Origin of the sequence: Bradyrhizobium sp. 956_D2_N1_4, assembly GCF_052076025.1 — a bacterium.
In the GTDB taxonomy this organism is placed as follows: Bacteria; Pseudomonadota; Alphaproteobacteria; order Rhizobiales; family Xanthobacteraceae; genus Bradyrhizobium; species Bradyrhizobium barranii.
Genome location: NZ_CP197237.1, coordinates 8103536 through 8334221, shown reverse-complemented (window position 1 = coordinate 8334221; position 230686 = coordinate 8103536). Strand labels below are relative to the sequence as shown.

The window sequence follows — 230686 nt, the reverse complement described above, 5'->3', positions numbered from 1 at the left end:
GATGAGCTGGGAATCGACGGTCGGATCGGTCAGATCGTAGGTCTGCTCCATGATCACCTGCGCGGTGCCCCCGGCATCCGCCAGCACCTTCTTGAACGGACCGAGGAAGTCACGGCCGAAATCGTCGTTCTGGTAGAGAATGCCGACCTTGGCATTCGGCTTCACGCTGAGGACGTGCCGCGCCAGGATGCGCGCCTCGGTCGGATAGAGCGGCAGGCCCGCCATCGTCCATTTGAACTCTTTCGGATTGTTCCACTTGGACGCGCCGGTGTTGAGCAGCAGTTGCGGCACGCCCTTGGAATTGAGATATTTGTGCACGGAGGTCTGCGGCGCGGTGCCGAGCGAGCCGTAGAGCGCGAGCACTTCCTCCTGCTCGACCAGACGCCGCGTCGCCTCGACACATTTCGGCGCGCTGTAGGCGTCGTCCATGGTGAGGAACTTGACCTTGCGGCCGTTGATGCCGCCCTTCTCGTTCAGCATCTGGAAATAGGCTTCGCCGATGCGGCCGAGCACGCCGTACAGCGAGCCGGGCCCGGAATGCGGCACGGTCTGGCCGATCTTGATCTCGGTGTCGCTGGCGCCCGCATCGTATTTCTTCTCCGCGGCCCAGACATACGGCGCAGGCAAGGTGGATGCAGCGATGGTGGCGAGCGCACCGGCGCTGAAATCGCGCCGCGATGGATTCTTGGTCATTTTTGTTTCTCCCTAGTGCGCGCATTGTGCTGGCAACGCAGCACGGCTCGCAAGTAGGAAGACGCCGCTTTGCGACGCAATGACGCTTAAATCGCGGGGTTTTTAGCGCCTAAACTCAAGTTTTCTCGGCGACGACGACGAGGCCGCGCACCGGCTCGTTGTTCTCGATGCGTGGCGATGCCGGCTCCAATGTCAGCAGCTTGAGCCCGGCCTTCGCCATCGCGTCACGCACATATTCCGCCGAATGGGCATAGCGCAGGCCTTCGCCGAGCACGATGCCGCTGCCGTCATGCGTCTCCAGCGTGAAAGCGAGCACGCCGCCGGATACGAGCACGCGCTGCGCTTCCGTGAGCACCGGCGCGAGATCGGAGAGATAGACGAACGCATCTGCGGCGACGACGAGGTTCGCGCTCGTATCGCCCTTGGTGCGCAGGCCTTCGATCATGTCGGCGACCTCGAGCTCGGCATAGAGCTCGGTGGCGCGCGCCTCCTTGATCATGCCGGGCGACAGATCGATGCCGATGAAATGATCGACCTGCTTTGCAAAGGCAGCCGCCGCAAGCCCGGTGCCGCAGCCGAGATCGATGGTGCGCTTGAACAAGGCCGGCTTCTTCGCGGCGACGCGCGCGGCCACCACCGCCTTGAAGATCAGCGACGGTGCGCGATAGTCGAGATCGTTGATCAGTGTGTGCTCGAAGCGCGGCGCGTACTGGTCGAACAGCGCCTGCACGTAGGCCTTGGGCATCTCCGCCATCTGCGCGTCGCCGAGCCGCATCAGATGCAGGCCGGCGCCGTGCTGGTCCTCGGGGTCGCAGTCGCATGCTTTCCGGAACGCCGCGATCGCCTTGTCGCCCTCGCCGAGCTGCTGACGGATCTCGCCGAGCGTGAACCAGGCCGAAGTGAAGTCGGGCGCGAGTTCGAGCGCCTGCTCGATGAGGTCGGCGGCGGCGGGCAGATCGCCCTTGAGCTGGAGGTCGCGCGCGAACTCGAAACGGCGGTCGGCCATGAGATCGCCGGAGGAGTGGAACAGGCGCAGGGGCATAGGAACTCGGCTCGTCATTGCCGGGCTCGAGCCGGCAATCCATCAAAAAGCGAACTGTTTAAAAGGATGGAGGCGCGGGTCCCGCCTCCGCCAATTGGCTTCGGCGGGCTTTTACACCGCCGGGCCGGCGAAGCCTAGCGGAGACGGCAAGCCCGCGAAGACGGGTTCATTTGGGGTGGCCGCTCCCTATATGACGCACATGCGTCCGCAAGACATCCTGCTGCCAACTGCTGACGGCCTGTGCTGCAAGCCCGGCACCTTCCACATCGACCCTGTCCGCCCGGTCGAGCGGGCCGTGATCACCCACGGCCATTCCGACCACGCCCGCGCCGGCCATGGCGCGGTGCTGGCAACGCAGGAAACGCTGGACATGATGCGGCTGCGCTATGGCGAGAACTTTGCCGGCTCGACGCAAGCGATCCGCTATGGCGAGGAGATCGGGCTCGGCGACGTCCGTGTGACGTTTCACCCGGCCGGTCATGTGCTGGGCTCGGCGCAGATCGCTGTGACCTGCAAGGACACCTGCATCGTCGCCTCCGGCGACTACAAGGATGCGCCCGACCCGACCTGCACGCCGTTCGAACTCGTGCCCTGCGACGTCTTCATCACTGAAGCCACCTTCGGCCTGCCGGTGTTTCGCCATGGCGACGCCGCCGACGAGGTGAGGAAGCTGCTGGCCTCCGTTGCATTGTTTCCCGAGCGCGCGCATCTGGTCGGAGCCTATTCGCTCGGCAAGGCGCAGCGCGTGATCGCGCTGTTGCGACAGGCCGGCTATGACGCACCGATCTACCTGCATGGCGCGATGGAGAAGATCACCGAGTACTATCAGAGCCGAGGGGTCAATCTCGGCGAGCTCAAGCCGGTGATGGGCGTCAAGAAGGCGGCGCTCGCCGGCACCATCACGCTGGCGCCGCCGTCGGCCACCTCGGACCTCTGGACGCGGCGCTTTCCCGACCCCGTCACCGCCTTTGCCTCGGGGTGGATGCGGGTGCGTGCCCGCGCACGGCAGCGCGGCATCGAGCTGCCGCTGGTGATCTCCGACCACGCCGATTGGGACGGCCTCACCGCGACCATCGCCGCGACCGGCGCCGGCGAGATCTGGGTGACGCACGGCCAGGAAGATGCGCTGGTGCATTGGTGCAAGTCGCAAGGTCTTCGCGCGCAGCCGCTCGATCTCGTCGGCTATGGCGAGGAGGAGGAGAGCGAGACACCGCTTCAAGATGAGGCCGAAGCATGAACCGCTTCGCCGAACTGCTGGATCGCCTCGCCTACGAGCCCGGCCGCAACAACAAGCTGCGGCTGATCACCGGCTATTTCCGCGAGGTCGGTGATCCCGACCGCGGCTACGCCCTGGCCGCGCTGACCGGCGCGCTGAGCTTCAAGCATGCCAAGCCCGCGCTGATCCGCGATTTGATCGCGGCGCGCACGGATGAGGTGCTGTTCGGGTTGTCCTACGACTACGTCGGCGATCTCTCGGAGACCGTGGCGCTGATGTGGCCGCGGCGGGTGCCCGGCAACGGAAAGTCTTTTCCGGGCCACCCCTCTCCCCCGCCCTCCCCCGCATCCGCCTTCGCTAAAGCTTCGGCGGACAAGAGGGGGGAGGGACAGAGCGCGGAGCAATCGACAAGCAAGACGCCGATAAACGCGGGCGAGTCAATTTCGCATCAGGAACATACTTCCTCCCCCCTCTTGTCCGCCGTAGCTCGAAGAGCGAAGGCGGATGCGGGGGAGGGGCAGGGAGAGGGGTACCGCGGGCGGGATGCTCATGAGTCCACACATCCAAGCAACCACAACAACCCACCGCCCCCCACCCTCACCGAAGTCGTCACCACGCTGCGCACGCTCGGCAAGACCGAGCTGCCAAAGCAGCTCGAACGCTGGCTCGACGAGCTTGACGAGACCGGCCGTTGGGCGCTGCTGAAGCTCGTCACCGGCGCGCTGCGCATCGGCATCTCCGCGCGGCTGGCGAAGACCGCGGCCGCGGCGCTCGGCGACAAGGACCCGCATGAGGTCGAGCTGATCTGGCCGGGGCTCAGCCCTCCCTATCTCGACCTGTTCGCCTGGCTGGAAGGCCGCGGCGAAAAGCCGGTCAATCGCGATCCCGCGCCGTTCCGCCCGGTGATGCTCGCGCACGCGATCGAGGACACGGATTTCGCCGCGCTCGATCCCGCCGACTACATCGCCGAATGGAAATGGGACGGCATCCGCGTGCAGGCGGTGGCGGGCCGCGATGAGCACGGGCAGATCACGGCGCGGCTCTATTCGCGCACCGGCGAGGACATCACGGGGAGCTTTCCGGACCTCGTGCCGTCGCTGCGGCTCGCAGGCGCAATCGACGGCGAGCTTCTGATTCTGCGCGAAGGCCGCGTGCAGAGTTTCAATGTTCTGCAACAGCGCCTCAACCGCAAGGTCGTTTCGCCGAAGCTGATCAAGGAGTTTCCGATCCATTTGCGCGCCTATGATCTGCTCGGCGACGACGAGAACGATCTGCGCGAGCTGCCCTTCGCGGAGCGGCGCGAACGGCTGGAGACGTTCATCGGCAAGCTCGACGATCCCCGCATCGACCTGTCGCCCACCGTGCCGTTCGCAAGCTGGCAGGCGCTGACCGCGGCGCGCGCCGATCCCGCGAGTGCCGGCGCGGGCGAAGATGCCGATGCCGTCGAAGGCGTCATGCTGAAGCGGCGCGATGCGCCTTACCTGCCGGGGCGGCCAAAAGGCCAGTGGTGGAAGTGGAAGCGCGATCCGCACATCATCGACGCCGTGCTGATGTATGCGCAGCGCGGCCACGGCAAGCGCTCGTCCTATTACTCCGATTACACCTTCGGCGTCTGGACCGAGGGCGAAGCCGGCGACGAGCTGGTGCCGGTCGGAAAAGCCTATTTCGGCTTCACCGACGAGGAGCTCTTGCAGATCGACCGTTTCGTCCGCCGCAACACCACCGAGAAATTCGGCCCCGTGCGCCACGTCGTGCACGAGCGCGACAAGGGGCTGGTGCTGGAGGTGGCGTTCGAGGGGCTGCAGCGTTCCCCGCGGCACAAATCCGGCGTCGCCATGCGCTTTCCCCGAATCAGCCGGCTGCGCTGGGACAAGCCGCCGCGCGAGGCTGACCGGCTGGAAACGCTGGAAAAGATGCTGAAGGCTGACGAATCCCTACCAACAATTAAGGTTGCGGCTTCCGCCGACAGCCATTGACGAGGGAATGCGGGTTCCCCATGTGCCCCGCCGTGACCTATAATGGGGTCGAATCCCCGCGAGGAGTTTGAGATGGTCCAAGACGTCAGAGATTTGCCGGCCGGCCGCAGCGATGGGCTGAACCGCTTTCTCGGCGGCTCGCCGCTGGCGGTCGCGTTTCGCCTGGTCCTGCTCTCGATCCTGGTCGGCGTCGTGCTCGCCGCGATCGGCTTCGATCCCTGGAATATCATCTACAGCATCCGCTTGCTGTTCCAGCGTCTGTGGGATCTCGGCTTCGACGCGGTGAACTGGCTGTGGCGCTACTTCCTGCTCGGCGCCGTCATCGTGGTTCCGATCTGGCTGCTCTCGCGCGTCTTCGGCGCGCCGCGCAACAGGTAAGGATTTGGGAGCCCGCAGCCGATGCAATTGCGCTTTGTCGGCTGCGGCGACGCCTTCGGCTCGGGCGGCAGGCTCAACACCTGCTTCCACATCTCAGGGCGCGCGGCCAACTTCCTGATCGATTGCGGCGCGTCGGCTCTGCCGTCGTTGAAGCGACTCGAGATCGACCGCAACGAGATCGACCTCATTCTCATCACGCATTTCCACGGCGACCATTTTGCCGGGCTGCCGTTTGTCCTGCTCGATGCGCAATTCTCGCGGCGGACCCGGCCGCTGACGATCGCGGGCCCGCAAGGCCTCGAGACGCGGCTCGGCCAAGTGATGGAGGCGCTGTTCGAGCACTCCTCGAAGACCAAGCAGCGCTTCGAGCTGAACCTCATCGAACTCGCGCCCGGGCGAAGCCAAACCTTTGGCGGGGTGAATGTGACGCCCTACCCGGTCGTGCACGGCGAATCCGGCGGGCCGTTCTTGGCCTACCGCGTCGAGGTTGAAGATCGCACGCTCGCCTACAGCGCCGATACCGAATGGACGGAGGCGCTCATTCCGCTGGCGCATGGCGCGGACCTTTTCATTGCGGAAGCCTATATGTACGAGAAGGTGGTCAAGAACCATCTCAGCCTGAAGACCTTGGAACAGCACCTCCCCGCCATCGGCGCCAAGCGGCTTGTCCTCACCCATATGAGCGACGACGTGCTGTCGCGCCTGGACGACGTACCGCATCTCGCCGCCGAAGACGGCATGGTGGTCGTGTTCTGACATGCACGCGCCCGTTCATCCCAGGATCGGTTCCCGCCAGGTCTTCACCATCGCCGGTCCCGCGATGGTCGCGAACCTCACCACGCCGCTGATCGGCGTAGTCTCGACCACCGCGATCGGGCGGCTCGACGATGCCGCGCTGCTTGGCGGCGTCGCGATGGCCTCCGTCATCTTCGACTGCCTGTTCTGGCTGTTCGGCTTCCTGCGCATGAGCACGCTCGCCTTCACGGCGCAGGCGCTCGGCGCGGGCGAGACACGCGAGCAGACCGTGATCCTGGTGCGCGGCTTCATTGTCGCGGGCCTGATCGGCGCCGCGCTGATCGTGCTGCAACTGCCGCTGGCCGCCGGGCTGTTCGACCTGATGGGCGGCAGCGAAGGCGTCACGCGCGCGGCAAAGACCTATTTCATGATCCGGATCTGGTCGTCGCCGTTCGCCTTCGCCAACTACGTCGTTCTCGGCTGGCTGGTGGGGCAGGCGCGCGCCAATCCGGCGCTGCTGCTGCAGGTCGTCATCAACCTCATCAACATGGCGGCGACGATCTTGCTGGTGCTGGTCTACGACACCGGCATCGCGGGCGCGGCGATCGCCGCACTGCTCTCGGAGACGATTGGCTTCGTGCTCGGCGTGATCGTCTGCCGGCGCTATGCGGATGGCGGCTTTGCGGTGCCCCTTGCCACGCTGCTCGACCGGGCAAAACTGATGCGGCTGCTGGCGGTGAACTCCGACATCATGATCCGTACCGCGGCGCTGATCGCCGTGTTCCTGTTCTTCACCGCCAAGGGCGCACGCGCCGGCGACGTCACGCTGGCGGCGAATTCCGTGCTGAACAATTTCCTGCTGGTCAGCGCCTTCTTCCTCGACGGTCTTGCGAACGCAGCCCAGCAGCTCTGCGGGCGCACGTTTGGCGCGCGTGATTCCAGGGGCTTTGCGGACTCGACCCGGCTGGTGCTGCTGTGGGGCCTCGGCTTCGCGCTGGTCGTCGCGGTGCTGTTCGCGCTGTTCGGGCCGAACCTGATCAATGTCATGACAGCGAGCGAGGACGTCCGCCGCGCCGCGCGCGAATTCCTGCCGTTCATCGTGCTCGCGCCGATCCCCGGCGTGTTCGCCTTCGGCTTCGACGGCATCTATGTCGGCGCGACCTGGGCGCGCGAGATGCGCAATCTAATGCTGTTATCGTTCACGATCTTTATCGGCGCCTGGTGGGCGCTGCAATCGTTCGGCAATGCCGGGCTGTGGAGCGCGCTGATCGCGTTCTACGTCGCGCGCGGCGGCTTGCAGGGCGCAAGGTATCCTGCGTTGTATCGGGTGACGTTTCCGAAATCGTAGATTCGTAGCCCGGATGGAGCGCAGCGAAATCCGGGGTCTTCGTGCTCGCGGAAAGATTCCCGGATTGCGCTGCGCTCCATCCGGGCTACTGGACGGTGGCTACATCCCCGGCCAGTCTTCCGCCGTGAGTGTCGCCGCGTCGGCGCCGACGATTTCGGACAGCGAATCCCGCCCTGTCCGCAGCAGCGTCGAGGTGAGATCGCGTTTGATCTCGTCGACGAGGCCGAGGCCCTTGTAGACCAGCGACGAATAGAGCTGGATCAGGCTCGCGCCGGCGCGGATCTTCGTCAGCGCGGCGCCGCCGGAATCCACGCCGCCGACGCCGATCAAGGGGAAGGCGCCCTCGACGCGCACATAGGTCTCCGCGACCATGCGCGTCGACAGGCGGAACAGCGGCCGGCCGGACAGACCACCCTGCTCCTTGGCGCGCATTTCCTCGCGCAGCGTGCTCGGCCGCGCGATCGTCGTGTTCGCCACGATCATGCCGTCGACCCGGCGCGAGCGCGCCACCTGCACGACGTCGTCGAGCTGGGCGAGGCTCAAATCAGGCGCGATCTTGAGCAGCACCGGCGTGTCGCCGGCCTTCTGGCGCACCCGCTCGCGCGCGTCGATCACCCTGGCGAGGAGATCGTCCAGCAGCGCGCCTTCCTGCAAATTGCGCAGGCCCGGCGTGTTCGGCGAGGAGACGTTGACGGTGAAATAGCTCGCGACCGGCGCAAAAGTCTCGATCAGCTTGACGTAATCGCCGACGCGATCCGGCGAATCCTTGTTGGCGCCGACATTGACCCCGACGATGCCGCCGTGCTGCGCACGCGCCGCGAGCCTACGCAGCGCGACTTCAGCGCCGTCATTGTTGAAGCCCATGCGGTTGATCACGGCCTCGTCGCGCTCCAGGCGAAACAGCCGCGGCCGCGGATTGCCGCTTTGCGGCTTCGGCGTCACCGAACCGATCTCGACGAAGCCGAAGCCGAGCCGCAGCAGCGCATCCGGCACCTCGGCGCTCTTGTCGAAGCCCGCGGCCATGCCGATCGGATTGGGGAAGTTGAGCCCGAAGGCGCGCACGGCGAGCTTGGGATCGTCAGGCCGCGGCTTGACCGGCGGCAGGAAGCGCAGGCCCTGGATCGCGAGGCGATGCGCATCCTCCGGATCGAGCCAGCGCAGCACCGGCAGCGAAAAGGCGTCGAAAGCGCGGATCACGGGATAAGCTCCGGAACGTCGTGGCCGCCATCGGAGCGCATGTTGAGGTTCATCACCGACAGCACCGCGCCGAGATCGAGCTCGCCATAGAGGTGCGGAAACAGCTCCTCATTGCGCGAGCGCTCCCAGCGCAATGCGCTGCCGAGCGCGTCGCCGTCGACCTCGACCAGGAACAGCGCGCGCTGCCCGAAATAGTGCTTGCGCAAGGTCTCGGGAACCTGGGGCGCGGTCGAAAAATGGATGAAACCGTCGCGCGAATCGTCCGCGCTGCCCCGGTAGACGCCCTGCCGTTCCGCCTCGCGCCAGGCCGAGGCCGGACAGATTTTGTAGATCTTGACCACCGCTCACGCAGCCCTGTTTGCTCTTTGAGTCTTTTGGGTTTTTTCGTCTCGTGCGGGTCCTCAAAACCCGGGCGCGACCGTAATGGCCGCCCCCTCCGAACTCAAGGCTTAGAGCCATTTCCGTTCCGATGAAATCGGAACGGGGCTTTAAATTCTTGTTTTGACGCGTTTTCTTGACGCGAACCGGTATCCGCTTCGCTTGAAAATGCTTCTCCCGCCACCCCTTGCGCGAAAAACGGAAAACCGGTTGATTTGAGGACAGTTTTCCTGAGTTGCGACGGGCTGGACCTTCCATGGTCAGACAGGCCAAAGCGCAGAGGATACTGACTCACGACCAGATCTGGGGAGCGCTGGATCGGCTGGCGGAGCGTGCCGGCCTGTCGCCGTCCGGCCTCGCCAAGCGGGCCGGGCTCGATCCCACCACCTTCAACAAGTCCAAGCGTGTCACCCCCGACGGGCGCGAGCGCTGGCCATCCACCGAATCGATCGCGAAAGCGCTGGCGGCGGCCGGCTCCTCGATGGACACCTTTGCCGGGTTGACCGGTGACGACGCCAGCGACGGCCGATCGGTGCCGCTGCTCGGCCTCGCGCTAGCCGGCGCGAGCGGAGCTTTCGACGAGTCCGGCTTTCCATCCGGCAAGGGCTGGACCGAACTTGCGCTTCCCACCGCCGAGGACAGTCGCGCCTTTGCGCTGGAGATTTCCGGCGATGCGCTTGCCCCGGCCTATCGCGACGGCGACGTCATCCTGATCTCGCCCCGCGCGCCGATCCGCAGAGGCGATCGAGTGGTGGTGAAGACCAAGGCGGGCGACGTGACGGTCGCGACGCTGAAGCGCCGCACGGCAAAGGCACTGGAATTGCAGCCGCTCGATGCATCGCAGGCCGAGCATACGATGGCGCCGAGCGACGTCGGCTGGATCGCGCGAATCGTGTGGGCGAGCCAGTGATTGCGTCGTGACCGCACCATGACGCCGGCCGCGCCGCTTCTCGCCCCGGCGACCTTGCGACTCACCATCCCTCTCGCATAGGTTGCGGCCGATTTTGCCGATCAAATTCATCGCAGGGGGATATGATGAATCGCCGTCACGCATTGAAGGCCCTGGCGGGTCTCGCACTCTGTCCGCTGTGCAAGCCGGCCTTTGCCGCCGAAGGCACGCATTGGAGCTACGAGGGCGCCGGCGGCCCGGCCAAATGGGGCGATATCGACGCGGCGAACAAGGCCTGCGCGGTCGGCTTGCAGCAATCGCCGATCGACATCGAGGGGACGATCAAGTCGCAATTGCCTGTTCTGAAGCTGAACTGGGGCAAGAGCGCCGACACCATCGTCAACAACGGGCACACGATCCAGCTCAACTTCGCCGAAGGCAGCACGCTCACGCTCGGCGATATCAAATACAAGCTGCTCCAGGTGCACTTCCACCGGCCGAGCGAGCACATGATCGGCGGCAAGAACTTTCCGATGGAAGCGCACTTCGTGCATCGCAACGATGCCGGCGGGCTCGCCGTGGTCGGCGTGCTGATGGCGGAAGGCAAGCCGAACACGGCCTTCGGCAAGATCGTCAAGACCATGCCGGCGGCGGAAGGCCCCGCGGTGAAGGCCGATGCAGCGATCGATCCCCACGCCATGCTGCCGCACAGGCTGAGCTATTTCCGCTACTCCGGCTCGCTGACGACCCCGCCCTGTTCGGAGGTCGTCGAATGGCTGCTGCTGACCGACCCGATCCAGGTGTCAGCCCCCGACGTCGCTGCGTTCGCAAAGCTCTATCCGATGAACGCGCGCCCGGTGCAGAAGGACAACCGGCGCTTCGTGCTGCGCTCGATCTGAGGCGCGCTTCAAATCTGTAGCCCGGATGAGCGTAGCGACATCCGGGCTACGGCATCTATTACGCACTTCGCGCCAGCGCGCCGTCGATCATGTTCACCGCGTTCTGCACGCCGTAGACCGCAACGAAGGAGCCGAAGCGCGGGCCCTTCTCCTGGCCGAGCAGCACCTGGTAGAGCATGTTGAACCAGTCGAGCGTCACGCCCGGACGGCCGTCCTTGCCCTTCTTGACCTGGTCGAGGAACGGCTCGCGGCGGCCGATCTCGTAGACGACGTTCTGGATGTCCTCGGCCGAGGATTCCTGCGGAAGCTGCGACAGCGCATCGCGCAGATCCTGCAACGCGGCGCGCTCAACCTCGGTCGGCTCGCGGAACTGCTTCGTCGGCGCCACGAAGTCACGATAATAGTTGATGGCATAGCCGACCATCGCATCGAGCTTCGGATGCGTTTGCGGGCTCACGCCGGGACGATAGCGACCGATGAAGCCCCACAGCGTCTCGGCATTCTCCGCATTCGACGACGACACCAGCGTCAAGAGGAGCTGGAACGTGACGGGCATGTCGCCCTTCGGCGGATGGCCGTTGTGGACGTGCCAGACCGGATTGCCGAGCTGCTGCTTGCCATCCTGCTTCGCAAAGCCGTCGATGAACTGCTGGTAGTCGTCGACGTTGCGCGGGATGACATCGAAATACAGCCGCTTGGCCGCCTTCGGCTCGCGATACATGAACAGCGACAGCGATTCCGGCGACGCATAGCGCAGCCATTCGTCGATGGTCAGGCCGTTGCCCTTCGACTTCGAGATCTTCTGGCCCTTCTCGTCGAGGAAGAGCTCGTAGTTGAAACCTTCGGGCGGCGTGGCGCCGAGCGCCTTGGCGATCGCACCGGACAACTTCACGGAGTCGATCAGGTCCTTGCCGGCCATCTCGTAGTCGACGCCGAGCGCGACCCAGCGCATCGCCCAGTCGGCCTTCCACTGGCACTTGACGTTGCCGCCCGTCACCGGCGTCTCGACTTCCTGGTTCGTGTCCGGATCGACATAGGTCACGGTACCGGCCGCGACGTCGCGCCGGATCATCGGCACCTGGAGCACGACACCGGTGGTCTTACTGATCGGCAGGAACGGCGAATAGGTGGCGCGGCGATCGGGGCCGAGCGTCGGCAGGATGATCGCCATCACCTTGTCGTAGGCAGCTAACATCTTCAGCAACGTCGCGTCGAAGCGGCCGGACGTATAATAGTCGGTCGAGCTCGCGAACTCGTAGTCGAAGCCGAAATGATCGAGGAAGGCGCGCAGGCGCGCGTTGTTGTGGTGCCCGAACGACGGGTACTCGTTGGAGAACGGATCCGGCACCCGCGTCAGCGGCTTGCCGAGATGCGCGGCCAGCATCTCCTTGTTGGGGACGTTGTCGGGCACTTTCCGAAACCCGTCCATGTCGTCGGAGAACGCCAGCAGGCGCGTCTTGATCTTGTCCTCGGTGAGCACGCGAAAGGCATGGCGCACCATCGAGGTGCGCGCGACCTCACCGAACGTGCCGATATGCGGCAGGCCGGACGGGCCGTAACCGGTCTCGAACAGCACCTCGTCCTTCGGGCTTTTCTTCAGCCGCGCGACAATGGCCTTCGCCTGCTCGAACGGCCAGGCGTTGGATTGTTCGGCGAGCGCACGCAGATCGCTCGGGTTCGCGGCAAGATCGATGACAGACATTCAGGGGCCTCCGGGCCGCGGAAAATAGCGATTTCCGGGCAGAATGCAAAAGTAGCAGCGCCTTTATCGTGGAATCGTAGGGTGGGCAAAGCGAAGCGTGCCCACCACTGCCAAAGACGGTGGGCACGGCGCTAGCGCGCCTTTGCCCACCCTACGGCACTAAAACGGGCTCACCGAAAAATACCGCAGCCACAGATCGGTGTAGCGGCCTTTCTCCCAGACGCGGAACAGGGCCCAGTTCAGGGCCTGGCGCAGCACGTCGTTGCCCTTGCGGACGGCGATGCCGATGCCCTCGCCGAAGAAACGGCTCTCGACAAAGGGGCCGCCGGAGAAGGCGCAGCAATCGCCGGAATCCGTGCCGTTGATCCAGAACGCCAGCGAGATGGCGTCGCCGAAGATGAAATCGACCTCGCCCTTGCGCAACGCCGCGCGCATCGCATCGTCGTTGGGATAGGGGTGCAGCTCGGCGTCGGTGAACATCGCCTTGAGGTACGCTTCGTGCGCGGAGCCGGCGATGACGCCGACTTTCTTGCCTTCGAGATATTCGGGCCGGATCTCCGGCATCACTGCGTCCTTGCGCGAGGCGAAGCGCGCCGGCACGCGGTAATAGGGATCGGTGAAATCAACGCGGACGCGGAGCTGCGGACTCACCGCCATCGAGGCGATGATGGCATCGCCCCGGTTGGAGGAGAGCGCGTCGACCAGGGTCTCGAAGCGGCGCATCTGCACCGTGCAGGTGACCTTGATCTCCTCGCACAGCGCGCGGGCGAGATCGACGTTGAAGCCGGCCGGATTGCCGTCGGCGCCGGTGTAGTTGAACGGCGGATAGTCGGTCTCGGTCAGGAAGCGGATCACGGTCAGGCGCGACAGGTCGGGCCGCTCCGGCCGCCGCCGCGGGTCCCAGAAGCCGGGCACAGCCTGCGGGGCCGCCTGAGGCGCGACCTGCGGCGTGGCCTGGGGCGCTGCCGGAGGCTGCTTGGCCGGGGCCGGGGCCTGCGCCTTTGCGGCGGGCAGGCCTACGAGCAGACATGCGCAGGCGACCAGCCCGGTCAGGACGCGGCGCACGGTTTTGGACGATTTTGCCTGTCGCGACGGGGCCATCGGCGGGAAATGAACGAATTTCGTTGGGATCGGAAGGCGTTATAGACCATCCCGCCGGGAACGCGAGCGCCGATTGCGGGATGGGTAAAGGTCTCTCAGCCGTCATGCCCGGGCTTGTCCCGCCTGCGGGGCCGAAGCCCATCCGGCGAGGCGAAGGCCCGGGCATCCACGAACATTAGCACCCCCCGAAGAACGTGGATGGCCGGGACAAGCCCGGCCATGACGATGTGGAGAGGACTGCGCCCGAAAGGGCCCTCAGAGATACCGCTTCAAATCGGCCGCGGCCTCTTCCGGCGTCCGCTTCATGTTGAACGGCGATACGAACCGCCCGTCGCGGTCCATCAGGTAGATCAGCGCGGTGTGGTCCATGGTGTAGTCACCGTCCTTGGTCGGGACCTTCTTGGCATAGACCCGGTAGGAGGTGATCACCTTGGCGGTCTCGGCGGGGTCGCCGCTGAGCCCTTCGAGGTGCGGGTCGAAGCTCGACAGATAGTCCTTCATCGTCGCCGGCGTATCGCGCTCGGGATCGACCGAGATGAAGACGGCATTGACCTTGTCGGCATCCTTGCCCATCGCGCGCAGCACCTCCGAGATCTCGAACAACGAGGTCGGGCAGACGTCGGGGCAATGAGTATAGCCGAAGAAGATCAGGGTCGGCTTGCCCTTCAGGTTCTTGTCGGTGACGGCCTTGCCGTGCTGGTCGGTGAGCTGGAACGGGCCGCCGATCGCGGCGGGCTGCGCCACCTTGCTGACCCCGCCCATCGCCCAGAACACGATCAGCAGTCCGACGACGAGGCTTGCAGCGAAGGCGGTCGCGATCACCAGCGGACGGACAGTGGAGCTCATGAGCGGAAAACTTCCTGTCGCAGGTCAGAAGCAGGCGGCAAAGCCGGTCCTGATCATTTCGAAGAATACCTGGCTGCCGTAGTGGAACCAGAGCGCCAGCGCGCCGAGCACGACCAGACCGCCGATCCCCGCGCCAGCCAACAGCAGCACGAACGGCAGCCGGCCGGCAGTGGGCGAATTGTCCTGTAGCGGTTGGGCCGGGTGCAGTGGTTGAGCCATGACAACGATCGGGGCGAAGGCCCCGGTTCCCTGCCATTCAAATAGGTGTTGGCCCGGGCCCGGGCAAGCGCCGCGGGTGTTCCAAGGAATACTTCCCGGAGTCAGATCGCGCCGATGACGTCAGCGAAGCAGCTGGCCCCGAGCGGACTCCAGCTCTTCCGCTTGCGGGAGAGCCCGGCGCAGGGGTCGGTTGGTCGAGGCCTGCGCGTCGAGGTAGCAGGGCTTGTACATGGCCTGGAGCTGCTTGCCCCTCAGGAAGAGCATGTGCGGGGTGAGGCCGCCGCGCTGGTTGATCCAGCGCTTCACCTGCGAGGGATACATCGCATAGAGCATCTGGGTCGCTTCGGAGTTGGTCACCGCACGGCCGTTGGCGCCAAAATCCCAGGCGGCGTGGAAGCCGAGGGTCGCGTGCGAGGTCACACAGATGCGGTCGCGCGGAATGGCGCCGAGGACGATGGTGCAGGCCGAGGCACAGAGGCCGTCGATGATGACGGTGTCGCCTGACTGGCGCAGATCCTGGTACCTGTCGACGTAGGTTCCGATCCGGCCACCGCGGTCATCCGCAATCCGAACCACTGCGTGAGAAGCCCCCATGCCCGCGATCAGGAGAACCGCCGCGAGCAACCCCGTCAGAAACTTCATTGTCCCCCGCCCCAGTCGAATTCGAATCTGCGTGTCAGGTGGTGATGCGTTGCTAGCGTCCGTCCTAACCGTGGTTTTGTCTAGGCACGCCGGCTGGCTCAAAACAAATTCAAATCCAGTGTTGCGCCCGCGCTGCAGTCGGACGGCCCTAATCCCAAAGCGGAACAAGTTAACGATGCCTTATGCGCCACACCCTTGATCTCAGCTGCAACCGCTGGCTTCAATCCCGGGTAACTACAGGGGGGAACCTATGGCTGAAGAGACAGACGTCATCGTCGTCGGTGCGGGACTATCGGGACTGGTGGCCGCAACCGAGATTGCCGACGCGGGCAAGCGCGTGATCGTGGTCGACCAGGAGGGCGAGCAGTCGATCGGCGGCCAGGCATTCTGGTCGTTCGGCGGCTTGTTCCTGGTCAATTCGCCGGAGCAGCGCCGGCTCGGCATCAAGGACTCCTTCGACCTTGCCATGCAGGACTGGATCGGCACCGCCGGCTTCGACCGCGACGAGGATTTCTGGCCGCGCCAGTGGGCCGAGGCCTATGTGGCGTTTGCGGCGGGCGAGAAACGCGATTGGCTGCGCGCGATGGGGCATCGCATCTTCCCGGTGGTCGGCTGGGCCGAGCGCGGCGGCTATGACGCGATGGGCCACGGCAATTCGGTGCCGCGCTTCCACGTCACCTGGGGAACCGGCCCCGGCATCGTCGAGCCGTTCGAGCGCCGCGCGCGCGAGGCCATGAAGAGCGGCCGGCTGACTTTCAGGTTCCGCCATCGCGTCGATGCGCTCTCCATCACCAATGGCACGGTGGACGGCATCAGCGGCGCCGTGCTCGCCCCTGACAATGTCGAGCGTGGCAGGAGCTCGTCGCGCAACGTGGTCGGCGAGTTCGCGCTGAAGGCGCAGGCCGTGATCGTGGCGTCCGGCGGCATCGGCGGCAATCATGAGCTGGTGCGGCAGAACTGGCCGAAGCGGCTTGGCGAGCCGCCGAAGTTCATGATCTCCGGCGTGCCGGAGCATGTCGACGGCCGCATGATCGGCATCACCGAGAAATCGGGCGCGCGGCTGATCAACCGCGACCGCATGTGGCATTATGTCGAAGGCATCCAGAACTGGAATCCAATCTGGCCGCGCCACGGCATCCGCATCCTGCCCGGCCCGTCCTCGATGTGGTTCGACGCAACAGGCACGCGGCTGCCGGCGCCGTTGTTTCCCGGCTCCGACACGCTCGGCCAGCTCCAGTACATCATGTCCACCGGCTATGATTATTCCTGGTTCATCCTGACCCAGAGCATCATCAAGAAGGAATTTGCGCTGTCGGGCTCAGAGCAGAATCCCGATCTGACAGCCAAGAGCTGGCGGATGACCCTGCGCCGCGCCACCAACAAGGGCGCGCCGGCGCCGGTGGAGGCATTCAAAAGCCATGGTGTCGACTTCATCGTACGCGACAAGATCGAGGATCTCGTCGCGGCCATGAACAAGCTCGCCGACAGCGACCTCCTCAAGCTCGAGCACGTCAGGATGCAAATCGAGGCGCGCGACCGCGAGATCGCCAATCCCTACGTCAAGGATGCGCAGGTGATGAACATCCACAATGCGCGGCGCTATATCGGCGACAAGCTGATCCGCACCGCCTCTCCGCACCGCATCCTCGATCCCGCGCAGGGGCCGCTGATCGCGGTCAAGCTCAACATCCTCACCCGCAAGACGTTGGGCGGTTTCGAGACCGATCTCGACTCGCGCGTGTTCGGCAGCGAGGGTAGCGTCATTCCCGGCCTCTATGCGGTCGGCGAAGCCGCAGGCTTCGGCGGCGGCGGCGTGCACGGCTATCGCTCGCTGGAAGGCACCTTCCTCGGCGGCTGCCTGTTCTCGGGCCGCAATGCCGGCCGCGCCGCGGCGAAGGCCGTGGGCTAGATCATGCGGAGGTGGATGCAGATCGGGGCGCTTCTTGCGGCATTGGCCGCAGCCTCGGCCGCATCCGCCGATACGATCGACGTCAACGGCGTGAAGCGATCCTACACCGCGCAACTGCCGGCGAAGCGGCTGGTGCCGCTCGTGGTCGTGCTGCACGGCAAGACCCAGCGCGGCGCTGACATGGTCGCGCGAACGGCGTGGCCGCAGGTCGCGAAGCGCGAGGGTTTTGCCGTGGTCTTTCCTGATGGCCTCAACCATGCCTGGGCCGATGCGCGGACGAAGGCTGGACCGGCGCTGCGTGGCCCGCCCGAGGGCACCGACGACGTCGCCTTCATCGCAAAGCTGGTCGAGACGCTGGTGACGAACGGCACGGCGGACCCGAAGCGGGTCTATGTCGCCGGCATCTCCAATGGCGGCGCCATGGCGATGACGCTGGTTTGCGCGCGCGCCGATCTGTTTGCGGCGGGCGCGAGCGTGATCATGAATCTCACGGATGAGGCCGCAGTCACCTGCCATCCATCGCGGCCGTTGCCGATGCTGCTCATCAACGGCACGGCCGACCCGCTGGTCCCCTACGAGGGAGGACGGGGATCGAGCTATTATGCCGCAGAGGGGTTCTGGTCCACCGAAGAGACGCTGGCTTTCTGGCGCAAGCTCAATGGTTGCGAGACCGACGACGCCGAGGTGACCGATTTGCCCGAGAAGGCGCCCGCGGATCAGTCTACGGTCACACGGATCTCCTCACGCTGTCCCAAAGGGCACGACGTCGTGCTCTATCGCATCAACCATGGCGGCCACCGCATGCCCGGCTTCGCTCCGGATGCCCGCTTCCCGAAGGTTGCAACCAGCCTGCTCGGGCCGCAGAACCGCGACATCGACGGCGCCGAGACGATCTGGTCGTTTTTCAGTCAGTTTCCGTGAACGACGCTTGCATCAGCGGGCAACGCATGCGTGCCCGGCAACGCATGCGTGCCTGGGGTGGCAGAGCTGGGGGCGCTGGGTTAGACAGGGCCGCCATTCCCACCAGGAGATCCCCCAATGAGCATTCAGCGTTTCGAAACCGGCCCGCGCATGAGCCAGGTCGTCGTGCACGGCAACACCGTCTATCTCGCCGGCGTCGTCGCCAACAAGGCCGCCGGTGAAAGCGTCACGAAGCAGACCCAGGACATCCTGGCGACGATCGACAGCCATCTCGCCAAGGCCGGCACCGACAAGTCGAAGCTGCTCTCGGCCACGATCTACATCACCGACATGAAGACCTTTGCCGAGATGAACGCGGTGTGGGACGCCTGGGTCTCGCCCGGCAACACCCCGGCTCGCGCCACTGTCGAAGCCAAGCTCGCGGCGGCTCAGTACACCGTCGAGATCATGGTCACCGCGGCGAAGTAAATTCGCGCTGAAATTGTTGCGAACGTCCGAAGCGCGATGAGAGCATCATCGCGCTTCTTTTCTGCGTGCGCATGACCTCCGAGGTAATCGATCTGCGCGTGCGAACCTTCGATAGTCGAGACAGCCGAACACGGCGCCATCGAAGGAGAACACCATGACCGACCCCGTCACCATCGCCCGCCGCTACATCGAGCTCTGGAACGAGCGCACCGCAGGCCGCCGTCGCGAACTGCTCAGCGAGAACTGGACGGCGGATGCGAGCTATGTCGATCCCCTGATGAAGGGCGACGGCCGGGACGGCATCGACGCGCTGATCGCGGGCGTGCAGCAGCGCTTTCCCGACTTCAAGTTCACGCTGATCGGCGAGCCCAACGGCTACGGCGAGCATGTCCGCTTTTCGTGGGGCCTTGGTCCCGACGGTGTCGACAGCCCGATCAAGGGGACGGATTTCGCCGTGCTGAAGGACGGCCGCATCAGGAGCATCACGGGATTTCTGGACCAGGTGCCCGCGGGCGCGTGACGACACTGCCCGTTGCTGTGCCCTCTCCCCTTGCGGGAGAGGGCATCTCCGCTCGTAGACGCAGGCTCACTGGGGTGAGGGGTATCTCTCCGCGCGAGAATCTTGAGAGTTGAGTTCGCGGAGGCATACCCCTCATCCGGCGCTTCGCGCCACCTTCTCCCACAAGGGGAGAAGGAAGAAAGAAGCGCGCATCGACTGCAATCAAGCCAACCGATACGCAGCCTTCGCATTCACACCAAACGCCTTCTCGCGAACCTGCGGCCCGAGCCTCGTCAAACTCGCCTCCAGCGCCCCCTTGATCTCGCCATAACTCCCGGCAAGCAGACACACCGGCCAGTCCGAGCCGAAGATCAGGCGATCCTCGCCAAAACATGTTGCGGCATGTTCGACGAACGGAAACAGCCGCTCCGCATCCCAGTCACTCCACACCGCTTCCGTCGCCAGGCCCGAAATCTTGCACCAGACATTACCGCAGGCCGCGAGAGCTTTGATGCGATCGGCCCATTCGGCGCTGCCGCCGTCGGCGATCGGCGGTTTTGCGGCGTGGTCGAGCACGAAACGCGCTTGCGGAAAGGCCTGCGCGGTTGCGATCGCGGCGGGCAGTTCGCGGGTGCGGACGAGAAAATCGTAGGCGAGATCGCGGGCGAACGTTGCGGTGAGGCCGCGTTGAACGTCCTCGCGCAACAACCAGTCCGAATCGGCCTCGTCATGCACCTGGTGACGAATGCCGACCAGCTTGTCGCCGTCGGGCGAAGCGCGCAAGCGGTCGAGCGTGTCGCCAAGCGCACCGTCCGTCAGATCAGCCCAGCCGACGACGCCAATCACCGAGGGCGTCGCATGCGCGATCCGCAAGAATTCCTCGGTCTCCTCCAGCGCGGAGCGGCACTGCACCAATATGCTCGCGTCGATGCCGTTTGCTTTCAACAGCGGCGCGAGATCGGCGGGGCCGAAGGCGCGGCGGATCGAGGCCAATTCCGGCGCGTCCATCCAGGGATAGTCGGCGCGCGTCGGATCCCAGAAATGCTGATGGCCGTCGATGATCATGCCCTCACGCTCCGCCCGGCAACGGCGCGCGTGCGTCGACGAGTTTGCGCGCACGCAGCTCCTGCCAGAAGGCTTGTGGCACCGCCTTCTCCGACATCGCGATGTTGTCGGAAACTTCCGCGGCGTTGCGCGCGCCCAGCACGGCAATTGTGACCGCCGGATGGGCCATGCAGAACTGGAGCGCGGCGGCCTTCAGCTCGGTCCCGTGCTTGCGGCAGAGCTCGTCGAGCTCGAGCGCACGCGCGATCAGCGCCGCGTCGGCGTCCTGATAGTTGAACTTCGCGCCGGGATGCGGATTGGCCAGAATGCCGCTGTTGTAGATGCCGCCGAGCAGGATGCCGATGTTCTTCTCGCGGCAGACCGGAAATAGCGCATCCAGCGCGCCCTGGTCGAGCAGCGTGTAGCGGCCGGCGAGCAGGAAGCAGTCGACCGCAACGGCCTGGGCAAAACGGACCAACATTTCCGACTGGTTCATGCCGGCACCGATCGCCTTGACCGTGCCGTCGGCGCGCAGGCGCTGGAGCGCGCGGAAGGCGCCGGCCACGGCGTCGTCATAGTGATCGTCGGGGTCATGCACGAGCAGGACATCGATGCGGTCGAGCCCAAGGCGCGTCAGGCTCTCCTCCACCGAACGCATCACGCCGTCATGGGAGAAGTCGAACACCGGCCGCTCGCGCGACGTACCCTTGTAGTGCGCGTCCTCGGCGGCCGCGCCATCAGGCGCGCGCAGCAGACGACCGACCTTGGTCGAGATGACGTAGGAGTCGCGCGGCTGCTGCCGCAGGAAAGCGCCGATCCGCCGTTCGGCGAGGCCAAAGCCGTAGAGCGGCGCGGTATCGTAGAAGCGGATGCCGGCCGACCAGGCGCGCTCGATCGTGGCGAACGCATCGGTATCGCTGACGGCGGTGAACAATCCGCCGAGCGGGGCCGAACCGAGACCGATTGAGGTGACGTCGAGGGAGCCGAGCCGCGACCGTTTCATTCCCATTGCCTTCCAAAAGTCTTCCTTCCAACCGTCCAATCATCTCTCCCGCTTGCGGAAACCGCAAGCGGGAGAGGCTCGCAGGAGCACGGGGCTGGCGACGCTCCTACTTCAACATCTGCGCAACGTTATCCTTGGTCACGAGATCGAGGCCGGTATAGACGATCTCCGGCACCTTCTCGCCCTTCTTGATGGCGAGCAGCGTATCCATCGCCTTCTCGCCCATCTCGAACGGACGCTGGCCGACCAGCGCATTGGCGTAACCGTCGCGCAGCAGTTCGAGCTGCATCTTCAGCGTATCGGCGACGACCAGCGTGAACTTGCCGGAGTCGATGTCTTTCTTGTTCCTGGAGGCGAAGGCCTTGAAGCCTTCGGGGGCGAACATCGGCCAGCCGCCGATGGGAACGATCGAGGCGAGGTCGGGCGTTGCGGTGCGCATATCCGTCATCTGCTGGACCGCCAGCGCCGGATCGTCGTTGCAGAAGGTCGGCGAGCCCGCGACCTCGGTCCATTTCGAGCCCTTCAGCGCCTCGCGGACGCCGTCGACGCGCTCGGCGAGATTCTTGGCGCCCGGACCGCCCGAGACCATCGCGTATTTGCCGCCGTCGGGCCGCAGCTTCAAGAGCTCCTTGCCGAGCGCGACGCCGAACTCCTTGTTGTTGGTGCCGATATAGGCGATCCGCTTGGAGCCAGGCGCATCGGCATCGAAGGTGATGACGGGGATGCCGGCCGCGGTCGCCGCCTCGATCGACTTGGTCATGGCCGCAACGTCGGCGACCGAGATGGCGAGGCCGTCGACCTTCTGGGTGACGAAGTCCTGGATGATCTGCGCCTGCGTCGCCGGCTCATGCTCCACCGGCCCCTTGTAGATGCACTCGATGTTGCCAAGCTCCTTGGCACGCTTCAGGCAGCCGTCGCGCGCGAAGTCGAAGAACGGATTGTTCATCGCCTTGGGCACGATCACGAAACGGTAGTTCGCGGCGAACGCCGGCGTCGCCATCATCGCGACCGCGATGCCGGCAAGAAGAAGTTTCCTCATTGTTTCCTCCACCCTTATTTGGCGCCCGTCCTCTCAAGATCGTCCGGGGAGCGGACAGGCGACATTTTCGTTGCCCTCCCGGAACGACGTCATTTCAGATCATCCGCGAGCGGATGCGGTCGACCAGCACGGCCAGGATGATGATCACGCCGACCAGCGTCTGCTGCCAGTAGGAGCTGACCTGTGCCAGCACGAGGCCGTTGCGGATCACTTCCAGCAGCACGCAGCCGACGATGGCCCCCAACGGACCGCCGATGCCGCCGGCGAGATTGGCACCGCCGATGACGGCCGCCGCGATCACGTTGAGCTCGTAGGACGTCGCCATGTTGGCGGGCGCCGATCCGAGCCAGCCGGAGATGATGATGCCTTGCAGCCCTGCGGCAAGCGCGCAGATCACATAGACCTCGATCTTCACCCGCACGACCGGTATGCCCGTGAGTTCGGCGGCCTTCTCGTTGCCCCCGAGCGCGAACACGTGGCGGCCGAACGAACTGTGGTGCAGGACCACGGCCATCGCCAGCGCGAGGACCACGAGGTAGATGAAGGGCACCGGCACGCCGAGCACATCGCCCGAGGTGAGCGCGTAGAAGTAATCAGCGTCCGGCCCGCCAGGAAAACTGCCGCGGCCGTTGGAGACGACGTAGCCGAGCCCACGCACGATCGAGAGCATGCCGAGCGTGGTGACGAAGGGCGACAGGCCGAGCACGGCGATACAGAAGCCGTTGACGAGGCCCGCGATCAGCGCGACGCCGAGCCCCGCGAGGATCGAGATCAGCAGGATCAGACCCGGCACGTTGGCCAGCACGGTCTTGCCGTCAGCGGCCATATGCACAAACAGCGAGCCCGCGGGCGAGCCGGGCGCCGACAACTCGGTCATGACCATGGAGGTGATCATGGCCGAGAAGCACATCATCGAACCGACCGACAGATCGATGCCGCCGGTGATGATCACGAAGGTGACACCGAGGGTGGCGATGGCGATGAAGGAGAAATTCTTCGCCACGTTCTGCATGTTGCCTTCGGTGAAGAAATAGGGGCTGGCGAAATGCATCACCACCAGCAGCATCGCCAGCGCGAGCAGGACATAGCCGGTCTGGGAGGCGAAGATGCCGCGCTGCCACCATCTGATCCGGCCGACATTGGTGAAGCTGATCGGAGATTCCAAGGGCATGGCCATCACGCCGCCTCCTTCGCGCCAGTGATCAGGGCGGTGACTTCCTCGGGCGACGTCTGGTGGATCGGCTTGTCGGCCCGCTTCTCGCCGCGACGCATGACGATCACGCGGTCGCACACCGCGAACACATCGGGCATACGGTGCGAGATCAGCATGACGGCGACGCCCTGCTCCTTCAGCCGGTGGATCAGGCCGAGCACCTGCTCGACCTGGCGTACCGAGATCGCGGCGGTCGGCTCGTCCATCATGACCAGCCGCGCGTTGGACAGCCGCGTCCGCGCGATCGCAACCGCCTGGCGCTGGCCGCCAGACATCTGCTTGACGAGATCGTCGGGGCGCGTCTCCGAGCGCAATTCGCCGAACAGCTCCAGCGCACGCGCCGCCATCGCCTTGTGGTCGAGCAGTGCGAGCGGGCCGAACCTGCGCTTCAGCTCGCGGCCGAGGAAGACGTTGGCAGCAGCCGTCAGATTGTCGGCGAGCGCGAGGTCCTGGTAGACGACCTCGATGCCAACGGCGCGGGCATCGATGGGCCGGTTGAAATGGACCGCGTTGCCAACAAAGCGGATCTCGCCATGGCTGGGACGGAAATTGCCGGCGATGATCTTGACCAGCGTGGACTTGCCCGCGCCGTTGTCGCCCATCAGGCCGACGACCTCGCCCGGCTGGACCTGCAGGTCGACGCCGTGCAGAGCGCGGATTGCGCCGAACTCCTTGCCGATGCCGGTCAGCTCGAGGACCGGTGTCGCTTCAGCCTTTGTCATCGACGGCGTTCCTCAGACGTAGCGGTTGACCAGGGATTCCAGATATTCCTGCCGCCCCGAGCGCGGCTGCGGATCGAAGCCGGGGCTGAGCGCACGGTCGGCAAGTTCGGCGAGCGAGCGCTGGCCGCCGAGAATGGCCCGGCCCTCGGGCCCCGCCCATCCCTCGTAGCGCTGCGCGAGCGGTGCGGTGAGGGCGCCGGCATCGAGCATGTCAGCGGCGGCGAGGAACGCGCGCGCGCAGGCATCCATCGAGCCGACATGGGCATGGATCAGATCGTCGGGGTCGATCGACTGCCGTCTGATCTTGGCGTCGAAATTGAGCCCGCCCGAGGTGAAGCCGCCGCGATTCAGGATCTCGTGGAACACCAGAGCCAGCTCCGGCACGTTCATCGCGAACTGGTCGGTGTCCCAGCCGAGCAGATCGTCGCCACGATTGACGTCGAGCGAGCCGAAGATTCCGAGCGCCTCGGCGAGCGCGACCTCGTGATGGAAGGAGTGGCCGGCAAGGATGGCGTGGTTCTGCTCGATGTTGAGCTTGACGTCGTTCAGGAGATCGTAGCGTTCCAGGAAGCCATAGCAGGTGGCGACGTCGAAATCATATTGATGCTTGGTCGGCTCCTTCGGCTTCGGCTCGATCAGGATCGGGCCCTTGAAGCCGATCTTGTGCTTGTGCTCGACGACCAGCGAGATGAAGCGGCCGAGCTGGTCGAGCTCGCGCTTGAGATCGGTGTTGAGCAGTGTCTCGTAGCCCTCGCGGCCGCCCCACAGCACGTAGTTCTGGCCGCCGAGCCGGTGCGTCACCTCCAGCGCGGCGCGGACCTGGCCGGCGGCATAGGTGAAGATTTCGGGGTCCGGATTGGTCGCGGCACCCGCCATGTAGCGGCGATGCGTGAACAAATTGGCCGTGCCCCAGAGCAAGCGGACTTTTGCGGAGGCCATCTTCGCTTCGAACAGATCGGCGACCGCGTTGAGATTGGCGACGGACTCGCTGAGCGAAGTGCCTTCCGGCGCCGCATCGACGTCGTGGAAGGTGAAGAAGGGCACGTCCAGCAGGCGGAACAGCTCGAAGGCGACATCGGCCTTGGCGCGTGCCTGCGCCATCGCATCAGCACCTTGATGCCAGGGGCGCAGAAAGGTCTCGCCGCCGAAGGGATCGCCGCCCGGCCAGCAGAACGAATGCCAGTAGCAGACCGCAAAGCGCAGATGATCCTCGAGCCTGCGGCCATGCACGAGCCGGTCCTTGTCGTACCAGCGGAAGGCGGGCGTGTTTCCCGCATCCTTGCCGCCGAAGGCGACAGGGGCGCTTGCATCGAAGAATTTTGCTGGTGCGTTCACTTAAGACTCTCCTTCAACGCAGGATAAAGTTCGCGCCATCGCCGATAGGCGTCGTCATAGGCCGCAGTGACGGATGCGCGGGGCGCAAAGCTCGCGAGCCGCCGCGGGCGCTTGCACACTTCCGCGGGATCTTCGCCGGTGGCGGCGAGCCGGCCGAGCCGTGCGGCGCCGAGCGCGGCCCCGACCTCGCCTTCCTCGACGCGGTGGACGGGAATGCCGAGCACATCGGCGCAGATTTGCGCCCACAGCGGCGAGCGCGAGCCGCCGCCGACGAGATCGACCTCCGCGATTGGCCCGCTGGCCGCGCTCAGCGCCGCGAGGTTGTCGCGCGCGGCGAAGGCGACGCCTTCCAGCACGGCCTGCACGATCTGGCTGCGCCCGCTCGCACCGCGCAGGCCGACGAAGGCGCCGCTGGCGGCGGCATCGTTGTGCGGCGTGCGCTCGCCATCGAGATAGGGCAGGAATTTTATGGAGCTCGGTCCGTCGACACGCTCGCCGAGCGGCGCCAGGAGCGCGGCGGCCGGCGTCTCCATCACGCCCGCGAGCCAGGCCAGCGAAGCCGCGGCCGACAGCATTACGCCCATCTGATGCCAGAGGCCGGGCAGCGCATGGCAGAACGCATGCACGGCCGAAGCCGGTGCCGGTGCAAACCGGTCGGTGACGCGGAACACCACGCCGGATGTGCCGAGCGACAGGAATGCATCGCCCGGCGCGATCGCGCCGAGCCCGATGGCGCTCGCGGCATTGTCGCCGGCACCGCCGGCGATCACGACATCATTCGCCGTGCCCCAGCGCCGCGCGAATTCCGGCGCGAGCACTGCACTGACCTCGCTGCCCTCGACGAGGCGGGGCATGTGGTGGAGATCGAGCCCGACGGCATGCAGCAGCAGCGCCGACCAGCGGCGCAGACCGACATCGAGCCACAGCGTGCCGGCGGCGTCGGACATGTCCTCGACCATCTCGCCGGTGAGACGATAACGCACATAGGCCTTCGGCAGCAGCACCTTTGCCACGCGCTCGAAGATCTGCGGCTCGTGCCGCGCGACCCAGAGCAGCTTTGGCGCGGTGAAGCCGGGCATCGCCAGATTGCCCGCGATCGTGTGCAGCGACGGGCAGCGCCGCCCGAGCGCGACGCATTCGGCGTGCGAGCGGCCGTCGTTCCACAGAATAGCGGGGCGCAGCGGCCGTCCATCCTCGTCCAGCAGCGTCGCACCATGCATCTGGCCGGACAGCCCGATGCCGCGCACCTGCGCGACCTCGCGCGGATGGCGGGCGGCGAGATCGTCGACGGCGCCAACCGCCGCGTCGACCCAGGCGTCGGGATCCTGCTCGGACCACAGCGGCGCGGGATGCGACAGCGCAAGCTCGCGCGCGGCCGTCGCGACAATCGCGCCGGTTTCGCTCACGAGCACCGCTTTCACACCGGATGTGCCGATGTCGATACCGAGATACACGCTATCCTCCCTTTCGCCTGTTGCGGTGCGCGATCTCAGAGTCGCCCTTTCCACAACGGACCGTTCTGAAAATCCGCCTGCCCCTAGGGCAAATTGTCCCGCATCACGATGTCGATCCTGATCTTCTCCTGTTCGCGCAAGATCGGCTCGCCGCGCGCAAGCGCGAGCAGCACGCGCACGGCGGCGCGCGCTTCATGCCCGGGGTTCTGCGAGATCGCGGCATCCATCACGCCCTGCAACAGCAGCCGGCGCGTCAGTGCGGTGACGTCGTGTCCGACGAACACCACCTGCTTGCCGCGGCCGGCATCGCTCAACGCTTTGGCGACGCCTTGCGTGCCGGCGCCGACGTTATAAAGGCCGACAATGTCAGCATGCCTGCCGAGCAGCTGCGCCAGAACCTGTTCCGAACGGCCGTCTTCGTCGCGCCCTTCCAGCACCGGCAGCACGCTGAGATCGGGGAATTCCGACGCCATCACCTGGCTGAAGCCGAAGATGCGTTCGGAATGGTCGCGCAGGCCCTGCGAGCCCGCGACGATCGCGACCTTGCCGGACCGTTGGCCAACCAGCCGACCGACCAGCGCGCCGGCGGTGCGCCCCGCCGCGATGTTGTCGATGCCGACATAATGGTGGCGACGCGAGGACGGCACGTCCGAGACCAGCGTCACGACCCTGGTCCCCGCGTCGACGAGATCGTTGATCGCGGCGCGGACCCCCGGATGGTCCAGCGCCACCACGGCGACGCCGTCGTAATCGCCGGACAGCGCCTCCAGCGAGGCCGCGAGCACGGACGGGTCGAACACATCCGTGGTGACCACCTCGACGCCGAGGCGGCGGGCTGAGAGCCAGGCCGACATCTCGCCGAGATAGGCCTCGATCTGCTGCATGAAGGGGTTCGGCCCCGCCGGCATCACGAAGGCAAAGCGGCGGGCACGGCTGCGGGCGAGCTCGGCGGCGGCGACGTGCGGCTGGAAGGCGTTGCGCTCGATCGCCGCCTTGACGCGCCGGACCGTATCGGGCCGCACGCCCGGGCGGTTGTGCAGGACGCGGTCGACCGTCGCAAGGCTGACACCCGCCTCGCGGGCGATGTCCTTCAGCGTCAGCGCGGTCGCGGTGAGAGTATCGGCCATGGCTGAAGGTTATCGAGGTGTTTTGAGGTACGCAACTCATTTTGAGGCGCAGGGCGATGTTTTCGGGCCCGGGTTACACCGCGCGGCCTCAGCCGCCGGTCAGGTCGAGCGTCAGGAACAGGCTGTTGGGATCCTCGACATAGCCCTCGAACGGGCCGCAGAGCACAAAACCGTGCGCCTGGTAGAGCGCATGCGCGGGCTTGAAATAATCCCAGGAGCCGGTCTCGAGGCTGAGCCGCTGCGAGCCACGCGCGCGGGCCTCAGCGATGATGTGGCGGAGCATCTGGCCGCCGAAGCCGCGCCTCCGCGTCGTTTGCAGCGTGTGCATCGACTTCACCTCGCCATGGTCGGCCGAGAGCATCTTCAGCACGCCGGTGGCGACCAGCGTCTCGCCGTCCCAGCCGGTCCAGAACGCGACGTCGCTCGCGCGCAGCCCAGCGAGATCGAGCGCATGGGCGCTGCCCGGCGCGGTCTGCGCCCGCGCAGCCGCGACGTGATGGTCGAGCAGCGCAATGACGCGGGGATCAAAGGTGTCGCCGGTGCGGACCTGCATCGTCACGGCCTCACCCCGCTTGAAAGCCGCTTCTGCATGAGAACCATATCGAGCCAGCGGCCAAACTTGCAGCCGACCTCTGGCATGCGGCCAACCTCGGCAAAGCCGAACGACGCGTGCAGCCCGGTCGAGGCGGAATTCGAGGCCTCGATCGCGGCGACCATCGTGTGCTTGTTGAGCGCGGTAGCGCGCTCAATCAGCGCGGCCATCAGGCTGCGGCCGACGCCGAGCCGATGATGTTGCACGCCGACATAGACCGAATTCTCCACGGTGTGGCGATAGCCGGGCCAGGGGCGGAAATCGCCGAATGACGCGAAGCCGACGACGTCCCTGCCTTTCATCGCAACCAGCACGGGATAGCCGGCCGCTTGCCGTGCGCGCATCCACTCGCGCCGCGAATCCAGATCGGCCGGTCCGTCGGTCCACACCGCCGTGGTGTTGATCGCGGCGTAATTGTAGATGGCCAAAATATCTTCGGCATCCTCCAGCGTGGCATCCCGCACGATTAGCGACATCACATTTTCCCGTACGATGTGCCGCGCCGCGTGATGATGACGTAGCGCGCATCCTGTTTGGTTTCGTTCTCGAAGGTCACCGCCCGCATCACGTCGAAATCGAGACAATCGCCGTCGCGCAGCCGCACGGTCTTGGCGTCGATATGCACGCAGACCGCACCCTCCAGCATCAGCAGCTGCTGGGTGAACGCGTTGCGGCCCCAGGGGCTGTAGGAGACGCGCGCTCCGGCCGGCAGGTCGACGACGATGATCTCGATGCCGCTCGCCGCATCCGGCGGCGAGGCATGACGCCGCCGGTAGCCGCTGTCGGGATCGCGCCAAAGCGGCTGGTCGGCAAGCCGCATCAATCGCTCCGGCGGTTTCTCGGCGAGCGCGACGACGTCACTGAGGGTGACATCGAGCGCCGCGCAGAGCTTGTTGAGCAGCGCAGCGGTGGCGCTGCTCTGCGCCCGCTCCACCCTCCCGATCATGGCCCGGCTGACACCGGAGCGCGTCGCGAGTTCGTTCAACGTCATGCCCGCCTGCGTCCTCAACGTCTTCAAGCGACGACCGATCGCACGGTCGAGTTTCTGCTGGTCCATGGCTTTCATCCGAATATTGCCCGACAGGAGGACCGCACCCATCAGGGCGGGAGAAGCTTAAGCCGGGCGGGGCGCGCATGCCGGATGCGAAGAGCTAATATATTAGAATTTTTGCGCGGCAAATTCCCTGGCGAATTGCCACAGCCCGCCTGGACATGGCGGGCTCGGCAAAGTGTCCTTGGGGAAATTCGCTAGACCAGAAAATCCGGCGCCGCGCCGTGGGCCTGCGGGATCAGGGATCCGGGCGCGAGGTGAAGCGTCATCGCATGATGATCCGCATCGGTCAGCGTCAAAATATTGGTCTGAGTGTCGAAGGCCGCGTTCACCTTGGCGTCGAAGCCATCCAGCACCAGCGTCGTGCCTGGCGTATAGTTTGAGATGACGCCGGATGTTTGTTTGGCATCGGGTCCGAAGACAAATGAGTCCGTACCCGTCAGAACGACATTGCTGCTTAGATTGCCAGTGACCACCAATGTCCCGTTGTTGACGTTGACAGCGCCAGTCCCGCTTAAATTATCGACCTTGAGCACGCCACTATCCAGGACAGTGCCGTTGTTGACGAGGTTGCCCGAAACATCCACCTCACTGCCGGTGTGCACATTGACGATACCGCCATTGGTCAATCCATTCTTGAAGTCGATCGTGCCGGCCTGATCGGCGGTGATCGTTCCAAAGGTGTTGAAAACGGCGTCGTCGAAATCGAGCGAGGCATGCACGGCTTCGATCAGGCCGCTGCTGGTGACGGAATTGCCGGTGTTGACCGCAAGCGGCTGGGACCCGTTCGCCTCGAGCGTGCCGGAGAAGCCGATATCCAAGGTGAGGCTGTGATCTCCGTTTCCGATCGTGCCGGCGCCGTCGATCGTGCCGCCGTCAAGGTCGAGCGTGTGATGCGCACCGCTGTTCAGGATCGAGGAGCCCGGATCGAGCTTGATCTCGCCATTGCCAATGATCGTGGCGTCGCCGGTCAGGATGACTTTCGCGAAATTGAAGAACTCGATCTTGCCGCCGTTGTTCAGCGTGCCGCTGACAAACAGACCGCTTGCGGCACTGACGTCAAACACGGCGCCGGCCTTGAGCGTCACATTGTTGAAACTGTTGGCGCTGCCTGCAACGGATTCGATGAGTCCGCCTGATGTCGCATCCAGCAACGTCCCGTCCAGATGCACGTTGTCGAAGGTGATGGTGCCGCCATTGGCGACGATCGCACCGAGGGAACCGCCGGCGATCGTATCGTTCACGAAGGCGAGCATCGCCTGGGTTTCGCTCAGTGAACCGAGATTGTTGATCGTGCTGTTGCTGATCACACCGGCGCGGCCGGTCTCGTGCAAATTGCCGGTCACGCTGATATTGATCGTTGCCCGATCAATCGACGTGAAGCCGGTCGAGCCGGTGACCGTCAGAACGCCACCGCCGCCGCTGGTGTCATTCACGTCAGTGACCGTGATCGCGACGTTCTTTGTCGCGATCTCTGTCCCGTCGCTGACCGCGACGGTGACGTCGTAGACGTTGTCGTGGTTCGCGTCTTTCGGCGCCTCGAAGTCGGGCGCGGACTTGAACGTCACATCGCCCGTCGCCGACACGTCGAACAGAGCCGCGTCAGTGCCGGACAGCGAATAGGTCAGCGCGGGACTGTCCACATCGGTCGCCGCGACGTGGTAGGCGACGCCAGAGCCATTCTCCGCGAAGCTTGCCGTCGTGCCCGAGCTGATCACGGGCGCATCATCGATTCCCGTCAGCGTCACGGTGATGCCCTGTGTCCCGTAGAAGCCGTCGAGGACCAAGATGAAGATGTCGGTATGGGTCTGTCCGGCCGCGAGCGGAGCGATGTTGGCATGAGAGACATCATAGCTCCACGTCACCTTGCCATCGGCAACGTCGATGGTGGCCGTGAGTGTGCCGAGATTGCCGTCTTGCGGTGCCACCGCGACCGTGTGGGCACCGGCAAAGAAACCCGCCTGCGATGTCGAAACATGGGCAGCGCCATTGTCCGTCAGCTTCGCTGCGGTGAAGGAACGCGTAGTAAGATCTCTTACAAAGATGTCGTAGGTATGGTTGGTATCGCCCGGCACCAGAATGCTGGATAAAGACTCGAATGCCACCTTGGTGCCATCAGGCGAGAACACGGGAAGCCGGCTGCCGCCCCCGAATTCCCACGGCCTGCCCCCATTGGTCGAGACGGCCGTGATGGCACCCGTGGCCAAGTCCTTCACATAGACGACCTGATCGGCATTGACACCCGGCACGAGATTGGTGGCACTGGAATAGAACGCAATCTTGGTGCCATCAGGCGAGAACACGGGTTTCTGGGCTTCGCCGTTGTTCTGCGGGACTCCGTCGGCATCGGTCGATACCAGCGTGACCGCGCCTGTGGTCAGATCCTTAATGACGATGTTGCCGATTAGGTTGTTAGAACTACCCGGCACAAGATTGTCGGCAAAGGTATAGAACGCCACCTTGGTGCCATCTGGCGAGAACACCGGGTCGAAGCTGCCGCGATCCCCACGAGCGCCGCTGGCGCTCTCCGACACCAGTGTGGTGGCCCCGGTGGAAAGGTCCTTGATGTAGATCTCGGTGGTGTCGCCGCGCACTGTGGCCGACCCGAACACGATTTTGGTGCCATCGGGTGAGAACGAGGGGGGGAAGGTAAAGCCATTCTCAAGCCCGCCGCCGCCGGGTCCTCCGTTGTATGGACTGGGCGCCACGAGCGTTATCGCGCCAGTGGTCAGGTCCTTCACGAAGATGTCGCGCACGTGGTCGGTATCATCAGGCACGAGATTGTCGGCATCGGAATAGAACGCAACCTTGGTGCCATCAGGCGAGAATATCGGGTTGGTGGTCGATAAGCCGTCCGCCTGTTCCCCACTGGCACTCGTCGATACGCGCGTGAGGGCACCGGTGGCCAGGTCCTTCACGAAGATGTCGGCGCCCGTTGCGAACGCCAACATGGTGCCATCGGGCGAAAAAATCGGCTGGTAGCCACCCAGCTGAACCCCGCTGGCATCGGTCGACACGAGCGTGATCGCCCCGGTCGAAAGGTCCTTCACGAAGACGTCGGGTGCACCGTTGGTATCGCCGGGCACCAGATTGTCGGCATAGGATGCGAACGCCACTTTCGTGCCGTCGGGCGAGAACGCTGCCTGGACACTCGCGCCATCCGCCTGCGCCCCGGTTGCGCTGGTCGACACGCGCGTGAACGCATCGTCGCTGCCACCGCCAGCGGTGAAAACAGGTGCTGAATTCGTCATCAATGCCTCCGTTTGCCCGGCAACAGGCCGGGTCCGAATGTTTTGCACGACAATCAGAAACAGAAACGCGGCACCAATGAGTCCCTGCTGTCCAAGGCAAGTTTAGTGCCCTAGATGACGAACGCTTGATGCAGCCGCGAAGGATCAGATGAAGGATCAGATTGAGCGTCGTTGGCTGCGCCGCTGCACGACAGGCAATCAAAACTGCGCCAGCAGTCTTTCACGATACGCAGCCGCGCCGAACTGCGAGAGCGCATAGCATCCCTCAGGGTGATCTCGTGTCGTCGGGATGAATAAGCCGCTCCTTCTGAAATGCAGCGCGAGCGGTGATCCGTTACATCACCAAGAATTGCCATCGCCAAAAATTGGCCACTTTAACCGACGCTGGGGAGACCGACGCCATTTGGCGGATCTTCGGCCCCTTCATGCTTCCGGATACGCCAAGATGAACGTGGCCAGGGGTCGGAGAAACATCCAACACGCCAAATCAGCGGCCATCAATTTTTGAATGGAGCGGGCGAAGGGAATCGAACCCTCGTATGCAGCTTGGGAAAACGAATCCTAAAGCTTTACGCTTCTCGTTCATGGCGCTCTAACACATTGAAATTATGATATTTTCTGCTATTCTAAGGCGTAGGTGCCCGCTGCCTTTTGGGCACCTCTCCGATGGCTGTTTTTGTACGATCGTTGTACGGGGTTCAGGTGACCGAAAAGATCCTTTATGAGCGCAAAGCCGTCCGGTTCAGAGACGCCTGGGATATTCAGCCGGCGATCACCTACAGCAACAGCGGACAGATCAAAGGCAAAATCGCAGAATGGCGCGACACGAAGACGGTCGGCCTGACGCTGCGGATCATCCCCGGAAAAGTGGTGTGGTATATCCGGCGGCGCGAGATCACGCTTCGAATTGGACTTGCCAATGAAATCGATCTGGACACTGCAAGATACGTCGCGGAGCAGGCCCATCTAGCTGCTGGGCGCAAGCGCAACCTTCGCGAATTTGTTGAGACGCTGGTACGTCTTGAGACCGATCCCGCTCGATATAGAGACCGCCAAGGTAACGCGGAGCGGGCAGATAGTTTTGCCGATGAAACATCGCTCATTGCGTATCGGAAGCGCATTGGCGACACCGGCACTACTTGGACTTGGAAGGCACTTACTCAAAAGTTCCTCGACTATCAAAAGCCCAAGCTTAAGGCGAAATATCGCGAGCAATACGAACATTATCTGAAGTTGCCGGAGTTCGCTTCGATCAACGATAAACTCGTCAGCGAGGTCCGGTTGCGCGATCTCGAGTTAGTACGCGACCGCATCAATCTCAATCATGCGCCATCGGCAGTGCATCGTGCGCTGACCCAGGCAAAGAAGATGCTGACGTGGGCCTGGAAATATCATGCCACGGCATCCGGTCTAGAGGACGTACAGGCGGAATGGTGGACCAGGTGGTCATTCGAATACAAGACACAGGAGCGTACGCACACTCCAACCATTGAGGAGATCGCGCGTATGCTGATCCTTGCAGAAGAGCATAGACACCTGGCTGATGGCGAGCATGACACTTATCCCGGGACGCTCGGGGCACTATGGGGCGTGGCGCTGACGGCGCAAAGAACGGGAGCTTTTCTTCAGTTGCGTCTCGATCGTCTTTTTGACGCTTCGAAGATCGAACGCAAACTGCGTGGATGGAAGATTGCGAATTGGACATCCGAAGAGATGAAGGGAGGCCGTGATGGCGGCCGGCCGCATTCACTTCCGATTCCTCCAGAAGCGCTGAAAGTGATGCAGGCGTTCCATAACGATGCCGGCGAGAACTCCCCATGGATGTTTCCAGGACGAGACTCGAAGAATCGCGTTACGCCGGCCGCTCTAAACCTCCTCATGTATCGGCTACAGGGACGCGTCTACGACCATACAGTTCGCCAGAAGCCAAATCGAAAGGGGAAGCCGGGACCGAAGCCTAAGCCAAAAAAGCCACGTCCCGACCTTTTCAAGGAGCATGGAATTCGCCCCTTCACGCTTCACGACATTAGAAGGGCGATGACTACCTTCCTCGATGACAACCGGTTGGGCGGGGCGGCCACGGCTATCCTAGGGCATAAGATGACGCACTCTGGCGTCAACGAACGCGAGAGGTTGGCTCCGGTTACCGAGCAGCATTACAACCGCTCCCAGAAGATCGATCTCAAAGCAGAAGGCATGGCTCTCTGGGTCAAGGCTCTGTTGACAGCCTGCGAGAAAGAGCGCCGCAAGTCTAGTCGGAGAATCGAGCCGCATCGTCGCGCCGCCTGACTCGAACGCATGAATGCCGAGTTTGCAGATTTGCAGAACTTCTGCTCGAACGTCGGCGCCTTCAGATTCGTAGTCTGATCAGGACCGTTGAATTTGCTAGGGTTTGTTACCGTAACGTGAAGCTCAAACCCTCAAGAGCGCGCAAATTCAGCCGTGTCGCATGGGCGAGGTTACCGAGAATCGATCCGCGCGGATTGTCAGGTGGCGGAGAGAGTGGGACTCCCTACCCCGATGCCGCAATTGCGCGAAAACCGCCGAAAAACAAGGATTCCTACAAAGCCGGGTCTAGTTTTGTGACCACCGGTGTGTACCACTGAGTCGGCCGCTCGGGCAGTCAATCTCGGTCGATTTCGAGGCGTCCCGCGATGCCTACCTGACCGAAGGTCAGGTTCAGCCCTACTTGTCGAGCGGCGAGCTCATTCGGGTGCTGGGTGACTGGTGCGCGCCATTCTTAGGATATCACCTATACTATCCGAGCCGTCGGCAGCCATCGCCGGCATTCACGCTGCTGGTCGACGCGCTTCGATACCGAGGCAGACCATCGCGGAGGTAAGGCTGTGGCCCAAGCTTCGTGTTGCATCCGTGTTGCATGGAGCAGACGTCGTCCCAGATAACCCCTTGTAATTCCACGTACTGCACGGAGCATACGGAATCGGCCCTGAGACGGCCAAATAGACCTCAGAACGGACCGCGTACGTCGAGGAAATGCCGATATTTATTGAGTTTCTTGCGTCGGAATGACTGGCGATCCCGGGAAGACTCGAACTTCCGACATACGGTTTAGGAAACCGTTTTTGAGACAATAATGTCAACAGGTTAGAGGTGCCGTGTTGCAGATGTGTTGCGCGCGGGGTCGCCGGCGTGGGCGCTATGCTCACTCCATGGTAATGGAGAGGTCGACAGTTCTATCCTGTCTGGCAGCACCACCCATCTCACTGGGAACATTGATTTTATTGCAATTTCGGTCCTGAGTGCCACAAAAGTGCCACACAGACCAATGGTTTCCCTGAAGTTCTCAATGTCCAAGCGTGCCGGCTCCTCCGTTCCCCAATTCCGAATTCGCGTCCGTTCCCATCTCGTCGATCGCCTCCGCGGCAAGCGCGTATTATTTAGCGTTGCCACACCGCATGACTATCCGTGCGTCAAAGTGGTGACGATCGGAAGCGAGATAGCCTTCAGCCTCGAAACGGACGATCTCACCGTCGCAGAGGCGCGCCAGGCCAACGCTTTGGATCATGTTCGCCGACTGTTTGAACTGACTGAAGCGGCACCAACTAGCCTAAGCCATAAGGACATGGTCGCACTAAGCGGCGAAACGTACCGGCTCTATCAGGAGATTCATCGCGACAATCCGGGCGAGCCCGACGCATGGATGTATCACAAGGCGCTCAGTCGCGCGGCGCTTGAGGGGCGCATTAAGAATCCACCGCCAGCCGCATTGATGCCGAACGAAGCGAGCACCGCGATTGAACTGTTTGGCGCCGGCGATCTGTCCGCGGCGGTTAACGCACTCCCGGTCAATCAGTATGACGCGCTTGAGGATCGTTTTGGACTTCTTGCGGACTGGGTTCTGATCCGCCACCGCATACACCTAAATGCCGACGATCGACAGCGCTTCCTGCGTCTTGTTGGGGCAGCCAGCCTTGATGCTGGCTGGCAACTTCGTCGCAATGCGGAGGGCGATTACTCTCCTGATCCGAAAGCCCAACGCTTCCCGGCCATCGAAAGCGTTGCAGCCGTAAAGCCGCGACAGACAATTACCGGTCTGTTCGATCGCTGGTGGGCGGAAGCCAAGGCCACGGGACGAAGTCAAAGTACTCATGACGCCTACAAGGGCGCCATAGACCGGCTGGTGAAACATCTCGGGCATGACGATGCAGGGCGCGTGACTGAGGCGGATATCCTTGGTGACTTTCACATCCTGGATCTCGTCGAAATACTCCTGCTCGCTGCGCACTTCGTAGGGATACCGAAGCAGCGTGCCGACGAGTCCCTTGTCCATCGGCTCGAGCGCGATGATGTGCTCGCGGTTGGTCAGCACGACGCGCCCGATAGCGACCTTGTCCATTTCGCGGATTGTCTCGCGGATCACCGCGAAGGCATCATGGCCGACCTTGCCATCCGGACGGATGTAGTAGGGCCTGATCAGGTATCGGGGGTCGATGTCGCTGCGGTCGACAAACTCGTCGATCTCAATCGTCCGCGTCGACTCCAGCGCGATCTCCTCAAGCTCTTCCTTCGAGACCTCGATGTACTGCCCCTTGTCGAGCTCATAGCCCTTGACGATGTCCTCGTTGGGCACCTCATCGCCGGTGTCGGCATCGACCTTCAGGTACTTGATCCGATGACCGGTCTGCCGGTTGAATGGTTGAAGGAGATCTTCTTGCTCTTCGACGTGGCCGGGTAGAGCGCCACGGGACAAGTGACCAGAGAAAGACGCAGAAACCCTTTCCAATTCGCTCGGGGGGCCATGGGTACGCAACGCTCCAGGGTACGGGACACGGACGCAAGACGAACGACGGCGGCCGGTTCCGACACTGCCCGCCGCTGTCCACGCAAATTCGCGCCGAGTTCCGGCCAGGCGGAAGGGAGACATGGCGCCAGCCTTGACTCCAGCGAACAAAATGAGAACATATTCCGATGAGCCAGCCCGAGCCATCCGGACCGACCGCCTTCGACCTTGAGAACGCCGCCGACCAAGCGATTGCTGCCTGCGGCGGTGACGCTCGAGAAGCCGTCAAGGCGCTCATCGTCGCGAACGGCTTCCTCGAAGCGCAGATCGAGGAGCTACGGGCTTCGGTTTCCGCTGGCTATTCGCGCGGCCGGTTCGACGTCCCGCGCGACCGAAAGGATTGGTACGACTGAGATGACCGAGGTCACGTACTACATCGCCCTGCCTTTCGTGGCCGCCGACGACGGCGTTGCCGCCGGCGAGGCGGTCGAATGCTTCAACCCGAACGCCGCCGTGATGAAAGCCGAGGCGCTTTCGCGGAAGACGCGCGACTTCGGAGACGCAACCGTGATCCGCAAGTTCGGCGACGTGCCGGATGACCTGAGCGCGCTGTGAAGCCGATTTGTTCAGCTTTTCAAGTCGAATTCGGTGCGCAACCGGTCTGCGATCGTTTCAATCATCTCGGACCGCCCCGCGTCCAGCTGTCCGTCGGTCATGATCGCGACCTTCCAAGTGTCCTGACAAGGGACGACCGAGATGGCGATATCCGTGGGCAACTCGCAGATGTCTTCCATCTCCAGCTTGATCGCCGCTTCGAGTTCTTCGCGCGTTTTTGCTGGCTTCTTCAAGGTGATTCTTTCACCCGCCCGGAACGGGACCACCGCCTTTGGCTATCCGCGCGAGCGCATGTTTTTGAACAGCGGGCCTTTGAGCCTTTGGTTATCCGCTACAGGCGCCGTACTCAAACGGCGGGCGGTGGTCCACCGAGTCAAAGATGTCGTCGCGTTATCGTTCCTTCCGCTTGGCGCTTTCGAAAACGGGTCAGTTGGGCTGCCTCGACAACTGAGCACCTCTGCGCCGCCGGAACGATGTCGAGCGCAGCGCATACCCAACCGGTGAGCAACGTGTGGAGACGTGAATGCCGGCCAGACCAATCAAATTCCCGTCCGAGGGCGTCATGGCGGGCGTGTGTCTCGGTGTAACCGTGACCGGCCTGTACACTTTGGTTGGACTGGGGGTTGTCATCGTCTTCATGTGAGGGCCGGCAAGCTGGTTCGACGTGGGCTCCTGACTATCCGCCGAGCGGGACACTGGCGCGGTTGCGTCCGAACCTCGCGTCTGCGGCTGAACCGCAGCGGCATCTGCGACACCGTGCGGGCGGCGGATTGGTTTGGCGCCCTTCGGTCGAGTGTAGTTCGGCTTGCACGATCAATGCGCGACGCGCTGCTTTACCACAACTTCGGTCATTCCGTTCTCGCCCGGGGCTCTACAGAGCGGGTGTCTTGGTCGCCGCCGGAACCGCTGATGCTGCCGGCACCAAGCAGCATCACTTGCGGACAGGCTCCGCTCCTCCACATCTTCAGATAGGAACGAGCGAGATTGCCCTAGGTTGGTCCCACTCATGGGAGGAGATCTCGCATGGCCTATGAAGAACGGGAAACAGGAAATCTGATCGGCAGCGACAAGGTCGAAGGGACCGAGGTCTATAGTGCCGACAGTCAGCGCATCGGTTCGATCGAGCGGGTGATGATCGACAAGATCAGCGGCAAGGTCGCCTACGCGGTGCTGGGCTTTGGCGGATTCCTCGGAATCGGAGACGACCATTACCCGCTTCCGTGGCAATCGCTGAAATACGACACGAACCTTGGCGGCTACGTGACGGGCATCAGCGATCGTCAGCTCAGAGGGGCGCCAAAGTACAGCAACGAAAGTAGCTGGAACTGGTCGGATCCTTCGGTCGCCCGCTCCGTGGACGATTACTACGCCGGCATTCCGGCTCCATGAGCTGTAGAGGCGCAGCGTAGACCCGATCGCTGGCTGCGCGGCGACCTCGCCGCGCAGACGGAGCTCGCAGGCGCGCTGCGACGCGGCAGCGTCCGCTCACTTCGCCGGCGGCCGCAGTGGGCTGTCCGCCCACTTCCGGGCGGTCGGGTCGTGCAGCGGGTCGTCGTCGCAGTTGGTGCAGACGTACCGCGGTGACCCTCCCTGGGCTTCGTCGGACACAGCCTTCATGGGCCTACCGCATGCCGGGCACGCCTTCCGGACTGGATAAGACACTGGCATCTGATTTCCCCTGCGATGCCACTCTAGGTCCGCCGGCGTCACGGACTCAAGCCCGATGCGGAACAAGCCCGCAACTTCCTCGATCGGCGTCTCACGAAGCCTTCGCCGTGGCTCGTTCACGGGCTTCGAGGCGGCGCTCGCGGCGCTCGCGACGCCGCCTCGCCCGCTCGGGGGCGTGCGGTAACGGGGGCACAGGCGCATCGATCGTCTCGGCCGGGGACGGCATGATGGCCTGATCGGCTGCGGCAGGGCGCGCCTCCATGAATTCCAGGGTGGCCCGCCCCTTGGCGGTGATCCTCCAGCCGCCGTTTTCGCGCTCGACGAGCGCCTGCGAAAAGATGTCCAGATGTGACGCGCGCGCGGCCAAGCGCTTGGTCCGCTCCGCCCAGTCGCGGCCACTGGTCGCCAGGATCGCCATGTCGCGCTTGAGGTCCGCCATCAGAGCGAAGCCGTCGGGATAGCTCACCAGGATCTTCAGCACCGTGACCTGGAAGTTCACCTGGCCGCCCTCTTCCGCCTATCGCCACATCGTCGGCGCGTCGGACAGAGCCTGGCGTCCGACCGACTTGAGGTGGTCCGCAGATGTGTCGCCCCTGGTCACGGCTTCCAGAATTTTCGAGGCCACGTGGGTACGGGTGCCGGTCTCCGTCCGGGAAACGTTTTCGCAGACCTCGTCCAGCACCGCGCGCAAAAGCGCGGTCGTAGCAGGATCGAACATGGGAGACCCCCATAGAAAACTAGCGCACGACGTCAAAATCAAGAGGCCGTAAATCTCGCGAATTCTACCTCCTCGTTAAGGCTTGGCAATAGGGAGAGTGCGTCTGGCAGCGACCGCCCGACGGCACTGGCCGTAGATCACGGAATCCACGGTTTGCCCGGCTTGTGCTTAGAAAGGGAGTTATCCAGCACGAGCATTTCAGCAGCTACTCCTTTTTAGAAGTGGGCCGCAGCTCCAGGGGGGCTGCGACCTTTTGATTCCGCCTCCGACGTCGGCTGGTTCGGAGCCGCGATTGCGTCACCTCTAGTCCTTCGTGTGCCAAGCGTTTGCACTGTTGCTGCCGAACGCCGGTGCGGACGGCTGCACCAAACCGGCGAGCGCGTACGCCAGGCGCTGCGCGAATTGGACATGCTGTACGCGCTGATTTCCTCTTGGCGGTGGCACCAAGCTTTCCCGCCCAATACATGACCGAGGATTCTCTTGTCCGCGGCAGCCCACCGGGCGCTCTACGCGGCCAAGGAGGGCGGGCGCGATCGGCTGGCCATGTCAGGACAGGTCGTCCTGGCGAGGCGCGAAGAGCGCGTAAGCCGCGTCGGCAGGTCTCTCAGTTAGCCGAACGGCTGCGCCGCGGGCCGGCCCGGCTCTTGTCGAGGTCACCGTCCGACCGAGGCGCGGCGAACAGCAGCACCTCGAACAGCGCCCGATTGGCCCGATATCTGGCCGCAGAACGCTTGCCTTCCGACCCGTGCATAAGCGTGCGGCCGTCGGCCGTGCACAAGAACCACCACCACGTGCGTCCGCGCTTTCTCAGGTGGGTCTCGAAAACAGGGAATCGCATCGCACCGCCAACCCGTCAGGGGGACTTCCCATTGTCCTTTGTCTTACCCATGCTGCCGCCGGTTCAGATCTGCGTGCCCAAGCTCGCTCGCGGCGATCAACGGATAGCCCTTCGTTGAAGGAAAAAATGCTTTGAGGCGGGAAACATTTGCGCGTAGCCTCCGACCTGTCGGAGCTCGGATTCCGCCGTAGAATGCGGGTGAGCGGAAGCGAGACCCCTGGCCGCCCGACCTTACCTAAAGCTTTTTGCCTCAATGACCCAGAGTCCAGATGGAAGCGCCTGTTTCCGTCCTGGAAACCAATTTCCGGCAGCGTCCAAATGTTCGCACCGAGCAGGATCGCGCTCTTCATCGATGGCGCCAATCTCTACGCCACCGCAAGGACCTTGGGATTCGACATCGACTACAAGCGCCTGCTGAAGGCCTTTGAGGGCCGCGGCACCCTGGTTCGCGCCTACTACTACACGGCCGTCATCGAGGATCAGGAGTATTCCTCGATCCGCCCGCTCGTCGACTGGCTCGACTACAACGGCTACACCGTCGTCACCAAACCGACCAAGGAATTCGTCGACGCCGGCGGCCGCCGCAAGGTCAAGGGGAACATGGACATCGAGCTTGCGGTCCACGCGATGGAGCTCGCCGGACAGCTCGACCAGATGATTTTGTTTTCTGGTGACGGCGACTTCCGCTCGCTGGTCGAGGCCGTGCAGCGCCGCGGCGTCCAGGTCACGGTGGTCTCCACCATGGCCAGCCGGCCACCGATGATCGCCGACGAACTCCGCCGCCAAGCCGACGTCTTCACCGACTTGGCCGAGCTGCAGTCCACGGTCGGCAGAGATCCCTCCGAACGCGGCGACGTGCGCCAGAATGGCGCGCCGGCGAGGCGCGGCGCTTCGAGCCGCGGCGAAGCTGAGGATTCGATCGTCAGGGCGCGCGCCCCCGGCGCCAGGCCGAGCGACGACTAGCCCAATATACCCGTGAAGTTGGTGACGCGACGATGTCGCGTCCGCATTGCTCGCCAAACGATTGAGACCATCCAGCGGCACCGCGCACGCCGCCGGCTTCGATCTTCTCCGGATCAGGCGAGGCCTAAGCTCCTCGGGGGCGGAGCCCGACTCGAAGCGGATCGCCCACTAGCGGATTTTGGTAAAGCCGAAGCTGCTTGCGGTATCGAGTATCGGGACAAGCCGGCCGACGGAAAAGTCCGCCACCGGTCTTCAAAGGAATTCGGGAGAATTTCTAGACATTAGCTGTCTGCAAAGCTGGTCCGGCCATGACTGGCTTCGACACAAGTAGCGGACATCGCGCCGGTTGCGGTCGGAGCTAATGGCCTTTTGCGAAGTATCGTCTTGCCCTCTTGGATGTCCGCTCAGCGAGGCATGGCGGACTGGATCTGCTCAGGTTGAGTTTTTCGCATTGTGACCCAATTCAGACATCGGCCTCTCACTCTTCATGTTCCAGTAGTCTTTGAATTGAGACGCCCCGACCAATTGTCGGGGCGCTCGTCGATTTCATATCGTCCGCCAAAGTGCAATTCTCTTATCCACCTCGCCGCCTGCTCCGCGGTGAGGCTGTGGGGCGTTAGGGTAGGGAACATATTTTCGGAAAAAGAGCACGAGCCATAAGCGCCCCAACCGAATGCAACCAAGGAGGGGGCGCCTTCTTCAGACTCTCACAAGCATCGAGTCTCTGGCAATGGTCTTCGATTACATTTCAGTAATCGAATTGAACTTCATAGTCTTACGATTATCTCTGGTTCAGGCGGCAGCGTAACAAGCCGCTCCTTAACTGACCCGGCCCAACCAGCCCCGGAGCTGGGTCCTTCTTATTCCCCAAGACCAGGCCCTGCCTCATTGACCTTAGAGGCAACGATGATGGCTGCCCGCACTTACAACCACGAACGGTGGACGGAAGAGGATGATCAGCTCTTGCGTACCATGTCGGCAAATGGGAAGAGCCTCACGCTCATGATAGTGAAACTGAAGCGGCCAATCGCCTCTATCAGGTCGCGCGCCATCGAGCTGGGGATACAACTTCCAGGAACTCGCATTGGCTTAAGGCGAAAACCCAAGCAAACCGCTTGAAGCTCTTTGCCCTCTAACGCCCTTACACCTCCATTGAACGGCAGCTCGCAAACGATAGGCTGCCTTCATGGAGGTGGGCTCATGCATAAAATCGTCGCTGACTTTCGGGCTCTCACGCTGGCTCAACAACACGAAACCTTCCCGCTAATCACCGCCGCTTACAACGCGACCAAAGAGGCGAGGCGGCTGGAGCTGGAGGCGGAGATAAAAGCCATGGGGTTTCGCCCCGGTAGGACCAAGAAGCCGCTAGCCGCGGTGAAGTACCGGTCGAAAGCGGATGTATCGAAGATCTGGGCGGGCAGGGGTTGAACCGCCTGCGCAGCCTCAGTTGCAACGGCGGGCGCTCTCGTTTTGGCGCTTATCGCCTACCACGGGATCTACTCGCTAACGCCAGAACAATACGCCAATGCGCGGCGCGTCTTGAGCGCATCGCTCCCCGGCAACATTAGCGAGACGAACGTCAAACGGCCAAAAGCGCGGCGGCCAGTCCTAATTCCCAAGCAGGTCCGCTTGTGGCCCATCGCTTCCGTTGGCGTGGTGCAGCTGTATGTCGGCTCACAGGGGTAGACCGGAAGGTTTGCATCCGAGCGCCAAACCGACGCGAATGACCCATAGCAGACGACCGCCGTGTCAGACCGGCGCTTATTTTTCGATGTGCCACGACCCGTCCCAGTCGCACGGCGGTGGTTCTGCTTTGAAGCTTTCGATGCGCTCGATTAGAGCCCTTGCAGGCCCGTCGCCGGGCATCGCTTCGAGCGACGCATTGAGCGCGGCAAGCGCATCATCGCATCGCCGGTCCCGATAGGCCGAGAGCCCTTCAAGGTACTTGGCCCGTGATGCAAGTTGCTGTGGTGTAAGATCACCTTTGTTTCCAACTATTTCGAAAACGGCTTCGAAACGACTCTGCCCCGCTACCACGATCCGATCGATCTCTCGCACCTCAAGTGAGGTGCCCACGGCAGCAATAGTTCTTTCGGAAACGAGATTGCGGGTGCCGTACACCTTGTTCGCGCCCTCCAGCCGCGAGGCGAGGTTCACTACGTCGCCCATGACGGTGTAGCTCATCATCACGTCGGAGCCGATGCTGCCGACCAGCGCCTCGCCGGTCGCGATCCCGATCCTTAGATCGCATTTCTCCATTGGGGTTGCGCGAACGCCAAGTAGCTCAGGAATCTCCTCACGCAATTTTTCGATACGTTCGATCATTTCCAACGCGGCGAGGCATGCAAGCCGGGAATGATCGGCCTCATCGACGAAAGGGGGGCCCCAATAAGCCATGATGCCGTCGCCGATATACTTGTCGATGATCCCTCGGTTGTTCCGAATTGGTTCGGACATGACCGAAAGATAGTGGTTCATGACCTTGACGAGACCTTGCGGGGTCATGCCTTCGCTCAGGCTGGTGAAGCCCTTCAAGTCGCAGAACAACACAGTCATCACTCGGCGCTGGCCTTCGGCGGCCGTCAAATTAGGGCGATCGATCAGTCCTTCAACGACGCGCGGATCGATATACTTGCCGAATGTTTCCTTGATGCGTTGGTTGTTGCGCAATTGCACAACCATCCGATTGAAGGCGGCCGCCAGTTGTCCGATTTCGTCAGTCGCCCTTACATCGATTGACTGATCGAGCTGGCCCGCTTCGACCGCGCGGGTACCCTCTAGCAGTTGACGGATCGAGCGAATGATGCCGCCACTGACCAGGTTGGCGAAAATCAATCCGACGATCGCGGCAAGCAGCGTAACGATGGCCGAGGTCAGGGCCACCCGGGTTTGTTCCGATCTAATTTTTGCGATAGCCCCATCGCTGACGGTCAACATGCTCAACCGAATAGCGTTGACTTTCTCATCCAGTTCGTCGCGAGCAGCGTCTGCTTGCGCAAGGCTGCGCCTGACCGCCGCAAAGTCTCTGGCCTCAAGGTGTGAAAGTAGCTCTCCGGTTTCCTGCTTCAGTTGGCGGCGAGTATCGCTCAGATTTTCAATTCGGTTTTCGATGCGCGCCAGGCCTGCATTGTCCGAGGGTGTACTTGCGTCCTCAATGATCGAATTGATCAGTGTCCGCGCGGCTTGCGCCTCACTTTCGACCTCGTCTCCCTTCGCGTTGTATAGCTCCAAGCGGGCCCTATAGCCGAGCACATCGGGCGGCTCCTGCATCTTCGCGATCACCATGCGGCGGACCGCGAGACCTCGTTCCAGAGACAGAGTATTGATCCGCGTCAGATGCTCGTTGATCGGGGCGTACCGTGCAGAGAGTTCATCAAGCAGATGGCCGACCCGCCTGACCATCACTATCGATAGGACCGATGTCGCCAGCATGAGGATGATCAATCCGACGGAGATCGCAACAATCCGCCGCCGTATCGACTGTTTGATCATCGATCCGGAGAATTTCTTGAATCCTTTAAGAGCGAGAACCTTTGAGATGTCTCGTGCTCCGTGGTGAAACGTCCGATGTACTCACAGTCGAGCTTCCCCGCGCTCAGCCACGTCAAGCGGTCAGAGACCAACTTCGTTCATTCCTCATTCAAGCTGAATTCGAAGGTTTTGGCGGGCGGGCCTTGGTGAACAGCCCCGAACTGGCTAAGCGGCAAATTTATCACCAGCGAAGAGGAGTAAAGGTCGGTGAGTTCGAGTTTGAGCTGTTGACCGGCTTCCATTTGGGCCGCCACAGTTGGTTCGATTCCGCGGGCTGCGATGCAGATGTTGGTGAGACACCAGTTGAAAGGAACCTGGATAGGGCTGCCCTGATCTACCGTCACCTTGACTCCCTGCTGCAGATTTGCCCCTTGCGGAACGAATAGCTGCAAGCGAGCCGGACCGTCAGCTCGCTCGATCAGATCGACACGCACCACGACCTGATCGAGATCGTCCGTGGCGGTTGATGTCGATCGGCATATCGTGGTTCGATCGGATGAAGCGAAACAAAATTTTTGCCAGGTTGATAAATGGATGTTTTCAGGCAGCCGCAATCGCGGCGGCGTCGACTGAGGCTCCTGCCGGGCCGAAGCGCCGTTGACTTGTTGCCCAAGCGGCGGGGCGGTCGCTGAATGCTTCTCTAGAAATTGCGATACCAAGGGCGACCAGATCGGCACCGCGTCGGCGGAATCGATCATGAAGTGCCCGTCGGTCCCAAAGGACGGGAGCATACGATAATCGGCATTTCCGCCCGCTTCGACAAAGGCCTGATGCATCCGCTTCGTCAATTCCGGTCCGAAGTAGGTGTCGTTTTCCGCGTAGATCCAAAGCATCGGGACGCGTGCGGTGCGGCCAAACTCTCCAGTAGCGGCAACGAGCTTGTCGGGAGCACAATTGTTGTTGGGTTTGCCGTCAACGCGGCCTCCACGGCCAGCCGCAAATGTAATGATGGCCTGAACTGATGACGGGTTTAGGCTCCCAAGAGCGATCGAACCCCATCCGCCGCCGGACTGGCCAACGACGACAACCTTGCCAGGCTGGATCATCTTCCTCTTACTCATGTAGTCGATGACCCACTCATTCAGAGTGGCGATAGCGAGCCCGGGACCACGAAAGTTCGGGTTGTCGCAGCTACCGACGTGGGCAAAGACAGACCCGTAGAGACCCTGATCCTTGTCATCGAGACTGCTCGCCCCGTACCTGATAGGCGAGATGACCACATAACCGCGGCGTGCAAACCAACGTGCCGCGTCCCGATATTCGATCGTCGGAAACATCGTCCGCTGATTGGCGTCGAGAGAAATCCCGTGGTTCATGACCATCAGGGGGAACGGGCCATCTCCGACCGGCCGTACCAGGAAGGCAAGCACGGGCAGTGGAAATGGCAGCGCCCAGATTTCCTCCTGGATTTGTGGTCCCGCAGTTCGATTATCTGCTGCGGTAGCGGCATGGAATGCAGAGGGGAAAAGCAGCAAAAGAAGAATCACAAGCAAATGCTTCAGCATCTTCTTTCTCCGACGACATGCTCAGGCGTGACGTTAGGTCTGGGGGGTGGGCATCTATTGATTTGGATCAAGTATCAAACCGCAAGTTCCCCACGTCGTGCGGCTTAGTGGCCCAGCGAAAAAGAAAAAAGCGTCGTCGGAAACTCGGATGAGCATCCACGGCCTTTCATGCGGCTCCTGGCTTTTTGGGGGCCTTGGGGCCTGTTTCGAGCAGCAAGGCGCGCCAGCCTGAGCCCATGGCTGGGGCTTTCACATTATTAGCATTGTCGATGACGCGACCAGGGATTGCCTAGCGCCTTTCCGGATAGTCGGTCGCCTTTGAGCTTCGTGTCGCCAGCGAACTGACGGCGATCGTCGCAGATGTGGCGAGCGGTGACGGTGGTGCCGAACACTGGGCGGTCGTCGCGTCGCTGGAAGATTGATGTGAGATGATTTGCTGCCGTCTTCACACTTGCCCTTTTTGCTTCGCTGTTGGTCGGCTTGCCCGCTGGTGCGTTGTCAGCGTGCGGCAGTACTGTTTGTTGACATTATCGGGTTCACTGACTTCTCATCCAGCAAGCCGCCGGATGTCGTCGTCAAAACGCTGCGACACCACTTGCGTATGTATGGGGCTGGAGCCTTGGGTTTTATCCAGGCATGGAGCCCAGCACGCAGCGCTCGGGCTTGGCTCCAACATTCGCCCAAGCCCGCGCCGCATTCGAGCTGGCATGGCAGCAGGTGGAGCCGACGCTTCGCGAGGACGATTTTGAAGTTTGGCGGCGCGACCGCGATTTCCACGCATGGAAGAGCCGCATGCAAGCTGAGGGGTGCCGGATGCCGACGCAAAACTCCAACGGCTGGTCGAGGTGCTTCTGCGGCGAGCCGATCCCGATTGCGTACGAGGTGCACATCTACACCGTTCACCGGGGGATCGGCGCATGAACAAACACGTCAAGAAACGCCCCTTCGCCGAGCCGGAAGCCGCCGCGCGCAAACTTAGTTCCGTCAGCTCAAGTAGAGCATCACCAAGCCTCCGGGAAAACTCGGCAGTCGGCTGAGAAAATCCAGGCAGCTCGACCAGAGGCACTTGCCAAGCCTCCGGGAAAACTAGGAACCCGGCCCGGCAGTGCAAGTTGGTGCGGCATGCCAAGGTTTTACTTCGACTACCGCAGTCCGGCCGTCGTTATTGATCGTGAGGGTATCGATCTTGCGGACCTTAAGGCCGTCGAACGATTAGCGCGCGAATTATTAGGAGAAACCATCATTTTTGGTGCTGGCACAGGACCTATCGAAGTCGAGGCAAGAGACGAGTTTGGTCCAATACTGCGCGTGACCGCTACGATAGAGGTCAAAAGGCGCACCGAACACGGCGGCCGAACGTGATCGCGTTTCGGAAGCGACCATTCATTTTCCTGACAGGTGCGGGAACATAGCGTAGGCGCCGCAGTGTGCAGGTTCGATTGATCTACATCAACCTCCCGCACGGAGAGAGCCGCAATCTCGCGAGCGGGGCTTAAGGACTTCATAGAAGGGTTTCTGTCATGCTCCGCTATATTCTCGCTCCTCTTGCCGCTTTCGTTTTGCTCATCGCCTGCTTGATCCCCGATGATGCCGAGGCTCGGCGCGGCGGAGGTGCCTATCGGGGTGGCGGTTACCGCGGCGGTGCGGTCGCAGTTCGAGGACCGCGAGGCGGCGGCGCTGTTGCAGTGCGCGGCGCAGGCTACCGGGGCTACGGCTATCGGGGCGGCTATCGCGGCTACGGCTATCGGGGCTACGGTGTCGGAGCGGCAGCGGTAGGCGCGGCTGCCGTTGGCGCTGCTGCGTACCGCCGCAGTTGCTACGATGCGTACGGAAACTATATTTGCGCCTATTAATACGTGGCGACGCGCGATAGCGGTCCTGCAACTGCAACCACGGATTTTCTAGCAGCAGATATTCTCGACAATCATGCAGCCGAAGTTCAGGACGGCGGTTCGCAGCCGCCGTTCTCGCTATGCTGCAGCTCGTCGACGGCCGTAGTAAATTTGTAAGATGGCCAAGACGCCCACTGCGCGGCGGCTTCTGCAATTTCAGACTGGGAAACTGATTTGCAGTTTCTGCAGCAGGCGTTTCCGCTGTTCGCCAACTTGTTCTGGTCTTCCGCCGATCTGAACCGCAATGGCACGATCAGAGTAGCCTCGGGCTAGACGCCGCAAGATGCGCTTCTCGCGCGGGCTCAAAAAAGGGACGCTACCGTTGATCAATTTTGACCTCTGCAATAGCACGCCACCGAGCATATCCCGGTGGCCACCGGCAGTCACTCGAAATAGAACTGCTCAAGGTCCGTGGGCGATCCGCATTTGCGTCCATCCCTTTGCCGGAGCGGCCTGCAGTTATCGTCCCGGCAGAGCCGTGGGCTGCCCGGGTGGCTCGATGCGCCAGAACGGATATGCCGCCAGTTCTCTCGAATGCTGCCCGAACATATCGACCCGTCTACTTGTAAACTCCGTAATGACGCTGAAAAATTCAGTTGGTGACCTGATCGTCGCAAGTCTTAGGCTGAATTCAAGCGCAAATTGCGCGTTGGCCCCGGCCATCTCAAGTAGCTTCGCTTGATACGCCTGCATGTTTGCCGTCGCCAAAGCAAAGCCTTTCGTTGGATCGCTACCCGTCATTCTCTGACTGACGTCATCCGGTAAGGCATTCACCCGAGGCTCAATGACAGGAACCTCGTGTTTAGGATCATCATGAAGCTCAGGAGGCGGTTCAATCGAGACAGCCGCAACAGAGCGAAGTAAATTCTCTTTCGGGCTTCTGACAATGGCCTGCTTGTTCCGTTGAGCCCGCGCGGTTTTCGGATTGCGGGCGCGCTTTGGTACTGTCGCCGGTTTGCGCTTGCTCATCTGACGCTCCAAAAAAATGGGGGGTGCGACCACAACGGTCATTTCAGGAAGGACAACAGGCTTTGTGACGTGGTCGTTCCAAACCCGTGCATTGTTGCGGTCCGGGATGAACTGGAGATCAATCGCACGTTCTGCGATGTCGACGATGAGTTTAGGTAGCAACTTCAACCAACAAACGTCTAACTGGCGATCCCCAACGACCAAACTTGACGCCCCCGGCACGACCCGCTTGGATTAGCGGGTTGATGGAGAAAGCGTCATGCGTATCTCGCCGTCGATCGTGCCCGGTTCCGAGCGGGACATTTATCTGGTGCTGGATGATTTCGGCGGCCCTCTTGGCCGGGCCTGGACCGAGACCGACGAGGAGCACACCGACCGCGAGACGCTTCTGAGCCACCTGATGGAGGGGCAATTCAGCAACCCGGCCCGCATCGTGAGCTTCAACACTGGTGAGGGCTGGTCGCGGGATGCCTCCGAGGACATTGCCGAGGCGCTGCAACAGCGATGCGCCGTGCGCGGCGAGGTTCCGCCATCCCTTGAGGCGTTCCTCGAAACCCACGGGCCCGGGGCCACCGTCCAACTATCCCTGCTTTGAGCAGGCCATGACCCCTTTCGGCCTGGTCATCGTCGCGGTCATCGTCACGCTGTTTGTCGTCGCGCTGGCGACGCCCGCCGGACGGGTCGCCTTAATCGGACGCGCCCGCGGGATGGTCCTCATGCTGGTCTGGCTCGCCCTGCTCGTGCTGCTCGGTACCATGTGGGCGCGGCTCGGCTGGTGATTGGGCCTACTTTCCTATTCTGCTAGCTCGTCTGGCCCGCCGCCCGATGCAAGAATGCCAGCCCGTTCCGAAAGAGAAACAAGTTCCGGCAACGACCTTACCTGCATTTTCGTCATTACATTAGAGCGATGGGCCTTGATCGTGCGCTCGGTCGTGCCCAGCGCGCTGGCGATCTGCTTGTTGATTTTGCCGCGAATGACCAGTTCAAAGACTTGCCGCTCGCGTGAGGTCAAGGTCGCAAGATGAGAAAGAAAGGCTTCCCGCATCCTCTTCAGGGGACGCGCCGCGTCGTGTTGCGCTATGGCTCGTTCGACCGCTTGAAGAAGCTGGTCCGATGATATCGGCTTGATCAGAAAATCTTGCGCGCCTGCCTTGATGGTCCGCACCGTAACCGGAAAATCAGCGTAACCAGTCAGGAATATAATGGGCAGCGTTAAGCCAAGTTCGATTAGGCGCTCTTGCAGCTCTGGACCGCTCATTCCCGGCAACCGCACGTCAAGAAGAATGCAGCTCGGCACCTCGTTGCTCGGCAAGCGATCCAGCAGATGCTGTGCCGAAGGATAGGCCGAAACCTCGTAACCGAAATCCGTTAAGCGATCTCCTATCGTTTTGCGGAAGGTCGCATTGTCATCGACAATATGCACGAACCTCGGACCGAGCTTCACCTCCACTGCTTCCGACCTCCGGCTTTAGGGAAAAAGTTGCACGCGCCACCATAATTGTTGGTTCAATACAACGTTAGCGGGAGCTCGCCAAGAGCTTGAAATCAAACCTCATTAAAAGAGACCCCAGATCAAATGGGGCGATGAGCTGGGGCCCTCAAGTATGCCCTCACGAGTTTGAGGGCGTTGGGCAAACTTGGCAAAAGCCGCGGTGTTCCTGTGCGCGTCAGAACAGCGCACGCGGTGCCCTGGGGAAACGCCTTGGCGGGCTTTCAACTTGCGATTTCCTGCCCTGGTACATAGATCGCGGCTCATGGCACCGCGTATTGAGTTCGCCATCCCGGTCAAAGGCATCAAGGTTCCGACCGGGCCCGATTGGCTCCACGAGATCAAGCATGACGGCTACCGCATCCGACTGGTGCGGGACGGCAAGCGCGTGCGCCTCATCACCAAGGGCGGCCACGACTGGACCGACCGCTTCCCTTGGATTGTCGAGACCGCGCACAAGCTCCGCAGCGAGCAGTTCATCCTCGACGGCGAGGCGGTCGTGCTCGGCGCCGATGGCAATTCCGATTTCCGCGCCCTGCACTCGCGTAAGCACGACCACGAGGTGCAGTTCTACGCCTTCGACATCCTGGGCGCCGACGGTGACGACTATCGCCGCTTGCCGCTCACGCTCCGCAAGACGAACCTCGCGCGGCTGTTGCGCAACCGAGCCGAAGGCATCCACGCCGCCCCGTTCGAGCAAGGCGAGATTGGCGCCGATCTATTCCGGCACGCTTGCATCCGGGGCTCGAAGGCATGGTCTCGAAGCATCTCGACCGCGCGTACCGCGAGGGGCGCTGTGACCACTGGATCAAGAACAAGAACCCGAAGCACCCCGCCTACCGCCGGGTGCAGGATCAGTTCTAATCTGAAACGCTCTCGATAAAGTCTACGGCGTTACTCATCTGTGGACGCCCCGCGAGATGCAAGCGGTTTTTGAAGAAGATCGGCACGTAGTCGGATGCTGCCATCTGTCCGGCCTCTGATGGTGCAGCGATGAAGCTGCGGGCCCGTATGGGAGTTCGCAGACCGGAACCAAATCATAAAAGCGTGCTCCAGGCACGATGAGTACATCTGGTTCTTCCGGCCCCGTCTCGCCGACTGTTGCGCCATACCCTCCTTCGACCGACTACATCTCTGACGACCTCTGGCCCGCCAAGATCACGCCTTGGCGGCAACCGGAGCCCTGTAGTTCTCCTGCTTCACAAGGAGCGCCCAGACGATCCGCGCCATCTTGTTCGCGAGCGCGACCGTTACCAGCATGCGCGGCTTGCGAGCTAGCATCTGTTCGAGCCACGAACCCCTTGGCGCGCCGCGTTTGCTCGCCTGTTGCACGACCGCGCTGCTGCCGATGATGAGGAGGCGCCTGAGCGTGCGTTCGCCCATCTTGGATGTCGCACCGAGCTTCTGCTTGCCGCCTGTCGATCTTTGAAGAGGCGTGAGACCGAGCCATGCCGCGAAGTCACGGCCTTTGGCAAAGGTCTCGGCTGGCGGTGCTAGAGCGGCGATCGCGGTGGCGGAGATTGGGCCAATGCCGGGAACGGTCATTAGCCGGCGCGATACTTCGTCCTCGCGAGCACGTCGCGCGATCTCCTGGTCGAGGTCCGCGACCTTGCCATTGAGCTCGGCCAACAGATCCAACATCAATCGGAACATGGCGTGGGCCGCTTTGGGAAGCGAGCTGGCCATCTCTTCTTCCTCGATCAGGTCGGTAAGCATCGCCACGTGCGAAGGCCCCTTAGGTGCGATCCAACCATATTCAGTGAGGTGTCCCCGGATCGCGTTGATGAGCTGCGTTCGCTGCCGCACAAACAGGTCACGGGTCCGAAACACCAGACCCGCCGCCTGTTGCTGTTCGCTCTTCACGGCCACGAACCGCATGCTCGGCCGCTGCGCTGCTTCGCAGATCGCCTCGGCATCGATCGCGTCGTTCTTTTGCCGCTTCACAAAGGGCTTTACATAGGCGGGAGGGATCAGCCGAACTTCATGGCCAAGCCGGGCGAGCTGACGGGCCCAGTGATGGGCTCCGCCACATGCCTCCAGAGCTACCGTGCAACTCGGCTGGGCCGCGAAGAAATCCAGCAGCTTTCCTCGGCTGATCCGTTTGCTGAATATAGCTCGCCCTTTCCTGTCCGCTCCATGAGCGTGGAAAACATGCTTGGCGATATCCAGACCGGTTATGCTAACCTCCGACACGGACGCCTCCCTTAAGTGGTGCTAAACACCTCCACTTTGGCACATCGATGCCGTCGGCGGGGCGTCCACCCCATCATAAATCGGGGAGGCCATTGCAGCTCGACCTTCTTGGGCAGCCGCCCGCGCCGAGTGTCTCAATTCTTGGGTTTTGCGCCAAACTCTTTCCACAAGCCCAAAATGAGCAGCGAGTGGACAATCAAATTGCCAAGGTGCCAGTAAAACTGGCCTGCGTCCATCAAGCCATGAGCGATCTGGTTGCGCAGGTTCATTCCACGCGGATCGGCATATAGCGCCTGCAGATGCAACGTAACATCGGGACCAAGAGCTTCTGCGACTCTCTTGTGGTACAGAATTTCACCCATTCCGATTGCGACGCTCGCTTCGGGAACCGCTGGGTGGGCCTTCGTGATCGGCACGCCAAGATCGTCCGCCAGCTTACGCAGCGCGTGCTCAACCTGCGGAACGAGCACATGCGCGGCCTTCACCTGATCGTCCCGCTTCCACGCGCGCAGACCTTCCAAGAGTGTCAATCGGCCTGTAAATTTGACCCCTCATCGGCGTCCAATTTTGACCCCTTCGTGCGCCGCGGTTTGACGGTAGCGCTCGGCTCGTTGGAGCTGGCCGGGATAGCGGAGACGAGACGAGCGCGGGTGGCGTGATCGTCGTCGCGGCTTTTGAAGCGCCAGCTGTCATTGCCGGTCTCGACGATGTCACAGTGATGGGTCAACCGATCGAGCAGCGCGGTGGTCATTTTGGCGTCGCCGAACACGCTCGGCCATTCGCCGAAGGCGAGATTGGTGGTCACGATGACGGAGGCGCGCTCATAGAGCCGGCTGACGAGGTGGAAGAGAAGCTGGCCACCGGACTGGGCGAAGGGCAAATAGCCGAGTTCATCCAGCACAATGAAGTCCATCCGGGTCAGATGCTCGGCGAGCCGTCCTTGCCGTCCGTTGCGGGTCTCGGTCTCGAGGCGATTGACGAGGTCGACTACGTTGAAGAAGCGGCCGCGGGCACCGGATCGGATGCAGCTTCTGGCGATGGCAATGGCCAGGTGGGTTTTGCCTGTGCCGGTGCCGCCAACCAGCACGACGTTGCGTTGTTGGGCGATGAAGCCGCCGCCAGCAAGATCATTGACGAGTGTCTGATTGATCGGCGTGCCGTCGAACTGGAAGTCGGCGATGTCCTTGGCAAGCGGAAGCTTGGCAATGGTGAGCTGGTATTTGATCGACCTGGCTTGCTTCTCGTTGATCTCGGCGTTGAGCAGGTCGCCGACAATGCGCTGAGGTTCGTGCTGGCGCTTGACGGCAGTTGCCATGATCTCGTCGAAGGCAGCCTTCATGCCGTAGAGCTTGAGTTCGCCCATGAGGTCGAAGATTTGGGTTCGTTCCATCAGATGGTCCTCCGGAGGTTGTCGTAGCGGGCACAATCGGCGATCGGTGCATGACGGAGCGTCAGTGCGGCCGGCGTCATGATGTTGGCCGGTGGGGCGGGTTCACGTTGACGGGCCAGGATATTGAGAACGACATCGGCCGAATGGACGCTGTGACTGAGCGCTTCGGCACAGGCCGCTTCCACCGCGGGCAGACCGTCAGTCAGCACCGCGTTGAGGATGTCGACCATCTGCCGATTGCCGTCGTCGGTGCTGGCAAGCTTGCGCCGGATCCGCTCGATCGCGGCTGGCAGCACCCAGTCTTTGAAGGGAGCACCGTTGCGCAAGGCGCCGGGTTTGCGGGCGAGCACCGGCACATAATGCCAGGGGTCGTAGACGGTATCGCCGCGGCCAAAGGATCGCGGGTGCTCGGCAACGATGCGTCCATCCTGACGGATCACGATGCGATCGGCATAGGCTTGAACCTCGACCGGTCGTCCGACTGCGCTGGCTGCGACCGAGTACTTGTTGTTGTCGAAGCGCACCAGGCAGGTCTTCGAGACCGATGCCGTCACCGCATGGAAGCCGTCGAAGCGGCCGGCATAGGGAACGAGTTTGGGGCGTTCGGCTTCGAACACTTCCCAGATCGTCTGATCGACCAGCTCCGGATGGCGATGAACCTTGGCGTAGGCGATGCATTTGTCGAGCAGCCAGGCGTTTAACTCGTCGAGGTTTTTGAACCGCAGCCGCGGCGTGAAGAAGCGTTCCCTGACCAGCCCGACCTGGTTCTCGACCTGCCCCTTCTCCCAGCCCGACGCTGGCGTGCAGGCGACCGGATCGACCAGATAGTGGCTGCACATCTGCAGGAAGCGGCGATTGTAGAGACGCCCTTTACCGACGAAGATCGTCTCTACGGCGGTCTTCATGTTGTCGTAGATGCCGCGGGTGCAGGTGCCTTTGAACAGGGCGAACGCCCGGTCGTGGGCGTCGAACACCATCTCCTGCGTCTCCCGCGGATAGGCCCGCACGAACAGCATGCGGCTGTGACAGAGCCGGACATGGGCGGCCTTCACCATCACCGTGGTGCCGCTCAGCAAGACCACCTCGTGGCTCCAGTCGAACTGGTAGGCTTCGCCTGGGGCAAAGCTTAGCGGGACATAAGCAGCCGCGGTCGATTGCCCGCGTTCCTTGCTCCACCGCCTGGCGTAACGCCGCACCGCATCGTAGCCGCCGTCATAGCCACGGCTGCGCAGCTCTTCGAAGATCCGGATTAACGTCAGCTGTTCACGAGCCGGTTTGGCCGCGTTCGCCGCCAGCAGTCCGTCGAGCTCTACTGCCCATCGTCCCAGCTTTGGCCGCGGCTGCACTTGCCGCTCGTACTCGAAGGAGGTCTCTCCTGACCTCAGCACCTTCCGGACCGTGTTCCGCGACACCTTCAGGTCACGGGCAATCTCCTTGATCGTCTTGCCCTTGATGAAGTGCTCGCGCCGAATCCGCGCAATCGTCTCCACGATCAGCATCCTCGACCACCTGCTTCATTCCAAAGCAGGCAGCGCAACAGACCAACCTATAGGGGGTCAATTTTGGACGCCGATCCCCCGGCTTAGGGGGTCAATATTGCAGGCCGAATGACATCGTGACTTGCGAGCTGAACCGGCTTTGGCATTTGATGCTCCTGGACAGAGGTTTTTCGTTATCGACGAGCGCCGATGGTCGACGACGGTGCCACATGTGACTTGGCGACGTCGCACGTGAGGTAACCCGGTTGTCGCTGACGGACGGGGCAGCATGGGAGCGCGGCAAACTCAATTGAGCGCGCAATCGTCCTGCTGGAACGGCGCTCGTGGTCGCGGCTATTACCCGATCTGAACAAAAAGACTTGGCCATGCTTCTACGGCCGACCGCCCTCGCGTGCTGCGAAGGTTTCGATAGACATGCATCCGTCGTCGCGGAAGCCAATGCGCTTACTTGCGCACGGCTAGCATGCTGCATCCAAACGCTTGATCGTGGTCGGAATTACGCCCCCTCACTGAAGATCGAGCAGACCATTGCATGCCAAAACTCAACCAGAAGTTATCAATCCACACCCGCTCGCGAGATGGTAATCGAATCCTTGAGGCGAGGGCCTCAACCTTTACAGATTCGCAGATTGATAGTGCCGGCGCACGGGCGACGCCGCAGGCACGAAATTAGGGTCATGCATGTCGAATAGAATCGATGCGGCTTCCTCACCGCTTATGCGGCCGCGATCGAAAAGGCGCTTTGCGATGCTTTCGATCGCCGCTCGTCTCGGTGCGAGCAGCGACTTGGTTGCAGCAGCGGCTGCAGCAAGCTCGCGCGCGACCGCCCGACGCACCTCCGCAAACGACAGCAATTTCTCAGTGTCGCCGCGCTCTCCAAAATAGGTGATGTGGTCATCCCCGACGAGACCGAGCGAGCCCACCATTGATGCGGCTAGCGAGGTTGCGACCTCGAGGTCCGATCCCTTAGCACCTCCTGCCGCGTGAGACAGCGCGCCGAGCAGCAACTCTTCCCCAGTACGGCCTGCTAGTCCGACCTGGAGATACTTGCGGTAGTCCTCCAGAATTCCTGCAGACGGAACAGGAGACGCTCGCAACGTCATGCCCCCGCGGGATCCGACAGACACGGTGTTAGCGAATACCCCCGCTGACCCGAAGTGGAGCACCTGGGCGACTAGATGAGCAGCCTCGTGCACGCAGAACCTCCAGCGCTCCTCGTTCGAGAGATCGCGATTGGGCCTTAATGCTTCGCGAAGGTCGCCCATCGCGATCGGTCTATCGTCTTCTTGGCGAGCCAACCGGCGAGCGTCCTTGACGACGCGCTCCACGTCGGCACCTACCATCCCGACCATTGCCTCCGCGATGGACCAAAGATCCTCCTCCTGAAGGTCATTCCGAAGCCTCACTCGGAGCATGCGCTCCAGCTCTCTTGTGTCCGGTCGCCCAATACTGACAAGCGTCTCGAGGCGGCCGGCGCGAAGCAAAGCGGGTTCGCAACGGCGGATGTCGTTACTGGCGCCAACGACGATGACGCCATCGCGCCCCTTGATGCCATCAATCTCCGCAAGCAGTGCGTTGACGACTTCCACGACATAATCTCGAAAGCGATGAGTAACGCCGGCACGCTCGGGAAAGGAATCAATCTCGTCAATAAAAATGCACGATGGTGCGTTAGCGCGCGCCTCCTCGAAGTCCTGCCTCATGGCCCTCAGCAAGTGGCCTAGGTGAGCCTCGCCCGCACTCTGCCATTTCGCGAGAGATGCGGAGACCATATGTAAACCAGCCTCTTGGCAGAAGACTGAAGCGAATGTTGTCTTGCCGCAACCGGCCGGTCCGACAAGAGCGATGCCGGATGATAGTTGGGACCAAGGGATGCGCCCTTCCTTCCACGCTTTAATATCGGAGATGGCACTGTGTGCCCAAGCGCGCGCCTCGCCAAGTCCATGAAGATCCGCAAGGCTCAAATCGCGGCTGTCGCGCATCCGTTGCTTCTCAGTGGTCAAGCGCTCTAACTCAGCGACGCATTGAGCCGGCGTTCGATCTGGCCGTATTGCAATGACAAGATCCGCCGATTGAACCCGTTGAGCTAGATCAGGTGAGATGTAATCTCGGCAAACTCGACCGGTCACAATTCTGATTATGCGCGCGATAGTAGGAGCATCAAGCCCGGGAAGATCGACCCTAGCTGTGGCCGCTCTAGTCAAGATATCTGGGAGGCATCGTTTGGCAATCGGCGAAATAGCGATAAGGGGGCGCACCGAGCTAAGTGCCTCAAACGCAGCCTCCTCTTGGCTCTGCTTAAGGGATGCTTTTGGTATCTCGTCGATGATAAGATAACGGATGTTCATCGGCGGTCGAGATTTCCTCGCCTCGTAAGATTTTACGGGCCGTGCGCCATCGTCCAGCAAAATTTCTTGCCACGCATTCTTTACTTGACTGAGCATGACGCTGTCGGCGACGTCGATCAGGATCGTCGGCGCTCCTCCATGAATTTCTTCCAAAAGGTCACGACGAAGGTCGAAGGCACGCGCGAACAGCAACGATGCGGCCGCAAACACGGGTGATACAGGGCTCGAGACCGGGGAGCGATTTCCCCGCGACTGCGCAGATCCGATGCTGGTATTGAAACTTTCGAGGCGTTCCGTCACCTCTCTCAAAGAGCGCCAGGTACCCGTTCGCGGGCGGCTGTCCCTCGGATCCCTATCTATTGTCTCTGCTTCGATAACGCTGGCTGCGGCGCACCTTTGCAGCGACCGCCGATATCGCGCGGAGGCCCGCCAGAGGCGTCGGTAGGTCGTAGCTTCGAGACCTCCCATAAGTGAGGCGAGTTTCATGACGTCCTCCGGACAGCCTTCATCATCAGAAAAGGCCGCGCCTCACCTGCAAAAGACTTACGGGATCTTAAGTGATGCGCCGCCCACGACGCCGAGAGTACTGCTCGCTGACGGTGCGGGAGTGGGGACCGCCTCAAGGCCGCGGAGAGAACGCTGGCCGCAGCCGCGTTATCGAACGCACAGGCGAGCAGAATGGTCATGACCACATCCTCGAGCGGACACAGCTCCGCGGATGGCCACAAATGCAGCGCCATTCCGATCGCCGCCGCGGCGTCGCCATTGATCGCCGCTCGCCATTCTGGCGATGCAGACGAGAGCTTGCGGATCCGACTGTTAATCTCAGCGCGACTACGAGCATTGAACGATGTGGCCGGCACGGTTCGCCAATAAGAAAGCACCCGGTCCTTCGTTCGGCTTTTGTCGCCAGACGACTTTTGCTGCAAAGTTTTGTGTCGCATCGGCAATACCTCATCGTTCGCACCTTTCGGGTGCGCTATGGGCTGACTGGTGGTGAGAGATTTTGCTGCCCGGCAATTATGCCGGGCCGTGCCATGGCTCGCCGGGCCACGCCCCGCCTTGCGCCGGGTGGCAAGCCACCTGGCGGGTCAATTGTTTAGGCCACTTCTTCAACCAGGAACCTTCCGAATTCTGGTCTGTAGTCACCCAATCCGTACGGCCCTGCGATTCTGAAATACTCGACGACCTCGGTGCGATTTATCATCGAGGAAAGATAGGTTGCCCGAACCTGTGCGCTCCATTCGGGAAAACAAGGACGAGTGCGAGGCGTAAGCGCGTCGTGGACACGCACCATCTCGCGATGCCGAAATCTCGTGTCCGCCCATAGCTCGGAGACAGAAGTTGGACCGTCATAGCTCAAGATGGCGGGCCCGTCCGGCCGAAAGCTAGCCTTCGCGATCGGCCCCTTTCTGCGTTGTTTCGCGCCATCTACGAAGACGCGTTTTAGTGTATGGGGCGGAAGACATGGCTTACCCTTGAATAGCCAGAGAGCGCCATGCCATTCAAGCTCCGCAATTCTTTCGTGATCTGCGTCCGTCTTGGCCTTTTTGGACGTGATCGCGGAGATTGCCTTCACGGTCGGATGCAGCGGGTCAGCTAGTATGCTGCTGTGCATTAGCATCGGTCCAACGCCGACAAGGCGCAACGTTATACGATCTACGCTCATTTCGGTCCTGGCGTTGATGGGTCAAAAAGTGGAGCTGATTCAGGCTTGAGATAGTCTTGTGCTTCAGGTGGAGAGAGTTTGGCGTAGCGACGCCCACGCAACATCGATGTTACGCCCTTATGGCAATCTCGGCACAGAGCAGTGAGGTCGCCGTCCTCCTCGCAGCCGATGCGGCTGTAGGTTCGATGATGTGCCTCCAATACGTGGCCGCTAGTCGAAGAGTTCGGACAAAGCCGACATTGGAAGCCAGATGCCTCCAACTCGCGTAGGCGAACTAGATTTTGGCGCCACGAGCTGCTCCTGATGTATTTCGCATAGTCCATCTGGACAGCTCCTTGCGAGGCTTGAGCGCACGGATGGCTTCAAATCCAAGTTGGACTGAAATCAAGCCACTCGTCCGAGAGTTCGCTGGTCGCCTCGTCGATCTCAGAGCGTCTCAAAAGCATAGCCGATAGGAACAGCTTCGCTTCGTCCTGGCCTTCCAATGCCAGGCAAAGCACCGCTGTCATTGCGAGGTCCAGTGACAACAGCGACTGTCTCTTCGAGGCACGCATTGCGACGTTGAGCGCGATGGCAAGATTACCGGCAGCGCCAAGGTGCCAATGAGGTTCGCCGATGACCGCCGACTTGGAAAGCACGTAACGTGCAATGTGGATGTCGACCTCCTTGAAGCGCTCGGGCCGACGAGTTCGCCACCAGCTCAATGGGTGGGGAAAAACGATCTCCACCGGGGCGCTTTTGCGCACTCTTTCCAGCGTTCTCGCGCCCTGGGCCGATTGGCCGGCACTTGAGCGCGATGTCCTAGGATTCGCCGAGTCCTTGCAGTGCATCGACAAAACTCCGTCTATATGATATCTCATATGCGGGTAGGCGAGCGGAAGCTTCGCCGGTGAGCGATTGAGATCGGGGGTTGCTACGATTGGAGGAAACGCACGTCTACAGTGCGCGGCCACACACGAGAAGGCGTGCTTAGGCCGCGTTTATTGCGCTATCAGACTTCAGTGAAAAATGGTCTTCCTATCGCCTCGCGACTAGAATCCCATTCAAGGATTCAATGTGCGCTGGGAGGACAGTCCGCTAGCGAGGCGTGCCCGGAAGCTTATTGTCCTGATCGAGAGGCGTATGAAAGTTGATTAGAACGTACCATGTGATGGCCTAGATGTCTCGCCCTGAGCCAACTGATGGTTAACGAGATCCTCTCTCCTGCGCAGGCAAGGGCTGCGCGTGCGTGGCTAAACTGGACCAAGCAGGAATTGGCTGAGCGGGCCGAGGTCTCGAAGAAGACGATCACGAGATTTGAGCAGGAGCTCTCGCTTCCCTATCCGGCCACGCTAAAGAAAGTTCGTGCGGCCTTTGAGTGCGCAGGCATCATCTTCCAGTTCGACGGCGTGGTCGCCAAGGGCCTTCGGTTGCTGTGAACTCGCCTATTTGGAAGGCCGCGACAATTCGAACAAGTCAATAAATCGAACGCCAAAGCAATCTGCGATGACTTCAAGGGTCTCAAGGGTCGGATTGGACCGCGCATTTTCGATCAAACTGACCGCCATTTGTTCGACACCTAACTTGGCCGCTAGCTCATCCTGGGTCCAACCCTTGTCTTTTCGCAATCTCAAGACATTCCGCGCGAGCGCTTTCGCAATCTGCGAGTCGCGCGCGGGAAACCGCTCATCGAATCCTGACCGAACCATAGGCGGACGGTCCGGAACCTGCGATCGTCAGTCCATATGATAAGTCATATTTTTGATTAGCTAGCTTCGACTGCTTTCCAAACTGGCCGTAAGTGAGATGCCGTCGTCGCGCTTTTTGTTGATCAGATTCAATAAATGGGCCGCTGCCCTCGCGTCGGAAAGTGCTCGATGGTGATTCTCGAGCTCGATCCCGTAGATCGCGCATAGTTTCCCGAGCCCGTACGATTTATGTCCGGGAAATCGACGACGCATTCCGACACAAGTGCACAGCTTCGGAAAGCGGAAGCGCCGTTCGAGCCGCTCGTACTCGTACGACAGGAAGCCGTAGTCGAAGTTTACGTTGTGAGCGACGAAGACCCCATCGCCCATGAATGCCGTAAAGCTGTCTGCGATCTCGTGGAATACGGGCGCATCGCGAACCATCTGATTGGTAATGCCGGTCAGTTGGACGATCTTCGCGGGGATAGGCCGCTGCGGATTGACAAGCGAATGCCACTCGTCGACGACCTGATGGTTACGGACCTTGACCGCTCCGATCTCGGTGATGCGATCACCGGTTGACCAGGCTCCCGTGGTCTCGATGTCGACGACCACATAATCCTGCTCCAGATCAAACCGGTAATCCACACGGCCGATCTCGGCCGGGATCCCGGCGATCTCTAGCTGGCGCAGACGGGTCAGCTGATTTCTTCGGACGGCATCGCCTTCCGCCTTCACCTCGACAAAGGCGACCTTACCGTCGCGCACTTGCATCAGATCGGGGAAGCCGTCCCGCATGCCGCGGAAATCTTCGCACATGGCCCGGATGATCTCGGCAAGGCCTCCCGCAGTGGCGCCTTCGAGCAAGGCTCGAAGCGCGTCCATCTGCACGTGATCCCAAGCGAAGATACCGTTTAATTGCCCCCACTTGGCCGCGACCGTGCGCAAGATAATCACCAGCGCTTTGCCGGATCTGACTTCCGCCAACTTGTCGTCGATCTGCGTGGCGAACCGCCGATGGAACGTCCGGTCCCGAAGGCAATGAGGGACCCAGTCGAAACCGCTGTGAAGCTGACCGGATTCGAAGAGCTCATCCCAGAACAGCAGCCCGAACAGCGTGTGCCACAGCGTGTTCTCGGCGAAGTAGACCTGCCCGCCCTGGCGCCGCAGTATGCCGGCGACGCCCGCCTCGGGATTCCCGCGATGTAGGTCGTCGACGACGATCGTCCGTCCCGATCGCAGCAACTCGGTGCACAGACCCGTCCTCCGGCCGCCAAACTTGCGCGCGTAGAAATCCGTCGCGAAGAGGTGCTCGTCGTCGCTTTCGGGATCGTCGATCATGTCCCGCAGCAGGCTCTCAGCCGTCTCCTTGTCGCCGTTCGCGTAGAGCAACCGGACGAGGCGCTCGCGGCAATCGCCCGAGCCGCCGAAACGATAGAGCCTTTCGGCCAGATCCTTGTCGCCTTGCTTCTCGAAGAACTGGCCGACCTGGCACGCGGCGCGGGCCGCAAGGTCGGCGGCGTATTCGGTTGTCCGCGGGAGTCCGTCCAGGATCGCCGCAGCCGCCGCTTGGTAGATGTCGGCGGAGCAGACCTCGATACGGTCCAGCACCCGACTGTAGTGAAAGCACGCATACGCTTCGTCGGCGTCGGCAAAGCGCGCGCTGAACGCCGTCTCCCTGTTCGTACGCAGGACGCCGAGATCGCGCAGAGCGAAGTTCTTGAGGTCGTCGGCCGTCTTCCCGAAATAGAGATACAGCAGGAATTCGATCGGCCGCGTGTTGTCGAGCGCTATGAAACCGCCGGCGCCGCAATGCCTCGCGGCAAGATCGAACGGGATCGCGGCGACGAAGAAGTCGGCCAGCACCGGCTTCGACCACGAAGTACGGATGTCACGGCCGAACCCCGCAGCGCGGGCGCCGTCGAGAAGTGCGGTCTTCGGCAAGCAAAGGACGAAAGCGGAGTAGTCCTCGGCGCGCAGCCCGCGCGCCTGGCCACAGTCGATCAAGTCACGCGCCGCAGCTTCGAGGTCGGTGATCTCGGGATACTTGAAGAGTGCGCGATTGAAGATCGCCCCTCGCCGGTTGACCATTCGGATGAGCAGACACTGCGCGTCCTTCGAAAGGCCGCGAAAGCGCGAGGTGAACGAGCGGTGCTCGTCGGTGAGGATCTCGCCATACGTCCTCTCGACGAAGTCGAGCATTTCGACGAAATGGTCGAGATAATAGTAGACCGGCAACGTGGTAGGCTTCATTTGACGCGCGCCGGGTTCCCAACTGTTTGGGTCAACGAATCTGTCCTCAACGACCAGCCAAATACGGTTATCGTTCCTTTTTTGTTCTGATAGCTCTATTTGTCAAGGCGGAGCGAAGGACGGACCCGTAGAGATGGACGCACCGGCCCAAGGCCGCCCCGACGCCGGTGCAGCTACGGGCATAGTTCGTCCCCTACAAGTTTGTCCCCTTTACCGGGCAAAGTAGGTCCCCCAGTCAGAAAACGAAAAACCCCCGCTGGAAACGGCGGGGGTTTTTGTACCGCGCGGTTTCAGCCCGCCCTGACGAGGTGCTACCTGAATTCGTACGAAGACACCGGCAACACGGCGCGTCGAAGCAGGTCTCCGCTTTCCGTCAGGATGGAATGTTGTAGGCCTGTTTCCGAGAGTTGAGCCACTCGCTTTGCCGGCAGAAATCGTTTCATCTCGCTCAGGAAGGCGTTCGCGGTCGCCTCGCTGGAGAGCTCAGCCAGCCGTTTCTCCGCCTTCGCTTCCATATCCGAAGTGCCGTAGTCGGCGAATTTCTTCTGAACGATCTCGCGATCGACCTTCGCATCGAGCTTGTTCTGTAAAAACCAGACGTCCCAGACGTCGCGGAATTTGAGCACCTCCCGGGCGGTAAGGGCGACGGCCTTGTCGGCAAGGATCTCGTTTGGCGTTTCCGCGGTCAGGATCACGTCCTGGACTTGAACGAGGCCGGGTGTCGCGCGCACCGGCATCGGCTTGGTTTCATAGGCGGGTACGTTCGCGAATTCGATCTTGATGCGGGATTTCGGCGCGCGGGGCGTTGCTTCGATCGGGACGATGATTTGCCAAGCGGCCACGGTGATCGGGGTCTGCTTGACGAGATCCGGATGCGGCGGCTTCTTCAGCGAGATCCGGTCGGCAGCGATGCCGAAGTCGCGATTGAGCGTCTTCTTGGTCGTTTGCAGAGCCGCTTCGATGAGCTCCTTGAATTCGACATCGGTGAAATAGGAGCCAGCTTTTCCGCAGACGAAGTCGAGGTCCTCGCTGTAGCGATCTCCGCCGTAGCAGAGACGCAACGCAGTACCGTCCTGGAAGACAGCATGTCGCAGGATGCCTGCGTCGGACATGGCAGACAGGAGATGGAGGTGGATCGCCTCTTTGACGAGGTTCTGATCCATCTCGCCGGCGATGCCTTGCCGCCGACTGAATTCCTCGATCTGACTCTTAAGGCTGGAAACTTTGTTGCTCATGGGTTTCTTCCTCGGCAACTGCGTCGGCAAGCGTTTCGGGGTCGATGAGATCGACGTTTCTGCCGACGCGGCGCAGATCGCGCACGGCCCGGGCGACGGTTGCCTCAAGCGTGCCGTCGTCCCGCCGGTAGACGTCTTTTTCGAGATTGATGTCGCGATCGGTGTGGGTGAACTCGATAATGCCCCATGGCGTCTCGAAGGTGCCGGGGGATCCCGTGGTCATGCAGGTGAGCGCAGTGGTGATTTGCGAAATCGCGCCCGCTTCCGACAACTTGCTTTCCAGGCTGACGTAGCTGATCTCCCGCGGACGCAGGAAGCGGATAAGACCACGGCGGATGTCAGCCGGAAGGGAGCGAGCCTGGGGATTGATGTAAACGCCCCGGGCGGCTCTGATCAGGACGCCCTGATCGGTGAGCCGCTTCATCATCAGCTTGAGGTAGTTGGGTTCTACTTGATCCACCAGCGCGCCGAAGGTCGCAGGCGTGAAGGCCCAGATCGACTTGCGATCCGCCTCGAGCAGCTTTTTCGATAGGTCGGCCCTTTTCATAAGTCGTATTCTAGTTATCAAAATTGATAACTTCAATGGCAGATGATGGATTTTCCGGGTGCCGGCGTATGCAGCGATTAGGGGGCTAACTTTGCCCGGCCAACCAGGTTGGCGTGCCAGAGCGCCAAATCTCGGACTAACGATTTCAACGGGTTGTTAGGGCCGTAGGGGACGAACTATGCCCGGTGCCGCACTGCATTGTGGCGTCGGCCAAAGTTGGCCACCCAGCACATCACCGTGTCCACTCTGATCTGACTACCGCGCGGCCGCAGCTGTGCGGCTGCGTGCGGCACCGGGGGGATAATATGTCCCTTAATAAAATGCCCCCTACTCGGCGGACCGGGGTCAACCGCTGGCCCGGTTCGCGGTGGGCGGCGAGCCGGTGGTCTCGCGCCAATCAACGACCCATCGGAGAGCCGGGGTTCTGGCGGATATCATCGCCGGCATCTGGCGGTACGTCCGGCGCCTTGGCGAGAACAGCCGATGCGGCATGTGCCCGTACCCGCCGCACCCTTTCCGGCGTCATGTTGCTCCAGCCCTTGAGATGATATTTCGTCACCGCTTCGCGCCACGTGACGAAAAGCGACGAATCCGTCACCGCCAGGTCGGGAGAGGCATCCTGCGTTGCGAGGCGCGCGACCTCTTCGAGCAAATCCCAATCACGGGCGACCGCCACTTCGGCCATCCGTCCCTTCAGAAGGACATCAAGTGCCTCGACGTAAAGGGCGCGGGTCGTTCGCATCATTTCGGACTCCGTTCCGAGCCGACTAACTCCGCCAGAACTACATTTTCGGAGGCCGTCTCGCGCTGAATCGGATCCGGTAGAGCACCAATCGCGCGGCGAATGTCGTCGGCCGTCAAAGCACGCTCTCTCATCCACCAAGCCGCATCTTCCACGTCGCGCGGCATGCCTCTTGCCAGCTTGGCCGCAACCAACAGACTTGGATCTGGCATCACGACACGAAGATTGCCGAATTCTCCGACCGATTCCACCTCGAACCCGGGCGGAAGATTGACGATGCCCTTCCGAACAACCTGCACGTAGATCTCTTCAGGATCCAGATGCTCTCCGCGCGGGTCGAACAGTACGCCAGCCTGCTCGCATGCTCTCCGGAAGGTGCTCTCGTCATAGCTCGATTCCTGGCGCCAGACATCGATGTAAGGAGCCTGGCGCTCAGGCTGTCCCGACGCTATCCCTGGCGAACTTCCGATGACACAGATCGTCGTCGGTTTGGCGAGGGTGTCTCCCAGGGCTTCGAAAATCTCCATTAACCGTTTTCTGTCGAAGCCCATCTTTCCTGCCCCCAGCCAATTCGATACTCGCCCAAGCATTTGGCAGCGGCCATATATATGGGAACTTGTTGGGCTTTTTCAAATATCTGCAGGGTAACCCTCCGGTGGGGCACATGTCCCTGCTGCTGGATCTCGAAGAGGTTCGGGCGCTGGTTCGCGGGCCCGACCTTAGCGGACTCACCGGGCTGCAGATCAAGGACAGGCTGTCCACGACGGCCAAGGTCGCGTCAGCCCTCATGAGGCACGGCCACCTGAGGACGATCACTGTGATCAGCCCGATCAACCGCTGCCCGACCGTGGTCGTGCCCGCCGGAGAGGTCGAGCGCTTCGCTCGGGAATACGTCTCCCTGTTCGCGATCTCCAAACAGCGCGGGCGGCATTTCATGGTGGTCAAGAAGAAGCTTGCGGAGGCCGCGGTGGAGCCGGTGTTCAACCCCAAGAAGATCGGGGCGACGTTCTATCGGAGGGCTGACGTCGAGGACGAAATTGGGGCCTAATTTGAGGATCGTGAACTTCATCAAAGGGGACTCACGCATTTGCACGGGTTCGGTTCGGAATGACTGTCAGAACCCAGAGACGCTGCTGCTGGAGCCGCCTCGGGGTGACAACCAAATGGCTATTGTGATTTTCCGCAAGATAATATAATCTTTTCTTGTCTAAAGTCACATGGTCCATTCCATGCCTCAGAGCCGCGAAGCGCCTTCAAATTCCTCCGCCGAAATCCTTGCTGGCTTGCTAAGCGGCAATCGACTGCGCGTGCGGTCCGACATTGTCGCTGCCGGCGTGCATCCGCAAACCCTAGCCAGAGCCGTCGAGGCCGGATCGGCAGTCCTCTATGCCCGCGGTATCTACATGGCTCCAAATGCCGATTTGCCCGAAGGCGCTGGCTTCGCGGCGACAACCCTCCTCAATCCTGGTGGCGTCGTCTGCTTGAGCTCGGCCGCTCTGTATCACCGTCTTTCGGACGAAAATCCCGACGCCATCTTCTACGCCGTTGGGAATAAAACCATGAAGGTGGTCGGCGCGGCGCGCGATCCCGTCAGACTGGTGCACTGGAGTGAAGCCGCCCGCAGCATCGGCGTCGATACTGTAGAGATCGCGGGCGTGCCCGTGAGGATCACAAGCCCAGCCCGCACCGTCGTCGACATGCTGCGCTACCGTACCAAGCTCGGCGACGAGCCGGCTATGAAAACGCTCAAGGACTACTCCGCCTCCGGCGGCGATCTGAATTTGGTACTCGAAATCGCCCGCGAACTGGGATGGACGAAGTCCGTTGAGTCCGCGGTGCGTGCTGCCGAAGAAATTCAACCTCTCATCCCGAGGCCGATGCGATGAACAAGGATGCTCTCGCCGACAGCACGCGCCAGCGTATCCTCAACGAATCCCGGAAACTCGGGATCTCTCACGAACTGCTGACGCGCCGCTACGTGTTCGAACGCTTCCTGGCCCGGCTGGCGCATTCCGCATTGCGTGATCGGCTGGTGCTGAAGGGGGCCATGGCACTCGTGGCAGTGACGAGAAGCTTCGGACGCGCCACTCGAGACATGGATATGCTCGGACTCGACAAACTGACGGCAGCCCAAGCCTTGGATGTTATCCGCACCATCGCTACAACGGAGCCGGGCGACGCAGATGCGATCTCGTTCGACCCGATGTCGTTCTCCGTTGTCGAGATCAATCAGGCCCACGAGGAGCCGGGGCATCAGATATCGGGCGTCGCCAAAATTGGTTCGATGCAGATTCCGCTTAAGATAGAGATCGTGCACGGCAACGTGGTGTCGCCAGCGCCAATGAAGATGCGTTATCCGACAGTTCTCGACGGGACGACTGCTCCGGAGATCCTTTGCTATACGCCGGAAACTATGCTGGCCGAGAAATTCGAGGCCATCGTATCGCTTGGCACCGGCACCTCGCGCTTCAAGGACTTCTACGACGTCCGCGAACTATCACGAAAGGTTCCGTTCATAGGCACGGCTGTAGCCGAAGCCTTCAGGGCTACGTTCAGCCAGCGCGGCACCGAACTGCCGACCGTCGTGCCCGAGTCCTTCCTATTTGCGTTCGCACAGACCGGAGAGACCGGCTGGAAAAACTTCCTCAGAAAGTTGGCGACCACCGACGCGCAGTCCTTCGCTGATATGGTTGCCGAGATTGAGCCGTTCGTAATGAAGGTCTCCGCGATGGCGCGAGGAGACGAGAGCGAGGTCGATTGGACGCCAGGACGAGGCTGGTCGTCTCATTCGTGTTCGCTCTAGCCAGGCAGCAGGGTCGGCATTTCATGGCGGTCAAGAAAGAGCTTCAGCACGCCGGCGCGTGGAGCCGTGGCTGGCCGCACGGGAATAGTTCGTCCCCTACAAGTACGTCCCCTAATCGGGGCAAAGTAGGCCCTCTACTCGGCCTAGTCGTTCGCCATTCCCGGCATGACTATCTGGTGCCCGTAGAGCAGGTCTTTGAGCGTGCTGGCTCGCCAGACCTGTTCCAGCATGGCAGCGAGGGCGCTCTCGTCGGCATAGATGGTGATCGTCTCTGCGAAATTGTCCGGGACCGCCCAGCCCCGCCGCGCCATGCGCGAGCTCAATTCCTCAGCCACCTTGGCTTTCTCTCCGTCGCTGGCTGTGGTCGGGGCTGGGGTCTTGCTCGCCTCGGCGACGATCGACGGACGCGACTGGTACAGTCCAGGAAACCAGCGCTCGAAGACGGTCGACGGGAAGCCAAGACGGACAGGGCCCTTCGGCGTATCGGACACTAGGAGGCCTTTCGCGACCAACTCGCCGAGTACCGTGCGCGCCTGCCTGTCCTGGTAACCTGTCAATTCGACAGCGCGTGCGCGCGGAAACTCTCCGACCAGGATAGCTTCCCGCAGGAGTCGCCATGAACCCTTGGGAAGACGCTTGGCTCGAACCTCCTCGTCCGCCCAGACCTCGACGCGGTTCATAAGCTCGGAGGGATTCAGCAGAGACCTCATAAAGTCGATCTGATCGATGCAGACCTCAAGGAAGAACCGGCAGAATTCGGCAAGGCCAGCTTCGGTCAAGGTGCCGCGCCCGTCCAGATCTCCGCGACGAGGCTCGTCCGCGGCCTGCAGCAGTTCCTTGTAGCGGCCGACGTTGCGCGCCAGGCCGCGCGATACGGACCACAACTCCGAGCCAATGCCGAGTTCTTTCAGGAGCGCATGCGACAGGAGGCGCGTGACGCGGCCGTTCCCATCCATGAAGGGATGTATCCAGGCCAGACGGTGATGACCGGCCCCAACCGCCAGAATCCGCTGCGTTTTGCTGAGCATCGGCGAAGAATAGGCCTGCACGAAACGAGCAAGAAGCGCTGGCAGCGCAGCTGGCCCCGGCGCGAGGTGCTCGCCGACCTTTACGTGTCGCGTTCTGAGTTCGCCAGGCGTCATGCGGATCGTCACCTTCGTGACGGGGTCCTCGATTGTTAGCAGACTGTCAGGAAGACGGCTGCAGAACTCCCGGTGGATCCAGCAGATGCCCTCGACCGACAAAGCCGGAGACGGCATCTCTCCGCGATCGATGATCCCCTGCACTTCGATGTGAGCTTTAGCCTCGAGCTGAAGGTCCCGCTTCTTCGGCTCCTTCGAGTAGTCGTTCTTCATCGCTCGCTCGATATCGGCGAGATGGATATCGTGACCTTCGATGAGGTTGGAGTAGTAGCAGTTCACCGCCCTGACGAAGTCGCCGACGGAAGCTTTAAGCGACGCGTTGAGGCCTCCGCTGAAGGAGCTGGACTTCTCGACCAGAGCGAGTACCTGATCACTGAGGCCGGGATCAAGGTCCGGAAGCATCGGTTCCATGTGGACGATACTGTTCATTTTGCCGATCTTTTCTGCCTTCGCGATTCAGCTATAGCAGCATAATATTGCATCATTTTCAGGTATGTCGGAGAGGTTTTTCACCCCGATTTTTGCCGATCTCCTTGCCGATTCCGAACGAGAGAACGAACCTTGATGGCGGATCGGAGCGTCGGACGCTCCCCTCTCCACGTTCGGAACTTGGATTCCGCCCCTGGGGACTCAGTGGCAGACAGGGCGGTCTTGTAAAAATATCATCGCTGGTCTATGTATATCCCATTTGGATATACACTAGGAAGCAGCATGACGACCTCGACGGTGTTCATCAGTAATCGCAGCCAAGCCGTCCGCCTGCCCAAGGCAGTCGCCTTTCCAGAGAATGTGCATCAGGTTGACATTCTGAAGATTGGCCGCAGCCGCGTGATCGTGCCTCAAGGCAAACGATGGGATGATCTGTTTCAGCACGGACCGCGCGTCAGCGGGGATTTCATGGTTGAGCGTGGACAGCCGGCAGCCGAGAAGCGCGAGCCGCTCTGATGCTCACCTATATGCTCGACACGAACATCTGCATCTACGTCATAAAGAACTATCCACTGGAACTACGCGAAAAGTTCAATGCACTGGCCGAACAACTCTGCATCTCAAGCATCACGCTTGGCGAATTGCATTATGGCGCAGAGAAATCCGCACGCCGCGCCGACAATCTAACGGCTATCGAGCATTTCGTGGCGCGTCTTGACGTGCTGCCATTTGCGGACAAGGCGGCCGCGCATTACGGTCAGGTCCGGGCAGAACTCGAGCGTGTGGGAACGCCCTGTGGTCCTCATGACATGCAGATCGGTGGACATGCCCGCAGCGAAGGATTGATCATCGTCACTAACAACATGCGCGAGTTTACTCGTATGCCGGGGGTTAGAGTCGAGAACTGGGTCTGATTGAGGACAGGAAGGCCAGAAGTACCTGCGCAACGCACGGCTTCCACGTCGCACCCAGATGCATCAGCCTTAGAGGATGCACTTTGCTCGATGTCGGCGTGTCTCTGCGCGCGTCGGTAGAATCTCGACTTAGCGATTCCAGCAGAGGTTGGAGAGCTGCTAGGGGACAAACTATGCCCGGCGCGTCAGCGGCGACGAGTGCGGCCACGGGGAAAACGTGTCCCCTGATAAAGTGTCCCTAGGCGGGTAGCTGCCCGTTTATCCGGCGCCACGGCGCCGGGGGCATCAGATAAATGCTTCGCGGCGGGCTTCGGCTTCGCCGCGAAAGTGCGAAGCCGAACGAATCGTGAATTAGCCCGAATGCAAGACGATCTTGCTATCGGCGGGCGGCATGAGTTTCCCAAAAATGGAAATACCCCCTTCCATTTTTTGGAAATCGACGGTAGTATCCTTTTCATGCTGGTGATCGGCACGGACATTGTTGAGCGCTATTTTGCCGAGCGCTCTGGTCATCGGGGCATCGATGCGGCGCGCGCTCAATACAGGGCATGGCTGGCGATTGCGGAGGCTTCGGACTGGCGGACGCCGCATCAGGTGAAGCGATCGCATCCCAAGGCGAGCATCCTGAAAGGCGGACGTGTGGTATTCAACATCAAGGCCAATGACTACCGCCTGATCGCCATGGTTCAATATCGTGATGGCGTGTTGATGATCCGCTTTTTCGGCAGTCATGAAGACTATGACAAGGTGGACGCGGAGACGGTGTGATGAAGGCAACATTGATAATTATCCAGAACCAGGCCGATCATGAGGCGGCCAAGGCGCTTGTCGGCAAGCTGGTGCAATCTAACGAGGCTGCCGATCGAGCGCGCATGGTAGCTCAGGCTCGCCTTATCGAGGCGTATGAACGCGCGCGCTGGCCGCGCAAAGCGCCGCCGTTGCCCGATTTGCTGACCTATCTGGTGGAGCAACATGGTTTGACGCGCGCTGATCTTGTGCCGCTTTTGGGCACTGCGAGTCGCGTCAGTGAGGTCATGTCCGGCAAGCGCGAATTGAGCATGACGATGGTGAAGCGTCTGCGCGAACGCTTCCATATTCCGGCGGATTTGCTGATTTCCGCGAGCGGAAGTGTTGCGGCTTAGGCCAATCGGGACCATGACTTGCGATAGAGTGCGTACTTTGCCCGGCATCTATCCGCATCCATCGGTCCGCGATTGGCTCGACGCCCAGGCGGCCGAAACGGCGCCGAAAGTGTCGCCTGACTGGACGTGCCGCGGCGCGGCCTATCCGACTTCAAGATCGTGGATGATCGGTTTCAGTCCGTCGAGCGTGATTTCGAGGGTCGCAAGCGTGATCGGTAGCTTGAAGCGTCGGCGCCCTGCACTTCCTGCGTTCACATAAAGCAAGCCGTCTACGGTGTTGATCTTCGGCACATGGGAGTGGCCGGAAACAATGACATCGATGCCCTCAGCTACGGGATCGACCTGCAGGGTGTTGAGGTCGTGCAGAACGTAGAACTGCCGTCCGGCGAGCCGTACGAACTCAGTCTCGGCAAATTCGGTAGCCCACTCGCCAGTATCCACGTTTCCTCTGATTGCCGTGACGGGGGCAACTCTCCGCAGCGCGGTGATGATCTCGGAATCGCAGATGTCGCCGCCGTGAATGATGTGGTCGACATGGGCCAGCATGCGAAGAGCCTCCGGCCTGAGCAGGCCGTGCGTATCCGAGATAATGCCGATGGTGAAGGTCATCGAAGCGTCCGGTTGAAGCACTTTATCGCGCGTTGGGCCGCAGCTTCCTGACGCACCGCGGCGCCCCGGACATCAACCGCCTAAGCCGACTTCCGCCGCTGGCCCGTCACGGGTTTCTTCGCCGCTGCTTCCTTCGCCGGCTTCTTGCCTTGGATCGGCATCAACATCTCTTTCTGGCCCGCCGCAGCCTTGCGCGGCTTCTTGGCGGGCTTTGCTGCCTTCGCCGGCGCAGCCTCCCGACCGACGCTCTGCCGCAGCGCCTCCATCAGATCGACCACGTTTTCGCCTTTGGGCCGCTCCTTCGGGCGGATGGTCTTGCCTGCGCGCTTCTGGTTGATCAGGTCGACCAGCGCGGTCTCGTAGTGATCCTCGAACTTCTCGGGGTCGAACGTGCCCGTCTTCTGGTTGACGATGTGCCTTGCGAGGTCGAGCATGTCCTTGGTGACTTTGACGTCCTGGATCTCGTCGAAGTACTCCTGCTCGGAGCGGACCTCGTAGGGGTAGCGCAGCAGCGTACCGACCAGGCCTTTGTGCATCGGCTCGAGCGCAATGATGTGCTCGCGGTTGGTGAGAACCACGCGGCCGATCGCCACCTTGTCCATCTCCCGGATGGTCTCCCTGATCACCGCGAAGGCGTCGTGACCGACCTTGCCGTCGGGACGCAGGTAGTACGGACGGATCAGATAGCGTGGGTCGATGTCTGCCTTGTCGACGAATTCGTCGATCTCGATGGTCCGCGTCGACTCCAGCGCCAGCTCCTCGAGCTCCTCCTTGGTGACCTCGATGTACTGTCCTTTGTCGAGTTCGTAGCCCTTGACTATGTCCTCGTTCGCGACCTCGTCACCTGTATCGGCATCGACCTTCACGTACTTGATCCGGTGACCTGTCGCTCGATTGAGCTGATTGAACGAGATCTTTTCGGATTCCGATGTCGCCGGGTAGAGAGCCACCGGACAGGTGACGAGCGACAGACGCAAGAAGCCTTTCCAGTTGGCTCTCGGGGCCATGTTACGCAGAACTCCAGTTCGGGACGGCTCGGATTCAAGACGAACGGGAGAGCATGGTTCCGACAGCATGGACGGGCCCACAAGAGGATATTTTTCACACCGGCTATCGACTCCTTTGTTCTTGTTATGTTCTATTGAGGCATGACGGACCGGCCCGCCAGTTGGCGCATGCCGAACCTGAAGGAGATGGATAAGATGGCCGCTCTCGTCGGCAGGAACATGCCTCCGAAGGCCGGATTGGCTCCGGAAGCTAATCTGCCGCCGGAATACTGGCAGGCGCTTCTGGACGACCCTCGCGCAGAGAGCAGGTCGGGCCCCTCCGGAGGGGCGCTGCGACCGAGCCAAATTCCTCAGCATATTCTGAGGGTGGGCTGCCGGCGCTGCGGCAGGACGGTCGAAATCCAGAAGGTCGACGCCACCCGCCTGTACGGTCCGGACGCAATCTGGAGGGACGTCGGCCAGCGCCTGCTGGACAACACGTGCACGCAGCGGACCGGTCGCCATGAGGAAGACGGCTGCTGGCCGTCCTACGACATGCCGTAGCCGGCGGGATCAGCTTTGGCCCCCAAACGCCACCCCACGCCCCGATCCGGAGGCGATCGCAGGGCGCTCGCCAAGGAGCTCGGCCGCTCACGCGCGATGACAACGATTCTCGCGGGGCAGGCCGCCGAAACCCGCACCAAAGGCAAAGCTCTCATCCGTCAGGCCGACCAGTTGCTCTGCGAATCCTGGAATGGGCGAATGTGGGCGGATGGCGGGCCGATCGACCCCTCGCCGGCCGTCGACCAGGCCGTCAACGGCGGCTACGCCTGGTTTGAGATCGAGTGCTCGCGGTGCAAGACCAAGCGCGACGTCGATCTGGCGGCGCTGCGCCATCCGCCGACTACCTTCGTCCACGACCTGGCCAGCCGCCTCCGCTGCAGCAAATGTAGCTTCTGCAACGGGCATCGCGCTCCCGCCAAACCACTTCGGAGCCTTGAGCATGTGCAATCCTAACCAAGCCTGGGTCGATCAGACAGATGGCACGCAAGTTTCTGCGATGGCGACAAAAGTAGAAAAGGCCCCCTTTCGGGAGCCCTTTCAGAATAAGTTAGTTTAGACTCAGGTCGAGGCCTTGCGGCAAATATCCCCGAAGCGATAACTCTCCCGGAGTGAAGGTGGCTGTTATGGGGAACGCCCGGCCACTTGTCAAGGTTTCATGCGGCGCGGTATTCTTAGTAAATGGCTGATACTTCACACGAATTCTTAATCAATTTTTTTGTGAACTATCTTCCATTCACACCAACGCCAGGGCAAGTGGACGATTTCAAGCGGGATTTATCGCTAGTTAGCCCCTACCTGATGGAAGCCTCCCTCGTCGAAGTCAAGAATGGAACTCTTGGGAAACAACTCTCTCGGGGGAAGGATTGGCGACCGGCGATCTTCCAAGTTTACAACCGAAAGGTCGCGGAGCACGCCCAGTTGTTTCCGATCTTTCATTCGTTCGAGACCGCCTTCCGCTCAACCGTCGCGGTCAAACTTGAAGAGTATTATGGCGATAAAACCTGGTGGAGCCAGATCAACGAAAAAATCCGTGCTCGCCAAGATCCCCGTGATGTGAGGACCATTGGCTCTCAGACGATCAGTCGCGACACCGCGAATGCAATCGCCCAATTGATCCGTTCGATAGATGGGGCAGAGCTAACAAGAGACATTGTCAACGACTGCGAAAATGGCTTCCAATTCCTGGAATGTTGCGAACTGGCCCAAGTCTCCCGATTGATCGAAGAACACTGGGCGCTGTTCGCGCCCATCTTCAACAGGAATAAGAATCGCCTCTCGGTTTCGCACTTCAAGAGAAAATTCAAAACCGTCCGCGAAGCCCGTAACGACATCTACCATCATAAGTCGGTCGCGCGGATGACCGGCGTCGTTTATCACGCTGAAGATCTCCTTGATTACCTAGGTTTTTCGCTTCGATTTGTATTCGACAAAATTCTAGATGCGGTTCCCCAAGAACCGCGCTTTCTCATGAAGATCGAGAAGAAGCATCGAACTTGGTAGCCTATTGGACGCACGCTTGGATCGGGTGGATTCTCTTTCTGGAGGGGCCGCAGCCGTCCACGACCTCGTGATCCGACGTCGCAAATGCAGCAAGCCGTCCGCGACTGATGTCGCGTCTCCCGCCAAGCCGCTCCGGACACCCAACGATGTGCAATCTGTACTCCATCACCACCAACCAAGCTGCCATTAGCGCGCTGTTCCGCGTAGTCAACCGATACGTCGGTAACCTCGCGCCAATGCCCGGCGTGTTTCCGGACTACAGGGCGCCGATCGTCCGGACTGGTCCCAACGGCCGCGAACTCGTCACCGCGAGGTGGGGCATGCCGTCGTCGGCGCAGGCGCTGCTGATAGCGACCAAGAAGCGAGCCGAGAAGCTCGAAGCCAAGGGCAAGGCAGTGGACTTCAAGGAGCTGCTCCGGATGGAGCCGGACACCGGCACCACGAACATTCGTCGACTGGACAGCAGCCACTGGAAGCGGTGGCATGGCACAGAGCATCGCTGCATCGTGCCCTTTACATCATTCAGCGAGTTCAACAAGGCCGCCGGCGGCGACATCTGGTTCGCCCTTGACGAGACCCGCCCCCTCGCCTGCTTGGCTGGCCTCTGGACGAACTGGACATCGGTCCGGAAGGTGAAAGAAGGCGAGACCACGAACGACCTGTTTGCCTTCCTCACCACCGATGCGAATGCCGAGGTCGGCCAGATTCATCCCATGGCGATGCCCGTTATCCTGACGACATCCGCCGAGGTGGACGTGTGGCTGAGTGCGCCTTGGGAAGAAGCCAAATCGCTACAGCGTCCGCTGCCCGACGGGGCGCTCAAGATCGTAGCGCGAGGCGTCAAGAAGGATGAGGCCGAACCAGCGATCTGAGCGAGAGGCCTGAGTCCGCCGGCTAGGAAGGCGCTACATGACGTCTCGTCCGCGTGCTAACCGTCGTCCATGCCCCACGCAGACGAAGCGTCCCAGGACGTTGCCGCGCTCGCAGCCATGGCGGAGGCGTTGGGCCGGTCGCCCGACTATCGCGTCCTTCGACGGCTTGTCCCACGGCTTCCGATCGCTCCGTCTGCCGGTCAGGACGCCAAGACCGCCATCCTGTTGGACACCGAGACGACAGGCCTCGATCATCGCAAGGACGAGATCATCGAACTCGGAATGGTGAAATTCGACTATCTGCCAGACGGCAGGATCACCTGCGTCAAAGACACATTCTCCGCCTTCAACGAACCGTCCGCACCGATCCCTCCCGAAATTACCGCGCTTACCGGCATCACTGCCGACATGGTGGCTGGGCATAAGATAGACGAGGCAGCCGTCACCACCTTCGTTGACGACGCCGTGATCGTCGTCGCCCACAATTCTGGGTTCGATCGCAAATTCGCCGAACGTTACTGGCCTATCTTCGAGCGCAAGGCATGGGGGTGTTCCGCCACCGAGGTCGATTGGCGAAAGCACGGTTTCGAAGGTTCGCGCCTCGGCTACCTTTTGAACGGCGCCGGCTTCTTCCACCAGGCTCACAGGGCCGTCGATGACTGCCATGCGCTGCTCGAGATACTCGCACTAGAGCTATCGACGACTGGGGCGCCGGCGCTCGCTTCGCTGCTCGAGCAGGCGCGGAAAAAGACCATGCGGATATGGGCTGATCAATCGCCGTTCGATCTTAAAGACGTTTTGAAGCGCCGCGGCTACCGCTGGTCCGACGGGAGCGACGGTCGGCCCCGGTCCTGGTACGTCGACGTAGATGAGAGTGCGGTGGCCGACGAGATCGCATTCCTCAAGAACGAGATCTATCTCCGCGAAGTCGAACCCCGCCTTCAGGCGTTGACCGCCTTCACCAGATTTTCCGAGCGAGCCTGACGCGTCACTCTCGGGAGGAAGACTACGCTGGCAACCGCGGCTCTAGCGGCCGAGGCGCTTTTCGACCTTCTTGCGCCAGCTGCCTGCGCGAAGTCAGTCGAAGCTGACGGACGTCGATGTCAATCGGCCTGTAAATTTGACCCCTCATCGGCGTCCAATTTTGACCCCTTCGTGCGCCGCGGTTTGACGGTAGCGCTCGGCTCGTTGGAGCTGGCCGGGATAGCGGAGACGAGACGAGCGCGGGTGGCGTGATCGTCGTCGCGGCTTTTGAAGCGCCAGCTGTCATTGCCGGTCTCGACGATGTCACAGTGATGGGTCAACCGATCGAGCAGCGCGGTGGTCATTTTGGCGTCGCCGAACACGCTCGGCCATTCGCCGAAGGCGAGATTGGTGGTCACGATGACGGAGGCGCGCTCATAGAGCCGGCTGACGAGGTGGAAGAGAAGCTGGCCACCGGACTGGGCGAAGGGCAAATAGCCGAGTTCATCCAGCACAATGAAGTCCATCCGGGTCAGATGCTCGGCGAGCCGTCCTTGCCGTCCGTTGCGGGTCTCGGTCTCGAGGCGATTGACGAGGTCGACTACGTTGAAGAAGCGGCCGCGGGCACCGGATCGGATGCAGCTTCTGGCGATGGCAATGGCCAGGTGGGTTTTGCCTGTGCCGGTGCCGCCAACCAGCACGACGTTGCGTTGTTGGGCGATGAAGCCGCCGCCAGCAAGATCATTGACGAGTGTCTGATTGATCGGCGTGCCGTCGAACTGGAAGTCGGCGATGTCCTTGGCAAGCGGAAGCTTGGCAATGGTGAGCTGGTATTTGATCGACCTGGCTTGCTTCTCGTTGATCTCGGCGTTGAGCAGGTCGCCGACAATGCGCTGAGGTTCGTGCTGGCGCTTGACGGCAGTTGCCATGATCTCGTCGAAGGCAGCCTTCATGCCGTAGAGCTTGAGTTCGCCCATGAGGTCGAAGATTTGGGTTCGTTCCATCAGATGGTCCTCCGGAGGTTGTCGTAGCGGGCACAATCGGCGATCGGTGCATGACGGAGCGTCAGTGCGGCCGGCGTCATGATGTTGGCCGGTGGGGCGGGTTCACGTTGACGGGCCAGGATATTGAGAACGACATCGGCCGAATGGACGCTGTGACTGAGCGCTTCGGCACAGGCCGCTTCCACCGCGGGCAGACCGTCAGTCAGCACCGCGTTGAGGATGTCGACCATCTGCCGATTGCCGTCGTCGGTGCTGGCAAGCTTGCGCCGGATCCGCTCGATCGCGGCTGGCAGCACCCAGTCTTTGAAGGGAGCACCGTTGCGCAAGGCGCCGGGTTTGCGGGCGAGCACCGGCACATAATGCCAGGGGTCGTAGACGGTATCGCCGCGGCCAAAGGATCGCGGGTGCTCGGCAACGATGCGTCCATCCTGACGGATCACGATGCGATCGGCATAGGCTTGAACCTCGACCGGTCGTCCGACTGCGCTGGCTGCGACCGAGTACTTGTTGTTGTCGAAGCGCACCAGGCAGGTCTTCGAGACCGATGCCGTCACCGCATGGAAGCCGTCGAAGCGGCCGGCATAGGGAACGAGTTTGGGGCGTTCGGCTTCGAACACTTCCCAGATCGTCTGATCGACCAGCTCCGGATGGCGATGAACCTTGGCGTAGGCGATGCATTTGTCGAGCAGCCAGGCGTTTAACTCGTCGAGGTTTTTGAACCGCAGCCGCGGCGTGAAGAAGCGTTCCCTGACCAGCCCGACCTGGTTCTCGACCTGCCCCTTCTCCCAGCCCGACGCTGGCGTGCAGGCGACCGGATCGACCAGATAGTGGCTGCACATCTGCAGGAAGCGGCGATTGTAGAGACGCCCTTTACCGACGAAGATCGTCTCTACGGCGGTCTTCATGTTGTCGTAGATGCCGCGGGTGCAGGTGCCTTTGAACAGGGCGAACGCCCGGTCGTGGGCGTCGAACACCATCTCCTGCGTCTCCCGCGGATAGGCCCGCACGAACAGCATGCGGCTGTGACAGAGCCGGACATGGGCGGCCTTCACCATCACCGTGGTGCCGCTCAGCAAGACCACCTCGTGGCTCCAGTCGAACTGGTAGGCTTCGCCTGGGGCAAAGCTTAGCGGGACATAAGCAGCCGCGGTCGATTGCCCGCGTTCCTTGCTCCACCGCCTGGCGTAACGCCGCACCGCATCGTAGCCGCCGTCATAGCCACGGCTGCGCAGCTCTTCGAAGATCCGGATTAACGTCAGCTGTTCACGAGCCGGTTTGGCCGCGTTCGCCGCCAGCAGTCCGTCGAGCTCTACTGCCCATCGTCCCAGCTTTGGCCGCGGCTGCACTTGCCGCTCGTACTCGAAGGAGGTCTCTCCTGACCTCAGCACCTTCCGGACCGTGTTCCGCGACACCTTCAGGTCACGGGCAATCTCCTTGATCGTCTTGCCCTTGATGAAGTGCTCGCGCCGAATCCGCGCAATCGTCTCCACGATCAGCATCCTCGACCACCTGCTTCATTCCAAAGCAGGCAGCGCAACAGACCAACCTATAGGGGGTCAATTTTGGACGCCGATCCCCCGGCTTAGGGGGTCAATATTGGGCTCTGACGCAATTTTGGTGCAGCTCCGATTATTCTGCACCGATTAGCCTGGCCTGAAGGAGATCGATTTTCCCGCGACCGTACATCTGCCTTCTCACGAGCTTGAGGCGGGTGATCTGACCTTCAGTCTGTCCGTTGGACCAGGGCGAAGTGATTGCCGCCCGAACCGCCGCTTCATCCTTCGTGACGCCGCTGGCGAAGGAAGTCACGAGACTGGCGCGGGCGCGGTCGATCCACGGCGTGAGCCCTGCTTCGGCTCTGCGCCGGATCATCAAGTGGAATTCGGCGATGATCTCGCGAGCCTCGACCAAGGATGGTACGCCAGCTTCGATTGCCGCGACCGTGACGGTCTCTGCTTTCGTGAGCAGATCTCCGCCGATTGTCATGAGGCGCGCGATCGTTCTGGCCGATGGAATCCGCTGAAGTTTTCGTGCGTCGGGCTTTTCAGCCCTTCGTCTGCGGGTCGCCCACTCGCTGATGACGCGGAGCGAGCCTCTGAAGCCACGCGCCGTTAAACGACGCCAAAGTTCAGCCCCGTTTCGGCAGCCGGACGCCCACTGATCGTCGAGCCACGGCAAGTGTAAGTCCAACGAACTTTGCCGGGTCCGGAAGACATCGTGTCGTTCGCCGCGAATCGCCTGCCGTACCAGCTGCCTGCTGTGACCAGTCTGACGCACGATCTGCTTGATGGGTATGCCATTCTTCGACAGAGCCAGGATAGCCGCATTGGTCTCCTCGCGGCGCAGATAACCCTCATACTGGATCCGCTCTGCGGCTGTTAGCAGCTTGGGATCAATCGTGGTCGCGCCGATCACTGTGCGTATCTGGCGCATCGATTTGCGAACGGCATCGAGGAAGGCCCGACTGGCGTTCTCCATCAGATGCCAACGATCTGCAACCTGTACCGCATGCGGTAAGGCTCTTGCTGTCGCTTCGCCATATCCCCCACCACGGTCACGGGCAACGATCGCGATCGTGGGATGAGCAGCGAGCCAGGCTTGGGCAGTTGCGGGCTCCCGATCCGGGAGCAGGGTGACTACTCGGCGCCGCTCCAGGTTGCAGATGATGCTGGCGTATCTGTGGTTGCGCCGCCAGGCCCAATCATCAATGCCGATAACCCTGAGCGGATCAGCTGGCGGACGGCTACGGCGTCGGACCACGCGAAGGAGCGTATCCTTGCTCACCGGCAGCATTAGCCGTTTTGCGAAGCCTGCTGCCGGTCGACCGCCAAGTGCCAGACCGAGGTGATGGACGATAGAGTCCAGCCTTGCCGTGCGTCGCGCCGACGGTGCCAGCACCCCTTCGGCGAAGCGCTCGGTGAAGATTTGGCGCCCGCATAGGACGGCGCCGCAACGGAAGCGACGAGCAATCACCAGAAGCTGTACGATCCGCCCCGAAAGGGGAAGATCAGTCACACGACGCCGGTATCGGCTATGGACGCGTCGGGAAACCGTTCCGCAAGATGGGCACAGACCAATGCTTCCCGACGCCCGGACCGCAATAACAGCCTTATCACCTTCGTAGTACGCACTCTCTACAACAAATCCACTCGGCACCAGACTGGAGCGCTGGAGTGCCTGCTGCATGGCGCTGATTCTCCCCCAAATCAAAGCGCCAGACATCCCTCGAACTGCATCAAAAGTGAGTCAGAGCCAATATTGCAGGCCGAATGACAACGCCTTCTAAGTCTGCCTGGATCAATCTGGTCGACCTGTCGCTGACTGCGCTTCCCGCCCTCGATGCGTCCCATTTGCCGCTCGACCCGATCGTCGCTTTGGGTAGCACCACTAACAATCAGACTCGCGAGAGCTTCGCCGCTGAGGCCAAGGCGATCGCTAACCGGCAGGTGCGATTGACCTGGCTCGCACCGAGCCGCGACGAGAATGCAACCGGCACGGCATTGCAGCAGAAGGAAGCCGACATCTCGATCAGCTCGGATCATGGCCCTTCCGCTGAGCCCGAAGCCCCCGCTCCCGTGCAAGGAGGCCGCGAACGCGGCCTCATCCTGCATAAGTTGATGGAAGAGATCCTGACGGGCGAGACCGATGAGAGTCGTTCGGCGCTCGCCACACGGGCTGAGGGGCTTATCCGGGCTCTCGGCAGGATTCCGGCAGGCGATCCGGCAGCCGGACTCGCGCCGGAGGAACTGGCGGACTGTGTCGTGCGGACGCTTGCGCTCCCTCAAATCGCTGTGCTCCGGCCCACACTGCTTGCCGAGTTTCCGGTCTATGCCATCCGGGGCGAAGACACCGACCTTGTGGCAACGGCGGGCATCGCGGATGCCCTAACGGTCAGCAGCGACGGTCGCCCCGCCGTGATCGTCGATTGGAAAAGCGACGTGAACCCCGATCATCAGTCGATTGAGCACTACCGCTCGCAGGTCCGCACCTATCTTGACGTGACCGGCGCCGAGCGTGGTCTGATCGTGCTGATGAACAGCGGTACGGTCATCACCGTCATGCCCTCGCCCCGTATGATGGCAGCTTGAGCGAGGTGACCCAATGTCCTTTGGCAAAACTCTTCAACTGCTCACAGCAGCGCTTGTCGGACGGCAAGGCCCCCGGTGAGGCAAATCGGAGCTTCCTGTCAGCGTCCCCAAGACGGTCCACGTGCCATCGACCTCCTTTATTGTATTTCAAAATCTCCTTTTCCATCGACCGAGTGCGGCCGGTCACATGCCTTCGCCTTTTGGATAGCCTCTCTCTGGTCTCTGTTGAGTTAGGCGAATATGATTGTACATTCGCGTTCCATCGATTTTTAATTGAGTGAATATCCGTAGTTCATCGCTCGCCGGCAGATATCCATAAAAGGACTATACATGGAGCTGTTCGACTTGGATTTGCTCCTCATTCTCGAGCGTCAAAGAAAATGAAGCGCGTCCCTCAGAGACGCCTGGTAGTGCACCCGTGCTGCAATTTTCCGGAGCTGGATTCCGACAACTCCGCGCGTGCCAGCTCGAAGGGTCCTTTCGAACCGACATGCATTTGAAAGCCGCCATCGTTGACGAATATGGCGCCCAGTCGACCGACCCTTATCGCAATTGATTGTCCGGCGATATTTGTCGAGAGATCGAATTTGCGACCCTTCCTGTACTCGCGAACCTTGTAGGAAATAGAACGAGAAGGGGAAATTACCATGGAGACAGACGAATGAGGCGCGTTTCCTTGCGCTTTGTAAGACGAAATGACACTGGCGCAGGTGGTCGATAACCCCTGGATCGATGATTGGCCCGCGGTGAGGCTGTGAACGATCAAACAGCAGGCTCGTCTCTTTGACGTGCACCCCGATCAATATCTTGGAAAGCCAGCGAGCCAGAGAAAATCTCTCCTCGCGATGTACCACGTCGCCACGACGGAAGAGGGGCCGAACGGCAGTTTCGATATTCGATAAGAACTCTGTATTGCACTCGATGCAGCATGGAACGGCCAGCTTGCGATACGGGATCAACGACTCCGCTCTTTGACGAGCGCGCGCGTCGCCGCGAACTCGCGGCCGAACCATCCGATCGCGCTACGGCCGCCCATTGGTTTTTCCCCATGCGATCATTCTGGTCTAAATTACGCTACACGAGATAGCGATCAAAGATCCTTCAACTCCACCCCGTGGCTGCGGCAAAATGTAAGGATTGTCTGAACGTCACCGCTACGCAGTTGAGTCTGAGACCACAGATCGTTTTTTGAAAATCGGCTTAGATCGTCAATTCGCTTTACACCCATCCTCCGAAGGACCGCCTCAATATGCCTTGGAAAACTCGCCGAGAGGTCGATCTCAGCCGAAATTCCTGCAGATTGTCGGCCCTCCAGCCTGCGAGCACGATCCTTGAGCGTTGCGATTACGGCCTTGGTCAGATGCTTCGAGAGAGACGCGTCGCTGGCAAGTAGGAACTCTTGCAGAGTTTTTATGTGCATAGAATGCAAGATCATCATCTGCCGCGTCGTGAGCCCAAGATCTCCCAGACCGTCGCTCGACGCGCCGTCTCGGCCGGCGAGCCGCTTATCCAAGGATTCGTTCGAGGCTGTTATTTCAGGTGGAATTGAAGAACTTTGAGGTGGAATTGAAGATTTTCTACGCGCAGGTTTCGAACGGATGCTGGGTCTCAGACCCAAAGCCGCCTCCGTCAATCGATCCTGGATGACGCTCCGGGCGACCGGTCCCCAGATCAATCCCCCGACGCCGGATTGAAGGTCGTCGCGCAGACTGCCGATATTCCTCCACTTAAGCCTGCGCTGTGTACCGGCTTGGATCATGCCTCGGCCGTCAACCAACTCCTCGAGTCTCTCCTGAAGATCGACTTCGAACCCACGCGCGTACGGAGTAAAGACGAACTCGCTTCCGGTCAGTGCGCTTAAGTCCAGATTTTCGGCGTCAGGAAATTCCTGGAGAAAGCCCGGAATGCCCAGCTCTGGCAGATCGTCGGTGTCGACAACATCAGACCATCGAGAAACCTCCATTTGAAGCGTCGCGAGCCATTTGCAGACGCTTCCGGAAAAGGAAAGGATCAATTGGTTCTTTGCACGCGTCATAGCGACGTAGAATTCGCTCGCGTTGCGAAAGACCTCCTGCTCCGGGGCTCCACTCGGTGGAAGCTGCCCGTGCGCGCAGTTGACGATCACCATCGTGTCGAATTCGTAGCCCTTTGTCTGTTCCAAGTCTGAAAGAAACCGGGAACCGTGAAGAAACTTCGAGGCTCCGTCGAGAACGGGAATGCCGATCTCGTTTCCATATTGTTGCACCTCGAAACCGGAGTAGCCTACGATGGCTATGCAACCCGAGTGGCTGGCCCCACGGCGCTGCGCAATTTCATCGTTTGCATCCAGCAGCTTTATTGCTGCGGCGATTTCCATGCTGAGATTCTCAGCCTCAAGTAATAAGGGTTCAGAAGCCGACCTGTAGGAAAGTTCGGGGTCCGAAATCTCCAGCTCCCCCTGTTCAAAATGCGATTCTGATAAGTTCTGGGTGAGAATCTGATGAGCGAGTCTCAATATTTCTCGGCTGTTGCGGTAGTTGCGAACGATCCGAGATGACCTCCCTTTGACGTCGATGCCGGCTGCCTCAAATGATTGATGTTTAGGTAGGATGTGCTGCGCTGCATCCCCGCAAAGAAAGAGATCGTTCTTGTCCGGAGCGACGAGTTTTCGAATAATCGAAAGCTCGACGCTACCAAAGTCCTGCGCCTCATCGACAATAATGGACCGGTATCGCGGAGCGATTTCTTCGATGTGTCTCGCGACCGCAGTGACAACGCCCATGTAGTCAATGACGCCGACTGCCGACATCTTCCGCTCCCAACCGGCAAGCCCTTGGAGTATTGCGGGTCGGTGATTTTCTGAGATTTTGTAACCACGGCCTTGCCGCAAAATTGCTGCGTACTCATTTCGATTCTCGCGCGGGAGTGCGCTTCTGATCCAATCGAACTCTTCGGAGATGTACTTTTCCGCGTCGATTGATTGCGAGGTAAGCAACCGGTGCATCGGACGGAGCACCTCTGCGTCCCTCACGTTGCTCAGGCAACGATAGAACTCCCGATAGACTTCGTCCTTGTGCTCCTCCAAGCCCCAAGTCACATCGCTATAGATCCTCGAATTCTGAGGCTCAAACTCCCGCAGCAGGGTCTGGCAGACGGAGAAGAGCGAATTGACTTCTATCCGCCCCCTTAAAGCTGCATCCGATCCGCAGGCATGATCTACGATTTCTGAGATGAACTCACATAAAGCCCGGTTCAAGCTAAGGACGAGGATTCTGTCGGCGGAATACTCGCGTGCAAGGCGGACGGCTCTCTTGACCGCGATACTGGTCTTTCCCGATCCGGTCACACCGGATAGCTTGGCAGGACCGGCATAATCGGCGGCGACATGTCGCTCCTGCTCCGGATGCATGAACAGGAACCAGTCGAACGGATGGCTGGTCTCCATGAAGCGCGATACCCACTCGCTGTATTCCACTGAACCGAGTTGGACCTTTCTCGCCCCATCCCCCAAGTCCAGTTCGAGCACTTCCTCGGCGGACAGCTCGGAGATAGGCTTGAACGCGCCAAGATGGAGAAGAGCGCGGTTCTCCGCCTCTTCGATCGCTCCCCCATTCAGGAGCACAAGGACGTCGAAAAGAGTCGCGCGAAGATTTTCGTCTGCTATGTGCTCCACAGCGCGCCGTATAAGATCGTCTGGACTTCCCGCTCGGACCTGTCTTATCAGCTTGACCTCGCGGAACGGACGGTCGCCAAATAACCGCTCGGACAGGTCCTCCGGCAATCTATCGATTAACTCGCCAGACCAATTGTCGGGCTGGTTGCTGATGATCACGCCGCTGTCGGTGTCGGAAATCTTGGTCTTGCCGAGCGAGTGTCCCGAAACGGCGCCGATGGTAAGCCCGCGGTGCTTGTCGAGCCAGTCGTCAGCCTCGTCGTGATCACCAACGAACAGGAGAAATACGCAACCGTTGCCCGCAACGGTGATCAGCCTGCAGAAATCCGACAGATCGTATTTCACACATCCGCTAATGCGGCTCTCGCCGTTTTTGGTTTTGCGAAGACTTTGGAACGGGTCGTCAAACAATCCCACGCTACTACGCATTGCCAGCACTTGGTCGGCCGCTTTGCTCTTGCGGCCGCCGGTGATCTTCATTGATCGCAACGCCTTCAAGAACTCCTTCGTTTCAAAAATCTCAATATCCATTCCACTCCCACTCCAAAACAGCTGTCCGCTGGAAATAGCCCGCGCTTGTGCTTCGCGCCCAGCCAATGGCCACACGTTTCCCAACGTTCGAAATAGCTTCGCCGGTTAAGGAGATTTTGCGATTGCACCCACGGCTGATCATTGGCCTATTCTAAACGATGCTCGCTTTGGTAGAAGTAGGCTATGAAGTACATCTTGTTGACAACGGGCGGTTTCCGGAATTGGGCCGGCTTGCTTGCCGAAGAAGTGTTCGAGTATTTGCTCGGATGCGTCGAGGTCACGCCTTTCATTGGTCAACGGCTGCGGCTCAGCGAGGGGTGAGCATAGCTTTGAGGACGCGTTGCCCGAAATAAGGGTCCGTGCGCCGCCAACCGCGACGATCTCCACAAAGGAGAATTAAAGGCATTTGAAACGATGCCGGAGAGCATATTTCATATGACGGCTGTCGGTTCGCCCGTGGGAGTTGAATCCAGCCCGGACCCTCAGAGACTTGGTCCCCAGTCCTCATGTTCGAGATTTTCTATGTCGCTTCGACGAATATTCACACTCAACCAGGAGCCCCTGCTCGAGCAATGTTACGCATAGTCCAATCTATCCGAGGTACGGAAACCGCTCTATACCGTAAGAAATCAACAGCTTAGATCAGTTGTGTTGCGAAACTGTTGCGGCAACCCCCGGCTCCGCCACGGAAGGAGGGGCCTTCTTCGGCTTAATTAGCCTCGGCCGTTTCCTTGTTCGCGCCTCGTCATGTTTGGTCTCCCTTGTTCGGCGCTCACTTGCGCGCCCCATGGTGGAAAGAAGGTGGACAGTCGTCGCGATAGGATTGACCCGGCGGTAGATCATACGAAATAATTCAATCATAGAATGAATTGATACTCAAAAGGCTTGGCCATATGACCTTCTCGGCGGGACGAAAGGCGTGCGCCTTGCTCGCCTCCGCATTCCTCGGCGGCTGTGCCATCCATCCGCTGCCAGATGATGTCACACATCTTTCCACGTACGAGATCGTGCGCCAGGTGCGCTGTGAGACCAGGAATGCGCTGATCGAGTCGATGCTCGGATTTCTGACGGACGAACGTAACAACAAGCCCCTCAAGACATTCGACGGCCGGCCGTTCAAGAAACTCGACGATCGGTCGTTCACGATAGGCCGGCAAGTCGCGAAGGATTATGACAATCGACCTGACTCAATCCTCACATTCGATCCTGGAACACTATCGGGGCTCGCCCAGGAATTGGTGAGCACGCTCTATCATACCGGCATAGCCTACAACTTCGACCTTCAGGGGACCGTGACGAACAACGTCGATCCTGAAGTGAACTTTCTTCGCCCTATTCCTCTCTCCACTCAAGTCGGACTAAAGCTGAGTGGCACGTTCGACAGACAACGACAGAATGACCGCCAGTTCACGATCACCGACAATGCAGGAGACCTGATCCGAAAGGTTCACGCGGATTACTGCAAGCGCTCGATCGTCCAGGAGAACTTCGTGTACCCGATCGCCGGCCGGGTAGGAATGGACAAGGTCATCCAGGACTTCCTCGAGCTATCGCTTTTCGCCAATCTCAGCGGCGACGGTAAGGACGTCACCAAAGTGACGGGTCCGCCGACGATGGTCGACCAACTCGAATTCCAGACCACGTTCGGCGGCACGGGCACTCCGAAGATTACCTTTCTGCCGATAGGGGGCGCGTTCTCAGTGAGCGATGCAACGTTAGGCGTGACCGCAACGCGTCAGGACATCCACAAACTGACCGTCGGACTGTATCTCGACTCGACGGGTGCGAAGGTCATCGGAACGTACCGCGACGACATTTTCGGCGGAACCCTGATAACGGCATCGGGAGGCATACCCGAAAGAGGTGCGGCTCAAGCGGTCGAACAATTCCTGAGGCAGAAGTTATTCAAACAGACGATCGTCATCAAACAATAGTTGGATCCCATTATGGCAAAAAAACCTGATAAGACCAAGAAAGCAAAGACCAAATCAGCCTCAGCTAAGAAGACAAAGAAGGCCGTTAAGAAGGCGAGGAAAACCCCGACAAGGCGCCAACCTCCCGCAGGTACGCCGCCTGAACGGAAACCTAAGACTGTTTCCGACTCAAGGGTGAGCGTCTTCGGCATGGCCGAACTCGTGAAGATGTTCCATGAAGCGGGCAAGGAGAGCGAGCTTAACCGTATCTTGGGACCCCAGCCGAGGGATCGGGCCGTAAAGATCGACGCCGGCAAGCTAACCGAGATCAAGAATTTCGTCCGTTCGCAGCGCGAATGGGATGCTCATCCGCTGACTATCGATATGAATGCGGATAACTGTCAGGACGACGATCCCTACTGCGTTCATTGGGGGCACCGGCGAACTTTCGTTCGCGAGTGAGACCCAGGTGAACGACAAGGGGGACAGGTTCATCTTACACCGCCATTCAAGACTCCGGCTCGACTATCACGCCCGTATAACCCGGAGAGCAGTCATGGCCGACGTCCAGACTTCTTGTGGCTCCGCGGCAACACGGCTGCCTCTCTCATCCGCATCTCGGCGCCGGGTCGGATCGAGGAGGTGGTCGAAGGATACATGACGTTCCAAATAGTTTAGCGACACTCCGGGCCGTGTTGTGCCGATGGCGACAATTCGCTCCACACCGAGTTCCCGCCCCTTTGCCAACGATGCCACGAATGGATCACCGAGCGTATCGTTAAGCCAGAAGACATGCTTGCTGCGCTTCGGGATGTCCTTGACGCCGAGCAAAAGCACACGACCGCTGGCCGCACAATCGAATAGCGATACCCATAGCTTGGTTTCGGCCTCATTTTCCGCGACGATCGCCACGCGACCGCCGTCCGCGATTTCGTAAGGTGCGCGCTCTCCGGGCTTCAACTGCGGCAGGTCGGGATCCTGCGCAGTGGCAGCAGCGATCGCTTTGTCCCCGCAGTCCAGGAGCCACAAGCGAAGCAGTCCCGGAAGATCGCGGCACGTTCGCGCCATTCGAATCGGCATCTGGTAGTCGCGATAATGTTCGACGACTTCCCGCGCGAGGTCGAGGCGGTTTGAAGGGATCGCGGCCAGCACCGGTTCGTGCTCGTTATCCCCCGCCCCGTGGACGTCATCGACAAGAGCCCACCCCTCCCCGAATCGGACGAGCGTCAATTCGGCGTCCTGCGGCTGAACCAGTTTGACAAGAGATGAGCGTGCAAGCGCCTTCGTCAGATCCTGGTCCTGATGCGACAGGGCGACCTGAAGGCGGTCCGGATCTCCGACGGACACGAGACGACCGCGCGGGGCTTCGGGCAGTTCGAACGGCTTCATCGCCACTCCCGTGCATGTCGCGCGATCGGCATCGGTGACGAGGATCGTGCCTTTCCGGTCGGCAATGTCCTCGGGGCTGGCCAACGCTCGAAACGATGGAGGCTCTGGCCCATACACTCCAATCTCGGCGCCGGGAGTCACTCCAGCGAGTCTCCCGACGTCTAAACGATAGCCAGACGTCTCCCGAACTATTGCATAGCCCTGGTCGACGACTTCGTCCGTGCCGAAGCCGAACACGCGGCGACCGAAGCTTCCGAATAGCCATGGACTCTGGTGCGAATTCGCTGCGCGCACTGACGCCTCGATATCACGCCAGATCCTTCCCCAACGCAGTTCGGAAAGGTCACCATCTGGCACGGCCGTCAGCCGGGCACTCAGCGCGCGCGTCAGTTCGCCGTAGGCGAGCTTGCCTTCCCCCACCGATTCCCGGGCACGCTCGACGTCGCGACACGCGGCGACCACCTGGCATCGTTCGATCGAACCCAGCCCGGCAGCAACACCCCGGATCGGATCTATCGGCGCAGCCGTCCCGGTCGACACTTCGTAGGTCATGCCCGTCGGGAAAAAGCGATCGCCGGTCGAACCCATGTCGCGTGTAGCACCGGCGGAACAGCAGCAATCGAGGATCATCGTGACCGCAGGCGTGCGCGATGCTATGCGCGCGATCAGCGCGTTCAACTCCCAATCGAAAAGGAGACGATATTCGGCACCCGACTTCTTGTCCCTGGGAAGCAGGGCCTCGCGCGAGAAGCGCCGCTTGTCGCCGCACTCGACGAGACACTGGGTACCGTGGCCCGAGTAGTAGATGAAGACATGGTCGTACGCATTCACCTCGTCGCCGCCCAGGCGCGTCAGCTCGGCGCGCATGTTCGCCAACGTTGGAACGCTTTCCGGAACGTCGGTTTCGTGCCGGTCTCCGGTGCGAGGGGCGGCCAGGCGCCGGATCTGCTCCCGCCGGACACCGACCCGATCGATCAGCAACCGTTGTATGACGTCGATGTCGTTCACGCACCCTGTCAGCATTCCGCCGCCATCGTAGGCGTCGATGCCGATCAGGAGGACGTGGTGCCGCCCACGCATGGCTATCCCGGCGGCTTCGGATATATCTGGGCGGCGAATGCGTGATCATCCGCCGTGATATCCGTTCCGCCGACGATCGGCTCGCCGTCAAGCGTCAATCGTCCGTCAATCTCGTAGCACATGATGGAGTTCGACTGGGCCGGCGTTCCCAGAAGCGACGATTCTTCGAGAGGCGTGAGAATTTGGTCTATCACCTCTTGCTGGGTCCATCCCTGCGATTTCATGTAGGCGTCGATTACCTTCTGACGGTTCAACCGACTGACCAATGCCTTTCGCATGTGCTCATGCGGGAATCCGAGCGTGTGACCGGCTTCGTGACGCACAACGCGGTGAAATTCGGAATCCGGCGTCTGCATCGTGAAGGCCTCGAGATTCATGGTCGGCCGATCAGGATGGATAAGAAGGATGTCGGTGCCGAGGTACGACCAATAGCCGTCCTGCCCTGGAGCGGCCTCTTTCGCGCTCCAGCGCGCGATGCGTACCTGCGCCTGGTCGGCGGATTCGACGAACAGAACGTTCGCGGTCTTGCCCCAAGCGTTCAGGTGCAAGAGGATCCGATTGCGCAACGCGAGCTCTGGCTGATCGAGGAATCCGACGGTCAGATTGACACCTTGTCTGCCCCAGTAACGGGTGACATCGAGGGCCAGCCGCTCGCCGTCGCTTCCTGTCGGCACTTCAGTCATCTCGAAACCGGGCGGGCGGTTCTCTGGATTGACGGCGATCGCGTTGGTCGCAGCCCGCGGCCATTCTTGGCGAGGCAGATATCGCGGCGCGCAAGCGATACGGCGACTCGATCCCACCATCGGTCTCTCCTTTCGACGGGCATCCGCAATGCTTTACAAGCAATAGCCTATCGCAGAACCTTCGTTACATCAATCCGCGTTTAACGACCTATGATTGTGATCGGCTAAGCGTTTTGATTTCACAGGTGGATCGTCGGTCTTTGCGCCCAAGCTTTTGTCCTCCTTGCGCAATCAATGACGGCTTCAGAAAGTCCAGGTCCAACGGCGATATTAGTCCTAAGCGAGCACTCGTTTCTTCGTGATCTGAGGTTGTAGTCGGCTGCCCGTTGAAATAGCCTCACCCGAAGCGAGCATTCCGATTGCCCAGCGCCTAGGTCTTCGGCGGCACGAAACGGGGTCTGGCGGAATGCGTCGGTGCTGCGAAGTTCGATGCTTGAGACGCCAGTCTAAGGGTCGTCGACGTCCGTGAAATCCAAATCCCACGTTCTCGCCCTGGCAGGCCGGTTCAGGAATTTGTTTTTAGCGAAGCAATGTTTCTCTTGGCTTCCATTGAGAGGATACGCTTCCATGGTGGACGATCGACAACTCGAGCAATGCTTCGCGGCTTATGAGGCCGAGGACTTCGAGGAATGCCTGAGGTTGTGCGAGGACCTCTCCAGTCAGGACGACTTTCCATTAGCTCACCGGCTGAGCTGCGTTTGCCTTCTCCGATCGGGGCGTCCCAACGAAGCCGAAAGCTTGGCTCGCCGAACCCTCACCGGTACGCCGCTTCTCCCTTGGGATCGCGTACTCCTTGAACTGCTGTTCGAATACACGACGATCGACAAGGCCGACGCCCTTGCCGAAACGCCCTCGCAGAAATGTCAGGCATTCTTTTATCTTGGCGCATGGTTTCTGGCGGGCGGCAGGCCTGGAGATGCGATCAACGCGCTTCGTCTCAGCCTCGCTCAAGGCAGCGACTGTATCGAGAACGGATTAGCCAAGGCCGACATTCCCGCGATAGGCCGAATGCTAAGTCGATACGTCCAGAAACAGTACGAGCGCGGAGAATACGAAGACGCCGCCGGCGCTGCCTCTGTGTCGGTCTATGCCATGGAAACCGCCTACGGAGGCGATCATCCCCAGCTTGCGTCGGCGCTCAACAATCTTGGGCTCATGCTGACGACGGTCGGACGTCACACGGAAGCGCAGCAAGCCTTGCTTCGAGCGGTGGCGATCGTGGATTCCAGCGGCGAAACGGAAACGGCCTCTTATGCGATGTATCTCCACAATCTGGCGGGCGTGTACCACAGTACTGATCGCGATCTCGCGGCGCTGCATACGAACGAGAAAGCGCTTGCGATTCGTCGCCGCGTTCTAGCCAACGATCATCGGGACGTTGCCAATAGCCTTAACAGTCTCGGGGTCCTTGCGGCGTCACGGCATGATTTTAGGTCCTCGGGGGAGTTTTTCCGGCAGGCGCTCGAAATCGAAGAGAAAGCGCTTCCCGATGATCATCTTCACCTCGCGAGCACGCGCGCAAATTTAGCCGGGACGTGCCAAAGCATGGGCGAATACGCGGACGCTGAGGAGCTGTACGCTAAGGCATTAGGGGTCCGTCGAAAGGCCTTGGGCGACGTGCATCCTACCACCGTCGCCAATTTCGATGAGGCGGGCAGGCTCTATCTGGACATGGCTAAGTACCGCGAAGCGGAGGCACTGTTGCGGCTCGGTCTGCAAGGACGTCGGCATTTGTACGGCGACGATGATGCCCGCGTTGCACTCAGCTTGAACAATCTCGGCGTGCTGAACAAGCTCTCGGGACTGTTCGACGAAGCCGAGCAGTTCTACACGAGGGCTCTGGACCTGCAACGTAAGCTACATGGCCCGCGGCATTCGAGTGTCGCCCAAAGCATGAGCAACCTTGGGCTACTGTACGAGCTCGTCGGGCGCTACGCCGAAGCTGAACCTCTTCTGAAGCAAGCGGTCGAGATCGATAGGGCGCTAGGAGCGATCGGGCGGACCACGATCGCCATTAGACTTAACAATCTTGGCATGTTTCATATGAACCAAGGAAAGCTTGTTCTGGCGAGGGCATGTTTCGAGGAGGCCAGGGAGATCGACAAGGATGGTGTCGGCGAGCGCCATCCTTATTTCGCGACCCGATTGCACAACCTGGCTCAGGTAGCTCACGCCGAAGGGCATTACGCCGAAGCGATCGACCTCTACAAACGAGCGATCGAAATCCGTTCGGAAAAGCTCGGTTTTTCTCACGCGGACTACGCACTTTCGCTGAATGGCCTGGCGTCGGTGTACAGCACCATGGAAGACCCCTATCAGGCGATAGCCATATATCAGGCTGCACTCCGTGCGATCGAGAACGCGGTCGGAACGGATTATCCATCGTCCGCGATCATCCTCGAGAATCTTGCGATCCTCTATCGCCAGTTTGGCCAGCCCGAAGCCGATGAGATGTTCCGTCGCGCCGTCGCAGTTCGCCGCCGCACACTTCCTTCCGATCACCCAAATATTGGTCTGAGCTTGCAAAGGGAAGCGGAGCATTGCCTCCAGACCGGGCGCTTCGTCGACGCCGTCGACTTGTTCCGCGAAGCGGGACAGATAGCCGCGAAGGCGTTCGGGCAAGATCACAGCCAATACGCTGCCGCTCTACACGGTGAAGGTCTCGCACAGTCTGCCAGCGGCAGACCAGAAGAAGCCATTAAGCTCCTGTCGAACTCCCTAGGGAAAATAAGCTCGTCCATGGGAGCTCGAAGCGTCAATCTTGCGTTGGCCCTCGTCGACCTCGCCGTCGCTTATGCCAAAGCCGGACACCTCGATGAGGCGATGGTCAGCATTCGCGATGCTACGTCCGTGATGGACGTGGTCATTGCCAGGGTGTTCCGAGCAGGTTCCGAACGAATGCGGGCGGGATTTATCGATAGGATATCCGACGATTTCCGTCTCGCCTTGGCGCTCATCGCGCGGTACCGCGCGAATTCGGCCGCCGACGTGCGGTTCGGATATGAACTGGTGCTACGACGAAAGTCGCTGCTCTCTGAGTCGCTCGCCGCTCAACGGGATGCCCTCCTCGAGAACCGGTATCCCTCACTCACGCCGGCGCTGCAGGAGCTGAAAGATTTTCGCAGTCAGCTGGCCGCGCTTTCGCTCGCTGGTCCTGGAGACGTTGATCCGAAGGACCACGAGACTCGATTGGCGAGGCTTTTCGCTAAGCACGATCAGGCGGAGGCTGGTTTGGCTAGACAAATTCCAGAACTCGAAATCGAGACGCGCCTTCGAAGAGCTGGTCCCGACAGCGTTGCGGCTGCGCTTGATGCCGGCTCCGTGCTGTTGGAGTTCGTGCGCATATCGACACTTCTTCGAACGCCCGCGGCGGATGCTTGGGCCGTCGAGCGCTATGTGGTCTTCGTCGTTCCCTCGAATAACGCCGCTGGGATTCTTCTGTTGGATCTCGGCCTCGCGTCCGAGATCGACGGACTGATCGATGAGTTTCTCCGATCGATCCGAGCCGAGGTCGGCGTGCGCGGCGAAAACGCACCGGACGGCGGCACGCGGGATCTAGGTGCGGCGCCAGGAAGCCTTGATAATGCCGCGAAGGATGCCGGCGAACGCCTGCGCAAGTCGATCTTCGACCCCGTTCGTCCGTCTCTGGCGGGAGCCACGCGGGTGATCGTCGCACCGGATGGCGACTTGAACAGGTTACCGTTCGAAGCGCTTCCTTCCGGCAGGAAAGATTCAGGCGACCGCCTAATCGATACTTTTTGCTTCAGCTACGAGGTTTGTGGGCGGGATTGCGTGCGACCAACGGCTTCGGCGGAGGAGGGAACAGACGCTCTCGTGGTGGCCAGCCCGGACTACGATCTAGTCGACCACGGTGGCGCGCAGCCAGAATCGGTTTCCAGCGAGGCACTTGCCGGCAATCTGCGTAGGAATTCCATTGTATTTCGCCCACTGCCCGAGACATTGGAGGAGGGGCGACTCGTCGCAGAGGCGCTCAACGTCTCGGCGCTGACTCGCGACGAGGCTACCGCCGGAGCGGTCCGTGATTGCCGTTCGCCGCGGATCATCCATTTCGCCACTCACGGCTTTTTCCTGAAGGACGGGCTTCCCGGCGGCAAATCCGACCTGCTTTTGACGGAGCTGTCGCAGCAGGAGTTTCGCTTTCGACCTGAAACCGGCCTCGACAATCCATTACTGCGCTCCGGACTGGCGCTGGCGGGAGCCAACACCTTTCTTCGCGGAGGCCGACTTCCCCCCGCCGCAGGAAATGGTCTCCTCACTGCCGAGGACATCGCCGGCATCGATCTGACGAATACGGAAATGGCCGTGCTTTCGGCCTGCGACACGGGGATTGGCGTCATTCGCGCAGGCGAGGGAGTTTATGGTCTGCGCCGTGCATTTGCGGTTTCGGGTGCACGAACTCTCGTGCTGAGTCTCTGGCCGGTGGGAGACGCCGCGGCGCGCTTGCTCATGACGAAATTCTATTCTGAAATTCTATCCAGTGAGAAGATATCCCGAGCGGAGGCTCTTCGGCAGTCAATGCTTGCGATGAAGACACAGGATTCACGGCCGTGGTACTGGGCGGCATTCATCTGCCAAGGATATCCGGGTCCGCTGGCACGCACTCGCAACTGAATCCCTAGCTGGTCGAAGAACGACAAACGGCAGAGGCGTCGTTGCACCTTCTCATTAGCAAGGGACGAACGAAGCGAACATCAGTGGATGCCGGGCTATTTCGGCTGCTTCTAGGTGGGCGCCCTTCTGACGATAGAAGCAGACCTCCGGCGTCCTGCGCGTCGCCGAAAGCTACTCTCCGCCGCAGCCGGCAATGGGAGGCCACGCAAACTTGGTCACCCTGCTTCGCAAGCCGTTCCCTTTCAACAGAAGCCGTGCACAGCCCGAGCCGGTGAGGCAGATATATTGGATCTTCGACTATGAAGGCGCCGGAGTTTGCGCGCTTGTTTGTACGGATTGAGACTCGACTGCCTTGCGACGTTTGAGGTTCGCAAGAAAGTCCGCTTCACTAGGGATCAGGTCTGCAATCATTTCGTCGGCCTGCAGATAGACCGCGGAAACCGACGGAACGAAGAAACCCACAACAAAACCAATTGCAAATATCAGGGAAAGAAAAACTATCGTCTGGCTCGACAATCGAAATGCTGGAGGAATGAAATTCCAGAGTACCGCTTGCGTCAGAATAGCTACAGCAGTGACTGTGAACGCGAGCGCAAACCCATCACGCCAGCGATTCCTTCGGTAGTCATACGACTGAACGCGCAACCGAAGATCAATCAAGTAGCTCGCCAAAATGGTTATAACCAGAAAAGTAATCGAATTGACGGAGATAAATAGAACTGGATGCTCCGCCATGGGCATCCCAGGTATAGGATGGATCAGGAACTTCAATCCCGTCCACACGAAGCATCCGCTGATAAATGATGCTATGCCAAAAAGGCAATAGGACCATATCGGAAGTCCTCTTAGCGAAGGGCGGGCAAAATCATAGGACGCCTTAGGAAAGATCGCCCATGCAAGTGCTGCGGTCAAAGATATCGCATGTGCCAAAGCGAATGAGATGACGTTGAATTTCGGAAATGGCTGGTTAAACAATATCCACGGTGACAGGATCAAGGGCCAAAGCAGCAGCAACCAATCCAAGGCGAATATGACTACGATCGACAAATAGGGCAGCTGCGGTGGAAGCGACACCTCATAGCCAAATTGCGCTAGGAGTTTTTCGCGGCCGCCCGGTCCGGGAATGCAGGACATCACCGCCTCTGCCAGCAGAGTACGATACTCCGCGACGACGGCCTCGCAATCCTCCGCCAAAAATTGTGATACTGCGCGCAATTGGCTTCGGTCCTCAGCGCTTACCGAAAGGACTATTTTTGCGGTGCGGCGCAGTACTTTTTCGAGATCTAATTCGGCTTTGTTCAAGGACGCCGCGCGAGCCTGATTGAAGCCATAAAACATTGGCTTGGCACCATTTCCGGCAAAGAATGTCTTAAGCGACCACGCCTCTTCGAGAACTCTCAAGGCATTCGGAGAGATCATGGTGGACAGTCGACCTTCCGGCACAAGGTATCGTCCGAGACTACTATCGAGTTGTCGGCTCGCATCCGGATGCGCCTTGAACCGAGAAGCCGCCAGGAGGGTCAGCAAAAGTTGGATTGATTTAGGATAGAGGGCGATCTCGTGGGTGAACTCCCTGATTTTTGCGAAGAACGTCCTTAGCACCGGCAAATGCGGAGCAACGACGATGATAAGCAACGATAGGACAAGCGATGTTTGCCGAATGCCCTGAGGTAACCCATCTACTAGTCCTAGGTCGCGGGTAAAGCGCTCGACGAATATGAGCAGCGCTTGCATTAATCCAGTTAGCCAGAGAAATAGAATACAATGCATGCCGATGTATATTGAAGCGGCCAAGAAATATCGCCGTCGTGAAACTGCGTACCTCAATTTCTTTGGATGGTATGGTAGATGGAAGTCCCAAAAAGACGTCACCATCACCAGCAATGTTGCGATGAATACAGCTGGTAGGTAGATGGGAAAGTAATCCATTGCCACGGAGCTCCGATCTACAGAGAGCTTTCAACCGTCGTACCCTCTAGAAACATCGGACTGTCCACGCCGCCCAGATAGAGGACTGGGGCCATCCATTCGGTAAATTTTCGATCTTGCAGATTGGACCGAGTGACAGCCAATGCCGTTCCTATCGAGTCGCCTTTCGCGAGGCAATCGTAAAACTTCTTGCTGAATGCGATTGCAAACTTATCTGATACGACGAATTGCATGGCGATCACGGCGGGTATTCCGCCAAGTGCCAAATCTGCTGCCGTACTTGAGAACAGATCGTTAGCACCGGTGAATGCGCCTTTGCAGGAATTGAGTACGACCAACTGTGGGCAATTAGGACCCACCAACGTATTTCGGAGGCTTCCGGAGTAAAGCAGGTCCGCGTCAACGCCCTCCTCCTCTTGGACAACCAAGTAACCGCGGCCTTCATCGGGATCAAACCCACCGTGACCAATAAAATGGAAGACGTTCCACGGTTTGAAAGGATGCGGCCGTATAACAGCGTCCTCCAGATCCGATCTTCTTCCCGAAAGAGTCCAGTGCAAGTCGATCTTCTGCAAATCCTGAAGCTTTTGCAGTGCCATCTGCATGACACGCTGTTCTTCTTCGGCATCGATATGGTCAAGGGAGAAGAGGGCCGCCTCGCGAGGGCGAGCAACCATTCCCAATATTCGTAACCGCGACTTTCGCTTCCAAGTTAGGTCCGCGACGTCGCGCTGGGCGGCTCGAATGATCGGCGTTTGTCGCGACAGCGCGAGAAATCCACGGGTCTTTTGATCGTAGAGCGTTTCCCAAGGAACTCCTGAAAGCTCGGGCAGCGACTCAACGAATATTCGAATTGGAAGTGCTTCATCGTTAGAGAACGATTCTCTCATGCTGTCGCGAAACAGTCGCTCGACGTCTGCCTGGAACAGGAACCCGAAGAGGGACTCTCCGAGTTCTGCCGTGATCTTTAGATCGCGCCTCCGAGCCTGGAGCCTCTCCGCTTGTTGAAGTGCAGCTGGATTGGAGGCTCCGAGGTCACGCTGATCGGCAGCGGGTTCAACTTCGTTTAGATCCGCGCGTCGCGCGTTTGCAATTCGCCCCATTTCTTTATGAAACGGCGCGATCCTATCGACGAGATCTTTGTCGGCGGTTGAGTCGGCCTCCGCCCGCCCAACTTTGGATTCGGCAAATATTTTGCACTCGCCGGCACCACCGGTCTTCATAATACGGATCTTGAAAACGTCCGGCATTTGGCAACTCAAAAACGGATGCCACTAAAAGTATTCAGGAATACTATCAGTTGCTCGTTTGGTTGCAATAGAAACTACAACTACCTCAAGCAGCTGGATAGAGTTCGGAGAGACCGCCGGACAGGAATGTTGTCCGTCTCTTGCCGCACCGCCTCAATAGGTGCTGCCGTCGCCCCCGATCCCGACAGCTTTGCTGAACCAGAGAAACAACGTAGCGCACGCTAGGCCCGATGTTGCGCCGTTAAGCGTGAGCAGATCCAGCATATGCCGTCTGGCCGCCGGCCCATCCGGGCTGGCTTCCGACATGACGCAGATCGCACGCTGGATGCTCGGAAGGCGGCTGTACGAAGACGGCGGGCATGGCGCGCTTTTCAGGATCGCCGATCTACCAGGCTACGACTTCATCAGCATCTTCAACCGGGACGTCCTCGTCGAACGGGGCGTCCAAGGCGCCCACTATCGATTCCGCTGGGACGGCCGTCGCATCGGTCGGCTCTACGATTTCGCCGCCGATCGGGACATCGATCGCGACGACATCATGTCGGGATCAATGGCGGCCTGATCGAAAACATCTCGCGGCGGTCCGGAATGCGTACTTGGCTTCTCGTTGCTGTCTCCGCCTTTCCGGGCCATACTGATCGGGCAGGCGCCCGAATTCGCGCAGCAATACGCGCAGCGTATCGGCGGCGCAATCGAGGAACTGCAACGCATCGTCGATCACTTCGACGACGATTCACGACGCTCGGGATACGATCGCCAGGGGGCGCTCGCCCTCATGGGTCGAAATTCCGAGCAGTTGGTCCGGGATCAGGGAACGAGGATATCCGAAACGATCGATCGTCTTGCGCACCTACGTGCGCAGCACATCGCGATGAGTGCAAGGGGCGCGTTCACGCGCATCATCGCGCTCGCGACGGGCGCCGATCGGGAAATCGCCGCTCGCACGTGGAGGGATTTCGAATTCGCTCTGCCGCTTTCGATGGATGCGATCCTGTTCACTCTGCTCGGCTTCATCGCGTCGCTCGGCTTCACGTGGGCGGTGGCTTTCGGATTCACGAGAATGCAGGAAGCTTGATCGCCAATTTCGCTCCGATGCCGTCAGGTCCGTCGGCTCGGCCACGTTGCAACTCGCGGACCACCGTGGCAAATTAGGGCTACCCCGAGGGGCTACACCTCGGGGCCACACCAGAAGCTCCTGGCGTGCAGTAAGACCTGATTTTACGGGGCTTTCTCGAAGCCGTTTTATTATGGCGGAGAGGGAGGGATTCTCATCCCCGCTATAGAACTCGCCCCCAGAAGATCACCTTCAGCTCACAACCCGCAATTCCACCGCCGCAGCCAACATCTAGTGCAAATTTGTACGAGAGTTGTACGGACTACGACCGCACACGACTGCATCGCTTTCAAAAAGCTGAGAAAATGCCTTATAAAACCGCAGTTGGTGTATTGGAGCGGGCGAAGGGAATCGAACCCTCGTATGCAGCTTGGGAAGCTGCCGTTCTACCATTGAACTACGCCCGCGAATGCGCATCTCACGCCAACCCTGATTAGCCGAGACGGCGCCGCTCGCCAAGCGCTTTGGCGCGGCCGGCCGGACGGTTGTTAACGTCCTGGCAAGATTTTGGGTGCGCCGGATTGTGGCGGTGTTATGATCGCGCGTCTGGGGAGAGACGTGCACTGAGTGGGGCGTGTGCATGCTGGGGCGTGGCTACACGATATTCAACACGGCCATAGGGCGCTGCGGCATCGTCTGGAGCAGCACCGGCGTGGTCGCCGTGCAATTGCCGGAGGCGCGGGAGATCGATACCCGCCGCCGGATTTTCGCGGTCCATCCCGAGGCGCGCGAGCAGCAGCCTCCGCTGAATGCCGAGCTTGCGATCGAGGGCATCGCAGGCTTGCTGCAGGGCGGCGACCCTGATTTTTCCGAGGTCAGCCTGGACGCCGGCGGCGTCCCCGGCTTCCACCGGCGCGTTTATGAAGCCGCCTGCGCCATTCCGCGCGGGGAGACGCGCACCTATCACGAGATCGCCAAGGCGCTGGGCGCCTCCGGCGCCGCGCATTCGGTGGCGCAGGCGATCGCCAAAAATCCCTACATGCTGATCGTGCCCTGCCACCGGGTGCTGGAGGCCGGCAATTACGCCGACCGGCTCTCGCCTTACGGCGGGGTGATCTCCAAGCGGCGGCTGCTTGCGCTCGAGGGCGCCCATCCGGTCGCGAGCAAGACGCTGTTCGAGGTGCTGCTGCCCGTTGCCCCACCGAGGCCCAGCTAAGGCGCGATCGCAATCGCACCTTAGCTTTGTTTTTTGGGCATGATCTTGTCGGACAACCGCTACACACTTGTCCGGATCATGCCTAGATGGGTGGCATGGATGCGACCACGCTGCTGACCACGCAATCGATGACGGTCTCGGAGTTTCGCTGCGATGCGGGACCGGACGACAAGCCGTTCGCGGAGTGCCGCACCGGCCATTCCATTGCGTATGTTCGCTCCGGCAGCTTCGGCTGCCAGTGCCGCGCCGGCTTCTTCGAGCTGGTGGCGGGCTCGATGCTGGTCGGCGCTCCCCGCGAGGAATACACCTGCACGCATGAGCATGTCAGCGGCGACGTCTGCCTGGGCTTCTTCTTCAGCGAAGACCTGGTCGATGCCCTCGGGGGACGACGCGAGATCTGGCAGGTCGGCGCGACACCGCCGCTGCCGGAGCTGATGGTGCTGGGCGAGCTCGCCCAGACGGCGGCAGATGGCAACAGCGACCTCGGTCTCGACGAGGTCGGTCAAATTCTCGCCGGCCGCTTCATCGATGTCGTCTCGGGCAAGGCGCGCAAGCCGGCCACGCCCACCGCACGCGACCGCCGCCGCGCAGTCGAAGCCGCGCTGTGGATCGACGCCAACTCGCATGCCGAGGTCGACCTCGAACAGGCGGCGCGGCAGGCGGGCCTCAGCCCGTTCCATTTCCTGCGGCTGTTCTCGGCCGTGCTCGGCGTCACCCCGCATCAATATCTGGTGCGCTCGCGGCTACGCCACGCGGCGCGGCTGCTGACAGATGATGACATCGCGGTCACCGACGTCGCCTATGACGTCGGCTTCGGCGATCTCTCCAATTTCGTCCGCACCTTCCATCGCGCCGCCGGCGTGTCGCCGACGAAGTTTCGGCAGGCGTCGAAGGGCGAGCGCAAGATTCTCCAAGAGCGCGCTACCCTCAACTGAATAGGGTCGTCTCCGGCGCGCGCCAGTCGCGGCGCGCTTTGCAATGGAGACGATCATGTACGACCACATCGGACTGCGTGTTGCCGACCTCGACGCCGCCACGCGCTTCTACACCGCGGTGCTTGCGCCGCTCGGCTACGCCCTGTGCTCGAGCGGCGACGGCTATGCGGGCTTCGGGCCGAAGGGCGAGCCGGCGCTCTGGCTGCACCTGAACAAGGGACGCAAGGCCGACGGCGCGCATATCGCGTTTCGCGCCAAGGACCATGATGCGGTCAAGGCATTCCACAGCGAAGGCTTGAAGAGCGGCGGCCGTGACAATGGCGGCGCCGGCCCGCGCAAGGACTATAGCCCGACCTACTACGCGGCGTTCCTGATCGATCCCGATGGCAACAACATCGAGGCGGTTTGCGTGTGAGCGTCGGCCGCCATCGCCTCACACGCTGTCATGCCCCGGCTTGACCGGGGCATCCAGTACGCCGCGGCTTCTCGATTCAATCACAGCGGCCTCTGGAATACTGGATCGCCCGATCCCGTCTCCGCCAAGGCTTCGCCGGGCCAAGAACTCACTTGGCCGCCGAAGCCTTAGCGAAGGCGGCAAGTCGGACGATGACGCCTGAGATGATGGCTCGCTTGTTTCTCCAAATTATAGGAATCTACCATGGCCTCCATCCACAACGACATTTCCCTCCCCGTCCCGGCCCGCGACGTCTGGGACGCCGTACGCGATTTCGGCGCGCTGCCTCAGCGGCTGGCGCCGGGCTTCGTCACCGCCTGCACGCTCGACGGTGATGCACGCATCGTCACCTTCGCCAATGGATCAGTGGCGCGCGAGGTGCTGGTCGATTGCGACGATGCGCGACAGCGGCTGGTCTACGCCATCAACAACGAGCGGCTCAGGCATTACAGCGCCTCGGTGCAGGTGATCGCCGAGGGCGAGGCGAGCTGCCGCCTTGTCTGGATCATCGACATGCTGCCGAACGAGCTTGCGGCTTACGTCCAGGGGCAGACCAAGGACGCCGTCGCCGCGATACACCGGGCGTTCCCGGCTGTGGCTGCGTGATCTTTCTCACAGAGCCCTGCCCTCGCCGACCCTAACCATGGCCGCGTGCGTCCGGTTGGCTCCGCTCTCCCGGCGGAGCCACGCACGCGAGGAGCAGGCCATGAGAGGTGCGGATAAGGTGATCTGCCAGGCGGCCGCCGTGCTGCTGCTATTTTCGATCTCGAGCGCGCCGGCAAAGGCGCAGTTCCTCGGCGGCGGAGGCGCCGGCGGCGAGGACATGATGACCCAGATGGCGCCGATGCTGGAGATGATGAAGGCGAAGATGGGCAAGCGCCGCTTCGCCATGCTGATGCAGACCATGGGTCCGATGATGAGCCGCATGATGGAGAACGGCGGCGGCGGGCTCGGCGGCATGATGGGGGGCGGCGGCAGCCTGAGTGGCGGCAATTTCGGCGGTGGCTTCGGCGCGCCGAACTACGGCGACTACACGCCGATGGGCGCAGGCGGCTACATGCCGACCGGAATGGGCGGCATGGGTGGCGGCGACATCATGGGTATGCTGGGTGGTTCCGGCGGCGGCGACATGATGGCGATGATTCCGCAGCTGATGCGGCTCGCCAATGTCGGCGGCGGTGGCGGCCATCGCCGCCACAGACACCGCTAGTCTGCAACGCCCGAAAGCGCAGGCCTGATCGCAGGTTTCGTCTCGCGCGGCCCCCAGCGTGTCAGCACCACGCTGGAGCACGAGAGCAGGCCGAGCACGACCATCGAGCTCGCGGCCAGCCAGAAGAAGCTCTGCGCGGTGGCATCATGCGTCGACAGCCACCAGCCGATCGCCGCGATGTAGATCAGGCGCGCGGTCTGCGCCAGCACCGGCCCGATCACCTTGGCCGCGCCCTGCGACGAGAAATACATTGTCGAGGCGAGCCCGATGAAGGCGTAGAACGGCGCCACCGTCGACAGATATTCATGGCTGGTCGCGCGCACGGTGGCGCTGTCGGTGAAGATGTTGACCCAGAGATCTGGGAACAGCGCGACGAGGCACGCCGGCGCGCCGACGGCGACGAACGCGCTCGCACCGGCGATCCAGGCGATGCGCCGGGCGCGCGCGATGCGCACCGCGCCGATCGCCATGCCGATCATCGGCACCGAAGCGATGCCGAACGAGAACGCGATCGAGGTCAGCAAAAATTCCAGCCGCGCGCCGATGCCGTAGCCGGCGAGGATCGCAGTGCCGAACTTTGCCAGCATGTGGGTGAAGATCGAGATCGTCAGCACCGATTGCAGCGGCGAGAAGCAGGCGATGGCGCCGACCTTCAGGATATCGAAGAACATCGCCCATTGAACGCGCAGCCCGCGCAGTTTCGGTACGATTCGGGCGCGGCCGGAGAACAGGTACCAGCCCATCACACAGATGTTCATGGAATAGGCGATCAGCGAGCCGGCCGCGACGCCGCGCATGCCGAACTGCGGCACGGGCCCGAGCCCGAGGCCCAGCGTGCCGCCAAGCACGACCTGCATGACCGCGGAATTCAGCATCAACAGCGAGGGCAGCTTCATGTTGCCAGTGCCGCGCAACACGCCGGCCATGGTGTTGAGCAGCCACGGCAGCACGGCCCCGCCAAAAAACACCTGTGTGTAGGCGACCGCATGCGTCAGCACATCCCCGCGGCCACCAAGCATTTCCAGCACCTTGGGCCCGAAGATCAGCATGCCCAGCATGAAGACGAGGCCGAAGGTGATGCCGATCAAGAGCGCATGCGCGGCGAGCGTGCCGGCGCGCTCGCGGTCGCCTGCGCCGAGCGCCCGCGCGATGGCCGACGCCACGGCGCCGCCCATTGCCCCGCCGGACATCGTCATGGTCAGGATCACTGTCGGAAACACCAGCGCCATTGCCGCCAGCGCCTCGACGCCGAGCCTGCCGATATAGGAGGTCTCCGCTATCACCACACAGGTGCCGGCCGACAGCGCGACCACGTTCGGCCAGGCGAGTCCGAGCAGCGTGCGCAGAATCGGCCCGTCCATCAGCGCGCTTCGTACCGGCCGCGGAGGCGGCGGCAACGGACGCTCTTGTTCATCGACCGGGATTTCGGCGATGTCGGACATGTCCTCTCCCGGGCGCAGGCCATTCGCGGCGCGGCAATGCGTAGGTGTGCCAATAAATTTCTTCGCGCGGAAGGCGCGGCGACAGGCTTAGCACGACAATTGCCGATTCCTCCTGCGCCGGATGCAGGCGTGCCCTGCGGCAGCGCATTTCAACAGATGGAATTACTCAATGGTCCACACCAGCGGCGGCTGACCGCCCGCTGTCGGGCGCAGGTGCACGCCGATGTGCCGCCCGCATCCGGCAGCGAGCCCCTCGAACAACCCTTCCAGCACCCTGGTGCAGACGCGATGATAGTCGGCGACGTCATCCATCAGCTTCCAGCTCTGCTGACGAAATTCAAACGTGCCTTCTGATGCCGTCGTCTCGGCAGCGTCATCCTGCGCGGCAAACAGAGCGTTCAGGAACGCTGCGAACTCGCTGGCGCCACCACGGCTCATAGACAGCGCCGCGGCGACCTCGTCAAAATACTGCATCCCGATCAGCTTGCCAGTGAGGTGCAGGAGATAGCCGGCGTCTTCGGGGCCGAACAATTGCACCATGACGGGCGCGGCGGTGCGCACATATTCCATCGCGTAGTTGCGGTAGGCCTTTTCCAGCCGCGGCTTCGGCCAACTCGCGACGGGCAAGGCAGGCGCGGCTTTAGCGTCGAACAACGGCGCTTCCAGATGGCGCGCGAACACCAGGCGTTGATCCAGCCCGAGCTGGTGGTCGTACTGATAATAATAGCCTTCGAGCCCATCCTGACCGTCGACGCTCTGCTTGGTGCAGACGAAGCCGAGCCTGGTATCGCCGAGCGCGACGCCATTGTTGGCGTGCCAGCCGCGCAGCATCGCGCGGCTGACCTCACCCGGCACGCCGCAGATCGCGGTGCCCTTCCAGATCCAGCGCGGCGGCGGATAGCGGATCCAGGCTTTGCGGTCGCTCTCATACATGTACTCGACATGCACGCCGCCGATCCAGTTGGAGAGATAATGATATTGCGCGGCGGCCACCGCCGGCGGCAGATGATTGAGACCGAGCTTTTCGAGCCCCGGCAGGAAGCGCTCCTGCTGCTGGCGGCGAAACACGCGGAAGACGAATTCGGCAGCATCCGCCGTGCCGCGCCGTGTGACGACGGTGAGGATGAGTCCGGTGAAATAGGCGTGATAGAGGTCGGCGACCGCGCGCCAGCGCTTCCATTGCGCTTCTTGTGCTGCGTCTGTTGCGGCGGTCATGTTCGCTCCCGATCGTTGTTTTGATCGAGTGTGTCACTGCGACCTGTACGAGGCAACCTGACGCTCAGGCAGAGCGCCCTGCACGCCAGCCCGTCAATTCCGCATCACGAATTTTGCGCAAGCCTGGCCCCACGCTCGCGCTCGACGCGTTCGGTGACGTCGCGCGCCATCGCGACCGATCCGACCACGGCACCACCGGCATCGCGCACCAGCGCGAAGGTCATCTCGATGTAGAGCTTGCGTCCGCTCTGGTGCAGCGCGCGGGTCAGCGTCGGCCTGCCCGCAAGCTTCATCGCCCCGGTGGCAAGCGCAGCTTCGAAGCCCTTCCAGTGCGCGGCGCGCAGATGTTCGGGAATGATCAGATCGAGGTTCTGGCCGAGCGCTTCGTCGGCGGAGAAGCCGAACAAGGCGGTCGATGCACGATTCCAGCGCGTGATGGTGCCAGAGCGATCCGAATAGATCAGCGCGTCCGCGACGTCGTCGAGGATTCTTGCGTCGAGTTCGGATTGAACACTCATCTCGCCACCTCGCATGCAGCCGGATTTCAGCTTGCATCCCGGCAGTAGTCAATCGAGGGGCTGCGGCGTACTGGATGCCCCGGTCAAGCCGGGGCATGACAGTAGAGTGTGGAGCTACACCCGAAAATGCTTCGATAGTTTGAGGCCCTGCGCCTGGTAGTTCGAGCCGATGCGCTGGCCGTACATCGCGTCGGGGCGCGCCAGCATTTTCTCGTAGACGAGACGGCCGACGATCTGGCCGTGCTCGAGAATGAACGGCACCTCGCGCGAGCGCACTTCGAGCACGGCGCGCGATCCCTGCCCGCCAGCTCCGGCATAGCCGAAGCCGGGATCGAAGAAGCCGGCATAGTGCACGCGGAACTCGCCGACCAGGGGATCGAACGGCACCATCTCCGCGGCGTAGTCGGGCGGCACCTGCACGGCTTCCTTGGAGGCGAGGATGTAGAACTCGCCGGGGTCGAGGATCAGGCTGCCGTCGGGACGCGCCGAGATCGGTTCCCAGAAATCCTCCACCGCATAGCCGGAGCGGCGGTCGACGTCGACGACACCGGTGTGGCGCTTGGCGCGATAGCCGACGAAGCCGTTGGCCTTCTCGCCGGAGAGGTCGACGGAGACGGCAACGCCGCCGGTGAGATCGGCATCGTCGAGATCGACGAGACGCTCGGTCGCATGCAGCGCCTCGAGCTCGTCGATGTTGAGGATGGCATCTCCGGTGCGGAAGCGTACCTGGCTCAGGCGCGAGCCCTCGCTGACCAGTACCGGAAACGTCTTCGGGCTGATCTCGGCGTAGAGCGGGCCGTGATAGCCGGCGCCGATCATGTCGAAGCGTCGGGTGCCGTCGGCGATGACACGGGTGAAGACATCGAGCCGGCCGGTCGAGCTTTTCGGGTTCGCGGCGGCGACGATCTCCGGCGGCAGCGCCAGGCTTTCCAAGAGCGGCACGATGTAGACGCAGTTGGTCTCCAGCACTGCGCCATCGGCGAGGCTGAACTCGTGCAGCTTTAACTCGTCGATGCGCTCGGCGACGGTCGCGCCGGGACCCGGCAGGAAGCTGGCGCGAACGCGATAGGCGATGTCGCCGAGGCGAAGGTCGAGGCTCGCCGGCTGGATCTGGCTTTCGACGAAGTCATAAGCGGGCAGGATGAGGCCCGCCTTCGCCATCGCCGCGATCATGCGGTCGGGCAGGATACCATTGGCGTCGGCGGCAACCGTGAAGCTCAACCGGGGGTCCTCGTCAGGGGTCAAATGCATCCGGACATGCGGGAAATAGCAGCCTTTTACGGCTATCCGATGGACGCCTTGACGGAAAGGCCATTGCGGAATATGAGCATCACTTATCCCGTGGTGATTTGAGCCGGCCGGCTTGCAGCCACGTTAAATAAGTCGCTAAACAGGCCGGGGACCTCTGTGATCCCGGCCCGTGGAAGTTATCCAGGCCGGTTTTTTTGTGACCATTTTCGATGGTCACGCAGAGGAGGTCCTATGTCGAAGTCCCCGGCGTCCACCACGCAATACCGTCCCGAAACCCGCCTGGTCCATTCCGGCACCCTGCGCTCGCAATATGGCGAGACGTCGGAGGCGCTGTTCCTGACCCAGGGCTACGTCTACAACAGCGCCGAGGAGTGCGAGGCGCGGTTCAAGGGCGAGGACCCCGGCTTCATCTATTCGCGCTATTCCAACCCGACCATCTCGATGTTCGAGCGCCGCATGATCGAGCTCGAAGGCGCCGAAGCCGCCCGCTCGGCCGCGACCGGCATGGCCGCGGTGACGACCGCGATCCTGGCGCCGCTGAAGGCCGGCGATCATGTGGTGGCCTCGCGCGCCCTGTTCGGCTCCTGTCTCTACGTCATTCAGGATCTCTTGCCGCGCTACGGCATCGAGACGACGCTGGTCGACGGAGCCGATCTCGACCAGTGGCAGCGCGCCTTGCGGCCGAACACCAAGACGTTCTTCCTGGAGAGCCCGACCAACCCGACGCTCGACGTGCTCGACATTCCAGGGATCGCCGAGATCGCGCACAGCGGCGGCGCGCGGCTCGTCGTCGACAACGTGTTCGCGACGCCGATCTGGCAGAGCCCGCTCGCGTTAGGGGCCGACGTCGTGGTCTATTCCGCGACCAAGCACATCGACGGCCAGGGCCGTTGTCTCGGCGGCATCATCCTGTCGTCGGAAGCGTTCATCGCCGAGCACATCCACAATTTCATGCGCCAGACCGGCCCGTCGATCTCGCCGTTCAACGCGTGGGTCCTGCTCAAGGGCCTGGAAACGCTCGGCGTACGCGTGCGCGCGCAGACCGAGACGGCGGGACGCATCGCCGACGTGCTGGCGAGCCATCCGAAGATTTCGCGCCTGGTCTATCCCGGCCGCGCCGATCATCCGCAGGCAGCTCTCGTGAAGAAGCAGATGCGCGGCGGCTCGACGCTGGTCGGCTTCGAGGTCAAGGGCGGCAAGCAGGGTGCGTTCCGCGTGCTCAACGAGCTCAAGCTTGCAAAAATCTCGAACAATCTCGGCGATGCCAAGAGCCTCGTCACGCATCCGGCGACCACGACGCATCAGCGCCTCAAGCCGGAAGACCGCGCCGCGCTCGGAATCAGCGAGGGCTTCATCCGCTTCTCGGCGGGGCTCGAGCATGCGGATGATCTGATCGAGGATCTGACTGCGGCGCTGGAGAAGGCGTGAGGGCTTCACGAGCTCGGAACGTAGGGTGGGCAAAGCGACTTGTCCGCCGTAGCTCGAAGAGCGAAGGCGGAAGCGTGCCCACCATTCACGATCATATCGCCGATAGATGGTGGGCACGGCGCGCGAAGAGCGCGCCTTTGCCCACCCTACGGCACCGAGCTACATCGGCCGATACGTCCGCACGTCGGCGGGCACGTTGACGCCGAGCTTGATCTGGCCGACGGAGCGGATGATGTCGTCGCCGAGGATCTGCGCGAAGCAGGCATAGCCCCAATCGTTCATATGCAGGCCGTCGGCGATCACGAAACTCTCGACCGGGATCGATTGATTCTCGTGCCAGTCGCGCATCACCTCGAAGCGGGGGAAGATGCCGACGTGACGGAGCTCGGCGACCTTGCCGAGCAGGTGCACCATCTTGCCGGCGCTCTCCTTGCGCTGGTTGACGGCCGGCGAATATTGCGGATCGACCAGCACGATGTCGGCGCCGCCAGCGGCCTGGATGCGGGAGATGCCGTCCTCGACCATCTTGGCGGTGTCACCGGGATCGAGATTGCGCAGCACCGCATTGGTGCCGACCTGCCAGATCACGAGATCCGGATGCACGTCGATCACCTCCTTCTGGAGGCGCTTCATCATCTCGGGCGCGTCCTCGCCGCCGACGCCGGCGTTGATGACGGTGATGTCGGCGGTCGGATATTGCCGGCGGAGCTGCGCGGCGAGACGGTTCGGATAGTTGAAATCGGGCGAGCTCGCGCCATAGCCTGCCGTCGACGACGAGCCGAACGCGACGATCACGACGGGTTTGCCGGCGACGAGCTTGCCCGCGACATGCGGCAGCGAGCCCATCGCCTTCGAGCCCCCCTTCGGCGTGAGGCAGGGCACGCGGCTGAAAATGTCCCCGGCGGATTTCGCGACCTGCTTCACCTTGTCGATGGCGCGGGCGGTCACGCCGCGCTGCTCGTGGGACGTCGCGGCGACGGTGGTCTGGGAGGGCGAAGCGGAAGCCGGACTAGCGGCCTGCTGCGGCGCGGGCGTTGCCTGCGTGGCCTGCGCCTGCACTGGTGCCAGCGACACCGGCGTCAGGAGCAGCAGAGCCGCCGCGGGCGCAGCCAGCCATGCCGTCAACCAAAAAGGGCGGAGAGAACTCATTAACGCTAGACCTCAATTTTGCTGCTGGGCCGGCCCCAGATGGGCTGCGTCGATCACAAACTGTGCCAACGCCCGGCCGAGGCAGTCATGGACCTGTTTCGCCAGCTCTGGCCCGCGGGACGGGCTGAACAGGTCGAACTGACCCTGATCATTCCACTGCCGCATGATCGCGAAACGGTCGAACAGCGGGATGTCATGCTCCTGCGCCACCACCCGCATATTGTCGAGATAGGGCGGCACCGAGATCATGGTTTCGGTACGCGGGCTGTACTGCAAGTTCATCAACACGACGTCAGCCCCTGCTTTTTGCAGCGCGGAAACCCCTTCGGTCACCGCCCCGCGAAAATCATCGGGATCAATCGCTCGGATAGCATCCACAGTCCCGGTCTGCCAGATGACCAAAGTAGGCCTTTTTGCTTCCATCAGCTTAACGAAGGTGGCGGCCGCCTCCTCGGCCGTCTTCTTGCTCTGTATTTCTACGGAGACGTGCACAGTCTCCGACGGCAGCAACCTGTCCTGCAGGATGGCCTGCATGCGCGCCGGATAGGAGCTGTCCTCCGAGGCCGGAATCGTGGTCGAACGGCTGCCAATGACCAGGATTTCCAGCGGTTTGCCGGCCTTGATGGCATCGGCGACCCTCGGAAGCTGGCTTTCAGTGGTGAGCAGATAGGATGGCAATTCGCAGGCTGGGGGCGCGGCCGGAGCAGCCGGCACGGCATCGCCCGCGCGCGCCAGGGGCGCGGCGAGGTTACCGCACAGCAGGACCAGGCTCAGGAGAACCTTCGCCTTCATCAGCCCCCTCCCGCCAGATCGGCGTTGCCGACGGCGTTTTTGGTTTTCGCACCGCTCTTGTCAGCCACGCGCTTGTACCACGAAATCACCCAGGCAACGCCCCACATGATCAGGATTCCGGAGAGACTAATCAGCGCATGCATGGCTGCGCCGCCGGAGACTTCGGCCAGGATGAAATGGCCGGCGAAGGCGAGGAAGACGCCGAGACAAAAGATCTCCAGGGAATGCTGGCCGCAGAGGATCAGCGGCCGCAGCCAGGGCGATTTCAGGCCCGGCCATTCCCGGGGCAGGAAGCGAACGGTGAGTGCGGCGAACGCCAGGAAATGCGTGAAGCGCAGCACGTCGAGATCGGCCTTGTCGATCGGATACATCCACTGCTCGAGCCGCCTCGGCATGAAGTGGGAGAGCTGCGGCACATACCAGGTCAGCGTCACGTAGAACGCCGCGACGAGATAGGCGATCGATATCCACATCGTGACGCGGGACGCCAGGATGCGCGACATGCGTCGCGCACCTCCGAGCGCACACCATGCACCGAATACGAAAAGCAATTGCCAGGCGAAGGGATTGAACGCCCAGAAGCCGTTCGGATAGGCCGACAGATAGAGGTCGTATTCCCAGGTCACCGCGTAGAGCACGACCGAGAGGCCGAGCGTCACGTCGGGCCGCCATTTCATCAGCCACAAGATCAAGGGCAGCGCCAGCATCAGCACGATATAGAGCGGCAGCACGTCCATGTTGACCGGACGAAAGCGCAGCAGCAGCGCCTGCACGATCGTGACATCGGGCTGCTTGAGGAAATCCATGATGCCCATCTCTTCGGTGTAGAGCGGGTTCTCGAACCTGGTCGCAACGTAGGAGATTTCGGCGAGGAAGATCGTGAACAGAAAGACGTGGGCGACATAGATCTGCCAGACGCGCCGCAGGATGCGCGCGGTGGCGACGACGAAGCCGCTTTCGAGCATGGCACGACCGTAGACGAACGCCGCGGTGTAGCCGGAGATGAAGATGAAGATCTCGGTGGCGTCGCTGAAGCCGTAATTGCGGATCGTGAACCAGGTCAAAAGGCTCGGCGGCAGATGGTCGACGAAGATCAGCCACAGCGCGAGCCCGCGGAACAGGTCGAGCCGGAGCTCGCGCTCGCCGATGGCGGGCAGCGTGATGGCCGGCGCGGCGGAGCGCGGCTTCGCCTCCGCAGGTCTGGCCTCCGCAGGCTTGCCGGTTCCCGCGATCGTCGATCCCGTCACTTGGTCGGCAATGGTCATCGGGGGTTCGAAACCCTTCCGCAAATCGCGACGTGTCATGGAGTGTACAGGTCCGGCCGTCGTCTCGCAAAGCGGCCGGATCACATTGGGTCTACTTCCTCGGCAATTCTGGCGGCACGATGTCACCAAAACCGCCTGCGGGCGTTGGTTCCCGGCCGGGTTTTCGTTATGATGGCCGCCATGTATCGCGCCGTGACCCGCCAGATCGAAGTGACCGTCGAGCCGAACTTTGTTCCGGAGCAGTCGTCGGCTGACCGCTCCCGCTATTTCTGGTCCTACACCATCGTCATCACCAATTCCGGCGACGAAACCGTGCAGCTGAAGACGCGGCACTGGATCATCACCGACGCCACCGGCCGCCAGCAGGAGGTCAGGGGCGAGGGCGTCGTCGGCGAGCAGCCGACCCTGGCTCCCGGCGAGCGCTTCGAATACACCTCCGGCGTGCCGCTCGCGACCGCCTCGGGCTTCATGACCGGCCGCTACCAGATGGTCAGTGAAAGCGGCGAACGCTTCGAGATCGACGTGCCGACGTTCTCGCTGGACAGCCCGGACAACAAGCGGGTGTTGAATTAGCCCGGTGCCGTAGGCGCCGTAGGGTGGGCAAAGGCGCAAAGCGCCGTGCCCACCATTCCAAACGTGGCGCATAAGATAGTGGGCACGCTGCGCTTTGCCCACCCTACGACTGGATTGCTTCGCTGCGCGCGCAACGACGGAGGATGCGACGCCTACGCGTCTTCCACGCCGGCCTCGTGCGGCGTGAACTGGTACACCGACGAGCAGAACTCGCAGGTCACGACGACCTTGTCGTCCTTGACCATGGCGGCGCGGTCGTCGGGCGAGAAGCTCTTCAACATCGCACCAACCGCGTCGCGCGAGCAGGAGCATTGCGCCTTCAGCACCAGCGGATTGAACACGCGCACGCCACGCTCGTGGAACAGGCGGAACAGCAGCCGCTCGCCGGAGAGTTCGGGGTCGATCAGCTCGACGTCCTCGACGGTCTCGACCAGCGAACGCGCCTCGACCCAGGCGTCGTCTTCGGCGACAGCATGCACCTCCGCGCCTTCGGGCGCATCGCCGGGATGCAAATCGGCCTGCCGCGCGCGCTCGGGCGCCTTCGGCAGGAACTGCATCAGCATGCCGCCGGCGCGCCAGCGATGCTTGCCGCCGTCGTTCGAGCGCCACTCCTCGCCGACCGCGAGACGCACGCGCGTCGGGATCTGCTCGGAGCGCAGGAAATATTCGTGGGCGGCATCTTCCAGGCTGCCGCCGTCGAGCGCGACCAGACCCTGGTAGCGGCTCATGTCGGGACCCTGGTCGATGGTCATGGCGAGATGACCGTTACCGAGAAGCGTGCCGGAATCTTTTGTCTCGCCGAGGCGCTCGGCATCGTAGCGCGCATAGGCGCGCAGGCGATCCGGCGCCATGTAGTCGACGACCAGGAACGACACCGGACCGTCGGTCTGGGCCTGGAGGATGAAGCGGCCCTCGAACTTCAGCGCCGAGCCGAGCAGCGTCGTCAGCACGATGGCCTCGCCGAGCAGCTTGCCCACGGCAGCGGGATAATCGTGCTTGGTCAGGATCTCGTCGAGCGCGGGACCGAGCCGCACGAGGCGGCCGCGCACGTCGAGTGCGTCGACCTCGTAAGGCAGCACGGCGTCATCGATGGGAACCGCTGATGGTGCGCGAACCGGGCCTTCAGGCCCGGTATTCATGTCAGGGGATTGGGAAACCATGGCGCTTTATCTGGGGTCGATGGAGGAAAATGGAAGAGGGCTCAAGGGTGGTGTGTTCCGGATGCACTTATGATCGCTCAGGATCCTGCAAATTCGATGTCGTCCCGGCGCGCGCAAAGCGCTGATACGGGACCCATAGCCACAGGATTACGCGATAGCCCGCGTAGCCCGGATGGAGCGTAGCCCAATCCGGGACCACTCCAACTGCGGACACAAACCCGGATTTCGCTGCGCTCCATCCGGGCTACAAGTGAGATTACTTCACCGCGTCAAAGCACCAGGCCAGAATGCCCTTCTGCGCATGCAGGCGGTTTTCGGCCTCGTCGAACACGACCGATTGCGGGCCGTCGATCACTTCGTCCGTGACCTCCTCGCCGCGATGGGCGGGCAGGCAATGCATGAACAGCGCATCGGGCTTGGCCAGCGACATCAGCTTCGAATTGACCTGATAGGGCTTGAGCACGTTGTGACGGTGCTCGCCTTCCTTGTCGCCCATCGACACCCAGGTGTCGGTGACGACGCAGTCGGCGCCCTTCACGGCGGCCTCGGGATCGGTGCCGAGCACGATCGGCGCGCCGGTGGCCTTGATGAAGTCCCGCATCACCTTTTTCGGCGCAAGCTCCGGCGGCGTCGCGACATTGAGCTTGAACTTGAAGCGCTCGGCGGCATGCGCCCAGGACGCCAGCACGTTGTTGTCGTCGCCGGTCCAGGCCACCGTCCTGCCCTCGATCGGGCCGCGATGCTCTTCGTAGGTCATGAGGTCGGCCATCACCTGGCAAGGGTGCGAGCGCCGTGTCAGGCCGTTGATGACGGGTACCGTCGCATATTCCGCCAGCTCCAGCAGGGCCTCATGATTGAGGATCCGGATCATGATGGCGTCGACATAGCGCGACAGCACGCGCGCCGTGTCGGCGATGGTCTCGCCGCGGCCGAGCTGCATCTCGGCGCCGGTCAGCATGATGGGCTCGCCGCCGAGCTGGCGCATGGCGACGTCGAACGAGACGCGGGTGCGGGTGGAGGGACGCTCGAAGATCATCGCCAGCGTCTTGCCTTCCAGCGGCTTCACCGGCTGGTGCGCTTTCTGCTTCGCCTTCATGGCGGAGGAGGCCGCGAGCATGCTCTTGAGCTCCGACAACGGGAGCTCGTTGATATCCAGAAAGTGCTTCGGGGACTTGCTCATCAGCTTGCCGCCCGCTTGGTCTGACTGGACGAGATCGCGGCGCAGGCGCGCTCCAGCCGCCCGACGCTGTCCTCGATTTCGGCTTCGGTGACGATCAAGGGCGGCAGGAAGCGCACGACATTGTCGCCGGCGCCGACCGTGAGCAATTTTTCGTTGCGCAATGCCGCGCCGAGATCGCCTGACGGCACCACGGCCTTGATGCCGATCAGAAGGCCTTCGCCGCGCACTTCGCTGACGATGTCGGGATAACGATCGATCACGGAGGCGAGCTTCTGCTTGAGCAGCAGCGACATCTTCTGCACGTGATCGAAGAAGCCGGGCTTGAGCATGACGTCGAGCACGGCGTTGGCAGCCGAGATCGCGAGCGGATTGCCGCCGAAGGTCGAGCCGTGCGAGCCGGGCCCCATGCCGGCAGCCGCATCCGCGGTCGCCAGCACCGCGCCGATCGGGAAGCCGCCACCGAGCGCCTTGGCCAGCGACATCACGTCAGGCGTGACGCCGGTGCGGCGATGCGCGAACAGATCGCCGGTGCGGCCCATGCCGGTCTGCACCTCGTCGAACGCGAGCAGCAGGCCCTTCTCGTCGCAGAGCTGGCGCAACGCCCTCAGGAAGGCGGGCGTTGCCGAACGCACGCCACCCTCGCCCTGGATCGGCTCGATCAGGATGCCGGCGGTCTGCGGACCGATCGCCTTCTTGACGGCTTCGATATCGCCATGCGGGACCTGGTCGAAGCCGTCCATCGGCGGGCCGAACCCTTCGAGATATTTTGCCGAACCGGTCGCGGCGAGCGTTGCCAGCGTGCGGCCGTGGAAGGCGCCTTCGAAGGTGATGATGCGGTAACGTTCCGGATGACCCTTGGAGAAGTGATGATGGCGGACGAGCTTGATCACACCTTCCAGCGCTTCGGCGCCGGAATTGCAGAAGAACACGAAGTCCGCGAAGCTTTCGTTGCACAGACGCGCGGCGAGCTTCTCGCCGTCCGGGCTCTGGAACAGGTTCGACATGTGCCAGAGTTTGGTGGCCTGCTCCTGCAACGCCTTGACCAACGCAGGATGAGCATGGCCGAGCGCATTCACCGCCACGCCCGAGGTGAAATCGAGATAGCGATCGCCATTGGTCGCAATCAGCCAGCAGCCTTCACCGCGCTCGAAACCGAGGTCGGACCTGGCGAAAACGGGGAGCAAATGCGGCGCTGCGCTGTTAGTCATGACGATCACTTGAATGTTGCGGACGGTGTGAGCGTGCATTGCGCAACGCACCATTGACCGGCCCGGAAAACGAAACGTGCCGCCTTTTAAGGGCGGCACGTGTGACTATCTTATGCCTGGTGAAACCGGTGTCAATGCCGCCCGGAAAGCCTCGCGAAACGCAAAATCCGTAGTCTTGCGGTGGCGATTTTGCGTATTTCCGCCACGGAACATGTGGAAGCGAGTCGGCGGACTCTTGCGCGTGAGTCACGCCATATTGTAGCGTTTGGCTTGTCAGATACGACATCTCGTGCAGCAGTTCTGATCCTCTAAGTCCTCATGTACCGGCGTAAGCGTTCGGGCGCATCTGGTGCGCCCGGCGAGCCTTAAGGGATTCTGGCGGCACGGGTTTTTCGAAGCTTAGGCATTCGCCGTGCGGCCGCCAGGATGGCAGGCGCCGGCGAAGGAAAGGGTGCAATGACCGTTTTGACCTGGTCGGATGATCGCGTCGAGCAGCTGAAAAAGCTCTGGGAGGCCGGACTTTCGGCCAGCCAGATCGCCGCTGAACTCGGCAATGTGACCCGCAATGCCGTGATCGGCAAAGTGCACCGGCTCGGCCTGTCGGGCCGCGCCAAGAGCCCTTCATCGGCAGCGCCGCGGCCGCGCAAGGCGCGCCCCGCCCAGCACATGATGCGGGTGACCCGCCCGATCGCACGCGGCAACACCGCGCTGGCGCAGGCCTTCGAAGTCGAGGTCGAGGCCGAACCGGTCACCTACGACAACGTCGTGCCGATGAGCCAGCGGCTGTCGCTGCTGGAGCTGAACGAGGCCACCTGCCACTGGCCGGTCGGCGATCCCTCGAGCCCGGATTTCTTCTTCTGCGGCGGCAAGGCGCTCTCCGGCCTGCCCTACTGCGCCCAGCACTCGCGCGTGGCGTATCAGCCCGCGGCCGATCGCCGGCGCGCGCCGGCGAAGCCAGGTCCGCGCTGAAGTCGTTCTGAGCTCAGAAAGGAGCCGTCACACGATGGCGGCTCAACAAATCCGATGTCGTTCCGGACAAGCGCGCCTCAAGCGCACGCAGATCCGGGACCCTTAACCACCGCAAGATGTGGCTACGGGGACTCGGAGTTACCTTTTGGCACAATAATCACTCGCGGTGGGTGTCCCGGACCCGCGCTTACGCTTGTCCGGGACGACACCGAGAGTGTGGCCGCAGCTCACCGAGCTACGCCTGCTCCGCCTTCGCAAAGCGATCGTCCAGTGCGTAGCCCGCGCCGCGGACGGTGCGGATCGGGTCCTGCTCGCGGCCGAGATTGAGCAGCTTGCGCAGACGGCCGATATGGACGTCGACGGTGCGCTCGTCGATGTAGATGTCACGGCCCCAGACGCTGTCGAGCAGCTGCTCGCGCGAGAACACGCGGCCGGGATGCTCCAGGAAGAACTCCAGCAGGCGATATTCGGTCGGGCCGAGATCGATCGGCCGGCCCGAGCGTGCCACGCGGCGCTTGTCGCGGTCGAGCTCGATGTCGCCATAGGCGAGCACGGTGGCGAGCCGCTCCGGGCTGGCGCGCCTGAGCAGGCCCTTCACGCGTGCCAGCAGCTCCGGCACCGAGAACGGCTTGACGATGTAGTCGTCGGCGCCGGTCGCAAGACCCCGCACCCGCTCGCTCTCCTCACCACGCGCGGTGAGCATGATGATCGGGAGCTGCTTGGTCTCGGGCCGGGTGCGCAGCCGCCGGCACAGCTCGATGCCGGAGAGGCCCGGCAGCATCCAGTCGAGCACGATCAAATCGGGGATATGCTCCTTGAGGCGGGTGTCGGCATCGTCGCCGCGCATCACCGTCTCGACGTCATAGCCGTCGCCTTCGAGGTTGTAGCGGAGAAGCTCGGTGAGAGCTTCCTCGTCCTCAACCACCATAATGCGTGCGCCCATGGTGTTCGTCGCTCCTTAAGTGTTCGGGACCGTCGTGGCGAAGGTCGTCATGTCGCCCTTCGGCCGCTTGTCGGTGATCGCCTGGCCCTCGATCATGTAGAACACGGTCTCGGCGATGTTGGTGGCGTGGTCACCGATGCGCTCGATGTTCTTGGCGCAGAACATCAGATGGATGCAGAACGAGATGTTGCGCGGATCCTCCATCATGTAGGTGAGGAGCTCGCGGAACAGCGAGGTGCAGATGGCGTCGACTTCCTCGTCGCCCTTCCACACCGCCATCGCCGCCGGCAGATCGTGCGCGGCATAGGCGTCCAGCACCGACTTGACCTGCTGCTGCACGAGGTCGGTCATGTGCTCCAGGCCGCGGAACAGCTTGAGCGGATGGAAATCCGTCTCCAGCGCCGCGACGCGCTTGCCCATGTTCTTGGCGAGGTCGCCGATCCGCTCGAGATCGGTCGCGACGCGCATGGCGCCGACGATCTCGCGCAGATCCACCGCCATCGGCTGGCGGCGCGCGATGGTGAGAACGGCGCGCTCCTCGATCTTCTTCTGGAGCGCGTCGAGCTCGGCGTCGATGGTCACGACGCGCTGGCCGAGCGCGACGTCGCGGCGGATCAGCGCGTCGACGGAATCGACGATCATGCGCTCGGCGATGCCGCCCATCTCGGCGACCAGGCGCGTGAGCTCCTGGAGGTCGGTGTCGAAGGCCTTTGCGGTATGTTCAGAACCCATGTTCCGTCTCCTCAGCCGAACCGGCCGGTGATGTAATCCTGCGTGCGCCGGTCGGTCGGCGACGTGAAGATCTTGCTGGTGTCGTCGAACTCGATCAGCTCGCCGAGATACATGAAGGCGGTCTTGTCGGAGACGCGCGCCGCCTGCTGCATGTTGTGGGTGACGATCGCGATCGTGTAGTTCTCGGACAGCTCCTGGATCAGCTCCTCGACCTTGGCGGTCGAGATCGGGTCGAGCGCCGAGCAGGGCTCGTCGAACAAGATCACCTCGGGCCGCACCGCGACCGTGCGGGCGATGCAGAGGCGCTGCTGCTGGCCGCCGGAGAGCGACAGGCCGGAGGCGTTGAGCTTGTCCTTGACCTCGTTCCACAGCGCGCCGCCGCGCAGCGCCTTCTCGACGCGGTCGTCCATCTCGGACTTCGAGATCTTCTCGTAAAGGCGGATGCCGAAGGCGATGTTCTCGTAGATCGTCATCGGGAACGGCGTCGGCTTCTGGAACACCATGCCGACGCGGGCGCGCAGCAGATTGAGGTCCAGCTTGGGGTCGAGGACGTTGGTCTGGTCGAGCATGAGCTGACCGGTGACGCGCTGGCCCGGATAGAGGTCGTACATCCGATTGAAGATGCGCAGCAGGGTCGACTTGCCGCAGCCCGACGGGCCGATGAACGCCGTGACGCGGTTGGTGCCGAGCGCCAGATTGATGTTCTTCAGCGCGTGGTGCTCGCCGTAATAGAAATTGAGGTTGCGCACCGTCACCTTGGCCGGAGCTTCGGGCAGCACCGGCGCCTGCGGCAAACCACCGGCCGCGCTCATCGATACGGAAAGATCACTCATTTTGCGGTCCTCTCGGCGCTCAGAATGCGCGCGCCAATATTCAGGGCAAGAACGGTCAGGGTGATGAGCAGCGCGCCGCTCCAGGCGAGCTGCTTCCAGTAGGCGTAGGGGCTCTGCACGAAATTGTTGATGGTGACCGGCAGGTTCGCCATCGTCTTGTTCAGACCCAGGCTGAAGAACTGGTTCGACAGCGCGGTGAAGAGCAGCGGCGCGGTCTCGCCGGCGACGCGGGCGGTGGCCAGCATCACGCCGGTGATGAGGCCCGAGCGCGCCGCGCGATAGGCGATGCGCTTGATCACCAGCGAGCGCGGCAGGCCGAGCGCCGAGGCCGCCTCACGCAGTGCGTTCGGCACCAGCAGCAGCATGTCCTCGGTCGTGCGCAGCACCACTGGGATGACGATCACCGCAAGCGCGAGGCAGCCGGCAATCGCCGAGAAGCCGCGCATCGGCACCACCACCGCACCATAGATGAACAGGCCGATGATGATCGAGGGCGCCGAGAGCAGGATGTCGTTGATGAAGCGGATCACCGAGGTCAGGCGGTCGTTGCGGCCGTACTCGGCGAGATAGGTGCCGGCGAACAGACCGAGCGGCGCGCCGATGCCGACGCCGAGCACGGTCATGATGATCGAACCCACGATGGCGTTGCGCAGGCCGCCCTCGGTCGAGCCCGGAGGCGGCGTGTCCGCAACGAAGAGCTCCAGGTTCAGGCCGGCAATGCCGTTGTAGAGCAGCGTCATCAGGATCAGCGCGAGCCATGTGACGCCGAAGGCAGCGGCAGCCAGGCAGAGCACACGGATGACGATGTCCATGCGGCGGCGGCGTGCGTAGATCGGGTTCATGTTACTTCCCCGCCTTCTTTTCAAGACGCATCAGCATCAACCGTGCAGCCGCGAGCACGAAGAATGTCAGCACGAACAGCAGCAGGCCGAGCAGGATCAGGCCGGACTGGTGCAGGCCGTCGCTCTCGGCGAACTCCGATGCGATCGCCGCCGAGATCGTGGTGCCCGGGGCGAAGATCGACGACGAGATGCGGAACGAGTTGCCGATGATGAAGGTCACCGCCATGGTCTCGCCGAGCGCGCGGCCGAGCGCCAGCATGACACCGCCGATGACGCCGACGCGGGTGTAGGGGATCACCACGCTGCGCACGACTTCCCAGGTGGTGCAGCCGACGCCGTAGGCGGCTTCCTTGAGCACCGGCGGCACCGTCTTGAACACGTCGACCGAGATCGAGGTGATGAAGGGCAGCACCATGATGGCGAGGATCAGCGCCGCGTTGAACAGGCTGAGATAGGACGGCGGGCCTGCGAAGATCGCGCCCAGCACGGGGATGCCGTCGAAGATCTTGATCATGAAAGGCTGGAACGTGTTGGCCAGGAACGGGCCGAGCACGAAGAAGCCCCACATGCCGTAGATGATCGAGGGAATGCCGGCGAGCAGCTCGATCGCCATGCCGATCGGGCGGCGCGCCCATTGCGGGCAGAGCTCGGTCAGAAAGATCGCAATGCCGAGACCGACCGGAATGGCGATCGCCATCGCGATGAAGGAGGTGATGAGCGTGCCGTAGATCGGGCCGAGCGCGCCGAGCACGGGCGGATCTGCCGACGGCGCCCAGCGCTGCGTCCACAGGAAGGCGAAGCCGTATTCCTTCATCGCCGGGAACGCGCCGACGATCAGCGAGATGATGATGCCACCGAGGATGAGCAGCACCGAGATCGCGGACAGCCGCGTGATCCAGTAGAAGGTGAGGTCGCCGAGCTTGAAGGCGCCCAAGGCCTTGGCGCGGTCATACGGTCCGGCGTCGTCGATTACATCGCTCTGAACGGCCATCTCTGCCACGCCGATCCCCTGTGCCCGTTTGATATACGCTTGTTGTCGGTCTTGTTGTTGGTCTTGCGCTCCGGATGCGGCGCGAGGCCGATCCGGAGCGGAGGTCTTGTGAGATCCCGGCGCCCAGTCCGGGACGAGAGCGCTTAGCTCTTGATCTCGGCAGCCCAGGTCTTCTCGATCAGCTGGACGACCGGGTCCGGCATCGGGATGTAGTCGAGCTCTTCAGCCGCCTTGCCGCCGCTCTTGAAGGCCCAGCGGAAGAACTTGATGGCTTCCTGCGAGGCTGCCTTGTCGGTGGCATCCTTGTGCATGAGGATGAAGGTCGCCGCCGTGATCGGCCAGGACTTGTCGCCGGGCTGGTCGGTCAGGATGACGTAGTAGCCGGGAGCCTTGGCCCAGTCGGCATTGGAAGCGGCCGCCTGGAAGGCTTCGACCGTCGGCTGCACCGGCTTGCCGGCCTTGTTGACGAGACCGGTGTAGGTCAGCTTGTTCTGCTTGGCATAGGCGTACTCGACGTAGCCGATCGAGTTCTTGGTCTGGCTGATGTTGCCCGACACGCCTTCGTTGCCCTTGGCGCCGACGCCGACCGGCCACTCGACCGCGGTGCCCTCACCGACCTTGCTCTTCCAATCCGCGCTGGCCTTGGCGAGGTAGTTGGTGAAGTTGAAGGTGGTGCCCGAGCCGTCCGAGCGGCGGACCACGGTGATGGCGTCCGACGGCAGCTTCACGTTCGGATTGAGCTTCTTGATCGCGGCGTCATCCCACTTGGTGATCTTGCCGAGATAGATGCTGGCCAGGGTCTCGCCGTCGAACACCAGTTCGCCGGGCTTCACGCCCTCGATGTTGACGACCGGAACGATGGCGCCCATCACCATCGGCCACTGGACGAGGCCGTCCTTTTCGAGCTGCTCGGCCTTGAGCGGCGCGTCGCTGGCGCCGAAGGTCACGGTCTTGGCCTGGATCTGCTTGATGCCGCCGCCGGAGCCGATCGACTGGTAGTTCAGACCGTTGCCGGTCTCCTTCTTGTAGGCGTCAGCCCACTTGGAATAGATCGGGAACGGGAACGTCGCACCGGCACCCGTGATGTCGGCAGCAAACGCCGCCGTCGCCGATGCGGCGACCAAGCCGGCAGCGACGATAGTTTTGATGAAATTCATGGTGGTCTCCATACAGGGGAGCGAAGCGCCATCCGCGCCCGATCGCGCTCCCCGTGCCGCCCCTTTAGGAGCGGTCGGCTGTGCTTTTACGAAGGTTTCGTGACAGCTGGATGACACGGCCAAGCGATTGAAATCGCTTGAATATCAGGTTGAAGCCGCGGTCTTCGCCTGGGGAAAACAGGCCGTGAAAACGGCGCCCTGCTTGGGCACGCTCTCGATCAAAAGCCGGCCGCGATGGCGGTTAAGAATATGTTTCACCAGCGATAATCCGAGCCCCGTCCCGCCCTGCGAGCGGCTGTCGCCGACATCGACCCGGTAGAACCGCTCGGTCAGTCGCGGCAGATGCTCGGGCGCGATGCCGGGGCCGAAATCGCGGACCATGACCCGGATTTCCTGAGTTCCATCAGTGGCTGCCGCGGCGGTCAGCGACACGATGACACGTCCGCCCGACGCCCCGTATTTGAGCGCGTTCTCGATCAGGTTCTCGAACAGGCGGAGCAATTCCTCACGGTCGCCCGCGATCATCACCGGGGTCTCAGGCAGATTGGTTTCGACCTCGACCTGGCGCTCCCGCGCCAGCGGCTCGAGCCCGTCGGCGACCTGGAAGATGATCGGCAGCAGGTCGACCAGGGTGTCGGGCCGCACATGGGCCGACAGCTCGACCCGCGAGAGCGAGAGCAGATCGTCGATCAGGCGGGCCATCCGGGTCGCCTGGTTGTGCATGATGCCGAGGAAGCGCTCGCGCGCCTTGGGATCGTCCTTGGCCTGGCCCTGGAGCGTGTCGATGAAGCCCGACAGCGCGGCGAGCGGCGTGCGCAGCTCGTGGCTGGCATTGGCGACGAAATCTGCGCGCATCTCCTCGACCCGGCGCAGCGGCGTCTGGTCGTGGAAGGTCATCAGCATGCATTTGTCGGCGCCGCCGAAGGAGGTCGGCACCGGCACCGGCGTGATGGTCAGCTCCATCCAACGATCGACCGGCACATGGTCGAGATAGGTCGTGCGCCGCGGCTCGGTGGTCGCAATCGACTCCCGCAGCGCCGTGATGATCTCCGGCGAGCGCAGCGCGAACTGGGCGAGCTCGTTCTTGCGCAGCGCCGGCGCCAGCTGGGCGGCGGCGGCATTAAGATGGATGACACGCCCGGCGCGGTCGAGCAGCACCGCCGGATCCGGCATGCCGGCGACGACCGCGGCCACCGCCGCGCTCTCGACCGGGTTGACGCGGCGGGTGTCGTCGCGCGAGGCGGCATTGTCGTGCAGCCGCCAGGGGATCAGCGCCGCGGCCGCGATGCAGAGGAACACCGTGGCCGCCCGCATCACCGACAATTCGCCGAGCGAAACCACCACCGACAGCGCCAGCGCCGCGGCGATCAGGATAACGGTCGAGTGCCGCAGCCGGTCGGACCAGGGCTGCGCGGAGGGAGAAGATGGTGCGTCGATCGCCATCGGGGCGGGCTTCTCCTAAAGGGGATGCGCCGGTCAGGCGCCGGTGTCGCTGCGCTCTCTCACATAGGCGGCTTCACGCGCCGGGCCGGGGTCGAGCTTGAGCGCCGCCTGCTGCAAGCGTTTCGATCGAGCGCCGATTATAACCTCGCGAAACGTCAGCAAGATTACAGATATGACGAAGGGGGAGAGATAATAGAGGACGCGGAACAGGAGCATGCCACCCAGCAGTTCTTCGCGGTCCATCTGCCAGAGGCCGACCAGCATGGCGGCATCGAACACGCCGAGCCCTCCCGGCGAGTGGCTGGCGAAACCGAGCAACGTCGCCGAGACGAAGATCACCGCCACCACGACGAAGCCGAGATTGGGCTCGTCCGGGACCAGCACGTACATCGCGAGCGCGCAGAAGCCGAGATCGATGATGCCGATGGCGATCTGGAGCAGCGTCAGCGGGCCGCCCGGCAGCACCACGGTCCAGGGCCCGCGGCCGACCACCCGCGGCTGGGTCCAGACCCAGACCACATAGGCGACCAGCCCCGCGATGATCATCATCGCCAGCATCCGGTTCAGCCAGGGCGGAAGCTGGTCGATCGCGGCAGCGGCTTCCGGATGGTAGGAGATGCCGAGGCCGAGCACCGCGGCATTGCCGAGCCAGAAGGTCAGGCCGGCGAGGAAGCAGATCTTTGCGACGTCGATCGCGTTCAGGCCATAGGCCGAATAGATGCGGTAGCGCACCGCGCCGCCGGTGAAGACGCTGGCGCCGACATTGTGGCCGATCGAATAGCTGGTGAAGGCGGCGAGCGCATTGATGCGGTAGGGCACATGGGCGTGGCCGATCGCGCGCACGGCGAACAGATCGTAGAAGGTCAGGGTGAAATAGCCCGCGGCCACGAACAGCGCCGCCATCGCGATCTGGCTCGGCTCGGTGCTCTTGATCGCTTCGAGGACCTCGTTGACGTCGATGCCCCGCAGCATGTGGTAGAGCACACAGCAAGCGATGCCGATGACCGCGACGCTGATCACAACTCCAAGCTTATGCAGGACTTGCTTCTGGCGCAGAAACGTCATCGCCCTGCGTATGGCTTCCAGCATCTAGACCTCGAACAACGCTTCAGCGGCCGGGGTGGCCGGCGGACAGGCGGACGACGCACAGGCATTCAACGAACCCTTGCCGCCGGCTCCGGCATCGCGCATGCCCCATGCCCTTCCACTAGCGCGTTTTGGGGCGGAGTGGAATTCAGCAATTCGAACAAAAACTCGTGCCTTCAATATTTTAGGCAGGGTTGCGGGCTCCTGATGCACGGATTGGCGCTTTCGGCGGCAAGACTGACGCGAATCTCCATGGCAATCCTGCGCAGGCGCCATGAAGTTTTGATGATTTCGACCGCACAATGTTCCGTCACGACTTAAGCCGACGTCAATCTATGGGCCGCCCCCGCCTGGCGAAAGAGGGGGTGGCCGGCGCTGTTGTTCAGGGATTTCAGGTGGGCCGAAAGGCCGCGGCGACGGCCGCGGCCTCAGGAAGCGATCGGAATCCGCCCCTGGATCAGTGCCACGCGGAAGTGACGGCGGCCACGATTTCGTCGGTACCGGGAAAGTGGCCCTTGCTGCGGCTGGCGACGATGCTGTCGCCGACCTTGACCTGGAAGATCCCACCCTTGGCGGGCACGAGAGCCGCCTCCAGCGCCAGATGCTGCCGCAGCGCAGCAGCGCCGTCCTTGGCGCGCTTCTCGTAGCCGCAGGGGCGGCAATAGATGATGGTCAAATCAGCCATCTCGCCCGCCTTCAGGCAGCGCGCTGCTGGCGCACGGCTTCGATGCCGGCGATCCAGCCGGCGACGGAGCGGCCGATCGCCTCGGGGTGATCCTCCTGGAGAAAGTGCAGCCCAGGTCCGAGGCGCACCAATGCGCAGTGATTCAGCGAGGCTGCGAACCGCTCGGCGAATTCGGGCGCGACGAGCGCGCCGGGCGTGCCCGAGAACAACAGCTTCGGATAGGACGATGCAGCCAGCGCCGCATGCGCGGATTGGAGCGTCTCGTAGACGTCGGCGGGCTCGCCTGCGATCGGCAGTTCGCGGGGGAAGGCGAGAACGGGCCGGCGGCTCTCCGGCGTTGGGAATGGCACACGGTAAGGCGCCATCTCGTCCTCGCCGAGCTTGCGAACGATGCCACCGGGCAGCACGCGTTCGACGAACGCGTTCGCCTCGAGGATCATCGCTTCGCCCTCGCCCGGCGTCCTGAATTTGCGGAACGCCGCCCTCGCCGCCTCGGCGTCGTCCTGCTCCTCCGCGACCTCGGTGTGGTGAAAGTCCTGCCAGGTCGGCATCGGGCGGATGAACTCCATGAAGGCAACGCCGCGCACGAAATCCGGCCGGCGCGCGGCGAGATGGAACGCGAGCGCGGTGCCCCAGTCCTGCGCGACGAGGTAGGCCGATTTGATGCCGCGCTGTTCGATGAATGCATCGAGATAGCGGACGTGGTCGACGAAGCGATAGCCGATGTCGGGCTTGCCGGATTGGCCGAAGCCGACGAGATCGGGCGCGATGCAATGTGCGACCGGCGATACAAGCGGCAGGATGTTGCGCCAGATATGTGACGACGTCGGGTTGCCGTGCAGGAACAGGGCAGCGGGTGCATCGCGATCTCCCGCCTCGCGATAGGCCATCGTGCTTCCCAGCACAGATGCTTTGAGAATCTCGATTTCAGTTGGCTTGCTCATGTCAGCTCCCTGAAGACGGTTTGAAAGGCGATGGTCTTGAAACGTTCGAGGGCGTTGGGATTGCGGTCGACCTTCATGCGCAGGATCGCGCCCTGCCAGGACGCGAGCAGGAAATCGGCAAGCTCTTCGGGCTCGAAATCGGATGCGATCTCGCGGCACGTCTGGGCGTCCCTGATGCAGGCGGCGAACGGCGTGCGCCATTCGGCGAAGATTTCGGCGAGACGCACGCGCAGCATTTCGCTGCTGGCTGATGCCTCCAGGCTGAGATCACCGATCAGGCAGCCGCGGCCATAGCCGTCGGCCTCGAGCCGGCCGGTGATGATGTCGAGATAGCGGCGCAGCCGCGCGCGCGGCGTCAGCGAGGTGTCGTCGAGTGCCTGCGCGACCAGTCCCCTCGTGGTGTCGAAGTAGCGGTCGAGCACCTCGGAGGCGAATATCTCTTTGGAGCGAAAATGGTTGGTGAAGGACCCCTGCGGCGCGCCTGCCGCAGCGGTGACGTCGCGCACGCTGGTGCCGTGATAGCCGGTCCTGAACATGACCTTCAGGCCGGCATCGAGGATGGCGTCTTTGAGTGAGGGCTTTGGCATGAGGGAATTAATACGTACGTACGTATTAACGTCAAGCGCATTCTGATCGTTCAGCAATTTGCTTGCCGATCAGGCCGTTATCGCAATGTTGGATAGAGGCCGGCCCTCCGAGAGAGCCCAAGGGCTCAGGCCGCCGGCTGGCTCCGCGAGACCACCCTGTCGCGCAGCCAGGCGCCGATGGTGCAGCCGACGAGGTAGCAGGCGAACATGACCAGCCCGAGATCGAGCCAATAGCCGAAGCGGCCGGGCACCACATGCGCGAACGAGGCTGCGACCAAGGCGGCGGCAAGCACGGCGAGCCAGCGCGCGGTCACCTTCGAGGTGCCGTTGCCGCGCTGGACCACCGAGATCCAGCCCATGCAAAAGCCCAGCAGCAGCGAGCCGATCAGCCAGCCCAGATGGAACGAGACGAGATAGGGCATCATCACCTCACCAGAAATTCGATGCGGCGGTTCTGCGCCTTGCCTTCGTCGGTGTCATTGCCGGCGAGGGGTTGCGTGGCGCCATAGCCGACCGGAGTGAAGCGGGTGGCCGGCAGCCCGGCCTTGACCAGATAGTCGATCACGGCCTGCGCGCGCTTCTCCGAGAGAGCCTGATTGAAGGAGTCCTCACCGTCGGCATCGGTGTGCCCGGCCACCTCGATATTGGTGGTGGGGCAGCGCAGCGCCGTCTCGATCAGGTGGTCGAGAATGCCGGCGGAATCCGGGTCGATGTCGGCGCGTTTCGTTGCGAAGCGGATCTTGCCCTTGTTCAGGAGCTCCGTGAACAATTGCTGGCAGACCGTGCCGTCGACCGGGCCCGCGGCAGGCTTCACCGTAATCTCCGGCTTGTACTGCCAGTTCTTCGGGAAGTCCTTGCCGAGGCCTGCGCGGATGTCGTTGGCGGCCCCTTCATAGAGCGCGTCGCCCGACAGCTTCACCTCGCGATCGGACACCACGAGCGTACCGGTCGACAGCCGCGACAGCCCGCCGAGCGCTGCGACCACGGCAGTATTGAAGGAGCCGGGTGCGCCGACGCTGGCCTTGAGATTGTCGACGACCTTTTCGGTGAAGAACTTTCGCGAGGCACTCGTTGCAATGGCCGCGTGCACGTTGTTGTCAGGCACGTAGCCCGTCAGCGTCACGGTCGCGGCGACCGGGTCCTTGTACGCCTGGAAGATGTAGGGCGGCGCCTTGACATCGTTGGCGGCGACCGAAAAGCCCTCCGGCAGGTTCTTGAGCGCGGCCGCGATCGCCTCACGGCCGCCGAGGTCGCGCGCCATGCCCGACAGATTGACCTTGGTGTCGGTGATCGTGATCTTGCCGTCCTTGAGCTTGCCTATCTGGTCGAGCAGCAGCATCGCGGCCGCCTCGAACCGCGGCGGCGCGCCGCGCGCGAGACCCATCTGATCGGCGACCTCGGTCCCGTTGACCTCCTTGCGCGCGGCCTCGGTCAGGCGCGCCTTCATCGACGGCAGGGGCGCGGAGCCGGACAGCGTCACCCGCACCACGTCACGCTCGGCATTCCAGACGAAGGGCGTTGCTTCGGGAACAAGGCGGGTCCGGTCGTCGACCAGGCGCACGCCCGGGACGAGCTCGACCGCCATCACGGCATCGCGGCGCCCCTCCTCGGAAAAGGCGTCCGCGGCCAGGCCGACGTCCCGGCCGTCCACCGCGATCCGGGTCTTGTCCAGAACGGTCTCCTTGAGCGCCGCCGAGCTGCGGGCGGACAGATCCGCCTCGACCGGCAAGGTATTATTCCAGGCCGCAAATCCCCACATGACGGCCAGGGGGATCAGCCCTGGCCACCATTTGCTGGCCCACCTGAAAAGCTTCTGCATTCAACGACCCGAACTCTGGAACCGGAGACAAAACAAACCCTTGGCGGGCTGTCAAACCGGAAATGATGCCCTTCCGAAGGCCATGCGTCGACAATTGGAATAACTTTTTCTTCAAGGGTTCTTCCGTAAGTTGAAAGTGGAATGCCAGAGTTCGCCAGCCGGTCATGAAACAACTCCGAAACAACGTCATCCGCGCCGGGCTGGGGGCACTCTATTTCAGCGGGGCGCACCACCTGTTGCGCCCGCTCTTGTCGGGCGTCGGCGCCATTTTCATGCTGCACCACGTGCGGCCGGCCCGCGAGGCCGCGTTCCAGCCGAACCGGCACCTCGAAGTCACCCCCGATTTCCTGCGCGCTACGCTGAGCCATTTGCGCTCGCGCGGGATCGACATCGTCAGCATGGACGAGCTGCATGAGCGGCTGGTGCAGGGCCGGTTCACCCGCCCCTTCGCCGCCTTCACCCTCGACGACGGTTACCGCGACAATCTCGAATTCGCGCTGCCGGTTCTGCGCGAATTTGACGCGCCCTTGGCCGTCTATGTCGCGAGCGAATTTGCCGAGGGCACCGGACGCCTGTGGTGGACCGCGCTGGAAACCGTGATCGCCAAGGCCGAACAGATCGACATCCAGATCGGAAATTCCGCGCTGCGGCTGGACGCAACGACCCCTGCCGCAAAACAAATGGCGTTCGACCGCCTGCACGATTGGCTGCGCGCGCTGCCGGGCGAACATGATCTCAAGCGCGAGATCGAGGCGCTCTGCGCCAGATACGACGTCGACATGGCCGCGCTGTGCCGCAGCCTGTGCCTGTCCTGGGACGAGGTGAAGGCATTTGCCGCCGATCCGCTGGTCACGATCGGCGCGCACACCATCAGCCATTGCAATCTCGCCAGGCAGAGCGAGGGGATCGCCGCACAGGAGATGGCGGTAAGCCGCGCGCGGATCGAGCAGGCGCTCGGCCGTACCGTGCTGCACTTCGCCTACCCCTATGGCGACCGCGAAGCCGCGGGCGAGCGCGAATTCGCTCTCGCTGCATCGGCCGGCTTTAAGACCGCGGTGACGACCCGGCCCGGCATGCTGTTCGCAGAAAATGCCGGCCACATGACCGCGCTGCCGCGCGTCTCGCTCAACGGCAATTACCAGGACGCGCGAATTTTGCCGGTGCTGACCTCAGGCGCCGCGACCGCGATGTGGAACGGCTTTCGCCGGATTGCGGCGGCGTAGCCACGCTGTCGTCCCGGCGAACGCCGGGACCCATACCGCGGAATCCATCGATTACATTTGGTAGAAGTACCGAACGACGAGTCGTCGCCAAACTACTCCCTGTGGTTATGGGTCCCGGCGTTCGCCGGGACGACACCGAGTGAGTTGGACCGCAGCCGCACCACACTCGCGCCTTCCTTGACTCCCCTCTCCGCCGCGCTCAAAACGTCGCCAACCAAGGGAGGCACCATGTTCCACGATCTGTTCTCGCTCAAAGGCCGTGTCGCGCTCGTGACCGGCGGCTCGCGTGGCATCGGCAAGATGATCGCGGCGGGCTTCCTCGCGCAAGGCGCGGCGAAGGTCTACATCACCGCGCGCAAGGCCGGGCCGTGCGAGGCGACGGCGAAAGAGCTCTCCGCCCAATATGACGGCGAATGCATCGCGCTGCCGATCGACATCTCGACCATCGAAGGCTGCGACAGGCTGGCCTCCGAGATCATCAAGCTGGAGCCGAAGCTCGACATCCTCGTCAACAATGCGGGAGCTGCGTGGGGCGCGGAGTTCGACGAATTCCCGGAGAGCGGCTGGGACAAGGTGATGGACCTCAACGTCAAGTCGCTGTTCTTCCTGACCAAGGCGCTGGCAAAGCCGCTGCGCGCGGCGGCCTCGCACGAGCGGCCCGCCAAGGTCATCAACATCGCCTCGGTCGACGGCATCTTCGTCAATCCCAGCGAGACCTACTCCTACGCCGCCAGCAAGGCCGCCGTGATCCATCTGACGCGGCGCATGGCGACGAAACTGATCAAGGACAACATCAACGTCACCGCGATCGCGCCGGGCGCGTTCAAGTCCGACATGAACCGCGCCGCGCGCGACCATGCGGACGAGGTCGCAAAGCGCATTCCGGCGCGGCGTATCGGAACCGATGAGGACATGGCGGGCGTCGCGATCTATCTCGCCTCGCGCGCGGGTGATTATGTGGTCGGCAACACCATCGCGGTGGATGGCGGCGTGGTGTACGCGAATGCCGGGCTGGAGATCGCGGGGTAGGCGGCTTAGGGAGAAGCCGCGCCGCACACTCCGCTGTCATGCCCCGCGAAGGCGGGGCATCCAGTACGCCGCGGCTTCTCGGCTGAAGCACAGCCGCCTCTGGAATACTGGATCACCCGCTCCAGTGCGCAATCGCGCACAAGGCGGGTGATGACAGCATTCGTGTGGCGCGAGCGGCGTCTAACGCTTACGACTCGATCTTCACGTACTCGAAATCGCCGGGCTTGTTGTCGATGCCGACTTTCGGCGGCGAGATCCAGGAGGCGAACTGGCCGGTCTCGGTGACGGGCTGCATCAGCGAGGTGATGAAGTCGCCATCGGCGGTCGAGGGCAGCCACTCGTCCTTGCGCTTCGCCCAGGTGGCATCGTCGATCAAGATGCCATCGGGCGTCGCATGGATGCCCTTGAACTCGCCGATATGGCGATGGAAAGCGACGTTGGGCAGTTTGAGCTGGAAGTTATAGCCCGCGGTCGAGATCACCTTGTTCCAGCGCAGCATGCCCTTGACGCAGTCCTGGCTGTAATCGTCGCGCAGGCGCATGTTGAGCGCGGTCAGCGCCGGCTCGTCAACCAGCTTGATCTCGCCGTCGATGAACTTGAGCACCGGATAGGTGGCGTTCTTGAGCTGGTGATCGTCGTCGATCTGGGTCTCGTGATAGCGGCCTTTGATGCCGGTGTTGAAGGCGTTGGCCGCGTTGGTCGAGACCTCCGAGCCGAACAGGTCGAGCGACAGCGTATAGTGCAGGTTCAACTTCTTCTGGATCGTCGGCAGGTCGATCACGCCGAGCGCGCGGACCTTGGCGATGTCGGTGGGATCGGTGATGCCGGCTTCGCGCATCGCGTCGCAGGTGCGCTGCACGACGCGGGTGATGCCGGTCTCGCCGACGAACATATGGTGCGCTTCTTCCGTCAGCATGAAACGGCAGGTGCGCGACAAGGGATCGAAGCCCGACTGCGCGAGCGAGTGCAGCTGCATCTTGCCGTCGCGGTCGGTGAAGTAGGTGAACATGAAGAAGGACAGCCAGTCCGGCGTCGCCTCGTTGAAGGCACCGAGCATGCGCGGCGCATCGGCATCGCCCGAGCGACGGCGCAGCAAGTCATCCGCTTCCTCGCGGCCGTCGCGGCCAAAGTACTTCTGGAGCAGATAGACCATCGCCCAGAGATGGCGGCCTTCCTCGACATTGACCTGGAACAAATTGCGCATGTCGTAGAGCGAGGGCGCGGTCTTGCCGAGGTGGCGCTGCTGCTCGACGGAAGCCGGCTCGGTGTCGCCCTGGATCACGATCAGGCGGCGCAGCATGGCGCGATACTCGCCCGGGACTTCCTGCCAGGCCGGCTCGCCGAAATGCTCGCCGAACGGAACGACGCGATTCTCCTCCTGCGGCGCGAGCAGAATGCCCCAGCGGTAGTCGGGCATGCGGACATAGTCGAACTTGGCCCAGCCACGCGGATCGACGGAGTAGGCGGTGCGAAGGTACACCAGCGACTCCTGAAAGCCTTCCGGCCCCATGTCGCTCCACCAGTCCATATAGCCGGGATGCCAGCCTTCCAGCGCCTTCAGCACCTGGCGGTCTTCGGCGAGATTCACGTTGTTCGGAATCTTGGTCGAGTAGTCGACGTTCATGATGTTCATGGTGGACCTCCCGTGGGGGACTGATTCATTCAACGATTGGCATCGAACCGTGAGCTTGCGAATGGCGAATGGTGAGTAGCGAATGGAAATCCCTATTCGCCATTCACCACTCCCTACTCGCTAAACTCTCGTCATATCGAATTTCGGCTTCTGGCCGCTGCCGTAGCGGCGCAGCGCGCCTTCCTCGCCGACCGCGTTCGGGCGCTGGAAGATCCAGTTCTGCCACGCGGTGAGGCGCGCGAAGATTTTTGATTCCATCGTCTCGGGGCCGACGAAGCGCAGGCTGGCTTCCATGCCGGTGAGGCTGTCGGGCGAGAAGCTGGCGCGCTCCTCCAGGAACACGCGCACCTCGTCGTCCCAGTCGATGTCGTCGAGCGCGAAGGTGACGAGGCCGAGCTCTTCCGCCTGCTCGGCGTCGAGCGCGGTGCCCATGGTGGCTTCCGCACGCTCGACGTCGGACGGATCGGCCTGGAAGCGCGATTCCAGCCGGGTCAGGCCGTGGCTCATCGGATACGGACCGAAGTTCATGGCCGACAATTCGATCGACGGCGGCGGACGGTTGTCGCCCTGGCGCGCGCCGATCAGCATGTAGGAGCGGTCGGCGGCGAAGACGAGCTCGGCGAGCGTGCCGGCAAAGCAGGAGCCGGGCTCGACCAGCGTCACCAGCGTGCGCGAGGTGACGTCGATGCGCTTCAGCACGCGCTTCCAATAGTGCCTGATTTCGTTGACCAGCCAGTGCGCCTTGTTGGCTTCGAGGAAGGCGTCGGATGACAGCACATGGGCGCGGTCGCCATGGCTCTTGAAGACGAGCATCGCAATCTCGAGCTCGTTGATGCGCAGATGCAGGATGGCGTCGTCGAGCTCGCGCGCGACCTGGAGCGGCCAGAACGAAGATCCCTGCGCCATCATGCCGTCGATGTCGGCCGGCGGCGCGGCCTCCGGCGCCTTGATCGAGATGGTGGCGATGCGCGCCGTGCGATCGATGTCGACGCTGACAAAACCGTAGCGGATGCTGGTCTCGTCGATGACGCGCCTGAGCGGTGTCAGCGCAATACCTTTGCCGCTGCCCTTGCGCTTCGACTGGCCTGCGAACTCCTTGGCGCGCTCGGCGATCTTGGCCTCGAGCTTCGAGTTCGGCGCGATCTCGTCGACGAGACGCCACTGCACGGCGCGCTTGCCCTTCACGCCTTCCTCGATGGTGCAGAAGAAATCGGCGTGGTCGCGGCGCACCTTGCGCTTGTCGACGACGCGGGTGAGGCCGCCGGTGCCCGGCAGCACCGCGAGCAACGGCACTTCCGGCAGCGCAACGGCCGACGAGCCGTCATCGGCGAGGATGATGTGGTCGGTCGCGAGCGCCAGCTCATAGCCGCCGCCGGCGGCCGAGCCGTTCACCACCGTGATGAAGCGCTGGCCGGAATTCTCCGACGAATCTTCCATGCCGTTGCGGGTCTCGTTGGTGAATTTGCAGAAGTTCACCTTGTGGGCATGCGTCGAGCCCGCGAGCATGCGGATGTTGGCGCCGGCGCAGAACACCCGGTTCTTGGCCGAGCGCATCACGACGACCTTCACCTCGGGGTGCTCGAAGCGCAGGCGCTGGACGACGTCAGCCAGCTCGATGTCGACGCCGAGATCGTAGGAATTGAGCTTGAGCAGATAGCCCTCGAACAGGCCGCCGTTCTCGTCGACGTCCATGGTCAGGGTGGCGACGTCGCCATCGACCGCGAGCTTCCAGTGCTTGTAGCGGGACGGTTCGGTCTGGAAATCGATGAATGTCGCGCCGCCTGCGAGGCGCCGATCTTCCCCGGCCATGGGCCACCCTTGAGCTTGGTTAAGCGTTTTGGCTGTAGCGTTAAATGCACAATAATGCATCTTTTTGAACGCGTCTAGCCCTTAACGGCCATCGCATGCACTTTGTTTCATGAGGCCTATTGAGACCGCACAATGGCGCCGAGGGTGATCCAGTCCGCCTTCGAGAGTTCGGAACGGCCCAGCTTGGCCTGGAGCAGAGCCGTCAGCGCCGGAATGGGGAAGCTCTCGACAAAGCCGTCGCCGCCCGCAGCCGCCTTGCGCGAGTTCAGCGCCCGCAACTCCGCCTGCGCGTCGCCGAACAGGCGCGCGGCCGAATGCAGCCGCTGCATGCGCAGTCGCAAATTGGCATTGGCGATGTGAATGCAGGCACGCAGCAGGATGCGCTCACGGCCGCCTTGCGGGGCTGCGGCCCAGACCGCTTCCAGCACCTCCTGCGATTCCCAGAAATAGCCGCGATCGTTGAGCGCGAGCCCGTAGCGCAGCGCCGGATGGCGCGCCGGCACGTAGCCGCGGAACGCCGGGGGCACCAGCGCCTTGGCCAAATCAAGCGTCTCGTAATCCGCGTCGACCCCGTCGGTCTCGCCCGGCACATAGGCCCATCGCGGCCACGGCAACGGGCCGCTCGCATCCGAAGGCACATTCATGGATGTGCCTCCGCAGGATCATGCGGCGCGTCCCTGAAGTCCCTGATCGTCGCGCAGGGCCGCTCTTGCAAATTGCTCAATCGCGTCAAGCGTCGCCCCCGGCGCTTCACGATACGGGGAATGTCCCGCGTCTGAAATAACTTTCAAATCTACCGGACAATAACACTCTTCCTGCGCAATATCGACCTGTCGCAGTGTCCCATATTGGTCGTCCTTGCCCTGCACGACCAGGATGGGAACGCGGATGTAGGCGAGGTATTCCGAGATGTCCCAGTCGCGGAATTTCGGATCGAGCCAGGCACGGTTCCAGCCGTAGAAGGCGTTGTCGACATCCTTGTGCCAGCGCGCCAGCTTTGCCTTGAGGTCGGTGGTCTCGAAGGTCGTCTTGATCGCTGCGATGGATTTCACCGAGATGTCCTCGACGATGAAATGCGGCGCCATCAGCGCGAGGCCTTGCAGACGGTGATCCTGATGCGCGCCGGCATAGATCGTCGCGATCGAAGCGCCATCGGAATGGCCGAGCAGGAGGCCGCGCTTGAAGGAAATCGCATCGAGGATCTTCGGCAGCACATCCAGCGCCTCGCGCTGCATGTAATCGAGCGGCCGCGGCAGCGTGACCGGGCTCGACTGGCCGTAGCCCGCGCGCGAATAGACGAAGACGCCCGCGCCGGTGGCTTGCTGAAGTTTTTCCGGGAAGTCGCCCCACAGACCGACCGAGCCGAGGCCTTCGTGCAGCATGACGATGGTGGGTGCATCGGCGTCCTGCGGGGCGAGCCATTTGTATTCGAGGCTGGCGCTGCCGATGCTGAGGAAGCCGGCGGGGGAGAGGTTGGTCATTTCTTCGCTCTTCTTTCTCCGTCGTCATGCCCGGGCTTGACCCGGGCATCCACGCCTTTCCTCAATCGCGGATGCACGTGGATGGCCGGGTCAAGCCCGGCCATGACGACCGATTGCTAGTTTGCGCCCTCGCGCAATTTGAACCGCTGAATCTTCCCCGTCGCCGTCTTCGGCAGTGACTCCACCACGTCGATCCAGCGCGGATATTTCCAGGGGCCGATCTTCTGCTTGACGTGCTCCTTCAGCATCTCCTGCAAGTCCGCCGTCGCCGCGCCCGGACGCAGCACGACGAAGGCCTTCGGCTTCAGCAGGCCTTCCGGATCGGCTTCCGGCACGACGGCGGCCTCCAGCACGGCCGGATGAGTGATCAGCGCGCTCTCGACCTCGAACGGCGAGACCCAGATGCCGGAGACCTTGAACATGTCGTCGGCGCGGCCGCAGAAGGTGTAGCGGCCTTCGCCATCCCTGACATATTTGTCGCCGGTGCGGGTCCACGGACCTTCAAAGGTGCGGCGGCTCTTGTGGCGCTGGTTCCAGTAGCCCTCGCCGGCGGAGGGCGCATCGACCAAGAGCTCGCCGACCTCGCCGTCGGCGACATCCTGGCCAGCCTCGTTGACGAGCCGCACCGCATAGCCCGGCACCGGCTTGCCGGACGAGCCGTATTTGATGTCGCCGGGCGCGTTCGACAGGAAGATGTGCAAGAGCTCGGTCGAGCCGACGCCGTCGAGGATGTCGACGCCGAAGCGCGATTTCCAGCTGTTGCCGACGGATTCCGGCAGCGCCTCGCCGGCCGAGGTGCAGATGCGGAGCGACTTGCCGCCGCGCTCGGCTTTCATCGCCTCGTCGTTGAGCATCGCCGCGAACAATGTCGGCACGCCGTAGAAGATCGAGGGATTGTACCTGTTCATCAGGTCGAACATGCGCGCCGGCGTCGGGCGCTCGCTGTTCAACACCACGGTGGCGCCGACCGACATCGGAAAAGTCAGCGCATTGCCGAGGCCATAAGCGAAGAACAATTTTGCCGCGGAGAGGCAGACGTCGTTCTCGCGGATGCCGAGCACCTGGCTCGCATAGGTGTCCGCGGTCGCCTGCAAATTCGAATGGATGTGGCGCACGCCCTTGGGCATGCCGGTTGAGCCCGACGAATACAGCCAGAACGCAGGCTCGTCCGGATGCGTCGCGGCGGTCGTGAACTGGTCGCTCTCGCCGGCGATCTCTTCCGCGAGCTGCCTGTGGCCGTTCATCTTGGCGCCGGAGACCACGACATGCTCGAGATCCGGCATGCGGCCGACGACGTCCTTGATAACAGGGTAGAGCGCTTCGGAGACGAACAGCACACGCGCGCGGCAATCGGCGAGGATGTAGGCGTATTGGTCCGCGGTCAGCAGCGTATTCAGCGGCACCGGCACGATGCCGGCGCGGATCGCGCCCAGAAACACGATCGGGAAATCGATCGTATCAAGCATGATCATCGCCACGCGCTCCTCGCGGCGGACCCCGAGCCGGCGCAGCATGTTGGCGGCGCGCCGGGTCTCGCGCTGGAGCTCGCCATAGGTGAGCCGCGAGACGGTGTCGTCGAAGACGAGCTTGCCGCCCCTGCCGTCCTCGACGTTGCGGTCGAGCAGCCAGGTCACCGCGTTATAGGATCCCTCGCTCACGGACTTCTCCCCCGAATTTAGAATTATAATTCATAGAAAGACACCGCGGCGGCTTGCTGTCAATGCTGGCAGGCACTATGTTTCATTAAAACGCGCCGCAGGGCATCAACTAAAGAAGGCCCATGATCTGCAGTCCATGACCGACAGTCCCGACGCCGAATCCCGATTTCTCGAACAGCTCGGCCAGCGCGTGCGCACCATGCGCGCGCTGCGCGGCATGTCGCGCAAGGTGCTCGCCAAGGTATCAGGGATTTCGGAGCGCTACATCGCGCAGCTCGAGAGCGGCAAGGGCAATGTCTCCATCGTGCTGCTGCGCCGCGTCTCCGACGCGATGGGTGCGCATCTCGAAGACCTGCTTCCTTCGGCCGACCCGACGCCGGACTGGCAGATGTTTCGCGATCTCCTGCGCAAGGCGACGCCGGCGCAGATCGCTCAGGCCAAGGACGTTCTCGCCGGCGGCAGCGCGTCGGCGCCGCGGCGCGCACCTTTCTGCGGCATTGCGCTGATCGGCCTGCGCGGCGCCGGCAAATCGACACTTGGGCGGATGCTGGCGAAGAAGGTCGGCTGGAGTTTCGTGGAGCTCAACAAGGAGGTCGAGCAGCAGAATGGGCTCTCGGTCGCCGAGATCATCGCGCTCTACGGCCAGGAAGGCTTTCGCCGCATGGAGCAGGCAGCGCTGCAACAGCTGCTCGCGCGCAACGAGCTGATGGTGCTGGCGACCGGCGGCGGCATCGTGTCGGAGCCGTTGACCTTCGACCAGATCCTGTCGTCGTTCTACACGATCTGGCTGAAGGCCGAGCCTGAGGAGCACATGGCCCGCGTGCGCCGCCAGGGCGACCTGCGCCCGATGGCGGACGACCGCTCCGCGATGGCCGAGCTGCGCAACATCCTGCTGAGCCGCGAACCGCTGTATTCGCGCGCGACGGCGGTGGTGGATACGGCAGGGCTGTCGGTCGATGCGGCGGCTGCACGGCTGATCGATGCGGTGCGGCCGGTGCTGCAGAACGAAGCGCGGAGTTTCGGCCTGCGCAGCGTGGCGCTGTAAGGCGATCTGCCAACTCCGTTCTCCGCTGCATTCCCTCCCCCCTTGCGGGGGAGGGTCAGGGAGAGGGGTACCACACGGGGACTCCATCACTCGCGCAACGCGCTTCTTCTTCGCGACAACCAACACCATTTCCTGGGCGACCCCTCTCCCCTGCCCTCCCCCGCAAGGGGGGGAGGGAGCAGAGCTGAGCGCGCAGCTACGCCATGCGTCCCCTTTTCGTTTCGCAAAGGGAGACGATATGAAGAGCCTTGCACCAGACAGGACTCACGATGACCTCCAGCGACGTCACCACCTCCATGTTCGAGCGGATCGGCGGCAGCGCCACGATCGACCTTCTGGTCGACCGCTTCTACGAGCGCATGGACACGCTGCCGGAGGCGAAAATGATCCGCGCGATGCACGCGGATGACCTCGGACTGATCAGGGACGTGCTGAAGCGCTACCTCACCGAATGGACCGGCGGCCCAAAACTCTATTCCGTCGAGAAGGGCCATCCGCGGCTACGGCAGCGGCACATCGGCTTTGCCATCGGCGACGCCGAGCGTGATGCGTGGCTGCTCTGCATGCGCGGCGCGCTGGAGGAGACGGTCACGGACGCCGCCGCGCGGCAAGACCTCGACAAGGCGCTGTCCGGTCTTGCCGACTGGATGCGCAACCGACAGTGACACAGAGCGCGAGGCGGGGACGCGGTGGGTTACGCCAGCGGACTGCGCTTCGCGCAGTTGCAGGCTAACCGACCCTGCGCACCCCAGCCCGATCGTTGCACGCATCGAACACCGAACGGTCGAGTGCTTCGGCGGCAAAGCCCGCCATATAGATCAACGCCAGGATCGCCGCGGAGATCGCCATTGTCTCCGCATGCGCGAGCCCCCACCGCAACAGCCGCTGCAACAATGTCGGCGGCGGGAAGCGGTAGGTCCGGCCCTGCGGCGTGATCAGGTCAAACGATCGAACCGACCGCGAGCGCACGGGGATCTTGCTGGGCAGCATCTGGAACTCTCCTCTCCAGCTCCTCGATCATGCCGCGCGCGATCTCCCGCTCGCCCATGATGACGACATCCGCCCCCAGCCCCTTCAAATGATCGACCTCGGCATCCGCATGCGCTCGCGCGATGATGCGGATGTCCGGATTGGCCGCGCGCGCCTGCTGCACGATCTGCCCCGCCTCGAACGCCTCGGGGATCGCGATCACGAGATGCCGCGCCCGTGACGGATTGGTGGCGCCGAGAATTTCGGGCTGCGCGGCATTGCCCATGACGGTCTCGATGCCGCCCTGCTTCAGCTTCGCCAGCGCACTCTCGCCGACCTCGGCGACAAGGAACGGCAATTGCCGCTGCTTCAGGGCGTCGCCGACGAGCGCACCGACGCGGCCATAGCCGATCACGATCGTATGGTCGGTCAGGTCCGTGGTGCGGATCGGTTCGGGCACGGCGGCCGCGGCCTGCGGTGAATCCCGGCGCGGGTCGAGACGCGGCGCGAGCCAGGTGGCGGCGGCGAACATCACCGGGTTGAGCATGATGGAAAGGATCGCGCCGGCCATGATCAAGTCGCGGCCGTCACTGGGCAGGATCTGCGAGGCGACACCGAGCTCGGCCAGGATGAAGGAGAACTCGCCGATCTGCGATAGGCTCGCCGAGATCGTCAGCGCGGTCGCGACCGGATGCCGGAACAGGACCACGATCAGGAACGCCGCGAGTGATTTGCCGAGCATGATGATCGCCAGCGTCGCCAGCAGCGGCCAGGGCTCGCGAACCACGCTCATCGGATCGAACATCATGCCGACCGAGACGAAGAACAGCACGGCGAAGGCATCGCGCAGCGGCAGCGATTCCTGCGCGGCGCGCGCGCTGAGAGGCGATTCCCGCAGCATCATACCGGCGAAGAACGCGCCCAGCGCCAGCGAGACGTCGAACAGCTTCGTCGCCCCGAACGCGATGCACAGCGCGATCGCAAGCACGCCCAGACGGAACAATTCGCGCGAGCCGGTATGTGCGATGTAGTGCAGGATCCAAGGGATCACCCTGCGCCCCACCACCAGCATCAGCCCGATGAACACGATGATCTTGGCCAGGGTCAGCATCACGATGCCGGCAAGCCCGAAGCCGGCCTGCGCGGCCAGCGGCTCGAAGGCCGGCTTATCGCCGCCGCCCTGAAGGCTTGCGATCGCCGGGAACAGCACCAGCACGAGCACCATCGCGAGGTCCTCGACGATGAGCCAGCCGACCGCGATGCGGCCGCGATCGGTCTCCATCAGGCGCCGCTCCTGCAGCGCGCGGAGCAGGACGACAGTGCTCGCGACCGACAACGCCAGTCCGAACACGAGTCCCGCACCGACGCTCCAGCCCATCAGCCATGAAAGGCCGAGCCCCATCAGTGTGGCGACCGCAATCTGCACGACGGCGCCCGGAACAGCGATGTGCCGGACGCTCAGCAGATCCTGTAGCGAAAAATGCAGGCCGACGCCGAACATCAGCAAGATAATGCCGAGCTCGGCGAGCTCGGTCGCAAGCGCCTGGTCGGCGACGAAGCCTGGCGTGAACGGGCCGACGGCTACGCCGGCAAGCAGGTAGCCGACAAGCGGCGGAATGCGGAACCGCTGCGCTATAGTTCCTAGTACGAAAGCTAGTCCAAGTCCGACGACGATGGTGGCGATGAGAGGTGTGTCATGCGGCATTTTTGCCTTTTGACACAGCGCGCGCGCCGGCGCACCGCGACCAAGTGAGGCGGCTCAGCGCGCGACGCCTCGGCAATCGCGCCGTCAGATCGACCAATAATTCGGGTGCGCGTAGGGCTGCGAACGATCGCCCCAGTCGAATTCGTCGCCATCGAACTCGCACGGTCCGCTGGCGAGTTCGTCCTGCGTCACTTCGACACGAAAAGCCTGCCGCGCGGGATCGTATTTCAGCGCGCCCCACTGCACCGGATAATGGTGGTGCGTGCCGAGCAGCCCGCCAGTCTTGATCACGGCGTAGGCGACCGTGCCGGTCACCTTGTCGAGCATCAGCCGCTCGATCGAGCCGAGCTTCGCGCCGTCGCGTCCGTAGACGCAGACGTGCTCCACGCGATCACTGGGAACCATGGTGTGTTTCATGGCGTCCTCCCTGTCGTCTTGCGTGACGAGATTATAGGCCCGCGGACGCGCGGCGCCAACGATCGTTGCTAGAACAGCTGCGACCGCACGGACTCCGCGCCTTCGCGGAGCAGCGGGAGCAACCGGTCGATCAGCTCCCCTGCCGGCACGCGGTCGACATGGGCGCCCATGTTGATGGCGGCGACGATCACGCCGTCGTAGCGGCGCACCGGAACCGATATCGAGCGGAAATGCGGCTCTGCCTCGCGATCGACCAGCGAATAGCCTTGGTCGCGATCGGCTGTGATGCTGGCCAGCAGCGCCCTGGGATCCGTCACCGTCTGCGGCGTCAACATCTCGCGCTTCATTGTCTTCAGGCGTGCGGCAAGCGCTGCGTCATCGAACTGCCCGAGCATGGCGCGGCCGACCGAGGTGCAGAACGCCGGCAGCCGGTAGCCGATCTCGAGCCCACCCGAGAACATCCGCGCCGGGCTGCTGCGTGCGACAAACACGACGTCGTCGCCGTCGAGCACCGCGAGCGAGGAGATTTCCTGCGCTGCCGTGGCGACGCGATCGAGCACCGGCTGAAGCACGGCGACGAGCTGGCTGGAGCGCAGGTAGGACGCCGCGAGCGTCAGCACGTGCGGCGTCAGCGAGAACAGCTTGCCGTCGCCAGCGACGAAGCCGCCGCGCTGAAGCGTGAACAGCATGCGCCGTGCGGTGGCGCGCGGCAGCTCTGCGGCCCGGGCGAGATCGCTCAGCGTCATCGGGCCGCTGGTCGTGCCGAAACATTGCAGCAGGCGCAGGCCGCGATCGAGGCTCTCGACGAAATCCGTCGCCCGCTCGTCGCTTTCGCTTCGCTTCAGCTTGGGCATAGGTCCGGGAACATCCTGCAAAATATTGCTTGCCGCCGGACCAAGGCATGGCATAATTCGCCCATTCGTTCAATAGGCGAACAAACGCCTCTCCGATAAAGGACGCCCGCCATGATGAGCCAGGAGCAGAACGACCTGATCACCCGTACCGGTCCGAAGGACCCCTGCGGCAAGCTGATGCGGAGCTACTGGCAGCCGGCGGCGCTGGTCGACGAGCTGGAGGGCGCGCGCCCGATCCGTCCCGTCAAACTGCTCGGCGAGAACCTGGTGCTGTTCCGCGACGAGAGCGGACGCTACGGCCTGATCGATCGTCACTGCGCCCATCGCGGCGCCGACCTCGCTTTCGGACGTCTCGAACATGGCGGCCTGCGCTGCGCCTTCCATGGCTGGCTGTTCGACGCCACCGGCCAGTGCATCGAGACGCCGGCGGAGCCGAAGGATTCAAAACTCTGCCAGAACATTCGCCAGCGTTCCTATCCCGTGGTCGAGAAGAGCGGCATCCTCTGGGCTTATCTCGGCGAGGGTGAGCCGCCGGCCTTTCCGGAGCTCGACTGCTTTGTCGCGCCCGGCACGCACACTTTTGCGTTCAAGGGCCACATGGCCTGCAACTGGCTTCAGGCCCTCGAGGTCGGCATCGATCCCGCGCACGCCTCCTATCTGCACCGCTTCTTCGAGGACGAGGATACGTCGACGGCTTACGGCAAGCAGTTCCGCGGCGCCTCCGCCGGCAGCGACCTGCCGATGACAAAGATCCTGCGCGAGTACGACCGGCCGATCATCAATGTCGAACACACCGAATATGGCCTGCGGCTGATCGCGCTGCGCGAGATCGACGAGGAGCGCACCCATGTGCGCGTCACCAACCAGCTCTTCCCGCACGGCTTCGTCATCCCCATGAGCACGGAAATGACGATCACGCAGTGGCACGTGCCGGTCGACGACGAGAACTGCTACTGGTACGCGATCTTCACCAGCTACACCAACCAGGTCGACAAGCAGAAGATGCGCGACCAGCGGCTCGAGCTCTATGAGCTGCCCGACTACAAATCGCGCAAGAACCACAGCAACGATTACGGCTTCGATCCGCACGAGCAGGCGACCGCGACCTATACCGGGATGGGCACCGACATCAACGTGCACGACCAGTGGGCGGTGGAATCCATGGGCGCGATCCAGGACCGCACCAAGGAGCATCTCGGCTCGAGCGACAAGGCGATCGTGCAGTACCGCCGCCTGCTGCGGCAGGAGATCGAGAAGGTCGGCGGCGGCGAGAAGCCGATGCTGTTCCTGGACGAGAGCAGGGCGCGCAGCATCCAGGGACCGGCCACCATGGACGGCATCGGGCCGACCCAGGGTTGGGAGCTCTACTGGATGGAGGTCGACGTCAAGCGCCGCCGCGGCGCACCTTGGGCCGCGCCGGTGCCGAAGGAGATCGCCGACAACGTGCACCGGCTGACGGCGGCGGAGTGACGATTGTGGTCGGCTGCCGTAGGGTGGGCAAAGGCGCAAAGCGCCGTGCCCACCATGCTTCGGTGCGGACGATAGATGCGGTGGGCACGCTTCGCTTTGCCCACCCTACGGCAGTTGAGGGAGTGGTGAAGTGACTTTCGTCGCGCGTCATGCGCTGTGGTCGGATGAGCAGAGGGACGCCGCAGCGCGCCTGCGCCGCATCGTCGAGGAAAAGAACCTCGAGGTCATCCGCCTCGCCTTCCCGGACCAGCACGGCATTTTGCGCGGCAAGACCATCATCGCCGCCGAGGCGATCGCCTCGTTGGAGAGCGGCTGCTCCATCACCACGACCATGCTCGCCAAGGACACCTCGCACCGCACGGTGTTTCCGGTGTTCACGTCAGGCGGCGGATTCGGCATGAAGGAGATGGAGGGCGCGGCCGACGTGTTGATGGTCGCCGACCCAACCACGTTCCGCGTGCTGCCATGGGCGCCCGCGACGGGCTGGGTGCTCTGCGATCTCTATTTTGGCGACGGCCGTCCCGTGCCGTTCGCGACCCGCGGCCTCTACCGCAAGGTGCTCGATGATCTCAGCGGCCGCGGCCACGATTTCGTCGCCGGCCTCGAGGTTGAATTCCACATCTTCAAGCTCGACGACGCGCATATGCGGCCCGAGGATGCCGGTCAGCCCGGCACGCCTCCGTCGGTGAGCCTGCTCAGCCACGGCTATCAATACCTCACCGAGCAGCGCTTCGATCAGATGGAGCCGGTGCTGGAGATCCTGCGCCGCGATATCGTCGCGCTCGGACTGCCCTTGCGCTCGGTCGAGGTCGAGTTCGGACCGAGCCAGTGCGAATTCACCTTCGCGCCGAGGAAGGGGCTGGAGCCCGCCGATAACATGGTGCTGTTCCGCTCTGCCGTGAAGCAGATCGCGCGCCGCCACGGCTATCACGCCACCTTCATGTGCCGGCCGAAACTGCCGAACGTGTTCGCGAGCGGCTGGCACCTGCACCAGTCGATCGTCTCGCGCGCGTCTGGCGAAAATCAGTTCATGGCGAAAGACGGCAGCGAGCCGCTCAGTGCGTTCGGCCGGGCGTACCTTGCCGGCCTGCTCGACCACGCCCGCGCCTCGACCGTGTTCACCACCCCGACCATCAACGGCTACAAGCGCTACCGCTCCTATTCGCTGGCGCCGGACCGCGCGATCTGGGGCCGCGACAATCGCGGCGTGATGATCCGCGTGCTCGGCGGCGCCAATGATGCCGCAACGCGCCTGGAGAACCGCATCGGCGAGCCCGCCGCCAATCCCTATCTCTACATGGCCTCGCAGATTCTCTCGGGCCTCGACGGCGTCGACCGCAAGCTCGACCCCGGCCCGTCCGCCGACACGCCCTACGAGACCAAGGCGCCGCCGTTGCCGAAGAGCTTGCGCGATGCGGTCGCCGCGCTGAAGGACGATCCGTTCTTCCGCGAGAAGTTCGGGCCTGAGTTCGTCGACTACTACACCCACATCAAGAATGCCGAGATCGACCGCTTCCTGTCAGAGGTGACCGACTGGGAGCACCGCGAATATTTCGAGGTGTTTTGACGGAGATACGTCTCACGCCCGCGTGAGGCGACTTCGTCCGGTCTGTTCCGACGACATCACGGCGCTCACCGACGAAGCCATTTTCCCTGTCCCTCGAAAACGGCCGGAAAGACTGGGGGCCTAATGTCCCTGCATGTGATCAACAGTGGAGTTCGATCATGTGGGTTCAATTGTTCAGCCTGATCTACCACCTGTCCTGCCGGACCACCTTGGTTGAAATCGGCACCCACCACCTTGCGCGTTAGTCGCCGGCGTGTGCGATTTGGGTAAGACATATTGACCGGATAACGGGAGTTCTCGCCCCGAAGTCTCGTTCCAGCCTGGCGTGGCATCGGGTGACGGTCGCGCTCCGCGTCTCGCACAACGGTTATGGCGGGACACACAGGACACAATATCTCATCCTTTAGAAACCGCTCACCAGCGATAGCCGAGCGTTGCGATCACGGTCCGCGGCGCGCCGCGGTAGCAATAACCGACTTGGCACGTGGTGTAGTGCAGATTGAACAGGTTCTTGGCATTGACCTGGAACTGGAGGCCCTTCAGCTCCTTCGCCGCCTGGCCAAAATCATATTTCAGCGCCGCGTCGATCAGAGTTACCGAGCTGTTCTTGAACGTGTTCGCATCATCGCCGTAGCTCCAGGACATGTAACGCGCGCCGCCACCGACGCTCAATCCTGCAAACGGTCCGGCCAGCGGCAGGGCATAGTTCGCCCACAGCGTCGCCGTGTGCGGAGGATTGCCCGAGGGAACCTTGCCAATCAGCGAGTCGTCAGCGGCCTGCTTGGTCACCATGTCGAGATAGGTGTACGACGAGGTGATGTCGAAACCACCGCCCAGGCTTGCAAGCGCCTGCAATTCGAAGCCGCGGCTTTGAATCTCGCCACGCTGGACCGTCACGCCCGTCCCCGTCGTGACCAGGCCGCCGTCCTGGGTCAAATCGAACACCGCCGCGGTAATGAAGCTCCTCGTTCCCTGCGGCTGGTACTTCACACCGACTTCGGTCTGCTTGCCGGTGGTCGGCTTGAAGAAGGCGCCCGACGGATCGACGCCGAGATTGGGAAAGAACGAGGTCGAATAGGCAACGTAAGGCGCAACGCCGGAATCGAACACATAGGTCAGCCCGGCTCGCCCGCTATAGGCCTGATCGGACTGCGTCTGCCGGGTCAGCGCGAACAGATCCTCACCCGTGGTGCTGACCCAGTCGCTGCGGCCGCTCAATGTCAGGATCCAGTGATCGAGCCTGGCCTGGTCCTGAACATACACGCCGGACTGGGTTTGCCGCTGGGCCGTCGAGGACGAGATCGCGGGATCGGGAATGGATTCCGGCGCGTAGACCGGCGCGGCCAGGTTGAGATCGGAGACGCCGAAGCCGAATCCCTGCTTATCGTTGAACTTCGACGCGGTGTAGTCGGTGCCGACCAGGAGCGTGTGCTGCACGGGCCCGGTCGATAGCCTGGCCTCGACTTGGTTATCCATGATGGCCGATTGCAGCGTGTCGTGGACGTAGCCGGTATAGCGCGAGACGACATTGCCCACCGGCGCCCCGAGAAAGCCCACATAGCGGGTGACCGCGTCGACATCGACGTAGCGGAATTTCTGGCGGACGGTCACGGCGTTATTGAACGCATGCTCGAACAGATAGCCCACGCGTCCCTGCTCCTGGTCGAGCGAATTGTAGGACGGGCTGCCCGTGAAGATGTCCGTGGCGGTGCCGGTGCCCGTGGAGTAGGTGAACATGGATCCGGGCGTCTTCGACTTCTGATAGGACCCGAGAATCGTCAGGGTCGTCGATTGATCCGGCTTCCAGGTGACGGCGGGCGCGATGTAGGTCCTGTTATCCTTGCCGCCGGGCACGAACACGTTCGCGTCACGCATCACGCCGGTCAGCCGATACGAAAACTGACCGTTGGCATCGACCGGACCCGAAAGATCGAAATTGCCCTGGACGCGATCGCGGTCGCCAAACACCGTTTGCACCTCGTGAAACGGCTGGCTGGTCGGCAGCTTGCTCGACAGGTCGATCAGTCCGCCGGGCGAGCCGAGCCCGTAGAGTGCCGAGCTCGGCCCACGGACCACGGTGATGCTGTCGACCCCATAAGGCTCGGTCTTGAACACGCTGAGACCGGCTCCGACGAGGCGCAGGCCGTCGAGATAAACGCCGTTATAAGTGATGTCGAAGCCGCGAATCGCGATCGCGTCGAAACGCGGATCGTAGCCTGAAGCATCGATGCGGACGCCGGGTTCATAGCCAACCGCCTCCGTCAGCGTCTGGACGGCGCGGTCGTTGAGTTCCTTGCGCGTCACGACCGAGATCGACTGCGGCGTCTCGAGCAACGGCGTGTTGGTCTTGGTACCCGCCGAGCTGCTGTCTGCAACATAGCTGCTTTCGCTCGACGCGTTGGCGCGACCGGCACCGGCCTCGCGCACGCCCGAATTTCCGGCTGGCGCGGGCCCGGCATTGCGTTGCGTCGCGACGCGGCCGCGCGACGACTGCGAAGCTCGCTGGGCGGGCTGGGTGCGCGGACGCGCCTGGATCGGTGCCTCCACCGTGACGGGAGGCAATGTCGCCGCCGTCGACGTTGCATTGGTCCCGGAGGTCTGTGCGACCGACGGCGTTGCGTGCAGGACTATTCCCAGGCCGGCCGCTCCCAGACCAGTTCTCGCCATCCGTTCCCAGCCGAGCATCCGCCCGTCGTTGCGCGTCATTGTCTTCCCCGAGTTCCGTGTTCGAACAACCCGGGAGTAACCAGATCGAGGCGCACACCGCCTTTGCGCGCGCGCAAATCACCTTTGATCGCACGTGGAGGCGTTCAAGTTCACTGACAGCGGCTCGGCGAATAGCCGAAGTGCCTGCGGAACGCCGTCGCGAAATTGGCCGGATGGGCATAGCCGACCCGAAAGGCCGCCTCGGTGACCGACAACCGTTGATGAATCAGAAGGTCACGTGCGGCATCGAGCCGGCGGGCCCGCAAATAGTCGATCGCGCTCTCGCCATACGCCATCTGGAATTTCTGGTTGAAGGACCGGCGGCTCAGCCCCGCATTCCGCGCCAGTTCGTCGATGCTCCAGGGATAAGCGAGATCGGCATCCATTCGCGCCTTGACCGATTGCAACCGCACCCGCTGGAGGTCGGCTGCAGGATCGAGCGCGATCCCGCGCTCGCCGAACAAGGCGTGGACCACGATCTCGGCGGCATGCGCCGACAGCAGCAATTGCGTCGCGCTTCCGGCCACCGGTGGCGAGAACATTTCTGCCGCGAGGGCCTGCACACGCGGAGACGCCGTGAGAGAGACGATGGCCGTGCCCAACGCGTCGGTCTTGAACAGCGCCCGAACCTCGTCGCCGAGTCCAAGCCCGTCGATGGAGGCTTGGGGAAGCGCCAGGCCGATCGCAGGACGTTCGCCGCAGCGAACCGAGCCTCCCACAGCGAGGGATTCGCGCACGGCAATCGCCGTCATCTGCCCTGCACCCGTTGTGCGCGTCAGAATGCCGCGGCCTGCGCCTTCATCGAGCGCAACGGAGATGAACAAGCCCGGCCCTACGATCGCGGGCCGATCGGGATCGGCGCGAAACTCACCTCTGATGAACACACAGCCCGGGAAATCCAGCCACTGAGGCGCTGTCGAAGCGCCTCGCTGTGCGGAGCCGATGATGTCGTCGTCAGGCCGTCCGGCAATTTGATTGTAAAAGTCCAGCATCGAATCCGCTACGCCGCGACATTGGCGGCTGGCGGCGGCGCACTCAAGACCTCTGCGCGCAGTTTGGAGAGCTTCGAAACTGACGTCCTCGACGAGGTTCTGCGCGCGCGGCAATCCTGCACGGACGATACGGCAACCAGATCCAGGAGCGCGTCAGATGCCCAGATATTTGTGCTGGAGATCCGGCTCCGCCATCAGCTCGACGGACGTGCCGCTCCACACCGTCTTGCCGCGCTCGATGATGTAGTGGCGGTCGCAGATGCGGGCGAGGTGGTCGACGTTCTTGTCGACGACCAGGATCGACTGTCCCCGGCTCTTCAGCAGCGACAGGCAATTCCAGATTTCTTCGCGGATCAGCGGCGCAAGGCCTTCGGTCGCTTCATCCAGGATCAGCAGCTTTGGGTTGGTCATCAGCGCGCGGCCGATCGCGAGCATCTGCTGCTCGCCGCCGGAGAGCTGGTTGCCCATGTTGGCGGCGCGCTCGGCAAGGCGGGGGAACATCACGTAGATCGCGGCCAGCGTCCAGGGATTGGGGCTAGCGAAGCGATCGGCGGCGGCCGCGACGAGATTTTCGCGCACGGTGAGGTTCGGAAAGATTTGGCGTCCCTCCGGGACGAGGCCGACGCCGAGTTTTGCAATTCGATAGGACGGAAGCTGCCGCACCTCGGCGCCCGCAAAGCGAATCGTGCCTGATCGTGCCGGTGTCAGGCCCATGATGGAGCGGATCGTCGTGGTCTTGCCCATGCCGTTGCGGCCCATCAGCGAGACCATCTCGCCCGGCTTGATCGACAGCGACAGGCCGAACAGCACCTGGGAGAGGCCGTAGCAGGTCTCGATGCCGTCGACGTCGAGCAGCGTGTCAGCCATCGCCTTTTCAGACATGGTGCGTCACCACATGCTGGTCGCCGAGATAGGCGCGCTTGACGTCCTCATTGGCGCGGATCGCGGCTGGATCACCGGAGGCGATGACGCGGCCATAGACCAGCACCGAGATGCGGTCGGCGAGCGCGAATACCGCCGGCATATCGTGCTCGACCAGCACGATCGAGACTTCCTTCCGCAGCTCCTGAAGCAGTTGCACCATGCGCTGGGATTCGGTGACGCCAAGACCCGCCATCGGCTCGTCCAGCAGCAGCAGCTTCGGCTTGCTCGCGAGCGCGACCGCGAGCTCGATCTGGCGGCGCTCGCCATGGCTGAGCCTGGACACCAGGACATCGGCGCGATGGCCGAGCCCGACGCGGTCGAGCGCGGCATGGGCGGCATCGCGCAGGCCCTTCTCCTTGCGCGCATTGGCGAAGAAGCGGAACGAGTGGCCTGCATGCGCCTGCGCCGCCAGCGCGACATTGTCGGCGGCGGTGAAGTCGAGCAGCAGCGAGGTGATCTGGAACGAGCGTGCCAGCCCCAGCGCGCAGCGGCGATAGGCCGGCAGATAGGTGATGTCGCGGCCGCCGAGCGAGACGCTGCCGGAATGCGGTTCGAGGTGCCCGGTGAGCTGGCTGATCAGCGTGGTCTTGCCGGCACCGTTCGGGCCGATGATGGCGTGCAGCTCGCCGCTAGCTACGTCGAGCGAGACGTTGTCCGTCGCAACGATGCCGCCGAAACGGCGCACCAGTTTTTCGACGCGGAGCAGCGGTTCAGCCACGATTGAGCCTCCCGAGCAGGCCCATGATACCGCCGCGGCCGAACAGCACGATCAGCAGCAAGAGCGGGCCCATGATCAGCGCCCAGTATTCGGTGATCTGCGACAGGAATTCTTCCAGCAGCAAAAACACCACCGCGCCCATCACCGGGCCGAACAGCGTGCCCATGCCCCCCAGGATCACCATCACCATGAGGTCGCCGGAGCGGGTCCAGTACATCACGGCCGGGCTGATGAAATCGGTGTTGTTGGCGAGCAGTGCGCCGGCAAGGCCGCACATCATACCGGAGATGACGAAGCAGACGAGCTGGTAGCGTTTTGCCGGAAAGCCGATCGCCTGCATCCGCTGCTCGTTGGAGCGCAGGCCCTGCAAGACGAGGCCGAAGCGCGAATTGGCGATGCGCCAGATCAGGACGACCACGGCGAACAGGCAGGCGAGGCAGAGATAATAGAATTGCGTGCGGTTCGACAGGTTGATCAGGCCGGAGAAGTCGCTGCGCTTGTAGACGGTGAGACCGTCATCGCCGCCGTAACGCGCGAGGCCCGAGGCGACGTAATAGGCCATCTGCGCGAAGGCCAGCGTGATCATGATGAAGTAGACGCCACGCGTGCGCAGCGAGAGCGCGCCGATCACCAGTGCATAGATCGCGGAAGCTGCGAGCGCGACCGGGAACTGGATGAAGCCGGAGCCGACGCCTTCCTGCGCGAGCATGCCGACCGCGTAGCCGCCGATGCCGAGATAGGCGGCGTGGCCGAAGCTCATCATGCCGCCAAAACCCATGATGAGGTTGAGGCTCGCGGCCGCCAGCGCCAGGATGACGATGCGGGTAAACAGCGTCAGGATGAAGATGTTGCCGGACAGCTGCGAATAGAGCGGCAGCAGCACGAGGCCCGCCAGCATCAGGGCCGTGACGGCCTTGCTCACAGTGAAAGCCTTCATCGACGGTTGGCCGGAAACAGCCCCTCCGGGCGCACCACCAGCACGATCGCCATCAGCAGATAGATCAGCATGGACGATAGCGCGGGCGCGGCGGTGGAGGCGGCAGCGCCGCTCAGCACCTGCCGCAACAGGTTGGGCAGGAAGGCGCGGCCGAGCGTGTCGATCATGCCGACGAAGATCGCGGCGAGGAACGCGCCGCGGATCGAGCCGATGCCGCCGATCACGATGATGACGAAAGCGAGGATCAGGATGTTCTCGCCCATGCCGATCTGCACGGTGAGGATCGGCGCCTGCATCAGGCCGGCGAGGCCGGCGAGCGCGGCGCCCAGGCCGAACACCAGCGTGTAGAGCAGCTTGATGTTGATGCCGAGCGCGCCGATCATCTCGCGGTTGGAGGCGCCGGCGCGGATCAGCATGCCGATGCGGGTGCGCATCACGCCGAGATAGAGCAGCAGCGCGACCAGCAGCGCCACCACGATGATGGCGAGACGATAGGCGGGATAGTGGATGCCGGGCAGGATCGGCACCGGCACCGTGAGCCAGGCCGGCAGCGGCAGCGCAAGCCCGGCCGGACCCCAGATCAGCCGCACGGCTTCATTGAAGAACAGGATCAGGCCGAAGGTCGCGAGCACGTGGTCGAGATGGTCGCGCCCGTACAGATGCCGCAGTGCCGACATCTCCAGCACGATGCCGAGCACCAAAGTCGCACCTAACGCCAGCAGCGCACCGAGCAGGAAGCTGCCGGTCCAGGCCGCAAAGGTCGCGGCGAAATAGGCGCCCATCATGTAGAGCGAGCCGTGCGCGAGGTTGACGAGATCCATGATCCCGAACACCAGCGTCAGGCCGGCGGCGAGCAGGAACAGGAGCAGGCCGAACTGCAATCCGTTCAAGAACTGTTCGACGACGAGCAGCATCAAAACTCTTTCAGGCGCACGCGGTGTCGCGCCGATGTTCGAACTCGGTCGCCATCAGTGAAAGAGCTCCCCCTGCCTCTTCAAGGCGGAAAAATGGGTAATGGCAGTATCGTTCCGAGGCAAGAGCGATTCAACACCAGACATGCACTTTGTTGCATGCCGGTGCATGCGATCCAAATTGGCCTTGCAAGAAGGCTGCCGCGCAGGATGGGTCAACCTGCCGCACCCAAACGATCGCCCTCCCCCCGGGCATGCCGGGGAGAGGGCGCGAAGGTCGACGGAAGTAGGGGAAGGCGTCTAGTGCGACGTCATCTGCCGGGGGAGATCATCCGGCTCGGCCAGCACGCTGTTGGCCGTCGAGGCTTCCAGCGCCGCCATCCGGAACAGATAGGCGAGCGTTGCCAATCCGGTGTCTTCCGCCATCTGCGCCAGCTCTAGCGCCATGTCGGACATGTAGCCGAGATTCTCGTCCTTGGTCTGCGCCATGATCTGGCTGTCCCGCATCATGTTCGACATTTCAGGCGCCCTTTCGTTGCGCGGCAGCAAGGCCGCAGAGGTTGGCACGGGCGACGGCGTCCAGACGCGGGCCGTCTTGTTGTACGATCGAATCCATGCCGATGCGATCATGCAGGGCATCGAGGGTCTCGCGGCGAATGTCGATGGTCGCCGCCATGGTCCAGGCGTTCTCCACCAGCTCGGGCAGACCAAGCGGCGTCACGACGAAGCCGGCCTCATGGAAGCGCGGCAGCCACCAGGTCTCCATGATCGCGCTGACCTGCGCGATTCCCTGATCGAGGCAGAACTCCTGCACCGCTGCCATCAGTTGCAGGTTGAGAGTGCCGTCGCGGCGATCGCGCACGACAAAGTAGCGCGACCATTCCCAGACCAGCGGATTCGCAGGGCAGCCGCGAACCGATGCCAGATGCGGGAAGACCTCGCTCATCATCGAGGGTTTGGTGGTGGGGTAGAGCCGGTGACCGCCGACGACGCGCCGGCCTTCCAGCGCGAGCAGATAGACGGTGTCCTCGTCGTCGTAGGAATCGACCTCGCGGCAATCAGGCCGGCGCAGCGTCTCCCAGTGCCGCTCCTCGACGAAGATGTCGTGGCGTAGTCGGAAGTGCTGCTCGAGTACGTCTTCGTAAAGGTGGCGATTGACCGAAGAAATTGCGTGAATCATGAAAACCCCCATTCAGCCGGAATGAGGGGCAGCCTCTGCGAAAAGAGGCAGGTTCGATATTGGGAAATTTCCCAGTACGTCGCTTAGGGATTGATGAGCTTGTTGCGAATCGCCAGTGCAACCGCATGCGTACGGTTGACGGCGCCGAGCTTGCGCGCAGCGGTTGCAAGATGCTCTTCTGCGGTGCGCTGCGTGATGTGCAGGATCTCGCCGATCTCCCAGGCCGACTTGCCCTGCGAGGCCCAGGCGATCACCTCGCGCTCGCGCGGGGTGAGACGCGTCGACAGATGCGGCGCCGGATCCAGCAGGCGGCGAATATGGTCGAAGCCATACATTGCCATCAGGTGCAGTGCCGGCTTGCTGCGGGGATTGAGGTCGAGATGGACGCCGCCGAGCGACACCGCCGCCTCGTAGCCGGTGAGCCCGTGGATCGGCACGATGAAGCCGCGCGACATGCGAAAATCGCCGGCGCGGTTCATCACCTCGGCCGCGCTCGGCTCGAGCTCGGCATCATAGGGCGCTTCCGACCACTCGAACGGATTGACCGATTGCCGGCACAGCCGCACCACGGGGTCGACGCGGTCGTAATTATTCTGGGTGTAGAGATTGAACCATCCTGCCGGCCAGCGCTTGGCGAGCACCATCTGCGCGAACCGCTGATCGGGATTCGGCAACCCCGTCACGATGATGGTCTCGAAGCCGAAGCGACCGAACGCCGCCTCAAGCGCATTCATGGCGTCCGGTACCTTGCGATAGGTCCCCAGGCCTTCGATGAAGTCGAGCGCTTCCCGGCCATAATCTACGGCGTCTACGGCGGACATCGGTGCGTTTCCTGAGCCTCGCCGTCGGTATAGCACGTATTTGGGAGCTGCCTCAATTCGCTGCTTCCGTAGTTTACCGGCCCTCGTCTGCACCCGAGATTTAATCTACTTGTGGAGGAAGTGACGTCAAGTTACACCTATGGCGTCTGAAGCGGGAAAATCACGATGGAAGACGAGGACATCGCCCTCAACAGCGTGCTCGGCCTGGAACTCAACCGCGTGTTTTTCGCCGTCCGCGAAACGGCAAACAAGCAGAAGATCATCGAGTACGCGCGCGAAGTGCTGCAGCGCGAACGCGCGGAGCGGCCCGGCAGCGCGTCGCCCGAGAGCCCGGCGAGCTAGAACGCAGTTACAGGTGAGGCGTACGTTCTGCGCGAGCGGCGCCCTTCCATTCGAACGTGCCGATTTTGGCCGAAACATTCTGACTGCGAAGTTAATCAGCAATTGTTGCCGGTGAGCGAGCTGCGCTCTTACCCTCCCCTGGAGGGGGAGGGTGAAGCGCCGCCCGCTCCGTCGCACACTTGCCGCTGGATGACATCACGGCTCTCGTGAGATGATCGCCACCACGATCCTCTTTGGGATGCCCACGACATGATGACGCTGCGCCAGGTTGAAGTGATCCGTGCCGTGATGGTGACGGGTACCATCGGCGGCGCGGCGAAGCTGCTCAACGTGTCGGCGCCGGGGATCAGCCGGCTGGTCAAATACACCGAGCGCACGCTCGGCATCCGCTTCTTCCAGCGCCAGAACGGGCGCTATTTCCCGACGCCGGAAGCCGAGAACATTTTTGAGCAGATCAACGGCGTCTACAAGAAGGTCGACGACCTCTCCGAGCTCATCTCCAAGATCGGCCGCGGCGGTTTGTCGGAATTGCGCATCGGCTCGGTGCCGAGCATCTCCCAGGTGATGGTGCCGCGCGCGATCGAGCGCGTCCGGCGCCGCTACCCCGATCTCGGCATTGACATCAACATCCTCAAGCTCGAGGAGGCCATCGACTACCTCCTGCTCGGCCGCGGCGAATGCGTGGCGATGAGCTATCGGCTCGAGCATTCCGGGCTCGACTTCATGCCGCTCGCCTCGGGTGAGCTCTATTGCATCGTGCCGCCGGGTCACGAGCTTGCCGGCCGCAAGCAGGTCTCGGCGGCCGAGATCACCCGCTATCCGCTGATCGGCATCGATCCCAACGATCCCTACGGCCGGATCATGGCCGGGATCTTTGCGCGCCACCGGCTCGACTACAACATCACGATCCGCGCGCGCTTCGGCACCACGGTGTGTGCGCTGGTGAAGGCGGGGCTCGGCATCGCCATCATCGACCAGTTCACGGTGGCCCATGGCGGCTATCCGGGAATCGAGCTGTTGAAGATCACCGAGCCGACGCGGTTCGAGACCTATATCGCGGTGAAGCGCGGCGCGCCGCTGTCGCTCCATGTCGAGTATTTCATCGAGTCCCTGCGCGCCGAGATGCGCGCGGTGGAGCCGTCCCGCAGCGAGGGCAACGCCGCCCCGGCACGGGGGCGGAAGAAATAACATTATGTTAGGTTTGCCCAATAAATGGGTAATTGTGTTAGGCTCGGGAAAGGCTATCGTCGCAACTGGAAGCCCCCTTGGAATTGTGCGGATTTCTCCGCTAATGGCCAGGACCCAACGCTCCCAACGAGACGATAGCCAATCATGTCCAAGCGCGGATACGCCGCCAGCAAGAAGCTTCTCACCGGCCTGATCGGGGCGCCGATCGCGCATTCCGCCTCCCCTGCCATGCACGAGCGGGCCGCCGAGGCGCTTGGCCTGCGCGGTCACTACCAGCTCATCGAGGTCGCCGGCGCCGATGCGGCCGGGCTCCGCATGATGCTCGAGGGCGTACGGCGGCTCGGATTTGCCGGCGTCAACGTGACTTACCCTTACAAGGAAGCGGTGGTCCCGCTGCTCGACGAGCTGGCGCCGGGCGCGGCCGCCATGGGCGCGGTCAACACCGTCGTCGCCAAGGACGGCCGGCTGATCGGCCACAACACCGACACGACCGGGTTTGCACGCGCGGTCGCGCCGCTGCTGGCACCGTCCGGAAATGCAGTCGCCGTGATCGGCACGGGCGGCGTCGGCAAGGCGATCGCCTTTGCGCTGGCGAGCCTGAAGGTCTCCGGCCTCCGCATCTTCGACAGCGAGACGGCGCGCGCCGAAAAGCTCGCTTCATTGCTTGCCAGGCACGGCGGTGCCACGGTGGCGAAAAGCGTCGAGGACGCGCTCGATGGCGCAACCGGCCTCGTCAACGGCACGCCGGTCGGCATGCTGCCGAACCGGGGCATGCCGGTTCCGGCGGCCTTGCTGCACGAGAAAATGTGGGTCGCGGACGCCGTCTATTCGCCGCTGATCACGCCGCTGCTGGCAGCGGCACAGGCCAAGGGCGCGCGGATCATGACCGGGCGGGAGCTAGCGATCTACCAGGCCGCTGACGCCTTCGAATTGTTCACCGGCCTTGCCCCATCGACCGAGGTCATGGGAGAGGCATTTGACGAGGTGATGGCGGCGCGAAGCGCGGCCTACCACGCCGCGTAACCGAAGCGGCCGGACACAAGGCCGCGGACAACATCAACGAAAATTGGGAGGAGTGACTATGAAATCGACCCTAGTGGCAGGCGCCTTGCTTGCCTTCGCGACTGCAACCAGCGTCCACGCGCAGGCGATCAAGCTCGCCGACGTCGCCGAACTCTCGGGCGGCGGCGCCACTGTCGGCACCAACTGGAAGAACGGCATCGACCTCGCGATCGAGGAGATCAACGCCAAGGGCGGCGTGCTCGGCCGCAAGTTGGAGGTCACCCATGCCGATTCGCAGTCCAACCCCGGCGTTGCCCGCGCCCAGGTGCAGAAGGCGCTCGACGCCGAGCCCTATGTGCTGCTGGGGCCCGGCTATTCCGGCTCGGTCAAGGTGACGGCGCCGCTCGCGGCCGAAGCCGGCATCGCGCAGATCATGGGCGGCGAAGCCGCCGAGCTGACGCAAGCCGGCAACAAGTTCCTGTTCCGCACCTCGTTCGGCCAGCAATCGTCGATGCCGAAGGTCGCAAAATACATCCACGACGACATGAAGGCGAAGTCGGTCGCGGTGGTCTGGGTCAACAACGATTTCGGCCGCGGCGGTCGCGACGTCGTCGTGAAGGAACTCGACCGTCTTGGCTCCAAGGTGGTCGCCGACCTCTCGACCGAAGCAGGCCAAGCCGACTTCGCCGCCGACGTCGGCAAGATCAAGGCCGCCAATCCCGACGCGGTGTTCGTCTACCTGAATGAAGAAGAGAGCGCGCGCATCCTGAAAGAGCTGAAGCGCCAGGGCGTCACCGCGCCGCTGATGGGCGAGACCACGCTGATCGGCCAGAAGGTGATCGAGCTCGCCGGCGATGCCGCCAACGGCGCGCGCGGCCATGTCGGCCTCACCACGGACGCGCCGGTCGACCTGATCAAGGCGTTCCGCGACAAGTTTTCCAAGAAGTACAATTACGTGCCCGACCATAACGGCCTGAAGGGCTATCTCGCCGTCTACATGGTGAAGGCCACCACCGAGAAGATGGGCAAGGTCGACAGCAAGGCATTCGCCGACACGCTGCACGGCCTGACCATCAAGGCCGCGGACGAGCCGGGCATCCTGATGGACGTCACCTTCAGCGAGACCGGCGACATCGACCGGCAGAGCTTTCTGGTCGAGGTGGTCGAAGGCAAGCAGGTGGTGAAGCAGGTGCTGCCCAAGGTGAAGTGAGGCTTTTTCGCCTCTCCCCGCGCCCGTCCCGCCGAAGCTTCAGCGAAGGCGGATGCGGGGCCTCTCTTCTCCCTCGCCCCGCTCTTCGCGGGGAGAGGGTTGGGGTGAGGGGTAATTCTGCAAGGACGGTGAGAGATGGGCTCGCGGATAGAGCCCCTCACCCCGCCCTCTCCCCGTAAGAACGGGGCGAGGGAGACGACAGAGCTGGGCGAGGGACACGAGAGGGGAAAATGTCCAATCTGTTCGATCTTCTGGTCGCGGGACTAGCCACCGGCGCGATCTATGCGCTGGTTGCGGTCGGCTTCACGCTGCTGTGGCAGACCTCGCAAACCATCAATTTCGCGCAAGGCGAGTTCGTGATGCTGCCGGCGTTCCTGATGCTGGCGGCGATGCATGCCGGCGCGCCGTTCTGGCTTGCGATCATCCTCGGCATCCTGCTCTCGATGCTCCTGCTGGGCCTCGCCTTCAAGATGCTGCTGGTCGATCCGATGATGCGCCATGGCGTGCTGCCGCTGGCGATCGCGACGATGGCGCTCGCGATCGGCATCAAGGAGGCCGTGAAGCAGTTCTTCAGCGCGGAGGCCTCGCCCTTCCCCTCGATCGTGCCGACCGGTGATATCTTCATTCTCGGACATGCCGTCTCGCTGCAAAGCATCGGCGTCCTCGTCCTCGCCATTCTTGCCGTCTTCGGCCTGACGAGCCTTCTCAACCGCACGTCGCTCGGTCACCAGATGCAGGCGGCGGCGCAGAACCCGACGGTGGCGCGCATCATCGGCGTCCCGGTCGAGCGCATGATCCTGCTGACGTTCCTGATCAACGCCTTCCTGGTCGCGCTGGCGTCGCTTTTGATCACGCCGATCTACCTCGCAAAATTCTCCTCCGGCGAGGTGCTCGGCCAGGCCGCCTTCATCGCCGCGATCGTCGGCGGCTTCAACCAGGTGCGCGGCGCCATCGCCGGCGGCCTCCTGATCGGCGTGCTCGACAATCTCGCGGCCGCCTATGTCTCGACGCAGTACCGCGCCGCCGTGCCGATGATCTTCCTGATCGCCGTCATCCTATTCCGGCCGCAGGGCTTGCTCGGCCGCGCCGAGGAGCGCACCGTATGAGCGGCTTCGCCAAACCGTTGAAGATCGCGCTCGGCCTCATCGTCATTGCCGGCCTGATCATCGTCCCCATGAACTTCAACCGCTACGGCCTGTTCATTCTGAGCCAGTGGGCGGTGATGAGCATCGCCGCGATGGGGCTCAATTTGACACTCGGCTATGCCGGCCAGGTCTCGCTGGCGCAAGGCGCCTTCGTCGGGATCGGCGCCTATGCGGCAGCGATCATGATGACCCATGGCTGGCCGCTGCCGGCGGCGATCGTGGTCGCGATTGCCTTGAGCTTCGCGGTTGGCTGGGTGCTCGGCTATCCCGCGCTGCGCGTGCAGCACCATTACCTCGCCTTCGTCACCCTCGCCTTCTCCACCCTCGCCTTCCTGGTGTTCCGCAACGAAAGCTGGCTCACCGGCGGCATCTACGGCATCTCCAACATTCCCCGGCCGCACATCTTCGGCATCGCGACCAACAAGCCGCTGCCGTTCTATTATGTCTGCCTCGGCTCGCTTGCGATCGTGTCGCTCGCGGTGTGGTGGCTGATCCGCTCGCCCTGGGGCCGCGCCTTCATGGCATTGCGCGAAAATCCGCTGCGCGCGCAGTCGCTCGGCGTCGACACAAGGCGCTATACGCTGATGGCGTTCGCGATCGGCTCGGCGCTCGGCGGCGTCGCCGGCGCGCTCTATGCGCCGCTGACGCAATATATCGATCCCGTGCCGTTCAACCTATCGCTCTCGCTCGACCTCTTGATGATGGTGATCGTCGGCGGTGCCGGCTTCTATTTCGGCCCCTTCCTCGGCGCGATGATCGCGGTGCTGTTGCCGGAATGGCTGCGCTTCACGGAAGGGTATTATCTGATGCTCTACGCGGTCGCGGTGATGCTGCTGTTGATCTGGTCGCCGACCGGCATTCTGGGAATTCTCGACCGCTACCTCGCCGAGCGCCGCACCAAGGCGGCCTCCGCGCTGCGGGCCGTTGCAAAGTCCCGGCTGGAGACGGTGCAATGAGCGCGGTCCTGGAAGTCACCGGCATCAAGAAGAATTTCGGCGGTATCAGCGCGGTCGATGGCGTCTCATTCGACGTCCGCGAGGGCGAGATCCTCGGCCTGATCGGCCCGAACGGCTGCGGCAAGTCGACCCTGTTCAACTGCATCCTCGGCCAGCTCACACCATCAGGCGGCGAGGTCAAGCTCGACGGCAAGGTGGTCACGGGCCTGCGTCCTGCCGAGCTCAACAAGCTCGGGGTCAGCCGCACCTTCCAGCTCCTGCAGGTCTTCCCAAAGCTCTCGGTGCGCGAGAACCTGATCCTCGCAGGGCAGGAGCACCAGGGCAATATGGCCTCGCGCCTGGTCGGCCGCTCCGATGCCGGGTTGACCGAGGTCGCCAACCAGATGATCGGCTTCTTCAAGCTCGACCATCTCGCCGACGAGCCGGCCGGCGGGCTCTCCTATGGCCAGCAAAAACTGCTCGATGCCGCGATGGCCTTCATGGGCGGCCCGCGCCTCGTCCTGCTCGACGAGCCCGCCGGCGGCGTCAACCCGTCGATGCTGTCGGACCTGAAGGACCGCCTGGTCGCGATCAACCGCGAGAAGAACGCGACCTTCGTCGTGATCGAGCACAACATGGAATTCGTGATGTCGCTGTGCTCGCGCGTGATGGTGATGGCGGAGGGCAAGGTGCTGGCGATGGGGCGGCCGGACGAAGTGCGGAAAAATCCCGCCGTAATCGAAGCCTATCTCGGACATTAGGAAGCCATCATGAGCGACCCGATCCTCTCGGTTCACAATCTCGTCGGCGGCTACGGCAAGATGACGATCCTGAACGGCACCACCTTCGCCGTGCCGCAGGCGACCATCACCACCATCATCGGCCCCAACGGTGCCGGCAAGTCGACGGTGTTCAAGGCGATCTTCGGCCTGTTGAAGCTGCGCGAAGGCAAGATCAGCTTTGCCGGCCGTGACGTCACCAATTTGAGCCAGCGCGCGCTGCTCAATGCCGGCATCTGCTACGTGCCACAGGGCCGCAACATCTTTCCCGAACTGTCGGTGCGCCACAATATCGAGCTCGGCGGCGTCTCCGCCGGCAAGGGCATCGACCTGCCCACACGGATCGAAGCCGCGCTCGACCTGTTTCCCGCGCTGCGCCGCAAGTCGGCGCAGCAGGCCTCCACACTCTCCGGCGGCGAGCAGAAGCAGCTCGAGATCGCGCGCTCACTGCTGCTCGAGCCCAAGCTCGTGCTGATCGACGAGCCCTCGATCGGCCTGTCGCCGCTGATGGTGCAGCAGACCTTCGACATCCTGAAAGACTTGCGCGACCGCGGCGTCACCATCCTGATGATCGAGCAGAACGCACGCTCGGCGCTGGAGATTTCCGACATCGGAATCGTGCTCGAGCTCGGCCAGACCCGCATGGTCGATGGCGCGAAGCGAATTCTGAACGATCCGCGCATCGGCCAGCTCTTTCTCGGCGGCGCCATGGAGGACAACGCAGCATGAACAAGCGTTCGATCGCGACCGTCTCGCTCTCTGGCAGCCTGGACGAGAAGCTCCGCGCCATCGCATCAGCCGGGTTCGACTCGGTCGAGATTTTCGAGAACGATCTGCTGTCGTTCGGCGCAAGTCCGCGCGAGGTAGCGCAGCTGTGCAAGGACCTTAATCTCGAGATTTGCGCATTCCAGCCGTTCCGCGATTTCGAGGGCATGCCGGAGCCGCAGCGGACGCGCAACTTTGCCCGCGCCGAGCGAAAGTTCGACCTGATGCAGGAGCTCGGCACCGACCTGCTGCTGATCTGCTCCAACGTCTCGCCCGCCTCGCTCGGCGGCATCGATCGCGCCGCGGACGATTTTCGCGAACTGGGCGAGCGCGCGGTCAAGCGCGGCTTGCGCGTCGGCTATGAAGCGCTGGCCTGGGGCAGCCATGTCAACGACTACCGCGACGCCTGGGAGATCGTGCGGCGCGCCGATCATCCCGCGATCGGCGTCATCCTCGACAGTTTTCACGCGCTCGCGCCCGGCTTCCCGGTCCGCGCCATGGCCTCGATCCCCGGCGACAAGATCTTTCTGGTGCAGCTCGCCGACGCGCCGAAGCTCGAGCTCGACATCCTCTCGTGGAGCCGGCACTTCCGCTCCTTCCCCGGCCAGGGCGACCTCCCGGTCGGTGAATTCATGCAGGCCATCGCAGCGACCGGCTATGCCGGGCCGCTGTCGCTCGAAATCTTCAACGACCAGTTCCGCGCCGGCTCGTCCGCGCAGACCGCGGTCGACGGCCTGCGTTCGCTCATCCTGCTGGAGGACCAGCTTGCGCCGGATTGGCCGAAGCTTGTCAGCGAGCCGCTGGCGCCGAAGGCCAAGAGCCACGGCACCGGCTTCATCGAGTTTGCCGTCAACGAGACCAAGGCGGTCGACCTCGCCCGCCTGTTCGCGCAGCTGGGCTTCCGCAGGACGGGCAAGCATCGCAGCAAGGCCGTGGAGCGCTGGTCGCAGGGCAAGGTCGAGCTCGTGATCAATTGTGAGACCGACGGCTTTGCGCATTCGCACTACGTCACGCACGGCCCCGGCGTCTGCGCGATCGCGCTCGACGTCGACAATGCCGGTCTTGCCATGCAGCGCGCCGAAGCGCTGAAGACGCGCACCTTCTACCAGCCGGTCGGGCCGGGCGAGCTGGAGATTCCCGCGATCCATGGCGTCGGCGGCAGCCTGCTCTATTTCCTCGATCAGGCCGGCAAGAACTGGGATACCGATTTCGAGCCGGTCGCAAGTGACGCGAACGCCGACGCCCTGCTCGCCGTCGATCACATCGCGCAGTCGATGCCCTATGACGAGATGCTGTCCTGGCTGCTGTTCTACACCGGCATCCTCGACCTGAAGCGGCTGCCGCAGATGGAGATCGCCGACCCGCGTGGCCTCGTGCAGAGTCAGGCCGTCATCAACGCCGACCAGAGCCTGCGCTTCGTGCTCAACGGCTCATCCGCCAACCGTACCCTGCCGGCGCGCTTCATCTCGGAGTTCTTCGGCTCGGGCGTGCAGCACGTCGCGTTCTCCTGCCGGGACATTTTTGCGACGGTCGCCGCGATGCGCAAGCGTGGCGCGGATTTCCTGGATATCCCTGATAACTACTACGACGACATCGAAGCCAAATACGACCTCGCGCCCGACCTGATGGCGCAGCTGCGCGCCAACCACATCCTCTACGACCGCGAAGGCGACGGCGAGTTCTTCCAGGTCTACACCCACATCTTCGATGAGCGCTTCTTCTTCGAGATCGTGGAGCGACGGGATTATCAGGGATTTGGCGCAGCCAATGCCGGGATCAGGCTCGCGGCGCAGGCCCGCGAGGTAAGGCCTGCGAGCATGCCACGGGTGTAGGTCTGTTTCCCCTCTCCCCTTGTGGGAGAGGGTGCCTCGCGAAGCGAGGCGGGTGAGGGGTATCTCTCCGCAGACTCGATAGAAGTTGCTTTGCGGAGCCGACCCCTCATCCGGCGCTTCGCGCCACCTTCTCCCACAAGGGGAGAAGGGAGCGCACCGTGCTTGTGGCTAAATCAGCCTCACTTCATCGCGCACTTTTCGTGGAAGCGATCCTGGTCGTTCTCCACGATCGTCGCGACCGTCTTCAGCGAGAGCTGGCCTTCGCCGTCCTTGACCACGTCCTGGAGATAGAAGCTCTGCACCGGAATGTGGTTCTTGCCGTATTTGAACGGGCCGCGCAGCGACTTGAAGTTGGCCTTCTCCATCTCGGCCTTCATCGCGTCCTTCTTGCTAGTGTCGCCCTTCACCGCGACCACCGCGCTGTTGATGAGCTGGGCCGCGTCATAGGCCTGGGCGCCGTAATAGGTCGGGCGCAGATTGGGGTACTTCTTCCGGTAGTCGGCGACGAAGCGCTTGTTCTGCTCGTTCGGAAGGTCGTTGACCCATTCCTGCGCGCCGGGCACGCCGAGCGCGTTCTCCTTCTGGAGCGGCAGCGACAGCTCGTCCACGGTGAAGGCGGTGTAGAGCGGCATCGTGCTCTTCAGTCCGGCTTGCGCATATTGATTGAGGAACTGCACGCCGGCCGCACCGGGATAGAACACGAAGATCGACTCGGCGCCCGAGGCGCGCGCCTTGGAGAGCTCGGCGGAGAAGTCGAGCTGACTCGGCCAGACCGTATATTCCTCGCCCTTGACCTCACCCTTGAACGTGCTCTTCAGGCCCGCGAGCATGTCCTTGCCGGCCGCGTAGTTCGGCCCGATCAGGAACACGCTCTTGACGCCCTTCTGGTTCATGTAGAGGCCCATGGCGGCGGGCGTCTGGTCGTTCTGCCAGGAGGTCGAGAACACGTAAGGCGAGCACAGTTCGCCGGCGAGCTGCGACGGACCGGCATTGGCCGAGATCAGGAAGGTCTGCGAGTCCACTGCGGTCTTGAGCGAGGCCAGCAGCACGTTCGACCAGATGTAGCCGACGATGAAATCGACCTTGTCGGACTGCACCAGTTTCTCGGTCTTCTGCTTGCCGACATCGGGCTTCTGCCCGTCGTCCTCGTAGATCACCTCGACCGGCTTGCCGTCCATCTTGCGGCCGATGTGGTCGAGCGCGAGCTCGAAGGAATTGCGCATGTCGTTGCCGATCACGGCGGTCGGGCCGCTGAAGGTCGAAACGAAGCCGATCTTGATGGTGTCGCCGGCGAAAGCCTGATTTGCCAGCACCAGCGCCGCTGCGCCCGCCAGCCAGAATGCCGTCCTCATAACCACTCCCCTCCTTATTATTGATCCCGGAAACGGGGTGATCGCCGCCCCGGGTCTGTCTCTATTGAACGCAAAATCTGTCGCGCCGCCAATGGCTCAGCGCCCGCCCCTGCACCATATTTCGCCCCAATCGAGGATGGCAAGAAATATAATTCTACTCACTTCGACCAAGGCTGCGGCGCTTTTTCGCGGGGCATGACGATACGCCCAGCCTATGCCGCGATTGATGACGGCTATTGGACTACGGCGCCCAATGCGCACTTACATGAAGGAGAGCAGCAGCGAGATTCGAGGGTGTTATCATGGCCGCAAATCCCCACCGCGTCGTCATCGTCGGAGCCGGCTTCGGCGGGCTGGAGGCGACCTACCGGCTTGCGGGCGCGCCGGTCGAGATCACGCTGATCGACCGCCGCAACCATCATCTGTTCCAGCCGCTGCTCTATCAGGTCGCGACCGCCTCGCTCGCGACCAGCGAAATCGCCTGGCCGGTCCGGCACCTGATGCGCGACCGGCGCGAGGTGACGACCCTGTTTGCGACGGTGAGTGGCGTCGACGCCGACCGGCGCTGCGTGCTGATCGACGACGGCAGCGAGGTGCCCTACGACACGCTGGTGCTCGCCACCGGCGCGCGCCATGCCTATTTCGGCCATGACGAGTGGGAGCAGTTCGCCCCCGGCCTGAAGACGCTGGAAGACGCGACCACGCTACGCCGTCACATCCTGGTGGCATTCGAGCGCGCCGAGCGCGAGACCGATCCGGCCAAACGCGCGGCGCGGCTGACCTTCGTCATCGTCGGCGCCGGCCCAACCGGCGTCGAGCTCGCCGGCACCATCGCCGAAATGGCGCACCACACGCTCCCCGCCGACTTCCGCAACATCGACACCCACAAGGCACGCGTGGTGCTGATCGAGGCCGGACCGCGCGTGCTCGCAGGCTTCCCCGATGATCTCTCGGCCTATGCGCAAGCCTCGCTGGAAAAGATCGGCGTCGAGGTCGTGCTGGGCCAGGCCGTCACCGAGATCAACCGTGAGGGCGTCGTATTCGGCGGCAAGCTGCTCGAAGCAAAGACGCGGATCTGGGCCGCCGGCGTGCGCGCTTCGCCCGCCGCCGAATGGCTGGGCGCACCAAGCGATCGCGCCGGGCGCGTGGAGGTCGACGACGACCTGACGATACCCGGTCATCCCGAAATCTTTGCGATCGGCGACACCGTTGTGATCAACGCCTGGGAGGGTAAGCCGGTGCCCGGCATCGCTCCGGCCGCCAAGCAGCAGGGCCGGCACGTCGCCGAAACCATCAAGGCGCGCCTGCGTGGCGAGAACAAAGGTGCATTCCGCTACAAGCACTCCGGTAGCCTCGCACAGATCGGCAAGCGGCTCGCCGTGATCGATTTCGGCAAGGTCAAACTGCGCGGCACCATCGCATGGTGGATCTGGGGCATCGCCCACATCTACTTCCTGATCGGGCTGCGCCACCGCCTCAGCGTCGCCCTGAGCTGGCTCTGGATCTACGCCCGCGACCAGCGCGCGGCGCGGTTGATCACGCAGGGGAGTAGCAAGGTGGCGTAGCTCTTTCGGCGCGAAGCGCCGGATGAGGGGTTCTCTCCACTCGCAATACCATTCGTGAGGAGAGAACCCCTCACCCGGCTTCGCTTTGCGAAGCCACCCTCTCCCACAAGGGGAGAGGGTGCAGTGGCGCGCGCGGCACTACTTCACCAACTCGCACCCGCCCTCCGCGAGTGGCCTAAACGCCTGGTCCGCGGGAATCGTCGAGACCAGCTTGTAATAGTCGTACGGATATTTCGACTCCTCCGGCTTCTTCACCTCGAACAGAAACATGGGATGCACGACGCGCCCGTCCTGGCGGATCGTGGTGTCGCCGAACAGCTTGTCCTTACCCCTGAACTTCTTCATCTCGGGCACGGCGTCCTTCGCATTGTCGCTGCCGGTCGCGGCGACCGCGTTCAGATAAGCGAGCGTCGAGGCATAGACGCCGGCCTGGTTGCCGCTCGGCATCTTGCCGTTCATGCCGGGCCGCGCGGCGAAGCGTTTTGCAAACGCGCGGGTATCGTCGTTCATGTCCCAGTAAAACGCTTCCATGAGCTGGAGGCCCTGCGCGACCTTGATGCCCATGCCATGGACGTCGTTGATGAAGAGCAGGAAGGCGACGAGCTTCTGCCCGCCTTGCTGGATGCCGAACTCGGCAGCCTGCTTCACCGCGTTGATGGTGTCGCCGCCGGCATTCGCAAGGCCGATCACCTGCGCTTTCGAGCCCTGCGCCTGCAACAGGAAGGAGGCGAAATCGGAAGTGCCGAGCGGATGTTTTGAGGAGCCAAGCACCTTGCCGCCATGCGCCTCGATGTATTTCTGCGCCTCCGCCTCGATGCCCTTGCCGAGCGCATAGTCGACCGTGAGGAAATACCAGTCCTTGCCGCCGCGCGCCATCATCGCAGCCGCGGTGGTGTTGCCGGTCGCCCAGGCATCGTTGACCCATTGGATCGTATTGGGCGAGCAGGCCTTGCCGGTGAGATCCGAGCTTGCCGTGGACGATGCCAGGAAGGTCATGCGGCTGTCGCGCAGCACCGTGTTGATGGAGAGGCCGACGGCCGAATTCGGCACGTCGACGATGGCATCGACACCCTCGACATCTAGCCATTTGCGCGCGATCGCGTTGCCGACATCCGCCTTGTTCTGGTGGTCGGCGTAGACGATCTCGACCTTGATGTTCTTGCCGCCGCCGTTGAAATCCTCGGCCGCCATCCGCGCGGCCTCGACCGAGCCCATGCCGTTGGTGTCCTGGAAGATGCCCGAGATGTCGTTGAGCACGCCGACGCGCACGACATTGTCGGAGATCTCGGCGCTTGCCGCGCCGCTCATCAGGCTCGCCGCCAGCGCGAGAGTCCATTTCAGGTGTTTCATCGTTCCCTCCCCTTTGTGTGTCGCGCCGGTCGCCGCCGGCACGTTCTGGAATCAGACCTGCCGTTCCGGCAATCTCAGCACCAGCCCGTCGAGCGCGGGCGTGATCATGATCTGGCAGGCCAGCCGGCTGTTCGGCAGCCGCTCGGCGGCGGTGCCGTCGAGCAGCGCGTCTTCGTCATCAGCCATCGCGGGCAGGCGCGCGAGCCAGGCTGCGTCGATATAGACGTGGCAGGTCGCACACATGGCATTGCCACCGCACTCGGCCAGGATGCCGTCGAGACCATGGCGGGTCGCGGCCTGCATGGCGCTTTCGTCGCCTGAAGTTTCGACACGATCGGACTTGCCGTCGGCATGGATGAAAGTGATGGCGGGCATCAAGGCTCCTCGTCAGGCCGGGGTGATGGTGACCGGCAGGCTGTCGAGCCCGCGCAGCGTGTTGTTGAAGCGGCGTTTCGGCTCGCCCGTGATCTCGATCTTCGCGATACGCCGCGCCAGCGCCGTCAGCATCACTTCGCCTTCGAGGCGCGCGACGAGCTGGCCGACGCACATGTGGATGCCGGAGCCGAAACCGACATGGCCGGACGAGCGGCGCGTGATGTCGTAGCTGTCGGGCTTGTCCCAGCGGCGCGGATCGCGATTGGCGGCGGCAAGGAACATCAGCACCTTCTCACCTTCGCCGATCGTCGCGCCTGACAGCTCGACCTCACGTGTGGTGGTGCGGAAGAAGGTCTGCACCGGGCTTTCGAAACGAACCGCTTCCTCGAAGGCGCTACGCGCGAGCGTGAGATCGCCGCGCAGGCGCTGCCATTGCTCGGGGAAGCGCGCGAGGCAATAGACGGCCGCGCCGATGCCGTTGACAGTGGTGTCGAGGCCGGCCGACAGCAGCGAGCGCACCAGCAGTGGCGCTTCGGTGGCCGTGATCGCGCCCTCGTCGACCTGGGCATGAATGCAGGCGCCAAAGCCGCCGGGCGCAAGGTTCTCGCGCTGGCACTGCTCGGCAACATAGGCTTGATGGGGCGTCGAACGCGCGATCGCCTCCCGGCGCAGCTCATTGGGCGGCCCGAATGCGTTGAACACGACGCTCGCGTAGGGAATCAGATGCTCGCGCCCCTCGGATTTCAGCCCGAGCGCATCCGGGAAGATCGAGAGCGGATAGGCCTCGGCGAGGTCGGCGATCGCGTCGAAGCTGCGCCTTTCGATCAGCGCGTCCACCCGCTCCTCGGCCGCCGCGGCAAAGCGGTCACGCACCTGCTTCATCACGGTCGGCGACAGCACCTTTGAGAGCACGGCGCGGGTCCGCGTATGCGCGGGCGGGTCGGCCTCGAGGATCAGGCTCGGCGGCCGCCACGGCGTCTCCTTCTTGAAATCGGAGAGGCCGACGCCGCGGCTGGAGCAGAACGTCGCGGGATCGTTCAGCACGGCATGGACCTCGGCATAGCGTGCGACGCCATAGACGTTCCACTTGTCGAGATAGACGACCGGCCCCGCCTCCCGCAGCAGCTCGTGCGTGGGATAGGGGTCGGCGAAAAAATTCATGTCGAAGGGATCGACGTCGAGATGCGGGACGCCTGATACGGCGGAGCCAGGTGCGCTCATTGAAGTCCTCCCTCATTTTGATCTTGTGAAAGGGCCGCGCTTGCCCTTAGGTCTTCGGACACGCCGCGAGACAAAAGACCGATATGCCGCCGTCTTCGACCAGAGCCCGCCAAAGGCCCGCACCCGCCGAAACCGGGCCGACGCTCGATCTCGACCGTTATGTCCCGGCTTTCATCACCTTCATCGCCAACAAGCTCTCGAACAGCGCTACCGCGTTCTACCAGCGCGAGTTTGGCGTCAACGTCACGGAATGGCGGATCATGTCGCTGCTGGCGATCGAACCCGGTATTCCCGCCTCGCGGATCTGCCACGTCATTGGCTTCGACAAGGGCCCGGTGAGCCGGACGCTTGCCGGCCTTGAGAAGCGCGGACTGGTCTCGATTCGAACCGACCCGAACGATGGCCGCACCCATTCGATCTCGCTCACGGCCAGAGGCCGCGCCACCCATGACAAGGTGATCGTCGCGGCGTTCGAGCGCGAGCGGCGGCTGCTGTCCTGCCTGAGCAAGGACGAGCGCGAGGTGCTGATCGATCTGCTGCGCAGGCTGCACGAAAATCTCGGCGCAGTGACCGGCAGCAACACCACCTGACGCGCGCGTGAATCGCGCGGCATCGCCGCCTTCAGGCATACGCCGGCATTTGCCCGCGGCACCCTCTCTGCCGAGCATCGTTTCCTCCAGGATCAGGCGCAGCGGTTCCCCCGCCGTCATCCTTGTCTGGAACGGTTCGCACAAATTAGTTGCTTAAGCAACAAAAGAATCATGCAGGATATTGCGGCAGAATGGCTGGCGTATTTTGCGAGCTGCTCGACCCATCCCCGTCATTGCGAGCGCAGCGAAGCAATCCAGAGCCCCACCGGGGAAAGATTCTGGATTGCTTCGCTGCGCTCGCAATGACGATATGGACAGAGCGTGGCCTCACTCCGACTTGATCTGCCCGTGGCTACAGACCGATCCACTCACCCGACGCATCATCATTCACCCGCGCCACCGCATCGGCACGCCGCGTCAGCACGGCGCGCTGGTTGATGTAACCCTTGTCGGTGATCTCGCCGCCGTCGACCGATGGCGGCTCGGCGAGCAGCAGCGCGCGTGTGGCGTGGCCCGAGGAGTTGGCACCCTGCTGTTTCAGCTTCGCCAGGCCCTGCGCGATCGCAGTCCTGACCTTGTCATGCGCGAGCACATCGTTCACGCCTGCCGTCTCGGGCAAGCCGGCATGGGCACGGCAAGCAGCCATGTTCGGGAAGACCAGGAAGCGCACCTCGTCGCCGCCATGGCCGGTAACGACGATGTCCTGCGCCAGCGGCGCGAGTGCCGCGATGCCGGCGACGCGCAGCGTGCCGACACTGACCCAGGTGCCGGAGTTGAGCTTGAAGTCTTCCGCAACACGACCATCGAAGAACAATCCGCGCTCAGGCCGTTCCGCATCGGCAAGCTTCACGGCATCGCCAATGAGATAGAAGCCCTCGTCATCGAAAGCCTGCTTCGTCAGCTTCGGCGCCTTCCAGTAACCCGGCGTGACATTGGGGCCGCGCACCCGCACCTCGAGCTTGTCGCCGGACGTGACGAGCTTCAGTTCCGTCCCGGGAATGGGCACGCCGATATTGCCCGAGCGCTCCGCGAGAAAATGACAATCGGTCGCGAGCGGTGACGTCTCGGTCGAGCCCCAGGCCGACACCATCGGCAGCGGACGACCAACAGTCTCCACCGAAAGCTGTTCGAGCGCGTCCCAGAGGTTCTGCGGCAGCGCGGCGCCGGCATAGAAGGCGATTCACCTCGCCGAAGAAGCGGCGGCGCAGCTCCTCGTCGCCGCGCAGCGCTGCGATCAGCATGTCGAAACCGCGCGGCACGTTGAAATAGACCGTCGGCATCACGCTTTTCAGATTGGCGAGTGACGTTGCGAAGAGACCGGGCGCGGGCTTGCCGCCGTCGATATAGAGCGACCCGCCGTTGCGCAGCACGAGATTGAAATTGTGGTTGGCGCCGAACGTGTGGCTCCAGGGGAGCCAATCGAGAATGACGAGATCGCTGGCAGCCTGCTCCAGGAACGTCCAAGTTTGCGCCTTGGCCTGCTGGCTCGAGGTCAGCATGCGCTGGGTGTTGATGACGGCTTTCGGCGTGCCGGTCGAGCCCGAGGTGAACAGGAATTTTGCGATCGTGTCCGGTGTCACCGCGGCGAAGGCTTTTGCGACGTCGGGGCTTTCGGGCGTTGCCGCGATGTCACGGAAGGCCAGCGCATCGGCATCGCCGGCATTGCCACTGATGATCTGCGCCTTGTGCAGCGGCTCGATCGCGGCCAGCGCCGCGGCAAACGGCTTTGTCGCCGAGACATAGATCGCGCCCGGCTGAAGCAGCGAAATCATGCTCTTGAGCTTGTCGAAATCTTTCGACATCAGCGAATAGGCCGGCGAGATCGCGGCCGAGGGGACGCCGACATGCTGGGCGGCCAGCGCAAGCAACGCGTGATCGATGCTGTTGTCGGAGAGGATGACGACGGGACGCTCGGCGCTGAGCTCTTGCGCCAAAATCCAGCTCGCCGCTGCGCGTACCCGCCGCAGGGCGCCCGCGTAGGTCATGGTGGCCCAGGGCGTGTCGGCGCTGTCGCGCTCGGCGAGGAAGATCGCATCAGGCGTCTGCCGCGCCCATTGCTCCAGCCAGTCGCCGATGCAGCGCGCGCTGTCGCGCAAGGGGTCTGGCGAGCGCAGCACGATGCTGCCGTCGGGGCGATGCTCGGCGACGGTCTTGGGCGTTGCGAACAGGCTCGAAGCGTCACCGCGTGCGGCGGTTGTCATGGTTTCCTCCTCGCCCGTATCAGGGATCGGCTACAGCCTCGTTCCGGGCCGCTTTGGCCATATTGTTGGGCACGACAATTGTTGTCGTCAACAACAATCTTCCGTAGAGGCCTTCGGGGCGCTAAGGTTGCACGGCAGGAGAGATCACGTGACAGCCAGCGCAGCCCGAGCCGACGCCCGCCCCTCCCCACGCAAACGTGCCGGCAACGGCGCGGCGCGGCCGAACGACGCGGACGAGATCGGCCTCGACGCACTGGTCGGGCACGCCGGTTATGCAGTGCGGCGCTTCCAGATCTGGATCTTTCAGGACTTCATCAAGACGCTCGGCGAGGTCGACATCAAGCCGACGCAGTATTCCGTGCTGACGGTCATCGGCGCCAATCCGGGCCTGTCGCAGATGGCGGTGGCGAAGCGTCTTGGCATCGAGCGCGCCCGGCTGGTGCATCTGCTCGACAGCCTCGAACAGCGCAAGCTGGTGAAGCGGGTCAAGTCGAAGGCGGACCGCCGCTCCCATGCGCTGCACCTCACCGCACCGGGGGAGACGGCGCTTGCCAAATTCAAGCGCCTCGCCGCCGAGCATGAGCGGCATGTCGTGGAGAAGATCGGCAAGGAGAACCGGGAGCGGCTGCTCCAGATCCTGGCCGGCTTCACCTGATCGAGACTGCCCAACATTTACGCAAATGCCCATATCAGGGCGCTGGCACGACGGCCCATCAGTCCTCGAAATATCCGACAAGCCACTGATCCTTCGATAATATCCGAGGCATAGCGCCTGCCCGGATTGTGTACACAATGGCACATCGCTTGCTTCAATCCGGGTAAGACCTGTTGCCGGAGTTTTGTCACCATGAGGGCTGAAATGGGGGCTGAGCAGCCTGAAACGATCGCCGCGATTGTGGCCGCGCATCGCGCGGGCACGATCACGCCTGCGCAGACCGTCGCGCGAACCTATCAGCGCATCCGCGATCACAACGATCCCGCAATCTTCATCAGCCTGCGCGACGAGAAGGACGCGATCGCGGAAGCCGAGAAGCTTGCCGCAAGGGATGCCACCAGCCTGCCGCTCTACGGCGTGCCGGTTGCGGCGAAGGACAATATCGACGCGCTCGGGTTTCCGACCACCGCGGCCTGCCCGGCCTTCTCGTATACGCCGACGCATGATTCGACCGCGGTGGAACGCCTGCGCGCGGCCGGCGCGATCATCATCGGCAAGACCAATCTCGACCAGTTCGCAACCGGCCTCGTCGGCGTGCGTTCGCCTTATGGCATCCCCAAAAATTCGATCCGCGAGGATCTCATTCCCGGCGGCTCGAGCTCGGGCTCGGCAGTCGCGGTCGGTGCCGGACTCGTGCCGCTGTCGCTGGGCACGGACACCGCCGGCAGCGGCCGGGTGCCGGCGATGCTCAACAACATCGTCGGGCTGAAGCCGAGCCTCGGCATGATCTCGACTGCTGGCCTGGTGCCGGCATGCCGCACGCTCGACTGCATCTCGGTATTCGCTTTGACCGTCGACGACGCCGCCCTCGCGCTCTCCGTGATGGCGGGTCCAGACCAGGCCGACCCGTTCTCGCGCGACCGGCCGCTCGGCGCGATCACGCCGTTCCCCGCGAATTTGCGCCTCGGCGTACCGCGCAACGGACAACTGATCTTCTTCGGCGACAGGAAGGCGGAAGCCGCTTACGGCGATGCGCTGAAGCGCTGGACCGCGCTCGGCGCTGAGCTGGTCGAGTTCGACCTCGAGCCGTTCTACGAGACGGCGCGGCTGCTCTATGAGGGGCCGTGGGTCGCCGAGCGTTATCTCGTGATCAAGGATCTGCTGGCATCCGCGCCTGATTCGATTCATCCGGTGACGCGCGAGATCACCGTCGCCGGCGCGCGGCTGACCGCTGCGGAAACCTTCTCTGCGCTCTACCGTTTGCAGGGCCTGCGCAAGATCGCCGAGCGCACCTTCGCCAATATCGACGCGCTGGTGCTGCCGACCGCGCCGACGGCGTATACGACCGCCCAGGTGCTGGCCAATCCGATAGAGCTCAACAGCCGGCTCGGCACCTACACCAATTTCGTCAACCTGCTCGACCTCTGTGGCCTCGCGGTACCGGCGTCGATGCGCACCGACGGCATTCCGTTCGGTATCACGCTGCTCGCGCCCGCAGGACGCGATGCACTGCTGGCGAGCATCGGCCGTGTATTCCATGCGGATACGAAACTGACCGTTGGAGCGAAGGGCGTTGCGCAGGCCCCGCTAGCGCCGCTCGCCGCAAGCAGCAGCGACGAGATTCCGATCGCAGTGGTCGGCGCTCACCTGTCCGGCATGGCGCTGAACGGCGAATTGAAGACGCTCAACGGAAAGCTAATCGAAGCGACCAGGACAGCGCCCGACTACAAGCTCTATGCGCTCCAGACCACGCCCCCGAAGCCGGGCATGTTGCGCGTCGAGGCTGGCACGGGCGCGGCGATCGAGCTTGAAATCTGGTCGTTGTCGTCATCCGCGTTCGGCAAGTTCGTGAATGCGATTCCCGCGCCGATGGCGATCGGCACAATCAGGCTTGCGGATGGCCGCAGCGTGAAAGGGTTTCTCGTCGAGCCGGAGGTGCTGGGCGAGGCGCGAGACATCACGGCGTATGGCGGCTGGCGGAAGTTTATGGCGGAAGCTGCGAAGGCGTAGCTGCCGTAGGGTGGGCAAAGCGTAGCGTGCCCACCAACAGCATTAGTTAGGATAGATGGTGGGCACGGCGCTTTGCGCCTTTGCCCACCCTACGGTACCGCATTTGCCGCTCTAAACCGACACCGCGTAGATCTCGTATTCCCCACGCACCAGCTCGATATGCGCGCGCATGGCGGCGGCGGCGCCCTGCTTGTCGCCGCGCATGATGGCGACGACGACGCGGTCGTGCTCGGCTTGCGACTTTGCCAATCGGCCGAGGTTGCGGAACTGGGCGCGGCGGAACGGTTGCACGCGGACGCGCGTCGCCAGCGTGATCTCGGCGATGTAGCCGTTCTGCGATCCCGCATAGATCGCGTTGTGGAAGCGCTCGTTAACCTCGTGGAAGCGATCGGGATTGCCGGCATAGCTGAGCACGCGCAGCTCTTCGTGGATGGCTTCGAGACCATGGCGTTCGGCAGCGGACATGCGCTCGGCGGCCAGGCCCGCGCACAGCGCTTCGAGCTCCGCCATCGCCTCGAACATGCTCTTGAGACGCTCGACCGAGGGCTGCGCCACCACCGCGCCGCGATGGGCACGCGATTCGACGAGGCCGCTCGCCACCAGCTGGCGCAACGCCTCGCGGACCGGCGTGCGCGAGACGCTGAAGCGCCGCGCGATGTCGGTTTCATCAAGCGGCGCGCCCGGGGCCAGGGTTCCGCGCACGATCTCGTCGGCGAGCTGAAGCCGCAGTTCCTCGGCGCGCGTGATCTTGTGCACGCTGGGCTGCGCTCGGTCGACGCGCGGCACCACCGGCTCGGCCGGCAATGTTCCGGGCGGAAGATCGTCAAGCGTCATACGATCAGGTCTCTTTCGACTCGTCGATGATGCTGACATGGGCGGCGACGACGCGCCAGCCCTCCGGGAAGCGAATCCAGGTCTGCATCTGCCGGCCGACCTTGCCGGGAGCCGTGTCGCGGTAGAACAGGGTGGAGGCCACGGCCGTGTCGCGGCCATAGCTGGTGATCACGGTCTTCGCGGTGCGGCGGTTGAGGCCGACCGGCGAACGTCCGGCGCGGAAGCCGGAGATCGCCTCATAGCCGTAGAGGTTCTCGCCGATGCCGTAGCGCAGCGTGCGGGGATCGTTGCGGAACAGCTCGCCGAGCACGGCGACGTCGTTGGTGATCAGGGCCTGCTCATAGCGCTCGAACGCGGCCTTCACTTCCGCGATCACCTCGGGGAGATCGATCTCCATTTTAAATCCCTCTCAAAGTCCCCTTGGCGACGGCGCGGAGACCACGCCCATCTTCTCCAATGCGTGCGCCACGCGCAGCGCGATGTCCTCGCGCCAGGGCGCGGCGATGATCTGGACGCCGATCGGCAGCGGCTCGAGCGGTACCGGCACGGCGACCACCGGCAATCCGATGAACGAGATCGGCTGGGTGTGGATGCCGATGTTGGCGCGCACCGGCAACTCGACGCCGTCGAGCGTGAAATTCACCTGGCCAAGCTTCGGCGCGGTGCAGGGCGTGGCCGGTGCAATCAGCACGTCGACGGATTTGAAGATCTCGGCGAGCTGCGCGCGATACCAGCGGCGGAATTTCTGCGCGCGGTCGACCAGCGGCGCCGGCACCATGGCGCCGGCAATCAGCCGGTCGCGCACGGCGGGATCGAAATCGTTCGGGCGCTTGCGCAGGCGATCGAGATGCAGCGAGGCGCCTTCGGTGGTAGTGATGACATAGGCCGCCGCTCGGGCGCGCGAGGCTTCGGGCACCTCAACGATCTTCGTCGCGCCGAGCGCCTTGGCGATACGGCTGACGGCTTCGACGGCCTCAGGAAACACGCTCTTCTGAAAGTGCCCGCCGGCAATCGCGATGCGCAGGTCCGACACCGGATTGGCGAGCAGCGGCAGCGTCGGCTCCAGACCGCGCGTGGTGCAGGCAGCATCATCCGCATCCGGTCCCTGCATCGCGTCATAGGCGAGCGCGAGATCGGTCGCCGAGCGCGCGAACGGGCCGAGATGATCGAGGCTCGCGACGAACGGGAACGAGCGCGCCCGCGACAGCCGGCCATAGGTCGGCTTCAGACCAAAGATGCCGCAGAAGGAGGACGGCACGCGGATCGAACCATTGGTGTCCGAGCCGAGTGCGATCGGCACCAGCGCGCCGCCAACGGCGCTCCCCGAGCCACCGGACGAGCCGCCGGTCATCCGGGTCGTGTCATGCGGATTGCGCGAGGGACCGTCATGGACGTTCTCGCCGGTGAAGTCGTAGGCGTATTCGCCCATGTTGAGCGCGCCGACGAGCACGGCACCTGCGGCTTCCATCCGCTCGATCAGCGTGGCGTCGCGCTTGGCAGGCGCGAGGTCGCGGTTGATCTTCGAGCCGGCCCGCGTCGGAAGGCCGGCAACGTCGAACAGGTTCTTCACCGCGAAGGGAACACCGGCGAGCGGGCCGACCTCCTTGCCGGCAGCAATGTCGGCATCAACAGCACGCGCCTTCGCACGGGCGCGATCGGCGGTGACGTCGGTGAAGGAATTGAGGACGCCATCGTGCTGCTTGATGCGCGCAAGCGCTGCTTCGGTGGCATCGAGTGCCGACATCTTGCCGCCGGCCACAGCCTTGGCGATGTCCGCAGCCGTCATCTCTGGCTTGGTGGTCATGGCGGGGTCAGACCGTGAAGATCGGCGCCGGCTCGGTCTCGTCCGGCAGCGCGAATTCGTCGACCAGTCGGCCAAGCCGGAGTGAGACTTCGAGATTGGCGCGCACCGCAGGCCTCCAAGCCTCCTCGACGGGCAGCGCCAGCGCTTTCGATACGGCGTCGATATAGTCGTCCAGCGGCTCGGCCATCACGCTCCCAAACAATCTCTCAGTGCACTCTTAGTGGACCTGCAACGGCGGATGCGGGATCGCCGTCAGCAGCTCCTTGGTATAGTCGTCCTGCGGATCGCTGAGGACCTTTTCGGAAGAGCCCTCTTCGACGATTCGACCTGTCCGCATGACAATGACACGATCGCACAACAAGCGCACTACGTTCAAATCATGCGAGACGAACAGATAACTCATACCTAAGCGCGCTTTCAGGTCCTGAAGCAGATTGAGGACCACGGCCTGGACCGAGACGTCCAGCGCCGCGGTCGGCTCGTCCAGGATGACGAGTTTTGGATGCAGCGCGATGGCGCGCGCGATGCCGACGCGGGCCTTCTGGCCGCCGGACAGCTGGTGCGGGAAGCGGTCGAGCAGATTGTGCGGCAGGCCGACCATGGTGGCGAGCTCCTCGCAGCGCGTTCGCAGCGCATCGCGGCCCCTGATGTCGCCGAGCTGCATGATGGGGTCGGCGATGGCGCGGGCGGCGGTGAAACGCGGGTTGAGGCTGTCGGTCGGGTCCTGGAACACCATCTGGATGCGGCTGCGCTGCGGCAGCCGGGCGAAGGAGGCAGGCGCCATGGCGCCGATGTCCTCGCCGTCGAACTGGATCAGGCCCGAGGTCTGGTCGAGCAGACGCATGACCATCATCGACGTGGTCGATTTGCCGCAGCCGGACTCACCGACCAGGCCGACGCTCTCGCCATGGCCGATGGAGAGGCTGATGCCGTCGACGGCGCGGAAGACGTCCGGTTCGACCGGAGGCTTGCGGCCGAACAGTTTTCCGAGTGTGGCCGTGGCGCCCTGGCGGGGATATTCCTTGACGAGCTTTTCGATGAGGAGGAGAGGCGTCTTCTCCCTCTCCCCGCTTGCGGGGAGAGGGTCGGGGTGAGAGGGACTCTCCGCGAGCACGGTGCTGGGAGAGCCCCCCTCACCCGCCGCACTTCGTGCGTCGGCCTCTCCCCGCGTGCGGGGAGAGGCGAAGGCAGCGGCCTCCTCCTCGGGCAACAGATCCCGCAGGCTCACACCGAGCCGCGGCGTCGCGCGCATCAGCTTCTTGGTGTAGGGGTGCTGCGGGTTGGCGAAGATATCGGCGGCTTTCGCGGTCTCGACGACGCGGCCCTTTTCCATCACGACGACGCGGTCGCAATAGGCAGCCGCAAGGCCGAGGTCGTGGGTGATCAGGATGGTGGACATCGCCTTGCGCTTGGTCAGCTCGACGATCAGATCCATCACCGCCTTCTGGGTGGTGACGTCGAGACCCGTCGTCGGCTCGTCCGCGATCAGGAGCTGCGGATTGCAGGCGAGCGCAAGCGCGATGACGACGCGCTGGCACATGCCGCCTGACAGTTCGAACGGATAGGCGTGGTAGCGCTCGCGCGGGCGGGCGATCTTGACCTGCTCCAGCGCCTCGATCGCCTTTTCTCCGTGGTCCGAAACCATCGCCTGCTGCACATGAGTACGCAGCACGTCCTCGATCTGGTCGCCGACTTTCCGGATCGGGTTGAGTGCCGCGCGCGGGTTCTGAAAAATCATCGAGACTTCGCGGCCGCGCAGATCGCGCATCTGGTCTTCGGTCGCGGCCTTCACGTCGATACCCGAAAACATCACCGAGCCTTCGGCGATCCGTCCGGCGCGATCGAGAATGCGCATCACCGCATAGGACGTCACCGACTTACCCGAGCCGGACTCGCCGACGATGGCGAGCGTCTCGCCCTTGGCCACGGAGATGTTGACGTGCTGGACGGCTTTGACGATGCCGCGGCGGGTGGTGAATTCGACCGTGAGATCCTGGACGTCGAGCAGGGGCTGGACGGTCATGAGGGCCTCCCGATCAAAAATGTCGAAAACAACCCCATGCACAGTAGAACGGGGTTGGAATCATTGGGGAATTTCGGCGGGAAATTTGCGTGTGAGGCGGGCACCGGCCTCTCGCTCCCTCCCCCCTTGCGGGGGAGGGTTGGGGAGAGGGGTGGCCCCGGGAGAGGTCGGAGTTCGTGGCTACCCCTCTCCCTGCCCCTCCCCCGCAAGGGGGGAGGGAATGAGAGAGCAGTGGCCACCTCACTTGTTAGCTTGGCGCTCCGCTGCTCGCACTCAAGGCCAACCATCATCACGTCCTCCGCTGGGGGTCGACGATGTCGCGGAGGCCGTCGCCGAGGAGGTTGAAGCAGAACACGGCGATCATCAGAGCAAGGCCGGGGAATAGCGCGATCCACCATTCGCCCGACACCATGAAGCCCGCGCCTTCCGCGACCATGATGCCCCATTCGGCGGTCGGCGGGCGGACGCCGAGGCCGATGAAGGAGAGGCCCGCGGCATTGAGGATCGCGTAGCCCATGGTTAGCGACATCTGCACGATCATGATCGGCATGATGTTCGGCAAGATGTGCACCAGCAGGATGCGGAATTCGCCGTTGCCGGACAGACGCGCGGCCTGCACGAAGCCGGCATTGCGGCGGACGTTGGCCTCGGCGCGCGCGACGCGGGCGTAGAGCGGGAAGTTCACGATGGCGGTGGCCAGAATGATGTTCTGCACGGTGTTGCCGAGGGCAGCGACGATGCCCATCGCCAGCACGAACAGCGGAAACGCCATGATGGTGTCGGCGATGCGGCCGACGATGCGGTCGGTCCAGCCGCCAAAGTAGCCCGCCGCGATACCGGCGAGGCCGCCCATCAGGAACACCAGCACGACGGAGGCGACGGCGATGAACGTATCGAGCCGCGTCGCCACGATGACGCGGCTGAAGATGTCGCGGCCGAGCTGGTCGGTGCCGAACCAGTGCGCCATCGACGGCGGCTTCAGCGCCGCGGCGGTATCGGAAGCGAGTGGATCATACGGCACCACATAGGGACCGAAGATCGCGGCAATGAGGATCACGATGAGCAGCGCGAAGGCAAAGCCCGTGACCTTGTTTTCGCCGAGAACATAGCGGGTCTGTTCGAGGATCGCGACGAGCCCCGAGGTCCGCGCAGGGCCGACGGGTTCAACAGCAGGCGCAACGGAGCTCATGATTTAGCCCTCCAACCTGACACGCGGATCGATCACGCCGTAGAGAATGTCGATCACGAGATTGAGCAGCACGTACATGACCGCCATGGTCAGCACGAAACCTTGCACCGGCGCGAAGTCGGACGAGATCAGCGCTTCCACCGCATAGGAGCCGATGCCGGGCCAGGCGAATACTTTTTCCACCAGCACGTTGGCCCCTAGCAGGAACGAGAACACCATGCTGAGCGTGGTGATCACGGGCAGCATCGCATTGCGAAACGCGTAGGTGACGATGACCGTTGTCGGCGACAGTCCGCTGGCGCGGGCCGTCCGCACGAACTCCGACGACAACACCGCCAGCATCGAGGCGCGCGTCATGCGCGCGATCGGCGCCAGCGAGAAGATCGCGAGCGTCGTCGCCGGCAGGATGAGCTGGCTCAGCGCCGAGCGGAACGCCTCGAAGTCGCGCGCGATCAGGGTGTCGATCAGATAGAAGCCGGTGATGGTTGGCGGCGCGCTGTAGAACACATCGAGGCGACCGAGCGGCGCCGGCGACCAGCCGAGCCGGAAATAGAAGACATAGACCAGCACGAGGCCGGTGAAGAACACGGGCAACGACACGCCGGCCGTCGTCGTGACGCGGCAGAGATGGTCGACCCATGATCCCGGCCGCGTCGCCGCCAGCACGCCGAGCGGAATGGCGATCACGACCGAAACGATGAGGCCGAGCAGCGTAAGCTCGGCCGAGGCCGGCAGGCGATTGCGGATTTCGGCTGCGACCGGCTGCCCCGTGGTGAGCGAGTTGCCGAAATCGCCATGGGCGAGGTCGTTGGTGTAGCGGAAGAACTGCTCGATCAGCGGCTTGTCGAGGCCGAGTTTCTTGCGGATCTGCTCGACGGCTTCCTTGGTCGCCGCGGGACCGGCGAAGTACGCCGCCGGGTCGCCCGGCAACGCGCGCGTCAACAGGAAGGTGACGATGACGACCCCGATCAGCGAGGGAATCGCGAACATCAGGCGCTTGCCGATCATGGTCAGCATGGGAGCGCTCTCCTTCTGCTTGGCAATTGTGAGCAGGCTTGCTCCGCTGCGTTCCCTCCCCCCTTGCGGGGGAGGGCTAGGGAGAGGGGTGGCCCCGGGAGAGGTCGGAGTTCGTGGCTACCCCTCTCCCCGACCCTCCCCCGCAAGGGGGGAGGGAGCGAGAGATTGGTGGCCATCTCATGCGATGACGAAACCGCATCGCGATCAGAGAGACAAACACATGCCGATGCGTCGCCGACGATCAGCATGACGGCTCACCCCTTCACCAGCGCGCGGTAATCCAGCCTCCGGTGGAACCAGTATTGGTAGCCGCTGATGTTCTTCTGCATCGCGACGTTGACGAAGGGCTGGTACAGCGGGATGCGCGGGATGTCGGTGAACGCGAGATCGACAAAGCCCTTCACGTCGGCATCGTAGGTCGCGGCGTCGCCGGTGGCGGCGGCCGTGCGCGCGCCGTCGATCAGCTTGTCCATCTCCGCCGACTTGTAGCTCATGGTGTTGAAGACGGAATTGTTGCCGTGATAGCACCAGTAGAAGAAGTACTCGGGGTAATCGAGCCAGCCCGAGAACACGTTGGTGAAGAGCGGCATCTCCTTCTTGTTCAACTCGGTGCGCCAGTTGGCGCCGGGCACCTTGTTGATGGTGGTCTTGATGCCGATCTGCGCGAGGCTCTCCTGCACCAGCACGCAGAGCGGCTCGTTGACGCCCGCGAAGTTGAGATCGAACGAGATCGTGGTCTCGAAGCCGTTGGCGAGGCCTGCCTCCGCCATCAGCGCTTTCGCCTTCTCGATGTCGGTGTTGTATTTGTGCGGCTGCGGCCAGGCGACTTCGGTCGGCTTGTCCTTGGGCGCGCCGAACATCGGGTTGGCGAGGCCGAACATCACCGCGTCCATGATCTTCTGATAGGGCAGCGCATAGGCAACCGCCTGGCGAATTTTTGGATTATCGAACGGCGGCTTGGTGACGTTCATGCCGATATACTGGATGCCGTTGGAGAACGGCAGCGACACGACGTTGAGCTTGCCGTTCGCCTTCATCTCCTGAAAATCCTTGTTGGGCAGCTCGTAGGAGATGTCGGCGTCGCCCCGCTCCAGCAGCGCGCGGCGGTTGCCGGCCTGCGGCACCATGCGCCAGATCACGCGCTTGATCTTCGGCAACGGACCGCAGACCCAATCCTCGTTGCGCTCCATGATGACTTCGGTGCCGGCGGTCCACTTCGTCACCTTGTAGGCGCCGGAGCCCGCGGTCTGCTGCTTGGTGAATTCGAGACCCCAGGGGTCCTTCTCACTGGCGTTCTTCTTCACCAGCTCGGAGTTGACGATGCAGGGCACGATGACCGCGAGATCGGGGATCGTCAGCTTGTCCTTCTTCAGGAAGTCGACGCGCACGGTGGTGTCGTCGATCACGACGAACTGCTCCGGCTTGGTCAGCGAGCCCGCGCTCATCTGGAAGGTTGGGAAGCCGCCGACGCTGACGGCGCGGTCAAGCGACCACTTCACGTCCTTGGCGGTGACGGGCGTGCCGTCGTGGAATTTGGCGTTCTTGCGCAGCTTGAAGGTGACCGACATGTCGTCGATCTTCATCTCCTCGGCGAGTTCGCCCTTGAACTTGTCGCGGTCGTAATAGGGCACGCCGCCAGGGCCGGCCTTCATCTCGTGGCTGATCAGGCGGTCGTAGCAATTCCACGACACTTCATAGCCGGGCACGTTGGTGCCGACGCCGTGGATGTCGAGATTGTTCGGGCCGCCTTCCGAGACGATCAGCAGCGTCTCCGAACGCGCATCGGCATAGGCGGTGGAGATGACCTGCGGCATCGCCGGAAGCGCCGCGCCTGCGGCCAATCCGGACACGGACTTGAGGAAATCGCGGCGCTTCATGGAAAATGCTCCAACGCAAAAGTTTCTGGTTGGAACAGGGATTCGCAAGGTTCGTGCCAGCGCTTAATGGGATCTTAATTTCCAGATAAAGCGTTGATTCCAATCGATATTTTTGTGATTTCGGCGGCTGATCGCCTTTTGGGCAAGCCGATCAATTGCATACAAAGATGCGATTCTGCTCCAAAAATAAGCTGAAAGATTGAGCGCTGCCGGATTGAGCAGGACGTCGCAGATGGCCTGGGCGGTTCAGCCCGACCAGATCAGATCCTGGAGTTCGACGAGATCGTTCGCCCTGTCCTGCCAACCCTCGATACAGACGTGGCTGTTGAGGTCGCTGGCGCGGTGCAGCAGCATCAGCGCCATCAGCCGGCGCTTCAGTGCGAAATCCAGCTTCGCATAGCCAAAGCCCTCGAGCAGGCTGCGCACCCTCCCCGGCCGGCCCGCCGCCATGAAGGCGCCGGGGCCGAGCAGATCGTAGTCGCGCCATCCCGTCAGCACGTCGCCGAAGTCGAACAGGCCCGCGAGCGACCATTGATCGTCATGACAAGCGAGCAGGAAGTTCTGAGGGATATATTCGCCGACCAGGATCACCGGCGGCGCATCCATCGGGATCAGGTTTGCAGCGTCACGCAGGAGATCGTCGAGGCCTTCGAGGAATTTCGGTGCAAGGCCGAGGCGCGAGTGCCGCGCCTTGCAGCCCCGCATCTGCGCGCACATGAACTCGTCCCAGTGCGGCTGGATTTGCGCGAGCGGTCCGAGCGGCGCGCGCTGCACGGCGGCGATGGTCTCGCCGATCTGGCGCAGCAGGCGTTCCTTCTGGTCTTCCGCAAGCTGCGGCCAGACCTCCGAGCCGAGCGTGCCGGCAAGGCGCGTCATGACGAGATAAGGCCAGCCATCACGCTCCCCTTCCGCGACGATCTCGGGGATCGGCAGATGAAGACGGCCGGCAAGCTGCATCAGCGATCCGCGCTCGGAGACGAACTGTGCGCGCAAGTGCGGCGGGAAGATTTTCAGGATCAGCTTGTCGCCGAGGCCGACGACGAGATTGGTGCCTGTTACGAACACATGCGGCGCGCTGACATCGAGACCGTGGCTGCGCGCGATGTCGAGCGCGATCGGCAGCCATCGAGACGAATCGGAGCGGAAGGCGCGAAAGGCTTCAGCGTCGGCGAATTGAGGAAGTGTCATCGACATCACGAGCTTAATCATTTGAGTCCGTCATGCCCGGGCTTGTCCCGGGCATCCACGTTCTTCGTGCTGCGGCCAAGGCGTGGATGGCCGGGACAAGCCCGGCCATGACGACGTGGAAGGGTCTCGCGCTCCAACCAACGCCAAGCTTCCCATCGCTAACGGTCCGGGCTGGCGCGCTCGAACTGGCGCAGCAGCTTGTTGCCGCGCTCGACCGCGGCATCGAGCGCTGCCTGCGCGCCCTTCTGGCCGGTAAAGGCCTGCTCCAGCTCGTCCTCGATTGCGCCGCGGATCAGCACGAAGGAGCCGAGCCGGATGCCCTTCGAGTTCTCCGTCGGCTGATGCAGCGTGATCTCCTCGAACGAGATCGCGGAGCCCGGATTGCGCTCGTAAAAGCCCTGCGCGCGCGTCAGCTCGAAGGCGGCGCGGGTGATCGGCAGATAACCGGTGTTCTGGTGCCAGGCCGCCTGCACGCCGGGCTGCGACAGATAGGCGAAGAACCGTGCCACGCCCTTGTATTCCGCGCGCGGGCGGTCGCGCAGCACCCACAGCGTGGCACCGCCGATAATCGAGTTCTGCGGCGCGTTCTTCACATCGGGCCAGTACGGCATCATGCCGTAGCCGATGTCGAACTTCGAATTCGCCTTGATGTCGGCCCGCGTCGCCGAGGAGCCGATGAAGATGCCGCATTCGCCCTTCTGGAAGCGCGGCTCGGCCGACTGCCCGCGGCCGCCGTAATCGAACACCTTGTCCTTCTGCCACTCGGCGAGCTGGGCGATGTGTTGCACGACGACCGGGTTGTTGATGGTCAGCTCGGCATCCAGCCCCGCAAAGCCATTGGTCCGCGTCGCGAGCGGCAGATTGTGGAAGGCGGAGAAATTCTCGATGTGGATCCAGGACGGCCAGGAGGTGGTGAAGCCGCACACAGCGCCGCGCTCGCGCAGGCGTTTTGCGGCAAGCCCAAGCTCGGGCCATGTCTTCGGCGGCGTCTCCGGATCGAGGCCCGCGTCGCGGAACATGGTCTTGTTGTAATAGAGGATCGGCGTCGAGGAATTGAACGGGAAGGACAACAGATTGCCGGCCGCATCGGTGTAATAGCCGGAGACTGCGGGAAGGTAATCGCCCAGCGAGAACGGCTCGTTCATGTCCCGCATCATGGTGAACACGGGATAGATCGCGCCCTTGGCCGCGGTCATGGTGGCGGTCGCGACCTCGTTGACCTGGACGATCGCCGGCTGGCTGCGCGAGCGGAAGGCGAAGATCGCCGCCGTCACGGTCTCGGTGTAGTTGCCCTTGTAAGCAGGCACGATGCGGTAATCGGATTGCGAGGCGTTGAAATCGGCGGCGAGCTTCTCGAGCTGCCGGCCGAGCTCGCCGGACATGGCGTGCCACAGCGCGATGTCGGTTGCGGCGCGCGCCTGAACAGGCATTGCGAGGACGATGAAAGCGGCGAGGATCCGCAAAAGACTCGATGCTGAAATCACGATGGCTCTTCCCGTGTCGCGCGGCAAAGGCGACCGTACCTGCTTAAGGCGCGGCATTTCCTGTTTCAACCGGGAATGAACGGCGGCCGCGCCGCACAATCGCTCCGCCGGGTGCGGCGGGATGGCCTTCCCTCAACCATCTGCTAGATTGCATTGAACCTTTTTGCTTCGCCATAGACTCCACCACTGAGGGGTTGAGTGTGCCAGTGCTGAACCGTGCCGAACTCTCGCGGACCGGGTTGATCTTCGTCGCGCTTCTGCTCGCGGTCTGCGCGACGAGCGCAGCTGCGCGCGAATTCCGCGCCGCCGACACCCAGGCCGAGGATTACCCGACCGTCCAGGCGCTGCGCTACATGGGCGCGCTGATTGCCGAGCGCACCGGCGGCCGGCATGAGATCAAGGTGTTCCATTCCCGTCAGCTCGGCGAAGAGAAGGAGACCATCGAGCAGACCAGGGTCGGCGCGATCGACCTCAACCGGACCAATGTGGCGCTGATCGGCAACTTCGTCCCGGCGATGAACGTGCTCGCCATGCCGTTCCTGTTCCGGTCCATCGAGCACATGCAGAAGGTGCTGGACGGGCCGATCGGCAGCGAGATCCTCGGCAGTTTCGAGCCCTACGGCTTCGTCGGGCTCGCCTTCTACGATTCCGGCGCGCGGTCGATCTACAACGGCGTCCGTCCGATACGGACTGTCGCCGACCTCAGGGGATTGCGGATCCGGGTGCAGCAGTCGGAGTTGATGAGCGAGATGATTCGCTCGCTCGGCGCCGAGCCGGTCGAGATGCCCTACGGGCAGGTGCTCACCGGGCTTGCCAACCATCTGATCGACGGCGCCGAAAACAACTGGCCATCTTTCGTGACGACAGACCATTACAAACATGCCGGCCACCTCGCGCTCACCGAACACACGATGAGCCCGGAAGTGCTGGTGATCTCGCTGAAGGCCTGGAAGAGCCTTTCGGCCGACGACCAGCAGCTATTCCGCGAAGCAGCGGCTCGCTCCAGCCGGTTCATGCGCGAGAAGTGGCGCGACCTCGAGGAGCAGTCGCAGCACAAGGCTGAAGCCGCCGGCATCACCGTCGCTAGGGATATCGACCGCAAGCCGTTCGAGGAGGCGATGGCTGCGATCTATGCCAAGGCGGGGCGCGATCCCGCCGCGGCCACGCTGATCGAACGCATTCGCAAGGTGGAGTGAGCCGCTTGGCCGCGCCTGGACCCAGCGAGCACGCAGACAGGCCGCCCGGCCCGCTCGGGCGGCTGCGCGCACGTTTGGTCGGGATGCTCCGCGCGGTGCCGATCCGCTGGCGCATCCTGTCGATCGCGGCGCTGAACTCGGCCGTGGTCGTGGTGCTGGTGGGGCTGATCTGGAACGGCACGCAGGTGCTGGGCTCGGCCTGGGGCGACGTCCGCCAGGTGCGCGAGTCCGATCGTATCCTGGCGCTGCTCGAGAGCGAGACCGGGCGCCTGCACAATCTGATCCACCGCTACATCAACCAGCCGAGCCCGGACCTGTTCGCCGAGATCCTGCTGCTGCGCGAGGCGGTGCTGGGCACGCTGACCGACCGTGCCGCCAAGGACCCGATGCTGTCAGGCTCGGTCGAGGAGCTGGAGCGCACCACCGACCGCTTCCTCAACGGCTTCGGCGAGCTGCGCAGCGTGCAGGCGACCATCGCCAAGACCTATGAGGAGCAGGTGCAGGGCCCGGCCAGGGACATGGCCGGTCTCTATTCCATCATCGAGGGCGCCACCGGCCATCGCGACGCGCTGATCTGGCCCTCGCTCGGCAAGTCGCGCGAGGCCTTCACCGCGATGCTGGTAGCCGCCAACTCCTACTATCTGTCGCTCTCGCCCGGTGCCGCTGACGATGCGCGCCGCAACACCGAGACGATCGAGAAGACCATTCCGGTCATGATCGATCTCGCCGACAACGACCTGCAGCGCATGGCGCTGCAACGGCTCGGGACCCGCACCATGGCGCTGCGCGAGGGTTTTGCAAAACTCTCCGAGCAGCTGACGAGCCGCACCGAATTGCTGCGCAACACCATCGACGCCAGCCAGGCCGAGGCGATCGGCGCCATCGACGATCTCTCCACCAAGATGCGCCAGCGCGAGCAGAAGGCGCAGGAGACGTTTGATCGCACCCTGGCCGATATCTCGCGGCGGGTGCTGTCGATCGCGGTGATCTTCCTCGGCATCATCCTCACCGCGGGCGTGCTGATCGCGCTGTCGATCCGCCTGCCGCTGCAGCAGATCATGACCGCGATGCGCGCGATCACGCTCGGCGACCTCGACCGCGAGGTGCAGGGCACCAAGGCACGCGACGAGGTCGGCGCCATGGCGCGCGCCGTCGAAGTGTTCCGCGAGAACGCGATCGCGAAACGCGAGACCGAGGACGAGCTGCGCGCGTCCAAGGAGAAGGCCGAGAGCGCGCTGCTCGAGCTCAACACCGCGCAGCAGAATTTGATCGACGCCGAACGGCTGGCGGCGCTCGGCGGCCTCGTCGCCGGCGTCGCGCACGAGGTCAACAACCCGATTGGCATCAGCCTGACCGTCGCTTCCAGCTTCGCCCGGCGCACCGAGATCTTCGAGGCCCAGCTCAAGGGCGACGGCGGCCTGCGCCGCTCGCAGCTGGAGGAGTTCGTGCAGTCCTCGCGCGATGCCTCGCAGCAGCTCGTCGCCAACCTCACCCGCGCCGGCGAGCTGATCCAGTCGTTCAAGCAGGTCGCGGTCGACCGCTCGCATGCCGAGCGGCGGCAGTTCTCACTCAGCGAAGCCACCGACCAGATCATCGCCAGCCTGCGTCCGGTCCTGAAGCGCTCGCCGATCACGCTCCAGGCCGACGTGCCCGAGGGGCTCCTGCTCGACGGCTATCCCGGCTCCTACGGCCAGATTCTGACCAACCTCTTCCTCAACGCCGCCAACCACGCCTTTGCCGACGGCCGCGCCGGCACGATCACGATCTCGGCGCGGCCGCGCGGGACCGACGACATCGAGATCATCTTCGCCGATGACGGGGCCGGCATGACCCCTGACGTGCAGCGCCAGGCCTTTGACCCATTCTTTACCACCCGGCGCAATGAAGGTGGTACGGGACTCGGCTTGCATATCGTCTATAACCTTGTCACCCAGCAGCTCGGCGGGCGCATGATGCTGGAATCCAAGCTGGGACAAGGCACTACTTTTCGCATTATCATGCCCCGGGTCGCCAAGGGCGGCGCGCAAAGCACAGAGACTGACGGGACTTCTCAATGGCCGAACAGGACGATGTCCTCCACCTGATCGACGATACCGGTACCGCACCGGAGGACCAGAACGCACGGAAGTGGAAGATCGCCGTCATCGACGACGATCCGGCCGTGCATGACGGCACCCGCTTCGCGCTGTCCGACTACAGCCTCAACGGCCAGGGGCTGGAGATCCTCTCCGCCCATTCCGCGGCGGAAGGTCGCAAGCTGATGGCCGCGCATGGCGATATCGCCGCCGTGCTGCTCGACGTCATCATGGAGACCGATGTCGCCGGCCTCGAGCTGGTCGAGTTCATCCGCAACGAGCTCAAGAACGAGACCGTACGTATCATCCTGCGCACCGGACAGCCCGGCCAGGCGCCGGAGCGGCGCGTGATCGTCCAGTACGACATCAACGACTACAAGGCCAAGACCGAGCTCACCGCCGACAAGCTGTTCACCTCGCTGACCGCGGCGCTGCGCTCCTATCAGCAGCTCGAGCGCATGGTGCAGACGCGGCGCGGGCTCGAGATCATCATCGACGCCGCCTCGACGCTGTACGACTTCAAGTCGATGCAGCGGCTCGCCGAGGGCGTGCTGACCCAGCTCGCCTCGCTGCTCAATGTCGATTGCGCCGGCATACTGGTGCTGCGCGACAATGGCGGCGTGGACCCCGAGCTCTCCGTGCTCGCCGGCAGCGGCTGCTACAGCCGCTTCATCGGCACGACCTCGTCGAAGGCGCTCGACCCCGATCTGCGGACGATGGTGGAAGCCGCGTTCCAGGGCCGCAAGAACGAATTCGCCGACCACCGCAGCGTGATCTATCTGCGGACCGGCTCCGGCCGCGAGGTGGTGGTGCTGCTGCAGGCCGAGCGCGAGCTGTCCGAGACCGACCGCTCGCTGGTCGAGATCTTCTCCAGCCGGCTCTCGATCGCCTTCGACAACGTCATCCTCTACCAGCAGCTCCAGGACGCCAACACGCAGCTCGAGGACCGCGTCGCCCAGCGCACCCGCGCGCTGATGCAGGCCAACCGCCGCCTCTCGGCGCAATGGCTGCGGCTGCAGCGCGCCAACGGCTTCAAGAACGAGATTTTGGGCACCGTCGCCCACGACCTCAAGAACCCGCTGGGCGTCATCCTCGGCCGCACCGAGATGCTGAAGGAGCTGATCTCGACCGGCGCCTCGTCCGACGGCGTGGTCGCCCAGGTCGATCACATCCGCGATGCGACGAAGCGCCTGACCACGATGGTCGATCATCTGATCTCGGACGCGATGGCCGATGCCTTCGACATCACCATCCGCCGCGAGCCGGTCGACGTCGCTGCGCTGGTGAAAGAGGTCGCCGATGCCAACCACCCGCTCGCGGTCAACAAGCAGCAGGCGATCAGCGTCACGGCGCCACCCAACATCGTCACCATGTGCGACACCGACCGCATCCGCGAGGCGATCGACAATCTGATCAGCAACGCCATCAAATACAGCCCGATCGGCGGCAAGATCATCGTCGCCGTCACCCATGAGGCCAGCGATACCGTCGTCCGCGTCAGCGACGAGGGCGCCGGCCTGTCGCCGGAGGATCTCGGCCGCCTGTTCGGCCGGTTCCAGCGGCTGTCGGCCAAACCGACCGCGGGCGAGAGCTCGACGGGGCTTGGGCTTTCCATCGTCAAGCGTATTATCGACATGCATGGCGGCGAGGTGACGGCCGAGAGCGACGGTCCCGGCAAGGGATCGACCTTCACCATCACCCTGCCCGCGACCGAGTTGCCGTGATTCGAGTACCGAGATCTGAGTGATATGACCCAAAGCCAGCACATCATGATCGTCGACGACGAGGCCCCGGCCCGGGAGATGGTCGGCGATTACCTCAAGATGCACGGCTTCACCGTGACGCTGTGCGACGGCGGCAAGAGCTTGCGCACCGCGATCGACGGCAGCATGCCGGACCTCGTCGTGCTCGACCTCAACATGCCCGAGGAAGACGGCCTCTCGATCATCCGCGACCTCAAGAGCCGCATCAACGTGCCCGTGATCATGCTGACGGCGACCGCGAGCCCGATCGACCGTGTCGTCGGTCTCGAGCTCGGCGCCGACGATTACGTGGCAAAGCCCTGCGAGCTGCGCGAGCTGATGGCGCGCATCCGCTCGGTGTTGCGGCGGAGCACGCCGGTGAAGGCGGCCGAGACCGCGCCCGCCAAATCGGACAAGGATCAACTGGTGCGCTTCGGCACCAAATGGCTCGACCTCGAAGCGCAGGCCTTGCGCGACGACGAAGGCAACGAGCATCCGCTCACCGCGTCCGAGTTCGGGCTGCTGAAGGTGTTTGCGGCCAATCCGAAGCGCGTGCTGTCGCGCGAACGCCTGCTCGAACTGGCCAATGCCCGCGACGCCGAAGCCTTCGACCGCGCCGTGGATCTGCGCATCATGCGCATCCGCCGCAAGATCGAACCCGACCCGACCAAGCCAGCCGTGATCCGCACCATCCGCGGCGGCGGCTATCTGTTCTCGCCCGCGGGCGAGAAGGCGTAAGTCGCGCGGCACCTACCGCTGTCGTCCCGGGCTCGCTTCGCGCCCCGGAATGACGGCATGGGTGGCGCGACCGAACGCAAAGCCCGGAATTTCGTTCCCGGCTGCCTCGGGCGCTCCCCAATCCCCACCCCCGTATTTTCCGTACATTGAAATTCCACGGCTTTTCACCCCGAATGTTTCGTCGCGGCCTGTCCGACGAAACAATTTGGCGGCGCACGAAACCATTTTTCGCTTTTCGTGCAGACGTCCCGAAACGTTCGCTGATTAACACTTTGGTCCAAGGAAACGCCGCTCGGTTGCGGCGCTACGGGGAGCTAAGTCAATGCCGAACGTCATCGCCATCAACGCCCAAGCCAGCCAGAGCATCATTGCCGCTCAGGCGACCTCGGACGACATGCTCCTGGAGAGCATTGCGGACGGCAACCGGACGTCCATGCACATCCTCTATTGCCGGCACAATGTGCGGGTTTATCGCTTCATCCTGCGCATCGTGCGTGACGCGACCACCGCGGAAGACCTCGTCAGCCAGGTGTTCCTCGACGTGTGGCGCACGGCAGGCCAGTTCCAGGGCCGCTCGCAGGTCTCGACCTGGCTGCTCTCGATCGCGCGCTTCAAGGCGCTGACCGCGATGCGCCAGCGCCGCTTCGAGGACATCGACCAGGACGACGTCCGCCAGATTCCTGACGATGCCGAGACGCCCGAGACCTCGCTCGACCGCAACGACACCAGCGCCATCCTGCGCGCCTGCGTGCAAAAACTGTCGCCCGCGCATCGCGAGATCATCAACCTAGTCTACTACCATGAGAAGTCGGTGGAGGAGGTCGGTCAGATCATCGGCATCCCGCAGAGCACGGTGAAGACCCGGATGTTCTATGCGCGCAAGCAACTGGCCGATTTGCTTAAGGGCGCCGGCGTCGACCGTTTCGCCGCCTAAGACCAAGGATTTCAATGGGATAAGACCGAACTTTCGGCCCTGTCCCCGGACACGGAAGTGTTACCGCCGACGAAATAATTGAAACAAAGCACAACATCAGGCGGAAAAACTTCCCTCCTATAAAGCTCACATACGGTTTCGTTAAACCTCCCAAGACTTCCAGCGACCCGGACGGGATGCCCCCCTCCGGGTCGTTTTGTGTTTGGGGGTGGCTGAGGCCCCGCTTCCCGCTGGCGTGAGGTAGGCACCGCTCTTTCATTCCCTCCCCCCTTGCGGGGGAGGGGCAGGGAGAGGGGTACCGCACGGGGACTCCCTCGATTTGTCGTGCGCGGCACGATCGAGGCTCGATAGACCTTTTCCGGGGCTACCCCTCTCCCCCGCCCTCCCCCGCAAGGGGGGAGGGAGCGCACCATCGCCGTGGCCAGCAGAGCGGCCGCGCGAGGCACCCGCCCCTCACGAACGTGTGACGCCACGTAACAACCCGCGCAGCCATCCCGAACTGCCCTCGTGACCTCCTTCACGAGTGCCCGATGCTCGAACTTGTCTTCGCCGTCCTTGCCGGCATCCTGACCATCGCCGCGCCCTGCACGCTGCCGATGCTGCCGATCCTGCTCGGCGCCTCGATCGGGCGGGTGGGGCACTTGCGGCCGGCGATGATCGCGCTCGGCTTCGTCGTCTCGTTCTCGGCGACCGCACTGCTGTTGGGTGCGATCACGCGGCTGTTCGACTTCGATCCGAACGTGCTGCGCGAGGCCGCGTCGATCCTGCTGCTCGGCTTCGGCCTGTTGATGCTGTGGCCGGCGCCGTTCGAATGGCTCTCGATCCGGCTCAACGGCTGGCTCGATCTCGGCAATTCCGGCGCCGTGCAGCGCGAGGGCGCGCTTGGCGGCCTTGTGCTCGGCACCACACTCGGCCTGGTCTGGACGCCCTGCGCCGGTCCCGTGCTCGGCTCGATCCTGACGCTGGTCGCGACGTCGAAGAACGCCGGCTGGGCCGGCGTGCTGTTGATCGCCTATGCCATCGGCGCAGCGATCCCGATGCTCGCGATCGCCTATGGCGGACAGGCCGCGACCACGCGCGTGCGCAGCCTCGCGCGGATCTCGCCGCGGCTGCAGCAGGGCTTTGGTGTCGTCGTGATCGCCTTCGCGGTCGCGGCCTATTTCCAGTACGACACGCTGATCGTGGCGTGGCTCACCGGATTCTATCCCACCGGCCAGATCGGCCTGTGATCATCCCTCATCTTCACCGGAGGACGCTTCCATGACTTTCAAATTGCTCGCCGTCTCCGCCGCACTGATCGGCATCGCCGTGACAGGCGCCGTCATCCCCGGCATCTGCGACGAGGCCGCGCGCGCCACCCCTGTCGTCACGGCTGCCGCAAGCCAGCAGGCTGCGCCCGACTTCACCGGCATCAATACCTGGTTCAACTCGAAACCCCTCAGCATCGCCGACCTCCGCGGCAAGGTCGTGCTGGTCGACTTCTGGACCTATGGCTGCGTCAACTGCGTCAACACGCTGCCGCACGTCACCGACCTCTATGCCAAGTACAAGGACAAGGGCCTCGTCGTGGTCGGCGTGCATACGCCGGAATTCCCGTTCCAGCGCTCCGCCGCCAATGTGCAGGCCGCGCTGAAGCGCCACGGCATCACCTATCCGGTGGCGCAGGATAATGATTCCAAGACCTGGAACGCCTACCAGAACCAGTATTGGCCGGCGCAATACATCATCGACCAGACCGGCAAGATCGTGTTCCAGCACGAGGGCGAGGGCCGCTACGACGAGATCGACCGCACCGTGGCAAAGCTGCTGAACGCCAACAGCTGAGGCCGGATCGCCGCTGCCGCCGTTGTTGCTTGACTCCACGGACCCGTCCGTGGAGTTTCCCGAGCGACGGAATCAGCGCCCGCAATGGATGACGCGACCACCAGCACCGACTTTCGCCTTCGCGAAGGCGCCTCGATCGCGCAGCGGCTGGTCATGTCCGGCTTTGCGGCCGCCGTGGCGCTGTGCTTCACGCCGGGCCTGTTCACGCACGACACGTTGGAGGTGATCGTCTCGGTGGCCGCGCTCCTCGTCGGAGCAGCGTTCGTCGTCGGCATCATGCTGGCGCCGGCGGTGGTGTGGATCATCACGCCGAACGAGATCCTGATCGGGCAACAGCGTCCGTTCGGAAAGCTCCGGACCAGGATCGTCGCGAAGGACGATATCAGGGGATTACAGGTTCCCGGCAGCAAGCGGGCGAAAGCCCGTTTCCAGCTGGCCTTCACGCTGGCCTCGGGGGAACGCCTGACGTCCCCGCCGATCTCCGACGTCACGCATGTTCGCGACACCGTGGCGCGGATCGCCGCACAGTTCGATGTCCCCGATGTCGAGTCACCCGTCAATCCGCTTGATGCGAGCAATCCCGAGATGCGTCTCGGCGAGCCGCTCGAGGCGTTTTCCGCGCGGGACATAAGGATCGTCGCACTGATCGCCGTCGCCTTGTCCGCCGTTCCCTACGCCTACAAGCTCTGGCGTGGATGGCCGCCCAGCCATGTCGACATCCTGCTGCTTCCGCTCGGCGCGATCGCCGCATTCGCCGTTTACAGATACGCCAACCTCGTGACCGGCGCGTTCTGGATCATCCGCGAGAGCGATATCCGCGTCGAACGCCTGTGGGGCGACGGCACGCCGCGCGCCGACCATATCGAGGGGCACGACGTGAAGACGATCACCGTCGACCGCCGCGGCCGGTCCGAGGACGAGCACTGCATCGTCACGATCCGATTGCGCTCGGGGCGACGCTTTCGCAGCCCACGAATCGGGTCGCGGATCGAGGCCCGCGCGGTGGGGACCGAAATCGTCCGGCGGCTCGGGATCGCGGCGGAGAATAACAAGATTTAGCTCTCCCCCGCTTGCGGCGTCGCGATCGCATTTGAAGGCGATCTGACAGAGTCGCCTGCGGCCATCCTTCGAGACGCCCGCCTACGGCGGGCCCTCAGGATGAGGACGGAGTGCGCGGCGACAATTTCGACGGGCTCCGATGCGTCTTAGCCTCATCCTGAGGAGACCGCGAAGCGGTCGTCTCGAAGGACGAGGCGCGCGCTCAGACCGCCGCTAGGAACTCCTGTGCGATCGTCCTCCCCGGCAAGCGGGGGAGGGAGCGCACCACCATTGCCGCGACAATCTAGGCTTTTCGCGCCATCCCCTGTTTGTGGCATTGCCCGGCCTCGTCAAAAAACCAAAGCATTCTCGTGACATACCAGCCGGGCGTGCCATGAACTTGCCACGAAGCTGCCCCTGAGTTCAGATGGTCCAAATGATTTACGCTGTGGCAGCGGGGAGAGCTTGAAATGACGGATTATCGTCGCCTGACCGGGGCGTTCATCGCGGCGCTGGGCCTGGTCCTGACCACCTCATACGCCTCCGCCCAACAGCCCGACCGCGGCGATGAGCCGGGGCTGGTCGCCGACGACGCCTATCAGCTCGAGCCGGAATGGCAGAAGCAGGTGGTCTACTTCCGCACCACCGAGACGCCGGGCACCATCATCATCTCGACCGCTGAGCGCCACCTCTACCTGGTGCAGCCGGGCGGGCGCGCGATCCGTTACGGCATCGGCGTCGGCCGCGACGGCTTCCAGTGGCAGGGGCTGGTGAACATCACAAACAAGAAGGAGTGGCCGGACTGGACGCCGCCGCCGGAGATGATCCAGCGACAGCCCTATCTGCCGCGCTTCATGGCCGGCGGCCCCGGCAATCCGCTCGGTGCCCGCGCCATGTATCTCGGCACCACCGTCTACCGCATCCACGGCACCAACCGTCCTGATACGATCGGCACCAAGGTATCCTCGGGCTGCTTCCGTCTCGTCAACCATGACGTCGCCGATCTCTACGATCGCGTCCCGGTTGGCACCAAGGTGGTCATCCGACAGAAGCCCGAACTCTGATCTTCCTCGCCTTAGCGAATAGTCCTTTTCCCGATTATTTCGAGAGAGCAACATGATGCGCACTTTTCGAGGCGGCCTGCTGATCGGGCTCGCCGTTGCCGTACTGGTCGGCGCCCTGGCGGTGATCTATGAGTTCTACGATACTCGCACCCTGAAGCGCACCGTTCGCCGCGGCGAGGTGCTGTGCGGCGTCAACAAGGGCCTGCCGGGCTTCTCGATCCCCGATGACAAGGGCAACTGGACCGGATTCGACGTCGATTTCTGTCGCGCGGTGGCAGCCGCCATCTTCAACGATCCCGGCAAGGCCAAGTTCGTTCCACTCGACGCCAGCGAGCGCTTCAAGGAATTGCAGAGCCGCAAGGTGGACATCCTCTCGCGCAACTCGACCTGGAGCATGGCGCGCGAGCTCGACTATGACCTCTATTTCCCGGCGGTGGCCTATTACGACGGCGCCGGCTTCATGCTGCCGCGTTCACGCAACAAGGAGACGTCGCTGGACCTGACCGGCAGCAAGGTCTGCGTGCAGGCTGGCACGACAACGCTGCTCAACGTCGCCGACTACTTCCGTGCCAACAACATGAAGTATGAAGAGGTGAAGTTCGACAAGTTGGATGACGTGGTGAAGGCCTACGACTCCGGCAAGTGCGACACGCTGAGCGCCGACGTCTCGCAGCTCTACGCGCTGCGGCTCAATCTCTCCAAGCCCGGCGACCATATGATCCTGCCGGACATGATCTCCAAGGAGCCGCTCGCACCCGTGGTGCGCCAGCGCGACGACGACTGGATGATGATCGTGAAGTGGACGCTCTACGCGATGATCAACGCCGAGGAGCTCGGCGTGAGCTCGGAGAACATCGACGAGGCGCTGAAGTCGAAGAAGCCGGAAGTGATGCGCCTGGTCGGCACCGAGGGCAATTACGGCGAGCAGCTCGGCCTCACCAAGGACTGGGTCGTCCGCATCATCCGTAACGTCGGCAATTACGGCGAGATGTACGAGCGCAACATCGGCGAGAAGTCCAAGCTGAAGATCCCGCGCGGCATGAACCAGCTATGGAATGCCGGCGGCGTGCAGTACGCGCCGCCGATGCGGTAATAGACTTCGGTTGCAGCCACGCTCTCAATCGTCATGCCCGGGCTAGTCCCGGGCATCTACGTTTTTGAGGCACCGCAAGAACGTGGATGGCCGGGACTAGCCCGGCCATGACGGAGCTTGGGGCAGGCGCTCTCCACACTCTCAACTGTCATCGCCCGGCTTGACCGGGCGATCCAGTATTCCGAGACGTCAATCGTATCCGGAGGGGCCGCGGCGTACTGGGTCGCCCGGTCAAGCCGGGCGACGACACCGCGTATGAGGCGCGCCCCTCGCGCCTCTCCTCAACTCAGCTCAATACCCCCGCGCCCTTGCCAGCTGCTCGGTGTGGTAGTTCGCGTCGCCGAACAGCTCCTCGCACACGCGCGCGCGCTTCATGAAGAAGCCGATGTCGAACTGGTCGGTCATGCCCATGCCGCCGTGCATCTGCACGCCCTCCTGCACCGCGCGCGTCGCGGTCGTGCCGGCGCGGGCTTTTGCCACTGCCACGGCCGAGGCGGCCTTGGCGACGTCGGTATCGAGTGCCTGGAGCGCCTTCATCGTGGCGGCGCGGGTGATCTCGATGTCGACATAGAGCTCGGCGGCGCGGTGCTGCAGCGCCTGGAATTCGCCGATCAGCTTGCCGAACTGCTTTCTGTTCTTGAGGTACTCGACGGTGCGGTTGAAGACTTCTTCGCTCAGGCCCACCATTTCGGCGGCGACCGCGCCGCGGCCGATGTCGAGCACGCTGTCGAGCAGCGCCGCGCCCTGATCGACCTCGCCGAGCACGCTATCGGCGTTGACCTCGACATTGGCAAGCTCGAACCGTGCCGCGTTGTGCGCATCGACCATGATGGTGCGCTCGATCGCAACGCCCTTGGCCTTGGGATTGACCAGGAACAGCGTCAGCCCTTCACGCTCGCCGGCGGCGCCAGCGGTGCGCGCCGCGACGATGAAGAGGTCCGCGACGTGGCCGTCGACGACCAGCGCCTTGGCGCCGGAGAGCTTGAAGCCGTTGCCGGCGCGCACCGCCTGGAGGCTGGTCTGAAGCGGGCGATGCTTGGCGCCTTCGTCGATCGCGAGCGTCGCGAGCAGCGAGCCGTTGGAAATTTTCGGCAAGAATTCCGACTTCTGCGCGGCATTGCCGCCGCGATTCAGTGCGGAGGCCGCCACCACGCTGGTGGCGAGGAACGGCGACGGCATCAAGGTGCGGCCGATCTCTTCCATCACGACGCCGGCCTCCATGAAGCCGAGACCGCTGCCGCCGAACTCTTCCGGCACCAGGAGGCCGGCAAAGCCCATCTCGGCGAAGGAATGCCACAGCTCCTTGGAGAAGCCGGTGGGATCCTTGGCGTCGCGCAAGGATCGCAGGTGCGACACCGGCGCCTTGTCGCTGATCAGCCCGCGCGCTGAGTCGCGGAGCATCGATTGTTCTTCGGTGAGGACGAGGGCCATGTGCGTGTTTCCCATTCGAAATCTACTTTTTGTTCGTCATTCCGGGATGGCCCGTAAGGCCAGGCCCGGAATCCATAACCACAATCGGGAGTATGGATTCCGGGCTCGCCGCTATCGCGGCGCCCCGGAATGACGTGCGGTTGCAGCGTGCCTCACGCCCCCGGCAAATCCAGGATGCGCTTGGCGACGATGCCGAGCATCACCTCCGTCGTGCCGCCCTCGATCGAATTGGCCTTGGTGCGCAGCCAGGCGCGCGGGCGGGCGCCCTGCCTGGAGCGCTCGCTCTCCCATTCCAGCGCGTTGACGCCGCCGGCCGACATCAGGATCTCGTGGCGGCGCTTGTTGAGCTCGGTGCCGTAATATTTCATCGCGGACGAGAACGCCGGATGCGCCTGGCCGGCCTTGGCGAGATCGACCGCGCGTTCGGCGCAAGCGGCGAGCGCGGCCTCATCGACGTCGAAGCTCGCGATCCGGCCGCGCAGCATGGAATCGTCGAGCTTGCCTTGTGCATCGGTGCCGACGGAATCCGCCGCGATCTGGCCGAGCGGCCGGCCGACGCCGCGCTCGCCCATGCCTGATATCATCGCGCGCTCATGCTGGAGCAGATATTTTGCCACGTCCCAACCGCGATTGACGGTGCCGACCACGTGGGACTTCGGCACGCGGACACCGTCGAAGAAGGTTTCGCAGAACGGCGAATAGCCGGAGATCAGCAGGATCGGCTTGGTCGTCACGCCCTTCGAGGCCATGTCGAACAGGATGAAGCTGATGCCGTCGTGCTTCTTCGCCGTGGGATCGGTGCGCACCAGGCAGAAGATCCAGTCGGCATAATTGGCATAGGACGTCCAGATCTTCGAGCCCGTGATGACGAAATCATCGCCGTCGCTCTCGGCGCGGGTCTGGAGCGAGGCGAGATCCGAGCCGGCGTTCGGCTCGGAATAGCCCTGACACCAGCGGATCAGGCCCGCCGCGATGTCAGGCAGGTGCTCCTTCTTCTGCGCCTCGTTGCCGTATTTGAGCAGCGCCGGCCCCAGCATCCAGATGCCGAAGCTCGACAGCGGCGGACGCGCGCCCATCCTGGCCATCTCGGCGCGCAGCACCTTGTGCTCGGCAGCGCTCAGGCCACCGCCGCCATATTCCCTCGGCCAGTCAGGTACGGTCCAGCCCTTGTCGCGCATGCGCTCGAACCAGAGGCGCTGCGGCTCGGACGCGAATTTCGTATTGCGTCCGCCCCAGAACACGTCGCTATCCGAGGTCACCGGCTTGCGCATCTCCGGCGGGCAGTTGGCTTCCAGCCAGGCGCGCGTTTGCTCGCGGAATTGCTCAAGATCGGCGGGTTCAGATTCACTCATGGTCGTTTCCATCAATCAAAAAGACTTGTTGGGCGCGACTCTGAGCCATCGCACCGTGGAATTCAACCACTTCCGTGGCGCTGCATTCGGCTATAGTCGCCGCCACGGCGAGCTTGAAAACAAAGAGGAAATAACAATGCGCCTGAAACTCCTTTCGCCTGGCGAAATGAACGAGAGCCAGCGGCAGACCTATGACGAGTCGATTGCCGGCAAGCGCGGCAGGCCGCCGGCGCCGATGATGGCCTGGCTCAACAGCCCCGACATGGCCCGTCACGCCACGCGGCTCGGCGAAGTGCTGCGCTACGACACGATATTCCCCGCCAAGCTTTCGGAGATCGCGATCCTGGTGACGGCGCGGCACTGGACCGCGCATTACGAATGGTACGCGCACAAGCGCCTGGCGCTCCAGGGCGGCATGGATCCTGAGATCATCGACGCGATCCGCGATCGCCGCACGCCTGTCTTCGACGATCCCAAGGGCAAGATGATCTACGACATCGCGAAGTCGCTGCATGAAGGCCATGGCGTCGAGAAGGGCCTCTACGATGCAGCGGTGAAGGTCCTCAGCGAGCGCGGCGTGGTCGAGGTGATCGGGCTGTGCGGCTATTACACAATGGTGTCGATGACGCTGAATACGTTCGAGTTCGAGCTGCCGGAGGGCGAGGTGCCGGAGCTCTCATAGTTTCGTATCCGGAAACGATGGGTTTCGGGATAGGCAGGTAGCACTGTCCCGAAGCCGGCCTTATCTGGAGTTGGTCAACGGAGCAGCACCATGTCGCAAAGCCCAGCCGTCCATGCCGGCACAAGGATCGGCCACGTTCACCTCAAGGTCGCCGATCTCGATCGTGCGCTCGGCTTCTATTGCGGCGTGCTCGGCTTCGAGCTGATGCAGCGCATGGGCTCGGGCGCGGCGTTCATCTCGGCCGGCGGCTATCATCACCACATCGGGCTCAACACCTGGGAGAGCAAGGGCGGCTCGCCGCCGCCGCCGGGCACGACAGGCCTCTTCCACACCGCGATCCTCTACCCGACGCGGCCGGCGCTGGCGGATGCGCTGCATCGCGTGCTCACGGCCGGCATTGCGCTCGACGGCGCCAGCGATCACGGCGTCAGCGAGGCGCTGTATCTGCGCGATCCCGACGAGAACGGCGTGGAGCTGTATTGGGACAAGCCGAAAGAGCAATGGCCGCTCGGGCCGGATGGCAAGCTGGCGATGTTCACGAAGCGGCTGGATGTCGAGGCGTTGTTGAAGCAGCGGGAGGGGTGATCCCCACTCCCCTCGTCATTGCGAGGAGCGAAGCGACGAAGCAATCCAGACTGTCTCCGCGGAAAGATTCTGGATTGCTTCGCTGCGCTCGCAATGACGGAGTGTGTGGAGGCGCCGTCGCGACTCTAGGCGACCTTTGACCGCGGCTTCCCCCGCACCATGATCAGCGCCGCAGCCGCCACCTCCAGCGCGATACACAGATAGAACGGCAGCGTATAGCCGCCGGAGAAATCTCGCAGGAAGCCGACGACGCCGGGGCCGAACGCGTAGGTCACCTGGTTGATCGCCGTATTCAGGCTGATCAGCACGCCGAACGAGGCGGAGTCGAATTCCTGCTGCACGATCAGCGACGGCAGCGTGATGAGATTGCCGACCGAGAAGCCGAACACCGCGCAGGCCGCGATCAGCACATAGTCGTTGTGCAAATTGATGACGACGCAAAGCGCCGCGGCCTGACTGAGGAACGACAGCGCCGACGCCAGCCGCTGGTTGAGGCGGTCGATCACCATCGAGAACAGCACCCGGCCGATCACCGCCATCGCGGTCAGCACCGCGACCGCCACGGCTGCGCGCTCGCGGCCGATTACGGGATCGAGGAACGAGATCAGGTGCACGATGAAGCCGACCTGCGCGAACAGCACCAGCGCAAAGGCAATCGTCACCGTGAGGAACCCGACGTCGCGCAACGCCCATGCGCGGATCTCCGTCGACGATTGCGGCCTGGCCTTCGCCGTCGCGTGCCAACCGTGAAGATCGGGCGGCCGGCCGACGAGAAGGAGGATCACCGGCAGCAGCAACACCAGCATGGCGCCGGCGGCGGCGTACATCGCGCTGGCAAAGCCGACATGGCCGATCAGGGTCACCAGCAGCGGCACGCCGACGATGCCGCCAAAGCTGGCACCGTTCAGCGCCAGGCTGATCGCCATGCCGCGCTTCTGGTCGAACCACAGGCTGATCGTGTTGGTGATCATGGCGAGACTGGTGCCGGCCCAACCGAAGGCGAGCACGGCGTCGGCGAGATAGAGCTGCCAGGGTTCGCGCACCGCGCCGATCGCGACCGCGGCCGCCGCCATCGCCAGCGTGCCGGCGATCAGGCAGAGCCGCGGGCCGTATTTTCTGACGGCCTCGCCAACGAAGACGACGAGCAGCGCGCCGAACAGATAGAAGAACGTCGTGCCCGAGGAGATCAGCGAAGCCGGCCAGCCCCGCGCGCGCTGGAGCTCGGCGACATAGACGCTCTGGCCGTAGAAACCGAGCCCCCAGCCGAAGGTCGCGAGCAGGAAGCAGACCGCGACGATGCGCCAACCTTCGTAGCGGAGGGAGGATTCGTCGATCCTGGGCTGTTGAGGGTTATCGAGCATTGGCGCTTACTCCGTCATGCCCGGGCCTGTCCCGGGCATCCACGTTCTTCCTTCGACGTAGCAAAGACGTGGATGGCCGGGACAAGCCCGGCCATGACGACATCTAAATAGCCCTTCACCCGAAAATCACTTCGACCTGGATCGAAGTATCAACGCTGCTGACAGTCTCCTGCCAACTCAGATCGCATCCGGGAATTCGCCCATCGCCGCGTCCAGCCGCGCCTTGCGGCGGCGGGCCCAGGACGCCAGCGAGAGCACGGCAAGGCCGAGCACCACCGGCGGGAATACCACCATGTTCACCGCGGACCAGCCGTAATTCGCCAGCAGCTGGCCGGAGGAGAACGAGCCGATCGCCATCATGCCGAACACCAGGAAATCGTTGAAGGCCTGCACCTTGTTGCGCTCCTGCGGCCGGTGCGTCTCCAGCACCAGCGCGGAGGCGCCGATGAAAGAGAAATTCCAGCCGACACCGAGCACGATCAGCGTGGCCCAGAAATGCATCGCGGTGAGGCCGGAGAGACCGATACCCGCGGCCACGGCCTCCAGCAGCAGGCCGGCGGCGACGATCTTGGGCGCGCCGAAGCGCGCGATGAGCGCGCCGGTGAAGAAGCTCGGCCCGTACATGGCGACGATGTGCCATTGAATGCCGAAATTGGAATCGCTGACACTGAGGCCGCACATCTTCATGGCGAGCGGCGCCGAGGTCATCACCAGGTTCATCATGGGATAGGAGATGACGCCGCACAGCGCGGCCGCGATGAAGCGCGGCTGGGTCACGATGTCGAGCAGCGGCCGGCCGCCGTGCAGATCTGCCGGTGCCGGCTTCGGCATATCGACGCCGGCGACGATGCCCATCGCGACCAGCGCAACCGCAGCCTGCACCAGGAAGCTGAAGGCGAACAGATAGGGCGACCAGACGTCCATGGTCCATTGCACGAGTTGCGGACCGAGCACGCCGGCGAACACGCCGCCGGCCATCACCCAGGACACAGCTTTCGGCCGGTAGGCCGCGCTCGCGCCGTCGGCGGCGGCGAAGCGATAGGATTGCGCCACCGCGCCGTAGAGGCCGCCGAGGAAGGTCGCGACGCAGAACAGCGCGAACGAGGCATGCAGGATCGCGAACGAGCCGAGCACGCCGGTGAGGACGCCGCAGCCGGTGCCGATGACGAAGGCCCAGCGGCGGCCGAAGCGGCGCGAGATCGCACCGGTCGGCAGCGTGCCGGCGGCAAGCCCGACGACGTACATCGACAGCGGCACCGTCGCGAGCGACATGTCGGGTGCGAGCGTCGCGCCGACGATCGAGCCGGTGGCGAAGATCACCGCCGAGTTGGCGCCGGTCAGCGCCTGCCCCGCGGCAAGGCGCACCACATTGGCACGCACGCGGGCGTCGGCAGCGATTTCGTGGGCTGTAGTCACGTCTAACATCGGCATTTCCGCCCGAGAGGACTTGTTGATTCCCGGCACTATGGAGGGGCGCGGAAGGGCGGGCAACCGGCGCAAACGGGCGCAGGCCATGCCTCTGACGCAATCGGGCGGATGATACCGGCTCGCGCTATTGACGGCTTGCGCTCGATCAAATCCTATCCGCCGCGACCTCTAGGAGTATCGTTCATGTCCGTCGACGACCGGCCCACGCTCAGCGCTCCCGACGACGATCCCTGGCTCTGGCTGGAGGAGATCGAAGGCAAGCAGGCGCTCGATTTCGTCGCGCGGCAGAATCAGCTGACGCTCGCCGCGTTCGGGGGCGCGGCGTTCGAGCGCGACCGCGATGTCCTCGCGGCGATCTACGATCGTCCCGACAACATCCCCTATGTCAGCCGGCGCGGCAGCGATCTACACAATCTCTGGAAGGATGCCGCCAACCCGCGCGGCCTGTGGCGGCAAACCACGCTGACGGAGTTTCGCAAACCGCATCCGGCGTGGGAGATCATGCTGGACATCGACCAGCTCGCGGCGAGCGAAGGCGAGGACTGGCTGCTGAGCGGGATCGCCACGATGCCGGGACACTCGCGGGCGATTCTGAGCCTGTCGCGCGGCGGCAGCGACGCCGTCACCTTGCGGGAATTCGACCTCGACACGAAGAGCTTCGTTGCGGACGGATTTACGCTGCCGGAGGCCAAGGGCGGCGTGGACTGGATAGATGCCGATACGCTGCTGCTGTCGAGCGCCCATGGCGAGGGCATGGCGACTACTTCCGGATATTCGCGGACCGTTCGCGTGTGGCGGCGCGGCCAGCCCGTCGATCAGGCGCAAACGATCCTCGAGACCACGGCCGATCACATGGCGATGTCAGGCATGGCCGACGACACGGGACCGGCGCCGCGGGTCTGGATCGTCGACCAGATCGACTTCTTCAATCACACCATCTGGCTGCGCGATGCGGCTGGCACGACGACGAAGCTCGATCTGCCGACCGGCATCTGGATGCAGGCCCATGGCGACTGGTTCGCGATGAAGCTGCGCAAGGACTGGCAGGTCGAGGGGCGGACCTATGCCACCGACACCGTGCTCGGCATCTCGCTCTCGGCATTCCTCGCCGGCAGCCGCGATTTCATCGTCCTGTTCGAACCCGGGCCGCGGCAGGCCCTGCAAGGTCTGTTCTGGGCGGCGGGAAAGTTGGTGCTGTCGATCCTCGACGAGCTGCAGCCGCGCTTCGAGATCTTCACACCATCCGCCGGCGGCTGGAGCCGCGAGACGCTTCCCGGCCTCCCGCAAATCGGCGTCGTCGACATCTGGCCGCTCGATCGCCATCCGTCCGAGAGCAATGGCGACCTGCTCGCCAATGTGCAGGACCCGCTCACGCCGCCGTCGCTGCTATTGCTGGAGCGCGGCGTCGCAAGCCCGACCGTGCTGAAGCAGGCGCCGAAGACGTTCACCGCCGACGGCCTCGTGGTCACACAGCACGAGGCGATCTCGATCGACGGCGAGCGCATTCCCTATGTCCAGACCGGTCCCGCCGGCGAGACCGGCGATGCGCCCGTCTATATGAGCGCCTATGGCGGCTTCGCCCATGCGGTGAAGCCGTACTACAACCCCTCGCTCGGCAAGCTGTGGCTCGAGCGCGGCGGCACCATCGTGCAGGCGAATTTGCGCGGCGGCGGCGAGTTCGGCACCCGCTGGCACGATGCCGGACGCCTCGCCGGCAAGAAGCTCTCGCACGACGATTTCGCGGCCGTTGCTGCCGATCTCGTGCGACGCGGCGTGACGAAGCCAAAGCGGATCGCGGCGCAAGGCGGGTCGAACGGCGGCATCCTCATCACCAACATGCTGGTGCGCTACCCCGAGCGCTTCGGCGCGTTGTTCTGCACCATTCCGCTGATCGACATGCGCCGCTATACAAAGCTGCTCGCGGGCGCGAGCTGGATCGCGGAATATGGCGACCCTGATAAGCCCGAGGAGTGGGAATGGCTGAAGACCTACTCGGCCTATCACAACGTGAGAGCCGGCCAGTCCTATCCGCCGATCCTGATCGCCACGACACGCCGCGACGACCGCGTTCATCCCGGCCACGCGCGCAAGATGGCCGCAAAGCTGCAGGCGATGGGCTACGAGGCCTGGTTCTACGAGCCGGAAGCGGGCGGCCACGGCTACGGCAAGGACAACAAGGAGCGCGCGGGGTTCGAGGTGATCGGCTTCCGGTTCCTGAAGGACAGGATCGGGTGGAAGGATGAAGGCTAGCGCTCGGACGCTGACGCCTCCACATCGTCATGGCCGGGCTTGACCCGGCCATCCACGCCTTGCCTTGCCACTCGAAGAACGTGGATGCCCGGGACAAGCCCGGGCATGACGACGTCCCGAATTAGCTCCGCGAAAACACCAAAGTCAGATTGTTTGCCGGCATCTCGATCGTGTCGACGAGGCGAAGGCTGGCTCCGCGGGCGAGCGTCTCGACGTCGCTGATATCACGCACGCCCCATTCGGGATTGCCTTCGCGCAAGGAGGTGTCGAACACGGCATTGCTGAGCGCGGTGTGCTTGCCGTCGCGCTTGAACGGGCCGTAGAGGAACAGCTTGCCGTCGGCCCGCAAGTAACGGCCGGCGCCGGCGAACAGGCCCTCGGCCACGCTCCATGGTGCGATGTGGATCACGTTGGCGCAGAACAATGCGGCAAGGCTCGTCGGGCCCTGCCCGCTTCGCATCTCCGGACACCAGTCGGGGTCAGTGAGATCGATCCGCAGCGGCGAGCGGATGTTTTGCAGGCCCGAATGAACGCGCCAGGCCTCGATGCTCTTGAGGTGGCGCTGGTTGAGGTCGCTCGGCCACCAGATCAGCCCGGGCGTGTGCTGGGCGAAATGGACCACGTGCTGGCCGGTTCCGCTGCCGAGCTCGACGACGTTGCCGGTCAGGCCTGCGAGATGCTTTTCCAGCGCCGCCCAGAGCGGCTCGTGATTGCGATGAAATGCCGGTGCATCGAGCCGCCCATCCGACTCCACCCGTCCGCCGTCCCTGCCAAATTCGACGACATATTCAGCCAATTGAGGTCCCCTTGAAAAAACGAGAACGGGAAAAAAACACGATGGGCGCCCAAACGCCCCGAAAACAGCCGGCCAGCGCTCCTGGCCCGAATCCGCCGGACAAATAAGCTCTTTAGTTGCAATGCGGAAGATATTAACTCCATTTTGCCGCGCGCATAGTCTTGATTGTCAGCCGATGCCCTTTGTGCTTTGGAACACTATATTTCCGCGAACGAGATCATCGACATAACGCCTCGGAATGACGCCTTGACCGCCTTTCCACGGACGCCCGTCCTTTACGTCCTGCTGGCGATCGCCGCCGGCCTTGCCGCAGGCCCCGCGCGGGCGCAATCCGCCGTGGCTGACGGCCAGAAGCTCGCCTTCGACCGCAGCAAGGGCAATTGCCTGACCTGCCACGTCATCAAGGGCGGCGACCTGCCGGGCACGATCGGACCGGAGCTCAAGGACATCAAGTCAAAATACCCTGATCGCAACGAGCTGGTCGCGATCATCTTCGACGAGACCAAGCGCAATCCGCAGACCATGATGCCGCCGTTCGGCCGGAACCGGATTTTGACCGAGCAGGAGATCAGCGCGATCGTTGATTTCCTCCAGACCCTGTGACCGCCGGCACGCCAGGAGACCTCTTATGACCATCACCACCGGCCCTCATCCGACGCGGCGCCTGATCCTTCAGGGCGCAGCCGGCGTCGCGCTGCTCGGCCTCGGCAACCTGCCGTTCGCGCCCGCACGTGCAGCGGCCAACGACAAATATCCGGAAGAGGCGTTCAAGCAGAAGAGCGAAGCGGACGCGATCAAGGCGCTCTACGGCAAGACCGCCGAGCCGTCCGACAAGGTCAAGCTCGACGCACCCGAGATCGCCGAGAACGGCGGCGTGGTGCCGATCTCGGTCACGACGACGCTCGACAAGGTCACCTCGATCTCGTTCTTCGTGGCCGAGAATCCGAGCGCGCTCGCGGCGAGCTACAAGATTCCCGATGGCACGATCCCCGCTGTCGCCAACCGCCTGAAGATGGCCAAGACCACCAACGTGACCGCGATCGTGGAAGCCGACGGCAAGCTCTACAGCGCGACCAAGGAAGTCAAAGTCACAGTCGGCGGCTGCGGCGGTTAGGAGAATTTAGATGGCATCCAGCATTCGCGTCCGCGCCACGGCCAACGGCGACATCACCGAGGTGCAAACGCTGATCCAGCACCCCATGGACACCGGCTTGGTCAAGGACGCCAAGGGCGAGGTGATTCCGGCGCACTTCATCCAGCGGCTGAAGTTCGAATGTAACGGCAAGGACGTTTTCGTTGCCGATTGGGGCACCGCGGTCTCCAAGGACCCCTACGTGAAGTTCAGCTTCAAGGGCGCCAAGAAGGGCGACGACCTCAAGGTCTCCTGGACCGACAACAAGGGCGGGTCGGACACGACCACTGCGAAGATTTCGTGATGAATGTCCGCTTCTGTCTCCTGCTTGGTTCGGTGAGCGCCGCGCTGGTCGCGTTCGCCCTCACCTCGCCGCGCGTCATCGCGGCCGACAAGGTCGATCCCGTTGCCGATGCGAAAGCGTTCCAGAACTTCTTCTTCCAGAAGTTTCCGACCGTAAAGCACGAGGATTTCGTCAACGGTCCTTATTCGATGAACGAGGACATGAAGCGGCAGTGGCAGGAGAAAGAGGAATTCCCGCCCTACGAGTTCGCGCTCGACGCCGGCAAGGAGATGTTCGCGACCCCGTTCAAGAACGGCAAGACCTATGCCGACTGCTTCCCGAACGGCGGCATCGGCATCCGGCAGAACTATCCTTACTTCGACACTGGGGAGGGCAAGGTCGTCACACTGGAGCTCGCGCTCAACCGCTGCCGCGAGGCCAATGGCGAGGCGCCCTACTCCTACGTCAAGGACGAGATGGCCTCGCTGACCGCCTACATGGCGTTCACCTCGCGCGGCAAGCCGATGGACATCAAGATTCCCGATGATCCCCGCGCGCTCGCCGCGTACGAGAACGGCAAGCGCTACTTCTACACGCGCCGCGGCCAGATGAATTTCTCCTGCGCGAGCTGCCATGTGCAGAGCCCGGGCGAGCGCATCCGCGCCGAGATCCTGGCGCCGGCGCTCGGCATTCTGAACGCGATGCCGATCTACCGCTCCGAATGGAGCGGGATGGGCACGACCAGCCGCCGCTTCGTCACCTGCAACAGCCAGACCCGCGCGGTTCCGCTGGAGCCGCAGGCCGATGAATATCGCGACGTCGAATATTTCCTCTCTTACGTCGCCAACGGCCTGCCGATTTCAGGGCCGGGAGCGCGGCCATGAAGCTGTCACTTCCTCTCGCCATGTTGCTCGCATTGAGCCTCGCGCCAGCAGCGCGCGCGGCAAACGAGGCGGACTACAAGGCGGCCTATGCCGCTGCGGAGGCCGCCTCCAAGGAGGCCGCCGGCATGCGCAACCAGTGGACCGTGACCGTATCTGCGCTGGCGGCAGCCAAGAAGGCGGCCGACGGCGGCGATTTCGACCGCGCGGTTGCCGCTTCGAAGGAGGCCGAGGCGCTGGCGAAGGCCTCGATCTTCCAGGCGACGTCAGAAAAAGAGGCGTGGAAGGCGATGGAAATCCGCTAGACTAAAAATCTCGTGGAACCGTCGAATTGCCGTTGAGAGGCGCGGAGAATTTCTGGATGGCCATCCGCCGCCGCGATTTCCTGAAGAGCACCGCTGCTGTCGCCACATCGCTCAGCCTGCCGCGGCTCGCGCGCGGCGCCGAGACCGCGAGCATTTACGACCTCGAACGGTTCGGCAATGCGCGCATCCTGCACACCACCGACACGCATGCGCAGCTCAACCCGGTCTATGTCCGCGAACCCAGCGTCAATATCGGCATCGGGGAGATGGCGGGACGGCCGCCGCATCTGGTTGGCCGCGCTTTCCTCGAACGGTTCGGGATCCGCTCCGACAGCGCCGATGCCTATGCTTTCAGCTGCTTCGAGTTCGAGAAGTCCGCGGGCCGCTTCGGCAAGCTCGGCGGCTTCGCGCATCTGAAGACACTGATCGATCGCTTGCGCGGCGATGCCGGCGAAAAGCACTCCGTGCTCGTCGACGGCGGCGACCTCTGGCAGGGCACGGGGCTTGCCAACGTCATGCAGGGCCGCGACATGGTCGAGGTCGCCAATCTGCTCGGCATCGAGGCGATGACCGGGCATTGGGAATTCACTTACGGCGAGCAGGCGCTGCGCGACAATCTCGAGCGCTTCAAGGGCGAATTTCTGGCGCAGAACGTCTTCCTGACCGAGGAAGCCGCGTTCAACGACGCACCCGCCTTCGACAAGGCGAGCGGGCGCGTGTTCAAGCCTTCGATGATCAAGGAGCTCGGCGGCCATCGCGTTGCGATCATCGGCCAGGCCTTCCCCTATGTGCCGATCGCGCATCCCAGGCGGTTCACGCCGGACTGGACTTTTGGCATCCGCGAGGAGGAGCTGCAGAAGCATGTCGATGCCTTGCGCGGCACTGAGAAGGTCGATGCGGTCGTCCTGCTGTCGCACAACGGCATGGACGTCGATCTCAAGCTCGCGAGCCGCGTCACCGGCATCGACGTCATCCTCGGCGGCCATACCCATGATGCGATCCCGCAGCCCATCGCGGTGAAGAACGCGAGCGGCACGACGCTCGTCACCAATGCCGGCTCCAACGGAAAATTTCTGGGTGTCCTCGATCTCGCGCTCGACAAGGGCAAGGTCGGCGATGTCAGGTACCATCTGCTGCCGGTCTATTCCGAGCTGCTGAAGCCCGACCCTGGCATGGCCGAGCTGATCGGCCGGGTGCGCGCGCCGCATGTGACCGACTGGTCGGAAAAGATCGCAACGCCCGACCGCCTGCTGTACCGCCGCGACAATTTCGCCGGCCCCGTCGACGAGCTGATCTGCACCGCGCTGCGCAGCGAACTCGATGCCGAGATCGCGCTGTCGCCGGGCTTCCGCTGGGGCGTCACCGCACTGTCCGGCCAGCCGCTGACCATGGAGGATGTGCTCGCGGAAACCGCGATCACCTATCCCGAGACCTATGTGCAGGAGATGACCGGCGCGCAGATCAAGGAAGTGCTGGAAGACATCTGCGACAACCTCTTCAACCCCGATCCCTATTACCAGCAGGGCGGCGACATGGTGCGCGCCGGCGGGCTCAGCTACACCTGCACGCCGACGGCTGCGATCGGCAGCCGCATCTCCGAACTGAAGCTCAATGGCGGCAAGGCGCTCAGCGCGAGCAACCGCTACAAGGTCGCGGGCTGGGCCTCGGTCAACGGCCAGCAGGGCGCACCGGTGTGGGATGTCGTCGCCAAATATCTGCGCTCGGGCCGGATGTTTCAGGAGCGGCTCGGCTCCGGCGTGACGCTGAAGGGCGTCGAGGGCAATCCAGGCATTGCAGGACAGGGATGATGCGATCGCAAATCTGCTGCGCGATGCTGCTGGCGACGTTCGCCTTCGCCACGCCATGGGCCTCGGCACAGCAGGTGCCGCTCCAGGACAAGCCGTTCGCCGAGCACAAGATCGTGCTTCAGCTCTCCGACGGCGATGCGAAGAAGCACGCGCTGGTGCTGAGCGTCGCCAACAATCTCCTGAAGGCCTACGATCCCGACAAGGTCGCGATCGAGGTGGTGGCGTTCGGTCCCGGCATTGATCTCCTGTTCACCGGCAGCGAGCGCCGCGAGCAGGTCGAAAGCCTGATCGTGCAGGGCGTGCGCTTCGATATCTGCCTCAACACGATCGACACGATCGAGCGGGAGACCGGACGACGGCCGGAGTTCATTCCGACTGCGACGCCGGTGCAGGTGGGCGTCGGGCAGATCCTGTTCCTGGCGGAGAATGGCTACACGGTGGTGCGGCCGTAGGGGTGCCCGGAGTTTGTGGCACGTCCCTGCAGCACACTCACCGTCATCGCCCGCGAAAGCGGGCGATCCAGTACTCCAGAGACAGCGAGGGGTACGGAGAAGCCGCGGCGTACTGGATTCCCCGCCTTCGCGGGGAATGACAGCAGTGGGTTGGGCGACACCATGGCGTCCCTGACGGCTCTCGGGCGCGCAATCCGGCTCTGCCGATCCGGCCCCGGCCCCATCACACAGAACAAAAATCTTCTAAATTTTCTTGTCTACACAGTGAATTGCTTCTCTTTCCAGCCTCTGGCGTAGTAGAATCCTCGAAACCAGTTCCACGCCGGGTCTTGCCATGATCTTTCGCCAGCTCTTCGACAGCGTTTCGGGCACCTACAGCTATGTCCTCGCCAGCCGCCCCGGCGGCGAGGCGCTGATCCTCGATCCCGTGCTGGAGAAGGTCGACCGTTATTGCCAGCTGCTGCGCGAGCTCGACCTCAAGCTGGTGAAAGCCGTCGACACCCATCTCCATGCCGACCACGTCACCGGCCTCGGTGAGCTCCGCGACCGCACCCATTGCATGACCGTGATGGGCGACCAGACCAAGGCCGACGTTGTGGCGATGCGGGTCGCCGACGGCGACAAGGTGACGATCGAGGGCCTGTCGCTCGACGTGATGTACACGCCCGGCCACACCGACGATTCCTACTCCTATCTGATGGGCGACCGCGTCTTCACCGGCGACACGCTTCTGATCCGCGGCACCGGCCGCACCGATTTCCAGAACGGCTCGTCGCGCGCGCAGTACGAGTCGATCTTCAACCGTCTGCTCAAGCTGCCGGACGAGACGATGGTGTTCCCGGCGCATGACTACAAGGGCGACACGGTCTCCACCATCGGCGAGGAGAAGCGCTACAATCCGCGGCTCCAGGTGCGTTCGGTCGACGAATATATCGAGCTGATGGCAAACCTGAAGCTGCCCAATCCGAAGATGATGGACGTCGCGGTGCCCGCCAACATGCATGTCGGCCTGCATCAGGAGGAGCTGGAGAAAGAGGGCCGCGCAGTCAGCGCCGTCGAGGCGATCCGCATCCTCGGCCGTCCCGATATCCTGCTGGTCGATCTGCGCGAGACCAATGAGCGGATAAAGCACGGCATGCTCGAAGGCGCGCTGCATACGCCCTATCCGTCCGTTGAAGACAGCCTGAAGCCCGGCGGCATGCTGCGCGAGGTCGCGGCCGCCACCGGCCGCCGCGTCGTGTTCTTCTGCGCCTTCGGCGAACGCTCGGCGATGGCTGTCGCCGCCGCCAAGGAAGCCGGCCTCAGCAACACCGCCCACATCGCCGGCGGCATCGATGCCTGGAAGAAGGCCGGCGGGCCTGTGGTGCACTGACGCCCCCTTCTTGCGGTAAGTCAGGAACCGCACATATTTTTGAGGTAGAAGCGGATGATGCATCACCATCCGGGATCACCCATGGCCAAGACTGGCAAGCCGGGCAAGCCGCCCAAAGTCGCTGATAACGAGCAAGCGGACGACAGGGCGAAGAAGCCCCCGCCTGCGCTCGACGACGACGATTGCGACGACGGCGACATCGCGACGCCGAAACGCGACCGCTACGGTTCGGATGACGAGCCGTTGTGAGTTGAAGCCTGCCCCACGAACGGTGCGTTCCCTCCCCCCTTGCGGGGGAGGGTTAGGGAGAGGGGCGCCACACGGCACACTCTTTCGAGAGCGCGACGATCTTTGCATCGACCACGGATAGAGCTTTTGCTGGGCTACCCCTCTCCCCCGCCCTCCCCCGCAAGGGGGGGAGGGAGCGCAGTGTGCCTCATCGCATCGTCGAGTAATGATTGAGACAGCGCCCCACCCGCGCTACCTGCCATGCGCCTGCGTTCATGGACAAATAACCGCTCTCCCCGATAGTTTGCGCTCGCTTTAGGGAGTGAAACGGAACTGGAATGGTCGACGTTCTCGCCGCACCGCAACAAGGCAAGGCGGACAGCGCGCTACGCACGCTGATCGGGATTTCGATCGCGCATTGGGTCAGCCATTTCCATCTGCTGGTCCTGCCGATGCTGTTTCCGTTCCTGAAGAGCCAGCTCGGCGTCGGCTACATCGAACTCGGCTTCGCGCTCACCGTATCAGCAGTCGTATCCGGCCTGACGCAGGCGCCGACCGGCTATCTCGTCGACCATTTTGGCGCGCGCAGAATCCTGCTGGGCGGGCTCGCGCTCGGCGGCTTCGCGCTGATCCTGCTCGGCCTGCACCTCAGCTATGCCTCGCTGATTGCCTGCGCGGTGCTGCTGGGTCTCGCCAACAGCGTCTACCACCCCGCCGACTACGCCATCCTGGCCGAGCATATGGACGAGGCGCGGATGGGCCGCGCCTTCTCGGTCCACACCTTTGCCGGCTATCTCGGCGGCGCCGTGGCGCCGGCGATCGTCGCGGCGCTCGTCACCGTCTCCGGCGGCACGGGTGCGCTGATCGCGTCGGGCGCGATCGCCGTGCTGGTGGCCCTGCTGCTGGTCGTCATGAACATTCCCGATGCCGGCGCGCACAAGACCAAGCCGGGCAACGAAAACGCGCCGAAGCAGGCCGTGATCACGCCGGCGCTGATCACGCTCACCGCGCTGTTCATGCTGCTCAGCCTGTCGGTCGCCGGCATCAACAATTTCGGCGTGGTGGCGCTGATGAGCGGCTACGGCGCGTCCTACTCCGCCGCCAACGTGGCGCTGACGGCGTTTCTCGGCTCCAGCGCCGCAGGCGTGCTCGCCGGCGGCTTCCTCGCCGACCACACCGCGCGCCACGGCTATGTCGCAGCCGCCTGCTTTGCCGCGAACGCAGCGATCGTGCTGCTGATCGCGCTGGTCACGCTGCCCGGCTGGATGCTGACCGCCGCGATGATGATGGCGGGCTTCCTCTCCGGCGTGATCGCGCCGTCGCGGGACATGCTGGTGCGCAACGCCGCGCCTCCTGGCGCCGCGGGTCGCGCCTTCGGCATCGTCTCCACCGGCTTCAATCTCGGCGGCATCGTCAGCCCGCTGCTGTTCGGCTGGATCATGGACCAGAGCGCGCCGCACTGGGTGTTCGGGGCGTCCGTGATCTTCATGGTCGCAACCGTGGTGCTGTCGCCGTTCACGGAGCGGAAGCCTGCCAAGGCGTAGCCAAGAATTCAGTCGTCGTCCCTGCTGAACGCAGGGACCCATAACCACAGGGAGCCATCGTCGCGCGAAGCTGGTCACTCCGAGTCTTCGTGACACTACTCCCTGTGGTTATGGGTCCCGGATCTGCGCTTCGCTTGTCCGGGACGACGGATAGAGAAACGCAAAACAACAAACTGGGAAGAAACATCATGAGCACCCCTGATCTCGTGATCCGCGGCGGCACCGTCGCGGATGGAAGCGGCGGCGAATTGTTCGAGGCGGATGTCGCCATCACCGCCGGCAAGATCACCGAGGTCGGCAAGGTCGCAGGCAAAGGCAACGAAGAGATCGACGCGCGCGGCAAGCTCGTCACGCCCGGCTTCGTCGACGTGCACACCCATTATGACGGCCAGGTCACCTGGAGTCAGGACATCACGCCGTCGTCGCAGAACGGCGTCACCACGGCGATCATGGGCAATTGCGGCGTCGGCTTCGCGCCGTGCAAGCCTGCCGATCACACCCGCCTGATCCAACTGATGGAGGGCGTCGAGGACATTCCCGAGCCGGTGCTGAGCGCCGGCATTCCCTGGGCGTGGGAAAGCTTTCCGGATTACATGAACTGGCTGTCGAAGCGCGATTTCGACATCGACGTCGGCGCGCAGCTGCCGCATGCGGCGCTGCGCGTCTATGTCATGGGCGAACGCGGCGCGCGCCGCGATCCCTCGACTGCAGAAGACAATGCCGCGATGGCGAAACTCGCGGGCGAGGCGGTGCGCTCGGGCGCGCTGGGCTTCTCGACCTCGCGCACGCTCAACCACCGCACCTCGACGGGCGATTTCACGCCGACGCTGAAGGCCGGCGAGGACGAGCTCACCGCGATTGCCGGCGCGATGCATCGCGAGGGCCGCAGCGTGCTGCAATTCGTGCTGGATCTCTCCACCCTCCACGAAGATCTGCCGATGATGCTACGGGTGGCCGACGCCACGAAATGCCCGATCTCGTTTTCGATCACGCAGAACGACAAGGCGCCAAACCGCTGGCGCCAGACGCTGGACGAGATCAACGCGGCCGCCAGGCGCGGCCTTTCCATCACCGCGCAGATCGCGGCGCGCCCGGTCGGCCTGCTGCTCGGGCTCGAGCTGTCGCGCAATCCGTTCCAGACCCATCCGAGCTACAAGGCGATCGCACATTTGCCCTTGAAGGAGCGGCTAGCGCGGCTGCATCAGCCGGAGGTACGCAAGGCGATCCTGAGCGAGACGGCGACCGCGACCGACGATCCGCTGTTCTTCCGGCCCAACTACGACAAGATGTTCCTGCTCGGCGATCCCCCCGATTACGAGCAGCCGCCGGAGAACGCGCTGGGGCCGCAGGCGCGCAAGCAGGGCCGCCAACCGGAAGAGCTCGCCTACGATGCGATGCTGTCGGATGATGGCAAGGGCATGCTCTACGTGCCCTTCCTCAACTACGCCGACGGCAATCTCGACGCGACGCGCGAGATGCTGATCGATCCGCAATCGGTGCCGGGCCTCTCCGACGGCGGCGCGCATTGCGGCATCATCTGCGACGCGAGCTTCCCGACCTATCTGCTGACGCACTGGACCCGCGACCGCACGCGCGGCGAGAAGCTCACGATTCCGTTCGTGGTCGCCGCGCAGTCGCGCAAGACCGCGCTCTCGGTCGGCCTCACCGATCGCGGGCTCATTGCTCCCGGCTATAAAGCCGACGTCAATGTGATCGACTACGACCGGCTGCATCTGCATCCGCCGAAGGTGCATTACGATCTGCCGGTCGGCGGGCGGCGGCTGTTGCAGGATGTCGACGGCTATGAGGCGACGATCGTGTCGGGCGTGGTGACGCGGCGGCACGGTGAGGCCACGGGACGCCGGCCGGGGAAGTTGATCCGGGGTGCGCAGGGGGTGGCGAGCTAGCGCTGTGAGATGCAGTGAGGCGCGAAGGCCGCGCCTCACTCTCGCTGTCGTCCCCGCGAAGGCGGGGACCCATACGCCGCAGCAATCGTTTTGCGAAGGCTCGGAGTTACCTACTCACCCCAAACCACTCTCTGTGGTTATGGGTCCCGGGCTCGCGCTTCGCGCGCCCCGGGACGACAGTGTTGGTGGAACGGCAGGGCAGCCCCAAACCTTACGTCGGCGACACCGCGCCCTTCAGCGCCGCGGCCTGCGGGGCCGCACCGCGGGTCAGCCTGGCCTTTTCCGTGTTCGGCCACAGCAGCAGCAGACCAATGACACCGGAGCCGACCATGACCACCGCGTTGATGGTGAAGCCGGTCAGGTAGCCGTCGACCATGTTGCCGGCGCGCTGGATCACGGCGCCCATCACGTTCGGCGCGATGATGCCCGACAGCGTGTACAGCGCGCCGTAGATCGCGATGACCGCGCCGCGCTGCGAGGCCGGGGTGAACTCGCCGAGCATCGGCGGGCAGACGACGTAGATCGCCCCGCACAGGCCGGAGCCGACGACGAGCAGCGCGATCTGCAGGCCAGCACCCTGCACATGCGCCATCATCGCCAGGATCAGGCCGCCGATGATCAGCGGCACCGAGCCGAGCACGCCGCGCGAGATGCGCGTCGTGTAGCCGCGCGCCATCATCACCTGCGAGACCCACCCCGTGAGGATGACGACGGTCGCGCCGAACACCCAGGGCAGGATCGAGACGTAGCCGGCCTGGCTCTGCGAGAAGCCCAGGCCCTTGACGATGAACGGCGTGAACCAGGTGAGGCCGAGCGACAGCGCCCAATAGGCCCCGAAGGTCGCGATCACGCAGCCGAGGAAGGTGCGCGAGGTCAGCAGCTGCACATAAGGGATTTTCGGCTCGGTGACGGCGAGAACCTGCGTGTCCTCGAGCGGGCCTTCCTTGCCGAACGTCAGCCAGGCGCAGACCCAGAGCAGGCCGACGACGCCAAGCGCGCCGAAGGCGTAGTGCCAGGAGTGATTGACGATGACCCAGTTCAAGGCCGGCACGGCCAGGATGACGCCGAAGGCCGAGCCTTGCGACAGGATCGCGGTCGGCAGCGTGCGCTTCTCGTCGGGGAACCATTTGTAGATGGCGTGGGCTGCGACCGAGAAGGCAGGTCCTTCGCCAGCGCCCAGCACGATGCGGCAGATCAGGAGCGTGGTGAACGAGACGGTGCCCACCATCGGGAACTGCGCCAGCGCCCAGATCACCGCCAGCGTCAGCAGCACCCAGCGCGTCGGCACCTTGTTGACGATGAAGCCGACCACGATGGCCGAGATCGAGAACAGGAAGAAGAACGAGGAGCCGAGCAGGCCGAATTGTTCGGCATCGAGCTTCAGGTCGGTCATGATCGGCACGCCGGCGAGACCGACGACGATCTTGTCCGCGAAGTTCACCACCATGAAGAGAAAGAGGAGAAAAGTGACGGTCCAGGCGCCCTTCGGCGTTGCCTTGGTTTCCCCTGCCGTCCTGCCCGCAACGTCGGGCGTTCCCTGAGCGCTCATCAATCTCCCCGTATGTCTTTTTGTCGGCACGTTTTTGATTTGGCCGTTTTGGGAGCTAACAACGGCTTCAAGGCCAACGCAACCCCGGCATTTCCACGGCAAGTGTGCTACGCAGCATTGAGTTAATTCCGTCCGGCGCATTGACCTTGCTGAGCATCCGAAACCTCTCAAAAACCTTCTCCTCGGCCGGCGAGCCGGTCCATGTGCTGCGTGGTGTCGACCTCGACCTCAAGGCCGGCGAGCGCGTCGCGCTGACCGGCGAGTCCGGCAGCGGCAAGAGCACGCTGTTGCACCTGATTGCGGGTCTCGATGCCGCCGACAGCGGCACAATTCGCCTGGAGGACACCGAGGTCACCAAGCTCTCGGACGCCGGCCGGGCCGAGCTGCGGCGCGACCGGATCGGCCTGGTTTTTCAGCAGTTCAATCTGATCCCGAGCCTCTCGGTCGCCGACAATCTGGTCTTCCAGGCGCGGATCGCCGGCCGTCACGATGCGGCCTGGTCAAAAGAGCTGATCGAGCGGCTCGGGCTCAGCAGCCTGCTCAAGCGATATCCAGAGCAATTATCAGGCGGCCAGCAGCAGCGGGTCGCGATCGGCCGGGCGCTGGCGACAAAGCCGTCGCTCCTGCTCGCGGACGAGCCGACCGGCAATCTCGACGAGGATACCGCCGACGACGTGCTGGCGCTGACGCGCGACCTCGTCACACGCACCGGCTGCGGCTTCCTGATGGTGACGCACAGCCTGCATCTGGCCGGCACGCTCGACCGCCACGTCACCTTGCATGCGGGGCGGATCGCATGAGGCGCGCGCTGTGGGTCCTCGCGGTGCTCCTGAGCCACTGGCGGCGGCACAAGATGCAGTTCGCGACGCTCCTGATCGGGCTGATCGCGGCGACCGCACTGTGGAGCGGCGTGCAGGCGATCAACCAGCAGGCCCGCAATGCCTATGACCGTGCGGCGGCGACGTTCGGCGGCGTGCGCACGGCGATGCTGGTGGCGCCTGATGCCGCGACCTTTTCGCAGGAGCTGTTCATAAAACTCCGCCGCGCGGGCTGGCCGGTCTCGCCGGTGCTGGAAGGCCGCGTCCAGGTTAACGGGCGTTCGGTGCGGCTGCTCGGCATCGAGCCGGTGACGATGCCGGCCGATGTCGGCAACGCGCCACGCCTCGGCGCCTCGGATTTGAGCAGTTTTGTTGCGCCGCCGGGCCAGACATTGGCGGCGCGGGAGACGCTGAGCGATCTGCAGGAACAGGAAGGCGCGGCACCGCCGATCAGTAACGGCGCAAAACTGCCGCCGCTGCGCGTGCTGCCGCAGCTCGTGTCCGGCGTACTCGTCGTCGACATCGGCGTCGCGCAGCGGCTGCTGAACAAGCCGGACCAGGTGTCGCGGCTTTTGATCGGCAAGCCGAAGGGCAAGCCGGCGCCGCTGGCCAGCATCGTTGGCGAGCAGTTGCAGCTGGTCGAGCCGAATGCGGAGACGGAGCTGGAGCGCCTCACCGACAGCTTTCATCTCAACCTCACCGCCTTCGGCCTGCTGTCGTTCTTCGTCGGCCTCTTCATCGTCAACTCCGCCGTCGGCCTCGCCTTCGAGCAGCGGCTGCCGATGCTGCGCACGTTGCGGGCCTGCGGTGCCTCGGCGCGGCTGGTCAACACGGTGCTGGTGGTCGAGCTGGTGGCGCTGGCGCTGGTCGCAGGACTGATCGGGCTCGTCTGCGGCTATTTCATCGCGGCCGCGCTGTTGCCCGACGTCGCGGCGTCGTTGCGCGGGCTCTATGGCGCGCAGATCCCGGGACAGCTCACACTGCGCTCCGAATGGTGGCTCGCCGGTATCGGCATCAGCATTGCGGGTGCACTCGTGGCCGCCGCGACCAGCCTGATCAAGGCGATCAGGATGCCGGTGCTGGCGACTGCACAGCCGTACGCCTGGCAGCAGCGGCAGCGCCGCTGGCTGATCCTGCAGAGCGGCGCGGCCTGCGCCGTGTTTGCGGTCGCGCTGTTGCTGCTGCACTACGGGCAATCGCTGATTGCGGGATTCGGCGTGCTGGCCGCATTGATGTTCGGCGCGGCGTTGATCCTGCCAGCATTCCTCGAGATCATCCTGCTCGTTGGCCAGCGCTGGGCGAAGGGGCCGCTGGCGCTGTGGTTCTGGGCGGACAGCCGGCAACAGCTCTCCGGATTGTCGCTGGCCCTGATGGCGCTGCTGCTTGCGCTGGCCGTCAATGTCGGGGTGTCCACCATGGTGGAGACCTTCAGCCGCACCTTCGTCGGCTGGCTCAACGGGCGGCTTGCCGCCGACGTCTACATCAGCGCCTCCGACAATGCGCAAGGCGTTGCGATCCGGAGCTGGCTGAAGGAGCGCAGCGACGTGCAGGCGATCCTGTCGGGCGGACGCGCCGATACGCAGGTTCAGGGGCAGCCGGTGGAGCTGCTCGGCCTGCCCGATCACGCGCTCTATCGCGAGCGCTGGCCGCTGCTGGAGACCGCGCCGCGCGCCTGGACCCAGCTCGTGCCCGGCAATGCCGCCTTCATCAGCGAGCAGCTGAGCCGCCGCCTCAACGTCCGCGTCGGCGATGTCATCGAGGTGCCGGCACCGGGCGGCACCTGGGAGCTCGACATCGCCGGCATCTATGCCGACTACGGCAACCCCAAGGGGCAGCTCGCCGTCAACGTCGCGGCGCTGATCCGGCACTTTCCGCAGACGCCGCAGACACGGATCGGCCTGATCGTCGCGAAGGAAAATATCCCCGGCCTGATCGCGGCGTTGCAGAAGCAATTCGCGCTCGACGACCGCAGCGTCGCGGATCAGGCAACAGTGAAGGCGGAATCGATCCGGATCTTCAACCGCACCTTTGCGGTGACGTCGGCGCTGAATGCCTTCACGCTCGGCGTGGCCGGCATCGCGCTCTTGACCAGCCTGCTGACGCTGGCGAACTCCCGCCTGCCGCAGCTTGCGCCGTTGTGGGCGATCGGCATCACGCGGCCGCGCCTTGCCGCGATCGAACTGACCAAGACATTGTCGGTTGCGCTGTTCACCTCCCTGCTGGCCGTGCCGCTCGGATTGCTGGTGGCGTGGTGCCTGATCGCGATCGTCAATGTGAAGGCGTTCGGCTGGCGGCTGCCGTTCCATGTGTTTCCGCTGCAGCTGGTGGAGCTGGTCGCGGTGGCGCTGATCGCTTCGCTGCTTGCCGCGCTGCTGCCGATGATACGACTGGCGCGGATGCAGCCGGCGAGCCTCGTCAAGGTGTTTGCCAATGAGCGCTGATAAAATCACGCGGCGCGCGTTCGCCGGCGGCATCGCCGCACTCGCGGCTGCCCGCCGCGCTGGCGCGCAAGGCTATGCCGGGCTCGGCGAGACCGCCGACGGCTTTGCGAAGGTGACACCGGGAAAGACGTTCAGCTTCCCGGCCGATCACGGCCCGCATCCGGAGTTCCGTATCGAATGGTGGTATCTCACCGCGAACCTTGTCGATGGCAGCGGCGCGGCGTGCGGCCTGCAATGGACGCTGTTCCGCCAGGCGGCGCAGTCGGGCCCGCAAGGAGAGGGCTGGGCCAATCAGCAGATCTGGATGGCGCATGCGGCGGTGACGCGCGCTGATACTCACCGCTTCAGCGAGGTGTTTGCACGCGGCGGCATTGGACAGGCCGGCGTCACCGCAAAGCCATTTGCGGCATGGATCGACGATTGGGAGATGAAGGGTTTTGAGCGCACCGACGATCGCACCCTGGCACCCTTGGCGCTGAAAGCATCGGGCACCGACTTCAGCTACGCGCTGACGTTAGAGGCCGATCGTCCCGTGGTGCTGCAGGGCGATCACGGCTACAGCCGCAAGTCCGAGCGCGGGCAGGCGTCCTACTATTACAGCCAGCCGTTCTACCGCGCACGCGGCAGCCTCACGATCGACGACAAATCCGTCGATGTCTCGGGCCAGGCCTGGATGGATCGCGAGTGGAGCAGCCAGCCGCTCGATGCCGACCAGACCGGCTGGGACTGGCTGTCGCTACATCTCGCATCCGGCGACAAGCTGATGCTGTACCGGCTGCGGCAGAAGGACGGCCAGGAGTATCCGTTCGGCAACTGGATCAGCGCCGCGGGTGACACGCAGATGATCGCGGGTGGCGATATCCAGATGAGTCCGAAAGCGACCGCCGAGATCGCGGGGCGCAAGCTGCCGGTGGAATGGCAGATCACGATCCCCTCGCGATCGCTCTCGATTGCCTGCAAGCCGCTTAACCCAAAAGCCTGGATGGGGACTGGCTTCTCCTATTGGGAAGGGCCGATCAGCTTTGCCGGCACGCATGACGGCGTTGGCTATCTCGAGCTGACCGGCTATTGAAGCGCGACCTCCTCAAAAGGATCTGCGATGTATCATCTCACCGCCCTCGTCACGCTGCTGGCGATCGCATTCTACATGTTCACCTGCATCAACGTCTCGCGCGCGCGCACCAAGACCGGTGTCAAGGTGCCGGCAATGTCGGGCCACCCGGATTTCGAGCGCGCCTTCCGCATCCAGGCGAACACGCTGGAATGGATGCCGGTCTTCCTGCCGGCGCTCTGGCTGTTCGCGATCTATATCGGCGACGCCATTGCGGCGGGAATCGGCGCGGTCTGGATCATCGGCCGCATCGTCTACTTCATCGGTTATTCGCAGGCCGCGGCAAAGCGCGGCCCGGGCTTTGCGATCCAGGGCATCGCGGCGATTGCGCTGTGGGCGGGGGCATTGGGGGCGGTGGTGTTGCGGATGGTGTGAGGCGCGGCATCACGCGCGCCCGTCTCCAGGGCGCGGTGCAGCGTGCAACACTGCGCCGCTGAACCGGGACCCAATCTGGTCTCGCCCCATGGAGAAATGTGGGTCCCGGCTCTGCGCAGCAGCGTTTCACGCTGCAGCGCGTCCGGGACACGAGAGCCTTACTTCGTCAGCGGGCAGCCGCTGTCCTTGGCGGCGAAGAACGCCTTGTCGCCGGGGACGGTTGCGAGCAGCTTGTAATAATCCCACGGCTTCTTCGATTCCGACGGCTTCTTGACCTCGAACAGATACATGTCGTGGACCATGCGGCCGTTCTCGAGCACCTTGCCGCCCTGCGCAAAGTCGTCGTCGACCGGCAGCTCCTTCAGCTTCTTGGCGACCGCGTCGGGGTCCTTGGTGCCGGCGGCCTTGACCGCCTTGAGATAGCTCAGCGTCGCCGAATAGGTGCCGGCCTGAATCATGTTCGGCATCCGGCTGGTGCGCTTGAAGAAGCGTTCGCCGAAATGGCGGGTGCGGTCGTTGAGGTCCCAGTAATAGCCCTCGGTCAGCACCAGGCCTTGCGCCGCCTGCAGGCCGAGACCATTCACCTCGGCGAGCGTCATCAGGAGGCCGGCGAGCTTCTGGCCGCCGGAGACGATGCCGAACTCGGCCGCCTGCTTGATCGAGTTGGTGGTGTCGAGGCCGGCATTGGCGAGGCCGACGATCTTCGCCTTCGAGCTCTGCGCCTGGAGCAGGAAGGAGGAGAAGTCCGACGAGTTGAGCGGCACGCGGACCGAGCCGGCCACCTTGCCGCCATTGGCGGTGACGATCTCGCTGGTGTCCTTCTCCAGCGCGTAGCCGAAGGCATAGTCGGCCGTGAGGAAGAACCAGGTGTCGCCGCCGGCTTTCGTCAGCGCGCCGCCGGTGCCGACGCCGAGCGCACGGGTATCATAGGCCCAGTGGAAGCCGTAGGGCTGGCAGGCATCGCCGGTGAGGCGCGAGGTCGCGGCGCCGACGACGATGTCGATCTTCTTCTTTTCCTTGGAGAGCTCGTGGATCGCGAGCGCGACCGAGGAGGTCGTCAGCTCCGTGATCATGTCCACGTTCTCGACGTCGTACCAGCGCCGCGCGATCGACGTGGCAAGATCCGGCTTGTTCTGGTGATCGGCGGTGACCATCTCGATCTTCTGGCCAAGCACCTCGCCGCCGAAATCCTCGATCGCCATCTTGGCGGCTTCGACCGAGTATTTGCCGCCGTAGTCGGCATAGACGCCGGACTGATCGTTGAGAATGCCGATCTTGACGCCTTGGGCGGAGGCCGGCGCAGCGAGCAACAGAGCAGACGTTGCGACAGCGGCCAAAAGTGCTGATTTCATATGTTGGCTCCCAGCAGTTTTCTGTTTTGAAATCGCGCGGATACTAGTGAAGAACCCCGCGCCTGCCCATCCATTTCGGCGTAGGCCGTTAGTATGGGATTCTGCGCGCCAACCACCGCTGTCGTCCCGGGGCGCGCGTAGCGCGAGCCCGGGACCCATAACCACAGGGAGAAGCTTTGCGAAGGCTCGGAGTTACCTGTCTCGCGCCGCAACTTCCCCCTGGGGGTATGGGTCCCCGCTTACGCGGGGACGACAGCGAGGGTGTGGATACGCCAGTGGCCACCCGCAACGACTAAGAAGCAGCCACCTCCGGCTTCTTCCCCTCGTTCCGCCCTTCCGCCAGGTTCCGCACCACCACATAGAAGATCGGGGTGAACAGCAGGCCGAACAGGGTGACGCCGATCATGCCGAAGAACACGGCAACGCCGACCGCCTGCCGCATCTCCGAGCCCGAGCCGGACGATATCACCAGCGGCAGCACGCCGAGGATGAAGGCGAAGGAGGTCATCAGGATCGGCCGCAGGCGCAGGCGGCAGGCGTCGATGACGGCCTCCAGCCGCGGCTTGCCTTCCTTCTCGATGTCGCGTGCGAACTCGACGATCAGGATCGCGTTCTTTGCAGCTAACCCCACCAGAACGACGAATCCGATCTGGGTGAGGATGTTGACGTCCTGCCCCATGATGCGCACGCCGATCGTGGCGGCCAACAGGCACATCGGCACGATCAGGATCACCGCGAATGGAAGCGTCCAGCTGCCATATTGCGCGGCGAGCACGAGATAGACGAACAGCACGCAGATCGGGAACACGAGCAGGCCCGCATTGCCGCCGGTGACCTGCTGATAGGACAGATCGGTCCATTCGAAGGTGAAGCCGCTGGGCAAGATGTCGTCCGCGAGCTTCTTGATGGTGTTGAGCGCGGTGGTCGAGCTGGTGCCCGGCGCCGGCTCGCCTTGGAGCTCGGACGCAGCATAGAGATTG

The 230686-nt window shown here is 63.1% G+C and carries 211 protein-coding genes, 1 tRNA gene, 5 pseudogenes and 1 riboswitch (2 of these 218 cut by a window edge); of the genes and pseudogenes, 98 read left to right on the top strand and 119 right to left on the bottom strand.

Translation table 11 applies throughout. The annotated features are described in order from the left end of the window. Both AB7535_RS39250 and AB7535_RS39245 read right to left on the bottom strand, forming a co-directional pair. Positions 1-693 carry the 5' portion of an ABC transporter substrate-binding protein gene (locus AB7535_RS39250; protein ID WP_085398188.1) on the bottom strand. 537 nt of this gene lie to the left of the window's left edge, so only the first 693 of its 1230 coding nucleotides appear in the window; it begins with the start codon at positions 691-693; the stop codon falls past the left edge of the window. Positions 694-808: 115 nt separating this feature from the next. Then, positions 809-1735 (bottom strand): class I SAM-dependent DNA methyltransferase, encoded by a 927-nt coding sequence (locus AB7535_RS39245; RefSeq protein WP_085398187.1) that lies wholly within the window; start codon positions 1733-1735, stop codon positions 809-811. Positions 1736-1934: 199 nt separating this feature from the next. On the opposite strand from AB7535_RS39245, the gene AB7535_RS39240 reads away from it, so the two are divergent. The 5 genes from AB7535_RS39240 (at position 1935) to AB7535_RS39220 (ending at position 7388) form a co-directional block, all read left to right on the top strand. Next, entirely contained in the window at positions 1935-2972 is a 1038-nt protein-coding gene (locus AB7535_RS39240) for a ligase-associated DNA damage response exonuclease (protein WP_085398189.1), read from the top strand. After that, positions 2969-4927: an ATP-dependent DNA ligase gene (locus tag AB7535_RS39235; protein ID WP_135215208.1), complete on the top strand. Its 1959-nt coding sequence runs from the start codon at positions 2969-2971 to the stop codon at positions 4925-4927. Before AB7535_RS39240 ends, AB7535_RS39235 begins: the two co-directional genes overlap by 4 nt. A 72-nt stretch (positions 4928-4999) precedes the next feature. Then, positions 5000-5305: a DUF6460 domain-containing protein gene (locus AB7535_RS39230; protein WP_063979849.1), complete on the top strand. Its 306-nt coding sequence runs from the start codon at positions 5000-5002 to the stop codon at positions 5303-5305. A 21-nt stretch (positions 5306-5326) separates the two neighbouring features. Then, a complete protein-coding gene (locus AB7535_RS39225; protein WP_085398357.1) occupies positions 5327-6061 on the top strand; it encodes an MBL fold metallo-hydrolase in 735 nt (244 codons plus the stop codon). Position 6062: 1 nt separating this feature from the next. Beyond that, entirely contained in the window at positions 6063-7388 is a 1326-nt protein-coding gene (locus tag AB7535_RS39220) for an MATE family efflux transporter (protein ID WP_085398356.1), read from the top strand. A 99-nt stretch (positions 7389-7487) separates the two neighbouring features. On the opposite strand, the gene AB7535_RS39215 is transcribed toward AB7535_RS39220, so the two are convergent. Continuing rightward, positions 7488-8585: a quinone-dependent dihydroorotate dehydrogenase gene (locus AB7535_RS39215; protein WP_063979852.1), complete on the bottom strand. Its 1098-nt coding sequence runs from the start codon at positions 8583-8585 to the stop codon at positions 7488-7490. Then, entirely contained in the window at positions 8582-8926 is a 345-nt protein-coding gene (locus tag AB7535_RS39210; RefSeq protein WP_071909157.1) for a DUF952 domain-containing protein, read from the bottom strand. The genes AB7535_RS39215 and AB7535_RS39210 overlap by 4 nt, the downstream gene beginning before the upstream one ends. Before the next feature lie 293 nt (positions 8927-9219). Here AB7535_RS39210 and AB7535_RS39205 point away from each other — a divergent pair, with 293 nt between their 5' ends. Together AB7535_RS39205 and AB7535_RS39200 are read left to right on the top strand one after the other, a co-directional pair. Further along, complete coding sequence (locus AB7535_RS39205) at positions 9220-9873, top strand: S24 family peptidase (protein ID WP_085398355.1); 654 nt, start codon at positions 9220-9222, stop codon at positions 9871-9873. A gap of 125 nt (positions 9874-9998) precedes the next feature. Continuing rightward, complete coding sequence (locus AB7535_RS39200) at positions 9999-10751, top strand: carbonic anhydrase (RefSeq protein WP_085398359.1); 753 nt, start codon at positions 9999-10001, stop codon at positions 10749-10751. A 58-nt stretch (positions 10752-10809) separates the two neighbouring features. Here the strand turns inward: AB7535_RS39200 and AB7535_RS39195 are convergent, their stop codons facing one another. From AB7535_RS39195 to AB7535_RS39175, 5 genes are all read right to left on the bottom strand, one after another. Then, on the bottom strand, positions 10810-12453 hold the full coding sequence (locus AB7535_RS39195; RefSeq protein WP_085398354.1) for a lysine--tRNA ligase: 1644 nt from the start codon (positions 12451-12453) through the stop codon (positions 10810-10812). Between the two features lie 159 nt (positions 12454-12612). Next, complete coding sequence (locus AB7535_RS39190) at positions 12613-13554, bottom strand: transporter substrate-binding domain-containing protein (protein ID WP_085398353.1); 942 nt, start codon at positions 13552-13554, stop codon at positions 12613-12615. Positions 13555-13809: 255 nt separating this feature from the next. Beyond that, positions 13810-14400, bottom strand: a complete 591-nt coding sequence (locus AB7535_RS39185) for an SCO family protein (protein ID WP_439037602.1) — start codon at positions 14398-14400, stop codon at positions 13810-13812. A gap of 24 nt (positions 14401-14424) precedes the next feature. Continuing rightward, on the bottom strand, positions 14425-14619 hold the full coding sequence (locus AB7535_RS39180) for a hypothetical protein (protein WP_028160269.1): 195 nt from the start codon (positions 14617-14619) through the stop codon (positions 14425-14427). Positions 14620-14739: 120 nt separating this feature from the next. Further along, positions 14740-15261, bottom strand: coding sequence for a hypothetical protein (locus AB7535_RS39175; RefSeq protein ID WP_085399635.1), 522 nt, complete (start codon positions 15259-15261; stop codon positions 14740-14742). A gap of 250 nt (positions 15262-15511) precedes the next feature. Between AB7535_RS39175 and AB7535_RS39170 the strand changes: the two genes are divergently transcribed. The 4 genes from AB7535_RS39170 (at position 15512) to AB7535_RS39155 (ending at position 19079) form a co-directional block, all read left to right on the top strand. After that, positions 15512-17170: an FAD-binding dehydrogenase gene (locus tag AB7535_RS39170; RefSeq protein ID WP_085399634.1), complete on the top strand. Its 1659-nt coding sequence runs from the start codon at positions 15512-15514 to the stop codon at positions 17168-17170. A 3-nt stretch (positions 17171-17173) separates the two neighbouring features. Beyond that, positions 17174-18091 (top strand): alpha/beta hydrolase family esterase, encoded by a 918-nt coding sequence (locus AB7535_RS39165; RefSeq protein WP_439037601.1) that lies wholly within the window; start codon positions 17174-17176, stop codon positions 18089-18091. 117 nt (positions 18092-18208) lie between these two features. After that, positions 18209-18559, top strand: coding sequence for a RidA family protein (locus tag AB7535_RS39160; protein ID WP_014491332.1), 351 nt, complete (start codon positions 18209-18211; stop codon positions 18557-18559). Between the two features lie 154 nt (positions 18560-18713). Further along, complete coding sequence (locus AB7535_RS39155) at positions 18714-19079, top strand: nuclear transport factor 2 family protein (protein WP_063979860.1); 366 nt, start codon at positions 18714-18716, stop codon at positions 19077-19079. Between the two features lie 201 nt (positions 19080-19280). On the opposite strand, the gene AB7535_RS39150 is transcribed toward AB7535_RS39155, so the two are convergent. The 12 genes from AB7535_RS39150 to AB7535_RS39095 all read right to left on the bottom strand — a co-directional run bounded on the left by AB7535_RS39150 (position 19281) and on the right by AB7535_RS39095 (position 32889). Further along, entirely contained in the window at positions 19281-20123 is an 843-nt protein-coding gene (locus tag AB7535_RS39150; protein WP_085399633.1) for an amidohydrolase family protein, read from the bottom strand. A gap of 4 nt (positions 20124-20127) precedes the next feature. After that, positions 20128-21105, bottom strand: a complete 978-nt coding sequence (locus AB7535_RS39145; protein ID WP_085399639.1) for an aldo/keto reductase — start codon at positions 21103-21105, stop codon at positions 20128-20130. Positions 21106-21211: 106 nt separating this feature from the next. Further along, positions 21212-22144 (bottom strand): sugar-binding protein, encoded by a 933-nt coding sequence (locus AB7535_RS39140; protein WP_063985925.1) that lies wholly within the window; start codon positions 22142-22144, stop codon positions 21212-21214. A gap of 94 nt (positions 22145-22238) precedes the next feature. After that, positions 22239-23321 carry an ABC transporter permease gene (locus tag AB7535_RS39135; RefSeq protein WP_085399632.1) on the bottom strand — a complete coding sequence of 361 codons (1083 nt, stop codon included), beginning with the start codon at positions 23319-23321 and terminating at the stop codon, positions 22239-22241. Further along, positions 23321-24079, bottom strand: a complete 759-nt coding sequence (locus tag AB7535_RS39130; RefSeq protein WP_085399631.1) for an ATP-binding cassette domain-containing protein — start codon at positions 24077-24079, stop codon at positions 23321-23323. Before AB7535_RS39130 ends, AB7535_RS39135 begins: the two co-directional genes overlap by 1 nt. Positions 24080-24091: 12 nt before the next feature. After that, complete coding sequence (xylA, locus tag AB7535_RS39125; RefSeq protein WP_354077428.1) at positions 24092-25414, bottom strand: xylose isomerase; 1323 nt, start codon at positions 25412-25414, stop codon at positions 24092-24094. Beyond that, positions 25411-26868, bottom strand: a complete 1458-nt coding sequence (gene xylB, locus AB7535_RS39120; RefSeq protein ID WP_085399629.1) for a xylulokinase — start codon at positions 26866-26868, stop codon at positions 25411-25413. The genes xylA and xylB overlap by 4 nt, the downstream gene beginning before the upstream one ends. A gap of 83 nt (positions 26869-26951) precedes the next feature. Further along, entirely contained in the window at positions 26952-27995 is a 1044-nt protein-coding gene (locus AB7535_RS39115; protein ID WP_085399628.1) for a LacI family DNA-binding transcriptional regulator, read from the bottom strand. Positions 27996-28083: 88 nt separating this feature from the next. Further along, positions 28084-28548, bottom strand: a complete 465-nt coding sequence (locus AB7535_RS39110; protein WP_085399627.1) for a GNAT family N-acetyltransferase — start codon at positions 28546-28548, stop codon at positions 28084-28086. Positions 28549-28550: 2 nt separating this feature from the next. Next, entirely contained in the window at positions 28551-29063 is a 513-nt protein-coding gene (locus AB7535_RS39105; RefSeq protein WP_085399626.1) for a GNAT family N-acetyltransferase, read from the bottom strand. Then, positions 29063-29644 carry a helix-turn-helix domain-containing protein gene (locus AB7535_RS39100; protein WP_028160282.1) on the bottom strand — a complete coding sequence of 194 codons (582 nt, stop codon included), beginning with the start codon at positions 29642-29644 and terminating at the stop codon, positions 29063-29065. Before AB7535_RS39100 ends, AB7535_RS39105 begins: the two co-directional genes overlap by 1 nt. A 191-nt stretch (positions 29645-29835) precedes the next feature. Further along, positions 29836-32889, bottom strand: a complete 3054-nt coding sequence (locus AB7535_RS39095; RefSeq protein ID WP_135215211.1) for a DPP IV N-terminal domain-containing protein — start codon at positions 32887-32889, stop codon at positions 29836-29838. Between the two features lie 702 nt (positions 32890-33591). Between AB7535_RS39095 and AB7535_RS39090 the strand changes: the two genes are divergently transcribed. Both AB7535_RS39090 and AB7535_RS39085 read left to right on the top strand, forming a co-directional pair. Then, positions 33592-35178: a hypothetical protein gene (locus AB7535_RS39090; RefSeq protein WP_439037600.1), complete on the top strand. Its 1587-nt coding sequence runs from the start codon at positions 33592-33594 to the stop codon at positions 35176-35178. A 367-nt stretch (positions 35179-35545) separates the two neighbouring features. Further along, positions 35546-35731, top strand: a pseudogene (locus AB7535_RS39085) (LysR substrate-binding domain-containing protein); the annotation flags it as partial. Between the two features lie 750 nt (positions 35732-36481). Here the strand turns inward: AB7535_RS39085 and AB7535_RS39080 are convergent. Both AB7535_RS39080 and ku read right to left on the bottom strand, forming a co-directional pair. Then, the gene (locus AB7535_RS39080) at positions 36482-36760 is read right to left on the bottom strand and encodes a hypothetical protein (RefSeq protein ID WP_439037599.1); all 279 of its coding nucleotides are present in this window, start codon (positions 36758-36760) and stop codon (positions 36482-36484) included. Between the two features lie 315 nt (positions 36761-37075). Next, positions 37076-37650, bottom strand: a pseudogene (gene ku / locus AB7535_RS39075) (non-homologous end joining protein Ku); the annotation flags it as partial. Positions 37651-37818: 168 nt separating this feature from the next. On the opposite strand from ku, the gene AB7535_RS39070 reads away from it, so the two are divergent. Both AB7535_RS39070 and AB7535_RS39065 read left to right on the top strand, forming a co-directional pair. Continuing rightward, complete coding sequence (locus AB7535_RS39070; RefSeq protein WP_439037598.1) at positions 37819-38043, top strand: hypothetical protein; 225 nt, start codon at positions 37819-37821, stop codon at positions 38041-38043. 1 nt (position 38044) lies between these two features. Further along, complete coding sequence (locus AB7535_RS39065; RefSeq protein ID WP_439037597.1) at positions 38045-38245, top strand: hypothetical protein; 201 nt, start codon at positions 38045-38047, stop codon at positions 38243-38245. 11 nt (positions 38246-38256) lie between these two features. On the opposite strand, the gene AB7535_RS39060 is transcribed toward AB7535_RS39065, so the two are convergent. Next, a complete protein-coding gene (locus AB7535_RS39060) occupies positions 38257-38478 on the bottom strand; it encodes a hypothetical protein (protein WP_354132858.1) in 222 nt (73 codons plus the stop codon). 790 nt (positions 38479-39268) lie between these two features. Between AB7535_RS39060 and AB7535_RS39055 the strand changes: the two genes are divergently transcribed. Next, positions 39269-39634, top strand: a complete 366-nt coding sequence (locus AB7535_RS39055) for a PRC-barrel domain-containing protein (protein ID WP_439037596.1) — start codon at positions 39269-39271, stop codon at positions 39632-39634. Between the two features lie 370 nt (positions 39635-40004). On the opposite strand, the gene AB7535_RS39050 is transcribed toward AB7535_RS39055, so the two are convergent. Both AB7535_RS39050 and AB7535_RS39045 read right to left on the bottom strand, forming a co-directional pair. Further along, a complete protein-coding gene (locus AB7535_RS39050) occupies positions 40005-40412 on the bottom strand; it encodes a hypothetical protein (protein WP_439037595.1) in 408 nt (135 codons plus the stop codon). Between the two features lie 18 nt (positions 40413-40430). Beyond that, positions 40431-40631 carry a hypothetical protein gene (locus AB7535_RS39045; RefSeq protein WP_354132856.1) on the bottom strand — a complete coding sequence of 67 codons (201 nt, stop codon included), beginning with the start codon at positions 40629-40631 and terminating at the stop codon, positions 40431-40433. Positions 40632-41787: 1156 nt separating this feature from the next. Between AB7535_RS39045 and AB7535_RS39040 the strand changes: the two genes are divergently transcribed. Next, entirely contained in the window at positions 41788-42432 is a 645-nt protein-coding gene (locus tag AB7535_RS39040) for a LabA-like NYN domain-containing protein (RefSeq protein ID WP_354132855.1), read from the top strand. Positions 42433-43632: 1200 nt separating this feature from the next. Continuing rightward, positions 43633-43860, top strand: a complete 228-nt coding sequence (locus AB7535_RS39035) for a hypothetical protein (RefSeq protein ID WP_439037594.1) — start codon at positions 43633-43635, stop codon at positions 43858-43860. Positions 43861-44193: 333 nt separating this feature from the next. Here AB7535_RS39035 and AB7535_RS39030 read toward each other — a convergent pair whose 3' ends face one another. Then, positions 44194-45924, bottom strand: coding sequence for an adenylate/guanylate cyclase domain-containing protein (locus AB7535_RS39030; RefSeq protein ID WP_439037593.1), 1731 nt, complete (start codon positions 45922-45924; stop codon positions 44194-44196). 137 nt (positions 45925-46061) lie between these two features. Continuing rightward, positions 46062-47468: an invasion associated locus B family protein gene (locus AB7535_RS39025; RefSeq protein WP_439037592.1), complete on the bottom strand. Its 1407-nt coding sequence runs from the start codon at positions 47466-47468 to the stop codon at positions 46062-46064. A gap of 636 nt (positions 47469-48104) precedes the next feature. On the opposite strand from AB7535_RS39025, the gene AB7535_RS39020 reads away from it, so the two are divergent. Together AB7535_RS39020 and AB7535_RS39015 are read left to right on the top strand one after the other, a co-directional pair. Then, entirely contained in the window at positions 48105-48389 is a 285-nt protein-coding gene (locus tag AB7535_RS39020; RefSeq protein ID WP_439037591.1) for a hypothetical protein, read from the top strand. A gap of 201 nt (positions 48390-48590) precedes the next feature. Further along, entirely contained in the window at positions 48591-48830 is a 240-nt protein-coding gene (locus AB7535_RS39015) for a DUF6894 family protein (RefSeq protein ID WP_208072907.1), read from the top strand. Positions 48831-49516: 686 nt separating this feature from the next. On the opposite strand, the gene AB7535_RS39010 is transcribed toward AB7535_RS39015, so the two are convergent. Both AB7535_RS39010 and AB7535_RS39005 read right to left on the bottom strand, forming a co-directional pair. Next, positions 49517-49723 (bottom strand): LuxR C-terminal-related transcriptional regulator, encoded by a 207-nt coding sequence (locus AB7535_RS39010; RefSeq protein WP_439037752.1) that lies wholly within the window; start codon positions 49721-49723, stop codon positions 49517-49519. 96 nt (positions 49724-49819) lie between these two features. Then, positions 49820-50497: a phasin family protein gene (locus AB7535_RS39005; protein ID WP_225048673.1), complete on the bottom strand. Its 678-nt coding sequence runs from the start codon at positions 50495-50497 to the stop codon at positions 49820-49822. Positions 50498-50588: 91 nt separating this feature from the next. On the opposite strand from AB7535_RS39005, the gene AB7535_RS39000 reads away from it, so the two are divergent. Beyond that, positions 50589-50924 carry a hypothetical protein gene (locus AB7535_RS39000; RefSeq protein WP_439037590.1) on the top strand — a complete coding sequence of 112 codons (336 nt, stop codon included), beginning with the start codon at positions 50589-50591 and terminating at the stop codon, positions 50922-50924. Between the two features lie 7 nt (positions 50925-50931). Continuing rightward, the gene (locus AB7535_RS38995; protein WP_166093099.1) at positions 50932-51108 is read left to right on the top strand and encodes a hypothetical protein; all 177 of its coding nucleotides are present in this window, start codon (positions 50932-50934) and stop codon (positions 51106-51108) included. A gap of 14 nt (positions 51109-51122) precedes the next feature. On the opposite strand, the gene AB7535_RS38990 is transcribed toward AB7535_RS38995, so the two are convergent. Continuing rightward, on the bottom strand, positions 51123-51773 hold the full coding sequence (locus AB7535_RS38990) for a response regulator transcription factor (RefSeq protein WP_439037589.1): 651 nt from the start codon (positions 51771-51773) through the stop codon (positions 51123-51125). A gap of 274 nt (positions 51774-52047) precedes the next feature. On the opposite strand from AB7535_RS38990, the gene AB7535_RS38985 reads away from it, so the two are divergent. Then, positions 52048-52701 carry an ATP-dependent DNA ligase gene (locus AB7535_RS38985; protein WP_439037588.1) on the top strand — a complete coding sequence of 218 codons (654 nt, stop codon included), beginning with the start codon at positions 52048-52050 and terminating at the stop codon, positions 52699-52701. A 275-nt stretch (positions 52702-52976) separates the two neighbouring features. Here the strand turns inward: AB7535_RS38985 and AB7535_RS38980 are convergent, their stop codons facing one another. From AB7535_RS38980 to AB7535_RS38955, 6 genes and pseudogenes are all read right to left on the bottom strand, one after another. After that, on the bottom strand, positions 52977-54011 hold the full coding sequence (locus tag AB7535_RS38980; protein ID WP_439037587.1) for an IS110 family transposase: 1035 nt from the start codon (positions 54009-54011) through the stop codon (positions 52977-52979). Positions 54012-54145: 134 nt separating this feature from the next. Then, positions 54146-54532: a DUF4209 domain-containing protein gene (locus AB7535_RS38975; protein WP_439037586.1), complete on the bottom strand. Its 387-nt coding sequence runs from the start codon at positions 54530-54532 to the stop codon at positions 54146-54148. Between the two features lie 5 nt (positions 54533-54537). Then, positions 54538-55401: an IS21-like element helper ATPase IstB gene (gene istB / locus AB7535_RS38970; RefSeq protein WP_039183785.1), complete on the bottom strand. Its 864-nt coding sequence runs from the start codon at positions 55399-55401 to the stop codon at positions 54538-54540. Between the two features lie 8 nt (positions 55402-55409). Further along, positions 55410-56900: pseudogene (gene istA / locus AB7535_RS38965) on the bottom strand (IS21 family transposase); the annotation flags it as partial. Between the two features lie 614 nt (positions 56901-57514). Then, positions 57515-59458 (bottom strand): AAA family ATPase, encoded by a 1944-nt coding sequence (locus AB7535_RS38960; RefSeq protein ID WP_439037585.1) that lies wholly within the window; start codon positions 59456-59458, stop codon positions 57515-57517. A 1821-nt stretch (positions 59459-61279) separates the two neighbouring features. Continuing rightward, positions 61280-61747, bottom strand: a complete 468-nt coding sequence (locus tag AB7535_RS38955; protein ID WP_354126015.1) for a hypothetical protein — start codon at positions 61745-61747, stop codon at positions 61280-61282. Between the two features lie 351 nt (positions 61748-62098). Here AB7535_RS38955 and AB7535_RS38950 point away from each other — a divergent pair, with 351 nt between their 5' ends. After that, a complete protein-coding gene (locus AB7535_RS38950; RefSeq protein ID WP_354126016.1) occupies positions 62099-62335 on the top strand; it encodes a helix-turn-helix domain-containing protein in 237 nt (78 codons plus the stop codon). Between the two features lie 6 nt (positions 62336-62341). Here the strand turns inward: AB7535_RS38950 and AB7535_RS38945 are convergent, their stop codons facing one another. From AB7535_RS38945 to AB7535_RS38920, 6 genes are all read right to left on the bottom strand, one after another. Then, positions 62342-62605, bottom strand: a complete 264-nt coding sequence (locus tag AB7535_RS38945) for a helix-turn-helix transcriptional regulator (RefSeq protein WP_354126017.1) — start codon at positions 62603-62605, stop codon at positions 62342-62344. A 60-nt stretch (positions 62606-62665) separates the two neighbouring features. Beyond that, positions 62666-64837: an exonuclease domain-containing protein gene (locus AB7535_RS38940; RefSeq protein ID WP_354126018.1), complete on the bottom strand. Its 2172-nt coding sequence runs from the start codon at positions 64835-64837 to the stop codon at positions 62666-62668. Positions 64838-65148: 311 nt separating this feature from the next. Then, positions 65149-66102 (bottom strand): nucleotidyl transferase AbiEii/AbiGii toxin family protein, encoded by a 954-nt coding sequence (locus AB7535_RS38935; protein ID WP_439037584.1) that lies wholly within the window; start codon positions 66100-66102, stop codon positions 65149-65151. Continuing rightward, on the bottom strand, positions 66047-66619 hold the full coding sequence (abiEi, locus tag AB7535_RS38930; RefSeq protein ID WP_439037583.1) for a type IV toxin-antitoxin system AbiEi family antitoxin: 573 nt from the start codon (positions 66617-66619) through the stop codon (positions 66047-66049). Before abiEi ends, AB7535_RS38935 begins: the two co-directional genes overlap by 56 nt. A gap of 397 nt (positions 66620-67016) precedes the next feature. Beyond that, positions 67017-67364, bottom strand: coding sequence for a hypothetical protein (locus AB7535_RS38925; protein ID WP_439037582.1), 348 nt, complete (start codon positions 67362-67364; stop codon positions 67017-67019). Beyond that, complete coding sequence (locus AB7535_RS38920) at positions 67361-67888, bottom strand: hypothetical protein (protein WP_439037581.1); 528 nt, start codon at positions 67886-67888, stop codon at positions 67361-67363. Before AB7535_RS38920 ends, AB7535_RS38925 begins: the two co-directional genes overlap by 4 nt. A gap of 137 nt (positions 67889-68025) precedes the next feature. Here AB7535_RS38920 and AB7535_RS38915 point away from each other — a divergent pair, with 137 nt between their 5' ends. From AB7535_RS38915 to AB7535_RS38905, 3 genes are all read left to right on the top strand, one after another. Next, positions 68026-68409, top strand: a complete 384-nt coding sequence (locus tag AB7535_RS38915; RefSeq protein WP_354126023.1) for a hypothetical protein — start codon at positions 68026-68028, stop codon at positions 68407-68409. A gap of 181 nt (positions 68410-68590) precedes the next feature. After that, positions 68591-69247, top strand: coding sequence for a type IV toxin-antitoxin system AbiEi family antitoxin domain-containing protein (locus AB7535_RS38910; RefSeq protein ID WP_354126024.1), 657 nt, complete (start codon positions 68591-68593; stop codon positions 69245-69247). Further along, positions 69244-70164 (top strand): nucleotidyl transferase AbiEii/AbiGii toxin family protein, encoded by a 921-nt coding sequence (locus AB7535_RS38905; protein WP_354126025.1) that lies wholly within the window; start codon positions 69244-69246, stop codon positions 70162-70164. Before AB7535_RS38910 ends, AB7535_RS38905 begins: the two co-directional genes overlap by 4 nt. Positions 70165-70307: 143 nt before the next feature. Here the strand turns inward: AB7535_RS38905 and AB7535_RS38900 are convergent, their stop codons facing one another. Continuing rightward, positions 70308-71735, bottom strand: coding sequence for a Fic family protein (locus tag AB7535_RS38900; RefSeq protein ID WP_439037580.1), 1428 nt, complete (start codon positions 71733-71735; stop codon positions 70308-70310). Between the two features lie 282 nt (positions 71736-72017). Here AB7535_RS38900 and vapB point away from each other — a divergent pair, with 282 nt between their 5' ends. The 4 genes from vapB (at position 72018) to AB7535_RS38880 (ending at position 73791) form a co-directional block, all read left to right on the top strand. Beyond that, complete coding sequence (gene vapB / locus AB7535_RS38895) at positions 72018-72251, top strand: type II toxin-antitoxin system VapB family antitoxin (protein WP_439037579.1); 234 nt, start codon at positions 72018-72020, stop codon at positions 72249-72251. Beyond that, positions 72251-72649: a type II toxin-antitoxin system tRNA(fMet)-specific endonuclease VapC gene (gene vapC, locus AB7535_RS38890; RefSeq protein ID WP_275198039.1), complete on the top strand. Its 399-nt coding sequence runs from the start codon at positions 72251-72253 to the stop codon at positions 72647-72649. The genes vapB and vapC overlap by 1 nt, the downstream gene beginning before the upstream one ends. 360 nt (positions 72650-73009) lie before the next feature. Beyond that, complete coding sequence (locus tag AB7535_RS38885; RefSeq protein WP_439037578.1) at positions 73010-73417, top strand: type II toxin-antitoxin system HigB family toxin; 408 nt, start codon at positions 73010-73012, stop codon at positions 73415-73417. After that, positions 73417-73791, top strand: a complete 375-nt coding sequence (locus tag AB7535_RS38880) for a helix-turn-helix domain-containing protein (protein WP_439037577.1) — start codon at positions 73417-73419, stop codon at positions 73789-73791. The genes AB7535_RS38885 and AB7535_RS38880 overlap by 1 nt, the downstream gene beginning before the upstream one ends. A gap of 141 nt (positions 73792-73932) precedes the next feature. Here the strand turns inward: AB7535_RS38880 and AB7535_RS38875 are convergent, their stop codons facing one another. Both AB7535_RS38875 and AB7535_RS38870 read right to left on the bottom strand, forming a co-directional pair. After that, positions 73933-74400: a metallophosphoesterase family protein gene (locus AB7535_RS38875; protein ID WP_354126028.1), complete on the bottom strand. Its 468-nt coding sequence runs from the start codon at positions 74398-74400 to the stop codon at positions 73933-73935. A gap of 80 nt (positions 74401-74480) precedes the next feature. Next, on the bottom strand, positions 74481-75407 hold the full coding sequence (locus AB7535_RS38870; protein ID WP_439037576.1) for a non-homologous end joining protein Ku: 927 nt from the start codon (positions 75405-75407) through the stop codon (positions 74481-74483). Positions 75408-75575: 168 nt separating this feature from the next. Here AB7535_RS38870 and AB7535_RS38865 point away from each other — a divergent pair, with 168 nt between their 5' ends. The 5 genes from AB7535_RS38865 (at position 75576) to AB7535_RS38845 (ending at position 79306) form a co-directional block, all read left to right on the top strand. Beyond that, the gene (locus AB7535_RS38865; RefSeq protein WP_439037575.1) at positions 75576-75950 is read left to right on the top strand and encodes a hypothetical protein; all 375 of its coding nucleotides are present in this window, start codon (positions 75576-75578) and stop codon (positions 75948-75950) included. Positions 75951-75965: 15 nt separating this feature from the next. Then, positions 75966-76403 (top strand): hypothetical protein, encoded by a 438-nt coding sequence (locus tag AB7535_RS38860; RefSeq protein WP_439037574.1) that lies wholly within the window; start codon positions 75966-75968, stop codon positions 76401-76403. A gap of 225 nt (positions 76404-76628) precedes the next feature. Beyond that, entirely contained in the window at positions 76629-77450 is an 822-nt protein-coding gene (locus tag AB7535_RS38855) for a hypothetical protein (RefSeq protein ID WP_439037573.1), read from the top strand. Between the two features lie 146 nt (positions 77451-77596). After that, positions 77597-78322, top strand: a complete 726-nt coding sequence (locus AB7535_RS38850; protein ID WP_439037572.1) for an SOS response-associated peptidase — start codon at positions 77597-77599, stop codon at positions 78320-78322. A 69-nt stretch (positions 78323-78391) separates the two neighbouring features. Next, positions 78392-79306 carry a 3'-5' exonuclease gene (locus AB7535_RS38845; RefSeq protein ID WP_439037571.1) on the top strand — a complete coding sequence of 305 codons (915 nt, stop codon included), beginning with the start codon at positions 78392-78394 and terminating at the stop codon, positions 79304-79306. A gap of 119 nt (positions 79307-79425) precedes the next feature. Here the strand turns inward: AB7535_RS38845 and istB (AB7535_RS38840) are convergent, their stop codons facing one another. From istB (AB7535_RS38840) to AB7535_RS38830, 3 genes and pseudogenes are all read right to left on the bottom strand, one after another. Continuing rightward, entirely contained in the window at positions 79426-80289 is an 864-nt protein-coding gene (istB, locus tag AB7535_RS38840; RefSeq protein ID WP_039183785.1) for an IS21-like element helper ATPase IstB, read from the bottom strand. 8 nt (positions 80290-80297) lie between these two features. Beyond that, positions 80298-81788: pseudogene (gene istA / locus AB7535_RS38835) on the bottom strand (IS21 family transposase); the annotation flags it as partial. A 130-nt stretch (positions 81789-81918) separates the two neighbouring features. Then, positions 81919-83475, bottom strand: coding sequence for an ISL3 family transposase (locus tag AB7535_RS38830; protein ID WP_439036634.1), 1557 nt, complete (start codon positions 83473-83475; stop codon positions 81919-81921). An 83-nt stretch (positions 83476-83558) separates the two neighbouring features. Between AB7535_RS38830 and AB7535_RS38825 the strand changes: the two genes are divergently transcribed. Then, positions 83559-84377, top strand: a complete 819-nt coding sequence (locus tag AB7535_RS38825; RefSeq protein ID WP_439037570.1) for a PD-(D/E)XK nuclease family protein — start codon at positions 83559-83561, stop codon at positions 84375-84377. 1090 nt (positions 84378-85467) lie between these two features. On the opposite strand, the gene AB7535_RS38820 is transcribed toward AB7535_RS38825, so the two are convergent. Next, the gene (locus AB7535_RS38820; RefSeq protein ID WP_439037569.1) at positions 85468-88560 is read right to left on the bottom strand and encodes a UvrD-helicase domain-containing protein; all 3093 of its coding nucleotides are present in this window, start codon (positions 88558-88560) and stop codon (positions 85468-85470) included. 183 nt (positions 88561-88743) lie between these two features. Between AB7535_RS38820 and AB7535_RS38815 the strand changes: the two genes are divergently transcribed. From AB7535_RS38815 to AB7535_RS38805, 3 genes are all read left to right on the top strand, one after another. Then, positions 88744-88881: a hypothetical protein gene (locus AB7535_RS38815; RefSeq protein WP_439037568.1), complete on the top strand. Its 138-nt coding sequence runs from the start codon at positions 88744-88746 to the stop codon at positions 88879-88881. 572 nt (positions 88882-89453) lie between these two features. Then, entirely contained in the window at positions 89454-90494 is a 1041-nt protein-coding gene (locus tag AB7535_RS38810; protein ID WP_439037567.1) for a hypothetical protein, read from the top strand. A 12-nt stretch (positions 90495-90506) separates the two neighbouring features. Further along, positions 90507-90935, top strand: a complete 429-nt coding sequence (locus AB7535_RS38805; RefSeq protein ID WP_439037566.1) for a hypothetical protein — start codon at positions 90507-90509, stop codon at positions 90933-90935. A 66-nt stretch (positions 90936-91001) separates the two neighbouring features. On the opposite strand, the gene AB7535_RS38800 is transcribed toward AB7535_RS38805, so the two are convergent. Next, complete coding sequence (locus tag AB7535_RS38800) at positions 91002-92942, bottom strand: caspase family protein (protein WP_439037565.1); 1941 nt, start codon at positions 92940-92942, stop codon at positions 91002-91004. Positions 92943-92944: 2 nt separating this feature from the next. Next, on the bottom strand, positions 92945-93745 hold the full coding sequence (locus tag AB7535_RS38795) for a hypothetical protein (protein WP_439037564.1): 801 nt from the start codon (positions 93743-93745) through the stop codon (positions 92945-92947). A 405-nt stretch (positions 93746-94150) separates the two neighbouring features. On the opposite strand from AB7535_RS38795, the gene AB7535_RS38790 reads away from it, so the two are divergent. Further along, entirely contained in the window at positions 94151-98317 is a 4167-nt protein-coding gene (locus AB7535_RS38790) for a tetratricopeptide repeat protein (protein ID WP_439037563.1), read from the top strand. A 297-nt stretch (positions 98318-98614) separates the two neighbouring features. Here the strand turns inward: AB7535_RS38790 and AB7535_RS38785 are convergent, their stop codons facing one another. Together AB7535_RS38785 and AB7535_RS38780 are read right to left on the bottom strand one after the other, a co-directional pair. Next, on the bottom strand, positions 98615-100246 hold the full coding sequence (locus tag AB7535_RS38785; protein ID WP_439037562.1) for a hypothetical protein: 1632 nt from the start codon (positions 100244-100246) through the stop codon (positions 98615-98617). Positions 100247-100263: 17 nt separating this feature from the next. Next, positions 100264-101496: a CHAT domain-containing protein gene (locus AB7535_RS38780; RefSeq protein ID WP_439037561.1), complete on the bottom strand. Its 1233-nt coding sequence runs from the start codon at positions 101494-101496 to the stop codon at positions 100264-100266. A gap of 304 nt (positions 101497-101800) precedes the next feature. On the opposite strand from AB7535_RS38780, the gene AB7535_RS38775 reads away from it, so the two are divergent. Both AB7535_RS38775 and AB7535_RS38770 read left to right on the top strand, forming a co-directional pair. Then, a complete protein-coding gene (locus AB7535_RS38775) occupies positions 101801-102058 on the top strand; it encodes a hypothetical protein (RefSeq protein WP_439037560.1) in 258 nt (85 codons plus the stop codon). A 45-nt stretch (positions 102059-102103) separates the two neighbouring features. Beyond that, entirely contained in the window at positions 102104-102571 is a 468-nt protein-coding gene (locus AB7535_RS38770) for a DUF2937 family protein (RefSeq protein WP_439037559.1), read from the top strand. Between the two features lie 372 nt (positions 102572-102943). Here AB7535_RS38770 and AB7535_RS38765 read toward each other — a convergent pair. Beyond that, positions 102944-103017 (bottom strand) — tRNA-Gly (locus AB7535_RS38765). A gap of 173 nt (positions 103018-103190) precedes the next feature. On the opposite strand from AB7535_RS38765, the gene AB7535_RS38760 reads away from it, so the two are divergent. The 5 genes from AB7535_RS38760 (at position 103191) to AB7535_RS38740 (ending at position 106365) form a co-directional block, all read left to right on the top strand. Then, positions 103191-103766, top strand: coding sequence for a methylated-DNA--[protein]-cysteine S-methyltransferase (locus AB7535_RS38760; protein WP_063985926.1), 576 nt, complete (start codon positions 103191-103193; stop codon positions 103764-103766). 95 nt (positions 103767-103861) lie between these two features. Beyond that, the gene (locus AB7535_RS38755; protein ID WP_085399624.1) at positions 103862-104701 is read left to right on the top strand and encodes a helix-turn-helix transcriptional regulator; all 840 of its coding nucleotides are present in this window, start codon (positions 103862-103864) and stop codon (positions 104699-104701) included. A gap of 55 nt (positions 104702-104756) precedes the next feature. Further along, a complete protein-coding gene (locus AB7535_RS38750; RefSeq protein ID WP_038933391.1) occupies positions 104757-105116 on the top strand; it encodes a VOC family protein in 360 nt (119 codons plus the stop codon). Between the two features lie 243 nt (positions 105117-105359). Then, on the top strand, positions 105360-105761 hold the full coding sequence (locus tag AB7535_RS38745) for an SRPBCC family protein (protein WP_085399623.1): 402 nt from the start codon (positions 105360-105362) through the stop codon (positions 105759-105761). Positions 105762-105861: 100 nt separating this feature from the next. Then, positions 105862-106365 carry a hypothetical protein gene (locus AB7535_RS38740; RefSeq protein WP_085399622.1) on the top strand — a complete coding sequence of 168 codons (504 nt, stop codon included), beginning with the start codon at positions 105862-105864 and terminating at the stop codon, positions 106363-106365. Here the strand turns inward: AB7535_RS38740 and AB7535_RS38735 are convergent. The 4 genes from AB7535_RS38735 to AB7535_RS38720 all read right to left on the bottom strand — a co-directional run bounded on the left by AB7535_RS38735 (position 106362) and on the right by AB7535_RS38720 (position 110791). Next, positions 106362-107807 (bottom strand): MATE family efflux transporter, encoded by a 1446-nt coding sequence (locus tag AB7535_RS38735; protein WP_085399621.1) that lies wholly within the window; start codon positions 107805-107807, stop codon positions 106362-106364. The two genes, AB7535_RS38740 and AB7535_RS38735, sit on opposite strands and share 4 nt — an antisense overlap. A gap of 162 nt (positions 107808-107969) precedes the next feature. After that, positions 107970-109022 (bottom strand): hypothetical protein, encoded by a 1053-nt coding sequence (locus tag AB7535_RS38730; RefSeq protein ID WP_085399620.1) that lies wholly within the window; start codon positions 109020-109022, stop codon positions 107970-107972. Between the two features lie 104 nt (positions 109023-109126). Continuing rightward, positions 109127-109540, bottom strand: a complete 414-nt coding sequence (locus AB7535_RS38725) for a PAS domain S-box protein (protein WP_085399638.1) — start codon at positions 109538-109540, stop codon at positions 109127-109129. Between the two features lie 114 nt (positions 109541-109654). Then, positions 109655-110791, bottom strand: coding sequence for a 2'-deoxycytidine 5'-triphosphate deaminase (locus AB7535_RS38720; protein ID WP_094183942.1), 1137 nt, complete (start codon positions 110789-110791; stop codon positions 109655-109657). An 80-nt stretch (positions 110792-110871) separates the two neighbouring features. Continuing rightward, positions 110872-110951, top strand: a riboswitch (SAM riboswitch). A gap of 71 nt (positions 110952-111022) precedes the next feature. On the opposite strand from AB7535_RS38720, the gene AB7535_RS38715 reads away from it, so the two are divergent. Next, a complete protein-coding gene (locus AB7535_RS38715) occupies positions 111023-112219 on the top strand; it encodes an O-succinylhomoserine sulfhydrylase (RefSeq protein ID WP_085399619.1) in 1197 nt (398 codons plus the stop codon). 159 nt (positions 112220-112378) lie between these two features. On the opposite strand, the gene AB7535_RS38710 is transcribed toward AB7535_RS38715, so the two are convergent. Genes AB7535_RS38710 through AB7535_RS38700 form a run of 3 tightly spaced genes read right to left on the bottom strand, consistent with a single transcriptional unit; the run spans position 112379 to position 115425 of the window. After that, positions 112379-113368 (bottom strand): SGNH/GDSL hydrolase family protein, encoded by a 990-nt coding sequence (locus AB7535_RS38710; protein WP_071909137.1) that lies wholly within the window; start codon positions 113366-113368, stop codon positions 112379-112381. 12 nt (positions 113369-113380) lie between these two features. Then, positions 113381-114160, bottom strand: a complete 780-nt coding sequence (locus tag AB7535_RS38705; RefSeq protein WP_063979875.1) for an SGNH/GDSL hydrolase family protein — start codon at positions 114158-114160, stop codon at positions 113381-113383. Next, positions 114160-115425 (bottom strand): OpgC domain-containing protein, encoded by a 1266-nt coding sequence (locus AB7535_RS38700; protein WP_028155148.1) that lies wholly within the window; start codon positions 115423-115425, stop codon positions 114160-114162. Before AB7535_RS38700 ends, AB7535_RS38705 begins: the two co-directional genes overlap by 1 nt. Positions 115426-115605: 180 nt before the next feature. Between AB7535_RS38700 and apaG the strand changes: the two genes are divergently transcribed. Then, entirely contained in the window at positions 115606-115998 is a 393-nt protein-coding gene (gene apaG / locus AB7535_RS38695) for a Co2+/Mg2+ efflux protein ApaG (protein ID WP_014491305.1), read from the top strand. 152 nt (positions 115999-116150) lie between these two features. On the opposite strand, the gene AB7535_RS38690 is transcribed toward apaG, so the two are convergent. From AB7535_RS38690 to AB7535_RS38680, 3 genes are all read right to left on the bottom strand, one after another. Continuing rightward, complete coding sequence (locus tag AB7535_RS38690) at positions 116151-117158, bottom strand: Hsp33 family molecular chaperone (protein ID WP_085399618.1); 1008 nt, start codon at positions 117156-117158, stop codon at positions 116151-116153. Positions 117159-117414: 256 nt separating this feature from the next. Next, positions 117415-118338: an ornithine carbamoyltransferase gene (argF, locus tag AB7535_RS38685; protein ID WP_014491303.1), complete on the bottom strand. Its 924-nt coding sequence runs from the start codon at positions 118336-118338 to the stop codon at positions 117415-117417. After that, a complete protein-coding gene (locus AB7535_RS38680; protein WP_212095151.1) occupies positions 118338-119546 on the bottom strand; it encodes an aspartate aminotransferase family protein in 1209 nt (402 codons plus the stop codon). The genes argF and AB7535_RS38680 overlap by 1 nt, the downstream gene beginning before the upstream one ends. 456 nt (positions 119547-120002) lie before the next feature. Here AB7535_RS38680 and AB7535_RS38675 point away from each other — a divergent pair, with 456 nt between their 5' ends. After that, positions 120003-120515: a GcrA family cell cycle regulator gene (locus AB7535_RS38675; RefSeq protein ID WP_014491301.1), complete on the top strand. Its 513-nt coding sequence runs from the start codon at positions 120003-120005 to the stop codon at positions 120513-120515. Positions 120516-120750: 235 nt separating this feature from the next. Here the strand turns inward: AB7535_RS38675 and phoB are convergent, their stop codons facing one another. The 13 genes from phoB to AB7535_RS38610 all read right to left on the bottom strand — a co-directional run bounded on the left by phoB (position 120751) and on the right by AB7535_RS38610 (position 132577). Continuing rightward, positions 120751-121458 carry a phosphate regulon transcriptional regulator PhoB gene (phoB, locus tag AB7535_RS38670; RefSeq protein WP_014491300.1) on the bottom strand — a complete coding sequence of 236 codons (708 nt, stop codon included), beginning with the start codon at positions 121456-121458 and terminating at the stop codon, positions 120751-120753. A 15-nt stretch (positions 121459-121473) separates the two neighbouring features. After that, complete coding sequence (gene phoU / locus AB7535_RS38665; RefSeq protein ID WP_028155152.1) at positions 121474-122190, bottom strand: phosphate signaling complex protein PhoU; 717 nt, start codon at positions 122188-122190, stop codon at positions 121474-121476. A gap of 11 nt (positions 122191-122201) precedes the next feature. After that, positions 122202-123023 carry a phosphate ABC transporter ATP-binding protein PstB gene (pstB, locus tag AB7535_RS38660; RefSeq protein WP_063979878.1) on the bottom strand — a complete coding sequence of 274 codons (822 nt, stop codon included), beginning with the start codon at positions 123021-123023 and terminating at the stop codon, positions 122202-122204. Then, positions 123020-123865, bottom strand: a complete 846-nt coding sequence (pstA, locus tag AB7535_RS38655; protein ID WP_063979879.1) for a phosphate ABC transporter permease PstA — start codon at positions 123863-123865, stop codon at positions 123020-123022. Before pstA ends, pstB begins: the two co-directional genes overlap by 4 nt. A 1-nt stretch (position 123866) precedes the next feature. Then, the gene (gene pstC, locus AB7535_RS38650; protein WP_085399617.1) at positions 123867-124856 is read right to left on the bottom strand and encodes a phosphate ABC transporter permease subunit PstC; all 990 of its coding nucleotides are present in this window, start codon (positions 124854-124856) and stop codon (positions 123867-123869) included. Positions 124857-124999: 143 nt separating this feature from the next. Then, the gene (gene pstS, locus AB7535_RS38645) at positions 125000-126013 is read right to left on the bottom strand and encodes a phosphate ABC transporter substrate-binding protein PstS (RefSeq protein ID WP_063985930.1); all 1014 of its coding nucleotides are present in this window, start codon (positions 126011-126013) and stop codon (positions 125000-125002) included. Positions 126014-126157: 144 nt separating this feature from the next. Then, entirely contained in the window at positions 126158-127456 is a 1299-nt protein-coding gene (locus tag AB7535_RS38640; protein WP_166348145.1) for an ATP-binding protein, read from the bottom strand. 33 nt (positions 127457-127489) lie between these two features. Beyond that, positions 127490-128545, bottom strand: coding sequence for a UPF0104 family protein (locus AB7535_RS38635; protein WP_354113912.1), 1056 nt, complete (start codon positions 128543-128545; stop codon positions 127490-127492). A 454-nt stretch (positions 128546-128999) separates the two neighbouring features. Further along, positions 129000-129227, bottom strand: coding sequence for an Rdx family protein (locus tag AB7535_RS38630; protein ID WP_354113911.1), 228 nt, complete (start codon positions 129225-129227; stop codon positions 129000-129002). Between the two features lie 11 nt (positions 129228-129238). Continuing rightward, positions 129239-130171, bottom strand: coding sequence for a haloalkane dehalogenase (locus tag AB7535_RS38625; protein ID WP_439037558.1), 933 nt, complete (start codon positions 130169-130171; stop codon positions 129239-129241). Then, the gene (locus tag AB7535_RS38620) at positions 130168-130758 is read right to left on the bottom strand and encodes a TetR/AcrR family transcriptional regulator (protein WP_354113909.1); all 591 of its coding nucleotides are present in this window, start codon (positions 130756-130758) and stop codon (positions 130168-130170) included. Before AB7535_RS38620 ends, AB7535_RS38625 begins: the two co-directional genes overlap by 4 nt. A 125-nt stretch (positions 130759-130883) precedes the next feature. Further along, the gene (locus AB7535_RS38615) at positions 130884-131180 is read right to left on the bottom strand and encodes a hypothetical protein (protein ID WP_063979886.1); all 297 of its coding nucleotides are present in this window, start codon (positions 131178-131180) and stop codon (positions 130884-130886) included. Positions 131181-131182: 2 nt separating this feature from the next. Then, positions 131183-132577: an OmpA family protein gene (locus AB7535_RS38610; protein WP_063979887.1), complete on the bottom strand. Its 1395-nt coding sequence runs from the start codon at positions 132575-132577 to the stop codon at positions 131183-131185. Between the two features lie 164 nt (positions 132578-132741). Here AB7535_RS38610 and AB7535_RS38605 point away from each other — a divergent pair, with 164 nt between their 5' ends. After that, entirely contained in the window at positions 132742-133800 is a 1059-nt protein-coding gene (locus tag AB7535_RS38605) for a polysaccharide deacetylase family protein (protein ID WP_166348133.1), read from the top strand. Positions 133801-134028: 228 nt separating this feature from the next. Next, the gene (locus AB7535_RS38600) at positions 134029-134829 is read left to right on the top strand and encodes an SDR family oxidoreductase (protein WP_354113908.1); all 801 of its coding nucleotides are present in this window, start codon (positions 134029-134031) and stop codon (positions 134827-134829) included. A gap of 187 nt (positions 134830-135016) precedes the next feature. On the opposite strand, the gene boxB is transcribed toward AB7535_RS38600, so the two are convergent. From boxB to AB7535_RS38575, 5 genes are all read right to left on the bottom strand, one after another. Beyond that, positions 135017-136453 carry a benzoyl-CoA 2,3-epoxidase subunit BoxB gene (boxB, locus tag AB7535_RS38595; RefSeq protein ID WP_354113964.1) on the bottom strand — a complete coding sequence of 479 codons (1437 nt, stop codon included), beginning with the start codon at positions 136451-136453 and terminating at the stop codon, positions 135017-135019. A 129-nt stretch (positions 136454-136582) separates the two neighbouring features. Further along, the gene (gene boxC / locus AB7535_RS38590) at positions 136583-138271 is read right to left on the bottom strand and encodes a 2,3-epoxybenzoyl-CoA dihydrolase (protein WP_354113907.1); all 1689 of its coding nucleotides are present in this window, start codon (positions 138269-138271) and stop codon (positions 136583-136585) included. 116 nt (positions 138272-138387) lie between these two features. Next, on the bottom strand, positions 138388-138915 hold the full coding sequence (locus tag AB7535_RS38585) for a DUF309 domain-containing protein (RefSeq protein ID WP_085399608.1): 528 nt from the start codon (positions 138913-138915) through the stop codon (positions 138388-138390). Between the two features lie 18 nt (positions 138916-138933). Then, positions 138934-139752 (bottom strand): alpha/beta fold hydrolase, encoded by an 819-nt coding sequence (locus AB7535_RS38580; protein WP_354113906.1) that lies wholly within the window; start codon positions 139750-139752, stop codon positions 138934-138936. A gap of 116 nt (positions 139753-139868) precedes the next feature. Beyond that, positions 139869-141410 carry a benzoate-CoA ligase family protein gene (locus AB7535_RS38575; RefSeq protein WP_354113905.1) on the bottom strand — a complete coding sequence of 514 codons (1542 nt, stop codon included), beginning with the start codon at positions 141408-141410 and terminating at the stop codon, positions 139869-139871. A gap of 22 nt (positions 141411-141432) precedes the next feature. Here AB7535_RS38575 and AB7535_RS38570 point away from each other — a divergent pair, with 22 nt between their 5' ends. Further along, complete coding sequence (locus AB7535_RS38570; protein WP_354095544.1) at positions 141433-142455, top strand: helix-turn-helix transcriptional regulator; 1023 nt, start codon at positions 141433-141435, stop codon at positions 142453-142455. Positions 142456-142724: 269 nt separating this feature from the next. Beyond that, a complete protein-coding gene (locus AB7535_RS38565; protein WP_354113904.1) occupies positions 142725-143120 on the top strand; it encodes a group II truncated hemoglobin in 396 nt (131 codons plus the stop codon). 64 nt (positions 143121-143184) lie between these two features. On the opposite strand, the gene AB7535_RS38560 is transcribed toward AB7535_RS38565, so the two are convergent. From AB7535_RS38560 to AB7535_RS38545, 4 genes are all read right to left on the bottom strand, one after another. Further along, the gene (locus AB7535_RS38560; protein ID WP_354113903.1) at positions 143185-143445 is read right to left on the bottom strand and encodes a hypothetical protein; all 261 of its coding nucleotides are present in this window, start codon (positions 143443-143445) and stop codon (positions 143185-143187) included. Beyond that, positions 143396-145129: a YbaL family putative K(+) efflux transporter gene (ybaL, locus tag AB7535_RS38555; RefSeq protein WP_354113902.1), complete on the bottom strand. Its 1734-nt coding sequence runs from the start codon at positions 145127-145129 to the stop codon at positions 143396-143398. Before ybaL ends, AB7535_RS38560 begins: the two co-directional genes overlap by 50 nt. Positions 145130-145213: 84 nt before the next feature. Further along, the gene (locus AB7535_RS38550; protein WP_354113901.1) at positions 145214-145546 is read right to left on the bottom strand and encodes a PRC-barrel domain-containing protein; all 333 of its coding nucleotides are present in this window, start codon (positions 145544-145546) and stop codon (positions 145214-145216) included. A gap of 68 nt (positions 145547-145614) precedes the next feature. Beyond that, positions 145615-146400, bottom strand: coding sequence for an IclR family transcriptional regulator domain-containing protein (locus AB7535_RS38545; protein ID WP_354113900.1), 786 nt, complete (start codon positions 146398-146400; stop codon positions 145615-145617). A 111-nt stretch (positions 146401-146511) separates the two neighbouring features. Here AB7535_RS38545 and AB7535_RS38540 point away from each other — a divergent pair, with 111 nt between their 5' ends. After that, positions 146512-147870, top strand: a complete 1359-nt coding sequence (locus AB7535_RS38540) for an aromatic ring-hydroxylating dioxygenase subunit alpha (RefSeq protein ID WP_354113899.1) — start codon at positions 146512-146514, stop codon at positions 147868-147870. Between the two features lie 130 nt (positions 147871-148000). Beyond that, entirely contained in the window at positions 148001-149437 is a 1437-nt protein-coding gene (locus AB7535_RS38535) for a glutamine synthetase family protein (RefSeq protein ID WP_354113898.1), read from the top strand. Between the two features lie 414 nt (positions 149438-149851). Here the strand turns inward: AB7535_RS38535 and AB7535_RS38530 are convergent, their stop codons facing one another. From AB7535_RS38530 to AB7535_RS38490, 9 genes are all read right to left on the bottom strand, one after another. Further along, positions 149852-152143, bottom strand: a complete 2292-nt coding sequence (locus AB7535_RS38530) for a TonB-dependent siderophore receptor (protein WP_354113897.1) — start codon at positions 152141-152143, stop codon at positions 149852-149854. Between the two features lie 110 nt (positions 152144-152253). Further along, positions 152254-153135 carry a helix-turn-helix transcriptional regulator gene (locus AB7535_RS38525; protein WP_354113896.1) on the bottom strand — a complete coding sequence of 294 codons (882 nt, stop codon included), beginning with the start codon at positions 153133-153135 and terminating at the stop codon, positions 152254-152256. Positions 153136-153288: 153 nt separating this feature from the next. Next, the gene (locus tag AB7535_RS38520; protein WP_085399244.1) at positions 153289-154017 is read right to left on the bottom strand and encodes an ABC transporter ATP-binding protein; all 729 of its coding nucleotides are present in this window, start codon (positions 154015-154017) and stop codon (positions 153289-153291) included. Further along, positions 154010-154777 (bottom strand): ABC transporter ATP-binding protein, encoded by a 768-nt coding sequence (locus tag AB7535_RS38515; protein WP_063979902.1) that lies wholly within the window; start codon positions 154775-154777, stop codon positions 154010-154012. The genes AB7535_RS38520 and AB7535_RS38515 overlap by 8 nt, the downstream gene beginning before the upstream one ends. Further along, entirely contained in the window at positions 154770-155714 is a 945-nt protein-coding gene (locus AB7535_RS38510; RefSeq protein ID WP_354113895.1) for a branched-chain amino acid ABC transporter permease, read from the bottom strand. Before AB7535_RS38510 ends, AB7535_RS38515 begins: the two co-directional genes overlap by 8 nt. Continuing rightward, on the bottom strand, positions 155711-156628 hold the full coding sequence (locus tag AB7535_RS38505; RefSeq protein WP_008143427.1) for a branched-chain amino acid ABC transporter permease: 918 nt from the start codon (positions 156626-156628) through the stop codon (positions 155711-155713). Before AB7535_RS38505 ends, AB7535_RS38510 begins: the two co-directional genes overlap by 4 nt. Positions 156629-156925: 297 nt before the next feature. Then, entirely contained in the window at positions 156926-157144 is a 219-nt protein-coding gene (locus AB7535_RS38500) for a hypothetical protein (RefSeq protein WP_008540920.1), read from the bottom strand. 1 nt (position 157145) lies between these two features. Further along, positions 157146-157805 (bottom strand): acyl-homoserine-lactone synthase, encoded by a 660-nt coding sequence (locus AB7535_RS38495; RefSeq protein ID WP_354113894.1) that lies wholly within the window; start codon positions 157803-157805, stop codon positions 157146-157148. 83 nt (positions 157806-157888) lie between these two features. Then, positions 157889-158626: a helix-turn-helix transcriptional regulator gene (locus AB7535_RS38490; RefSeq protein WP_063979905.1), complete on the bottom strand. Its 738-nt coding sequence runs from the start codon at positions 158624-158626 to the stop codon at positions 157889-157891. 165 nt (positions 158627-158791) lie between these two features. Between AB7535_RS38490 and AB7535_RS38485 the strand changes: the two genes are divergently transcribed. The 9 genes from AB7535_RS38485 (at position 158792) to AB7535_RS38445 (ending at position 167824) form a co-directional block, all read left to right on the top strand. Continuing rightward, entirely contained in the window at positions 158792-158968 is a 177-nt protein-coding gene (locus tag AB7535_RS38485; protein ID WP_014491261.1) for a hypothetical protein, read from the top strand. Positions 158969-159217: 249 nt separating this feature from the next. Beyond that, the gene (locus AB7535_RS38480) at positions 159218-160156 is read left to right on the top strand and encodes a LysR family transcriptional regulator (protein WP_071909115.1); all 939 of its coding nucleotides are present in this window, start codon (positions 159218-159220) and stop codon (positions 160154-160156) included. Positions 160157-160300: 144 nt separating this feature from the next. Next, the gene (locus tag AB7535_RS38475; RefSeq protein ID WP_071909114.1) at positions 160301-161179 is read left to right on the top strand and encodes a shikimate dehydrogenase; all 879 of its coding nucleotides are present in this window, start codon (positions 160301-160303) and stop codon (positions 161177-161179) included. 58 nt (positions 161180-161237) lie between these two features. Next, on the top strand, positions 161238-162368 hold the full coding sequence (locus AB7535_RS38470) for an ABC transporter substrate-binding protein (RefSeq protein ID WP_354113893.1): 1131 nt from the start codon (positions 161238-161240) through the stop codon (positions 162366-162368). 230 nt (positions 162369-162598) lie between these two features. Further along, entirely contained in the window at positions 162599-163474 is an 876-nt protein-coding gene (locus tag AB7535_RS38465) for a branched-chain amino acid ABC transporter permease (RefSeq protein WP_354113892.1), read from the top strand. Then, entirely contained in the window at positions 163471-164469 is a 999-nt protein-coding gene (locus tag AB7535_RS38460; protein ID WP_354113891.1) for a branched-chain amino acid ABC transporter permease, read from the top strand. The genes AB7535_RS38465 and AB7535_RS38460 overlap by 4 nt, the downstream gene beginning before the upstream one ends. After that, entirely contained in the window at positions 164466-165209 is a 744-nt protein-coding gene (locus AB7535_RS38455) for an ABC transporter ATP-binding protein (protein ID WP_063979911.1), read from the top strand. Before AB7535_RS38460 ends, AB7535_RS38455 begins: the two co-directional genes overlap by 4 nt. Before the next feature lie 9 nt (positions 165210-165218). Next, positions 165219-165956: an ABC transporter ATP-binding protein gene (locus AB7535_RS38450; protein ID WP_354113890.1), complete on the top strand. Its 738-nt coding sequence runs from the start codon at positions 165219-165221 to the stop codon at positions 165954-165956. After that, entirely contained in the window at positions 165953-167824 is a 1872-nt protein-coding gene (locus AB7535_RS38445; RefSeq protein ID WP_354113889.1) for a bifunctional sugar phosphate isomerase/epimerase/4-hydroxyphenylpyruvate dioxygenase family protein, read from the top strand. The genes AB7535_RS38450 and AB7535_RS38445 overlap by 4 nt, the downstream gene beginning before the upstream one ends. A 179-nt stretch (positions 167825-168003) precedes the next feature. Here the strand turns inward: AB7535_RS38445 and AB7535_RS38440 are convergent, their stop codons facing one another. After that, complete coding sequence (locus AB7535_RS38440) at positions 168004-169176, bottom strand: ABC transporter substrate-binding protein (RefSeq protein ID WP_166348067.1); 1173 nt, start codon at positions 169174-169176, stop codon at positions 168004-168006. Positions 169177-169478: 302 nt separating this feature from the next. Between AB7535_RS38440 and AB7535_RS38435 the strand changes: the two genes are divergently transcribed. After that, positions 169479-170741, top strand: coding sequence for an NAD(P)/FAD-dependent oxidoreductase (locus tag AB7535_RS38435; RefSeq protein ID WP_354113888.1), 1263 nt, complete (start codon positions 169479-169481; stop codon positions 170739-170741). 138 nt (positions 170742-170879) lie between these two features. Here AB7535_RS38435 and AB7535_RS38430 read toward each other — a convergent pair whose 3' ends face one another. Genes AB7535_RS38430 through AB7535_RS38420 form a run of 3 tightly spaced genes read right to left on the bottom strand, consistent with a single transcriptional unit; the run spans position 170880 to position 173687 of the window. Then, positions 170880-172091: an ABC transporter substrate-binding protein gene (locus tag AB7535_RS38430; RefSeq protein ID WP_354113887.1), complete on the bottom strand. Its 1212-nt coding sequence runs from the start codon at positions 172089-172091 to the stop codon at positions 170880-170882. 51 nt (positions 172092-172142) lie between these two features. Beyond that, positions 172143-172466, bottom strand: coding sequence for a 2Fe-2S iron-sulfur cluster-binding protein (locus AB7535_RS38425; RefSeq protein ID WP_208067634.1), 324 nt, complete (start codon positions 172464-172466; stop codon positions 172143-172145). A gap of 12 nt (positions 172467-172478) precedes the next feature. After that, positions 172479-173687: a cytochrome P450 gene (locus tag AB7535_RS38420; protein ID WP_071909105.1), complete on the bottom strand. Its 1209-nt coding sequence runs from the start codon at positions 173685-173687 to the stop codon at positions 172479-172481. An 83-nt stretch (positions 173688-173770) separates the two neighbouring features. Here AB7535_RS38420 and AB7535_RS38415 point away from each other — a divergent pair, with 83 nt between their 5' ends. Then, the gene (locus AB7535_RS38415; protein WP_354113886.1) at positions 173771-174277 is read left to right on the top strand and encodes a MarR family winged helix-turn-helix transcriptional regulator; all 507 of its coding nucleotides are present in this window, start codon (positions 173771-173773) and stop codon (positions 174275-174277) included. A gap of 352 nt (positions 174278-174629) precedes the next feature. Here AB7535_RS38415 and AB7535_RS38410 read toward each other — a convergent pair. Further along, positions 174630-176478: pseudogene (locus tag AB7535_RS38410) on the bottom strand (feruloyl-CoA synthase). A gap of 148 nt (positions 176479-176626) precedes the next feature. Here AB7535_RS38410 and AB7535_RS38405 point away from each other — a divergent pair. Both AB7535_RS38405 and atzF read left to right on the top strand, forming a co-directional pair. After that, positions 176627-177133, top strand: a complete 507-nt coding sequence (locus AB7535_RS38405) for a MarR family winged helix-turn-helix transcriptional regulator (protein WP_166070234.1) — start codon at positions 176627-176629, stop codon at positions 177131-177133. A 204-nt stretch (positions 177134-177337) separates the two neighbouring features. After that, positions 177338-179143, top strand: coding sequence for an allophanate hydrolase (atzF, locus tag AB7535_RS38400; RefSeq protein ID WP_354113884.1), 1806 nt, complete (start codon positions 177338-177340; stop codon positions 179141-179143). A 111-nt stretch (positions 179144-179254) separates the two neighbouring features. Here atzF and AB7535_RS38395 read toward each other — a convergent pair whose 3' ends face one another. The 10 genes from AB7535_RS38395 to ugpB all read right to left on the bottom strand — a co-directional run bounded on the left by AB7535_RS38395 (position 179255) and on the right by ugpB (position 190616). Then, positions 179255-179977, bottom strand: a complete 723-nt coding sequence (locus AB7535_RS38395; RefSeq protein WP_014491242.1) for a GntR family transcriptional regulator — start codon at positions 179975-179977, stop codon at positions 179255-179257. A 4-nt stretch (positions 179978-179981) separates the two neighbouring features. After that, positions 179982-180374 (bottom strand): oxalurate catabolism protein HpxZ, encoded by a 393-nt coding sequence (gene hpxZ, locus AB7535_RS38390; RefSeq protein WP_014491241.1) that lies wholly within the window; start codon positions 180372-180374, stop codon positions 179982-179984. Positions 180375-180386: 12 nt separating this feature from the next. Further along, on the bottom strand, positions 180387-181781 hold the full coding sequence (locus AB7535_RS38385; protein WP_354113883.1) for an AtzE family amidohydrolase: 1395 nt from the start codon (positions 181779-181781) through the stop codon (positions 180387-180389). A 7-nt stretch (positions 181782-181788) separates the two neighbouring features. Then, a complete protein-coding gene (locus AB7535_RS38380) occupies positions 181789-181968 on the bottom strand; it encodes a DUF4089 domain-containing protein (RefSeq protein ID WP_028148078.1) in 180 nt (59 codons plus the stop codon). Positions 181969-181998: 30 nt separating this feature from the next. After that, complete coding sequence (locus AB7535_RS38375) at positions 181999-183804, bottom strand: ABC transporter ATP-binding protein (protein ID WP_354113882.1); 1806 nt, start codon at positions 183802-183804, stop codon at positions 181999-182001. A 289-nt stretch (positions 183805-184093) separates the two neighbouring features. Continuing rightward, positions 184094-184993 (bottom strand): ABC transporter permease, encoded by a 900-nt coding sequence (locus AB7535_RS38370; protein ID WP_014491237.1) that lies wholly within the window; start codon positions 184991-184993, stop codon positions 184094-184096. Between the two features lie 3 nt (positions 184994-184996). Continuing rightward, positions 184997-186010 (bottom strand): ABC transporter permease, encoded by a 1014-nt coding sequence (locus tag AB7535_RS38365; protein ID WP_354113881.1) that lies wholly within the window; start codon positions 186008-186010, stop codon positions 184997-184999. Between the two features lie 254 nt (positions 186011-186264). Then, positions 186265-187887: an ABC transporter substrate-binding protein gene (locus tag AB7535_RS38360; RefSeq protein ID WP_439037557.1), complete on the bottom strand. Its 1623-nt coding sequence runs from the start codon at positions 187885-187887 to the stop codon at positions 186265-186267. A 246-nt stretch (positions 187888-188133) separates the two neighbouring features. Beyond that, positions 188134-189081 (bottom strand): aminoglycoside phosphotransferase family protein, encoded by a 948-nt coding sequence (locus AB7535_RS38355; RefSeq protein WP_354113963.1) that lies wholly within the window; start codon positions 189079-189081, stop codon positions 188134-188136. Positions 189082-189233: 152 nt separating this feature from the next. After that, complete coding sequence (gene ugpB, locus AB7535_RS38350) at positions 189234-190616, bottom strand: sn-glycerol-3-phosphate ABC transporter substrate-binding protein UgpB (protein ID WP_354113879.1); 1383 nt, start codon at positions 190614-190616, stop codon at positions 189234-189236. A 143-nt stretch (positions 190617-190759) separates the two neighbouring features. Between ugpB and AB7535_RS38345 the strand changes: the two genes are divergently transcribed. From AB7535_RS38345 to AB7535_RS38300, 10 genes are all read left to right on the top strand, one after another. Beyond that, positions 190760-191755, top strand: coding sequence for a TRAP transporter substrate-binding protein (locus AB7535_RS38345; RefSeq protein ID WP_354113878.1), 996 nt, complete (start codon positions 190760-190762; stop codon positions 191753-191755). A gap of 83 nt (positions 191756-191838) precedes the next feature. Next, complete coding sequence (locus tag AB7535_RS38340; RefSeq protein ID WP_223154137.1) at positions 191839-193839, top strand: sensor histidine kinase; 2001 nt, start codon at positions 191839-191841, stop codon at positions 193837-193839. Further along, a complete protein-coding gene (locus AB7535_RS38335) occupies positions 193809-195554 on the top strand; it encodes an ATP-binding response regulator (protein ID WP_063979952.1) in 1746 nt (581 codons plus the stop codon). The genes AB7535_RS38340 and AB7535_RS38335 overlap by 31 nt, the downstream gene beginning before the upstream one ends. Positions 195555-195578: 24 nt before the next feature. Then, positions 195579-196310: a response regulator gene (locus tag AB7535_RS38330; RefSeq protein ID WP_028151984.1), complete on the top strand. Its 732-nt coding sequence runs from the start codon at positions 195579-195581 to the stop codon at positions 196308-196310. Between the two features lie 322 nt (positions 196311-196632). Beyond that, a complete protein-coding gene (locus AB7535_RS38325; RefSeq protein WP_028151983.1) occupies positions 196633-197244 on the top strand; it encodes a sigma-70 family RNA polymerase sigma factor in 612 nt (203 codons plus the stop codon). Positions 197245-197774: 530 nt separating this feature from the next. Continuing rightward, complete coding sequence (locus AB7535_RS38320; protein WP_354113877.1) at positions 197775-198473, top strand: cytochrome c biogenesis CcdA family protein; 699 nt, start codon at positions 197775-197777, stop codon at positions 198471-198473. A gap of 31 nt (positions 198474-198504) precedes the next feature. Further along, positions 198505-199068, top strand: coding sequence for a redoxin domain-containing protein (locus tag AB7535_RS38315; RefSeq protein ID WP_439037556.1), 564 nt, complete (start codon positions 198505-198507; stop codon positions 199066-199068). Between the two features lie 84 nt (positions 199069-199152). Further along, entirely contained in the window at positions 199153-200127 is a 975-nt protein-coding gene (locus AB7535_RS38310; RefSeq protein WP_354113875.1) for a hypothetical protein, read from the top strand. 449 nt (positions 200128-200576) lie between these two features. Next, positions 200577-201170 (top strand): L,D-transpeptidase, encoded by a 594-nt coding sequence (locus tag AB7535_RS38305; RefSeq protein ID WP_028151979.1) that lies wholly within the window; start codon positions 200577-200579, stop codon positions 201168-201170. Between the two features lie 55 nt (positions 201171-201225). Continuing rightward, a complete protein-coding gene (locus AB7535_RS38300) occupies positions 201226-202263 on the top strand; it encodes an amino acid ABC transporter substrate-binding protein (RefSeq protein ID WP_063985936.1) in 1038 nt (345 codons plus the stop codon). A 291-nt stretch (positions 202264-202554) separates the two neighbouring features. On the opposite strand, the gene AB7535_RS38295 is transcribed toward AB7535_RS38300, so the two are convergent. Both AB7535_RS38295 and AB7535_RS38290 read right to left on the bottom strand, forming a co-directional pair. Beyond that, positions 202555-203694 carry an acyl-CoA dehydrogenase family protein gene (locus AB7535_RS38295; RefSeq protein WP_354113874.1) on the bottom strand — a complete coding sequence of 380 codons (1140 nt, stop codon included), beginning with the start codon at positions 203692-203694 and terminating at the stop codon, positions 202555-202557. 152 nt (positions 203695-203846) lie between these two features. Further along, positions 203847-205046, bottom strand: a complete 1200-nt coding sequence (locus AB7535_RS38290; RefSeq protein WP_354113873.1) for an acyl-CoA dehydrogenase family protein — start codon at positions 205044-205046, stop codon at positions 203847-203849. A gap of 136 nt (positions 205047-205182) precedes the next feature. Here AB7535_RS38290 and AB7535_RS38285 point away from each other — a divergent pair, with 136 nt between their 5' ends. Together AB7535_RS38285 and AB7535_RS38280 are read left to right on the top strand one after the other, a co-directional pair. Next, entirely contained in the window at positions 205183-205728 is a 546-nt protein-coding gene (locus tag AB7535_RS38285) for a carboxymuconolactone decarboxylase family protein (RefSeq protein ID WP_354113872.1), read from the top strand. 90 nt (positions 205729-205818) lie between these two features. Next, positions 205819-206313 (top strand): VOC family protein, encoded by a 495-nt coding sequence (locus AB7535_RS38280; RefSeq protein WP_354113871.1) that lies wholly within the window; start codon positions 205819-205821, stop codon positions 206311-206313. Positions 206314-206438: 125 nt separating this feature from the next. On the opposite strand, the gene AB7535_RS38275 is transcribed toward AB7535_RS38280, so the two are convergent. After that, positions 206439-207674, bottom strand: a complete 1236-nt coding sequence (locus AB7535_RS38275; RefSeq protein ID WP_354113870.1) for an MFS transporter — start codon at positions 207672-207674, stop codon at positions 206439-206441. Positions 207675-207851: 177 nt separating this feature from the next. Continuing rightward, positions 207852-209099 carry an MFS transporter gene (locus AB7535_RS38270; protein WP_354113869.1) on the bottom strand — a complete coding sequence of 416 codons (1248 nt, stop codon included), beginning with the start codon at positions 209097-209099 and terminating at the stop codon, positions 207852-207854. Positions 209100-209285: 186 nt separating this feature from the next. On the opposite strand from AB7535_RS38270, the gene AB7535_RS38265 reads away from it, so the two are divergent. Beyond that, positions 209286-211352, top strand: coding sequence for a prolyl oligopeptidase family serine peptidase (locus AB7535_RS38265; RefSeq protein WP_354113868.1), 2067 nt, complete (start codon positions 209286-209288; stop codon positions 211350-211352). A gap of 121 nt (positions 211353-211473) precedes the next feature. On the opposite strand, the gene AB7535_RS38260 is transcribed toward AB7535_RS38265, so the two are convergent. Further along, positions 211474-212148: a DUF938 domain-containing protein gene (locus AB7535_RS38260; RefSeq protein ID WP_085403988.1), complete on the bottom strand. Its 675-nt coding sequence runs from the start codon at positions 212146-212148 to the stop codon at positions 211474-211476. A gap of 246 nt (positions 212149-212394) precedes the next feature. Between AB7535_RS38260 and soxX the strand changes: the two genes are divergently transcribed. The 11 genes from soxX (at position 212395) to AB7535_RS38205 (ending at position 222060) form a co-directional block, all read left to right on the top strand. Continuing rightward, positions 212395-212751 (top strand): sulfur oxidation c-type cytochrome SoxX, encoded by a 357-nt coding sequence (soxX, locus tag AB7535_RS38255; RefSeq protein WP_354113867.1) that lies wholly within the window; start codon positions 212395-212397, stop codon positions 212749-212751. Positions 212752-212776: 25 nt separating this feature from the next. Further along, the gene (gene soxY, locus AB7535_RS38250) at positions 212777-213262 is read left to right on the top strand and encodes a thiosulfate oxidation carrier protein SoxY (RefSeq protein ID WP_063985941.1); all 486 of its coding nucleotides are present in this window, start codon (positions 212777-212779) and stop codon (positions 213260-213262) included. A gap of 10 nt (positions 213263-213272) precedes the next feature. Further along, positions 213273-213584: a thiosulfate oxidation carrier complex protein SoxZ gene (gene soxZ, locus AB7535_RS38245; protein WP_247312898.1), complete on the top strand. Its 312-nt coding sequence runs from the start codon at positions 213273-213275 to the stop codon at positions 213582-213584. After that, a complete protein-coding gene (soxA, locus tag AB7535_RS38240) occupies positions 213584-214447 on the top strand; it encodes a sulfur oxidation c-type cytochrome SoxA (protein ID WP_354113866.1) in 864 nt (287 codons plus the stop codon). The genes soxZ and soxA overlap by 1 nt, the downstream gene beginning before the upstream one ends. Beyond that, positions 214444-214749: a hypothetical protein gene (locus AB7535_RS38235; RefSeq protein WP_028151965.1), complete on the top strand. Its 306-nt coding sequence runs from the start codon at positions 214444-214446 to the stop codon at positions 214747-214749. Before soxA ends, AB7535_RS38235 begins: the two co-directional genes overlap by 4 nt. A gap of 56 nt (positions 214750-214805) precedes the next feature. Beyond that, positions 214806-216557, top strand: a complete 1752-nt coding sequence (gene soxB / locus AB7535_RS38230) for a thiosulfohydrolase SoxB (RefSeq protein ID WP_354113864.1) — start codon at positions 214806-214808, stop codon at positions 216555-216557. Beyond that, complete coding sequence (locus AB7535_RS38225) at positions 216554-217009, top strand: DsrE family protein (protein ID WP_354113863.1); 456 nt, start codon at positions 216554-216556, stop codon at positions 217007-217009. The genes soxB and AB7535_RS38225 overlap by 4 nt, the downstream gene beginning before the upstream one ends. Positions 217010-217343: 334 nt before the next feature. After that, positions 217344-218381, top strand: a complete 1038-nt coding sequence (locus AB7535_RS38220) for an MBL fold metallo-hydrolase (protein ID WP_282522465.1) — start codon at positions 217344-217346, stop codon at positions 218379-218381. Positions 218382-218462: 81 nt separating this feature from the next. Continuing rightward, complete coding sequence (locus tag AB7535_RS38215; protein WP_354113862.1) at positions 218463-218630, top strand: hypothetical protein; 168 nt, start codon at positions 218463-218465, stop codon at positions 218628-218630. Positions 218631-218947: 317 nt separating this feature from the next. Continuing rightward, positions 218948-220153, top strand: a complete 1206-nt coding sequence (locus tag AB7535_RS38210; protein WP_439037555.1) for an MFS transporter — start codon at positions 218948-218950, stop codon at positions 220151-220153. 188 nt (positions 220154-220341) lie between these two features. After that, a complete protein-coding gene (locus tag AB7535_RS38205) occupies positions 220342-222060 on the top strand; it encodes an N-acyl-D-amino-acid deacylase family protein (RefSeq protein ID WP_439037554.1) in 1719 nt (572 codons plus the stop codon). Between the two features lie 211 nt (positions 222061-222271). On the opposite strand, the gene AB7535_RS38200 is transcribed toward AB7535_RS38205, so the two are convergent. Next, positions 222272-223609, bottom strand: a complete 1338-nt coding sequence (locus AB7535_RS38200) for an MFS transporter (protein ID WP_166347957.1) — start codon at positions 223607-223609, stop codon at positions 222272-222274. Between the two features lie 146 nt (positions 223610-223755). Between AB7535_RS38200 and AB7535_RS38195 the strand changes: the two genes are divergently transcribed. Genes AB7535_RS38195 through AB7535_RS38180 form a run of 4 tightly spaced genes read left to right on the top strand, consistent with a single transcriptional unit; the run spans position 223756 to position 228354 of the window. After that, entirely contained in the window at positions 223756-224409 is a 654-nt protein-coding gene (locus AB7535_RS38195) for an ABC transporter ATP-binding protein (protein WP_085404087.1), read from the top strand. After that, positions 224406-226868, top strand: a complete 2463-nt coding sequence (locus AB7535_RS38190; RefSeq protein ID WP_354113859.1) for an FtsX-like permease family protein — start codon at positions 224406-224408, stop codon at positions 226866-226868. The genes AB7535_RS38195 and AB7535_RS38190 overlap by 4 nt, the downstream gene beginning before the upstream one ends. After that, entirely contained in the window at positions 226858-227940 is a 1083-nt protein-coding gene (locus tag AB7535_RS38185; protein ID WP_354113858.1) for a lipocalin-like domain-containing protein, read from the top strand. The genes AB7535_RS38190 and AB7535_RS38185 overlap by 11 nt, the downstream gene beginning before the upstream one ends. 27 nt (positions 227941-227967) lie before the next feature. Continuing rightward, positions 227968-228354 carry an MAPEG family protein gene (locus AB7535_RS38180; RefSeq protein WP_063979972.1) on the top strand — a complete coding sequence of 129 codons (387 nt, stop codon included), beginning with the start codon at positions 227968-227970 and terminating at the stop codon, positions 228352-228354. 158 nt (positions 228355-228512) lie between these two features. Here AB7535_RS38180 and AB7535_RS38175 read toward each other — a convergent pair whose 3' ends face one another. Next, positions 228513-229706 carry an ABC transporter substrate-binding protein gene (locus AB7535_RS38175; RefSeq protein ID WP_071909074.1) on the bottom strand — a complete coding sequence of 398 codons (1194 nt, stop codon included), beginning with the start codon at positions 229704-229706 and terminating at the stop codon, positions 228513-228515. A 292-nt stretch (positions 229707-229998) separates the two neighbouring features. After that, positions 229999-230686, bottom strand: the 3' portion of a protein-coding gene (locus AB7535_RS38170) for an efflux RND transporter permease subunit (RefSeq protein WP_439037553.1). It continues 2483 nt past the right edge of the window; 688 of the gene's 3171 nt are visible here — the last part of the coding sequence; its start codon lies off the right edge, out of view; its stop codon occupies positions 229999-230001.

Bases quoted from the DNA above. Each gene is read 5' to 3' on its own strand.
- AB7535_RS39245 (WP_085398187.1), bottom strand. From the start codon at position 1,735: ATGCCCCTGCGCCTGTTCCACTCCTCCGGCGATCTCATGGCCGACCGC.
- AB7535_RS39240 (WP_085398189.1), top strand. From the start codon at position 1,935: ATGCGTCCGCAAGACATCCTGCTGCCAACTGCTGACGGCCTGTGCTGC.
- AB7535_RS39235 (WP_135215208.1), top strand. From the start codon at position 2,969: ATGAACCGCTTCGCCGAACTGCTGGATCGCCTCGCCTACGAGCCCGGC.
- AB7535_RS39230 (WP_063979849.1), top strand. From the start codon at position 5,000: ATGGTCCAAGACGTCAGAGATTTGCCGGCCGGCCGCAGCGATGGGCTG.
- AB7535_RS39225 (WP_085398357.1), top strand. From the start codon at position 5,327: ATGCAATTGCGCTTTGTCGGCTGCGGCGACGCCTTCGGCTCGGGCGGC.
- AB7535_RS39220 (WP_085398356.1), top strand. From the start codon at position 6,063: ATGCACGCGCCCGTTCATCCCAGGATCGGTTCCCGCCAGGTCTTCACC.
- AB7535_RS39205 (WP_085398355.1), top strand. From the start codon at position 9,220: ATGGTCAGACAGGCCAAAGCGCAGAGGATACTGACTCACGACCAGATC.
- AB7535_RS39200 (WP_085398359.1), top strand. From the start codon at position 9,999: ATGAATCGCCGTCACGCATTGAAGGCCCTGGCGGGTCTCGCACTCTGT.
- AB7535_RS39195 (WP_085398354.1), bottom strand. From the start codon at position 12,453: ATGTCTGTCATCGATCTTGCCGCGAACCCGAGCGATCTGCGTGCGCTC.
- AB7535_RS39190 (WP_085398353.1), bottom strand. From the start codon at position 13,554: ATGGCCCCGTCGCGACAGGCAAAATCGTCCAAAACCGTGCGCCGCGTC.
- AB7535_RS39185 (WP_439037602.1), bottom strand. From the start codon at position 14,400: ATGAGCTCCACTGTCCGTCCGCTGGTGATCGCGACCGCCTTCGCTGCA.
- AB7535_RS39180 (WP_028160269.1), bottom strand. From the start codon at position 14,619: ATGGCTCAACCACTGCACCCGGCCCAACCGCTACAGGACAATTCGCCC.
- AB7535_RS39175 (WP_085399635.1), bottom strand. From the start codon at position 15,261: ATGAAGTTTCTGACGGGGTTGCTCGCGGCGGTTCTCCTGATCGCGGGC.
- AB7535_RS39170 (WP_085399634.1), top strand. From the start codon at position 15,512: ATGGCTGAAGAGACAGACGTCATCGTCGTCGGTGCGGGACTATCGGGA.
- AB7535_RS39165 (WP_439037601.1), top strand. From the start codon at position 17,174: ATGCGGAGGTGGATGCAGATCGGGGCGCTTCTTGCGGCATTGGCCGCA.
- AB7535_RS39160 (WP_014491332.1), top strand. From the start codon at position 18,209: ATGAGCATTCAGCGTTTCGAAACCGGCCCGCGCATGAGCCAGGTCGTC.
- AB7535_RS39155 (WP_063979860.1), top strand. From the start codon at position 18,714: ATGACCGACCCCGTCACCATCGCCCGCCGCTACATCGAGCTCTGGAAC.
- AB7535_RS39150 (WP_085399633.1), bottom strand. From the start codon at position 20,123: ATGATCATCGACGGCCATCAGCATTTCTGGGATCCGACGCGCGCCGAC.
- AB7535_RS39145 (WP_085399639.1), bottom strand. From the start codon at position 21,105: ATGAAACGGTCGCGGCTCGGCTCCCTCGACGTCACCTCAATCGGTCTC.
- AB7535_RS39140 (WP_063985925.1), bottom strand. From the start codon at position 22,144: ATGAGGAAACTTCTTCTTGCCGGCATCGCGGTCGCGATGATGGCGACG.
- AB7535_RS39135 (WP_085399632.1), bottom strand. From the start codon at position 23,321: ATGGCCATGCCCTTGGAATCTCCGATCAGCTTCACCAATGTCGGCCGG.
- AB7535_RS39130 (WP_085399631.1), bottom strand. From the start codon at position 24,079: ATGACAAAGGCTGAAGCGACACCGGTCCTCGAGCTGACCGGCATCGGC.
- AB7535_RS39115 (WP_085399628.1), bottom strand. From the start codon at position 27,995: ATGGCCGATACTCTCACCGCGACCGCGCTGACGCTGAAGGACATCGCC.
- AB7535_RS39110 (WP_085399627.1), bottom strand. From the start codon at position 28,548: ATGCAGGTCCGCACCGGCGACACCTTTGATCCCCGCGTCATTGCGCTG.
- AB7535_RS39105 (WP_085399626.1), bottom strand. From the start codon at position 29,063: ATGTCGCTAATCGTGCGGGATGCCACGCTGGAGGATGCCGAAGATATT.
- AB7535_RS39100 (WP_028160282.1), bottom strand. From the start codon at position 29,644: ATGGACCAGCAGAAACTCGACCGTGCGATCGGTCGTCGCTTGAAGACG.
- AB7535_RS39095 (WP_135215211.1), bottom strand. From the start codon at position 32,889: ATGACGAATTCAGCACCTGTTTTCACCGCTGGCGGTGGCAGCGACGAT.
- AB7535_RS39070 (WP_439037598.1), top strand. From the start codon at position 37,819: ATGAGCCAGCCCGAGCCATCCGGACCGACCGCCTTCGACCTTGAGAAC.
- AB7535_RS39065 (WP_439037597.1), top strand. From the start codon at position 38,045: ATGACCGAGGTCACGTACTACATCGCCCTGCCTTTCGTGGCCGCCGAC.
- AB7535_RS39055 (WP_439037596.1), top strand. From the start codon at position 39,269: ATGGCCTATGAAGAACGGGAAACAGGAAATCTGATCGGCAGCGACAAG.
- AB7535_RS39045 (WP_354132856.1), bottom strand. From the start codon at position 40,631: ATGTTCGATCCTGCTACGACCGCGCTTTTGCGCGCGGTGCTGGACGAG.
- AB7535_RS39040 (WP_354132855.1), top strand. From the start codon at position 41,788: ATGTTCGCACCGAGCAGGATCGCGCTCTTCATCGATGGCGCCAATCTC.
- AB7535_RS39035 (WP_439037594.1), top strand. From the start codon at position 43,633: ATGCATAAAATCGTCGCTGACTTTCGGGCTCTCACGCTGGCTCAACAA.
- AB7535_RS39030 (WP_439037593.1), bottom strand. From the start codon at position 45,924: ATGATCAAACAGTCGATACGGCGGCGGATTGTTGCGATCTCCGTCGGA.
- AB7535_RS39025 (WP_439037592.1), bottom strand. From the start codon at position 47,468: ATGCTGAAGCATTTGCTTGTGATTCTTCTTTTGCTGCTTTTCCCCTCT.
- AB7535_RS39020 (WP_439037591.1), top strand. From the start codon at position 48,105: ATGGAGCCCAGCACGCAGCGCTCGGGCTTGGCTCCAACATTCGCCCAA.
- AB7535_RS39015 (WP_208072907.1), top strand. From the start codon at position 48,591: ATGCCAAGGTTTTACTTCGACTACCGCAGTCCGGCCGTCGTTATTGAT.
- AB7535_RS39010 (WP_439037752.1), bottom strand. From the start codon at position 49,723: ATGCTCGGTGGCGTGCTATTGCAGAGGTCAAAATTGATCAACGGTAGC.
- AB7535_RS39000 (WP_439037590.1), top strand. From the start codon at position 50,589: ATGCGTATCTCGCCGTCGATCGTGCCCGGTTCCGAGCGGGACATTTAT.
- AB7535_RS38995 (WP_166093099.1), top strand. From the start codon at position 50,932: ATGACCCCTTTCGGCCTGGTCATCGTCGCGGTCATCGTCACGCTGTTT.
- istB (WP_039183785.1), bottom strand. From the start codon at position 55,401: ATGGAACGAACCCAAATCTTCGACCTCATGGGCGAACTCAAGCTCTAC.
- AB7535_RS38955 (WP_354126015.1), bottom strand. From the start codon at position 61,747: ATGCACTGCAAGGACTCGGCGAATCCTAGGACATCGCGCTCAAGTGCC.
- AB7535_RS38950 (WP_354126016.1), top strand. From the start codon at position 62,099: ATGGTTAACGAGATCCTCTCTCCTGCGCAGGCAAGGGCTGCGCGTGCG.
- AB7535_RS38945 (WP_354126017.1), bottom strand. From the start codon at position 62,605: ATGGTTCGGTCAGGATTCGATGAGCGGTTTCCCGCGCGCGACTCGCAG.
- AB7535_RS38940 (WP_354126018.1), bottom strand. From the start codon at position 64,837: ATGAAGCCTACCACGTTGCCGGTCTACTATTATCTCGACCATTTCGTC.
- abiEi (WP_439037583.1), bottom strand. From the start codon at position 66,619: ATGAAAAGGGCCGACCTATCGAAAAAGCTGCTCGAGGCGGATCGCAAG.
- AB7535_RS38925 (WP_439037582.1), bottom strand. From the start codon at position 67,364: ATGATGCGAACGACCCGCGCCCTTTACGTCGAGGCACTTGATGTCCTT.
- AB7535_RS38920 (WP_439037581.1), bottom strand. From the start codon at position 67,888: ATGGAGATTTTCGAAGCCCTGGGAGACACCCTCGCCAAACCGACGACG.
- AB7535_RS38915 (WP_354126023.1), top strand. From the start codon at position 68,026: ATGTCCCTGCTGCTGGATCTCGAAGAGGTTCGGGCGCTGGTTCGCGGG.
- AB7535_RS38910 (WP_354126024.1), top strand. From the start codon at position 68,591: ATGCCTCAGAGCCGCGAAGCGCCTTCAAATTCCTCCGCCGAAATCCTT.
- AB7535_RS38905 (WP_354126025.1), top strand. From the start codon at position 69,244: ATGAACAAGGATGCTCTCGCCGACAGCACGCGCCAGCGTATCCTCAAC.
- AB7535_RS38900 (WP_439037580.1), bottom strand. From the start codon at position 71,735: ATGAACAGTATCGTCCACATGGAACCGATGCTTCCGGACCTTGATCCC.
- vapB (WP_439037579.1), top strand. From the start codon at position 72,018: ATGACGACCTCGACGGTGTTCATCAGTAATCGCAGCCAAGCCGTCCGC.
- vapC (WP_275198039.1), top strand. From the start codon at position 72,251: ATGCTCACCTATATGCTCGACACGAACATCTGCATCTACGTCATAAAG.
- AB7535_RS38885 (WP_439037578.1), top strand. From the start codon at position 73,010: ATGCAAGACGATCTTGCTATCGGCGGGCGGCATGAGTTTCCCAAAAAT.
- AB7535_RS38880 (WP_439037577.1), top strand. From the start codon at position 73,417: ATGAAGGCAACATTGATAATTATCCAGAACCAGGCCGATCATGAGGCG.
- AB7535_RS38875 (WP_354126028.1), bottom strand. From the start codon at position 74,400: ATGACCTTCACCATCGGCATTATCTCGGATACGCACGGCCTGCTCAGG.
- AB7535_RS38870 (WP_439037576.1), bottom strand. From the start codon at position 75,407: ATGGCCCCGAGAGCCAACTGGAAAGGCTTCTTGCGTCTGTCGCTCGTC.
- AB7535_RS38865 (WP_439037575.1), top strand. From the start codon at position 75,576: ATGCCGAACCTGAAGGAGATGGATAAGATGGCCGCTCTCGTCGGCAGG.
- AB7535_RS38855 (WP_439037573.1), top strand. From the start codon at position 76,629: ATGGCTGATACTTCACACGAATTCTTAATCAATTTTTTTGTGAACTAT.
- AB7535_RS38850 (WP_439037572.1), top strand. From the start codon at position 77,597: ATGTGCAATCTGTACTCCATCACCACCAACCAAGCTGCCATTAGCGCG.
- AB7535_RS38845 (WP_439037571.1), top strand. From the start codon at position 78,392: ATGCCCCACGCAGACGAAGCGTCCCAGGACGTTGCCGCGCTCGCAGCC.
- istB (WP_039183785.1), bottom strand. From the start codon at position 80,289: ATGGAACGAACCCAAATCTTCGACCTCATGGGCGAACTCAAGCTCTAC.
- AB7535_RS38830 (WP_439036634.1), bottom strand. From the start codon at position 83,475: ATGCAGCAGGCACTCCAGCGCTCCAGTCTGGTGCCGAGTGGATTTGTT.
- AB7535_RS38825 (WP_439037570.1), top strand. From the start codon at position 83,559: ATGACAACGCCTTCTAAGTCTGCCTGGATCAATCTGGTCGACCTGTCG.
- AB7535_RS38820 (WP_439037569.1), bottom strand. From the start codon at position 88,560: ATGGATATTGAGATTTTTGAAACGAAGGAGTTCTTGAAGGCGTTGCGA.
- AB7535_RS38815 (WP_439037568.1), top strand. From the start codon at position 88,744: ATGAAGTACATCTTGTTGACAACGGGCGGTTTCCGGAATTGGGCCGGC.
- AB7535_RS38810 (WP_439037567.1), top strand. From the start codon at position 89,454: ATGACCTTCTCGGCGGGACGAAAGGCGTGCGCCTTGCTCGCCTCCGCA.
- AB7535_RS38805 (WP_439037566.1), top strand. From the start codon at position 90,507: ATGGCAAAAAAACCTGATAAGACCAAGAAAGCAAAGACCAAATCAGCC.
- AB7535_RS38800 (WP_439037565.1), bottom strand. From the start codon at position 92,942: ATGCGTGGGCGGCACCACGTCCTCCTGATCGGCATCGACGCCTACGAT.
- AB7535_RS38795 (WP_439037564.1), bottom strand. From the start codon at position 93,745: ATGGTGGGATCGAGTCGCCGTATCGCTTGCGCGCCGCGATATCTGCCT.
- AB7535_RS38785 (WP_439037562.1), bottom strand. From the start codon at position 100,246: ATGGATTACTTTCCCATCTACCTACCAGCTGTATTCATCGCAACATTG.
- AB7535_RS38780 (WP_439037561.1), bottom strand. From the start codon at position 101,496: ATGCCGGACGTTTTCAAGATCCGTATTATGAAGACCGGTGGTGCCGGC.
- AB7535_RS38775 (WP_439037560.1), top strand. From the start codon at position 101,801: ATGACGCAGATCGCACGCTGGATGCTCGGAAGGCGGCTGTACGAAGAC.
- AB7535_RS38760 (WP_063985926.1), top strand. From the start codon at position 103,191: ATGCTGGGGCGTGGCTACACGATATTCAACACGGCCATAGGGCGCTGC.
- AB7535_RS38755 (WP_085399624.1), top strand. From the start codon at position 103,862: ATGGATGCGACCACGCTGCTGACCACGCAATCGATGACGGTCTCGGAG.
- AB7535_RS38750 (WP_038933391.1), top strand. From the start codon at position 104,757: ATGTACGACCACATCGGACTGCGTGTTGCCGACCTCGACGCCGCCACG.
- AB7535_RS38745 (WP_085399623.1), top strand. From the start codon at position 105,360: ATGGCCTCCATCCACAACGACATTTCCCTCCCCGTCCCGGCCCGCGAC.
- AB7535_RS38740 (WP_085399622.1), top strand. From the start codon at position 105,862: ATGAGAGGTGCGGATAAGGTGATCTGCCAGGCGGCCGCCGTGCTGCTG.
- AB7535_RS38735 (WP_085399621.1), bottom strand. From the start codon at position 107,807: ATGTCCGACATCGCCGAAATCCCGGTCGATGAACAAGAGCGTCCGTTG.
- AB7535_RS38730 (WP_085399620.1), bottom strand. From the start codon at position 109,022: ATGACCGCCGCAACAGACGCAGCACAAGAAGCGCAATGGAAGCGCTGG.
- AB7535_RS38725 (WP_085399638.1), bottom strand. From the start codon at position 109,540: ATGAGTGTTCAATCCGAACTCGACGCAAGAATCCTCGACGACGTCGCG.
- AB7535_RS38720 (WP_094183942.1), bottom strand. From the start codon at position 110,791: ATGCATTTGACCCCTGACGAGGACCCCCGGTTGAGCTTCACGGTTGCC.
- AB7535_RS38715 (WP_085399619.1), top strand. From the start codon at position 111,023: ATGTCGAAGTCCCCGGCGTCCACCACGCAATACCGTCCCGAAACCCGC.
- AB7535_RS38710 (WP_071909137.1), bottom strand. From the start codon at position 113,368: ATGAGTTCTCTCCGCCCTTTTTGGTTGACGGCATGGCTGGCTGCGCCC.
- AB7535_RS38705 (WP_063979875.1), bottom strand. From the start codon at position 114,160: ATGAAGGCGAAGGTTCTCCTGAGCCTGGTCCTGCTGTGCGGTAACCTC.
- AB7535_RS38700 (WP_028155148.1), bottom strand. From the start codon at position 115,425: ATGACCATTGCCGACCAAGTGACGGGATCGACGATCGCGGGAACCGGC.
- apaG (WP_014491305.1), top strand. From the start codon at position 115,606: ATGTATCGCGCCGTGACCCGCCAGATCGAAGTGACCGTCGAGCCGAAC.
- AB7535_RS38690 (WP_085399618.1), bottom strand. From the start codon at position 117,158: ATGGTTTCCCAATCCCCTGACATGAATACCGGGCCTGAAGGCCCGGTT.
- argF (WP_014491303.1), bottom strand. From the start codon at position 118,338: ATGAGCAAGTCCCCGAAGCACTTTCTGGATATCAACGAGCTCCCGTTG.
- AB7535_RS38680 (WP_212095151.1), bottom strand. From the start codon at position 119,546: ATGACTAACAGCGCAGCGCCGCATTTGCTCCCCGTTTTCGCCAGGTCC.
- AB7535_RS38675 (WP_014491301.1), top strand. From the start codon at position 120,003: ATGACCGTTTTGACCTGGTCGGATGATCGCGTCGAGCAGCTGAAAAAG.
- phoB (WP_014491300.1), bottom strand. From the start codon at position 121,458: ATGGGCGCACGCATTATGGTGGTTGAGGACGAGGAAGCTCTCACCGAG.
- phoU (WP_028155152.1), bottom strand. From the start codon at position 122,190: ATGGGTTCTGAACATACCGCAAAGGCCTTCGACACCGACCTCCAGGAG.
- pstB (WP_063979878.1), bottom strand. From the start codon at position 123,023: ATGAGTGATCTTTCCGTATCGATGAGCGCGGCCGGTGGTTTGCCGCAG.
- pstA (WP_063979879.1), bottom strand. From the start codon at position 123,865: ATGAACCCGATCTACGCACGCCGCCGCCGCATGGACATCGTCATCCGT.
- pstC (WP_085399617.1), bottom strand. From the start codon at position 124,856: ATGGCCGTTCAGAGCGATGTAATCGACGACGCCGGACCGTATGACCGC.
- pstS (WP_063985930.1), bottom strand. From the start codon at position 126,013: ATGAATTTCATCAAAACTATCGTCGCTGCCGGCTTGGTCGCCGCATCG.
- AB7535_RS38640 (WP_166348145.1), bottom strand. From the start codon at position 127,456: ATGGCGATCGACGCACCATCTTCTCCCTCCGCGCAGCCCTGGTCCGAC.
- AB7535_RS38635 (WP_354113912.1), bottom strand. From the start codon at position 128,545: ATGCTGGAAGCCATACGCAGGGCGATGACGTTTCTGCGCCAGAAGCAA.
- AB7535_RS38630 (WP_354113911.1), bottom strand. From the start codon at position 129,227: ATGGCTGATTTGACCATCATCTATTGCCGCCCCTGCGGCTACGAGAAG.
- AB7535_RS38625 (WP_439037558.1), bottom strand. From the start codon at position 130,171: ATGAGCAAGCCAACTGAAATCGAGATTCTCAAAGCATCTGTGCTGGGA.
- AB7535_RS38620 (WP_354113909.1), bottom strand. From the start codon at position 130,758: ATGCCAAAGCCCTCACTCAAAGACGCCATCCTCGATGCCGGCCTGAAG.
- AB7535_RS38615 (WP_063979886.1), bottom strand. From the start codon at position 131,180: ATGCCCTATCTCGTCTCGTTCCATCTGGGCTGGCTGATCGGCTCGCTG.
- AB7535_RS38610 (WP_063979887.1), bottom strand. From the start codon at position 132,577: ATGCAGAAGCTTTTCAGGTGGGCCAGCAAATGGTGGCCAGGGCTGATC.
- AB7535_RS38605 (WP_166348133.1), top strand. From the start codon at position 132,742: ATGAAACAACTCCGAAACAACGTCATCCGCGCCGGGCTGGGGGCACTC.
- AB7535_RS38600 (WP_354113908.1), top strand. From the start codon at position 134,029: ATGTTCCACGATCTGTTCTCGCTCAAAGGCCGTGTCGCGCTCGTGACC.
- boxB (WP_354113964.1), bottom strand. From the start codon at position 136,453: ATGAACGTCGACTACTCGACCAAGATTCCGAACAACGTGAATCTCGCC.
- boxC (WP_354113907.1), bottom strand. From the start codon at position 138,271: ATGGCCGGGGAAGATCGGCGCCTCGCAGGCGGCGCGACATTCATCGAT.
- AB7535_RS38585 (WP_085399608.1), bottom strand. From the start codon at position 138,915: ATGAATGTGCCTTCGGATGCGAGCGGCCCGTTGCCGTGGCCGCGATGG.
- AB7535_RS38580 (WP_354113906.1), bottom strand. From the start codon at position 139,752: ATGACCAACCTCTCCCCCGCCGGCTTCCTCAGCATCGGCAGCGCCAGC.
- AB7535_RS38565 (WP_354113904.1), top strand. From the start codon at position 142,725: ATGACCTCCAGCGACGTCACCACCTCCATGTTCGAGCGGATCGGCGGC.
- AB7535_RS38560 (WP_354113903.1), bottom strand. From the start codon at position 143,445: ATGCTGCCCAGCAAGATCCCCGTGCGCTCGCGGTCGGTTCGATCGTTT.
- ybaL (WP_354113902.1), bottom strand. From the start codon at position 145,129: ATGCCGCATGACACACCTCTCATCGCCACCATCGTCGTCGGACTTGGA.
- AB7535_RS38550 (WP_354113901.1), bottom strand. From the start codon at position 145,546: ATGAAACACACCATGGTTCCCAGTGATCGCGTGGAGCACGTCTGCGTC.
- AB7535_RS38545 (WP_354113900.1), bottom strand. From the start codon at position 146,400: ATGCCCAAGCTGAAGCGAAGCGAAAGCGACGAGCGGGCGACGGATTTC.
- AB7535_RS38540 (WP_354113899.1), top strand. From the start codon at position 146,512: ATGATGAGCCAGGAGCAGAACGACCTGATCACCCGTACCGGTCCGAAG.
- AB7535_RS38530 (WP_354113897.1), bottom strand. From the start codon at position 152,143: ATGACGCGCAACGACGGGCGGATGCTCGGCTGGGAACGGATGGCGAGA.
- AB7535_RS38525 (WP_354113896.1), bottom strand. From the start codon at position 153,135: ATGCTGGACTTTTACAATCAAATTGCCGGACGGCCTGACGACGACATC.
- AB7535_RS38520 (WP_085399244.1), bottom strand. From the start codon at position 154,017: ATGTCTGAAAAGGCGATGGCTGACACGCTGCTCGACGTCGACGGCATC.
- AB7535_RS38510 (WP_354113895.1), bottom strand. From the start codon at position 155,714: ATGAAGGCTTTCACTGTGAGCAAGGCCGTCACGGCCCTGATGCTGGCG.
- AB7535_RS38505 (WP_008143427.1), bottom strand. From the start codon at position 156,628: ATGCTGCTCGTCGTCGAACAGTTCTTGAACGGATTGCAGTTCGGCCTG.
- AB7535_RS38500 (WP_008540920.1), bottom strand. From the start codon at position 157,144: ATGTCGAACATGATGCGGGACAGCCAGATCATGGCGCAGACCAAGGAC.
- AB7535_RS38495 (WP_354113894.1), bottom strand. From the start codon at position 157,805: ATGATTCACGCAATTTCTTCGGTCAATCGCCACCTTTACGAAGACGTA.
- AB7535_RS38490 (WP_063979905.1), bottom strand. From the start codon at position 158,626: ATGTCCGCCGTAGACGCCGTAGATTATGGCCGGGAAGCGCTCGACTTC.
- AB7535_RS38485 (WP_014491261.1), top strand. From the start codon at position 158,792: ATGGAAGACGAGGACATCGCCCTCAACAGCGTGCTCGGCCTGGAACTC.
- AB7535_RS38480 (WP_071909115.1), top strand. From the start codon at position 159,218: ATGATGACGCTGCGCCAGGTTGAAGTGATCCGTGCCGTGATGGTGACG.
- AB7535_RS38475 (WP_071909114.1), top strand. From the start codon at position 160,301: ATGTCCAAGCGCGGATACGCCGCCAGCAAGAAGCTTCTCACCGGCCTG.
- AB7535_RS38470 (WP_354113893.1), top strand. From the start codon at position 161,238: ATGAAATCGACCCTAGTGGCAGGCGCCTTGCTTGCCTTCGCGACTGCA.
- AB7535_RS38465 (WP_354113892.1), top strand. From the start codon at position 162,599: ATGTCCAATCTGTTCGATCTTCTGGTCGCGGGACTAGCCACCGGCGCG.
- AB7535_RS38460 (WP_354113891.1), top strand. From the start codon at position 163,471: ATGAGCGGCTTCGCCAAACCGTTGAAGATCGCGCTCGGCCTCATCGTC.
- AB7535_RS38455 (WP_063979911.1), top strand. From the start codon at position 164,466: ATGAGCGCGGTCCTGGAAGTCACCGGCATCAAGAAGAATTTCGGCGGT.
- AB7535_RS38450 (WP_354113890.1), top strand. From the start codon at position 165,219: ATGAGCGACCCGATCCTCTCGGTTCACAATCTCGTCGGCGGCTACGGC.
- AB7535_RS38445 (WP_354113889.1), top strand. From the start codon at position 165,953: ATGAACAAGCGTTCGATCGCGACCGTCTCGCTCTCTGGCAGCCTGGAC.
- AB7535_RS38440 (WP_166348067.1), bottom strand. From the start codon at position 169,176: ATGAGGACGGCATTCTGGCTGGCGGGCGCAGCGGCGCTGGTGCTGGCA.
- AB7535_RS38435 (WP_354113888.1), top strand. From the start codon at position 169,479: ATGGCCGCAAATCCCCACCGCGTCGTCATCGTCGGAGCCGGCTTCGGC.
- AB7535_RS38430 (WP_354113887.1), bottom strand. From the start codon at position 172,091: ATGAAACACCTGAAATGGACTCTCGCGCTGGCGGCGAGCCTGATGAGC.
- AB7535_RS38425 (WP_208067634.1), bottom strand. From the start codon at position 172,466: ATGCCCGCCATCACTTTCATCCATGCCGACGGCAAGTCCGATCGTGTC.
- AB7535_RS38420 (WP_071909105.1), bottom strand. From the start codon at position 173,687: ATGAGCGCACCTGGCTCCGCCGTATCAGGCGTCCCGCATCTCGACGTC.
- AB7535_RS38415 (WP_354113886.1), top strand. From the start codon at position 173,771: ATGCCGCCGTCTTCGACCAGAGCCCGCCAAAGGCCCGCACCCGCCGAA.
- atzF (WP_354113884.1), top strand. From the start codon at position 177,338: ATGGGGGCTGAGCAGCCTGAAACGATCGCCGCGATTGTGGCCGCGCAT.
- AB7535_RS38395 (WP_014491242.1), bottom strand. From the start codon at position 179,977: ATGACGCTTGACGATCTTCCGCCCGGAACATTGCCGGCCGAGCCGGTG.
- hpxZ (WP_014491241.1), bottom strand. From the start codon at position 180,374: ATGGAGATCGATCTCCCCGAGGTGATCGCGGAAGTGAAGGCCGCGTTC.
- AB7535_RS38385 (WP_354113883.1), bottom strand. From the start codon at position 181,781: ATGACCACCAAGCCAGAGATGACGGCTGCGGACATCGCCAAGGCTGTG.
- AB7535_RS38380 (WP_028148078.1), bottom strand. From the start codon at position 181,968: ATGGCCGAGCCGCTGGACGACTATATCGACGCCGTATCGAAAGCGCTG.
- AB7535_RS38375 (WP_354113882.1), bottom strand. From the start codon at position 183,804: ATGACCGTCCAGCCCCTGCTCGACGTCCAGGATCTCACGGTCGAATTC.
- AB7535_RS38370 (WP_014491237.1), bottom strand. From the start codon at position 184,993: ATGAGCTCCGTTGCGCCTGCTGTTGAACCCGTCGGCCCTGCGCGGACC.
- AB7535_RS38365 (WP_354113881.1), bottom strand. From the start codon at position 186,010: ATGCTGACCATGATCGGCAAGCGCCTGATGTTCGCGATTCCCTCGCTG.
- AB7535_RS38360 (WP_439037557.1), bottom strand. From the start codon at position 187,887: ATGAAGCGCCGCGATTTCCTCAAGTCCGTGTCCGGATTGGCCGCAGGC.
- AB7535_RS38355 (WP_354113963.1), bottom strand. From the start codon at position 189,081: ATGTCGATGACACTTCCTCAATTCGCCGACGCTGAAGCCTTTCGCGCC.
- ugpB (WP_354113879.1), bottom strand. From the start codon at position 190,616: ATGCCGCGCCTTAAGCAGGTACGGTCGCCTTTGCCGCGCGACACGGGA.
- AB7535_RS38340 (WP_223154137.1), top strand. From the start codon at position 191,839: ATGCTCCGCGCGGTGCCGATCCGCTGGCGCATCCTGTCGATCGCGGCG.
- AB7535_RS38335 (WP_063979952.1), top strand. From the start codon at position 193,809: ATGGCCGAACAGGACGATGTCCTCCACCTGATCGACGATACCGGTACC.
- AB7535_RS38330 (WP_028151984.1), top strand. From the start codon at position 195,579: ATGACCCAAAGCCAGCACATCATGATCGTCGACGACGAGGCCCCGGCC.
- AB7535_RS38325 (WP_028151983.1), top strand. From the start codon at position 196,633: ATGCCGAACGTCATCGCCATCAACGCCCAAGCCAGCCAGAGCATCATT.
- AB7535_RS38320 (WP_354113877.1), top strand. From the start codon at position 197,775: ATGCTCGAACTTGTCTTCGCCGTCCTTGCCGGCATCCTGACCATCGCC.
- AB7535_RS38315 (WP_439037556.1), top strand. From the start codon at position 198,505: ATGACTTTCAAATTGCTCGCCGTCTCCGCCGCACTGATCGGCATCGCC.
- AB7535_RS38310 (WP_354113875.1), top strand. From the start codon at position 199,153: ATGGATGACGCGACCACCAGCACCGACTTTCGCCTTCGCGAAGGCGCC.
- AB7535_RS38305 (WP_028151979.1), top strand. From the start codon at position 200,577: ATGACGGATTATCGTCGCCTGACCGGGGCGTTCATCGCGGCGCTGGGC.
- AB7535_RS38300 (WP_063985936.1), top strand. From the start codon at position 201,226: ATGCGCACTTTTCGAGGCGGCCTGCTGATCGGGCTCGCCGTTGCCGTA.
- AB7535_RS38295 (WP_354113874.1), bottom strand. From the start codon at position 203,694: ATGGCCCTCGTCCTCACCGAAGAACAATCGATGCTCCGCGACTCAGCG.
- AB7535_RS38290 (WP_354113873.1), bottom strand. From the start codon at position 205,046: ATGAGTGAATCTGAACCCGCCGATCTTGAGCAATTCCGCGAGCAAACG.
- AB7535_RS38285 (WP_354113872.1), top strand. From the start codon at position 205,183: ATGCGCCTGAAACTCCTTTCGCCTGGCGAAATGAACGAGAGCCAGCGG.
- AB7535_RS38280 (WP_354113871.1), top strand. From the start codon at position 205,819: ATGTCGCAAAGCCCAGCCGTCCATGCCGGCACAAGGATCGGCCACGTT.
- AB7535_RS38275 (WP_354113870.1), bottom strand. From the start codon at position 207,674: ATGCTCGATAACCCTCAACAGCCCAGGATCGACGAATCCTCCCTCCGC.
- AB7535_RS38270 (WP_354113869.1), bottom strand. From the start codon at position 209,099: ATGTTAGACGTGACTACAGCCCACGAAATCGCTGCCGACGCCCGCGTG.
- AB7535_RS38265 (WP_354113868.1), top strand. From the start codon at position 209,286: ATGTCCGTCGACGACCGGCCCACGCTCAGCGCTCCCGACGACGATCCC.
- soxY (WP_063985941.1), top strand. From the start codon at position 212,777: ATGACCATCACCACCGGCCCTCATCCGACGCGGCGCCTGATCCTTCAG.
- soxZ (WP_247312898.1), top strand. From the start codon at position 213,273: ATGGCATCCAGCATTCGCGTCCGCGCCACGGCCAACGGCGACATCACC.
- soxA (WP_354113866.1), top strand. From the start codon at position 213,584: ATGAATGTCCGCTTCTGTCTCCTGCTTGGTTCGGTGAGCGCCGCGCTG.
- AB7535_RS38235 (WP_028151965.1), top strand. From the start codon at position 214,444: ATGAAGCTGTCACTTCCTCTCGCCATGTTGCTCGCATTGAGCCTCGCG.
- soxB (WP_354113864.1), top strand. From the start codon at position 214,806: ATGGCCATCCGCCGCCGCGATTTCCTGAAGAGCACCGCTGCTGTCGCC.
- AB7535_RS38225 (WP_354113863.1), top strand. From the start codon at position 216,554: ATGATGCGATCGCAAATCTGCTGCGCGATGCTGCTGGCGACGTTCGCC.
- AB7535_RS38220 (WP_282522465.1), top strand. From the start codon at position 217,344: ATGATCTTTCGCCAGCTCTTCGACAGCGTTTCGGGCACCTACAGCTAT.
- AB7535_RS38215 (WP_354113862.1), top strand. From the start codon at position 218,463: ATGGCCAAGACTGGCAAGCCGGGCAAGCCGCCCAAAGTCGCTGATAAC.
- AB7535_RS38210 (WP_439037555.1), top strand. From the start codon at position 218,948: ATGGTCGACGTTCTCGCCGCACCGCAACAAGGCAAGGCGGACAGCGCG.
- AB7535_RS38205 (WP_439037554.1), top strand. From the start codon at position 220,342: ATGAGCACCCCTGATCTCGTGATCCGCGGCGGCACCGTCGCGGATGGA.
- AB7535_RS38200 (WP_166347957.1), bottom strand. From the start codon at position 223,609: ATGAGCGCTCAGGGAACGCCCGACGTTGCGGGCAGGACGGCAGGGGAA.
- AB7535_RS38190 (WP_354113859.1), top strand. From the start codon at position 224,406: ATGAGGCGCGCGCTGTGGGTCCTCGCGGTGCTCCTGAGCCACTGGCGG.
- AB7535_RS38185 (WP_354113858.1), top strand. From the start codon at position 226,858: ATGAGCGCTGATAAAATCACGCGGCGCGCGTTCGCCGGCGGCATCGCC.
- AB7535_RS38180 (WP_063979972.1), top strand. From the start codon at position 227,968: ATGTATCATCTCACCGCCCTCGTCACGCTGCTGGCGATCGCATTCTAC.
- AB7535_RS38175 (WP_071909074.1), bottom strand. From the start codon at position 229,706: ATGAAATCAGCACTTTTGGCCGCTGTCGCAACGTCTGCTCTGTTGCTC.